Origin of the sequence: Flavobacterium gossypii (assembly GCF_014138495.1) — a bacterium.
In the GTDB taxonomy this organism is placed as follows: Bacteria; Bacteroidota; Bacteroidia; order Flavobacteriales; family Flavobacteriaceae; genus Flavobacterium; species Flavobacterium endophyticum.
In genome coordinates this window covers 57,672-288,357 of record NZ_JACJIS010000004.1, presented here as the reverse complement: position 1 = coordinate 288,357, position 230,686 = coordinate 57,672, and the positions used below count along the sequence as shown (strand labels likewise).

The 230,686-nt window shown below is 38.8% G+C and carries 196 protein-coding genes, 3 tRNA genes and 1 riboswitch (2 of these 200 only partly in view); of the genes, 100 read left to right on the top strand and 99 right to left on the bottom strand.

The window, feature by feature from the left end:
* The 7 genes from GGR22_RS15985 to GGR22_RS15955 form a co-directional block, all read left to right on the top strand.
* On the top strand, positions 1-459 hold the 3' end of the coding sequence (locus GGR22_RS15985) for a helix-hairpin-helix domain-containing protein (protein ID WP_182494470.1). It extends 1,059 nt beyond the left edge of the window; only the last 459 of its 1,518 coding nucleotides appear in the window; its start codon lies beyond the left edge, outside the window; the stop codon is at positions 457-459.
* Between the two features lie 26 nt (positions 460-485).
* Positions 486-1,496, top strand: coding sequence for a TerC/Alx family metal homeostasis membrane protein (locus tag GGR22_RS15980; RefSeq protein WP_182494469.1), 1,011 nt, complete (start codon positions 486-488; stop codon positions 1,494-1,496).
* Between the two features lie 152 nt (positions 1,497-1,648).
* Positions 1,649-1,745, top strand: a riboswitch (SAM-I-IV-variant riboswitch).
* Positions 1,746-1,804: 59 nt separating this feature from the next.
* The gene (locus GGR22_RS15975) at positions 1,805-3,124 is read left to right on the top strand and encodes a Na+/H+ antiporter NhaC family protein (protein WP_317169798.1); all 1,320 of its coding nucleotides are present in this window, start codon (positions 1,805-1,807) and stop codon (positions 3,122-3,124) included.
* A 74-nt stretch (positions 3,125-3,198) separates the two neighbouring features.
* Positions 3,199-3,945 (top strand): 3-oxoacyl-[acyl-carrier-protein] reductase, encoded by a 747-nt coding sequence (gene fabG / locus GGR22_RS15970; RefSeq protein WP_121377002.1) that lies wholly within the window; start codon positions 3,199-3,201, stop codon positions 3,943-3,945.
* A gap of 128 nt (positions 3,946-4,073) precedes the next feature.
* A complete protein-coding gene (locus GGR22_RS15965) occupies positions 4,074-6,101 on the top strand; it encodes a hypothetical protein (RefSeq protein WP_182494467.1) in 2,028 nt (675 codons plus the stop codon).
* Positions 6,102-6,197: 96 nt separating this feature from the next.
* Positions 6,198-6,620: an META domain-containing protein gene (locus GGR22_RS15960; protein WP_182494466.1), complete on the top strand. Its 423-nt coding sequence runs from the start codon at positions 6,198-6,200 to the stop codon at positions 6,618-6,620.
* A gap of 4 nt (positions 6,621-6,624) precedes the next feature.
* On the top strand, positions 6,625-7,425 hold the full coding sequence (locus tag GGR22_RS15955; RefSeq protein WP_182494465.1) for an META domain-containing protein: 801 nt from the start codon (positions 6,625-6,627) through the stop codon (positions 7,423-7,425).
* 36 nt (positions 7,426-7,461) lie between these two features.
* On the opposite strand, the gene GGR22_RS15950 is transcribed toward GGR22_RS15955, so the two are convergent.
* Both GGR22_RS15950 and GGR22_RS15945 read right to left on the bottom strand, forming a co-directional pair.
* Positions 7,462-7,860 carry a glyoxalase gene (locus GGR22_RS15950; RefSeq protein WP_182494464.1) on the bottom strand — a complete coding sequence of 133 codons (399 nt, stop codon included), beginning with the start codon at positions 7,858-7,860 and terminating at the stop codon, positions 7,462-7,464.
* A gap of 68 nt (positions 7,861-7,928) precedes the next feature.
* A complete protein-coding gene (locus GGR22_RS15945) occupies positions 7,929-9,194 on the bottom strand; it encodes an OmpA family protein (RefSeq protein ID WP_182494463.1) in 1,266 nt (421 codons plus the stop codon).
* A 472-nt stretch (positions 9,195-9,666) separates the two neighbouring features.
* Here GGR22_RS15945 and GGR22_RS15940 point away from each other — a divergent pair, with 472 nt between their 5' ends.
* Complete coding sequence (locus GGR22_RS15940; RefSeq protein WP_121377008.1) at positions 9,667-10,056, top strand: acyl-CoA thioesterase; 390 nt, start codon at positions 9,667-9,669, stop codon at positions 10,054-10,056.
* 5 nt (positions 10,057-10,061) lie between these two features.
* Here the strand turns inward: GGR22_RS15940 and GGR22_RS15935 are convergent, their stop codons facing one another.
* The 3 genes from GGR22_RS15935 to nhaA are packed head-to-tail and all read right to left on the bottom strand — an operon-like array spanning position 10,062 to position 12,970.
* A complete protein-coding gene (locus GGR22_RS15935) occupies positions 10,062-11,312 on the bottom strand; it encodes a mechanosensitive ion channel family protein (RefSeq protein WP_121377009.1) in 1,251 nt (416 codons plus the stop codon).
* Between the two features lie 3 nt (positions 11,313-11,315).
* Positions 11,316-11,606 (bottom strand): DUF3817 domain-containing protein, encoded by a 291-nt coding sequence (locus GGR22_RS15930; protein ID WP_121377010.1) that lies wholly within the window; start codon positions 11,604-11,606, stop codon positions 11,316-11,318.
* A 17-nt stretch (positions 11,607-11,623) separates the two neighbouring features.
* Positions 11,624-12,970 (bottom strand): Na+/H+ antiporter NhaA, encoded by a 1,347-nt coding sequence (gene nhaA, locus GGR22_RS15925; RefSeq protein ID WP_182494462.1) that lies wholly within the window; start codon positions 12,968-12,970, stop codon positions 11,624-11,626.
* Positions 12,971-13,105: 135 nt separating this feature from the next.
* Here nhaA and GGR22_RS15920 point away from each other — a divergent pair, with 135 nt between their 5' ends.
* Positions 13,106-13,618, top strand: coding sequence for a DUF6155 family protein (locus GGR22_RS15920; RefSeq protein ID WP_182494461.1), 513 nt, complete (start codon positions 13,106-13,108; stop codon positions 13,616-13,618).
* Positions 13,619-13,621: 3 nt separating this feature from the next.
* On the opposite strand, the gene GGR22_RS15915 is transcribed toward GGR22_RS15920, so the two are convergent.
* Positions 13,622-14,371 carry an endonuclease V gene (locus GGR22_RS15915; RefSeq protein ID WP_246336973.1) on the bottom strand — a complete coding sequence of 250 codons (750 nt, stop codon included), beginning with the start codon at positions 14,369-14,371 and terminating at the stop codon, positions 13,622-13,624.
* A gap of 131 nt (positions 14,372-14,502) precedes the next feature.
* Between GGR22_RS15915 and GGR22_RS15910 the strand changes: the two genes are divergently transcribed.
* Positions 14,503-16,038 carry a DEAD/DEAH box helicase gene (locus tag GGR22_RS15910; RefSeq protein ID WP_121377014.1) on the top strand — a complete coding sequence of 512 codons (1,536 nt, stop codon included), beginning with the start codon at positions 14,503-14,505 and terminating at the stop codon, positions 16,036-16,038.
* Positions 16,039-16,068: 30 nt separating this feature from the next.
* Positions 16,069-17,415 carry a DEAD/DEAH box helicase gene (locus tag GGR22_RS15905; protein ID WP_182494460.1) on the top strand — a complete coding sequence of 449 codons (1,347 nt, stop codon included), beginning with the start codon at positions 16,069-16,071 and terminating at the stop codon, positions 17,413-17,415.
* A 1-nt stretch (position 17,416) separates the two neighbouring features.
* On the opposite strand, the gene thrC is transcribed toward GGR22_RS15905, so the two are convergent.
* From thrC to thrA, 3 genes are read right to left on the bottom strand one after another with little or no spacing between them, the layout of a single operon-like run.
* On the bottom strand, positions 17,417-18,706 hold the full coding sequence (gene thrC / locus GGR22_RS15900; RefSeq protein WP_182494459.1) for a threonine synthase: 1,290 nt from the start codon (positions 18,704-18,706) through the stop codon (positions 17,417-17,419).
* A gap of 5 nt (positions 18,707-18,711) precedes the next feature.
* Entirely contained in the window at positions 18,712-19,644 is a 933-nt protein-coding gene (locus tag GGR22_RS15895; protein ID WP_182494458.1) for a homoserine kinase, read from the bottom strand.
* A gap of 4 nt (positions 19,645-19,648) precedes the next feature.
* Positions 19,649-22,093, bottom strand: a complete 2,445-nt coding sequence (gene thrA / locus GGR22_RS15890) for a bifunctional aspartate kinase/homoserine dehydrogenase I (protein ID WP_182494457.1) — start codon at positions 22,091-22,093, stop codon at positions 19,649-19,651.
* Positions 22,094-22,504: 411 nt separating this feature from the next.
* On the opposite strand from thrA, the gene hutH reads away from it, so the two are divergent.
* The gene (gene hutH / locus GGR22_RS15885) at positions 22,505-24,013 is read left to right on the top strand and encodes a histidine ammonia-lyase (protein WP_182494456.1); all 1,509 of its coding nucleotides are present in this window, start codon (positions 22,505-22,507) and stop codon (positions 24,011-24,013) included.
* Between the two features lie 47 nt (positions 24,014-24,060).
* Here the strand turns inward: hutH and GGR22_RS15880 are convergent, their stop codons facing one another.
* The 3 genes from GGR22_RS15880 to GGR22_RS15870 form a co-directional block, all read right to left on the bottom strand.
* A complete protein-coding gene (locus tag GGR22_RS15880) occupies positions 24,061-24,576 on the bottom strand; it encodes a DUF421 domain-containing protein (protein WP_121377020.1) in 516 nt (171 codons plus the stop codon).
* Entirely contained in the window at positions 24,576-25,946 is a 1,371-nt protein-coding gene (rimK, locus tag GGR22_RS15875) for a 30S ribosomal protein S6--L-glutamate ligase (protein WP_121377021.1), read from the bottom strand. Before rimK ends, GGR22_RS15880 begins: the two co-directional genes overlap by 1 nt.
* Positions 25,947-26,038: 92 nt before the next feature.
* Positions 26,039-28,585, bottom strand: coding sequence for an ATP-dependent Clp protease ATP-binding subunit (locus tag GGR22_RS15870; RefSeq protein WP_121377022.1), 2,547 nt, complete (start codon positions 28,583-28,585; stop codon positions 26,039-26,041).
* A 261-nt stretch (positions 28,586-28,846) separates the two neighbouring features.
* Here GGR22_RS15870 and gyrA point away from each other — a divergent pair, with 261 nt between their 5' ends.
* Both gyrA and GGR22_RS15860 read left to right on the top strand, forming a co-directional pair.
* Positions 28,847-31,384 (top strand): DNA gyrase subunit A, encoded by a 2,538-nt coding sequence (gene gyrA, locus GGR22_RS15865; RefSeq protein WP_182494455.1) that lies wholly within the window; start codon positions 28,847-28,849, stop codon positions 31,382-31,384.
* A gap of 24 nt (positions 31,385-31,408) precedes the next feature.
* The gene (locus GGR22_RS15860) at positions 31,409-32,683 is read left to right on the top strand and encodes a tetratricopeptide repeat protein (RefSeq protein ID WP_182494454.1); all 1,275 of its coding nucleotides are present in this window, start codon (positions 31,409-31,411) and stop codon (positions 32,681-32,683) included.
* 53 nt (positions 32,684-32,736) lie between these two features.
* Here GGR22_RS15860 and GGR22_RS15855 read toward each other — a convergent pair whose 3' ends face one another.
* The 5 genes from GGR22_RS15855 to GGR22_RS15835 all read right to left on the bottom strand — a co-directional run bounded on the left by GGR22_RS15855 (position 32,737) and on the right by GGR22_RS15835 (position 35,208).
* Positions 32,737-33,498 (bottom strand): C40 family peptidase, encoded by a 762-nt coding sequence (locus tag GGR22_RS15855; RefSeq protein WP_121377025.1) that lies wholly within the window; start codon positions 33,496-33,498, stop codon positions 32,737-32,739.
* Between the two features lie 100 nt (positions 33,499-33,598).
* Positions 33,599-34,777 carry an acetyl-CoA C-acyltransferase gene (locus GGR22_RS15850; RefSeq protein WP_182494453.1) on the bottom strand — a complete coding sequence of 393 codons (1,179 nt, stop codon included), beginning with the start codon at positions 34,775-34,777 and terminating at the stop codon, positions 33,599-33,601.
* A 154-nt stretch (positions 34,778-34,931) separates the two neighbouring features.
* Positions 34,932-35,005: transfer RNA gene (locus GGR22_RS15845), tRNA-Arg, on the bottom strand.
* A gap of 31 nt (positions 35,006-35,036) precedes the next feature.
* Positions 35,037-35,111: transfer RNA gene (locus GGR22_RS15840), tRNA-Pro, on the bottom strand.
* A 13-nt stretch (positions 35,112-35,124) separates the two neighbouring features.
* Positions 35,125-35,208 (bottom strand) — tRNA-Ser (locus tag GGR22_RS15835).
* A gap of 259 nt (positions 35,209-35,467) precedes the next feature.
* Here GGR22_RS15835 and GGR22_RS15830 point away from each other — a divergent pair.
* On the top strand, positions 35,468-36,313 hold the full coding sequence (locus GGR22_RS15830) for an NAD(P)H-hydrate dehydratase (protein ID WP_182494452.1): 846 nt from the start codon (positions 35,468-35,470) through the stop codon (positions 36,311-36,313).
* Positions 36,314-36,326: 13 nt separating this feature from the next.
* Positions 36,327-36,875, top strand: a complete 549-nt coding sequence (locus GGR22_RS15825) for a GNAT family N-acetyltransferase (RefSeq protein WP_182494451.1) — start codon at positions 36,327-36,329, stop codon at positions 36,873-36,875.
* Between the two features lie 3 nt (positions 36,876-36,878).
* Here GGR22_RS15825 and GGR22_RS15820 read toward each other — a convergent pair whose 3' ends face one another.
* A complete protein-coding gene (locus GGR22_RS15820; protein WP_182494450.1) occupies positions 36,879-37,514 on the bottom strand; it encodes a hypothetical protein in 636 nt (211 codons plus the stop codon).
* Positions 37,515-37,786: 272 nt separating this feature from the next.
* Here GGR22_RS15820 and GGR22_RS15815 point away from each other — a divergent pair, with 272 nt between their 5' ends.
* The 3 genes from GGR22_RS15815 (at position 37,787) to GGR22_RS15805 (ending at position 40,598) form a co-directional block, all read left to right on the top strand.
* Entirely contained in the window at positions 37,787-39,250 is a 1,464-nt protein-coding gene (locus GGR22_RS15815; protein ID WP_121377030.1) for a glycoside hydrolase family 130 protein, read from the top strand.
* Positions 39,251-39,261: 11 nt separating this feature from the next.
* The gene (locus GGR22_RS15810; protein ID WP_182494449.1) at positions 39,262-39,567 is read left to right on the top strand and encodes a hypothetical protein; all 306 of its coding nucleotides are present in this window, start codon (positions 39,262-39,264) and stop codon (positions 39,565-39,567) included.
* A gap of 416 nt (positions 39,568-39,983) precedes the next feature.
* Positions 39,984-40,598, top strand: a complete 615-nt coding sequence (locus GGR22_RS15805) for a hypothetical protein (protein WP_182494448.1) — start codon at positions 39,984-39,986, stop codon at positions 40,596-40,598.
* 271 nt (positions 40,599-40,869) lie between these two features.
* Here GGR22_RS15805 and GGR22_RS15800 read toward each other — a convergent pair whose 3' ends face one another.
* From GGR22_RS15800 to GGR22_RS15790, 3 genes are all read right to left on the bottom strand, one after another.
* Positions 40,870-41,157: a chaperone modulator CbpM gene (locus tag GGR22_RS15800; RefSeq protein ID WP_182494447.1), complete on the bottom strand. Its 288-nt coding sequence runs from the start codon at positions 41,155-41,157 to the stop codon at positions 40,870-40,872.
* A 10-nt stretch (positions 41,158-41,167) separates the two neighbouring features.
* A complete protein-coding gene (locus tag GGR22_RS15795) occupies positions 41,168-42,061 on the bottom strand; it encodes a DnaJ C-terminal domain-containing protein (protein ID WP_182494446.1) in 894 nt (297 codons plus the stop codon).
* Between the two features lie 118 nt (positions 42,062-42,179).
* On the bottom strand, positions 42,180-42,686 hold the full coding sequence (locus tag GGR22_RS15790) for a DUF2911 domain-containing protein (RefSeq protein ID WP_121377230.1): 507 nt from the start codon (positions 42,684-42,686) through the stop codon (positions 42,180-42,182).
* Positions 42,687-42,861: 175 nt separating this feature from the next.
* On the opposite strand from GGR22_RS15790, the gene GGR22_RS15785 reads away from it, so the two are divergent.
* The 9 genes from GGR22_RS15785 (at position 42,862) to GGR22_RS15745 (ending at position 51,419) form a co-directional block, all read left to right on the top strand.
* A complete protein-coding gene (locus tag GGR22_RS15785; RefSeq protein WP_182494445.1) occupies positions 42,862-43,728 on the top strand; it encodes an EamA family transporter in 867 nt (288 codons plus the stop codon).
* A 92-nt stretch (positions 43,729-43,820) separates the two neighbouring features.
* A complete protein-coding gene (locus GGR22_RS15780) occupies positions 43,821-45,737 on the top strand; it encodes a DUF294 nucleotidyltransferase-like domain-containing protein (protein ID WP_182494444.1) in 1,917 nt (638 codons plus the stop codon).
* Between the two features lie 2 nt (positions 45,738-45,739).
* A complete protein-coding gene (locus GGR22_RS15775; protein ID WP_182494443.1) occupies positions 45,740-46,333 on the top strand; it encodes a 3'-5' exonuclease in 594 nt (197 codons plus the stop codon).
* Positions 46,334-46,520: 187 nt separating this feature from the next.
* The gene (locus GGR22_RS15770; protein WP_182494442.1) at positions 46,521-47,609 is read left to right on the top strand and encodes a sensor histidine kinase; all 1,089 of its coding nucleotides are present in this window, start codon (positions 46,521-46,523) and stop codon (positions 47,607-47,609) included.
* 2 nt (positions 47,610-47,611) lie between these two features.
* Positions 47,612-48,937, top strand: a complete 1,326-nt coding sequence (locus tag GGR22_RS15765) for a sigma-54-dependent transcriptional regulator (RefSeq protein ID WP_182494441.1) — start codon at positions 47,612-47,614, stop codon at positions 48,935-48,937.
* Between the two features lie 167 nt (positions 48,938-49,104).
* On the top strand, positions 49,105-49,320 hold the full coding sequence (locus GGR22_RS15760; protein WP_147406632.1) for a hypothetical protein: 216 nt from the start codon (positions 49,105-49,107) through the stop codon (positions 49,318-49,320).
* A gap of 4 nt (positions 49,321-49,324) precedes the next feature.
* A complete protein-coding gene (locus GGR22_RS15755) occupies positions 49,325-50,605 on the top strand; it encodes a Glu/Leu/Phe/Val family dehydrogenase (RefSeq protein ID WP_182494440.1) in 1,281 nt (426 codons plus the stop codon).
* Between the two features lie 15 nt (positions 50,606-50,620).
* Complete coding sequence (locus tag GGR22_RS15750; RefSeq protein ID WP_121377039.1) at positions 50,621-51,028, top strand: GreA/GreB family elongation factor; 408 nt, start codon at positions 50,621-50,623, stop codon at positions 51,026-51,028.
* Between the two features lie 4 nt (positions 51,029-51,032).
* Complete coding sequence (locus GGR22_RS15745; RefSeq protein ID WP_182494439.1) at positions 51,033-51,419, top strand: hypothetical protein; 387 nt, start codon at positions 51,033-51,035, stop codon at positions 51,417-51,419.
* Positions 51,420-51,525: 106 nt separating this feature from the next.
* On the opposite strand, the gene GGR22_RS15740 is transcribed toward GGR22_RS15745, so the two are convergent.
* Both GGR22_RS15740 and GGR22_RS15735 read right to left on the bottom strand, forming a co-directional pair.
* Positions 51,526-52,050 carry a hypothetical protein gene (locus GGR22_RS15740; RefSeq protein ID WP_182494438.1) on the bottom strand — a complete coding sequence of 175 codons (525 nt, stop codon included), beginning with the start codon at positions 52,048-52,050 and terminating at the stop codon, positions 51,526-51,528.
* On the bottom strand, positions 52,047-52,952 hold the full coding sequence (locus GGR22_RS15735) for a hypothetical protein (RefSeq protein WP_182494437.1): 906 nt from the start codon (positions 52,950-52,952) through the stop codon (positions 52,047-52,049). The genes GGR22_RS15740 and GGR22_RS15735 overlap by 4 nt, the downstream gene beginning before the upstream one ends.
* 162 nt (positions 52,953-53,114) lie before the next feature.
* On the opposite strand from GGR22_RS15735, the gene GGR22_RS15730 reads away from it, so the two are divergent.
* Complete coding sequence (locus tag GGR22_RS15730; RefSeq protein WP_182494436.1) at positions 53,115-54,110, top strand: SIMPL domain-containing protein; 996 nt, start codon at positions 53,115-53,117, stop codon at positions 54,108-54,110.
* 65 nt (positions 54,111-54,175) lie between these two features.
* On the opposite strand, the gene acs is transcribed toward GGR22_RS15730, so the two are convergent.
* From acs to GGR22_RS15695, 7 genes are all read right to left on the bottom strand, one after another.
* A complete protein-coding gene (acs, locus tag GGR22_RS15725) occupies positions 54,176-56,083 on the bottom strand; it encodes an acetate--CoA ligase (protein ID WP_121377044.1) in 1,908 nt (635 codons plus the stop codon).
* Between the two features lie 97 nt (positions 56,084-56,180).
* Positions 56,181-56,549: a response regulator transcription factor gene (locus GGR22_RS15720; protein WP_121377045.1), complete on the bottom strand. Its 369-nt coding sequence runs from the start codon at positions 56,547-56,549 to the stop codon at positions 56,181-56,183.
* Positions 56,550-56,559: 10 nt separating this feature from the next.
* Complete coding sequence (locus GGR22_RS15715) at positions 56,560-59,256, bottom strand: ATP-binding protein (RefSeq protein ID WP_182494435.1); 2,697 nt, start codon at positions 59,254-59,256, stop codon at positions 56,560-56,562.
* A 259-nt stretch (positions 59,257-59,515) separates the two neighbouring features.
* Entirely contained in the window at positions 59,516-59,740 is a 225-nt protein-coding gene (locus GGR22_RS15710) for a DUF6814 family protein (RefSeq protein WP_182494434.1), read from the bottom strand.
* A gap of 12 nt (positions 59,741-59,752) precedes the next feature.
* Positions 59,753-61,291 carry an MFS transporter gene (locus GGR22_RS15705; RefSeq protein ID WP_182494433.1) on the bottom strand — a complete coding sequence of 513 codons (1,539 nt, stop codon included), beginning with the start codon at positions 61,289-61,291 and terminating at the stop codon, positions 59,753-59,755.
* Positions 61,292-61,311: 20 nt separating this feature from the next.
* Positions 61,312-62,691, bottom strand: a complete 1,380-nt coding sequence (locus tag GGR22_RS15700; protein ID WP_182494432.1) for a porin — start codon at positions 62,689-62,691, stop codon at positions 61,312-61,314.
* Positions 62,692-62,796: 105 nt separating this feature from the next.
* Positions 62,797-63,216: an IS1/IS1595 family N-terminal zinc-binding domain-containing protein gene (locus GGR22_RS15695; RefSeq protein WP_121377051.1), complete on the bottom strand. Its 420-nt coding sequence runs from the start codon at positions 63,214-63,216 to the stop codon at positions 62,797-62,799.
* A gap of 256 nt (positions 63,217-63,472) precedes the next feature.
* Between GGR22_RS15695 and GGR22_RS15690 the strand changes: the two genes are divergently transcribed.
* Complete coding sequence (locus GGR22_RS15690; RefSeq protein ID WP_182494431.1) at positions 63,473-64,735, top strand: chloride channel protein; 1,263 nt, start codon at positions 63,473-63,475, stop codon at positions 64,733-64,735.
* Positions 64,735-65,322, top strand: a complete 588-nt coding sequence (locus GGR22_RS15685) for an HPP family protein (RefSeq protein WP_182494430.1) — start codon at positions 64,735-64,737, stop codon at positions 65,320-65,322. Before GGR22_RS15690 ends, GGR22_RS15685 begins: the two co-directional genes overlap by 1 nt.
* Positions 65,323-65,336: 14 nt before the next feature.
* Here the strand turns inward: GGR22_RS15685 and GGR22_RS15680 are convergent, their stop codons facing one another.
* The 8 genes from GGR22_RS15680 to GGR22_RS15645 all read right to left on the bottom strand — a co-directional run bounded on the left by GGR22_RS15680 (position 65,337) and on the right by GGR22_RS15645 (position 76,458).
* Positions 65,337-65,771: a DUF2147 domain-containing protein gene (locus GGR22_RS15680; protein WP_182494429.1), complete on the bottom strand. Its 435-nt coding sequence runs from the start codon at positions 65,769-65,771 to the stop codon at positions 65,337-65,339.
* Entirely contained in the window at positions 65,768-66,670 is a 903-nt protein-coding gene (locus tag GGR22_RS15675; protein ID WP_121377054.1) for an outer membrane beta-barrel protein, read from the bottom strand. The genes GGR22_RS15680 and GGR22_RS15675 overlap by 4 nt, the downstream gene beginning before the upstream one ends.
* Positions 66,671-67,014: 344 nt before the next feature.
* Positions 67,015-69,024 (bottom strand): glycoside hydrolase family 97 protein, encoded by a 2,010-nt coding sequence (locus GGR22_RS15670; RefSeq protein ID WP_182494428.1) that lies wholly within the window; start codon positions 69,022-69,024, stop codon positions 67,015-67,017.
* A gap of 27 nt (positions 69,025-69,051) precedes the next feature.
* A complete protein-coding gene (locus GGR22_RS15665) occupies positions 69,052-70,293 on the bottom strand; it encodes a glycoside hydrolase family 71/99-like protein (protein ID WP_182494427.1) in 1,242 nt (413 codons plus the stop codon).
* 72 nt (positions 70,294-70,365) lie between these two features.
* Positions 70,366-71,868: a RagB/SusD family nutrient uptake outer membrane protein gene (locus tag GGR22_RS15660; RefSeq protein WP_182494426.1), complete on the bottom strand. Its 1,503-nt coding sequence runs from the start codon at positions 71,866-71,868 to the stop codon at positions 70,366-70,368.
* A gap of 29 nt (positions 71,869-71,897) precedes the next feature.
* Positions 71,898-74,834, bottom strand: coding sequence for a SusC/RagA family TonB-linked outer membrane protein (locus tag GGR22_RS15655; RefSeq protein WP_182494425.1), 2,937 nt, complete (start codon positions 74,832-74,834; stop codon positions 71,898-71,900).
* 21 nt (positions 74,835-74,855) lie between these two features.
* Complete coding sequence (locus tag GGR22_RS15650) at positions 74,856-75,935, bottom strand: hypothetical protein (protein WP_182494424.1); 1,080 nt, start codon at positions 75,933-75,935, stop codon at positions 74,856-74,858.
* A gap of 4 nt (positions 75,936-75,939) precedes the next feature.
* Positions 75,940-76,458, bottom strand: a complete 519-nt coding sequence (locus GGR22_RS15645; protein ID WP_182494423.1) for a DUF5004 domain-containing protein — start codon at positions 76,456-76,458, stop codon at positions 75,940-75,942.
* 450 nt (positions 76,459-76,908) lie between these two features.
* Between GGR22_RS15645 and GGR22_RS15640 the strand changes: the two genes are divergently transcribed.
* On the top strand, positions 76,909-78,507 hold the full coding sequence (locus GGR22_RS15640) for a DUF6377 domain-containing protein (RefSeq protein ID WP_121377234.1): 1,599 nt from the start codon (positions 76,909-76,911) through the stop codon (positions 78,505-78,507).
* Between the two features lie 8 nt (positions 78,508-78,515).
* Here the strand turns inward: GGR22_RS15640 and GGR22_RS15635 are convergent, their stop codons facing one another.
* The 3 genes from GGR22_RS15635 to GGR22_RS15625 all read right to left on the bottom strand — a co-directional run bounded on the left by GGR22_RS15635 (position 78,516) and on the right by GGR22_RS15625 (position 83,366).
* Positions 78,516-79,421 (bottom strand): glycerophosphodiester phosphodiesterase family protein, encoded by a 906-nt coding sequence (locus tag GGR22_RS15635; RefSeq protein WP_182494422.1) that lies wholly within the window; start codon positions 79,419-79,421, stop codon positions 78,516-78,518.
* Positions 79,422-79,634: 213 nt separating this feature from the next.
* The gene (locus GGR22_RS15630; RefSeq protein WP_182494421.1) at positions 79,635-82,250 is read right to left on the bottom strand and encodes a DUF7619 domain-containing protein; all 2,616 of its coding nucleotides are present in this window, start codon (positions 82,248-82,250) and stop codon (positions 79,635-79,637) included.
* Positions 82,251-82,403: 153 nt separating this feature from the next.
* Positions 82,404-83,366 (bottom strand): DUF4421 family protein, encoded by a 963-nt coding sequence (locus GGR22_RS15625; protein ID WP_182494420.1) that lies wholly within the window; start codon positions 83,364-83,366, stop codon positions 82,404-82,406.
* 113 nt (positions 83,367-83,479) lie between these two features.
* On the opposite strand from GGR22_RS15625, the gene GGR22_RS15620 reads away from it, so the two are divergent.
* On the top strand, positions 83,480-83,827 hold the full coding sequence (locus tag GGR22_RS15620; protein ID WP_182494419.1) for a DUF2200 domain-containing protein: 348 nt from the start codon (positions 83,480-83,482) through the stop codon (positions 83,825-83,827).
* A 14-nt stretch (positions 83,828-83,841) separates the two neighbouring features.
* Here the strand turns inward: GGR22_RS15620 and GGR22_RS15615 are convergent, their stop codons facing one another.
* The 10 genes from GGR22_RS15615 to GGR22_RS15570 all read right to left on the bottom strand — a co-directional run bounded on the left by GGR22_RS15615 (position 83,842) and on the right by GGR22_RS15570 (position 95,242).
* Complete coding sequence (locus tag GGR22_RS15615) at positions 83,842-84,384, bottom strand: hypothetical protein (protein ID WP_182494418.1); 543 nt, start codon at positions 84,382-84,384, stop codon at positions 83,842-83,844.
* A gap of 172 nt (positions 84,385-84,556) precedes the next feature.
* Complete coding sequence (locus tag GGR22_RS15610) at positions 84,557-86,278, bottom strand: DUF2075 domain-containing protein (protein WP_182494417.1); 1,722 nt, start codon at positions 86,276-86,278, stop codon at positions 84,557-84,559.
* Positions 86,275-86,613, bottom strand: a complete 339-nt coding sequence (locus GGR22_RS15605) for a nucleotide pyrophosphohydrolase (protein ID WP_182494416.1) — start codon at positions 86,611-86,613, stop codon at positions 86,275-86,277. Before GGR22_RS15605 ends, GGR22_RS15610 begins: the two co-directional genes overlap by 4 nt.
* Positions 86,614-86,841: 228 nt before the next feature.
* Positions 86,842-87,228, bottom strand: a complete 387-nt coding sequence (locus GGR22_RS15600; protein ID WP_182494415.1) for a hypothetical protein — start codon at positions 87,226-87,228, stop codon at positions 86,842-86,844.
* Positions 87,229-87,233: 5 nt separating this feature from the next.
* Positions 87,234-88,364 carry a hypothetical protein gene (locus GGR22_RS15595; protein WP_182494414.1) on the bottom strand — a complete coding sequence of 377 codons (1,131 nt, stop codon included), beginning with the start codon at positions 88,362-88,364 and terminating at the stop codon, positions 87,234-87,236.
* A gap of 1 nt (position 88,365) precedes the next feature.
* On the bottom strand, positions 88,366-88,956 hold the full coding sequence (locus GGR22_RS15590; protein WP_182494413.1) for a hypothetical protein: 591 nt from the start codon (positions 88,954-88,956) through the stop codon (positions 88,366-88,368).
* A gap of 242 nt (positions 88,957-89,198) precedes the next feature.
* Positions 89,199-90,887 carry a PKD domain-containing protein gene (locus GGR22_RS15585; RefSeq protein ID WP_182494412.1) on the bottom strand — a complete coding sequence of 563 codons (1,689 nt, stop codon included), beginning with the start codon at positions 90,885-90,887 and terminating at the stop codon, positions 89,199-89,201.
* 239 nt (positions 90,888-91,126) lie between these two features.
* Entirely contained in the window at positions 91,127-93,712 is a 2,586-nt protein-coding gene (locus GGR22_RS15580) for a ligand-binding sensor domain-containing protein (RefSeq protein ID WP_182494411.1), read from the bottom strand.
* Positions 93,713-93,914: 202 nt separating this feature from the next.
* Positions 93,915-94,556 carry a DUF6266 family protein gene (locus tag GGR22_RS15575; RefSeq protein WP_220477674.1) on the bottom strand — a complete coding sequence of 214 codons (642 nt, stop codon included), beginning with the start codon at positions 94,554-94,556 and terminating at the stop codon, positions 93,915-93,917.
* A 464-nt stretch (positions 94,557-95,020) separates the two neighbouring features.
* The gene (locus GGR22_RS15570; RefSeq protein WP_121377072.1) at positions 95,021-95,242 is read right to left on the bottom strand and encodes a helix-turn-helix domain-containing protein; all 222 of its coding nucleotides are present in this window, start codon (positions 95,240-95,242) and stop codon (positions 95,021-95,023) included.
* 211 nt (positions 95,243-95,453) lie between these two features.
* On the opposite strand from GGR22_RS15570, the gene GGR22_RS15565 reads away from it, so the two are divergent.
* The 11 genes from GGR22_RS15565 (at position 95,454) to GGR22_RS15515 (ending at position 107,492) form a co-directional block, all read left to right on the top strand.
* On the top strand, positions 95,454-96,059 hold the full coding sequence (locus tag GGR22_RS15565) for a flavin reductase family protein (protein WP_182494409.1): 606 nt from the start codon (positions 95,454-95,456) through the stop codon (positions 96,057-96,059).
* An 88-nt stretch (positions 96,060-96,147) separates the two neighbouring features.
* The gene (locus GGR22_RS15560; RefSeq protein WP_182494408.1) at positions 96,148-98,451 is read left to right on the top strand and encodes an oxidoreductase; all 2,304 of its coding nucleotides are present in this window, start codon (positions 96,148-96,150) and stop codon (positions 98,449-98,451) included.
* 109 nt (positions 98,452-98,560) lie between these two features.
* Positions 98,561-98,923 carry a four helix bundle protein gene (locus tag GGR22_RS15555; protein WP_182494407.1) on the top strand — a complete coding sequence of 121 codons (363 nt, stop codon included), beginning with the start codon at positions 98,561-98,563 and terminating at the stop codon, positions 98,921-98,923.
* 74 nt (positions 98,924-98,997) lie between these two features.
* Positions 98,998-100,611 (top strand): AMP-binding protein, encoded by a 1,614-nt coding sequence (locus GGR22_RS15550; RefSeq protein WP_182494406.1) that lies wholly within the window; start codon positions 98,998-99,000, stop codon positions 100,609-100,611.
* A 53-nt stretch (positions 100,612-100,664) separates the two neighbouring features.
* Entirely contained in the window at positions 100,665-102,245 is a 1,581-nt protein-coding gene (locus tag GGR22_RS15545) for an FMN-binding glutamate synthase family protein (RefSeq protein ID WP_121377076.1), read from the top strand.
* Between the two features lie 45 nt (positions 102,246-102,290).
* Entirely contained in the window at positions 102,291-102,722 is a 432-nt protein-coding gene (locus tag GGR22_RS15540; RefSeq protein ID WP_182494405.1) for an acyl-CoA thioesterase, read from the top strand.
* A 30-nt stretch (positions 102,723-102,752) separates the two neighbouring features.
* On the top strand, positions 102,753-103,733 hold the full coding sequence (locus GGR22_RS15535; protein WP_182494404.1) for a carbon-nitrogen hydrolase family protein: 981 nt from the start codon (positions 102,753-102,755) through the stop codon (positions 103,731-103,733).
* 112 nt (positions 103,734-103,845) lie between these two features.
* Positions 103,846-104,454 carry a hypothetical protein gene (locus GGR22_RS15530; protein ID WP_182494403.1) on the top strand — a complete coding sequence of 203 codons (609 nt, stop codon included), beginning with the start codon at positions 103,846-103,848 and terminating at the stop codon, positions 104,452-104,454.
* 106 nt (positions 104,455-104,560) lie between these two features.
* On the top strand, positions 104,561-105,673 hold the full coding sequence (locus GGR22_RS15525; RefSeq protein WP_182494402.1) for a cupin domain-containing protein: 1,113 nt from the start codon (positions 104,561-104,563) through the stop codon (positions 105,671-105,673).
* A gap of 94 nt (positions 105,674-105,767) precedes the next feature.
* Positions 105,768-106,679 (top strand): fumarylacetoacetate hydrolase family protein, encoded by a 912-nt coding sequence (locus GGR22_RS15520; protein WP_182494401.1) that lies wholly within the window; start codon positions 105,768-105,770, stop codon positions 106,677-106,679.
* Positions 106,680-106,742: 63 nt separating this feature from the next.
* Positions 106,743-107,492: a maleate cis-trans isomerase family protein gene (locus GGR22_RS15515; RefSeq protein ID WP_317125123.1), complete on the top strand. Its 750-nt coding sequence runs from the start codon at positions 106,743-106,745 to the stop codon at positions 107,490-107,492.
* A 228-nt stretch (positions 107,493-107,720) separates the two neighbouring features.
* On the opposite strand, the gene GGR22_RS15510 is transcribed toward GGR22_RS15515, so the two are convergent.
* Positions 107,721-108,437 carry a 3-ketoacyl-ACP reductase gene (locus tag GGR22_RS15510; protein WP_182494400.1) on the bottom strand — a complete coding sequence of 239 codons (717 nt, stop codon included), beginning with the start codon at positions 108,435-108,437 and terminating at the stop codon, positions 107,721-107,723.
* A 217-nt stretch (positions 108,438-108,654) separates the two neighbouring features.
* Between GGR22_RS15510 and GGR22_RS15505 the strand changes: the two genes are divergently transcribed.
* Positions 108,655-109,176, top strand: coding sequence for a thioredoxin family protein (locus GGR22_RS15505; RefSeq protein ID WP_182494399.1), 522 nt, complete (start codon positions 108,655-108,657; stop codon positions 109,174-109,176).
* Positions 109,177-109,233: 57 nt separating this feature from the next.
* On the opposite strand, the gene GGR22_RS15500 is transcribed toward GGR22_RS15505, so the two are convergent.
* From GGR22_RS15500 to GGR22_RS15490, 3 genes are all read right to left on the bottom strand, one after another.
* Positions 109,234-111,504, bottom strand: coding sequence for a multicopper oxidase family protein (locus tag GGR22_RS15500; RefSeq protein WP_182494398.1), 2,271 nt, complete (start codon positions 111,502-111,504; stop codon positions 109,234-109,236).
* 58 nt (positions 111,505-111,562) lie between these two features.
* Positions 111,563-112,405, bottom strand: a complete 843-nt coding sequence (locus GGR22_RS15495) for a DUF3347 domain-containing protein (RefSeq protein ID WP_182494397.1) — start codon at positions 112,403-112,405, stop codon at positions 111,563-111,565.
* A gap of 85 nt (positions 112,406-112,490) precedes the next feature.
* Entirely contained in the window at positions 112,491-112,859 is a 369-nt protein-coding gene (locus GGR22_RS15490; RefSeq protein WP_182494396.1) for a hypothetical protein, read from the bottom strand.
* A gap of 302 nt (positions 112,860-113,161) precedes the next feature.
* Between GGR22_RS15490 and GGR22_RS15485 the strand changes: the two genes are divergently transcribed.
* The 4 genes from GGR22_RS15485 to GGR22_RS15470 all read left to right on the top strand — a co-directional run bounded on the left by GGR22_RS15485 (position 113,162) and on the right by GGR22_RS15470 (position 119,140).
* Complete coding sequence (locus GGR22_RS15485) at positions 113,162-115,258, top strand: glycoside hydrolase family 97 protein (protein ID WP_182494395.1); 2,097 nt, start codon at positions 113,162-113,164, stop codon at positions 115,256-115,258.
* 140 nt (positions 115,259-115,398) lie between these two features.
* Entirely contained in the window at positions 115,399-116,199 is an 801-nt protein-coding gene (locus GGR22_RS15480) for a TIGR00266 family protein (RefSeq protein ID WP_121377088.1), read from the top strand.
* Positions 116,200-116,253: 54 nt separating this feature from the next.
* The gene (locus tag GGR22_RS15475; RefSeq protein ID WP_182494394.1) at positions 116,254-116,709 is read left to right on the top strand and encodes a DUF2750 domain-containing protein; all 456 of its coding nucleotides are present in this window, start codon (positions 116,254-116,256) and stop codon (positions 116,707-116,709) included.
* 25 nt (positions 116,710-116,734) lie between these two features.
* Positions 116,735-119,140: a mechanosensitive ion channel family protein gene (locus GGR22_RS15470; RefSeq protein ID WP_182494393.1), complete on the top strand. Its 2,406-nt coding sequence runs from the start codon at positions 116,735-116,737 to the stop codon at positions 119,138-119,140.
* Between the two features lie 2 nt (positions 119,141-119,142).
* Here GGR22_RS15470 and GGR22_RS15465 read toward each other — a convergent pair whose 3' ends face one another.
* Positions 119,143-119,763, bottom strand: a complete 621-nt coding sequence (locus tag GGR22_RS15465; protein WP_182494392.1) for a matrixin family metalloprotease — start codon at positions 119,761-119,763, stop codon at positions 119,143-119,145.
* Positions 119,764-121,509, bottom strand: a complete 1,746-nt coding sequence (locus GGR22_RS15460) for a DUF885 domain-containing protein (RefSeq protein WP_182494391.1) — start codon at positions 121,507-121,509, stop codon at positions 119,764-119,766. It lies immediately after the preceding gene.
* 763 nt (positions 121,510-122,272) lie between these two features.
* Between GGR22_RS15460 and GGR22_RS15455 the strand changes: the two genes are divergently transcribed.
* Entirely contained in the window at positions 122,273-122,668 is a 396-nt protein-coding gene (locus GGR22_RS15455; protein ID WP_182494390.1) for a hypothetical protein, read from the top strand.
* A gap of 406 nt (positions 122,669-123,074) precedes the next feature.
* On the opposite strand, the gene GGR22_RS15450 is transcribed toward GGR22_RS15455, so the two are convergent.
* Positions 123,075-127,421, bottom strand: coding sequence for a T9SS type A sorting domain-containing protein (locus GGR22_RS15450; RefSeq protein WP_182494389.1), 4,347 nt, complete (start codon positions 127,419-127,421; stop codon positions 123,075-123,077).
* A gap of 438 nt (positions 127,422-127,859) precedes the next feature.
* Between GGR22_RS15450 and GGR22_RS15445 the strand changes: the two genes are divergently transcribed.
* Positions 127,860-128,420, top strand: coding sequence for a DUF6642 family protein (locus GGR22_RS15445; protein WP_182494388.1), 561 nt, complete (start codon positions 127,860-127,862; stop codon positions 128,418-128,420).
* A 56-nt stretch (positions 128,421-128,476) separates the two neighbouring features.
* Here the strand turns inward: GGR22_RS15445 and GGR22_RS15440 are convergent, their stop codons facing one another.
* The gene (locus tag GGR22_RS15440; RefSeq protein WP_182494387.1) at positions 128,477-129,919 is read right to left on the bottom strand and encodes a glycosyltransferase; all 1,443 of its coding nucleotides are present in this window, start codon (positions 129,917-129,919) and stop codon (positions 128,477-128,479) included.
* 427 nt (positions 129,920-130,346) lie between these two features.
* Complete coding sequence (locus GGR22_RS15435) at positions 130,347-130,661, bottom strand: hypothetical protein (protein ID WP_182494386.1); 315 nt, start codon at positions 130,659-130,661, stop codon at positions 130,347-130,349.
* A 230-nt stretch (positions 130,662-130,891) separates the two neighbouring features.
* On the opposite strand from GGR22_RS15435, the gene GGR22_RS15430 reads away from it, so the two are divergent.
* Positions 130,892-131,311, top strand: coding sequence for a hypothetical protein (locus GGR22_RS15430; protein ID WP_246336971.1), 420 nt, complete (start codon positions 130,892-130,894; stop codon positions 131,309-131,311).
* A 166-nt stretch (positions 131,312-131,477) separates the two neighbouring features.
* Here the strand turns inward: GGR22_RS15430 and GGR22_RS15425 are convergent, their stop codons facing one another.
* Positions 131,478-133,454 carry an alpha-ketoacid dehydrogenase subunit alpha/beta gene (locus GGR22_RS15425; protein ID WP_182494385.1) on the bottom strand — a complete coding sequence of 659 codons (1,977 nt, stop codon included), beginning with the start codon at positions 133,452-133,454 and terminating at the stop codon, positions 131,478-131,480.
* Positions 133,455-133,646: 192 nt separating this feature from the next.
* Here GGR22_RS15425 and GGR22_RS15420 point away from each other — a divergent pair, with 192 nt between their 5' ends.
* From GGR22_RS15420 to GGR22_RS15385, 8 genes are all read left to right on the top strand, one after another.
* The gene (locus tag GGR22_RS15420) at positions 133,647-134,597 is read left to right on the top strand and encodes an isopenicillin N synthase family dioxygenase (RefSeq protein ID WP_182494384.1); all 951 of its coding nucleotides are present in this window, start codon (positions 133,647-133,649) and stop codon (positions 134,595-134,597) included.
* A 183-nt stretch (positions 134,598-134,780) separates the two neighbouring features.
* Positions 134,781-135,113, top strand: a complete 333-nt coding sequence (locus GGR22_RS15415) for a translation initiation factor (RefSeq protein ID WP_121377102.1) — start codon at positions 134,781-134,783, stop codon at positions 135,111-135,113.
* Positions 135,114-135,179: 66 nt separating this feature from the next.
* Positions 135,180-136,052 carry a nucleoside phosphorylase gene (locus GGR22_RS15410; RefSeq protein WP_121377103.1) on the top strand — a complete coding sequence of 291 codons (873 nt, stop codon included), beginning with the start codon at positions 135,180-135,182 and terminating at the stop codon, positions 136,050-136,052.
* 2 nt (positions 136,053-136,054) lie between these two features.
* The gene (locus tag GGR22_RS15405; protein WP_182494383.1) at positions 136,055-136,498 is read left to right on the top strand and encodes a DinB family protein; all 444 of its coding nucleotides are present in this window, start codon (positions 136,055-136,057) and stop codon (positions 136,496-136,498) included.
* 8 nt (positions 136,499-136,506) lie between these two features.
* Positions 136,507-137,355 carry a substrate-binding domain-containing protein gene (locus tag GGR22_RS15400; RefSeq protein ID WP_182494382.1) on the top strand — a complete coding sequence of 283 codons (849 nt, stop codon included), beginning with the start codon at positions 136,507-136,509 and terminating at the stop codon, positions 137,353-137,355.
* 24 nt (positions 137,356-137,379) lie between these two features.
* Entirely contained in the window at positions 137,380-138,315 is a 936-nt protein-coding gene (locus GGR22_RS15395) for a transglutaminase (protein WP_182494381.1), read from the top strand.
* A gap of 108 nt (positions 138,316-138,423) precedes the next feature.
* Complete coding sequence (locus GGR22_RS15390; RefSeq protein WP_182494380.1) at positions 138,424-138,996, top strand: DUF3575 domain-containing protein; 573 nt, start codon at positions 138,424-138,426, stop codon at positions 138,994-138,996.
* 11 nt (positions 138,997-139,007) lie between these two features.
* Positions 139,008-139,580: a hypothetical protein gene (locus GGR22_RS15385; protein WP_182494379.1), complete on the top strand. Its 573-nt coding sequence runs from the start codon at positions 139,008-139,010 to the stop codon at positions 139,578-139,580.
* Between the two features lie 3 nt (positions 139,581-139,583).
* On the opposite strand, the gene GGR22_RS15380 is transcribed toward GGR22_RS15385, so the two are convergent.
* Entirely contained in the window at positions 139,584-140,249 is a 666-nt protein-coding gene (locus tag GGR22_RS15380; protein WP_182494378.1) for a uracil-DNA glycosylase, read from the bottom strand.
* 149 nt (positions 140,250-140,398) lie between these two features.
* Here GGR22_RS15380 and GGR22_RS15375 point away from each other — a divergent pair, with 149 nt between their 5' ends.
* Complete coding sequence (locus tag GGR22_RS15375; protein ID WP_182494377.1) at positions 140,399-142,570, top strand: endonuclease MutS2; 2,172 nt, start codon at positions 140,399-140,401, stop codon at positions 142,568-142,570.
* Between the two features lie 5 nt (positions 142,571-142,575).
* Positions 142,576-142,989 (top strand): thiol-disulfide oxidoreductase DCC family protein, encoded by a 414-nt coding sequence (locus tag GGR22_RS15370; RefSeq protein ID WP_182494376.1) that lies wholly within the window; start codon positions 142,576-142,578, stop codon positions 142,987-142,989.
* Positions 142,990-143,042: 53 nt separating this feature from the next.
* Here GGR22_RS15370 and GGR22_RS15365 read toward each other — a convergent pair whose 3' ends face one another.
* Together GGR22_RS15365 and aroC are read right to left on the bottom strand one after the other, a co-directional pair.
* Complete coding sequence (locus GGR22_RS15365) at positions 143,043-144,011, bottom strand: T9SS type A sorting domain-containing protein (RefSeq protein WP_182494375.1); 969 nt, start codon at positions 144,009-144,011, stop codon at positions 143,043-143,045.
* A 199-nt stretch (positions 144,012-144,210) separates the two neighbouring features.
* The gene (gene aroC / locus GGR22_RS15360; protein WP_182494374.1) at positions 144,211-145,266 is read right to left on the bottom strand and encodes a chorismate synthase; all 1,056 of its coding nucleotides are present in this window, start codon (positions 145,264-145,266) and stop codon (positions 144,211-144,213) included.
* Between the two features lie 138 nt (positions 145,267-145,404).
* On the opposite strand from aroC, the gene GGR22_RS15355 reads away from it, so the two are divergent.
* Both GGR22_RS15355 and GGR22_RS15350 read left to right on the top strand, forming a co-directional pair.
* A complete protein-coding gene (locus GGR22_RS15355; RefSeq protein ID WP_121377113.1) occupies positions 145,405-146,229 on the top strand; it encodes a UDP-2,3-diacylglucosamine diphosphatase in 825 nt (274 codons plus the stop codon).
* A 140-nt stretch (positions 146,230-146,369) separates the two neighbouring features.
* A complete protein-coding gene (locus GGR22_RS15350) occupies positions 146,370-146,858 on the top strand; it encodes a hypothetical protein (RefSeq protein ID WP_121377114.1) in 489 nt (162 codons plus the stop codon).
* 50 nt (positions 146,859-146,908) lie between these two features.
* On the opposite strand, the gene GGR22_RS15345 is transcribed toward GGR22_RS15350, so the two are convergent.
* The 11 genes from GGR22_RS15345 to GGR22_RS15295 all read right to left on the bottom strand — a co-directional run bounded on the left by GGR22_RS15345 (position 146,909) and on the right by GGR22_RS15295 (position 158,277).
* Positions 146,909-147,364, bottom strand: a complete 456-nt coding sequence (locus GGR22_RS15345; protein WP_182494373.1) for a protease complex subunit PrcB family protein — start codon at positions 147,362-147,364, stop codon at positions 146,909-146,911.
* 1 nt (position 147,365) lies between these two features.
* The gene (bshA, locus tag GGR22_RS15340) at positions 147,366-148,496 is read right to left on the bottom strand and encodes an N-acetyl-alpha-D-glucosaminyl L-malate synthase BshA (RefSeq protein WP_121377116.1); all 1,131 of its coding nucleotides are present in this window, start codon (positions 148,494-148,496) and stop codon (positions 147,366-147,368) included.
* A gap of 312 nt (positions 148,497-148,808) precedes the next feature.
* Positions 148,809-149,264, bottom strand: coding sequence for a DUF1801 domain-containing protein (locus tag GGR22_RS15335; protein ID WP_182494372.1), 456 nt, complete (start codon positions 149,262-149,264; stop codon positions 148,809-148,811).
* 18 nt (positions 149,265-149,282) lie between these two features.
* Complete coding sequence (locus tag GGR22_RS15330; RefSeq protein WP_182494371.1) at positions 149,283-152,192, bottom strand: glycoside hydrolase family 3 N-terminal domain-containing protein; 2,910 nt, start codon at positions 152,190-152,192, stop codon at positions 149,283-149,285.
* 17 nt (positions 152,193-152,209) lie between these two features.
* Complete coding sequence (locus tag GGR22_RS15325) at positions 152,210-152,692, bottom strand: ABC transporter ATPase (protein WP_121377119.1); 483 nt, start codon at positions 152,690-152,692, stop codon at positions 152,210-152,212.
* Between the two features lie 2 nt (positions 152,693-152,694).
* Positions 152,695-153,306: a hypothetical protein gene (locus GGR22_RS15320; protein WP_182494370.1), complete on the bottom strand. Its 612-nt coding sequence runs from the start codon at positions 153,304-153,306 to the stop codon at positions 152,695-152,697.
* 20 nt (positions 153,307-153,326) lie between these two features.
* The gene (locus GGR22_RS15315; RefSeq protein WP_121377121.1) at positions 153,327-154,118 is read right to left on the bottom strand and encodes a (Fe-S)-binding protein; all 792 of its coding nucleotides are present in this window, start codon (positions 154,116-154,118) and stop codon (positions 153,327-153,329) included.
* Positions 154,119-154,183: 65 nt separating this feature from the next.
* Complete coding sequence (locus GGR22_RS15310; protein ID WP_182494369.1) at positions 154,184-154,630, bottom strand: LNS2 domain-containing protein; 447 nt, start codon at positions 154,628-154,630, stop codon at positions 154,184-154,186.
* A 94-nt stretch (positions 154,631-154,724) separates the two neighbouring features.
* A complete protein-coding gene (locus GGR22_RS15305) occupies positions 154,725-156,053 on the bottom strand; it encodes a (Fe-S)-binding protein (protein ID WP_182494368.1) in 1,329 nt (442 codons plus the stop codon).
* An 8-nt stretch (positions 156,054-156,061) separates the two neighbouring features.
* Positions 156,062-157,021 carry an MlaD family protein gene (locus GGR22_RS15300; RefSeq protein ID WP_121377237.1) on the bottom strand — a complete coding sequence of 320 codons (960 nt, stop codon included), beginning with the start codon at positions 157,019-157,021 and terminating at the stop codon, positions 156,062-156,064.
* 56 nt (positions 157,022-157,077) lie between these two features.
* Positions 157,078-158,277: an N-acetylmuramoyl-L-alanine amidase family protein gene (locus tag GGR22_RS15295; protein WP_182494367.1), complete on the bottom strand. Its 1,200-nt coding sequence runs from the start codon at positions 158,275-158,277 to the stop codon at positions 157,078-157,080.
* Positions 158,278-158,360: 83 nt separating this feature from the next.
* Between GGR22_RS15295 and GGR22_RS15290 the strand changes: the two genes are divergently transcribed.
* Positions 158,361-161,105 (top strand): putative LPS assembly protein LptD, encoded by a 2,745-nt coding sequence (locus tag GGR22_RS15290; protein WP_182494366.1) that lies wholly within the window; start codon positions 158,361-158,363, stop codon positions 161,103-161,105.
* A gap of 11 nt (positions 161,106-161,116) precedes the next feature.
* Positions 161,117-161,497, top strand: coding sequence for a RidA family protein (locus tag GGR22_RS15285; RefSeq protein WP_182494365.1), 381 nt, complete (start codon positions 161,117-161,119; stop codon positions 161,495-161,497).
* A gap of 300 nt (positions 161,498-161,797) precedes the next feature.
* Here the strand turns inward: GGR22_RS15285 and GGR22_RS15280 are convergent, their stop codons facing one another.
* The 4 genes from GGR22_RS15280 to GGR22_RS15265 all read right to left on the bottom strand — a co-directional run bounded on the left by GGR22_RS15280 (position 161,798) and on the right by GGR22_RS15265 (position 169,560).
* Positions 161,798-162,646, bottom strand: a complete 849-nt coding sequence (locus GGR22_RS15280) for an N-acetylglucosamine kinase (RefSeq protein WP_121377127.1) — start codon at positions 162,644-162,646, stop codon at positions 161,798-161,800.
* A gap of 213 nt (positions 162,647-162,859) precedes the next feature.
* Positions 162,860-163,861: a type I glyceraldehyde-3-phosphate dehydrogenase gene (gap, locus tag GGR22_RS15275; RefSeq protein WP_121377128.1), complete on the bottom strand. Its 1,002-nt coding sequence runs from the start codon at positions 163,859-163,861 to the stop codon at positions 162,860-162,862.
* Positions 163,862-163,973: 112 nt separating this feature from the next.
* Complete coding sequence (gene pfkA / locus GGR22_RS15270; RefSeq protein ID WP_182494364.1) at positions 163,974-164,960, bottom strand: 6-phosphofructokinase; 987 nt, start codon at positions 164,958-164,960, stop codon at positions 163,974-163,976.
* A 169-nt stretch (positions 164,961-165,129) separates the two neighbouring features.
* Complete coding sequence (locus GGR22_RS15265; RefSeq protein WP_182494363.1) at positions 165,130-169,560, bottom strand: translocation/assembly module TamB domain-containing protein; 4,431 nt, start codon at positions 169,558-169,560, stop codon at positions 165,130-165,132.
* 106 nt (positions 169,561-169,666) lie between these two features.
* Here GGR22_RS15265 and tsaD point away from each other — a divergent pair, with 106 nt between their 5' ends.
* The 6 genes from tsaD to GGR22_RS15235 all read left to right on the top strand — a co-directional run bounded on the left by tsaD (position 169,667) and on the right by GGR22_RS15235 (position 174,997).
* The gene (gene tsaD, locus GGR22_RS15260) at positions 169,667-170,689 is read left to right on the top strand and encodes a tRNA (adenosine(37)-N6)-threonylcarbamoyltransferase complex transferase subunit TsaD (protein ID WP_182494362.1); all 1,023 of its coding nucleotides are present in this window, start codon (positions 169,667-169,669) and stop codon (positions 170,687-170,689) included.
* 2 nt (positions 170,690-170,691) lie between these two features.
* Entirely contained in the window at positions 170,692-171,399 is a 708-nt protein-coding gene (locus tag GGR22_RS15255) for a 16S rRNA (uracil(1498)-N(3))-methyltransferase (RefSeq protein ID WP_182494361.1), read from the top strand.
* Between the two features lie 20 nt (positions 171,400-171,419).
* On the top strand, positions 171,420-172,061 hold the full coding sequence (locus GGR22_RS15250; protein ID WP_121377133.1) for a DUF4159 domain-containing protein: 642 nt from the start codon (positions 171,420-171,422) through the stop codon (positions 172,059-172,061).
* An 89-nt stretch (positions 172,062-172,150) separates the two neighbouring features.
* Positions 172,151-173,242 (top strand): AI-2E family transporter, encoded by a 1,092-nt coding sequence (locus GGR22_RS15245; RefSeq protein WP_121377134.1) that lies wholly within the window; start codon positions 172,151-172,153, stop codon positions 173,240-173,242.
* A 1-nt stretch (position 173,243) separates the two neighbouring features.
* A complete protein-coding gene (locus GGR22_RS15240; protein ID WP_182494360.1) occupies positions 173,244-174,428 on the top strand; it encodes a class I SAM-dependent methyltransferase in 1,185 nt (394 codons plus the stop codon).
* A complete protein-coding gene (locus GGR22_RS15235) occupies positions 174,428-174,997 on the top strand; it encodes a hypothetical protein (RefSeq protein ID WP_121377136.1) in 570 nt (189 codons plus the stop codon). The genes GGR22_RS15240 and GGR22_RS15235 overlap by 1 nt, the downstream gene beginning before the upstream one ends.
* Here GGR22_RS15235 and ddpX read toward each other — a convergent pair.
* Positions 174,994-175,695, bottom strand: coding sequence for a D-alanyl-D-alanine dipeptidase (ddpX, locus tag GGR22_RS15230; RefSeq protein WP_182494359.1), 702 nt, complete (start codon positions 175,693-175,695; stop codon positions 174,994-174,996). The genes GGR22_RS15235 and ddpX overlap by 4 nt on opposite strands.
* Positions 175,696-175,782: 87 nt before the next feature.
* Between ddpX and GGR22_RS15225 the strand changes: the two genes are divergently transcribed.
* Entirely contained in the window at positions 175,783-176,229 is a 447-nt protein-coding gene (locus GGR22_RS15225) for a hypothetical protein (RefSeq protein WP_182494358.1), read from the top strand.
* Between the two features lie 65 nt (positions 176,230-176,294).
* On the opposite strand, the gene GGR22_RS15220 is transcribed toward GGR22_RS15225, so the two are convergent.
* Positions 176,295-177,230 carry a polysaccharide deacetylase family protein gene (locus tag GGR22_RS15220; protein WP_182494357.1) on the bottom strand — a complete coding sequence of 312 codons (936 nt, stop codon included), beginning with the start codon at positions 177,228-177,230 and terminating at the stop codon, positions 176,295-176,297.
* Positions 177,231-177,383: 153 nt separating this feature from the next.
* Between GGR22_RS15220 and gcvT the strand changes: the two genes are divergently transcribed.
* From gcvT to GGR22_RS15195, 5 genes are all read left to right on the top strand, one after another.
* Positions 177,384-178,466 (top strand): glycine cleavage system aminomethyltransferase GcvT, encoded by a 1,083-nt coding sequence (gcvT, locus tag GGR22_RS15215; RefSeq protein WP_182494356.1) that lies wholly within the window; start codon positions 177,384-177,386, stop codon positions 178,464-178,466.
* A gap of 7 nt (positions 178,467-178,473) precedes the next feature.
* Positions 178,474-180,522 (top strand): S41 family peptidase, encoded by a 2,049-nt coding sequence (locus GGR22_RS15210; protein ID WP_182494355.1) that lies wholly within the window; start codon positions 178,474-178,476, stop codon positions 180,520-180,522.
* A 7-nt stretch (positions 180,523-180,529) separates the two neighbouring features.
* On the top strand, positions 180,530-181,564 hold the full coding sequence (locus GGR22_RS15205) for an LIC11966 family surface protein (RefSeq protein ID WP_182494354.1): 1,035 nt from the start codon (positions 180,530-180,532) through the stop codon (positions 181,562-181,564).
* 60 nt (positions 181,565-181,624) lie between these two features.
* On the top strand, positions 181,625-182,341 hold the full coding sequence (locus GGR22_RS15200; protein ID WP_121377142.1) for a YebC/PmpR family DNA-binding transcriptional regulator: 717 nt from the start codon (positions 181,625-181,627) through the stop codon (positions 182,339-182,341).
* 106 nt (positions 182,342-182,447) lie between these two features.
* Entirely contained in the window at positions 182,448-183,200 is a 753-nt protein-coding gene (locus GGR22_RS15195) for a head GIN domain-containing protein (protein WP_182494353.1), read from the top strand.
* Between the two features lie 72 nt (positions 183,201-183,272).
* On the opposite strand, the gene GGR22_RS15190 is transcribed toward GGR22_RS15195, so the two are convergent.
* Positions 183,273-184,313: a PLP-dependent cysteine synthase family protein gene (locus GGR22_RS15190; protein ID WP_121377144.1), complete on the bottom strand. Its 1,041-nt coding sequence runs from the start codon at positions 184,311-184,313 to the stop codon at positions 183,273-183,275.
* A 78-nt stretch (positions 184,314-184,391) separates the two neighbouring features.
* Positions 184,392-186,452: a S9 family peptidase gene (locus GGR22_RS15185; protein WP_379730654.1), complete on the bottom strand. Its 2,061-nt coding sequence runs from the start codon at positions 186,450-186,452 to the stop codon at positions 184,392-184,394.
* A 145-nt stretch (positions 186,453-186,597) separates the two neighbouring features.
* Here GGR22_RS15185 and GGR22_RS15180 point away from each other — a divergent pair, with 145 nt between their 5' ends.
* The gene (locus tag GGR22_RS15180) at positions 186,598-186,921 is read left to right on the top strand and encodes a YbaB/EbfC family nucleoid-associated protein (protein ID WP_182494351.1); all 324 of its coding nucleotides are present in this window, start codon (positions 186,598-186,600) and stop codon (positions 186,919-186,921) included.
* Between the two features lie 64 nt (positions 186,922-186,985).
* Here the strand turns inward: GGR22_RS15180 and GGR22_RS15175 are convergent, their stop codons facing one another.
* Complete coding sequence (locus GGR22_RS15175; protein ID WP_182494350.1) at positions 186,986-188,011, bottom strand: threonine aldolase family protein; 1,026 nt, start codon at positions 188,009-188,011, stop codon at positions 186,986-186,988.
* A 48-nt stretch (positions 188,012-188,059) separates the two neighbouring features.
* Between GGR22_RS15175 and prfB the strand changes: the two genes are divergently transcribed.
* Positions 188,060-189,158, top strand: a protein-coding gene (gene prfB / locus GGR22_RS15170; protein WP_121377148.1) for a peptide chain release factor 2 whose coding sequence is annotated in 2 segments (ribosomal slippage) — positions 188,060-188,122 and positions 188,124-189,158 — 1,098 coding nt in all. Because the reading frame shifts where the segments join, the coding sequence is not laid out codon by codon here.
* 164 nt (positions 189,159-189,322) lie between these two features.
* A complete protein-coding gene (locus GGR22_RS15165) occupies positions 189,323-190,549 on the top strand; it encodes a GAF domain-containing sensor histidine kinase (protein WP_121377149.1) in 1,227 nt (408 codons plus the stop codon).
* On the opposite strand, the gene GGR22_RS15160 is transcribed toward GGR22_RS15165, so the two are convergent.
* The 3 genes from GGR22_RS15160 to GGR22_RS15150 all read right to left on the bottom strand — a co-directional run bounded on the left by GGR22_RS15160 (position 190,550) and on the right by GGR22_RS15150 (position 193,381).
* Complete coding sequence (locus tag GGR22_RS15160) at positions 190,550-191,314, bottom strand: dienelactone hydrolase family protein (RefSeq protein ID WP_182494349.1); 765 nt, start codon at positions 191,312-191,314, stop codon at positions 190,550-190,552.
* Between the two features lie 113 nt (positions 191,315-191,427).
* Positions 191,428-192,711, bottom strand: a complete 1,284-nt coding sequence (locus GGR22_RS15155) for an inorganic phosphate transporter (protein WP_121377151.1) — start codon at positions 192,709-192,711, stop codon at positions 191,428-191,430.
* A 25-nt stretch (positions 192,712-192,736) separates the two neighbouring features.
* On the bottom strand, positions 192,737-193,381 hold the full coding sequence (locus GGR22_RS15150) for a DUF47 domain-containing protein (protein ID WP_121377152.1): 645 nt from the start codon (positions 193,379-193,381) through the stop codon (positions 192,737-192,739).
* A gap of 196 nt (positions 193,382-193,577) precedes the next feature.
* On the opposite strand from GGR22_RS15150, the gene GGR22_RS15145 reads away from it, so the two are divergent.
* From GGR22_RS15145 to GGR22_RS15135, 3 genes are read left to right on the top strand one after another with little or no spacing between them, the layout of a single operon-like run.
* On the top strand, positions 193,578-195,206 hold the full coding sequence (locus GGR22_RS15145; protein WP_182494348.1) for an acyl-CoA carboxylase subunit beta: 1,629 nt from the start codon (positions 193,578-193,580) through the stop codon (positions 195,204-195,206).
* A 5-nt stretch (positions 195,207-195,211) separates the two neighbouring features.
* A complete protein-coding gene (locus GGR22_RS15140) occupies positions 195,212-195,877 on the top strand; it encodes a class I SAM-dependent methyltransferase (protein ID WP_182494347.1) in 666 nt (221 codons plus the stop codon).
* A 6-nt stretch (positions 195,878-195,883) separates the two neighbouring features.
* The gene (locus GGR22_RS15135; protein ID WP_182494346.1) at positions 195,884-197,500 is read left to right on the top strand and encodes a M1 family metallopeptidase; all 1,617 of its coding nucleotides are present in this window, start codon (positions 195,884-195,886) and stop codon (positions 197,498-197,500) included.
* A gap of 25 nt (positions 197,501-197,525) precedes the next feature.
* On the opposite strand, the gene GGR22_RS15130 is transcribed toward GGR22_RS15135, so the two are convergent.
* Complete coding sequence (locus GGR22_RS15130) at positions 197,526-198,572, bottom strand: AMP-binding protein (protein WP_121377155.1); 1,047 nt, start codon at positions 198,570-198,572, stop codon at positions 197,526-197,528.
* Positions 198,565-199,536 carry a CPBP family intramembrane glutamic endopeptidase gene (locus GGR22_RS15125; RefSeq protein ID WP_182494345.1) on the bottom strand — a complete coding sequence of 324 codons (972 nt, stop codon included), beginning with the start codon at positions 199,534-199,536 and terminating at the stop codon, positions 198,565-198,567. The genes GGR22_RS15130 and GGR22_RS15125 overlap by 8 nt, the downstream gene beginning before the upstream one ends.
* A 124-nt stretch (positions 199,537-199,660) precedes the next feature.
* Here GGR22_RS15125 and arsC point away from each other — a divergent pair, with 124 nt between their 5' ends.
* The gene (gene arsC, locus GGR22_RS15120) at positions 199,661-200,002 is read left to right on the top strand and encodes an arsenate reductase (glutaredoxin) (RefSeq protein WP_182494344.1); all 342 of its coding nucleotides are present in this window, start codon (positions 199,661-199,663) and stop codon (positions 200,000-200,002) included.
* 98 nt (positions 200,003-200,100) lie between these two features.
* Positions 200,101-202,584 carry an outer membrane beta-barrel family protein gene (locus GGR22_RS15115; RefSeq protein ID WP_182494343.1) on the top strand — a complete coding sequence of 828 codons (2,484 nt, stop codon included), beginning with the start codon at positions 200,101-200,103 and terminating at the stop codon, positions 202,582-202,584.
* A gap of 86 nt (positions 202,585-202,670) precedes the next feature.
* Here the strand turns inward: GGR22_RS15115 and GGR22_RS15110 are convergent, their stop codons facing one another.
* A complete protein-coding gene (locus GGR22_RS15110) occupies positions 202,671-202,841 on the bottom strand; it encodes a hypothetical protein (RefSeq protein ID WP_056073767.1) in 171 nt (56 codons plus the stop codon).
* A 188-nt stretch (positions 202,842-203,029) separates the two neighbouring features.
* Between GGR22_RS15110 and GGR22_RS15105 the strand changes: the two genes are divergently transcribed.
* From GGR22_RS15105 to GGR22_RS15095, 3 genes are all read left to right on the top strand, one after another.
* A complete protein-coding gene (locus GGR22_RS15105; protein ID WP_182494342.1) occupies positions 203,030-203,584 on the top strand; it encodes an STM3941 family protein in 555 nt (184 codons plus the stop codon).
* 21 nt (positions 203,585-203,605) lie between these two features.
* Positions 203,606-205,003 (top strand): class II fumarate hydratase, encoded by a 1,398-nt coding sequence (gene fumC, locus GGR22_RS15100; protein WP_121377160.1) that lies wholly within the window; start codon positions 203,606-203,608, stop codon positions 205,001-205,003.
* 447 nt (positions 205,004-205,450) lie between these two features.
* A complete protein-coding gene (locus GGR22_RS15095) occupies positions 205,451-206,743 on the top strand; it encodes a hypothetical protein (RefSeq protein WP_182494341.1) in 1,293 nt (430 codons plus the stop codon).
* Positions 206,744-206,841: 98 nt separating this feature from the next.
* Here GGR22_RS15095 and GGR22_RS15090 read toward each other — a convergent pair whose 3' ends face one another.
* The 3 genes from GGR22_RS15090 to corA form a co-directional block, all read right to left on the bottom strand.
* On the bottom strand, positions 206,842-207,402 hold the full coding sequence (locus tag GGR22_RS15090; RefSeq protein WP_182494340.1) for a hypothetical protein: 561 nt from the start codon (positions 207,400-207,402) through the stop codon (positions 206,842-206,844).
* Positions 207,403-207,442: 40 nt separating this feature from the next.
* A complete protein-coding gene (locus GGR22_RS15085) occupies positions 207,443-208,150 on the bottom strand; it encodes a DUF1003 domain-containing protein (RefSeq protein WP_182494339.1) in 708 nt (235 codons plus the stop codon).
* Positions 208,151-208,248: 98 nt separating this feature from the next.
* Complete coding sequence (gene corA / locus GGR22_RS15080; RefSeq protein WP_121377164.1) at positions 208,249-209,331, bottom strand: magnesium/cobalt transporter CorA; 1,083 nt, start codon at positions 209,329-209,331, stop codon at positions 208,249-208,251.
* A 128-nt stretch (positions 209,332-209,459) separates the two neighbouring features.
* Between corA and hutI the strand changes: the two genes are divergently transcribed.
* Positions 209,460-210,695 carry an imidazolonepropionase gene (gene hutI / locus GGR22_RS15075; RefSeq protein ID WP_182494338.1) on the top strand — a complete coding sequence of 412 codons (1,236 nt, stop codon included), beginning with the start codon at positions 209,460-209,462 and terminating at the stop codon, positions 210,693-210,695.
* Here hutI and GGR22_RS15070 read toward each other — a convergent pair.
* The 3 genes from GGR22_RS15070 to GGR22_RS15060 all read right to left on the bottom strand — a co-directional run bounded on the left by GGR22_RS15070 (position 210,673) and on the right by GGR22_RS15060 (position 212,302).
* A complete protein-coding gene (locus GGR22_RS15070) occupies positions 210,673-210,912 on the bottom strand; it encodes a hypothetical protein (protein WP_182494337.1) in 240 nt (79 codons plus the stop codon). The genes hutI and GGR22_RS15070 overlap by 23 nt on opposite strands.
* A gap of 72 nt (positions 210,913-210,984) precedes the next feature.
* Entirely contained in the window at positions 210,985-211,218 is a 234-nt protein-coding gene (locus GGR22_RS15065; protein WP_121377167.1) for a hypothetical protein, read from the bottom strand.
* Between the two features lie 202 nt (positions 211,219-211,420).
* Complete coding sequence (locus GGR22_RS15060) at positions 211,421-212,302, bottom strand: hypothetical protein (protein WP_121377168.1); 882 nt, start codon at positions 212,300-212,302, stop codon at positions 211,421-211,423.
* Between the two features lie 108 nt (positions 212,303-212,410).
* Between GGR22_RS15060 and GGR22_RS15055 the strand changes: the two genes are divergently transcribed.
* The 8 genes from GGR22_RS15055 (at position 212,411) to GGR22_RS15020 (ending at position 223,378) form a co-directional block, all read left to right on the top strand.
* Entirely contained in the window at positions 212,411-213,448 is a 1,038-nt protein-coding gene (locus tag GGR22_RS15055; protein WP_121377169.1) for a formimidoylglutamase, read from the top strand.
* Positions 213,449-213,451: 3 nt separating this feature from the next.
* Complete coding sequence (locus GGR22_RS15050; RefSeq protein WP_182494336.1) at positions 213,452-214,126, top strand: response regulator transcription factor; 675 nt, start codon at positions 213,452-213,454, stop codon at positions 214,124-214,126.
* 3 nt (positions 214,127-214,129) lie between these two features.
* Entirely contained in the window at positions 214,130-215,482 is a 1,353-nt protein-coding gene (locus GGR22_RS15045) for a HAMP domain-containing sensor histidine kinase (RefSeq protein WP_182494335.1), read from the top strand.
* Positions 215,483-215,577: 95 nt separating this feature from the next.
* Positions 215,578-216,864, top strand: a complete 1,287-nt coding sequence (locus tag GGR22_RS15040) for a TolC family protein (RefSeq protein WP_182494334.1) — start codon at positions 215,578-215,580, stop codon at positions 216,862-216,864.
* A gap of 25 nt (positions 216,865-216,889) precedes the next feature.
* On the top strand, positions 216,890-217,969 hold the full coding sequence (locus tag GGR22_RS15035; RefSeq protein ID WP_220477673.1) for an efflux RND transporter periplasmic adaptor subunit: 1,080 nt from the start codon (positions 216,890-216,892) through the stop codon (positions 217,967-217,969).
* 24 nt (positions 217,970-217,993) lie between these two features.
* Positions 217,994-221,083 (top strand): efflux RND transporter permease subunit, encoded by a 3,090-nt coding sequence (locus GGR22_RS15030; protein ID WP_182494333.1) that lies wholly within the window; start codon positions 217,994-217,996, stop codon positions 221,081-221,083.
* A 164-nt stretch (positions 221,084-221,247) separates the two neighbouring features.
* Entirely contained in the window at positions 221,248-222,498 is a 1,251-nt protein-coding gene (locus GGR22_RS15025) for a DEAD/DEAH box helicase (protein ID WP_182494332.1), read from the top strand.
* Positions 222,499-222,547: 49 nt separating this feature from the next.
* A complete protein-coding gene (locus GGR22_RS15020; protein ID WP_182494331.1) occupies positions 222,548-223,378 on the top strand; it encodes an endonuclease/exonuclease/phosphatase family protein in 831 nt (276 codons plus the stop codon).
* 1 nt (position 223,379) lies between these two features.
* Here GGR22_RS15020 and GGR22_RS15015 read toward each other — a convergent pair whose 3' ends face one another.
* On the bottom strand, positions 223,380-225,587 hold the full coding sequence (locus GGR22_RS15015) for an ATP-binding protein (RefSeq protein WP_182494330.1): 2,208 nt from the start codon (positions 225,585-225,587) through the stop codon (positions 223,380-223,382).
* 70 nt (positions 225,588-225,657) lie between these two features.
* Positions 225,658-227,352, bottom strand: coding sequence for an energy-dependent translational throttle protein EttA (ettA, locus tag GGR22_RS15010; RefSeq protein WP_121377178.1), 1,695 nt, complete (start codon positions 227,350-227,352; stop codon positions 225,658-225,660).
* A gap of 144 nt (positions 227,353-227,496) precedes the next feature.
* Here ettA and GGR22_RS15005 point away from each other — a divergent pair, with 144 nt between their 5' ends.
* Both GGR22_RS15005 and GGR22_RS15000 read left to right on the top strand, forming a co-directional pair.
* Positions 227,497-227,673, top strand: coding sequence for a hypothetical protein (locus GGR22_RS15005; protein WP_182494329.1), 177 nt, complete (start codon positions 227,497-227,499; stop codon positions 227,671-227,673).
* Between the two features lie 50 nt (positions 227,674-227,723).
* A complete protein-coding gene (locus GGR22_RS15000) occupies positions 227,724-228,329 on the top strand; it encodes a DKNYY domain-containing protein (RefSeq protein WP_182494328.1) in 606 nt (201 codons plus the stop codon).
* 794 nt (positions 228,330-229,123) lie between these two features.
* On the opposite strand, the gene GGR22_RS14995 is transcribed toward GGR22_RS15000, so the two are convergent.
* Positions 229,124-230,686, bottom strand: partial view of a T9SS type A sorting domain-containing protein gene (locus GGR22_RS14995; protein ID WP_182494327.1) — the 3' portion only. Its footprint extends 1,257 nt past the window's final position; only the last 1,563 of its 2,820 coding nucleotides appear in the window; its start codon lies beyond the right edge, outside the window; the stop codon is at positions 229,124-229,126.

The window sequence follows — 230,686 nt, the reverse complement described above, 5'->3', positions numbered from 1 at the left end:
GATTTGACAATTCCATGCAGCAGCAGAAGTTGTGATCAGCAACAGTATGTTTTTGATAATACTCCAGAACCTAAATGTCCGTTTTGCGGTACTTATTATCAAAAGTCACTTCCAATGGCTGATTTCTATTACCAATTCCAGCCTTCTGTTTGGAAACCAGAGAATCATAGACTGATGATTTATGAAAATCAACAACTGAATTCATGGCATGCAAATAGGAATAGCATTAATAATGAAAGGCTTGCAGATACTGAAAAAATACCTGTTGGAAATTTTGTATTTGAAGAAAATAAATGGTTCTTTGTCAACCAAAATGGCAAGTCAGTTAAAGACCTGACAGAAGGAAATGAGGTTCCAATAAATGGCAGGATAGAAATTACAAACGGAAAAAAAATACTCCTTTCTGCCGAAGAAGGAGGAAGAGTGGCACTATTTACAATTACGAATCAAAAACAATAATCAGTAATCAATTAATTTTATAACTAATGGATAAAGTAGATACTTTAATCAATCACCCAGGATTAATTGCAACATTTTCGGTTGTAATCATCATCATGTTGCTTTTGGATTTGGGGATTTTCAATAAAAAGAGCCATGTTGTTTCTAATAAGGAAGCCATAACTTGGTCAATTGTTTGGATCAGTTTGTCAATGATTTTTAGTGGATTTATCTATTATTTTATCGGACCGACAAAGTTCTACGAGTTCCAATCTGCCTATTGGATTGAAAAAGCCCTTTCTGTAGACAACCTTTTCGTATTTATTCTAGTATTCAAATTCTTTGATGTAGCCAATTCAAACAAGCATAAAGTATTGTTTTGGGGTATTATCGGAGCTTTGGTTTTAAGAGCGATATTTATCTTTTCTGGAGCTTTCCTAATTGAATTGACCTATTTGAACAAGCTTTTAGGATTAATGGGAATCGAAGGTTTCAAATATGATATCAATATTATCATGACTTTATTTGGATTGTTCTTGGTGTATGCAGGAATTAAATCATGGTCAGCCGGCGACGATGACGATGATGAAGATTATAACAATACAAGAGGTGCAAGATTGATCAGAAAGTTCTTTAAAGTAAGTGATAATTATGACGGAGATAAATTCTTTACTATCGAAAACGGAAAGAAACTGGCAACTCCTTTATTAGTTGTTGTTGCTGTAATTGAGTTTACAGATTTGCTTTTTGCGGTAGATTCAATCCCTGCTATTTTTGCTATTTCAAATGATCCTTTTATTCTTTATACATCTAACATTTTTGCCATTTTAGGATTAAGAGCCTTGTTTTTCTTGCTTGACAATTTCATCCATTTGTTCAGCAAATTGAAATACGGTTTGGCAATTATCCTTTCTTTTATTGGTATAAAAATGATAATCGCACCTTTCTACCATATTGATTCTATTTACTCGTTAATCGTAATTGGAGGGATTTTGGTTCTTTCAGTACTATTGTCAATTATGTTTCCTGAAAAAGAAGAAGCTAAAAGCGTAGAATAGATTATTTCAACACAAAATAAAAAGAGCTCTGCTGAATTATCAGTAGAGCTTCTTTATTTTTACAAGAGTCTCATTTTTAATTTGTTTCTTATCAAATATTCATAAAAATGCCTTATTGAATAAAAATAATTTAGAATAAATTCTATCTTTGCCTCCGTTATCACGAATCTCATAAAGAGATAGCAACCTGCAACAACAAGCAAGGTGCTAAAACGATAAGCCAAATCCTTTGGAAAAAATGTTGTCATCATACTTTCTTTTCGGTTTGCTTTTCGTCGTGAGCTTTATTAATTTTTAAGCTATCGATGATGAAACATATCAAAATTCAAGGTTCTGCTTTTGCCTTATTACCTTTTTTTGTATTTATTTTTACTTTCCTCGGAGCAGGAATTGTCCTAAATGATTTTTATGCTTTGCCTTCGCCAGTGGCTGTCACACTTGGAATTATTGTTGCATTTATAATCTTCAAACATTCCACAGAACAAAAAATAGATACTTTAATCCAGGGTTGTGGCAATAGCCAAATCATTACAATGTGTCTCATTTATCTGTTTTCTGGAGCTTTTGCTGCAGTCACGCAAGCCATGGGAGCTGTAGATGCAGTCGTGAATTTAGGAATCAATAATATCGATACAGAACATTTCCCGCTAGGGATATTTCTCATCGCTTCCTTTCTGTCAACTGCCACAGGAACATCTGTTGGTTCAATCGTAGCTTTAGGACCAATTGCAATTAGTTTGGCAGATAAAAGTGGTGCTTCAATGCCTTTGATTGCAGGTTCTTTGCTAGGAGGTTCGATGCTAGGCGACAATCTTTCTATAATTTCTGATACTACAATTGCAGCTACGCAGTCATTGGGTTGTGAAATGCGAGACAAGTTTAAAGTCAATCTGTTCATTGCTTTGCCCGCTTCAATCATAACTATTATTTTGCTGTTTTATTTAGGATTGAATACCGAAGTAAGTTCAGTTGTTATCCAAAAGGAAAGCTACGAATTGATTGCCATTTTGCCTTACATTCTCGTGATTATCTTTGCAGTAACAGGAGTAAATGTCTTTGTGACATTGCTGATTGGAATTTTAGTAGCAGGAATTATCGGCTTTGCTGGAAACGATTTCACGCTTTTGGGGTTTACGCAAAAAATATATGAAGGTTTCCTGAGCATGACAGACATTTTTCTCTTGTCAATGTTAACAGGAGGTCTTGCGGCTCTAGTCGAAAAAGCGGGCGGTATCGATTACGTATTACGAAAAATCAAATCTAAGATTAAAAGCAAGAAATCAGCCCAAATGGGAATCGGAACTTTAGTTAGCATTACCAATTTAGCGATAGCAAATAACACCGTTTCCATAGTCATTACAGGAGCTGTTGCTAAAGAAATTAATGACGAATATAAATTAAGTCCAAAAAAGACTGCCGCAATCCTAGATATTTTCTGTTGTATTGTCCAAGGAATCCTTCCCTATGGAGCACAAGTCTTGCTTATTTTAAACTTTGCAAAAGGAAAATTAAATGTAATCGAACTAATTTCAAATGCATGGTACATTTACATTTTGCTGCTATTTACGATAATCGCAATTTATAGCACTGCTTGGGATAAAAGGATTAATAAATTCCTGAAAGTTTAAAGAGATACCTTACGTCATTGCAATTGAATTCTTATATTTGTCAACCTAACAAGAGCAAACTAAATTAAAATAGAATGAAATTATTAGAAGGAAAAACAGCGATTATTACAGGCGCTAGCCGAGGAATTGGTAGAGGAATTGCCGAAGTTTTTGCAAAACACGGAGCAAACGTAGCATTTACATACAGTTCATCTGCAGAGGCTGCAAAAGTTCTTGAAGACGAATTGATTGCACTTGGCGTGAAAGCAAAAGGCTACCAGTCAAATGCTGCTGATTTTAACGAAGCGCAAAAATTAGTCGACGATGTTATCGCAACTTTTGGAAACATCGATATCTTGATCAATAATGCCGGAATTACAAAAGACAACCTTTTGATGCGTATTTCTGAAGAAGATTTCGACAAAGTAATCGAAGTAAACCTGAAATCTGTTTTCAACATGACGAAAGCAGTTCAAAAAACAATGCTAAAAAACCGTGCTGGTTCCATCATAAACATGAGTTCTGTTGTTGGAGTTAAAGGAAACGCAGGACAAACAAACTATGCCGCATCAAAAGCTGGAGTTATCGGATTCACGAAATCTGTAGCTTTAGAACTGGGTTCCAGAAATATCCGTTGCAACGCTATCGCACCAGGATTCATTGAAACAGAAATGACTGGAAAACTAAATGAAGATGTTGTTCAAGGATGGAGAGATGCTATTCCGTTGAAACGTGGCGGAACAACTGAAGACGTTGCAAATGCTTGCCTTTTCTTAGCTTCAGACATGAGTGCTTATGTGACAGGACAAGTGATGAACGTTGACGGAGGAATGCTGACATAGTCAATTATGAATTTTAAATTAGGAATTACGAATTTTGATATGCGTAATTCCTAATTTTTTTAAGGGATGTCTCCTCGTTAATTTCAAAATAGAGCATCTCAATTTTTCTAAACCTTGTAATCTAAAAAATGACAACAAACACAATCCTATTAATCTTACTTTCAGTACTAATAGCAGGAGGTCTGTCGTTTTTTCAATACTATTTCAGAGCCAAAAACAAATCAAGAACAAATCTGTTGTTGGCTTTTTTGCGCTTCTTTTCAATCTTTGGAATTTTATTGCTTCTGATAAATCCAAAAATTACAACTAATACTTTTGAGATAGCAAAAACTCCTTTGCCAATTGTTGTCGATAATTCAAGTTCTATTGCAGAGCTGAAAGCCAACGAAACTGCTTTGGAGGTTTATAAAAAGCTAATTTCAAGTAAGGATCTACAAGATAAATTCGAAGTTCAGTCGTATCAATTTTCTAACGAATTTGAGCTTTCAGATATTTTCAGTTTTAAAGGAACGCAGACCAATCTGGATGAAGTTGCAAAGAATCTCAAAAGCATCAACAAAAACACTGCTTTTCCAGCCATAATCTTAACAGACGGAAACCAAACCTCGGGTAACGATTACGTTTACAGCTTCAATCCTAACAACAAAGTATTCCCAGTAGTTCTTGGAGATACGACTACTTTTTTAGATTTAAAAATCAATCAGCTGAATGTCAATAAATATGCGTTTCACAAAAATAAATTCCCAGTAGAAGTATTTCTTCAATATTCTGGAAACAAAAATATTACTGCTGATTTTAGTATATCTCAAGGAAATTCTGTTTTGAGCAAGCAGAGCGTTTCTTTTTCTTCTTCTAAAAAAGCAACCGTGCTCAATCTTTTACTTCCGGCCGATAAAGTAGGAGTACAAGTTTTTAAAGCTTCTCTGACATCTAAAGAAGCTGAAAAAAATACATATAATAATATCAAAAATTTTGCAGTTGAAGTTATTGATCAAAAGTCAGAAGTTGCAATCGTTTCCACAATTAATCACCCAGATATTGGTGCGTTAAAAAGAGCCATAGAAACTAATCTTCAACGTAAAGTAACTATAGTCAATCCGAATAAAATCAATTCATTACAAGATTATAATGTTTTGATTTTATACCAGCCTACCGGAGAATTTAAATCTGTTTTTGAAGCCAATAAAACAGCCAATCTGAATACTTGGATTGTTACCGGAACCAATACCGATTTTAATTTTTTAAATCAGCAACAAGATATAATACAGTTCAAGATGAGTAATCAAAAAGAAGATTATTTATCGGATTTTAGTTCTCAGTTTAATCTATTTGCGATTGATAATATCGGTTTTGAAAATCTTCCTCCGCTGCAAAATGCTTTCGGTAATCTAACGGTAAAAGCAAATATAGATGTATTGCTTTCTTCTCGAATCCGAAATGTCAATACCAATATGCCTTTGCTGGCTTATTCTGAAAATCAAGGGAAGAGAAATGCTTTTCTTCTTGGAGAAAATATCTGGAAATGGAGACTGCAAAGCCATATTGACAACCAATCGTATGAAAAATTTGATGTGTTTATCGACAAGACAATTCAATTTTTAGCATCTAGCAATGCGAGAAAATCACTTGTTGTCAACCATGAAAGCTTTTATAACTCTGGCGAAGCAATTGAGATTACCGCACAATATTTCAACAAAAACTATGAGTTTGATGAAAACGCAAGACTGACGATTTCGCTTACGAATAAAAAAACAAAACAGACGAAGAATTACGACCTACTTAAAAGCAATAATTCCTATAAAGTCAATCTCGACGGGCTATCAGCAGGAGAGTATAGCTTTAAAGTTGTAGAAGCCAAGTCGAAAAATACTTATAATGGCTTCTTTGAAGTTCTTGACTTTGATATCGAGAAGCAATTCGTAAATCCTGACTTGAGCAAGCTGACACAATTAGCTTCGCAGACACAGGGCAAAGTGTTTCATCCCAATCAAATCGATGAGCTCATAAAATCGCTAGTTCAAAACGAAGACTACAAAGCTGTGCAAAAAGCAATTGTCAAGAAAACGCCTTTAGTAGATTGGATATGGCTATTGATTTTTATAGCAATTACTCTAGCTGCTGAATGGTTTATCAGGAAATACCACGGACTGCTGTAACAATTTACTTCTATATTATTACAAAATCTTCTCAATTTCATATGTTTTTTTGGCTGAAATGACTAAATTTATGCTTCAACCAAATAAAAACAAATTATGAAAACTAAGTTTTTAACTGTAATCTGTGCTATAATTTTAGTGGGATTACAATCTTGTAGCTGTAAAAAAGGAGCGGAAGCCGTTGCCGAACTTTCTATTGGTGGCTGGGAATTGGAACAGATGCACGGAGAATCAATTGATCCTGGGGAATTTGCTAAAATTCCGGCACTCAACTTTGATAAGGCAGAAAGCCGTATCTCAGGAAATTCAGGATGTAATTCTATGTCAGGAAGCTATACTATTAATGAAGATAAAATTACTTTTGGACCTATTGCACAGACAAAAATGGCTTGTCAAGGAGCTGGAGAAGGTAAGTTTATGACATTGTTCAATTCTGTACAAAAGTTTAAACTGCAAGGAGATAAGCTTAATTTATATGACGGGAACGGAAGCAAGGTACTTTGTTTCAAGAAAAAATAGTTAGATGAAAAAACAGTTTATAATCGCTTTAACGACTTTGTCTTTTCTATGTATCAACTGCAAGCCAAAATCAGCTGAAAAAGAGATTTCTAGTATAGATTCTCTTTCTATAGCAAAAGATACAGCGGTTTCTATTAAAAAGGCAGGCAGTATTTTTTTCAAAGCGACAGGAACGGAACCTTTCTGGGGAATCGAAATTTCAGATGATTCTATCCGTTTTACGACTCCGGAAACGGAAAAGAATTTTACGTTAGCTTACGGCAAGCCTAATAAGGCGATGGATGCTAATGTTATTTCTTATGAAGCAAAATCCGATAGTATTCATTTAAAATTCACGATCCAGCAGGGTGCTTGTTCTGATGGCATGTCTGATAATCAATATGCTTACAAAGTAAAAGCGTCTTTAAAAAGAGGAAGCGATAAAGATTTCAAGCTTTTAGAAGGCTGCGGCAATTATATCGTTGATCAAAAATTGCAGGGTACTTGGATTTTAGAAGAATTAGAGGGCAAAACAATTGATGCTAAAGATTTTGAGAAAGAGCTTCCAAATGTAGAAATAAATACAAGCGAGGCTAAATTTACAGGTTTTGCCGGCTGTAATAGGATGGGAGGGAAGTTGTTTTATGAAAGAGAAATATTACGCTTTTCTGATATTTTTACAACTGAAATGATGTGTCCCAACTATGATAAAGAAAAACTGCTTGTGAAAGCTTTGCAGGGCACGACACGTTACGAGATTAAAGACAACAAGCTTTATCTTTTCAATCCGGAAGGAACAAAGGCTATATTTCGAAAAAAAGAATAATATTCTATACAAAAAAAGAGGCATTTGCCTCTTTTTTTATTCTTGCATCTCAAAAAGTTGTACTTGATTTTTCAGCCTTTCAATCAGCATGTTCATCATTCTTTTGTTGAGAGAAGATGAATTCTTTATGTATTCGTTGTATTCGGCAATTGTAAACAATCCTATGACGATTCCTTTTAGCGAATTCCTGAACTTGATATCTTTTTGGATCGAGTTTTCAATATAGGCTAATTTCTTTTCGACAGAATAGGTATAAAAATCATTTTTGTACTTTGATATGTAATTTCTAAAAACGTCGATGAAAAGATCATTCTGCAGTTTTAAGATGGGGCGTAAGACCTGGTTTTGAAAAATTTCATCTGATGAAGACTGACTTGTGACTGTTCCTAAAGTTTCACCTCTGAATTCAGAAATGAAAGCGTCTCTATTTTCCATGGTTTTTCTTTTAAAGATAAAAAAAACCGCCGTATTGCTACAGCGGTTTTAAAATATTTATGAAGAAATTATTTTACTCTAAAAGTAACTCTTCTTACGATTTGACGTGCTTCTTTAGAATTTTTATTCACAGAAGCATCTTCACCATTTCCGATAACGGTCAATCTTGAAGCATCGATTCCTGAGTTAGTAACAATTGCTTTTACAGCATCAGCTCTTCTTTGAGAAAGTTCTTTGTTATAGTCTGAATTACCAATTTCGTCAGCATATCCAACAATCTCAGCATTAGCCGATGGATTTGCTTTCAAATACTTCACTAAGAAATCAACACCTGATAGAGAAGAATTTGTTGGTTTTGCAGAATTAAAGTCAAAATACACGTTTACATAACCGCCATTGATTAGTTCTTCAATTGTGCTGTTAGATGCTGTTGCTTTACCATTTTGTCCGTAAGTCTTGTCTAAATAGCTTTCTAGCTCATCTGGAACACCATTTTGGTTTCTATCGATTGATTGGCCTTTTGTATTTACAGCAACACCAGCAATAGAATTAGGCTCAAGATCGTACATGTCTGGCACGCCATCTTTATCAGAATCAGCTAATCCAGTTTCAATCATTCCAACTCTGTCTTCAAGTGCTTTCAGCTCATCGCTTTTATCTTCAGAATACCAGTCAGCATGCTTCTCGTTTTTACCTAGATAGAAAGTGAAACCTACAGAAGCATTAAGCAATGTTCCGTCAAAAGCTCCAGTAGTTGTATTTCCTTGGCCATCAAAATTATAGTTTTGCTTTCCATTAACGATTCCCGTAAGGTCACCTGTCAATACGATACTGTTACTTAATTTAATTTGTCCAGTAAGACCCAAGATACCATGTCCCATGTAGTCTTCGCCATCAAAACCATCTTTAGAAGTCAGCTGAGATGCACCAAATCCACCATGCACCAATAAGCCGAAAGTATCTGTCCAGTCTTCAAAGTTTAGGACTCTTCCTAAATTGACAACTCCTTGCAAGCTGGTTCTTAGGTAAGTGCTTTCAAATGGAGCGCTGTCATCATGCTCTTGGAATTTATCATACCCGAAATCCAGTTTCAAACCAAATTTTGGATTAAACATATACCTTACGCCTAAATCAGCATGGAAAAGGTTTAATGTTGACGTATAATAACCATCGGTCATTGTTCTAGTTGGCTTATTCACCCCTCCGTTTACCTCAATAGACCATTTGTTGTAGTCATCTGCTGGTGCTTTTTCCACAATGGGTGCGGATTCTTGTGCATTCGCCGAAGCAAAAGCCAGCAATAAAAACGATAGTAATGGTAAATTCTTTTTCATAATTCTTAATGGATTTTATTTAAGTTTTAATTTAAATTGTTCTTTACAACTTTAAAATTATGAGGCAAAGATAGACCATAAGATTTTAACATTTCCGGCTTTTTGTTATATAATTCCCATATTTATATTTTTTTTAATAATTCCATAACTTTTTTTTATGACGGTTATAAATCTCTTTTTTAATCGTTGATACTCTTGTATTTCCTAGAAAACACTATGTATTTCAGAGAGTTACAAATTAAATAAAATTAATAGTTAAGTTTGAGTTTTGGCTTTTTTATAGTAAGAACTATAAAATTGAGAAAGGACCATTAAGAGGGAATTTCTAAGAAAAAAATTAACACTTATTAAGAATTGGACGTGTTTTCAGTTTGTTTTTGCAAGATTAACTTAAGATTTTAGGCTAAATGATTGGCAAGAATTGTCTTCGGATGACAGAGAAATCGTTAATTTTGCCTTACAAATTAAGACTATGAGATTTCATACAAGAAAATGGGTCAAACCAGAGGATTTAAATCCTAACCAAACGCTATTTGGAGGAAAACTTTTATCGTGGATCGACGAAGAAGCAGCTTTATATTCCATAATTCAATTAGAAAACGAACGTGTTGTTACCAAACACATGTCCGAAATTAACTTTATAAGTTCGGCCAAGCAAGGAGATATTGTTGAAATTGGTATCGATGTGGTAAAGTTTGGAAAGACTTCTATAACGTTGAAATGCGAAGTGCGAAATATCATGACCAAAGAAACCATCATTACTGTTAACTCTATAACAATGGTAAACCTAGATAGCTTTGGACGTCCTTCTATGCATGGAAAAACTTCCATTGAATTTATCCGCGACCGGATGAAGAAATAGTTTTCTTATTCTGAAAAGACTCCTTTTTCTGAAGGAAGCTCATATATTTCCAAATCAAAATAAGGCACGGCTGCTATGATATGGTCAAAAATATCGGCCATAATATATTCGTAGTTAATCCATCTTTTATCATTTGAGAAGGCATAAATCTCAATAGGAATACCCTTTTCTGTCGGCTGTAGGTGGCGGCACATCATGGTCATGTCTTTATTTATTCCAGGATGGTTTGACAGATATTGGTTGATATACTTTCTGAACAATCCTAAATTAGTCATGTTTCTGCCATTGATTGTCAGGCTTTTATCGATGTTGTTATTTGTATTGTACTTTTCGATATCCTGTTGCCTGTGTTCGATATACGACGAAACAAGCTGTATTTTTTTCAGGCCTTCTAGTTCGTCATTATGTAAAAAGCGAACACTATTAGCTTTAATCAAAATATATCTTTTTATGCGTCTTCCTCCTGAATTCTGCATTCCGCGCCAGTTTCGGAAAGAATCAGAAATCAAGCTATACGTTGGAATCGTAGTTGTGGTATTATCAAAATTTCGCACTTTTACTGTAGCCAAATTTATTTCGATTACATCACCGTCGGCGCCAAACTTTTCAAAAGTGACCCAGTCGCCAATCCTCACCAAATCATTTACAGAAACTTGTATACTAGCCACAAAACCTAGAATCGTATCCTTGAAAATCAAGATAACGATAGCGGAAATGGCTCCGAAAGTTGCAAATAATTTTATAAACGAAGTTTCGAAAAGAATCATGACAATAGTCGTAATTCCGAAAATCCAAAGCACAATCATGAATACCTGGATATAGCTGTCAATCGGCTTATCGTTAAAATCAGGCAGTCTTTTTAAATAGTCTTTTACCGCGTTGAGGATGCTTCTTATGATCCAGAGGACCAAAAAGACGATATAAATTTCCAATCCTTTTCTGAAGAATCCTTCCCAATAGGCAAAATCCTTCAGAATGATCGGAACGGTTACGTTTACAAAAAGAAGCGGAATCAGATAGGCAATATATTTTGTGGTTTTATTAGTAACCAACAAATCATCAAACTGAGTTTTTGTCCTTTCTGCTACGCTGCTAAAGATCTCAATCAATATTTTCTTGAATATATAATGTATGATGTATACAGAAATAGCAAGCAATACAAAGTTAACGGCAACATTCACGTAAGAAGATACCGTTTCGCTGTAGCCCCAGCCTTTCAGAAGCTTATATGTCCAATTAAATATTTTTTCGATCATGTCTTAATTTGTGCTTGTGCTTAAATATTTCTTTTCAACATAAAAAGTTCCGAAAGGAATTACAGAAGCAATGGCGATGATGCCGAATTTTTTCCAGTTCCAGCTTAATTCGATCTTAAGCATGATAGATAAGATGATATAGCCGATAAATAAAAGTCCATGCGCCATTCCAATAGGGAATAAAAGCGTTTTGTAAAGTTCAGGATTGCTATTTTTAACGAATAGCATATTTGCAAATAACACCAGATAGGATACTCCTTCTAGTATGGCGACGATTTTAAAAAGTTTAAGCATTGTAAAAGTTATAGAATTTATGAATTAGTAATTGAAATTTTAGTATTCTTCTTAACAAGAAGGACATAGCCTAATATGCCACCAATCAAAGATGCTGCAAAGATGCCTAATTTAGCTTGTAGCTCATATTCAGGGTTATGGAAGGCAAGATTGGTCACAAAAAGCGACATCGTAAACCCGATAGAAGCAAGAAATCCTACGCCAAATAGGCTTTTGCTCGTAAGGCCATCCGGAAGGCTTGCCAGTTTCATTTTTATCAGGAGCGCAGATACGCCATATACACCTATTACTTTTCCTGCTAGAAGTCCAAAGACAACACCTAATGTCACATTACTTGCTGCACTTTCAATAATTCCGCTAGAAAAAGTTACTCCTGCGTTAGCCAGTGCAAAAACAGGCATGATAATAAAACTTACAAAAGGATGCAGTCCGTGTTCCAGTCGGTGTAGTGGCGACATGGCATCTTTTGACAGTTTACGCATATCTTGGAGCACGTGCAACTGATCTTCTGATAAGACAGGAGAATCCGTAGGATCAAGTTCTTTGAATTGATTCAGACGGGTTTTTATTTTTGAAATAAATAAATTTTCGTCTATTCTTGAACCGGCCGGAATGACAAAGGCAACCAATACTGCTGCAATTGTGGCATGAACGCCAGAAAGGAGGAAAGGAAGCCAAACGCCAGCAATTCCGATAATAGCATAAAACAGAATATTCCTAATGCCAAATCTATTGCAGACAAATAAAAATAGAAGGACTCCCAATCCAATGCCTAATGCGATAAAATTAATAGCAGCAGTATAAAAAAATGCGATGACCAAAACAGCGCCAAGATCGTCAACGATAGCCAAGGCGGTCAAAAATATTTTCAGAGTTGCAGGGATCCTATCGCCCAAAAGATATAAAACACCCAAAGCAAAGGCAATATCGGTTGCCATTGGAATTCCCCAGCCATGTGCTGAATCAGTTCCAAAATTAAATAAAGTATAAATCAGGGCAGGGAAGACCATTCCTCCAATTGCTGCTACTATAGGCAGCATTGCTTTTTTAGGCTGCGATAATTCGCCTCCAATGATTTCTCTTTTTAATTCCAGACCAACGACAAAAAAGAAAATGGCCATCAAGCCGTCATTTACCCAATGATGAATGGTGTAATTTAGATACAATTCATCATTAATCGTCAAGCCGATTTTATGTTCCCAAATATGATGATACCAGTCTTTCAATGGAGAATTTGCCAAAAAGACAGCCACGACAGCGGCCAGAAAAAGAATAATTCCTCCTGTTGTAGATTTGCTTATAAAATTATTTAGAGGGTTGATAATCCATTTCTCTGCTGGGGTTGCTTTTAGCTGATCATCCATCGAGTCTTTTTTGAGATTTGTCAAATTTAAGCAATATTGACGAGGATTAAAAACTTGAGCGTGACGATCTAATAAATTTAATATAGTCTCTTAAATTATCGCATAATACTATCTTTGTAAAAAGAGAATTCTAAAATGAGCAAGAGAGATCTAAAAAAATATCTTAAAGAATTAGATAAAGAACAGCTGGAAGAACAGCTGTTGGAGCTATATGAGAAATTCTCTGACGTAAAAGTATATTACGATTTTGTATTTAATCCTAAAGAAGAAAAATTACTCCAGGAAGCCAAGCTCAAGATTTCAAACGAATATTTCCCTTTAAAAGGCAAGCGCCCGAAATTGAGACGTTCTGTGGCCCAAAAATACATCAAGCATTTTTTGAGTTTGGGTGTAGATCCTTTTGTCGTGGCCGATCTGATGCTTTATAATATTGAAGTAGCACAAAAATATTCTGCGCGACGAGAAATGCGCTATACTTCTTTTTACAAAAGCATGCTGAATTCTTTCGAGCAGGTTGTAAAGTTTAGTATTGAAAACGGAATGATTTCTGATTATAAAAACAGGATTTTTGAAATAAAAGATGTTGCTTTTAAACAAAATTGGGAAAACAAAAAAGAATTTGAAAGACCGCTAGACCTGATAGATTAGGCTTTAGAACAAAGGAAGCTGGTTATTGAATTCATGGAAACCAGCTTGGCGCTGCCCGGTCCTGAACAGATTGACCATCAAATGAGCATGTCTAGTAGGCTCCGGAATCCGATATTTCTGTATCGTATTAGTCATGATTTCAAGGCTGTCATCAACAGACATATGGTGTCCGGGTGAAATAAAGACAGGCTTGACATTTGTTTTTGTGCGGAGGGCGAATCCCAGTTTTTCTTGATTTTTAAAAATAGCACTGTAACTGAATTTTTCATCTTCCAAGACATTGTATTCTCCATGAAGCATATTTTTCGCACAACCGATTGTTGGATGGTCAGCTAGGAGTCCGAAGTGAGACGCAATTCCCATTCTTCTAGGATGCGTGATTCCTTGTCCGTCTAAAATCAGCAGGTCTGGTTTTATCGGAATTTGTTCCCAGGCTTTCATTAACGTCGGAACTTCCCTAAAAGCCAAATATTCAGCCTTATATTCAAAATTGGAATTTCCTTCTGCTAAAGAATAGGATAGTGGTATCATGTCAGGATAACTTAAAATCACAATTCCTGCAAATAATTTAGAACTGCCGACATCATGCGAAATATCAGCACCGGCAACGGTTCTGATGTTTTTGTTACGCGTATTTAAAGAAATATCCTCCTTCATCTTATTTTGTAGAAGGGTTGCCATTTCAATAGTAAAATCGTCGTAACTCAGCATGGAAAATTGTATTATGGATGAGATGATGCGCTTGTTTCTCAAAATTAGAGTATTTAAAATCGAACAGCGTTATATCTTTTGCTAATATTTATATAAAGTTTTTCAAATTAAACCGCTAAAACCTCGATTTAACCCTTTTTAGTACGTACTTTTGCAAATTATTCAAAACCGCAATGTCCCAAAAGAACCTAGAATTAGAGATCGAAGAAAAAAAAGAACTTTATGCCTATCAGCAAGGGGATATTGACGCCATTTTTGAACGAATCAATAATGCTCCTCACAACCATCATCTGCTTTATCAGCTCCCGACAGGAGGAGGAAAGACCGTCATATTTTCTGAAATCGTAAGAAGATATCTTTCTTATAATGATAAAAAAGTATTGGTTCTGACACATAGAATTGAGCTTTGCAAGCAAACTTCTAAGATGCTCAAAGGCTTTAATGTTAAGAATAAAATCATCAACAGCAAAATTAAGGAACTGCCTGATCAGGACGAATATTCTTGTTTTGTAGCTATGGTTGAAACGCTTAAAAACAGGCTAAATGACGAGAAGCTCCAGATTGAAAACATAGGACTTGTGATTATTGACGAAGCGCATTACAATTCTTTCAGAAAATTGCTTTCGTCTTTCAAAAATTCATTCATACTCGGCGTTACAGCTACGCCCTTAAGCTCGAACATTAAGCTTCCGATGAATGAAAATTATGATGAATTGATAGTGGGCGACCCGATCAACAAATTAATAGAAAACGGTTTTTTAGCCAAAGCAATAACCTATAGCTATGATGTCGGACTGACTTCGCTTAAGGTGGGAATCAATGGCGATTATACCGTTAAATCTTCAGACGACTTGTATACAAATATGGCCATGCAGGAAAAACTTTTGCATGCTTATACTGAAAAGTCACTCGGAAAAAAAACCTTGATTTTTAATAACGGAATCAATACATCCTTATACGTTTTCGAAACTTTTAAAGAAGCCGGATATCCTATAAAACATTTAGATAATACCACTTCCAACGAAGAACGAAAAGATATTTTGACTTGGTTCAAACATACGCCAGACGCCATTCTGACATCCGTAGGAATTTTAACTACAGGATTTGACGAACCAACGGTAGAAAGCATCATCTTGAATAGAGCAACCAAATCGCTTACGCTGTATTTTCAGATGATTGGGCGTGGCTCTAGAAAATTGCCGCACAAAGATAACTTTACAGTAATTGATTTAGGGAACAATGCCGCTCGATTTGGGTTATGGAGCGAGCCTATAGATTGGCAGCACATTTTCAAATCGCCTGAATTCTATCTCGAAAATCTCCGAAATGATGCCGAAATCGAGATGCATTTCAAATACCAGATGCCGCCAGATGTCCGAGCAAAATTTAGCAAAACGGCTGTTGTTGAATTCGATGTAGAAGAAGAACACAGGCTTGCCATTTCGCAAAACCTTCGTTCAAAAGTAGTTTTAGACAAATCGTTAGACCAGCATGCTTCTATGTGCGTTGATAATACCGAAACTTTAAACGAAGCAAAAAATCTCTCTAAGTTACTTCAGGAAGATGTTGAATGCCGTATCCGCTACTACACCAACTGCTTGAGCAAGAGCAGTAAAAACTACCGCGAATGGCTTGTAGAAGATTACAAGACCAAACTGCTTTTGTTGATCGGTAAAAAATACCGTGAAAAAATCATGAACGAAGACTAACAAATTATCTGCCTTTCAAAATATAAAATTATGGCTAGCACATTTTCAGACTTTGGCTTTTCAGCCGCTATTACTAAAGGAATACAAAAATTAGGATTTTCTATTCCGACGGAAATCCAGCAAAAAGCAATTCCAGTTTTACTAGATACAACAGAAGATTTTGTAGGTCTTGCCAAGACAGGAACAGGAAAAACAGCCGCTTTCGGATTGCCTTTGCTTCAATTGATTGATATAAAAACTACAAGCATACAAGCTATAATTTTAGTGCCTACGAGAGAATTAGGACATCAGATTTTTGATAATTTAACTGCTTTTGCCCAGTTTCTACCTGAAGTTTCAATTGCTTCAGTTTGTGGAGGAATCCCTATCAAACCTCAAATCGAACGTCTTTCTCAAGGGGCCCACATTGTTGTAGCTACGCCTGGAAGATTGATTGATTTGATAAAAAGACAAGCTGCGGATATTAGAAACTGTAAATTTTTAATTTTGGACGAAGCTGATGAAATGATGGCTGCCCTAAAAGAAGGCTTGGATGAAATTGTGCACGAACTTCCAAAAAATAGAAGAACCTGGCTGTTTTCAGCTACGATGCCTGGCCCAATGAAACAATTGGTACAGCAATATATGTCAAAGAATATCGTCCAAGTGAGTGCCGATATGACCACTTCCGGAAATCAAGGAATCGACCATGATTACATTGTCGTGGAACCGGAAGAAAAGTTAGACGTTCTCATGCATTTCTTAAATTCGAAGGAAGGACAGCGCGGTATTATTTTCTGCAAGACAAAAGCGGCAGTAAACAAACTGGCTAAAAATTTGGCAATCAATCGTTTTTCTTCTGGAGCGTTGCATGGAAGCCTGACGCAGCCGATACGCGATCGCATTATGGAACAGTTCCGAGAAGGGCATATTTCAATACTGATAGCTACTGATTTAGCAGCAAGGGGAATTGATGTGAAAGAAATTGCTTATGTCGTAAATTACCATCTTCCTGATACGTATGAAACCTATGTACATAGAAGCGGAAGAACGGCAAGGGCAGGAGCCAAGGGACTTTCATTGACAGTTTTGCAACCCGAAGAAGTTGCCGAAATGGCTAATTTTGAAAAAGAATTAGGAATTACATTCAGTGAGTTCAAAAAACCCTCAGCCGAAAGTCTTGAAGAAAATACAGCTTTTTTATGGGCGAAACAGATTTTCAAGACCAAACCAAACCATGAGGTTTCAAAAGAATTTAAAGATAAGATCAAGACTGTTTTTCATCACTTGACTAAAGACGAGCTGATCGAAAAATTATTGGCCCACCAGCTTTTACAGACTAAAAATCCAGTTGCTGCAAAAACAGATGAGCCAAAGAAAAAGTTCAAAAAGAAATAATCTAAGATAACAAGAAAGCTTTCAAATCTTCGTAGCTGCTGATTTTTAAGCTTTTTTTCTCTTTATCCAAAACGTTTTTAATTTGCTCGGGAATTGGAATCGTAAGCGAAAGTATTTCTTCCACAGTATCTGAAAATTTTATAGGATGGGCTGTTTCTAAAAAGACTCCAATAGCGTCCATCTTATTCTCCAGCTCTTTTTTTAATCCCAAATAACCAATAGCTCCGTGCGGTTCGGCAATATATTTTGAGGTCTTGTACAGGCTTACGATGGCTGTTTTAGTTTCTTCATCTGTAAAACTGTAGGAGGAGAAGTCCTTTTCAAAATTATCCAGATTATTTCCATACAGCTCTTGAATTCGTATAAAATTACTTGGGTTTCCGACATCCATTGCATTTGAAATTGTCGCTTTTGAAGGTTTTGGAATGTATTTACCCGTTTTTAAAAATTCCGGAACCGTGTCGTTTACGTTAGTTGAAGCCACAAAATGATGAATTGGCAATCCTAATTTCTTGGCTAGGATTCCGGCACATATATTTCCGAAATTGCCACTCGGACACGAAATTACCAGCGGCTTATTGTATTTTTTTAATTCCTTGTAAGCAAAAAAGAAATAAAGCATCTGCGGAAGCCATCTTGCGATATTGATAGAATTAGCCGAAGTCAGATTTTTAGACTTTAAATCGGCATCAAGGAAAGCTCTTTTGACCATGTCTTGGCAGTCGTCAAAAACGCCGTCAACTTCTAATGCTTTGATATTCTGACCTAAAGTTGTCAGTTGTTTTTCTTGAATATCGCTGACTTTTCCGCTTGGATATAGTATTACCACTTCAACACTTTCTACACCTAGAAAGCCACTCGCTACCGCTCCACCCGTATCGCCTGAAGTGGCGACTAAAACTGTATTCTTTTGATTTTTACCACGATTAAAATAAGCCAAACATCTTGACATAAATCGGGCACCTACATCTTTAAAAGCCATCGTCGGACCGTGAAAAAGTTCTAACGAAAAGCTGTTTTCATCCACTTGAATTAAAGGAAAATCAAAAGAAAATGTTTCCTCGATTATTCTCTTTAATTCATTTTCTGGAATGTCTTTTCCGACAAATTGCTTGATGGCTTCAAAGGCGATTTCTTGATTGGAAAGTTTTTCGATCGAATCAAAAAAATCTTGAGACAGCGGTATGATTTTTTCTGGAAAATACAATCCTTTATCGGGAGCTAGACCTTGAATGACCGCTTCTCGAAAACTTACTTTTGGAGCATTTTTATTAAGGCTGTAATAGTTCATTTCTTTTAATTTAGAGTTTTTATAATTTTTATCCCTCCAGAATTTATTTTAGAAACATGTATTTCATATTTCAAATTCATTTCGTCATACACTTTGCTCATCGCTGTGGCCACTTTTTCAGCGGTGTGCTTTCCTTTACTCAAAGCAAAAATCGACGGGCCGGAACCTGAAATACCGCCACCTAAAGCTCCTGCTTGCAAAGCTTTTCTTTTTACGCTATCAAATCCAGGAATCAGCATGCTTCGTAAAGGCTCCACAATTTCATCTTGTAATGATCTTCCGATCAAATCATAATCTTCTGTATAAAGTCCGCTGATTAATCCTCCAAGATTGCCACACTGTATTACCGCTTGCTTTAAGGTCACATTTTGTTTTAAGACTGATCTGGCATCAGATGTTTTCAATTCAATCTGCGGATGGATTACGGTTGCATATAATTCATCAGGACTTTCAATTCGTATGATATCTAAAGGATTGCAGCTTCGAATCAGGACAAAGCCGCCGAGAAGTGCGGGAGCAACATTATCTGCATGAGCACTTCCGCTTGCTAATTTTTCACCTTCCATTGCAAAAGGAACTAAATCTTTCATACTAAAAGGCTTTCCCAATAATTCATTAATACCAAAAACAACACCTGAGGCACTGGCAGCACTGCTTCCGATTCCGCTGCCGGCTTTTATATTTTTGTAAATTTCAATCTCAAATCCGAAATCTAAGTCCAATACCGAAACCATTGTCATGGCAGCGACTCCTGCTACGTTTTTCTCTGTTTCAAAAGGCAGGTCAGCTCCAACAATTTTAGTAATTCTGATTCCTTTTTCAACGGTTTTCCGAACAACCATCTCATCTCCGATAGTATCCAAGCACAGGCCCAATACATCAAAACCGCAAGAAAGATTGGCAATTGTAGCGGGGCAAAAAAGTCTAATTTCTTTCATACGATTAATTATTTCCGATTCTGATTACATCTGCAAAAATTCCCGAAGCCGTTACTGCAGCACCAGCGCCAGCACCTTTTATGAGCAAAGGCTGGTCTACATAACGATCCGTGTAAAATAAGACGATATTGTCTTTTCCTTCCAGATTATAAAAAGGATGGTCTTTCGGAATAAATTGCAGGCTTACATTTGCTTTTCCGTTTTCAAATTCAGCTACATATTTCAGTCGGCAATCTTTTACTTTTGCTTCCTGAAGAATATCTTCAAAGTGAGAACTGTATGTTTTCAATGACTCAAAAAAATCATCCACTGAAGCTGTTTCAAGGCATTCTTTGGGTAAAAAAGATTTATTTTCAATTGCATCAATTTCCATCTCGTAATTGCTTTCACGAATCAAGATCAAGATCTTGCGCATGACATCAACGCCGCTCAAATCAATTTTAGGATCGGGTTCAGTATAGCCTTCAGCTTGTGCTTGTTTTACAACATCATAGAACGAGTTTTCTTCGCTGAAATTATTAAAAATAAAGTTTAAGCTGCCTGATAAAACAGCTTGGATTTTATTGACTTTATCTCCTGACGCTACTAGATTTTTTAGCGTGTCAATAATTGGCAATCCCGCTCCAACATTGGTTTCAAATAAAAAAGGAGCGTTAAATTTTCGTGAGAGTTTTTTTAGATTTTTATAATTCTCAAACGCAGAAGAACAAGCTATTTTATTGCAGGTAACAACCGAAATATTTTGTCTTAAATATTGATCATACGTCTGCGATATTACTTCGTTGGCCGTAACATCGACGAAAACGCTGTTGCGTAAATTTAGTACTTTGACTCTAGCGATGAAATTGTCTTTGTCTGCAGTTTCTCCTGAGTCTAGGATCGTTTTCCAATCTTTTAGAGCAATTCCTTCTTCATCAAAATACATTTTTCTTGAATTAGAAAGTGCTATAACACGTGGATTTAGCTGTAGATTTTCTTTTAAATATTTTTGCTGCTGATGAATTTGATCAATGAACTTTTCTCCGACATTCCCAACTCCCATGACAAAGAGATTGAGCTGTTTTATATCGTCTTCAAAGAACTTTTCATGAAGAGAATTCAGCGCCTTCTTGACGTCTTTTTGAGCGATTACGGCAGAAATATTTCTTTCGGAAGCACCTTGTGCTATAGCACGAATATTTACGTTGTTTTTTCCTAGGGTGCTGAACATCTTGCCGCTCAATCCTTGATGGTTTTTCATGTTTTCTCCAACAACAGCAATAATAGACAGGTTGTTTTCAACAAGACAAGGATCAATTTTCTTTTGAGAAATTTCAAATTCAAAAGCTGTATCAATAGCAATTTTGGCATTTTCTGCATCAGCATCTTGGATTCCGAAACAGATGGAATGTTCAGAAGAAGCTTGCGTAATAAAAATTACGCTGATATTTTCTTTTGAAAGCACTTCAAATAATCGTTTGGAATAACCTGCAACGCCTATAATTCCAGAACCTTCTACTGTCAAAAGGGAAATGTTATCAATATTGCTGATTCCTTTAATAGGGTTTCCATTGCTAGCATTGGCTTCAGAAGAAATATAAGTTCCGTCAAGCACAGGTTCGAAAGTATTTTTGATACGTATCGGTATGTTTTTATTCAGCACGGGCTGGATGGTTGGCGGATAGAGCACTTTTGCCCCGAAATGTGATAATTCCATGGCTTCCTGATAGCTTATCTTTTCTATAGATTGCGCTTGGCTCACAATGTGCGGATTGGCTGTAAACATTCCGTTTACGTCGGTCCATATTTCTAGAATTGAAGCATCAATAGCTCCAGCTATAATAGCGGCTGTATAATCGGAACCTCCGCGACCTAGAGTCGTTACATGTCCGTCATTAGAAGTAGCAATAAATCCTGGTAGAATTACAATTTCAGATTTAGTTTCTTTGAAGAAATCAGCTATTAGAGCATTAGTTAAGGAAAAATCGACAGTAGCTTTTCCAAAATGCTTATTCGTAATAATCAGTTCTCGGCTGTCTTTGAACATAGCATTTTTGTTTTTTTGCTTTACAGCTTCGGAAATAATGTAGGACGATAGCAATTCTCCAAAGCTTAAGATGGCATCAGAAGAACGATTCGATACTTCTCCAAGCAAGAAGCAACCGTCTAGCAAGGTTTCTAGGTGATTGAGCATTCGTTTGACTTGGCTTAAGATCGCACTTTGATCGTTAATTAAAATCAGTTCTTTTATCGCTAGAATATGCCTGTCTTCGATAGTTTTTAAAATTTCTTTATATTGAATATCTTTTGAAGCGGCGAGAAGTGAGGTTTCTAATAACAAATCGGTTACTTTGCCAAAGGCAGAAACGACAACGGCTAAAGGTTCTTTTTCGTTTTCTAAAATAGTAATGACTTTTTGTATGTTTTCGGCATTATTTACGGATGAACCTCCGAATTTTAATACTTTCATCTTGATGTATGTTGAGAATGAATAAATAGTTGAAGTCTTTATTTTGAAAAAAATAAAAACAGGTCGCGATGGTATGTAGATAGAAAACCCCTAAGGGGTTGTTGTAGTTGTAGCAACAGTCGTTACTGCCGAAGAAGAGGCAGTAAATTGTGAAGTGATTGTGTTGCTGTTAACTATCATTATAAGAATTTATTCAAAACAAATATAATACTTTGATTTATTATTTTTAAATTAACATATATTTTTAGTAATATATTGTTTTTAGCTGTTTATTTTATGGTATTGTGATTTTAAATATTGAAATTAAATCATAATACTAAAATCTCCTCTCTAAATAGCCATAATCTTATCCACAATAGTTGCTTTTTTGATAGTATTTGCGGAATTTTGAGGCATCAATAATCAAACAAAATGGGCAATACACATTATATAAGCGCAGAGTTACTTTCTATAGAAAATTTAGACGAGATTATCAACCATAATAAGACATTGGCCTTGTCTGAAGAAGCAAAAGTCAATATCCAGAAATGCCGCGAATATCTTGATAAAAAGATGGAATCTCATGAAGAGCCGATTTATGGAATCAATACCGGTTTCGGTTCTTTATACAATATAAAAATTTCAAACGAAAATCTTACCAAACTACAGGAAAACCTAATGAAATCTCATGCCTGCGGGACAGGAGAGGAGGTTCCAAGAGAAATCGTAAAAATGATGCTCTTGTTAAAAATCCAATCATTGAGTTACGGTTATTCTGGCGTGCAATTGGAAACTGTAGAGCGCTTGATTGATTTTTACAATAATGATGTTTTTCCTATTGTTTACGAACTAGGCTCGCTAGGAGCTTCGGGAGATTTAGCGCCATTGGCTCATTTGTCTCTGCCTTTGATTGGAGAAGGGGAAGTGTATTTTAATGATAAAAAGCACAATGCTATCGATGTCTTGAATCATTTTGGATGGAGTCCGATTCAGTTAAAATCGAAAGAAGGTTTGGCATTGCTAAACGGAACACAGTTTATGAATGCGTATGGCGCGCATATTTTAATTAAAGCAGCGAAGTATTCGTATCTGGCAGATTTAATAGGAACCATTTCTCTAGAAGGTTTTGATGGAAGAATCGAGCCTTTTAATGAATTGATTCATTTTATTCGTCCGCACAAAGGACAAATTGTTACTGCTAAAAGAGTGGCTGATTTTCTAGAAGGAAGCGAAATCATTACTCAAAAGAAACAACATGTACAAGACCCGTATTCTTTCCGTTGTATTCCGCAAGTACATGGTGCTTCGAAAGATGCGATTGATTATGTGAAGAAAGTATTTAAGACAGAAATCAATTCGGTTACTGATAATCCGAATGTATTTATCGAAAGCGACCAGATCATTTCAGGAGGTAATTTCCACGGGCAGCCATTGGCTTTAGCTTTAGATTTCTTGTCTATTGCTTTGGCTGAATTAGGAAGCATTTCCGAAAGAAGAACCTATCAATTAATTTCTGGCTTGAGAGGCTTGCCAGCCTTTTTAGTTGATAACCCAGGCTTGAATTCAGGATTTATGATTCCGCAATATACTGCGGCCAGTATCGTAAGCCAAAACAAGCAGCTAGCGACTCCTGCAAGCATTGATAGTATTGTTTCATCAAACGGACAGGAAGATCATGTGAGCATGGGAGCCAATGGAGCGACAAAAGCATTACGAATCATGGACAATCTGGAGCGAATTTTAGCTATAGAATTGATGAATGCTTCGCAAGCCATTCACTTCAGAGAGCCTTTAAAATCAAGCGATTTTATCGAAATGTTCCTGAAAACCTACAGAGAGGAAGTGCCTTTAGTTAGTGAAGACCGTATCTTGCATTATGATATCGAAAAAACTATCGCATTTTTAAAAAGCTTCCAGATAGATGAAAGTGCTCAAAACTAAAAACATAGCATTATAAAAAAAGTTGGCTTAAGCCAACTTTTTTATTTTTAATCTATTCCGTTTAAGGATTTATGGTTTCTTTTTCTCTTGTAATGCGTCTGTTTCAAATTCTCATTACCAGAGATAATACTGATGTTTCCGTCAATTTCTAAAATCGCCAGCTTTACATCTTTATAATATTCAACTCCGTGTTCGTGCATCGCTTCGGTCAATTCTTCAGAAGTAATATCTAATCGAGCTAAAGTTTTAAAATCAATCTTTCCGTTGTGGACTAATATTTCTGGTTTTTGTTGCAATAAATTATTTAATCCTTTGTAGCGGAACATCAACTTTTTCAGTATAAAATTTACTAGGAATAAAGCGCCTGCGGCTATAAGTCCGCCCCAAAGCGAAGTATCGCTTCCAACCATTGCATTTTGGACGGAGTTGCTGATGAGCAAAATCAAGATGACATCAGCTGTATTTAACTGCGATAATTCTTTTTTCCCGAAAACCCTCAAGGCGATAACCATAAAAAAATATACGGCAATGCTTCTCAGGATTATGTCAAGATAGGGATTCATTATTTCCACTTGAAGTTTTTCTCAATCGCTTTGATCATTTCTCCGGCAATATCTTTATTGGTAGCCCCTTCAATGCCTTCTAATCCTGGAGAGGAATTTACTTCCAACAAAAGCGGACCTTTTGAAGAACGAATAATATCGACACCGGCAACTTTTAGATTCATTGCCTTAGCAGCTTTGATAGCGATTCTTTTTTCTTCTGAAGTTACTTTGATGATCGAAGCAGTTCCTCCAAGATGAATATTTGCTCTAAATTCTCCTGGCAAAGCCTCTCTTTGGATGGCAGCCACTACTTTTCCGTCGATTACGAAGCAACGAATGTCTTTACCATTGGCTTCTTTGATGAATTCTTGAACTAATATATTTGCATTTAAGCTTTTAAAAGCATTGATAACACTTTCTGCCGCTTTTTTGGTTTCTGCCAAAACGACACCTTTTCCTTGCGTTCCTTCTAATAATTTTACGATTAGGGGAGAACCGCCAACCATTTTAATCAAATCGTCGGTATCTAAAGGCGAATTAGCAAATCCTGTGGTCGGAATATCAACACCATGATTGAGTAATAATTGCAACGAATATAACTTGTCCCGCGATTGCGTAATTGCGGAAGCGGAATTTAAACAGAAGACTTTCATCGCTTCAAATTGGCGTGTCAGAGCACAACCATAGAAAGTAATACTTGGACGAATCCTAGGAATTACGGCATCAAAATCACTTAATATTTTTCCGCCGCGATAATGAATTTCTGGCTTAGTCGCATCTAATTTCATGTAACATTCCTTAATGTTTAAGAAATGCATTTCATGGCCTCTCATTTCTCCGGCTTCCATGATTCTTTTATTCGAATATAATTCTGGGTTGCTAGCGAGAAGCCCTATTTTAAGCCCTGTCTTTGCTTTTTCAGAATTGTGATACAGTTCTTTTAATGTTTCGCTGGAAGGTTGTCCTAATAAATATTTTTGTTCCGGATCGACCAAAACACGTCCGCTCATAGCCTCACGACCCAAAAGCATACGGAAACCCATGGAGTCTCTATTGGTCAAAGTCATTTCAATAGGCCATTTATTCTCTCCGAAATCTAAGGTTGTACGGATGACATAGCGCTGTTCGCGGAATCCGCTGGAGCTTTTTACAATTCGTTTGTCAACCAAAGGTGCCTCGCAATGGATAATCGTCTTCAGATTGTTCTGGATCGGGTTGATATCAAACTTTACCCAGTTTTCGCCATCTTTAACAAAAGGAGCGATGTTAACTGCATGAAGGGCAGAAGTTTTTGCGCCAGAATCAACGCGGGCTTTAATGGTAGGAATTCCTAGTTCTGGAAACGAGCACCATTCTTCGCTTCCAAGGATAACTTTATTTGCGGACATAGTAAATATTGATTGAAACAATAAACTAAAGTACTACTTATTTTAGAATGAAATAATAAATTTTCGTAATTATTATAAAAAGAAAAACCTACTTAATTAGTAGGTTTTTCAGCTTTTTTGACTTCAACAGTAAGTTCTTGAGAAGTGTCGTCCAAATCCATAAAGATCAGGTCGCCGCTGCTTATTTTAGAAGTGATAATTTCTTCTGCAAGCGCATCTTCAACATATTTCTGAATCGCTCTTTTCAAAGGTCTAGCTCCAAATTGTTTGTCGAAACCTTTCTCAGCAATAAACGCCTTGGCTTTGTCAGACAATTCTAGGTTATAGCCTAATTCAGCGATTCTTGCATACAATTTTTTCAATTCGATTTCGATAATCAAATCGATGTGTTCTTTTTCAAGAGCGTTGAATACGATAACGTCGTCAATTCTGTTCAAAAATTCCGGAGCGAAAGCTTTTTTCAAAGCATTTTCAATAATACTCTTAGAATTCTCATCGGTTTGAGAAATTTTAGCGGCAGTTCCAAAACCAACGCCTTGTCCGAAATCCTTTAATTGACGCGCACCGACATTTGATGTCATGATGATGATCGTATTTTTAAAATCGATTTTGCGACCTAAGCTGTCCGTTAAGAATCCATCGTCTAAAACTTGAAGCATCATGTTGAAAACATCAGGATGTGCTTTTTCGATCTCATCTAAAAGGACAACACAATAAGGCTTTCTACGCACTTTTTCTGTCAATTGACCACCTTCTTCATAACCAACGTATCCCGGAGGTGCTCCAACTAATCTAGAAATCGCGAATTTCTCCATGTATTCGCTCATGTCGATACGAACCAAAGCATCTTCAGAATCAAACAATTCTTTAGCCAAGACTTTAGCTAATTGTGTTTTACCAACACCTGTCTGTCCTAAGAAAATAAACGAACCAATCGGACGGTTAGGGTCTTTCAACCCTGCACGATTTCTCTGGATAGAGCGAGCAATTTTTAACACAGCTTCTTTTTGTCCAATTACTTTATTTTCAATAAGTTCTGGTAATTTAGCTAACTTATTACTTTCAGTCTGAGCAATTCGGTTTACAGGAATTCCGGACATCATAGAAACAACATCAGCAACATTGTCTTCGGTTACTTGGATACGGTTATTTTTAGAATCTTCTTCCCATTGTTCTTGTGCGATCGCCAAGTCTTTTTCGATGCGTTTTTCATCATCGCGAAGCTTGGCAGCTTCTTCATATTTCTGCTTTTTGACAACAGTATTTTTCAATTCGCGCACTTCTTCCAACTGACGTTCTAAATCCAAAATTTGTTTTGGAACATCAATATTTGTAATGTGAACACGAGAACCCGCTTCATCTAAAGCATCAATCGCTTTGTCTGGAAGAAAACGCTCTGACATGTATCTGTCAGTCAACTTCACGCAAGCTTCTATAGCTTCATCAGTGTAAGTTACATTGTGATGGTCTTCGTATTTGTTTTTGATGTTGTTCAAAATCGTAATCGTTTCTGCAACCGAAGTCGGTTCTACGATAACTTTTTGAAAACGTCTTTCTAAAGCACCATCTTTCTCGATATATTGACGGTACTCATCAAGAGTAGTCGCTCCAATACATTGGATTTCGCCTCTTGCCAAAGCCGGCTTAAACATATTAGAAGCATCAAGCGATCCTGTAGCACCGCCAGCACCTACAATAGTATGAATCTCATCAATAAAAAGAATAATATCGTCATTCTTTTCTAATTCATTCATTACGGCTTTCATACGCTCTTCAAACTGTCCGCGGTATTTTGTTCCGGCAACTAAGCTCGCCAGATCAAGTGTCACGACACGTTTGTTGAATAATATACGAGATACTTTCTTTTGGATAATTCTCAAAGCAAGTCCTTCTGCAATAGCAGATTTACCAACTCCAGGCTCTCCAATCAAAAGAGGGTTGTTCTTTTTTCTACGGCTTAAAATCTGCGAAACACGCTCGATTTCTTTCTCACGTCCAACAACAGGATCTAGTTTTCCTTCTTCTGCCATTTCGGTCAAATCGCGTCCAAAATTATCAAGAACCGGGGTTTTTGATTTTTTGTTGGATTTGCTCGCCGGCGTATTGAAAGCACCTTCTTTTAAGCTGTCATCTTGTCCTGAATCATCATTATAAGATTCATTTTTTGGCAAGTCATTCAAAAATTCTTCTTCGCTGTTTGGTGTCATATTCAAGTATTGTTCTTTAGCTACGTCATAGTCGATTTTCATCTTATTCAGCAGCTTGGTTGTGGGATCATTTTCGTTTCTCAAAATGCACAATAATAGATGTGCGGTACTAATAGACGGGCTTTGGAAAACTTTAGCTTCAAGATAAGTCGTCTTCAAGGCTCTTTCCGCCTGACGGGTCAAATGAAGGTTCTTTTTTTCATTACTGGCTTCAACATTAGGGTTTGCAGGGCTTAATATTTCGACTTTTCTACGCAAATGCTCTAAATCTATTGATAAATTATTCAGTATATTTATTGCTTTACCGTTACCATCTCTTAATATCCCCAACATTAGATGTTCCGTTCCAATAAAGTCATGGCCCAAACGGAGCGCCTCTTCTTTACTGTAAGTGATTACATCTTTTACTCTTGGTGAAAAATTATCATCCATAATATAAAATATTGGTCTTGTAAATTTAGTGAATTTGTTGAGTAAATACAAAAATCATACCCTGACATAAGTACTGACAGCTAAGTGACAAAAAAATACTCAGAAATAAAAAAATATCTGAAAATTTATTTATCAACTACAAAGTGGCTTTTTTATGTTGATAAATCACTGAAATTAGTGTTAAAAAATGCGATGAAAAAGTTCTGAAATGCGTATATTGGCACGTTTTGAAACAAATTTAATTTTTTAATATAAATACTTATGTCTGAAGGAGAAAAGTTGATTCCTATTAACATTGAAGACGAAATGAAATCATCTTACATCGATTATTCGATGTCGGTAATTGTTTCCAGAGCGCTTCCTGATGTTAGAGATGGTTTGAAACCCGTACATAGAAGAGTACTTTATGGTATGTATGAATTAGGAGTTTTTTCTAATAGAGCACACAAAAAATCCGCAAGAATTGTTGGAGAAGTTTTAGGAAAATATCACCCACACGGCGATACATCGGTTTATGATGCGATGGTCCGTATGGCTCAAGAATGGAGTTTGCGCTACCTTTTAGTAGACGGCCAAGGTAACTTTGGTTCTGTAGATGGCGACAGTCCTGCAGCGATGCGTTATACGGAAGCTAGAATGCGCAAGATTGCAGAGGAAATAATGGCAGATATTGACAAAGAGACAGTTGATTTTCAATTGAACTTTGATGATACTTTGGAAGAACCAAAGGTCATGCCTACAAAAGTCCCTACTTTATTAATAAATGGTGCGTCTGGTATTGCTGTAGGTATGGCAACCAATATGGCACCGCACAACCTGACAGAAGTTGTTGATGGAACTTTAGCTTATATCGACAATAATGATATCGAGATTGACGAACTGATGAATCATATCAAAGCTCCGGATTTTCCAACTGGAGGGATTATTTATGGGTATGAAGGTGTTCGTGAAGCATTCAAGACAGGAAGAGGAAGAATCGTGATGCGTGCTAAAGTCGGCTTCGAAGAAGTTGATGGAAGAGAATGTATCGTTGTGACTGAAATTCCGTACCAAGTCAATAAGGCAGACATGATCAAAAAGACAGCTGACTTGGTAAATGAAAAGAAAATTGAAGGCATTTCAAATATCCGTGACGAATCGGATAGAAACGGAATGCGTATCGTTTATATCTTAAAGCGTGATGCAGTGCCGAACGTGGTATTGAATACGCTTTATAAATTCACGCAATTGCAGTCTTCTTTCAGCGTAAACAACATTGCGCTAGTAAACGGAAGACCACAGATGCTGAACTTAAAAGATTTGATCCATCATTTCGTAGAGCACCGTCACGAAGTTGTAGTCCGCAGAGCTCAATACGAATTGCGTAAAGCAGAAGAAAGAGCACACATCTTAGAAGGATTGATTATTGCTTCCGATAATATTGACGAAGTAATCCAATTGATCCGTTCTTCAAGCAATACTGATCAGGCTAAGGAAAAATTAATCGAAAGATTCAACCTTTCTGAAATCCAGGCGAAAGCAATTGTCGAAATGCGTTTGAGACAGCTTACCGGTCTTGAGCAAGACAAATTGCGTGCAGAATACGAAGAAATTATGAAGTTGATTACGCATTTGAAAGAATTATTAGCAAGCAAAGACTTGAGAATGGCTCTTATCAAAGAAGAGTTAACGGAAATCAAAGAGAAATACGGCGATGCCCGTCGTTCTACAATTGAATACGCAGGAGGTGATGTTAGTATTGAAGATCTGATCGCTGATGAAAACGTAGTAATTACGATTTCCCATGCTGGTTATATTAAAAGAACCAATCTTTCTGAATACAAGACACAAAATAGAGGAGGAGTAGGCCAAAAAGGAGTGGCAACAAGAGATCAAGATTTCTTAGAGCATCTTTTCGTAGCTACCAACCACCAATATATGATGTTCTTTACCCAAAAAGGAAAATGTTTCTGGATGAGAGTCTATGAAATTCCTGAAGGGACAAAAACATCCAAAGGAAGAGCAATCCAAAACCTTATCAACATTGAAAATGATGATAAAGTAAAAGCTTTTATCTGTACACAAGATTTGAAAAACCAAGACTACATCAATTCACATTATGTAATCATGGCTACGAAACAAGGTCAGGTCAAGAAAACTTTATTAGAGCAATATTCTCGCCCGAGAGTAAACGGTATTGCCGCAATTACGATTAAAGAAGACGATGAGTTGCTAGAAGCAAAATTGACGAATGGTGAAAGCCAAATCTTGATTGCTGTGAAGTCTGGTAAGTTGGTCCGTTTCGAAGAAGGAAAAACACGTCCGATGGGAAGAAGTGCTTCTGGAGTTCGAGGAATTACATTAAGAGACGACAAAGATGAAGTTATTGGTATGGTTTCTGTAAATGATATGGAAAGCGAAATCTTGGTGGTTTCTGAAAACGGTTACGGAAAACGTTCTTCTTTAGATGACTATAGAATCACGAATAGAGGTGGTAAAGGTGTAAAAACACTAAGTATTACTGATAAGACAGGAGAACTGATTTCGATAAACAACGTTACTGATGCTGATGATTTGATGATTATTAATAAGTCTGGATTGACTATTCGTATGGAGGTTTCCGACCTGCGTGTTATGGGTAGAGCGACTCAAGGCGTTAGATTAATCAATATTAAAGGAAATGACTCTATTGCTGCAGTAACAAAAGTTATTCGTGAAGAAGAAGCTATAGAAGAAATAGATGATGTAGAAGGAGATAGTACTCTTGAAGCATCTGCTGACGGAGATGTAGCCAAAGAAACAGAAAACACTGAAGAATAAACCATAACCTAAAAATTGAAAAATATGAAAAGTAAATATCTATTGCTGGCATCAGCTTTTCTAATTTCGGGCATGTCCTTTGCTCAAAAAGACGAGATGAAGGCTGCAGAAAAAGCCTTGAAAAATGGAAATCCTGCTGAAGCAAAAACCTCATTAGAAAAAGCAGAAAGCCTTATTTCTAATGCTGACGAATCTCAAAAAGCGCAATTTTATTTCTTAAAAGGAAATGCTTACTTAGGCCTTGCCGAGAAAAGAGTTGATGAAGGCAATAATCTTGTACAAGCAGCAAAATCATATAACCAACTGATTGCCACAGAGCAAGCTTCTAAAAAGTCAAAATATACAAAAGAAGCTGAAGCTTCACTTGCAAAAGTGAAAAATCAATTGGTCAATATGGCGATTGACGATAACAAGCAAAAAAGATTTAAAGAAGGAGCTGAGAAGCTATACGAAACCTATTTGCTAGACAAAAAAGATACGCTTTATCTTTATTATGCTGCTTCAAGTGCTGTAAACGGTCAAGAATATGACACTGCTCTTAAATACTATGACGAGCTAAAAAAAATAAACTACTCTGGAAAAGCAACAATCTATTCGGCTAAAAGTAAAGCTAATGGTGAATACCAAAACTTTAAGACTGCAGCTGAAAGAGACAAGATGGTAAAACTTGGAACACATGAAGCGCCAAAAACAGAAAAAGAACCATCAAAAAGAGGGGAGATTTATAGAAATATTGCCTTGATCTACAACAACAAAGGTGATGTTGACGCAGCTAAAAAAGCTCTTATTGATGCTAGAGCAGCAAATCCTGACGATGTCTCTCTTACTATGACACAAGCAGATTTGTATTTGAAAAGCAATGACGTTGCTAACTATAAAAAGTTAGTAGGAGAAATTATTGAGAAAAATCCAGCCGATCCAAATTTGTTTTATAATCTTGGTGTTCTTTCGGCTCAAGCTAAAGAAAATGCTGAAGCTGAAAAGTACTATAAAAAAACCATTGAGTTAGATCCGAATTACGTTAATGCTTATTTAAATCTTTCTGTACTCAAATTAGAAAGCGACGCTACAATTGTTGAAGAAATAAACAAATTAGGCACTTCGCAAAAAGACAATAAGAGATATGAAGTATTAAAAGCAAAAAGAGAAGAAATTTTTAAAAGCACCTTACCTTACTTGGAAAAAGCAAATAAGCTAGATCCAAAGAATGAGGATGTTTATAAAACATTACTTAACGTATACAATTATTTGGAAATGACTTCAGAAGCTAAAGCACTGAAAGCAGCGAAAAATAATTAATTTGAGATAACAACAAGAATGAAAAAACCGAAGTTTAATACTTCGGTTTTTTTTTATATTATTTTTTTGATGACTCTCAGTTTGTGAGTATGTCTATTGGTTTCCGCATTATAAATTCCTAGATGATCCAGCCTGTCAATCCTAACTTTGCCGCTAGCGTGGATGATATAATTATCATCCATTATGATTCCCACATGAATAATTTTTCCTTCTTCATTATCAAAAAAAGCCAAATCTCCAGGTTCGCTTTCTTCAATAAAACTTAGAGCTTCTCCTTGAGTTGCTTGTTGAGAGGCATCCCGCATGAGCTTATATCCGTTTAATTTATAAACCATCTGTGTTAGTCCAGAACAGTCAATTCCAAAAGGTGTCTTTCCGCCCCAAAGATAGGGAGCGTTGAGATACATGAATGCTGTATTGATCAGGTTATTTTTCGGTTTGATACCGCTAATTTTCATCCCCTCAAAATCAAGATTTCCTTTATTGATTCCGGCATTGCTGAGAAAGGAGAGTGATGCTCCAAGTGGAATAGGCATCAATAAATTATTAGGAGAATTTACATATTCAATCAGGTCAGCATTAAGTATTATAGCATCATTGCATAACAAATTGTAATCAGATTCAGAAATAGCCTGGAATTGTTTTTCGTCTACCCAGCCTTCATAATCATCATAATGTAGCTGAATTTTTGACCATTGCTTGTTTTTTTCCAAAATCCTAAAATGTTCGCCAAAAAGCACTTGGGATACAATTTCGCTTCTGTCGCTAGGTTCAAATCTTAAAGGTATAATGGCTAAATTACAAATTCCAAACATTAGGGTTTGCTTTAAATTAAATGATGAATTTCGGATTTTAAAGATACGAAATCATTTAAATCCAAAATCCATCATTATAGAATATAATTGTGCTTTTTTCTTAAGCTCTCTCAATCACTATTGCAGAAGCACCGCCGCCGCCATTGCAGATTGCAGCAGCACCAATCTTAGCATTATTTTGCTCTAATACATTTAGCAACGTAATGATAATTCTAACGCCAGAACATCCTAGAGGATGCCCAAGGGAAACAGCACCACCATTAACGTTTACTTTATCGTTCTCTAATCCAAGGATTTTAGCATTTGCCAGTCCTACAACAGAAAAAGCTTCATTAAATTCGAAAAAATCTACATCTTGGATCGTAATTCCTGCTTTGTCTAATGCTTTAGGCAATGCTTTTGCCGGTGCAGTTGTAAACCATTTTGGTTCTTGTGCCGCATCAGCATAACTTTTAATATAAGCCAATGGCGTTAATCCTAAAGATTTCGCTTTTTCTTCACTCATCAAGACAACAGCTCCAGCACCATCATTGATCGTAGAGGCATTGGCTGCAGTTACAGTTCCGTCTTTTGTGAAAACAGCATTTAGGGTTGGGATTTTATCTAGCTTAACATTAGTATATTCTTCATCTTTGGTAACCATGATCGGGTCACCTTTTCTTTGAGGCACAGGAACCGGAACAACTTCATTGTCAAATTTCCCTGCTTCCCAAGCTTTTGCAGAACGCTCATACGATTGGATTGCAAAATTATCTTGTTCTTCTCTTGAAATTTTATACTCAGTAGCACATAAATCGGCACAAACACCCATGGCATTATTGTCATAAGCATCTGTCAAACCGTCTTTCTGCATCCCATCAACCATTGAAGCTGGACCAAATTTGTATCCGTTTCTCAAGTGAACATAATGTGGAATCAAGCTCATGTTTTCCATTCCACCAGCTACAATAATTTCTGCATCACCGCTAATAATAGCTTGAGCGCCCATCATAACTGCTTTCATTCCTGAAGCACATACTTTATTTACAGTTGTAGCAATAACTGTATTAGGCAATCCCGCAAATAGTGCCGCCTGGCGCGCTGGAGCTTGTCCAACACCCGCTTGTACAACGTTACCCATATAAACTTCATCAACAAGTTTTGGGTCTAGATTTATTTTGTCTAAAGCGCCTTTGATTGCAACAGCTCCAAGTTGAGGAGCACTAACAGTTGAAAGAGCTCCCATAAAACTTCCAATCGGGGTTCTGGCAGCAGATACGATTACAACTTTTTTATTCATAATTGTTTAGTTCTTTGTTTATTTTGCGAATTTAATTATTTTTTGAATAATCAGAAATGCATTTTTGAATTAAATTCAAAATTAACTAAAGCAGGAAAGAAGAAAAGTGGATAAAAACAAAAAAGCCTTGCTAAATGAATAACAAGGCTTTTTGTGAACGCAGAAGGATTCGAACCTTCGACCGCCTGCTTAGAAGGCAGGTGCTCTATCCAGCTGAGCTATGCGTCCATTATTTCAATAACTTTCTGAGAAAGTTCTGTCGGGGTGGCAGGATTCGAACCTGCGGCCTCCTGCTCCCAAAGCAGGCGCGATAACCGGGCTACGCTACACCCCGAAAACAAAAAAAGCGGAGAGACAGGGACTCGAACCCTGGCGACGATTGCTCGTCGACAGATTAGCAATCTGCTCCATTACCACTCTGGCACCTCTCCTGAAATTACAAAGAACTTATCCTTTTTTGCGGTTGCAAATGTAACTTATCATTCTATAAATACCAACTATTTCGTCAGTTTTTTTATCTTTTTTTTGCATAAAAAATTAAAAACATTAACAGTCAGTCATATAGAAAAACGATTTTTGGATGGCTTTTGCTACTTATTGAAACTTTTCCAGTGTTATTTTCTTAAAATGTATCGCTTCAGTATTTGTATCTTTACTCTATAGAAGCTCGATTGCTATCAAAAAAATCTAATGGACACAATTTTTATAAATAAAAAAGAAATTCTTGAACGCTATAAGTCGGTTCAGGCAGAAGCTCATAAAGGAACACAAGGGCATGCTTTGATTATTGGCGGAAGCTACGGAAAAATAGGGGCTATAGTCTTGGCATCTAAATCATGCTTGAAATCAGGATGTGGCTTGGTCACAGCTTATATTCCAAAATGCGGTTATGAAATTCTTCAGACTTCATTTCCTGAGGCAATGGTTATGACTGATAGTACTGAAAAACATATAGCAGCAATTGAATTTGACCTAGAACCGGATGCTATTGCCATCGGCATGGGAATGGGGCAGGAAAAAGAAACTCAAAAGGCTTTTCTTCAGTTTTTAAAAAGCAACAAGAAACCGCTGCTTATTGATGCTGACGGAATTAATATCATCTCAAAAAATCAACAATGGTTTGATCATGTCCCAGAAAAAACAATCCTGACACCACATTTAAAAGAGCTCCAAAGATTACTAGGCGGCTGGGAATCCGAAGATGAGAAAATAGAAAAAGCCGTAGAATTTTCTCTATCTAAAAAGATAATTATTGTAGTAAAAGGGGCTCCAACAATGATTGTTGCAGGCCATACCGTTTATAAAAACGCAACAGGAAACCAAGCCTTGGCAACGGCAGGAAGCGGCGATACGCTTTCCGGAATTATTACAAGCTTTTTGGCTCAAGGCTATGAACCAGTTGACGCGGCAATTATTGGCGTTTATATTCATGGATTGACGGCAGATATAGCTTCAAAAGTTATGGGCTATGAAGCTTTTATTGCTTCAGATATAATTGGAAATTTAGGAAAGGCTTTTCTATCTTTGAGGCCGTAACTATTTATGGAAAATGGAAAAACTATCAATACATACTGAAAAGCTGCATATTCGAAATCTTACGCAAGCAGACTTAAATGATTTTCATGCGTATCGATCAAATCCTGAAGTCACCAAATACCAAGGTTTTGACGTGATGACGCTTTCAGAAGCATCAGAATTTATAGCAAGACAAGAAGATAAGTTATTTGGCAAGCCTGGCGAGTGGGTCCAATATGCTATCGAAAACAAAGAAACGGGCAAGCTAATCGGGGATTGCGCCATAAAACTAAATGGTTCTGATGAACGAATAGCCGAAGTAGGGATGACCATTTCTCACCTTCATCAGAAAAAAGGCTATGCAAAAGAAGCGTTTTCTGGGATAATGGATTTCCTTTTTGCAGGACATAACATCCATAGAATCGTAGAAACTGTTGATGCTGAAAATATAGCTTCAATAAGCTTATTAGAAAGCCTCGGATTCCGTCAAGAAGGTCATTTTATTGAAAATATTTTCTTCAAAGGAAGCTGGGGAAGCGAATTCCAATACGCCTTGCTGCGGAGGGAATGGCTTGCTAGATAAAAGCTATTCTTTTATGATAATGACGGTCGCCTTAAAGCCTGTTGCCAGATTCCAACGATTAGCGGCTACAAGTTTTCCTTTGTCATCAAAGACATGAAACTCTGCTGTATTTGGACCGGATGTTCCTTGATTGAGGGCTTCAAAATCAATTTTATTAAAACCAGGCTTTAATGGCAAATCCAATACTTGAAATTGAGAATATAAGGTAACTGAAGAGACGACTACGACATCGTTTACAGAAATCTTTATCATATCGCCATCAGGATATTCATGGTCACGGAATTTTATATTTACCAAATCTCCGTTATTTTTAAATTCCCCAAAAAACTGGTTTCCTTTGACAACCGATTGCGATTCACCGCCTTGCTTTTTATTAAGCTCTTTTTCGTATTTCTCTCCTGGATTTCCAAACTCTTCGCCGCCTTGTCCAAAGTTGACGCCTTTTGATTCTCCAACCTTATATTTATCAGATTTAGGTAATGATTTCGGAATTGTTACACCATAATTAGGATCTACCGCAGGAACAGAAATAGTTGTATTGGTATTGGAAGACGGAATCGAAATCGACTTATTATAGTCAACCTGAGAATACATCTGGAAAGAAAAAAAGATTATAAATAGTAATGCAATAGATTTCATGGACTCTTTTTGATAGACAGTTTCTACAAAATTCATGCTAAAATTAAAAAACTTTTGAATTTTAATGGCTTAATCGAACAAAATAAAGGCGCAACTTATGAAATTTTAAAAGGTGAATCTAAATTTGCCTCCTGATTTTGGTTAATTTTAGCATTTGAGTTCCTTATTATGTAGATTTAAAATCGTATTTTAGAGTGAAAAATTATTTTATCTTTTGTACTAATCAGATAAAATTCCAATAAAATTCATTCAAATCCTTTTAAATACTGCCTATGAGATTGTCCGTCGAACGTAAACCTATAAAAGTATATCCTGACTCTGGACGTGTCATCGCCCGATATTTTTTCAATGGCGAAGAGCGCGCTGTAGAACTGATTAAAAAGATATTACAGTTAGATAACGAAACGGTTTTTGGGCTCATATCGCCTTTGTTACAAGACTTTTCAAAAAGACACAGAAATATTACCAAAAAATTGCTCAAGCATTGTGATAAAGTCAAAGCTTATATAGAAAAGGCCGGAGGAAATTATGAAAAGCTTGATGAATATACAAAACTACTGGTAGGGTCCTATTTTACTCATGAGTATTCTATTGAATCAGCCGCTTTCTTTAATCCGTCTATCGTTCCAGATCCTGACCAGAGCAATCTCGAAGAAGGTCAGCTTCGGGTATTAATAAGCTTTAGGGCAGTGGGAGAGGGGCATGTTTCTTCTGTAGTATTTCGTCGCGCCATGATTGACAAATTCAGCAATATCTCTGTAATTCCAGCAGGTAATTATATTGATGAGGCCGAAAAAATCCATAATATGGTGTATAACAAAAAACTTTTCCTGAAAAAAGCACAAGAGGCCGATATTAATAATGATTTTTTGAAAGATGTAGACGAAAAGCTTGGAGAACGTTTTGATTATGAGAGCCTGAAAAAAGTCGTTATTGAAGCGAAAGAAAAAACAAAGGAAGAAAAGATAATCACGCAGTATAATATGATTCTGGCATTGTCTGACAGCTATCGAAAAATCAGCTTTTCAAAAGATACAGACATCAGCGACAGGGTCATTTTTCCAATTTCTGACTTTGAAAGTAACGGAATTGAAGATGCTCGTTTTGTAAAATTTGAAAAAGAAAACGGAACAGTAATCTATTATTGCACCTATACTGCTTATGACGGGCATCATATCATGCCAAAATTGCTACAGACATATGATTTTTATGATTTCAAGACCAGTCCGCTAAATGGATCGGGCGCAAAAAACAAAAATCTGGCGCTGTTCCCGAGGAAAATTAACGGCAAATATGCTATGCTTTCGCGCATTGACGGCTGGAATAATTATTTGATGTATTCTGATCATATCAATATCTGGGAAAATCCGATAAAAATACAAAGTCCTGAATATCCGTGGGAATTGGTGCAAATAGGAAACTGCGGTTCTCCAATAGAGACTAAATACGGCTGGCTTATCATGACTCATGCCGTTGGACCGATGCGTCGTTACTGTATTGGCGCATCATTATTAGATATCAACAATCCAGAAAAAGAAATCGGCCGATTAAAAGAGCCTCTGATTATGCCAAATCCTGATGAACGAGAAGGTTATGTGCCTAATGTGGTCTATTCTTGCGGTTCTATTATACATAATAATGACCTGATAATTCCTTATGGATTATCAGATCATAGTTCCGGATTTGCTACTGTAAATTTAGACTTGTTACTCGAAAGGCTTGTTAGTGGAGGCTGATACATATTCTTATGAACACAAAAAGTTTCTATGTAAAGTTATTTTTATTGATTCTTCCCATTGTCATCCTTGCTAGCGTTCCTCTTATTGAAGGAAACACTAACAGTATTGGCGGCGGCGGATATGATTTAACAGATTTATTTTACGGTATCTATATTTTAATTGCGATAATCGCATGGATATTTTTTATGATTATTCATTCTTTAGTTTTTAGAAAAAAGTCTGACGTCGTTACAGAAAATTCAAAACTGATAATCACTGGTATTGTGGTATTTATCATAGCTTGCTTAATTCTTTTTAATACATGGATTAAATGATAATTTGGATATGGAAAATTATTTGATTGTTCGTACATCTAACGGCAAACGATGTTTGGTTTTTATTGATAAGATTACGCATATACTCGAAGATGAAGATGGCAAAGCTATTATATACTTTGGAACAGAGAAAGTATATTGTTCAGAAAGTTATAGCGAGATTATGCATAAAATCACGCTTTAAAACCGGGAAAACTTCAGATGCAAAATCAAATTGCATAGGCATGCGTAAGCACTAAAATTTTGCGCACAAACAGCAAAATTTTTAGCAGCTTAAAAAAGGGTAGGACGAGGCAGTAACTACGTCCTCCTACAGTCCGAATGTCGGACAATTATTTATAGTTAATTAATTGAAATTATGATTGTTAAGCCAAAAAAAAGATGCTTTCTTAAAATTTAGTTAAAATTAATTATATTTGTATTTCAAAAAACCTTTAATAGAAAAAGCTTTAGAAAAAAGGCAACTATTATTAAAAGATATATCTTTAAATCTCGGTGATTTTGTTATTACTTTTGGATTGGTTGAATCAGCTATACAAGCACTTATTTTATCTATAGTAAATGTTGCAATGGAATATAATGATGTTGATCATAGAGTTATAAACTTATTAAGAATTTTGCTTAATAAATCAGATAGTGTAGATTTTAGTATTCAAACCTTAAATTCGACAATTGAAATATTTATTCGTGATAAAAGACAAGATAAATGGAAAGAAATGGTAAATGAACTTTATCAATTAAATCAATATCGAAATAAAGTTGTTCATAGGCCTTGGATGGTACAAGACGATAAAGTAATTAAGTATAATAAAAAAACTTTGTTGCCAGTCGAAATGAGCCTTGAAGAATTATTAAAAATGACAGAAAGATTAAAATTCAGGAAAGATCAGATTACTGATTTTTTGACATATACTATGAATATTATTAATCCTGATTTCATATATGTACCGTTAGTAAATGATGAGGATAGATTATTGGGAATTGAAGTAATATTAGAAAAGAATTCTAAAGGACGAATAATTAATATGTAATATTTTATATATTTGAATCAATAATTAACCGCTGAATGATATAAAAAAGAAAAAAGAAAACTGTATTTTTTTTGAACTATAATTTATATTATGTAAAATAAAAAATTACGTAAAATAGCCTACTACTTAGTTTCTAAATCAAGAATATATTCAGGCTAACTATAATCATCTATATTTACACTGCTAAAAACTTATTATGGAATACTTATTTATACTCTTGGTCATATTTCTTTTATTCTATGTTCCAAAATATTTTAGGAAGCGCAAATAATTATTCATGCAGTCGCAATCTGTTTTTTAAATCTTGAATTTCGTCTTGAAGTTCTTGCTGTTTCTGTAGTAGATTTAAAATTGCGTCAATTCCTTCCGGATTTATATGCAACTCATAATACAATTGCCTGCAGCGATCTAAATCATGCAACTTTTCAGTATCTAAGAATTTCTCATTATTTCTATTCTCAAATTGAATGATTCCCATTTCATCAAGAATGTCAATAAATGTGGTCTCGATTTTATAATGGTTGCAATAATCTGATATAGTGATTCTTTCTATTTTCATTTTCTTCAGCTTAAAGTTTCGACAATTCAGTAAAGGCTTCTTTTTGTTTTTCCGACAGATTTGTAGGTATTTTTATGTCATACGATATAATCAAATCTCCAAAAGAACCTTCTTTCTTATAAACCGCTATCCCTTTATTCTTTAATCGAACCTTGGTTCCGTTCTGCGTTTCAGGCGGTACCTTTAATTTTACTTTGCCATCCATCGTTTCTACTGTAATCTCGCCTCCCAAAATTGCTGTAAAAATATCTAAGCTAACTGTTTTATAAAGATCATTATTAAGTCGCTTGAATTCTGCATCTTCCTCGATCCGAAATGTAATATACAAATCTCCAGCGGGACCATTATTTGCTCCTGGTCCTCCATGCCCTTTCAATTTGATAACTTGGCCGTCGGCTATACCAGCAGGAACTGTGATCCTTAGATTTTTTCCGTTTACGGTAATGGTCTGTTTGTGCGTTTGGGTTATACCTCTCAGTTTTAAATGTAATTCTGCATTATAATCCTGACCTTTAAATCCCATCTGTTGCCTGCTTCCACCTCGTTTTCCACCAAACATAGATTCGAAAAAATCAGAAAAATCAGCGCCTCCAAATGAAGCATCGCCATAATCAGAAAACGAGCTTCCGCCATCTTGATATTGCGATTGCGACTGCCTTGCTTTTTCATATTCTTCAGCATGCTGCCAGTTTTCGCCATAAGCGTCATATTTTTTTCTCTTTTCAGGATCGCTTAAAACCTCGTTGGCTTCATTAATCTGCTGGAACTTTTTATTGGCATCTGCATCGTTCGGATTCAAATCAGGATGGTATTTTCGCGCTAATTTTCGATACGCTTTTTTGATTTCGTCAATGCTTGCCTTTTTATCAATCTCTAATACGCTGTAATAGTCTATAAATGCCATAGTTATCAATTATTATGCTTTATAAATTTAAGAAATAATAAGCACTATCGCAACATCGTTACATAAAAAAACACTGCCCTTTCGAACAGTGTTTCAAGCTAAATTAAGTATTGAAAATCTATTTTACTTTTACAGGAATATCCCAATTTTCCCAGCTTAGGGTGACATTGTCCTTGTTGATTTTATAAGTAAGTTTTTCTGTCAGCGAAGCCGATTTTTTAGGAGTCACTTTTACTCTCAACTGCTCTTGCTTTGCATCCATTTTATAAGCGCCCCATTGTTTCCATTCTTTATTGAAAATGATTGTCGCCGCGTCTTTTTCAGGAATTACGAAAAAAGCATATTTTCCTGCTGGCAATTTTTTTCCTTCTATAGTGATTTCCTTGTCTGTTTCAAATGTAGTAGCTTCATTCGCTCCGGCACGCCATACTTCGCCATAAGGAACAAGTTCTCCCCAGATAGCTCTTCCTTTTACTGACGGGCTTCCGTAAGTAATTGTAATCGTAGCGCCGTTAATTTTTCCTGTCACTGTTTCAGCAGGACTCGCCTTTTTTTCTTGAGCATGTGCAAAAGCAGTCATGAATACTGCTACTAAAAATACTCCGATTTTTCTTTGTAATTTCATGGTCATTTTGTGTTGATTGTTAATTTGTTATGATTTTTGGTAAGTAAAGATACTTAAAGTAGTGTTTGTCTAATTTTCTATTATAATTCTTTTAAGAATTTTAACACAGAAAATAATATGTTTTTGAACATAATAAAAACCTTCTCTCTATTTTTGCAAATAAAAAGGTAAGGAAATGTTCTATATTGTCTTAAGCATCATTTGTAGTGTTTCTGTCGGCGCCCTGCTTAAATTTTCAAAAAGATATTCTTTTGATATCGTGCAGGTTATAGCCATAAATTATCTTTTTGCGCTTTTCTTGTGTTATTTTACATTTAATCCAGATATTTCAGCTATTGACAGTAGCTCCCCTTGGAAGATATATATTGGATTGGCTATTCTGCTGCCTTCTGTTTTTTTACTCCTGGCTGCTTCCATAAAGCATATCGGAATTGTCAAGACCGATATTGCACAGAGAATGTCCTTATTCATACCCATCCTGGCGGCCTATTTCATTTTTAAAGAAGACTTTAGCAATCTGAAATTGATCGGTCTTGTCATTGGCTTTCCTGCTATATTTTTGACATTATCTAAAAAAAACAATACGGATGCTCAAGAAAACAAATGGATTTTTCCGGTATTAGTCTTGCTCGGTTTTGGGATTATTGACATCTTGTTCAAGCAAATTGCCTTGCAAAAAAACATTCCGTACACCACTTCCCTATTTGTAGTTTTTTGCGGTGCTTTAGTCCTAGCCTTATGCTTTTCAGTTTATTCCATTGCAATCAAAAAGAATAAAATACGCGTACAAAATTTAATTATCGGAGCGTTTTTAGGAATACTAAACTTTGGCAATATTTTGTTTTATCTCAAGGCGCATAAGGAATTTGCTGAAAATCCTTCCACTGTTTTTGCAGCCATGAATTTAGGCGTAATCGTTTTAGGAAGCTTGGTCGGAATCATAGCCTTTAAAGAAAAAGTCTCCCTGAAAAACTACATCGGTATCATCCTAGCTTTGGCGTCAATAGTCTTCATAACGCTGTCGCAATTACAGGCATCGTGATTTGCGAATAATTGAAGTATTTTTAAACTTCTTTTATTGCAAAGAATCGGAATAAAGTTTATTTTTACTTATCATCTAGCTAACAAGATTTTATGAAAAACCCGATTGCGGAAAGGATTGTCGACTTTCTCAAGAATTATCCGCCTTTCAACAGCTTAAATTATCAAGAACTATTGCATATCGCTACAGAAGTACGCGTGCTTTATCTGGAAAAAAACAAAATACTTTTTCAGATAGGCGATGTTTGCCATGATAGTTTTTATATTGTCGCCTCAGGCGCTATCGGACTTTCTGTCACTTCCGATGCAGAAGAAACTTTGATCGATAAATGTGACGAAGGTGATATTTTGGGCTTGCGTCCGTTTTTTGCAAAAAACAATTATCTCATGACGGCTAAAGCCCGTGAAGAAAGTATTGTTTATGCAATTCCGATTCATATTTTCCAGCCTTATGTGACGGCAAATCCTGATGTGCTGAGCTTTTTGCTAGAGAGCTTCGCATCCAATACGAGAAATCCTTACGACAAGGAGCACCGTGGTAAATTGATTTCTGAAAATATTATTTATAAGGAACAGCAGGCCGACATACAATATTTCCAATCCATTCATTATTCTAAAGAACCAATTACTGCCGCTCCAGAAGCAATTGTAAGGGATATTGCCCAAATGATGACTGATAAGATGATTGGCAGCGTCATTATCACAAGCGACGGTTTTCCAATAGGCATCGTAACGGACAAAGACTTGCGTTCTAAAATTGCCACAGGACATTTTCAGATCACGACGACAGCTTCTAAGATTATGACTTCGCCTGTAATTACAGTTCCAGAAGACCTTTCTTTAGCAGAAGCGCAATTATACATGCTCAAATATAATGTCGATTATCTATGCGTGACAGAAGATGGCTCGGATCGATCTTCAGTTCGAGGAATCATCTCAGAAAATGATTTGGTCGTAGCCCAAGCCAACAACCCAGGCGTATTGATCAAAGAAGTCAAGCGCGCTCAATCCGCTAAAGATTTGAAGCGTATCCGTGAAAAATTATCAGAACTGATACAGACTTCGATTACCAAAGACATTCCGCTTTCTCATATCATGAATATTTCCGGAGAGATTAACACGGCTATTACAAGACGCGCAATTGATCTTGCCATTTTGGAAATGGGCTCCCCTCCTGCCCGATTTGCGTGGCTGAGTATCGGAAGCCAAGGAAGAAAAGAACAGCTTTTATTGACCGACCAAGACAGCTTTCTAGTTTTTGAAGACGTTGCTCAAGATAAATACAGAGATGTAAAAGATTACTTTTTACGTCTGGCTAGAAGGACTACTTCTACTTTAGAAAAAGTAGGTTATTTCTTAAGTCCAGATGGTTCTGTAGCGAGTAATATGATGTGGTGTAAATCATTGACAGACTGGATAAAACAATACAATAATTGGATTAATACTCCAGGTGAAAATAGCGAAGCTATAAACAGTATTTTCTTTGATTATGAAATAGCTTTCGGAGAAACTTCTATCGAAGAAGCCATTACAGAAATCATCTTTAAAAATGTAAAAGGAAACAAACTTTTCTTTGACTATTTAGGAAATGATGCCTTGAAAAAACCACCGCCGCTAGGATTCTTCCGTCAGTTTTTAGTTGAAGAAGGAGGCGAAAATAAAGACACTTTTGATATCAAGACCAGGGCCTTAATGCCGCTGATTGATGCGGGCCGTCTGCTTATCTTGCACCAGAATATAAAAGGAATTAATAACACCTACATGCGCTTCAAGCAATTGGCAATTGCCGATCCTAGAAACTCAGAGCTGTTTCTTAATTGTGCCGAGGCCTTTCTGACACTTTCCGAGTTCAGGACAGTAGAAGGCTTGAAAAACGACAGTTCAGGACAGTTTATAAATCTGGAAGAACTTTCGAAAACTGATAAGGTAAAGCTGAAAAATTGTTTTATTCCGATAAAAGAAGTTCAAGAATTGATAAAGAGCCGATTCAAGCTCACCTATTTCTCATAATTATGCTGGATTGGTTAAAAATAAATAAAGATTACCCACAATTCTGGAAAGACTATCTCGGAAAATTTGAGAATAAGTCCAGAAGATTTGTGGCTTTCAGTACAGAAACTACGGGTTTAGATGTAGAAAAGGATGTTATCCTTTCTATCGGAGCTGTGGGAATTGAGAATAATTCTATAGTGGTCAAAGACAGTTTTGAGGCACTTATCTTTCAAGAAAAATTCAATCCCGAAGTAGCCATAAAAAACGGAATCTTAAAAGGCAGTCCTGAAGAAAAACATTCAGAAGCAGAAGCTATTGAAGCCTTTGTCAATTATTTAGGCAATGCCGTTTTGGTCGGACATCGGATTCATTTCGATATTGCGATGATCAACCAAGCTTTAGAAAAGCTGCATTGCGGTAAGCTTAAAAATGAAGCGTTAGATGTAGAAGTCATGTTCCACAAATGGAAACAATTGCCAGACGACAAGCAGTTTAGCTTAGATGAACTGAGCGCGTCGTTTAAGATTTCTAAAAGCGACAGACATACCGCTTCCGGCGATGCTTTTATTATTTCGCTATTATTCCAAAGATTAAAACAACGTTTGGGATTATAATTTTTTTTTAAATTTATTCTATTCATGAATCGTATTTCGTGCCTTACTTTTGGCCAAACACGTCATGTTTACAAGACTTGAATTGCTTCTCTCCTATTTTAAAATACGCAAATACTTTCCTGCTTCTGCTTTAATAAGTAACTTTGGCTTTTTCACGAGCCTAAATTTCCTCTAAAAACCAGAACTTATGCTTGAAATATCCACCGAAGAAAAACTCAAGGAACGCATCAAAGAGCTCAGCTGTCTTTATGACATCTCAAAGATGATAAGCGGCAACGTGACTTGTTCTGAAGCAATTTTAAAAGAAATTTGCAGCATCGTAAAGGTAGCTTGGAGGTTCAACGAAGCCAGTATTGTTGAATTAAAACTCAATGATTTTTACTTCTGCACGTCAGATTTGCCAAAAGATTCTAATTTTCAAGCGAGTTCGGTTTTTATATTTGAAAAAGAATCGGGTTTTATAAAAGTACATTATGCTTCAAATAGCACAACTTATTTTTTAGACGAAGAACAAAAGCTATTAGACAAAGTAGCGCTAGAAATAAGCGGTTTTGTTGAAAAAAATAGTATCAAAGAAAAAGAAAAACAACTTCAAAGAAGTGTCGAACGCATTGACCGTCTCTCTATTTTAGGAGAAATAACCGCAGGAATTGCTCACGAATTAAATACGCCTTTAGGAAATATTCTTGGCTTTGCAGAATTGATCAATGAGCAAAACATAGACCGTCAGGTTTCGCAAGACGTTTCAAAAATCATCAATGCAGCAATTTATTCTAGAGAAATTGTCAAAAAACTAATGTTCTTTGCCTGCGAAATGCCCCAAAATATGGAAGTCGTTTCGATAAAACCAATCATTGTAGAAGCCTTGTCGCTGCTCGGTCCAAATTTCAGAAAAGCGCATGCTTCCTATGAACTGATTTTTGACAATCCTGATTTAAAAGCACAGATTGATAATATCCAGCTGACACAAGTGCTGTTTAATATCTTAATCAATTCGATTTATGTAGCTCCAAATAATAGCCTCATAACCGTAAAAGTAACTTCGGATTCTGAAAATTTCTTTATTGAAATTGCCGACCAAGGTAGCGGTATTCCTGAAGAAATAAAATCCAAGATATTTGAGCCATTCTTTACCACAAAACCAATCGGTGAAGGTTCAGGCCTCGGATTAAGCGTTGTCCACGGAATTATCAAAAGCCACAAGGGCGATATCATTGCTATAGACAATGAGCCAACAGGCACTATTTTCCAAATAAGATTACCTTTAAATTCATAAAAATGCTGAAAAAAGAAAACATATTGATTGTTGATGATAATTATGATATGCTGGAATTATTGCAGCGTAATTTGAAGGCACAAAACTTTCATACGTATAAAGCTTCATCCGTTTTGGAAGCTATTGATATTCTCAAAGTGGTTCCTATTGATTTGCTGATTACCGACCTGCAAATGCCGGGTTTAAACGGAATCGAACTAATTAAATTTGCTCAAGAACATTTTCCTAAAATTCCCAAACTGGTTATAACAGGATTTCCATCTGTTGATACTGCTGTAAACTCAGTAAAATCGGGAGCCCTAGATTATTTGGTAAAACCATTTACGAGTGAAGAACTAAAAAAAGCAGTACAAAATTCTTTTCAAGGAAAAATAAATACTAAAGCTAATTTTATTGCTTCTGATTCAGACAAAAAAGTGACAAATTATGCAGGAATCGTCGGTGATTCTGAGCAATTTGAAAACTTAGTCGATGTTATTGAACGTGTAAAAAACAACAAAGCGACCGTTCTCATCCAAGGGGAAAGCGGTACGGGAAAAGAACTGATTGCAAGAGCGATTCATTTCAAAGGTGCTTTTGCGTCTAATCCTTTTGTTGCTGTAAACTGTGGCGGCATTCCAGAAAACCTGATGGAATCGGAATTATTTGGCTATGAAAAAGGCGCTTTTACAGGCGCCAACGAAACCAAAATAGGTCTGTTTCAAGCTGCAAATGGAGGAACTATTTTTTTAGATGAAATCGGAACTGCACCATTGGCAGTACAAACAAGGCTTTTAAGGGTCTTGCAGGAAAAAGAAGTCACAATGATTGGGTCTCAAAAAGCCCAAAAAATCGATGTAAGGATTATTTCTGCCACAAATAATGACCTTTACGGTATGGTTCAAAAAGGAAGTTTTCGTGAAGATTTATACTATCGATTAAATGTCGTTAGCATCGAGACAAAACCGCTACGGGAAAGAAAAAACGATATTTATCCCTTGATTACGATGTTCCTGAAAAAGTATGGCGCCGAATATGGAAAACCAAGCTGTACGATTTCAGATAAGGCTATCGAGATTTTGATTCGCCATTCTTGGCCAGGAAATGTACGTGAATTGGAAAATATCGTCCAAAGAATGATTATTATGAGCGATTCAGAAATTGATATATCTGACATTCCGGACTATCTGAAATACCAGCATCCTACCGAAGACGATCTCCTAAAAACATTAAAAGATATTGAAAAAGAGCATATCTTAAAAGTACTTCATGCTGTCGGCGATAACAAGACAAAAGCGGCAGAAATCCTCCAGATCGACAGAAAAACGTTACGTCAAAAACTGCTTTAAAATCGAGTAATTTTTACCCGATTGATTCTTTTCTCTCCAGCATTTTTTTCTTTTGATTACTAATACATCATATAATCAATTGACTATCAATGAATATATAAATTCATTTTTACAATGGCATGCAGTTTGTCAATAGCATGGCACAATAAAAACTGAATACAATTATCATGTCAAAAAAACTACAGGATTCTTCTTTAAGACATCCTCCTAATGTTGCGCTTCCTATTATCACTTGTACAGAAAATATTTTCAACGGCATCAAATCATGCGGTCTAGAATTTTTACAGCATCAGGTAAAAATTGGGCTGTGCATCAACTGTGACAGAAATAATTACTGCATCTGGCAAGAAAATAAAAAAATATCCTGCGAACACTATCAATAAAATTATGATCACTATAAAAGAACCTGCGAAAAAAAGCATGTATGAAAATGTAATGGAACAGTTCAATAAGACGGCTGACATTATCAATCTGAATCCTGATATCAGGAAGATTTTATCCATAACAAATAATGAAATTATTATCCACTTTCCTGTAAAAATGGACAATGGGAAAGTTGAAATTTTTACCGGATACAGAGTACAGCATAATAATGCCCTCGGTCCTTATAAAGGCGGCTTGAGATTCCACCCTACTATGGATGTGGATGATGCCAAAGCGCTGGCAATGTGGATGACTTGGAAAACTTCGTTGGCCGGATTGCCTTACGGAGGTGCCAAAGGCGGTATCCAAATCGATCCTAGAAATTATTCTCTTTCAGAATTAGAACGCATCACGCGTAGATTTACCTATGCTTTAGGAGAAAATATCGGGCCAGAATTAGACATTCCTGCCCCAGACGTAAATACCAACGAGCAGACGATGGCTTGGATTGCAGATACCTATATGTCCACGAAATCGCCGTCCGAAAGATCCAACAACAAACATGTCGTAACCGGAAAACCTGTGGGTTCTGGAGGCTTGGAAGGCCGCGACCGTGCTACAGGATTCGGTGTTTACCTGACTTTAAAGCTTTTCTTTGAAAACAAAAAGGAATCTTTGTCTGGAAAAAAATTCATCGTGCAAGGATTTGGAAATGTAGGATACTGGGTTTCCTACTTTTTAGAACAAGAAGGAGCTTTGCTTTTGGCAGTCCAAGATGCACATGCTACAATTATTAATGACGAAGGAATTTCTGTCCATGATTTATACGAACACTCTAAGCCAAGAAAAGGTTCCATTCAAGGCTTTTCAGGCGCAAAAGAAATGGATCCTAAAGATTTCTTCGGTTTGGATTGCGATTTCATAATTCCTGCCGCTTTAGGAAATCAAATTACAGGTGCCAATGCGTATGATATCAAGGCAAAAGTAATTGCTGAAGGCGCCAACGGACCAACAGATAACGAAGGAGAAAGAATCTTATTAGAAAATGGTGTCACAATCATTCCAGATATTTTATGCAACTCTGGAGGCGTTATCGGAAGTTATTTCGAATGGCTTCAAAACCGTAACGGCGAATTGTGGCCTTTGGATGAAGTAATGGCCAAGATTGAAAAAAAGCTGACGGAAAGTTATAAAAAAGTACAAAATACCGTCAATACAAGCCATGTAGATTGGAGAACCGCAGCTTATATCTTGGCCATTTCTAGAATCGAAACCGCTTATGTGCAACGTGGCATTTTCCCTTAATAGCAGAAAATAATTATGAAATACGAAGAAATAATCATTGAAAAAAGAGAATATGAATTGCTAAGACAGATTATCTCTAATGCAGATCATAATAAAGACAAAACCTATAAAGCTTCGATCGAAAAATTAACTGATGAACTCAAATCGGCAACGATTATCAATAACGAAAACATGCCGATAGAAGTTGTCCGATTTAATTCGATTGTAACGGTACAGATGCCTTTTGGCGAACCTAAAAGTTTCCAAATCGTGACGCCAGATAAAAGCGATATCTCAAAAAATAAATTATCCATCTTAGCGCCTATGGGACTTGCTTTATTTGGATATGCTGTTTCTGATGAAATCATGTGGCAGTTTCCGTCTGGTATCAATGCCATTAAAATTTTGAACGTCGAACAGCCGGATGCTTTGCAAAAAGAATAGTTTTATGAAAAAAGAGATAATCAAAGTACACCAGGACCAAGACGATCTGCAGAAATTTTTTATCAACAGAGATGTAGATCGATGGAACGATGAAGTGGCTATTATAGAAGAAGAAATTGTTTTATTTTCTAATTTGTTGGGCATCAAAAATGACAAATTATATTCCAATATTATGGAGAGAATGAACGAGTTTAAGCTCTATAATCTAGCTTTTCAAGAAGAATTAATCGCCTATGACCGAAAATTAGAAGTATTGAAAGAATGTGAAGACCTTCAATGTGAAACTTTTTTCCTGAACTCACATAATGAATTCAAAGAAAAAATTGAAGCTCATTTTTATCAATACAGAAATTTCAAAAAGACAGTCTTTTCTGTAATCAATAATAAATAGTTTTTAATTGAATTAAAGTAATTGAGAATATACATGATTATTAAGTAAATTCGTTTGAGACAATTACTTTTTTAAAACACCGGTTTACCCAACCGGTGTTTTTATTTTATTGAATTTCTCCCAAAAGAATACTCCAGATTTCCTTTCTTTTGCTTCCGAAAGATTTTTCTTCTGGATAAAAATATATCTTTTGCTGTACGTTTTTTTGCAATATTTCTTTATCTCGGGAAATTGTCAACGCATACGAAGCTGTCCAAAAATTACTTGATGTTGCTTCTTTTTGAATATTTTGTAGTTCAAATTTTAGTCCTTTTGAAGCTATCTTCTCTAACAATTTTTCTATTGTAATTTTATCAGAAGTAAAGAAGTCGGAAACCAGGACGTTCTCTTTAAATAAGGAATAAATATTTTGTTTTACTTGTTTTTGTAAAGCTTCTGAAGAATTTTTAGCAGAATAAATTTCTAACAATTGATAAAAATCTTTCACTTTCAAAAAAGAATTTTCTTCATACGCTTCTAGAACTTTCACTGAAAAATTAGCTTTTATATCGTTTTTAATCATAGTGTTATTTGCCTCTTGCGCAGCAAGGCAATTGCAAAAAAAGAAGGCTATAACGATAAAATATCTCATTGTTTGATTCTTATAAATTCTATTTTTCCTGCTTCATTGTTTTTTATTTCCAAAATCTGCATTTTTTTCAATGATTCGGTCGGAACAATTAGCTTTTCTGAAAATTCTTTTTTGTTGAAATACTCGATTCCCAAATCATTTTTGAGCATTACAATTACTTCTAAGTCTACGGATAAAATTTTATCTAATTGAATTTTTCTCGTTTCCCAATTTTTGATGTCTGATTTCATAAAAGCTTTGAGCATCATCGCATAATCATCCGGCTGTAATAAAATTTCGTTTTTTCCAGAAACCTTAGCAATTTCTACTTCTTGCTTTTTATAATAGGGACTTTGAATAACAACTTTTGTTTTTTCATCTTTAAGCTCGACTTCTATTTCGGCATTTTGTATGGGAACTTCGACTTTTTTGTTATTTTCGATCGTATAGGCTTTTACTTCTTTTGTCGAAATAGTTTCATTTGTAAATTGATTCTTTAATTGGAACTTTTGAGTTATTTTTTTCTGGGAATATAAAAGAAGTCCAGCAATAGTTACAGCAACTACAATTCCAACGATGATAAAAGAATTCCTATTGTTTTTTTTAGGCAGCTTTATTTTTTCTTCAAAAGCCACTTCCCTATTCTTGAAAACAAATTCATCCCAGCCAGAAAATCCAGAAAATTGACTTAAGATGTCTAACATATCTTTTCTAGGCAATTTTGAATTTAGCTCTGGTTTCAAATGAGTATAAATCCATTTTTCGCTGATGCTTTGCTTTGTTTTCTCGCTTATAGAATCAATCAGGTTCTGAATATCTTGTGAAGAAAAGCTTTTCCAATTTCCTTGAAAATAAGGGTACTGCTTCTGATAGGTCAAAAGCACTTTTTGTTTTAAAAATTGGAATAGTTCTAATTCGGACATCAATAAAAATAGGTTCAAATGTAGTTTGAAAGATATAAAAATCTACTGTAAATCTACTGTAAAAGATTGTAAAAAGGTTACAGCCAAAGGAAAGTGGTTTTGCCAAACTTGATTTTAGATCTCGTTGTAATCTTGCGGCATAAACTTTAAATAACAATCAAGATGAAATTAAAAATCACTGCCGCTGGCCTTTTATTTTTTGGCATGGTCTATTCTCAACATGGGGCCAATCAGTTATATGAGAATCAAAATTCCTATAATTATAAAAACGTAGGCATTGTTCAACAAAATGCAGGAAAGGTCGTCTACAATTCAGAAGGAGTTACGTATAAAATCAATATTTTGAACAATGTTGCACCTGATTCTTACGTGGTTACACTTGGACTTAACGAAGAATCTTTATCCGTAAAGGATTGCAATGCAAAGATTAATAAACGGTTGGATGGTTTTAAAAATGCCCTGAAAAAGATGGGAATTAAGGAAGATGAAATTTTTATAGATTTTATCTCTCAAACAAAAATTTACGACTATAAATCAACTTCAACATCGAATCAAGTTAATGTAAGTCAGGTCGATAAAGGATTTGAAATTAAAAAGAATATTATCATTAAGCTGAAAGAAATAAGCTTCTTTGACAAGGTGATTGATCTGGCTTCGGAACACGAAATTTATAATATCATAAAAGTAGATTATAAAAAAAACGATACCGAAAAAATCTATAATGAAATGCTTGTGCAGGCAAATGAGCTTTTAAAATCCAGAAGCAAAATTTATGATACATTCGGGAAAAGAAATTTTGAAGATGAACCGCAACTTTCGATCAATTTTTATAGCATCCAGCCTGGAAAACAGTACAAAAATTATACTGCCTTTGAAAGTTCCGATGTGAGTTATTATAACGACTATTACAATTCCAACAAAGTATTAGTGAGGCAAGAACAGCGAAAAAGCAAGACTTTTTATTATGATGGCATTGATCCTGATTCTTTTGACAAAGTCATGAATTCTGAGTCTCCAATAGTCAGTATCCAATATGTAATGGAATTTAGTATTACTTATAAAACGAAGAAAAAGGAGGAGAAAAAGGACAAAGACAAAAAAATATACCATATTATTACGCCTAATGGAGATATAAAAACATTAGATTTAAAAAACTAGATAAAAAAACAGCTTCAACCAATTTTGATTGAAGCTGTTCCAACAATTAAATATTTAAATCAAAATTATAATCTTCCGTTTTTGATTTCTTCAACGATTTCTGGATTCAGCAATGTTGATGTGTCGCCAAAATTAGAGAAATCACCTTCGGCAATTTTTCGAAGAATTCTTCTCATGATTTTTCCAGAACGCGTTTTCGGCAATCCAGAAACAAATTGGATCTTATCTAATTTTGCAATCGGTCCGATATGCCCCGAAATGTGCTGATTGATTTCATTTGCCAAATTGGCTCGGTCTCTCGACTCTCCGTATTCTTTCAAGATGATGAAGCCATACAAAGCATTTCCTTTGATATCATGCGGAAATCCTACAATAGCAGATTCAGCAACTGCCGGATGTTCGTTGATAGCATCTTCGATCGGTGCTGTTCCAAGGTTATGTCCGGAAACGATAACTACATCGTCTACACGACCCGTAATCCTGTAATAACCTACTTCGTCTCTTAAAGCACCATCACCGGTAAAGTATTTCCCTGGAAAAGCGGTAAAATAAGTTTCTTTAAAACGTTGGTGATCACCCCAGATTGTTCGTGCCATTCCCGGCCACGGAAATTTAATACAAAGGCTTCCGACAACTTGATTGTCTTCAATTTCATTACGCTTTTCATCCATCAATACGGCCTGAACGCCAGGCAAAGGAAAAGTAGCATAGGTTGGTTTTGTTGGCGTTACAAAAGGCAATGGCGAAATCATGATGCCTCCTGTTTCTGTCTGCCACCAAGTGTCTACAATCGGGCATCTTTTCTTTCCTACATGATTGTTATACCAGTGCCAAGCTTCTTCATTGATAGGCTCTCCTACTGAACCGATAACTTTCAAAGTCGACAAATCGTGTTTTTCTACCCATTCGCTATTTTCTTTAGCCAAAGAACGGATTGCTGTTGGCGCTGTATAAAATTGCGTAACTTTATGTTTGTCAATTACATCCCAGAATCGTCCGAAATCTGGATAAGAAGGAATTCCTTCAAAAATCACGGTAGTCGCGCCGTTCAATAATGGACCGTATAAAATATAAGAATGCCCTGTAATCCAGCCAATATCAGCGGTACACCAGTAGACATCATTCTCTTCATAATTGAAAATATTTTTGAATGTATAGGCCGTAAAAACCATATATCCGGCAGTAGTGTGCAGCATTCCTTTTGGCTTTCCTGTAGAACCTGAAGTATAAAGGATAAACAAAGGATCTTCTGCATCCATGATTTCAGCTACGTTGTTAGGAATAGCTTCTTCTAATAAAGGCTGCAGCCACAAATCGCGTCCTGTTTTCATGTTAATTTCAGCATGTGTTCTTTTAACGACAAGCACTTTTTCTACTGATGGGCATTTTTCAAGGGCTTCATCGATAATTCCTTTAAGATCAATTGATTTGTTTCCTCTATAACCGCCATCGGAAGTAATGACCATCTTGCATTGCGAATCGTTAATTCTTGAGGTAACCGCTGAAGCGGAAAATCCTGCAAAGACAACAGAATGTATCGCTCCTATTCGAGCGCAAGCTAAAACAGAAACAGCCAGTTCGGGAATCATAGGAAGATAAATACAAACCCTATCGCCTTTTTTGATGCCTTGCTCGCGAAGAACATTGGCCATCTTTGCAACTCTGTCGTATAATTCGTTATAGCTAATGTGCTGTGCTTCTTCTTTCGGGTCATTTGGCTCAAAAATAATGGCTGTCTTATTGCCTCTTTTCGCCAAATGCCTGTCAATACAGTTCTTAGTAATATTAACTTTCGCGTTCAGAAACCATTTCACATCGGCCTCTTGCATGTCAAATTCCACCACCTTGTCCCATTTTTGGTACCAAGTGAAATTTTCATCCGCAATTTTATCCCAAAATTTTCTAGGTTCGCGGATGGATTTATTATAATGCTTGAAATATTGTTCAAGATTTTTGACTTGATAATAGCTCATAATCGTAAGGGAATTATAATGTGTATTGAATAAATGTAAATATACTAAACATTGTCCTAACTGTATATGTATTTATGCAAAATAGATATACATAATTTTACTCTTTTTCAAGGAGCAAATTGACCTGCTCTACTAATTTTTTGACAGAAAAAGGCTTGGTCATATAGAGATCGGCGCCAAGCGAAAGGCCTTTTTCAATATCCTTTTCTTTGTTTTTGGCAGAAAGGAAAATGACTTTGGTGTCTTTTAATTTTTCTTCTTTTTTAATCTGTTCTAAAGTGTTGTAGCCGTCAACATTCGGCATCATGATATCAAGGATGATAATATTGGGCTGGGCTGTCTGCAGGATGTCGAGAGCTTCTTGTCCGTCTCGGGCTATGAATACTTCAAAATTATTTTTCTTAAACGTATATTCTAGCGACATGACAATATTAGGCTCGTCATCTACAATCAATATTTTTTTCATGGCAATGGTTTTATTCTTTCGTGTATTTTGGAATCGTAAACAGTATTTTGGCTCCTGAATCTAATGCATTTTCAGCCCAAATCTTTCCTTGATGGTGTTCAATTATTTTTTTACAAATCGCTAATCCTAAGCCACTTCCGATAGGTTTCTTAATGTTTTGGTTTTGCGACTGATAGAACTTATCAAAGATGGCTTCGAAATCATTTTTGTCAATTCCTTTACCGTTGTCTGCTACAGCAACCTCAATATACTTTTCGTTTTCCTTGATAAAGATAGTAATTATTCCGTCTTGGTTCGGACAGAATTTGATGGCATTTGAAAGCAAATTATGAAGTACTTGTATAATCCGATCCTCGTCATAATACGCCTTGACAATATTTTTCTCCGAAACAATATCTACTTTGATATTCTTGTTCTCTATAAGCTGGTTCAGCTGCTTTACCGTTTCAGAAATAGTATGGTAGATATTATTACGGGTGACGTAGATTTTCTGTTTTCCTGAATCAAATTTCTCCAAATCTAATATTTTGGAAATCAGCCTATTTAATCTGTCCGATTCCGAAATGATATTTTGAAGAAATTGCTTTCTCATTTCTTGCGGAATCTCATCATCATCATGGAGAATCTCTGTCGCAGCACGGATTGCCGTTATCGGCGTTCGTAATTCGTGCGAAATCGTATCCAAGAATTCGTCTTTTTGCTTGTCTTTTATTACCAAGTTTTCGTTGGCCATCTTTAACTGTGCGGTAATCGCTTTTAATTCACGTGATGTTTCGGTAAGTTTCTTGTTAATGATAATGTTTTCCTTCGATTCTTCTAAAATTTTTAGAACTTCGGGCAACGTAATTTTTTCTTCCTTGACCACGCTCGCAATCAATATTTTGGCAGAAGCCGTTCCGATATGTCCTGTCAATAGGTTTTCTGCAAACTTGATAAGCCTGGCATCTGCAAGTTCTTGATTTTTGTCGATGTTATACTTAAGGCTAAAAAGATTCAAAGCTCTCTTAGTACGTTCTTCACCCAAAAAACGCTTTAATACTTTTTGAATATCGCTGATGTAAGCCGTTCCTTTCCAGATAAATGCATTCTCATGCATTGTAATATATTTGTCAATGTCCACGAACATTTCGGCATAATTGCGTTCCCTATAATTACCTTTAAAACTTACAGAAACTGCCAAATAAGTCAAGCAGTTAAACAGTATGCTCCAGAACAAAGCTTGTGGCACTGGGTCTAGATAATCAATTCCGAATAATTGGAAAGGCTTTAATAACTCGATTCCGAAAAGACCATTGGTAATAAAACTGTTATCAAAATTGGTAATTCCGATGGCATACGGAACTAATAGTGTGTAACCGCAGATAAAAAAACCAGCAATCATTCCAGCAATTGCTCCGTTTCTTGATCCTCTTCTCCACAAAATAGCGCCAAAAAATGCAGGTGCTAGCTGCGCAATGATTACAAAAGAAACCATTCCTATAGAAAACAGATTGTATTCCAACACAAAAATCCTATAAATAAAATAAGAAAGAATAATCAGCAGAAAAATACCGACTTTTCGAATCTGCACGATTTTTTTGGTATTTGTTTCTTGGGAACCGCTTTGCAATCGTCCTAAAAATCCATAGGGAATTAAAAGATTGTTACTGAGCATCGTAGATAATCCTATGGAAGAAACTACGATCATGGAAATAGCAGCTGAAAATCCTCCAAGAAATACCAATATGGTTACGACTTGGTTATTAAAAAACTGCGGAATCAATAACGAATAAGTATCTGGATTGACTGTTTTACCTTCAAAAAGAATATTGCCACCCCATGCCACAGGATAGACAAAAATATTGAACAGCAGCAAATACAGCGGGAAAAGCCATACGGCTGTTTTGATATGATTTTCACGATTATTTTCGACGACTGACATCTGAAACTGTCTCGGCAACAAGAAAATAGCAAAAAGCGAAAGCACACAAAGAAAAAACCAATTAATGGCTTGCGGAATCCCTCCTATGGTATTTTTTTCTTTAAAATTTTCCAAAACACTAGCTTGAGCATAAATATCATCAAAACCATCAAACACGAAAAAAGTGACATAAATTCCCAGGAGAATAAAGAAGAAAAGTTTTAAGATAGATTCCATCGCAACAGCGGTCACGATACCTTTCCTTTTTTCAGAGGCATCCACATAGCGCGTCCCATAATAAGAAGCAAACAAAGCCAATGCTATAGCTACATAAGTAGTCGTATCGCTAAAAATATTTGACTGCGAAGAAGTCTTGCTTACGATATGAAAGGTCTCTGCAATGGCTTTTAATTGCAAAGCGATATAAGGCAGGATTCCAAAAATACTGATCAATGTTACCAATGCGCCTAAAAAACGGCTGTTTCCGTAGCGTAACGAAATAAAATCGGCAATGCTTGAAATCTTATTGACTTTTGAAATGCGGATGATTTTCCGAAGAATAATAATCCAAGCGGGAATGATAATTATCGGCCCTACATAAATTGGAAGGTAATTTAATCCGGATGTAGCAGCAACTCCAATACTTCCGTAATACGTCCAAGCACTGCAATACACAGCGAGCGATAACGTGTAAACATACGGATTGTTGGTCCATTTTGTATTGCCTTTTTTCTCTGCCCAATGTGCAATCAAAAAGAGCAAGCCCAGATAGACCGAAAGAATTAGTAAAAGTCCGAAGCTACTCATAATATCTTTTGATTACGAGAAGAGAAATTAAAATCGAAAAAAGCCACAGAGAAAAAAAATAAATATAAATCAGAGGAATCCCTCCTATCGATGTTGCGCTGTTAAACAACAGCATCAATGGCATGTTGAAGCCTAGCAACAGGATTAGCGAAACAATGATTAATTTTTGTTCGTGTCGTTTTTTCATATACGGCTATTCTGATAAAAAGTGATAGCCCTTGAGAAATCCCAAGAGCTATCGTCTTATTAAAAACTATTATTATTTTCTTTCGTCATATTCGCCAGTAAGGGCATAATACCCAAAAGTTCCCAGTCCCAATACAATCAATGGAGTCAGTACAAAAAGGATAATGATCCCGAATACCAAGTCTTCCTGTTTGCCAGAAACGAATTTAGGGTAGCCAAACTCAAAAATACAAAAATAAGCTGCGGCTGCGGCCAAGGCCAGCCATATTATTCCGAGAAATCTTTTTAATGCGTTCATATTTTTAGTTTTTTATTCGTTTTCGATATTGTTTTTTCTTTTCAAGTAGACCATTCCGATACAGAAACTGATAGCAGCGATTACAATCGGATACCATAATCCTTCGAGATAAAATTGAGGATCGCCATTTTCTTTAGCGTTGGTAACAAAGTAAGTCGATATGGCGGGAAGCAGTCCTCCAAAAATTCCGTTACCGATATGATAGGGCAGCGACATCGACGTATATCGAATCTTCACAGGGAACATTTCTACCAAGAAAGCGGCAATCGGGCCATATACCATCGTCACAAAAATGACTTGTATAAAAATAAGGAAAATAAGCGTCCATTTGTCGGTATCATTAATGTTTACCGTGGTTTTTGTATCTGATTTCACAGCTCCCTTATCATCAAGAACAGGTTGTCCATCATGAAGATGGATCGTTTTCACCTGAGTCCATTTGGTTCCGTCTGCAAATTCTTTGGTAGCGGTATAAATCGAATCCAATTGCTGATGGCTATTTTCTTTAGTTATAGCTACCAGCTTTGCTTTGTCGACAATTTCTGTCTTTAAGCTTACATCTGTCGTTTCATACATCATTTTGTAAATCGGTCTGTAAAGCAGTATGGCACAGAGCATTCCCAACATCATGATGGCTTTTCGTCCTACTTTATCACTCAGCCAACCAAAGAACAAGAAGAAAGGCGTTCCGAATAATAAAGCCAGCCCCAGTAAACCATCGGCTTGCGAAGAATCAACAAACATTACCGTTTTCAAGAAACTCATGGCATAAAATTGTCCGGTATACCATACGACACCTTGCCCCATTGCAGCACCAAATAAGGCCAGCAAGACAAATTTCAGGTTGTATTTATTTCCAAAACTTTCTTTCAACGGATTGGTACTTGTTTTTCCTTCGGCTTTCGCTTTGGCAAAAACAGGCGACTCGTCCATTTTCTTTCTGATAATATAAGAAACAAATACCATCAAGATAGATACCCAGAAAGGCACTCTCCAGCCCCATTCGTCAAATTGCTCCGGAGTCAATACGCTTCTTGTCAAAAGAATAACCATCAAGGAAATAAACAATCCGAAAGTTGCTGTAGTTTGAATCCAAGATGTCCAGTAGCCACGCTGACCCAGCGGTGAATGTTCCGCCACATAAGTTGCCGCGCCCCCATATTCACCACCAAGCGCCAAGCCTTGCAACAGACGCAGTACCAATACTAAAAGCGGTGCCATAAAGCCGATACTTTCATAACTAGGAACGCAACCAATCAAGAAGGTCGCACCTCCCATAAGCAAAAGCGTGACCATGAAAGTATATTTACGGCCGATCAAATCGCCCAATCGTCCAAAGAATAAAGCTCCAAAGGGACGCACCACGAAACCTGCAGCAAAAGTGGCTAATGTGGATAGAAAAGCAGCAGTAGGGTTGTCTGCGGGGAAGAATTTGGTAGAAATAACCACGGCTAGACTTCCAAAAATGTAGAAATCATACCATTCGATCAAGGTTCCCAGCGAGGAGGCTGTGATCACTTTCCAAATTCCTTTTGTAGATGTTGTACTCATATAAAAATAGTTTTTAGTTTTTATAAATAGATTTGCAATTGAACGATGAATTCGCCTTTCTGCCCGTCGATAGTATCAGGCGAAGTATAAACAGGTCGTGTAGAATATTGTGTGGTTACTTTTGCATGGTGTCCGTCAATAAAGAAATTTGCTCCGATATCAAACTGACTGCTAGCTTTGTCTAAAGCTTCGAAATTTTTATAGGTATACGCTCCAAAAGGCTGGATTCTTACTTTTGGCTTTTCTTGCGCAGTCGGTAATAAAAAACCTGCTTGCGTATACCAGATATTTCCAGTTCCCATCATCGCTTGGAGATTTCCGGCACCGGCAAGCGCTCTGTCTCCAGTAAAATCTGGATCGGCAGAACCTACGTTCATAATACCTAAATTTCTGAGGTAATTTGGGCCGAAATCATAATTATAGAATACGCTATAAGCTGTCAACGCCATTTTGTTTTCTGGCTTCCCGATTGGCATGTCAACGAATACATCAGCAGAAAGCAACGTAATATCGTGCTTATCAATATTTCCTGCTACAGAAGTCTGCGTAGCATCTGGAGCGTTGTAAAATCCTGCTCCTAAATTGAACACTTTTTTAGTTCCTAAATACGACCCTACTTTATACGGCAAAACATTCGACTCTGTATCTAGGAATTGATATTCAAAATAACCTGCTTTAGACCATTTGGTATTTCCGTTGTTATCTACGGCAACCGCTAAATCAGAAGATGCTACGTCTACGGGAGCAATATTGGTTGCATATGGTTTATTGTAGCTTACGCGGTACTCGAATTTGCCATATTTTCCTTTTGCGAAAAGTCCCATCTGACGGGCAAACTGATCCGAGTTTTCAATAAGCGGCCAGCTAAAAATAGGCGAATCGATAGTCAGAAAATTTAAAGTTGAAGCCATTGTTAAACGTGAAAGTCCCATGTAATAATGCAATCCACCTCCAAGCGAAAGACTAAATTTTTTGTCAGCTTCTGGCAGTACTATCGCATATTCATTCCATGCGTCATGAAAAAATAATCCTGGCTTTTTGCCTTGTCCGTATCCTCCGGTTCCTGTAGTACCAGCTGCTCCTCCGTTGGTAAAAGTCTGGTTATTGATTCCGAAATGGGTTACGATCATATAGCGTTTTGAAAGTTGGGCTTGAAGTAGGATTCGAAGCCTGCGGTTTCCAATATCGGTACTGGTAGTTGCTTCTTCCCCATTAATCATTGTTCCGGGGTTCATTTCTGAAGAACGAAACCAGATTTGGTTCCACGCCAATACTCTGAGGTATTTTGAGCCTTCCTCATTCAGGTTGAATTTGAGACCGCTACCATAATCGGGAGCGCCTTGCGAATAACCATTAAGGGAGGCCGATAAAACTACTGCAATCAAAAAAAATCGTTTCATAATCTAGTTAGTTTATTGTGTTAATACTTCGCTTATTGGAGTACCAAATTCAATAATTGAAACGATGAAAAAAATATAGATATATATAATTGTAAAATGGTATAGCTAATCCTTGAAACGTTCCCATTTTATGAGCATAAACTTATCCCCTAGTTCGGTAATAATCATTCCTGCACCTGACAATTGCTCTTTGTTTTTAAGAAACTCAACTAATTCTAAATGACTGTATATCTTATAAGTAGGATGGTAATCTGCATGAGATGGCTTTTTGACTTTAAACTCCTTGATCCAATTGCTGACGGTTACATGCGACACGCCTAGAATTCTTTCAATTTCCCTAAAACTTAGTCCTTCAAGATAGAGCTGAAGTGCCTTGGTAACATAGTAGTTATCTATCTTTTTGCCAATCTTGTTGACTGTAAAATAATAATTACATTTTTTACATAAATACCGCTGTCTGTCTTTGATGACACCACTTTTTACGATTTCATTCCGTTGGCATTTTGGGCAGGCTAAAATCTCCATGTATATAAATTTTGCATAAATATACTATTTTAGCAAATATCAATAAAAGAATATGATTAAAAAATTAAAATATTTTTACACACTATATAATTTTATTCTGAATTTATTGATGATTCGTAAGCTTTTGCTCTCTTTCTGCATATCGAAGTCTTTTGTTCCAGAAAAACAAAAAACTTTAGGGCTTCAAAGGTTTTAAGAATTTAATAAGAAACAAACGAATATTGATGACTATCTTTGCATAAATCACATTCCAGAAATGCAAATTCGCAAAAAAGTAATTGGATTAAAATGGCTGAAGCTTGCCCTTGCCGCATCCTTAGTAGGATTTCTTGCTTCTCTTCTTGCCATTTCATTGAAATACGTTACAGAACATTATGAAGAAATTTTCTTCGGAAGGACAGAAAAAAACAGCTTTCTGCTTTTGATACTTCCTTTTATAGGACTTTCTGTTATCTATTTTTTAAGGTTGTATCTATTCAAGAACAAAGAAAACAAAGGCATTAAGGAAGTTTTTGAAAGCACAAAGCCAGGCAAAAGCCTTCCTGCTTATAAAATTCCTTCCCATTTTATCAATGGTTTGATTACCGTGGCTTTTGGCGGTTCTACAGGTATTGAAGTTTCTACAGTCGTGGCTTCTGCCGCTGTAGGCTCAATTGCCCATTCCAAAGAAAGTTTTTTAAAGAAATACAAAACCGAATTAATTTGTGCTGGAGTAGCTGCTGGGGTGGCTGCCTTGTTTGCAAGTCCGATTGCCGGGCTTTTGTTTGCATATGAAGTCATCTCAAAAAAATTATCCAAGTCTTTTTTATTTGCAGTTGCTATAGCCGTGGGCATTGCAGGATTGTTTTTATTCTTTTTAGACGAAAAACCGCTGTTTGCCGTAGGTCTTGAGCAATGGCATTACCATGCTATTCCTTATTTTATTTTGCTCGGAATTGTAGCAGGACTGAATTCGGTCTATCTTACGAAATGTGTACTCAAGATAAAATCCTTGTTTTTAAAAATACAAACGCCGTATTACAGAGTTGTCCTTGGCGCAGTAATTGTCGGAATTGGATTATTTGCTTTCCCTCAATTATTTGGTGATGGCTATCATGCTGTAAAAGAAAATATTATAACATCCAATACGGCTATTCCCGCAGTTTCGGTGCTTCTGACATTGGCAGCATGTATACTGTTGAAACCTGTAATGACTTCTGTTACCTTGTCTTCTGGTGGCGATGGCGGCGTTTTTGCTCCTAGCATCTTTATTGGAGCCTTGCTCGGATTGTTATTTGCTTTTGTATCCAATCGTTTTTTTGATGCAGGTGTTATTCCGTTGAATTTTATGGTAATCGGAATGGCAGCCATGCTCAGTGCTAGCATTAGTGCTCCGTTTACCGCATTATTTTTAGTGTGCGGACTCGTAGGAAGCTATGTCTTATTCTGGCCCATCTTGGTCGTGTCTTTAGTGTCTAGATATGTAGCTCAAAAGCTTTTTCCTTATACCGTATACACTTACGTCCAAAAAACCGTCTGATGCCGATTCGAAAAATAAAACGCACTTATCGCAAGACAAGATATGTCCTATACAAAGAAACTCTTGTTGATTTTAGGGAACATTTTTGGGCCTTCATAGGCTCGTTTGTCGGAATGGGACTGATCGCCTATCTACAATATGGCAAAATGAACGAGTCGGATTTTGTGTTCTTGATCGGTTCTTTCGGAGCTTCGTGCGTTTTAGTTTATGGAGTCATTCAGAGTCCATTGGCGCAGCCCCGAAACTTAATCGGCGGACATGTGGTTTCTGCGCTAATTGGAGTCTCAGTACAAAAAATGGTTCCTGATATTTTGTGGATTGCTGCCCCTCTGGCTGTCTCACTTTCGATAGTGTTCATGCAGATTACCAAAACATTGCATCCTCCAGGAGGCGCTACGGCGTTAATTGCTGTTACAGGCGGTGCGCAGATTAAAGAGTTGGGATATATTTATGTCATTTCTCCTGTACTTAGCGGTGCTCTTATTCTTTTAATTGTTGCACTGATTTTCAACAACCTGACGCCAAAAAGAAAATATCCTGCCGTTCCAATCCTTAGAAAGCGAAAAAGAAAAAAGCTCCCAAATTAGAGAGCTTTTTAGTGTTATATATCAATGCGAGTCCAATATTGCGTCCTTCCTAGTAGCGAAACGCCTATATACCCTCGAACTTTTAGTTTGTTTGCGCTTTCAAGCGTAATGTGGCATTTGTATTCTTTTCCGTTTTTAGGATCGAGGATTGTGCCATCTTCCCAAGTATCGCCGTCTTTGGTAAGGCCTTCAATGATTACCAGCCCTTTTATAGGCTTGTCTTTTTTGGCTCCTTTACACTTTTCACAGATTTTGTCTTCTTTGCCTTTTTCAAGGATTTCTAAAACCCTACCATAAATCTTGTCATTTTTCTCATAAATTTCGACAATAGACTTGGCCGCTCCGGTTTCATCATCAAACGTTTTCCATTTTCCGATAACTGTTTGGGATTGTCCAGATTGTATTCCCGCGAATAGCAGAAAAATACCATATACTAGCAACTTTTTCATTTTCCAAAACTATAACGGATTCCTACATTGATACCCACACCGCTAGCATTTACGTATTGTGTCGGAATTCTTCGTGGTGAATTAGGATCTGGAGGTCCTTGTGTAAAAGTATCCGAAAAAATAAATTTCTTTTCGTTCACAGGCAGATCAGCTAGCTGTTGGCCCGGAACCAATACGGCATTTCCGTCTGTAACTGCTGTGGTTTCATATTTGGTTATTTCGGCTGACTTGCTTTTGATGCTTAAATTTTTAAATTCAAGCTCTCCAAAAACCTGAAGTTTTGGTCCAATTGGATACGTGACACCTACCGCACCCACAAAGCCAACACTAAACTTAGATTCTACTTCCGATTCTGCATTAATATGTATATCGGTGCCGGCTCCGCCTCCATCGGTCTGGTTGGCCGTTGTTTCGATGTGTAATTTTCCTGCTGCCGGAATGATAAGTCCTATTCTAGCATAAGGATTCAGCTTGCTAAAAGCCGGTGTAAGATAGATGGCTGGAACAATATCGAGTCCTCTCAAATAGGCAATTTCTTCTGATTGTAGCTGTGGACTGGTAAATTTTCCGATAGTCTTGTCATATCCAGAAAAGTAATTAAATCCAACCTCGGCTCCTACATAGGGATTGAACATATAACCTGCCGTGATGTTTGCCTTGAAACCGCCGCCAAGCGTACCGCTCAATGATTTTATTCTGGCACTTCCATCCGGATTTATAGTAATATCCGTAGATTGCTGAATCATTGTCAGTCCATTTGGATCAGCATTATTAAACTCAGTCTTTCCTGATTCGGTAACATAACCCACGCCGCCGCGTATATAAAACTCTTGGGCATGGCTTTTCGCGCCTGTAAGCGCCATAAAAAGTGTACAAATTAGTAAGCTTACCTTTTTCATGATATAGATTTTAAATTAAAAGGAATTAGTTCTGCTCCTGTTAAGTATTGGACAGGATGCATATTAAAGTTAGGCATTTTGAGCTAGAACAGTTCCTATTTTAGCCATACCTTAACAATTGGGACTAATCCTACAATCATGATTGGTCGTGATAAGCACTTATTTCTCCAAAGATTTAAAATACTCTATGGCCTCTATTATCACATTATCAATAGGCTGATAGTGGATTCTTCTTACGCGTGTAACTGATTTTCGATTGGTGAAAATTAGCCAAAAAATAACGGAGCCCTTGAGCTCCGCTAATCACAATATACAAAATCTATGAAAATACTTTTTTAGAGGAACTATGGAATAGGCGTGAATTTTATAGCTGTTCCACCACCAGTAGCCAGATTTATATCCAATATCGTAGTGCTGTTTACCGTTTTGGAAGACATACTAACAGGATAAGGATTGGTCTTATAATCAGCTCCGTCTCCATCAGCATATACTTCTGCCTTATAGGACTTTCCGGAATCTAGGAAAGACAAAGACACTTTCAGCTTTCGGGCTTCTTGGTTGGTAATAGAACCTAAATACCAGTTCTGTCCATTCCAATCTTTACGGACAATCGTAGTATATTCTCCTATTTTTGAATCAAGTACTTTGGTATCCGACCATATGCATGGAACTTCTTTTATGAATTTAAATTCAGGCTTGCCGACATAATTTTCCGGCAAGTCGGAAGCCATCTGCAACGGGCTAAAAAGAACCACATACAACGCCAATTGATGCGCCAGCGTAGTCAGCACTTTTGCACCAGCCGCTGTTTTATAGTCAAAGTCGAAGTTGCCTGGCGTATAATCCATCGGACCAGAAAGCATTCGGGTAAAAGGCAACGTAACTGTATGCGCAGGCGTATTGCCTCCGTCTGCAGACCAGGCATTGTATTCTTGCCCCCTTCCTCCTTCTTGAGTCATAAAATTTGGATAGGTACGCTGTAATCCTGTCCCTTTTACAGGCTCGTGGTTGTCGATCATGATATGGTATTTGGCCGCAGTCTCGATTACTCTTCTGTAATGGCGGACGCCGTATTGGCTGTCGTGCCATTCCTTTTTATCCAAATATTTGTTTACGTAACCCGTCTTTACGGTATTGACACCCATCTTATTATACAATTTAAAAGCATCGTCCAATTGGCTTTCGTAATGCTTGGCAGCTCCAGCTGTTTCATGATGGCCAATGAGACGGACGTTCTTCATCGCGGCATATTTGCTTATTTCGTCAAGGTCAAAATCAGGATACGGTTTTACGAAACTGAAAGCAGTTCCGTCGGCAGTCCAATCGCCATCCCAGCCTTGGTTCCAGCCTTCTACTAAAACTCCATCAAGACCATTGTCTGCGGCAAAATCGAGGTATTCTTTGGTATTTTTTGTAGTAGCTCCATGCTTGTCGCCTTGCCCCCACGTATATTTTTCTAAGTGCATGCCCCACCAGATGCCTATGTATTTTGAAGGGGCTATCCATGAAATGTCTTTAATCTTAGAAGGTTCGTTCAAATTGAGCATCAATGTTGAAGTCACCAAATCACCAGGAGTCTTTCCTACGATTACGGTTCTCCAAGGCGTATTAAAAGGAGCTTGCGCATATACTTTTACGCCGTCTGCCCAAGGCACCAGTTCGCTTTTATACTGATTGTTTGGCAATTTTAGCAAGGTCATCGAGGCAAAATCTGTCAGGTTGGCTTCGTGTATTGCTACAAAAAGATTATTCTTGGTTTCAAAAGTAGCTGGCGTATTGATGGTATCGGTTTGGCTCATCGGAGTTTTTTTATAAAAGCTTTCATAATAGCTGTTATCAGAATGCACCGGAATTGACCAGACATCATTATCAAAAGGAAATGTGAACTGCGTAATCTCGTTGGAAATCTTCACTTTGTCCAGATTTGGCTGTTTCGGGAAAGAATATCGAAAGCCTAAGCCGTCGTCAAAAACCCTAAAAATGATATCGACCAGCCGTCCTTCACCGTCTTTCAGGTGGATGATGAGCTCATTATGATGATCTCTAATTTTTTTAAATTCTCCCCAAGGCTGTTCCCAAACAGTATCAGCTGTATTGATTTCTGTGGCTACAACTTCAAAGCCTTCGGTCATTTTCCGGATGCCTTCAAATTCAAATCCTAATAAAGAAGGCTCGATTACTGACTTTCCATTAGAAGAAAATCGGTATTGTGGCTGTCCGGATTGGGTCAGATTAAAAATGAGCTCGTTATTTTGTCCTGGAGATTTTACGATATAGGTCTTTTTAGCACTGCAGGATATAAGCAAGATAGAAGCCAGGGCTATCAGACAGAAACGGTATAGATTATTTTTCATTATTGAATTTTGCATTAATTTAGGTGCTTATTGAATTTCATTGAGTACCGCAGCGGCTTTATCAGGTTGCATGGAGACGAAATAATTAAAAGCAAGATCGAGCTTGCGCTGGATGGTAGTATTATTTCTGTAGGTTTTTCTTAACGTATGGAGCCTGCTGATGGCACTGAAATAGTTTCCTGAATACTGGACTCCTGCAAATGTTTTTATCTTTTCGATATACGAATAACCGAATTCTACTGTCGGCTCAATCATGGTTCCTTCTCCGAAATCATTCCATGTAATGAGCTGCAAGTAATCTACTCCAGCATTTTGAGCCATCGAAAGCGTTTCGTCAAGCGTTGCTCCATTGTTGTGATTGATGGTCCAGCCAATAGTTGTCGACGTACCTCCTTCTTCATAAAAATCATTAAAACCTGGATAGGCGCTTCCAAAAGCAACTCCTAGATTTGGAAGGTTGGAAGCATAAAAGCTGCTTAGCGAATTATTGTTTTGATACACCCAAGCAAATTCGCCAGAAGCGTTTGTACCTGCTTCGCCAGACTCGTTCCACAAAGTCAAAAAAGTAGGTTTTGGATTGAGTCCGCTAAAAGTACTTGTCCAGGCTGCAGGAGTAGTCAGCGTTATAGGACCAAAATTCAGCAACAGCGGACGGTTATTGATTTTTATGTAATTGGCATCGCCAAAATAATGGGTCTGCATATAGTTCATGTCTGTTTTGGCTGCGCCAGTTACTGTCGGAGCAAGTCCGGCATTTACAATATCGTTTAAGAAACGGTCTTCGTAAACGATGGCATATTCGAGACCTACTTCATCGAGCATGTCGATAAGCTGTTCGGCGTTTTCCTTAAGTATTCTGTAATCGTTAAGGTTATACGTGCCATACCAATCGATTAATATCCCATCAATTCCGGCATATTTCATCAACAGCAGATGGTTTTCGATGACCTCTTTGTCGCCAGAATGATACGGACCGATTAGCGGATAATAATGAGACGCAATTTCCCTTCTTCCGTTGGAATCAACAGTATTCGGATTTTTGTTTGCCATGGTCCAATGATAGCCCCATTGGTTATTGGGACTGCTTTCATTAGTTTCAAACCAAGGCATATAATGCATGTAGATTTTGGTATCGTTTGTCTTGGCCACCGTCACAGGAGCCAAGGGCTCTGAATCTGGAGGATTCGAACTGGAGTCGTCTTTGCTGCAGCTCGACGCAAGAGTTACACTGAGAATGCTGATACATAAGGGCAATAGATATTTTTTCATCGTAATTCGATTAATTATTAAAATGACAGCCTTCTATGACTAACTCAACACAGAAGACTGCCATTTGCCAACCTAATATCCAGGATTTTGGACTAAGTTTGAATTGGTAGCCAGCACCGTTGTCGGTATTGGATATATCGCTCTTGACGCTGGCGTAGCGCCTTTCTGCCACCATGGCTGGAAAAAAGTACCGAAACGAATATTGTCGGTTCTTCTTCTGCCTTCAAACGTAAACTCACGAAGCAATTCTTTATCGATAAAAGCAAGGTCGATAGTAGCTGGCATTTCTGTTCCGGCACGCGAAGTTATTTGCTGTACAAACGGAGCCGCAAGATCAGGCGAGCCTAATCGTACATAACATTCAGCCTGCATCATCAAGATTTCTGAATAGCGCATGAGTACCCAGTCGTGATCGCGTTCCCACTTTTCGCCTGCTTTTATTTCGTATTTGCCCAGCCTTACGCCTTCGTTTTGTTTTGCGTCTGTAAAATTCACGATGTCTTCTGTGTAAGTCAACGGCTGTCCGCTGTCCATGATGATGACTGAGCCTGTTGCCAGATTGATCTGGTCGCCCTCTATCATGCATTTTTTTCTTTTATCCGTATCTTGGAAACTAGAATACAATCCTGGCTGTCCGCAGATTCCGTTGGCGCTCCATGGATAATCTCCAGTAGCCGAAACCGTGAATCGGTGTAAGTAATGGCAGCTCATAGACGAAAGATAGTTTCCTACAGTTCCTGCGTTCGAATCATACGGAATCGAAAGAATGATTTCACTCGATGTCTGGTTCGTGGTAGCAAAATTGGCAAAGAAGTCTGTCGTTAGCGAATAGCCAGTAATGTTTTGGCACATATTGATACAATCTTGCCAACGGGCAGTTCCAACAAAAGCTTCTGAATTCAGGTAAAGTCTCGCCAATAGGCCATAAACTACATTTTTAGTAAACTTTGAATAGACCACATTCGGACGTAAATGCGGCAATGCATCTAACCATTCAGATTCCACAAAATCATACACTTCTTGTCTGGATGAATTCGATGGCAAAGACTGTTCTTCAAAATTGGTCACGATTGGCACATTTCCGAACATGTCTAAAAGCAAATAATAATAGTAGGCTCTGATAGACTTTAATTCTGCATAAATCGGCACTTTGGCCTCTGCGCTCAAGCCTGATTTATCAATCTGGTAGATGATCGCATTGATTTTTGCAATTCCCGAATAGCAGTAGCGCCATGCGGACAATATCATACCATTGCTAGCATCCCATGTATGCGTCTGTACTTGTTGGTATCTTCCGCCATCGTACCAATCGGTACCTCTAGTCGGGATAGTAGCCTCGTCTGAAGCCACCTCGTTCAAAAAGAATACATATTCGCAGGTCGGGAAAGAATTAGAAATTCCGTCGCTGAAGCCTCTCAAAGAAGAATAAGCCCCGCCTACAAGCGCTTCGATCTCGTTAGGAGTCGTTCCAAAATCATCATCCTCGACCCTATCGTATAGGTCTTCGCTCAAATCTGTACATGAAAAAGTAAAGAGAAGGCTCAGGAGTAATGCAGCTTTTATTTTGATTTTCATTTTAATTTATTTTAAGGTTATCAAGTTGCTTAATTCGTCAAGGTGAAATTAAGCCCGAATGAAATGGTCGTTGGCCTTGGATAGTTGTTGAATCGGTCAATACCAGGATTGGCTAATCCAGTCAGGTCGATTTCAGGATCTACACCATCATAATTGGTAAAGACAGCCAAGTTTTCACCCAACACGTAAAGTCTTAGTTTAGAACCTTTGTTTTTAAACGGTATCGTATATCCTATAGAAACAGTCTGCAGTCTGAAAAAAGAAGCATCTTCTATCCAATAGCTTGAAAATTTAGGTGCCGAAGTAATACCGCTGCCCAAAAACCCGTCAGGAACATTATACGCTGGAAGACGGTTTGGATCATACAGCATCATGTTTGTGGCATTCAGCACTTCTTGCCCGAAGCTTCCATAACCTGTAAATCCGAAGTCAAAATTATGGTACGTAAAATTCATTCCTAAACCTAGCGTAAAGTCAGGCTGTACGTTGCCTATCGCCTTTTCTTCGGTACCTAGGATAAATTCTCCGTTTTCGTTCAAGCCAGAACTTTCAACACCCCAAAAGGTTCCTACAGGATAGCCTTCGGCAATAATTTGGGAGAATTGATTTGACATTCCAGAAAGTCCGTGCAGAGAGCCGCTGTAGATGGCTTCTGTTTCATAAATCTGGTTGGAAAGTTTTTCTATTTTTTGCTTGTTTTTTGCAAATACAACATTGGCATCCCAAGTAAACTTGTCTCTGTTGATGATGTTGGCGTTCAAAGTAATCTCAACACCTTTATTGGACAATTCTCCCACGTTCGCAAGCATTGTCCCTACAAGATACGGCGGCTGTGGCACTTGGTAGGTGTATAACAAGTCTTTTGTCTTTTTAGAATAAATCTCAAAAGTTCCGGTTATTCTGTTAAAAAGCCCGAAATCAAGACCGATGTTTAGCTGTTCGGTAGATTCCCACTTCAAGTCTGGGTTCGGATTTTGTGTCGGCGAATACGCCAGGCTCCAAGTTCCGGTTACAGGGTCGTAATAGCTGTCTTGACCCACTCCTAGTATGGAAAGCGACTTGTATTCTCCAATACCGTCTTGGTTACCTGTCACACCATATCCTGCTCTCAGTTTTAAGTTTGTAAGCCAATCTTGTGTCGAGCTCATGAAATCTTCTCCTGTAATTCTCCAAGCGACAGAAGCGGATGGAAAAACACCCCATTTGTTATTAGCCCCGAAACGGCTGGATCCGTCTCTACGGATAGTTCCCGTAACCATATATTTTCCGTCATACGAATAGTTCGCACGGCCGAAAAAGGAAACCAAATTCGATTTTCCTTTATACGAATACACATCGCCCAAACGGTAGTTGTACCCTGCTCCAAGATTGTTATAGCTAAAAAGGTCTGTTTCAAAGCCGCTTCGCTGTGCTCCAAAACCCTCGTAAATATTCTCAAAAAAGGAGTAGCCCGCCAAAGCATTGATGCTATGTTTTCCGATTAGCTTGCTATAGCTGAGGTAGGTTTCGATTTGTGCCGTAGTATATTCGGCATAGGTCTTTTGGGCATAACCGCCTTCTGTCCTACCTTCCATTACTGCATAAGAAGGTTTGTAGGTACTTCCCTGCATTGCGTTATGTTCTAGCGACAAATTTACCGTAGCCTGAAAATCGTTAAAGATCTGAGCTTCCGTCTTAAAATAACCCAATACACGGTGTCGTTCGTTATCTACAGTTCTGTTAGTCAATATCTCAACTGGATTTTCATAAAGCGTTCCTCCAACTGAAGTAAAATCACCGTTTTCATCATAGACCGGAATTGTAGGATTCAAATTAAATGCTCTTTCGAAGATGCGATAGTCTAACGGATGCCATTTGTCGATATTGGCAAACAGTCCTGCATCAAACTTTAATGCTTTGTCTAGTGCATATTGATAGGTGCTGATGTTAGCGCTCAATCTTTCCAATCCTGTTGTTTTGATAACTCCTTCGCTGTCAAAATACGATAAGGACGTACGAAGGCCGCTGGTTTCATTTCCTGATGAAATGCTCAACGTGTGCGATTGTGTTACGGCTGTCGGACGTTCTAATTCATCTTGCCAGTCGGTGTTTCCTCCATAATCGATAGCATCCGTCAGAGAGTTTTGACGCACATGGCTTCTCCATTGGTTGGCAGAAAGCATATCCAGATGGTTAGACGATTCGCTCAATCCCGTATAGCCGTTGTAAACAATAGACAAGCCTTTAGAACCTCCTTTGGTCGTAATGATGATAACACCGTTAGCTCCTCTAGAACCATAAATCGCTGTGGCTGAAGCATCTTTCAATACGTCAATCGATTTGATGTCCGAAGGCTGTACGATGTTGATGTCTACTCCTGCTATACCGTCCACTACAATCAGCGGGCTATTACTTGCCGTTAGCGAAGTACCGCCTCTTAATCGTATTGACCCGCCGTTGCTTGGGTCGCCAGAGCCTCGAATAATCGTCAATCCCGCAACTTTTCCTTGAAGCGCCAATTCCGTTGAAGGAATAGCTCCTTTTACAAGATTTTCCGAAGTAACAGTCGAGATGGCTCCAGTAAGGTCTGACTTCCTCATGGTTCCGTATCCTACAGAAACGAGCTCGACAGCCTCAAGCATGTGCACGTCTTCTTGCATGTTAAGGATTAATGCAGAACCCGTAGTAGCATCCACGGTGATATTTTGCGTCAGGAAACCTATATAGGAAACTACGATGGTATTTCCGAGAGTAACCTCCAGCACAAATTTTCCGTCAGAATCAGTCACTGTGGTATTGGTGGTGCCTGATTCTAGAACGGAAACACCCGGCAGTGCGCCGCCGGCAGAATCATAGATGGTACCCGAAATCAATTTTTTTCCTTGTGCAAACAGTCCTGCAGAAAGAAAAAGCATGAAAATAAGGAATACCAACGATTGGTTTGACCCGCATTCAGATTGGGCCGCTTTAGTATTTTTGCTATTCATTAGAATTAGTTTTAGTTGCTGTTAGTCGGTGGTTTTGAGAGGAATGTTGGTATCAGAAATAGTCCTGTTTGTATTGTCTTTGACCAAGACATGGATCTCGCTCAGGCCTTGTACTCCGTTGAGTTCAGAAACCAGATTCACAAAACCTTTGATCTCGCTGGTACCGCCTGTAAATTCTCCTGTGAGGATACGGCTGCCCGCAGTAATCGTATAAATAAGCTTGTTTACTCCAGGTTCGTTATTTTTCCTGATGATGCCCAAAAAGTCTTTTTGGCTTAACTGCATCGGGAAGAATCGGAATTCCGGCGGTGGCGGTGGAATGTATTCTCCTGCATGGAGAATCTGATCTGGAGTGGTTGCCGCCCAATTGTCCTTGACCATCAAAAAAACGATATTGTCCATCACATAGCCGTCTTCGGTGTTGTAATATTCAGACGGGATAAGATCCATTTTATAAAAACCATCGCCTAAATTTTTCAGCTTGGTCTTTTCCACGACATCTGGCAGCCAGGCTTGGTATTCTTGCAATACCGCCCAATTATTAAGTCCGCTATGAAAATGCACGCTTGTCGCATCGGCAAACCCAGGAACCAAGTTTGAATTAAATAAGATACTTAATCCTTTGTCTATAACAGGCGCTGTCGGATACGATCGGATCAGCTCATTGGCCGTATAAAAAGACGAAAAGCTAGTATAGGCTACCTGAGCCACGTCGCTTTGTTTGGTACCTGTCTTGTTTTTCAAACGGAACCAGAATCCGGCACTTGCCGCAATAGCTTCAGCAGTTGTAGAAAAATAGGCTGTTGGCGTAAGCGTAAAGCTCCAAACCATATTGCCTTCATACGTAAGCTTGGCAAATTCAGAAGAGTTTTCCCAATTGCCAGCATCAGGCTCGGTCGGCGACCAGATCCAAAGATACACATCGCTTTCAGGGGCAAATGTGGTGCTTGAAAGATCAAAATACCATGTAACTTGTTCATCGTATTTATAAATCACAGGATAGGATGAAATAGAAGCTATAGGACCGGCAGCTTCTTGCCCAATTGCTTGGCTTGGAGCCATCATGGCAATAAACAGCAGTAGAAGTATAATTTTTTTCATATAGTTAATGGATTGCGCTTAGTTTGAATAAATAGGACACAAAGGCAGTTCCGTTAGAAACTCGCGTCAGCTGGAATTCCATCTCTTCGTTGCTTCCTGGAACTGAGATAAGGCGCAGCTCATCCGTCAGCTGGGTCTTGGCCGCATCGCTATACAGATAGATCAGCACTCCTTCGGCACGGGCCGGTTGGAAAGCGGCACTTAGCTTCCAATAGCCGCTTGGTGCGAATAACGGAGGCACGTCGCCAAGTACTTCATAAGTAGTAGGCTCCATTTTAGAGTCAACGGAAAATCGGATCTTGAAATCCTCATAATTAAAGAGTGTGCTCAAGTTTTGCTCAGAGGGTTCTACAGCATTTGACTTCGCAAACTCATCGACCATTTTCAGGCTCATTAGTCCCCACTCTCCGTTTACTTTTTCATATAAGGTAATAGGATCGGTAGGATTTCCGTCATCTGTTTCGTTGCATCCGAGCGCAAGAAAACCGACGAAAGCCAGCAGGTAAATAATTTTACATCTCATACGTTTTTTGGTTTTTTGTTAGTAGCATTATTCTTCAAAAAAGAATCATAACGAAGCTAGATGTTAAATTAGTCTTAAGAAAATGATAGGAGAAAAATCAAGGTTATAAAGCCTACATATCTGAATCAACACTTTTAAAATCAATTATTTACAAATAATGAGTTTAAAAAAAATCAAGATGTTGTATAGGTAAAAAACGCCTTCTAAAACTTAAATTAATGACAATATGAAAATTAAAGAAGCTTATTTTTTTGGATAACACATATATATCAGCAATTTTTTATAGAATTATAAAATTTTGCTGTACATTTAGCAAAACCAAAACACTTTATTGGCAATTTTAGGCGGAAAAGGATAACACAATCTCTTTCAATAATATCCCGCTGGCCAAGAACACCACTTAAATTGAAAACAGCTTAAAAATGGGCACAGCCCTAGCCAAACATGACCATGTGCAGACTACTTATTTTATTCTTTTTTCTAAGCGGAGCTACCCTTGCCGCTAAAGACATAAACCCCGTGCTTAAGGATCTGGATAAGGCGCTTCTTCACAAAGAAGTTTATATGAAGCAGAAATATGCGAAGATAAAAGCGCTCAAGATCAATATCCACAAATTTACCTTGAGCCGCGACAAGAAAAATTTGTATTCTAATTACATGCTGCTGTTTGACGAATACCGCTCTTTTAAATATGATTCGGCTTATTATTATCTCGAAAAAGCCAAATCGGAAGCCTTAGGTCTCAAAGATTTTCAGCTGGTCGACAAGGCAAAGATCAAGGAAGGTTTTGTGTTGCTTTCGTCAGGACTGTTTAAAGAAGCCATAGACACGCTCAACAGTATTGATGCCGCAAAGCTTGACCAGAACAGCAAGTTTGATTATTATTCGGTAAAAGCCCGCGCCTACTACGATCTGGCAGATTACAACAAAGACCAGCGCTACAACATCAATTATGTGCAGAACGGGAATCTTTATCTTGAAAAAGCATTGGCTTTGATCAACACCAATACCAACGAATATTGGGCTACAGAAAGCCTGAAAAGGATGAAGCAGCAAGATTGGAAAGGAGCCGAATTTGCCTTCAGCTATTGGATCAACAATTTTAAACTTCCTGCGGAATACTACGGAATCGCTACTTCCAGCCTTGGCTATATCTATTCGGAAAGAGGATTTACCGAAAAAGCGATAGAATATCTGGCACTTGCCGCTATTGCCGACGTAAAGAATGCGACCAAAGAAACCGTAGCGCTTCGCAACCTTGCCAACGAGTTATTTAAGATGGGCCATTTGGAAAAAGCCAACGAATACATCAACTTGGCTATGGACGATGCTACTTTTTATAACGCAAGGCACCGAAAAATCGAAATATCGTCTATACTTCCGATTATCGAAAAGGCGCAACTGAATAAGGTAAACGACAAAAATGACATGCTCGAAAAAATCGTGATCCTTCTTACCGTCTTAGCGCTAATTATCATTCTTTTTCTGGTAATTATCTTCAAGCAGCTCAAAGAGAAGAATGCCTCCAAAAAAGCCATGGCAGCATCTTACAGCAAATTACAGGAAATGAACATCAGCCTCAGCGAAGCCAATACGATTAAGGAAGAATATATTACGTATTTTATAAAAGCGACTTCCGACTTGATCAATAAGATTGATCATATCCAGAAGAGCACCATACAGAAAATCATTTCCAAAAAAACCGATGAGGTTATTGCAAGCCTCAAGAGATACGATGTCAGGCTAGAACGCGAACATTTGTTCCACCAGTTCGATGAGATTTTCTTAAAGCTCTTCCCTACTTTTGTTACTGATTTTAACGCACTCTTTTCTCCTGAAAATAAAAGCATTATCAAAAAAGGCGAGTTGCTCAATACAGAATTGCGAATCTTTGCCCTTTATCGTTTGGGAATCCAAGATTCCAGCCAGATGGCCGACTTTCTAGAACTTTCCGTATCAACCATATACACGTACAAGGCACGCATAAAAAGCAAATCCGATTACAAAGAAGTATTTGAGGATAAGATCATGGAAATCAAGACGATATAACCATCGTATTAGAGCTTTTTCAACACCCGTTCCGGATAATCCGTAATGATGCCGTCTACGTGCAACTCGATCATTTGGTCGATATCTTTCTCTTCGTTTACGGTCCACGGAATAAGACGCATTTTCAACGTCTTGAGCGAATCTTTTAATGCCTGGTCTACAAGTCCGTAATGCGGACTGTAAATCTCTGGCTTAAAATTCAAATTGGCCAAATTCTTAGCCAGTCCTTTATCTCCAGTAAGAAAGGCAATCTTGATGTTAGGGTATTTTTTATGCAGCGCGTTCAGTATTTGAGGGTCAAACGACTGTATGTTGATTTTGCTCTGGATGCCTTTCTCTTTAACGACTTTCATTACCAAATCTACAAATACATCAGGCTGTGGCTGTGATAAATCATATTGATCGGCGCCTGATTTGATTTCTATATTATAGCGGATAGGCTTGTTTTTTCTATTCTTGGCACTGTAGGCTTCCATATCGTCTATCAGTTCCGAAAGCAGCGGCTTATAGGCTTTTATTTTTTGCTGTTCTGGAAAATGTACATTTCCTTTCGATCCGATATCAAATTTTCGGATGCTGTCATACGGCATCAAATACAAATTATACGCCCTTTCTGTCTTGCGTGTCAAGCGCGTCCCATCAGGCAGCAGTACGTATTCAGACGACATAAAAGGTTCGTGCGAAACTACCACTTTTCGGTCTTGAGAAATTACCACGTCTAATTCGATGACATCGGCGCCTTTATCAATAGCGCTTCGGAAAGCCTCAAGGCTGTTTTCTGGAAAGTGACCGCGGTCTCCCCTATGGCCTTGTACTTCAATAGCAGGTATTTTTGCAGTGGATGTGTTGGTTGGCTTGCAAGAGCTGGCCGCTGTTAGTAGCGCGCTCAAAAAAAGGATGCTGTAGTTTTTCATTATCTTTAAGATTGTATGCTTTGGGCTTTTTCGGTACGTATAGACTGTATTGCAAATATAAGCCTTTTCGATTTTTTGCCAATCTTGCTTTCATAAAAGCCTTTCCAATTTCCTCAAAAGGCTTTTATTGTTTTTATTTAAGCTGGAACTAGGTTGGTAGAAATTCCAATCCTGTTCCATACATTGATCGTAATAATTATGATGTTTCTATCCTTATTCCTTGACGAACTTGCCAACGGCACTGCCTTGTTGCGAATAGATTTTCATTACATAACTTCCCGTTGCCAAGTCAGAAATATCCACAGAGTTAACAGCTGCTGCATTACTTATGATTAGTACCGGCTGTCCCATCATGTTGTATACAGAAATTGACTTTAGCACAATATTGTCCTTGTTTTCAAGATGCAGCAGTCCTTTTGACGGATTCGGATAGATTGAGAAACGGTCTGATAAATCAATACCCGGCGTACTTAACGACTCGATTGTAGTAACGATGCGGTCGGTCAAGATTGGCAGGTTATAATCAAAATAGATGCTGGCACTATTGCTAAAAGTATCCCCAACAGCCAAAGAAGGTTTGATCTTGATCTTGAACGCCACATAGCCGTCGTTGAAGTCGTTATAAAACGGAAGATCAATATCCTTAAACACAAACTCAACCGTATTCCCGTTGCTGATCTTGGTCGTGAAAGGATGGCTGCTTTCGATAGGCTCCAAGCTTCTCATATCAAACCTATCTGTATCGATAATGTCTTTTACTATGATATTTTTGGCGATGGCCGTTCCTGTATTCTCAAAACGGACGATATAGTGCACATACTGTCCTATATACTCTGTAGAAACCCGGTCTCCCTGCAGGCAGGTCTTGTCATTTGGGTCAAAAGAATTGGTTACTTTCTGGCGGAAGGAAATGACATTATCTTCTGGCGATGCATCGAGCGCTGGAGTGGTTACGCTGGCCGTATACTTCAGAACGTCGTTAGCATTCAACGCGGGAGTATCTGTCGGCGTGTTCAGAGTAAAACTCAACACAATCGTACGCATTTCAAGAGGCATCAATTCAGAAAAAGTCCATGAGAGACGGTCTGGCCTTTCTTGCACTGCTTGTGGCACTGAAACCTCCAGACGAAGGACGGGAGCTTCAAACTGCAATCCTATACTACCCGACTGTACGACAGTTCCCTTGTTTCGATACATAATCTTATAGCTGCTGGCATAGCCCGGAATAGCATCCCCCAAAGGCAGCATCACGATTTCCAAATCAGCATATTTCCCTTTAGGGCTAACGCAGAAATGTGGGTTCTGTGTGCTGTTCTGACTCGGAAACGTAACCGAGGCACTCGGCGGCGTAACCATAAAATACGAATTATCAGCCAGCAAGGGCGTAATGACCGAATTGCCAGACTGCAATGGCAGGTTGTATTTACCGGTACGATCCGACAGATAGATCGTTTCTGTTGTTCCGTTAACGACCTTATATCCGGCAAAAGGAAAGCCAGGATCGTTTGCTTCACAGCCATTATTGTCGTTATCAAAAGCAGTGACGCTTTCTATGGCATAATAACGTCCACCCGGCGCGAAAGAACAATACGAATTCACTTCACATTGGCGTCCGGCCGTAGCAGCAATCAAGTGCTGCAGCTGTGTCGTCTCTGCCCCTTCATCTGCACAAATATAACGCAGACGCGGTACCGTCGGCAAGGCCATCGCTACAGACGAATGGTTGTTCTTTCCATTTTTTATAAAAAGCGTAGCCAGCTGCGGATTGGATTTAAAACTCAGCACTTCTGCACCAAGACATTGAGAAACGTCCAGCGACGTCAACCTGTTGTCGTTAAAAAGGATCGAACTTACTGTAGGATCAGCCATGACTGTCAAGGCGCCCGTCAATCCGTAGTTGTTGCAGGCAATAGAAGTCAGTCCTTCATAGCCTCGAACATCCAGCAGTGTTAATGGATTATTCCTAAAATTCAGGCCGCGCTCACCAAGACCAAGCACTGGGCAGCCATATGCTTTAAGGCTTTCGAGCTGATTGTCCTGTACGCCCAATTCAGAGAGCAGCGGACATGAAACAACAAGCGAACGCAAGCGGTTATTGCCTGCCTGTACCGATTTCAAATAGCGAAATCCTACAAGGTCGGTGATCGTTATCAATCTATTGTTTTGAGCCAACAGCCGTTCTAGGCTGGCCAATCCCGAAAGATCTAAGGCTGCCAGGCGGTTGTTTGAACAGTTGAGCGATTCCAGAGCTGTCTGACCCGAAAGATCCAGCTGGACAAGAAGATTATAGCCACAGTGCAGTTCCTTGATCGGACTGCCTGTAAGGAGTAATGATGCCAGTTCGTTCGTATCACATTTCAGGTCACGCAGCGAAGCCTTTCCAGATACGTCTAAAGATGTCAGGCGGTTATGGCTGCATTCCAAATCCCGAAGACGGTTGCATCCTGAAAGGTTCAATTGGGTCAGTACATTAGTAGAGCAATACAGGTATTCCAAATCGGGCGAGCTGCTTACATCCAGCGACATAAGCTCATTATCATTACAAGCCAGATACTTCAATGCCGTAAAATATTCAATGCCAGACAAGTCGGCAATAGACGATGAAGCAATATTCAGGTAAGCGACAGCACTGGCTTCTGAAGCTTCAATCTCCCCGTTGTTGTTGCCGTCAATCGACACAAACTCACCTTCTACGTTTTTGGCTATCTTATTGCTTGTACTGGCAGACAGCAGCTTTGACTTAAAATTTGAATCCGGTATATGAAGTCCTTGCCCGTTCATTCCATGCCAGCAGCAGAACCCTAAAACAGCAAAGTACAATTTTTTCATACAGAATATTTACCGTAAATATATCTTAAAAAAATCATAAAAAATAAAAAATTATAAAAGTTCTGGTAAAGATTTTTTAACAAACAGCAACTTTCGTAATCCATTTCTTAATACTCCCCCAACCCCAAACTATCAACTATCAACTATCCACTATCATCTCCCAAACAACCGATTCACCTTCTCCGGCGCCTTAAAACGATACCCAATATAAAACTCCAAAAACTGCTGCTGATCCTGTACATGAATCTTCGCTTCAGAACTGTATGAAAACGAATTCAGGCTCGTAGCAGCGCCCGCATAAAACCGTTCCGAATTATAGCCTAACGTAAGCCGAAACTGCGCCTGAAACGAAAGCCCGTCAAAAGTCTCGTCAGGTGTGCCGTCGCTATAAACCGTCTTTGACCTATTATAACCCACGCCTCCATAGCCACCTGCCGAAACAAGAAACCTGTCTTGGAGGACCCAATTGTAATAATAGCCGGGACCTACAGCAATATCAAGGATATGGTTTTCGCTCGGGTCGTTATTTTTAATCGTCGTAAAATAATAGCTGATGCTGGGCACAAAGCTGCCCGCGCTTTTCCGCTGCCATTCGCTCTGCAGGAAGATCGCGCGAAATGAAAACTCCCGATTAAAGATATACGAGGTGCTCCCTCCTATCTTCTGTACTTGGAAATGCGGGAACAAGATGTTTTCATCCGACCCTATGTCGTCATGATCTACATAAAAGCCTTTGGTCTTGGCATATTGCAGTTCCTGCATCCAGTGGCCCAAATAAAACCGTGTCCCAAAATTATAAAACTTCGTACGCCCTCGGATGGCATCGTCCTTGTTAAAACGGATAAACTCCGGCGTATAGCCCAAATCAATCTCGATAAACTTATACATCAGCGTAAGCGTCGACCTCAGCCGTTGGTTGGGCGACAGCGTAAAATCCAGACGGCTGGCCGCGTCTTTGATATGGAAAGAATTAAAGCTGTTGCTGAACCCCAAACGCAGCTTAACGTGGTCGCTGTATTTTTCTATAGCGGTTGCAGCCGGAGGAATCGAATCAGCAGTCTGTGCCTGACAGAAAGCAGTAAAAAAGACGATAAAGAATAAGGCGTATTTTACCATAAGATATTGTGCTATCCTCTATGCAATGTACTAAATTGGCACGAAACTAAATGCAATTGCTGTTTTTATAGTGCCACATTTTTTGTAATTTGCCCTATCAAGCACACCAACTCATGGACAACACTAGAGTATTTAAGATGTCTTTTGCCAGCGTCTATCCGCATTATATTCACAAAGCAGAGAAAAAGGGACGTACGAAAACGGAAGTCGATGCCATTATCTTTTGGCTGACGGGCTATGACGAAAAGGCACTGCAGCAGATTATTGACGAGAAAACCAATTTCGAAACTTTTTTTGCCAATGCCCAGATTCCTCCCAATGCGTCAAAAATTACAGGTGTTATCTGCGGCTATCGCGTAGAAGACATTGAAGACAAGCTGATGCAGCAGATCCGTTATCTGGACAAGCTAATTGATGAGCTGGCTAAAGGAAAGGCAATGGAGAAAATCTTACGACAGTAAGAAATAGTTATCTTTTATTGCAACACTATAAACGAAATCACCTTGCCATCTTTTGTAGCTCCTACATAACCCAATCCGCGTAAATAATAAAACACATAGGTTGATTTTGCATACTGGGCTTGTAAGGCCATTAGTCCTGTATAATGACAATAAGGTGTTTTTAGTACGGCATCCTCTGACAGAAGCGTGTAAATCACTGTATTTGTTTTATCTTCATTCTGCCAGTTCTCTCCTTTTTTAAGAGATTGTTTCCAACGTATTGTTTCTGCAGAGCAACATTCTTCATATTGCAGTACTTTGCCATTCGCCTCTCTAAAATAGATCATGCTATTACTTCCGTCCTGCCATTGCTGTTTAAAAGCCACGTAGGTTTTTCCTTTTAGCATTTTATCGCCTTCAAGCGTTTCATAATAATAGGTATTGTACCAGACTATTTTCTTTTTCTGAATGTCTAACGGAAAATAACTTCCGTCTGTAGTGCCTTTACAGAAATTCTGTCCTTCTTTTTGTGCGAAGAGTGATGTGGTGAGAAAAAGTAAGAAGAGTAAATATTTCATCAAGAGATTTTTGTTAATTATGTTGAGATTCAATAAATGGGAGAAGTTGTTTGTTACATTAAAATAATCCATAATATCGTAACAATTTATTTTTAAGACCTTTGCGCTTAATGTTTCTTTTCAAGTTCCATTTATTGATTATTTAATACTCTTGCAATTTTTCTAGTGCTTACTAATAAAACGCTTCCCTGAATTTATAACTCAAAATATGCTCTTCCAAATATCTCCTCAAATTCTCATCACAAGCATAAACAAAAGTACCTCTCATTCCCCTATACATTAGAGTCTTATAGATATTTAAAATGTAATTTTTCAACTCTTTAACATCTACAATTCCTGATTTTCCATTCCTATCAAAATAATTATCTTTATTTATTACTATCTCATTAGTATCAGGATTATAAGAAATTTCATTTCCAAAAATTACGCCTGTATAATTAAGATCATAACCTTGAGTAGTATGTATGCATCCTACTTCAAAAAAAGCATTTTTTGAATTAATCCAATCACTGTTAACACTATTCCATTTAAGTTTAATGTCTTGAATGTGTATATCATAAACATTGCTCTTTTTCTTTGATTTCCACTTCCAAGCATATCCTGCAACCAATCTTGCTTGTTGAAATTCATCCTCTCTTTTCTGTAATTCATTTATCATCTGAGATAAATCATCAAAAAGATAAAATTCATATAAATTGTTTTTTAAGAATAGCTCCTTTCTCTCCAGATTACATTCTAATAAATCATCAATAAAATTAATATAATCTACACCACCAATAACCCTTAGTTGAGATTTTAATTTAACTGTTGAAACATGAGGTTTGTCTATAAGTTTTTGAAAAATCTCTTGCGGAATATCTGAAGGCCTTATGGATTGCAGTGGGTCATAGAAAAAAATCTGATTACTACTCTTTCTTAATATCCAGTCTAACTCTGTACCGTTTTGATCCAAACCCAATAAGTTATTATTCTTATCAAAAGATTTATAATTTGTTATGTTTTTGCGCCTTCTCAATCTATGAGATTCATCAACTAATAATAAATCATATTCTGATTTTAAAACCCCTGAAGGACCAATTACATTTTTCGTACTCAATCCTTTTACACTTTTAAAAACTTTTTTCAATGTTCCTCTCAATGAAGTCATGGGAACTACTAGTGCAATCTTAGGATTTGGATGTTTTTCTTTATATTTTTTGACAAGTTCTATAAGATACAAAGAATCACCATCTAAACTTTCTTCATCATAAATTTCAATATCAGTAAGTAGCAATTTCATTAAGTATACTGCTACTATTGTTTTACCCGTTCCTGCACTTCCCTTGATAAAAATAGATTGGTTATTCTTTGTAGTAAGTAATTCAAGAATTTTCGTGACAGACTCTAGCTGGTCAAAAGTCAAGGATTTATAAGGTGAATATTTAAAATAGTCTGTATTGTCAAGTTTTTTTAGTTCATCAATTGCTACTGAACTCGCTTGCAATTTTTTCCATATATCTAAAAATATTTTTCCATACAATGTTTTTTGGTAATAATTCTGATTAATTAATCCCGCGTTTCCATTTATCAACTTATATTTTTTATCTGCATCAAAGTATTTTATCAGATTAGATTCTATGTCAAGGGTAGCCGATTTATTAAAACTTTTACTGGTTATTAGATAAACGCTATTTAAATTTTTTTTAACCTTATGATTTAAATGATTTTTAAAACGCGTTATTATATTAGCAGATTCACCAATATAGACTTCTTTGATTCTATCATTTATTAAAATATAAATCGATGGCCAGAAATCAGTAACTAAAAAATTCTCCGAAGCTATTGATATAAGAGAAGAACTATCAAAATTATGCGTTTTGATATCAAAATCGAATACGTCAAAGTTTTCAATCATAACTCATCATACTTTTTAGCAGTTCCCTTTGCTTTATCAACAGGATATTTTTCCGCATTCCTTTTTATTTTTTCTAATACAATATCAAATATATCAAGATTATGTTTTTCTGCTAATAATAAAGAAAATGACAATACATCAGCTAGCTCTTCTTTTAATTTTTCGATATTCACGTTATCCGATTCGCTTTCTTTTTTCCAAAGGAACAATTCATTTAATTCAGCTGCTTCAATTGAAATTGCAAGAGCTAAATTCTTTGAGTCATGAAATTGTTCCCAGTCACGCTCATTCCTAAATTTTATCAATTCCTCTATGGCTTGCTTGTACTTATCCATATAAAATTTTAAATCATTATAATTTTCTAAAATTAGTAAATTATAAGACACTAATAACTTTGTAAGATTTATAAATTTCTATTATAAATTCTAATCAACATTTAGCATTTTAGACATTTCACTTCCTAAATGACACAAAATTATCTATTTCATAAGCTTCTAATTCTTCCAGCATGGGAAATTCACTTAAAAGCTATTTTTCTAACTTCCAATTTTATTGATGCTTAATCATTTGCACTCCCCTAACTCACTTTCCTTATAAATATACGCATCCCCTTCCTTTAGATCGACACCATAAAGCCAACTCAGCAGCGGGTCAAGAAAATGAGATTTGACTTTTCCTTCCCCATCAGGAGTCAGCACACAGTCACCGACATTAAACCGACGAGCGACTGCCGTCATACTTCCGGATTTAACCAAATTCTTTACTAAGTCTTCTTCTAGATGGTAAGTTCCGTTGATATTCCCGAATTTTATACCAACAACCGTCGGGGCTTTCTTGTCAGCCTTATCGTATAGATTTACGATATGCACCACAGTACCTTTCTTAACTATGAAATTTTCATTTTCAAGATCCAGGTCATTTTCAAGCACGAATGATTGATTTGCTTTCATATTTATTATTTGTTTAGTTCTGCTTTTAAGCTTGTCCAATACGCTTCAATTCGTAGTACGGCTTTGTTAAATTCGTCCTCATCCTCTATTGCCCCTATATTTTCCATCTTTATTTTTTCGATAAGCATTTTTTTACAATCCTCAAGTCTTTTCTTTTTGGTAGTATAGGTCATTGTATCGGCAAAAAATCCCGTAACTAAAGGATTTTGCACAGGAACAGGATCAGTAGTATTGGTCGGCTGTGGCATCGGTACAGAGATGCCCTGCGTATTCGCTATAAAATTCATGGTCTGCGTCAGTCCGGTAATCAAGGCATTGGTTGCATCAGCAGCATCCATCCTCACCCCTTTGACGATAAAGTTGTTGTTATAATCGCCGGTCTTCATCTCTTTTTCAGGCGGATTGGAACGAAGTATGACTGCCACATCTGAATTACCAAATAGATTCCAAGAAACCGTTTTGTTAAAGGTATTTTTCCAAATTAATTCCTTTCCATTTTTCATTTGGGTGATATAGGAAGTCAGAGGATCCCCTAAAATCGGAAAACGTGTCCTATCCGACCCAGCAACCGCAGCTTTAGCCGCAACAGCTAGAGACTTTTCTGCAGGCCCCGGCCCTATATCGTTAATAGATTTTTGCACCATTGCTTTTTGAGTTCCATACTCTATAGTGCCGCCTACGTTTGTTGCTTTTGCCAGATCAGCCTTATAGTCTTTTAAAACCCCTTGGATCGACATTATTTCTAAATTAGCCTTGTTAATAACCATAAAGGCATCATTAGCCTTGCCTGCATCATACTGCTTTTTGGCTTCGTCGATATAGCCGTTAATCAATATGATTTTCGAACCAAAGCGTTCCTGAAACTGCTTTTTATAATCGTCTTTAATTGCCGGCCTAAGTTTTGCTTCCAATTTTTTCTCCACAGAAGCAAATATTTCATCTAAGAGAGCTTGCTCGTTCCAGCTGTTTTTAAAATTTTCTAAAGCAATAATAGAAGGCAGTACTTCCGTTTTGAGAGAAGCCTCTGCCATCGCCAAAATCTGTTCCCTGTCCGCTACTTTTACGGTAACTTTAAGTCGGCTTGCGCAACCCGTCACTACTAACGAGAATACGGCCAATTTCAATAAGGTTTTCATATTAATTCGATTGAAGTAGTTGTAAAAGTTGTGCTACTGCTAGTTTTTGTTCTTCTGGCGTCTTTGCAGATACCCCGTTCAAGTAGGCATCAGACTGGAAGATAAAATTGTTCGTGTCCACGTTTAGCGTGCTCAAATCCATCTTTAGCTTTTGAGCCTCCTTGATCTTTCCGTCCTGCACCAAAGAAGCTGCAGAATTCAAGATGACCTGATTCTTGGAAATGTTGCCGATCTGGTCAGAAATAGCCTTGGCATTAGTCGAAAGAATAAGCACCAGCTCATTTCCTGTCTCATTCGTAAAGCCCCCATCAGGGCTCTTTTCAAACAGCTTTCCTTTTTCTGGCTGTGCAAACTCGTTGAAATATAAGTTGATGGCATTCTGGTCAAAATAGCCGGACACATACCGAGAGCTCGATAAAAAAGAATAGCCTTTTATCTGGACTTTGTAGTAATTCGCAACTGTTTTTGTTGGAGCATCAGATGTCTCGCTGATCTTGTCCTTGAAATAATGTACCTCATTGATGGTAGAACAGGATGCCAGCAATAGCCCGCAGCCCAAGGCAGTTAATTTAAATAAGTTTTGTGTTTTCATAATTTTTGAGGGATTAATTATTAATAAACATCATGGTAATGAACTTGGCAACTCAAGAAAAAGACTTCCTAGAAAATACCGAAGTAACATTACGATAAAGAAAGAGCACTTCCTTACGGTTTTCCACATTTTGTTAAAAAAGTTAAAATTTCCTTAACCGCCTCCAAAACTTTTCACTTCTATTCCAAAAAAAACCGCCTCAACAACTGAGGCGGCTTTTTTTAAACTCTATTTATCACTATTTACTGGCTGCAATACAAATCGTCGGCAGTAAGAATGTAGTTGTGTCCGTTCGAATGTGAAAAAATCACTTTATAGGGATCTTCTGCATTGATATGATATAAGCTCACGAATCTTTCCTTTTGCTTGTTTCGCTTTTTGCCATTTGTTGATTTTATCCCCATCACAGAGGCTATATTGACCTGCTGGCAGCTGCCGTTGTTGGCCGATGGATTGTAAATGCTTCCTGTGCTTTTGATTATTTTTGTACCTAGTATGCGGCACTTGAGTCCATTTACAATTTTGACCTTCCCCGAGTTGTTCGTTTTTATCTTTGCCGAAAATTTTGCTGTTCTTCCGCTCCATTGGGCCTTTTTTGTGGGAAATTTATAGTTTTGCCGCATACACGGATTTCCATAAGGAATATTGCCCTTCGAAAGCACTTTATCCGTCATCCCGCACGTGACACCTCCTATAATAGCCGTAACTGTAAGATACTGCATCTTGCACGGCATCGAATAAACATGGATTATAGAAGGCCCTCCCGTAACAATTGTTCCATCACCAAAATCCCATGTTACCTTGCCTTGCCCAATCGGACAGCCATTTGTTTGCGGAATAGAAAAAGTCCAAGAAGCCTGCGATGAACTCACATTACCCTTAGTGGCCGTTATAGAAAATGGGCAATTATTGTCGATCGTAACACTATCTGAAGACTGGCAAGAATTCCCTTGGAGCAATTTTATAGAAGACAGAAGCGATATAGAAAATGTATTGACATCTCCTGCCGGTATACGCATGTAAAATGTACCTGTAAATGGTATTATATAGCCATAGGTCTCATCCTCATTAGTGATAGGAATGCTGGCATATGAGCCTGTGAAAGCATTGCTGAATTCTAATCCTTCTAAGTCTCCAAACGCGCTGGAAACATAATAGAAATTTAACGGATTGCCAGAATTCAATGGTTCAATACTTTCGAATGAAATTTCAAAAGTATTCCATTCTTCTGTGCAACTTTTCAGCGTACTGTTCACGACTACCTCATAGCCGCAGCCGTTTTTATTTTTGGTTTTGAACTTGCCCGACTCAACTTTGCCCCTGTTTTCAGAAATCGTCTCAAAATCATAATTCGTATCGTCGCAAGTGTTCGTGTTTTTCATCTGATTACTGATAAAAATATTGTGCATCACATCGATAGAATTCGTCTTGGCCGCATTATAGAAGTCCAATAGTTTCCCATAGTTCGAACACGAAAAAGGAATACTCTGGATCAAGCAGCCAGTATCCCAGATATAAAGCCTTTCGCCGATGATAATCATACCGTCCTGATTAAGCAGCGTTTCAAAAACGGGATCGAGTGTGAAATTCGTCTCGTCAAAAGTAGGATCGTTTGGAATGACGCCGTTGTCCATGTCCTGTTCTTTTTTGCGCAAGGAATAAAAATTGTGGCTGTCTTCATAATCAATCAGTATTTGCTCTTCCTGATTGCCAGCCTCATACAGCTGGAACAGCTGCATGTGCGCCTGCTGCAGTTCGGCCAACGTATTAAAACGGAGGATTTTCTTTCCGTTGCAGATTTCGCCGTTAAATGCCAATTCGCGCGCTGCCGTCTCTCCCTCCTTGAAAGTTTCATCTGTGTGACAGGACAGATAAATCAAAGAGGTAACAAATACTAAAATAAGTCCGATACTTCTAAAGTTTTTTCTCATTTTTTTACAATTTAAGTTAATGAATGGTTTGGGTGTTTGTTGCTTGTCATCCATGGTCGAAAAGGAACTTTTGCTGTGGAGGATCCTTTTGCGGCTATGAAATAAAGCTGTGACAAAACTATTCGTAACAAAATCATAAACTATTTGTTTGTAGCGCATTGTGACGTATTGGCATCAAAATAGTGACCAATAAAAAGAGGCCTGGGATGAATTGCTTTGTTTGTGTGACGGATTTTTTTCTAAAAAATAAGATTGTCTATCGCATCATCATAGGATGCGCTTACGGGAAGTTTTTCTCCCCGAACAACTACTTCGGTCTTAGACTTGGTATCGACCTTGTCAATCCTGACAATATAGGATCGATGGATTCTCAGGTACTCCAATGAATCGGGCGTAGCGGCTATAAAATCCCCTATTTTGCAGCGTACCACATAGGTCTTGCTTTCGGTTACCACTTCAATATAGTTGCCCGATGATTTCACATACAAGATCGTATCGGTTTTTATGCGGATATCCCTGCCTGATTCTTTAAAAACAAAATAATTTTCTTTTCTTTTTATTTTTTTTACCAAGATACGGAGCAGTTCCCGCGTGATGTCCTTGTTGTATGAAAATACGCGTAGCTTGAAAAAGAAATAGACGATACACAGCAGCATAATAACAGACACTACGATGAACCAGGCCTCTTTCCAGAAAGGTGCTTTTATGTGAATGGGGATTTCAAGAAAATTGGCTTTTTGCAGTGCATCTGGATCTTGTGCGGCAATCTTGAACACATAGTCGCCATACGGAAGCGAAGAAAAAGTGACTTTCCTGTTTTTGGTGCTGTACCATTTGGTATCGAGCCCTTCTAATTTATAATGATACACAAGCCTGCCCTCGCTTTTCAGCGACACAGCTTCAAAATTAAGCTCGATCCGATTCTCGTCATAAGACAGTCCTTTTAAAGATTCCAGACCGGCTTCCTTTTCATTCACAAGGACTTGTTTTATTCGTAGCAGGTAGTCCGTCTTGTTTTCTGAAGCCGCAAACAAGGCCTTGGGCGCATAGACCAGCCCTTTTTTAGAAGCAATCCAGACCCTATCGTTTAGGATTTCCACATCACTGATACCGTCGTTGAGCAGGCCATCAGAACTCTTGAGTCCGGTGAGCGTATATTTTCCATCGGCACCAAAACTGATTTTGTTCAGGCCCGAATTGGTACATACCCAGATCTCGTTCTCATTTTCGATATGCACCTCATTCGCGATGTCGCTAAACAGTCCGTCCTTTTTGGTAATGGCAGTTACTTTTTCCGTAGTCTTGTCATACACAATCAGTCCTTGTCCTAAAGAGGCAAAATAGAGCTCGTTCCGCTTTTCGTTATAATCAATATCGTCTATCCTGTAGCCAAAAAGCTTGTTCTTGTGCACAAGCGCTTTCAGCTTCCCGTCACGGGTATAAACGTAGGCCCCTTGCGGAGAACCAATGTAGATATCGTCCTGCCAATAGCAGGCATCGTGAGTCCTGAAAGAAATCTTTACGTACTGTTCTGGGGTATTGCCATTCAGATCGACCGAAAGCACGCCGCCAAGCTGCGTCACGAGCAGTCCTTTGTCTGTTGGCTCAGAAAATTTAAGGACATAGGATGGCAGCATATCAACCTGGGTCTGTTTTCCTTTTTTTACAAACTTGTACTCAGAATACAGCAGCGAATGCCCCGTGCGTGCATCATGCTCCATAAAAGACCGCACCATATTATTAGAATTAGAATAGATGCTCGAATTGCCGTCATGATCAATCTTTAAGACCCTGCCATTGTCATAGCTGGCAAAAAGCTCATTATTAGGATTTTTGGTGAGAGAATAGATAGGAATATCGATATTGTTCTGATTAAAAACCCGAATCTTGGGCTCCTTGACATAAAAGACGCCCGAATACAAGGTCGTAAACCAGTAGCCTCCTTCCCTATCGATCAAAAAATTAGTAATCGACTGGTCCTTTAAAAAAGAAGCCGTCACATTGCCTTGCACATCTACAATAGTACCGCCGCCAAACAGGTAGCCGATAAAAAAATGCGTACTGTCGACAGCCCTTACTATCAGAGGTCTCAAACGACTTTCTACTCTTTTGAGTATCGTACCGCTTTTGTCCCGTATCGAGATCTCAAATTCATTCCTATAAATCAGATACTCGAAATTTGGCAGCCCCACAATTTCTATCTTTGTGTCGGTACACGGCATACTAGTTGCCTTTGGACTCAACTTGGAGATGTCGTCTGACAGATAGTAGAACAAGGTATTTTTGTGTTTTTCATAAACGGCATAATTGCCTTCGCTCTTTAAATAAGAAGTTCCTTTTTTTTTGTTTTCGACAACAGCCCCTTTCTTGTCGATAACGAGCTTTCCGATCTTGTAATTGCACCCAACGTGCAGCCTGCCCGCTTCATCAAAATAGACATTTTGTATCGTCTGGTTCTCCAACAGACTCTGCTTGAGCACAGCATTATACGGATAGGGCTTGAACCCTTTAATGCCCGCCTCAAAATAAAACAATACATTGTCAAAAGTAGAGCAATATACCTTGCCGTCGGCTTGGGGATGAAAGCTTAGGACTACATTGGAGGGCAGCCCATCCTTGACGCCAAATGACTTGATTTCATAACCATTATAATTGGCAATGCCCCTATCGGTAGCAAACCAGACGATACCGTTCTTATCTTGATATAAGTTGTAGACCTGCAGGCTGGGCAGGCCCTCATTGAGCCCAAATTCTTTGTAGATATAGTCCTGTGAAAAAAGAAAACAAGGAATAAAAAATAAGACAAGTAGGATTTTTTGCTGCATTTTTGGTGGTAGTTGGTTAAAAATGGGGCCATAGAATCCAATTGGCCATCAGATTCTTATCCAACCAATACTACTATGGAATTGGCTTATTTCCTTACGGATTTCCTCATTTCGTTAAAAAAGTTAAAATTTCAGTAAGAGACATCAAAAAAGCCCCGAAGTTTCCTCCGAGGCCTTTCCCGCTGTACTCCTACACAACAGCCTACACCGCTTCAATCTCGCCCAGATATACGCTGGTAGAATACAGCCTGTCGTCTTCCGACACAAAAGATGCCCAGCAGTGTACCTGCGAACCGACAAAAGGCGCCGGCAGGGTTACAGAAGCCGACAGTGCCGAACGCAATGCCACCTTTTCCATCGTCTCAAATTTGTCGATTATCGGATCATAGACCGCCACCAGCAGTCGGTCGGTTGCTTTGGCCGTTCCCTGTCCCGAATTGTCTGTCCAAGAAAACTTCAAGATACCGCCCGCTTCCGCAGCAACTGCTGGCGTCTGCAATCCCAGCAGCACGCCGCGCGTAATCTGCACTCGGTTCAAAAGAATCTCAACACTGTCGTCGATTTGCACCAGCGCCTCCTTCATATGATACGAAGTCGCCAGGTTGTTCTTCGACTTGTCGCCCATCGCTATTCCATAATAACGTCCCATGACCGGCCTCAAATCGTGTAAAAAATTCGCAACCGTACGAAAACGCAGGCGCTGCATCTCCTGTTTGTCCGTTGCGATGCGGCCCGTCTTTTTTGGCAAGCTGCGCATCACGTCCTTGCCTCTCCAATTGGCACCTACTACCGTACCGACCTTGCCTGAAAAGGCACCTAAAATTCCCTTATTGTACGTACCCATTTTTATCTATTTTTTAGGGTTACTAAAGCCCCCTCGTGGAGCTTATCTGAAACGAAAGTACAGCAGCCAATACGGCAAACAAAAGCCCTGACTGGTTTTGAACGGTAGTGAAATGATTTGACGGGCAATGACCGAAATTGGCTGCTTTTGACCGATTTTGACCGGTTGTTCCAGAAAAAAGGCCATTTTGTTCCGGTCATGTTTTGGTCATGTTTTGGTCACGTTCGGAAAAAGGGGTGTTTTTGCGAAGAAAGGTGGGAGAAAAGTGGAATGAGGAATTACGAATTTAGGATTTATGATTTCGGAATTAGGATTTGGAATTTGGGATTTGGGAATGAGGAGAGCAGGATAAGCAATAATCATAAACAATACGGTGTATTATATACAATTTTGTTTATCGCTTGAAGTGTTTGGGATGGCCAGCCGAAGGTTGAGAAGAGAAGCTGTCTTGGGAGACAAGAAGCTTAGAAACCTTGGCCTTTATTTCGGCACCTGTTGCCCAACGTGCTTACGAAAAAGCTTTTCGGATAGACGAACTTGCCGCCGATCTTGGTAAAAGGAATTTCTTTGCTGATTCTCAGGCGGTACAGGGTGCTGTCGCTGATGTTGAACATTCTTTTGACATCCGAGCTGTCAAGCCAGTAGTCGCCGATGTCAGTTCTTTTGGGGATGTTGTTTTTTTCCATTTTGCTGCATATATTTAATATTAAGTGGGGTAAAATTCGTTCAACCAAAACGCCGCAACCATCCCCTTTATTGCATCCCAGCCCTCAACCATAAATCCTAATTCATAAATCCTAAATCATTTTACACATTTCACAATTTTCCCTTCCCAAAAATACATTCCCTTAAAAATAATTCTAAAAATTTCCTTTAATTTGTACAAACGCAAATAAAATGGAATTCAACCCTGAAGAACTGGACCAAAAAGCCATCTACAAGCTCATCACCGGAGCCATCATTCCGAGGCCGATCGGCTGGATCTCAACCATAAGCGAGGAAGGCATACCCAACCTTGCCCCTTTCTCTTTCTTTAACGTTATTGGCGACGATCCGCCTCATGTCATGTTCTCTACGGCACACGGCAACCAGCATAAAAAAGACACCCTGAACAACGCCTTGGCAACCGGGCAGTTTGTCGTAAACATGGTTACCGAAGAAATCGTGGAAGCCATGAATGCCACGGCACAATCGGTACATTCCGACATAGACGAATTCGAGCTGGCCGGGCTTACGCCCCTGCCTTCGCTCAAGATCAAGCCGCCAAGGGTAAAAGAAAGCCCGATTACGTTTGAATGCGAGGTAGTGCACCACTATTCGCTGGAAAATCATAAATACGGAGGCGCTACGATGGTCGTTGGCCGGATCGTCATGTTCCATTTCGACGAAGCCGTGCTGCTCGAAGACCACAAGATCAACTTAGACGTCTATAGGCCGGTATCGAGGCTCGCAGGAGCCAATTACTCTAAATTAGGAGAACTGTTCGCGGTCAAGAGAGGATAAAATAACATCATCCAACCAAACCTACACCGTACCCTGTCAAGGTTTAAAACCCTGACAGGGTACGGGTAAAGATTAAAAAGATAAAAAAATGAAAATAACCGTAATAGGTGGCGGTCCCGGAGGACTCTACTTCTCCATACTATCCAAAAAAGCGAATCCGGAATTCCAGATCGACGTCTACGAGCGCAACAAGGCCGACGATGCCTTTGGCTTTGGCGTGGTTTTTTCGGACGAGACGCTGAGCGAGTTCCTTACGCGCGACCCTAAGTCCTATGAGCTGATCCGCAGCCGCTTTGCCTATTGGGACGATCTTGATATTGTGCGCGACGGCGAAAAGGTACGCATTACCGGAAACGGCTTCTGCGGCTGTTCCCGTAAGACCCTGCTCCAGCTCCTGCAGCAGCGCTGCCAGGAAGAAGGCGTCGGACTGCATTTCGACCACAATGTCGACGACCTGTCGCAGTTTAAGGATTCTGACGTAATCGTGGCCAGCGACGGCATCAACAGTGCCATACGCGACCAATACCCAGACGATTTCGGCACTACTTCGGTACTGCAAAAAAACAAGTTTGTCTGGATGGGCTCAACGCGTCCGCTGGATGCCTTTACCTATTTTTTCAGGAATACGCCTTACGGCCCTATCGTGGCCCATACCTACCAATACGAAGAAGGAAAAAGCACCTGGATATTCGAGACCTCGCCACAGACGTGGGAAAAGGCAGGTTTTGTGACTGAAGACGAAGAAGGTACCATTGAGAAACTGTCAGAACTTTTTAAAAAAGAACTCGACGGCCACGGACTGATCTCCAACAAATCGCACTGGAGGAACTTTCCTGTTATTACCAATGCCGTATGGCACAAAGACAATATTGTGCTGCTGGGCGATGCCAAAGCTACCGCACACTATTCTATCGGCTCGGGCACCAAGCTCGCGATGGAATGCGCCATAGCGTTGGCCGATGCCATTGCAGCCCATCTGAACGACATACCGCAGGCTTTCCAAGCCTACGAAAAGAACCGACGCAAGCGCGTCGAGATGATACAGCACGCCGCCAAGGTTTCTTTGGAATGGTTTGAGGACATCGACAGGCACATCCAGCAGGACTTCTTGCCGTTTGCCTTTGGCGTCATGACCCGCTCCAAGAAAGTCACTTTTGAGAACCTTGCCATCAGGGATGCTTCATTTACCGATGCGGTGCTTAAGGAATTCAATACGGCCGTAGCGAGCGAGAACCTAAAAACCCCTCCGGCTTTTACGTCCTACCAGTTGCGCAAGATGCACTTGAACAACCGAATCGTCATGGCTCCGATGGAACAATATACTGCCAAAGACGGCCTCGTGTCTGACTGGCATTTGGTACATTACGGCAGCCGTGCCATAGGCGGTGTCGGCCTTATCCTTACGGAAGCCGTAGCGGTTTCCGAAGAAGGAAAAATTACTTTAGGTTGCCCGCTAATAAACACTCAAAAACAGATAGATAGCTGGAAAAAAGTTACGAGTTTCGTACACCAAAACAGCAAGACCAAGATCGGCATCCAACTCGGGCATTCCGGAAGAAGAGGCGCTGCAAAAATGCCTTGGGAAGGCTATAACGAACCGTTAGAAAATCCATGGGAATTGCTTTCTGCTTCTGCCATCCCATACAGTAGCAGGATGCCAGTGCCTAAAGCAATGGACCGACAGGATATGGATATCGTAATGGCACAATTTGCACAAGCCGCAAAAAATGCCGAGCAGGCTGGATTCGATATGATCGAATTGCAGGCCCATCATGGATTCTTGCTCGCCTCGTTCCTATCGCCGCTGACGAATACCCGTAACGACGAATACGGCGGAAGCACAGCCAACAGGCTGCGATTTCCGTTAGAAGTATTCCATGCCGTCAGAGAAAACTTTGATACCGACCGTCCGATATCCGTAAGGATTTCGGCTTCCGACTGGGCCGAAGGGGGCATCACGTCCGAAGAAGTGCTAGAAATAGCCGAAGCCTTTAATAAAGCCGGAGCCGACATCATCAACGTATCTTCAGGATATACCGTCAGCCATCAAAAACCCGCCTATGGCAGGATGTACCAGACGCCTTTTTCAGACGCCGTACGAAATTCTGTTCACGTACCGACGATTACGGCGGGGTCCATACAAGACATCGACCAGATCAACACCATCATCCTGAACCGAAGAGCCGATTTGGTAGCCCTAGGAAGGCCGTTATTGCTAGACCCGGGCTTTGTCAGAAATGCACAGGCTTACGAACAGTATCCCGCAGAAGACATCCCGCAGCAGTACGAAGCAGGAGTCTCGCATCTTTATCCGTATAAGCTGAGCGAAAGAAAAGCTGTAGAAGGAATGAAGAAAGCGTTGAAACCGGAAAGTCATAAAATTACGAATTAGGAATTATGAATTTCAAATTTGTATACTAATTGATAATTGAAAGTTGAATAATTTATAGTTCATATAATTCGTAATTCGTAATTCCTAATTAATACTTAATCTATTCGCCATGAAAACCAACAACATCATCCAAGCCAAAAGCTACAACTTTGCTGTAAGAATCATCAAGACCTATCAGTTTTTAGGTCATGAAAAGAAAGAATATGTAGTAAGCAAGCAGCTTTTGCGGTGCGGAACATCAGTTGGAGCCAATGTAGAAGAAGCCCTGGGCGGACAGTCTCGAAAAGATTTCTTTGCCAAGCTATCAATCGCCTACAAAGAAGCCCGAGAAGCACACTATTGGATCCGGCTGCTAAAAGATACCGGATATCTAACCGCCCACCAACACCAAAGCCTGCTCCATGATGCAGAAGAATTATTAAAAATAATCGGCTCCATACAAAAAACAATACGCAACACCACGAATTCCTAATTCCTAATTTGAAATTCGCAATTTAAAGTCAACACTAATTCCTAATTTAAAATTCGTAATTCGTAATTAAAAAAATGTATTTAGATAATTTCGCCCACAAGCACCTCCCTTCTCAAAAGCTGCAGCCAGAGTACATCTACAGCGATCCTGATTTTCAGCTTCCTGAAGACCTGAACTGCGTAGAAAGGCTATTGGACAACCATATCAAGGAAGGACGCGGGCAGCACATCGCCATCCGTACTTTCGAGAAGACATGGACTTATCAAGATCTGTATGAAAAAGCCAATCAGATAGCGCATGTCTTGGTCGATGATTTGGGATTGGTTTCTGGCAACCGCGTACTGATACGTTCTGCCAACAATCCGATGTTTGTGGCCATCTGGTTTGCAATACTCAAGGCTGGAGGCATCGTGGTCGCTACCATGCCGCTGTTGCGCGAAAAAGAACTGGAAGTAATGATCGACAGTGCCGAGATATCGCACGCCTTCTGTGACTATCGTCTGGAAGAAGCGTTGGCGGCCGTAAAATCTCCTTTCTTAAAACAGTCCATTACATTCGACGGTACGGAAAATGGCACGTCGAAGCTGGAAACCCTGATGCACAACAAGCCAAAGGAATTCCAGAACTTCCCAACCAAAGCCGATTCGGTCGCCCTTATAGGATTTACTTCCGGAACTACCGGAAATCCGAAGATGACATCCCATTACCATAAAGACATATTGCTGATCTGCGAAGCCTTTCCTAAATATGCGCTACAGCCCGTGCCAGAAGACATTTTTACAGGCAGTCCGCCGTTAGGATTCACGTTCGGATTAGGCGGCCTTGTGCTGTTTCCATTTTATTTCGGGGCATCCACCTTCCTTATCGAAAAGCCGTCGCCAGAACTGCTATTGCAGGCGATACAAGACCGTAAAGTCTCTATCGTATTCACGGCACCTACAGCCTGGAGGATATTGGCAACCAAGGCAGCCGACTACGATATCTCGTCGTTACGGAAATGCGTATCTGCTGGAGAAACGTTGCCTGAAAAAGTCTGGGAAGACTGGTACGAAGCCACAGGATTGAAAATCATCGACGGCATCGGCGCTACGGAAATGCTGCATATCTTTATCTCTTCTAACGAAGACAATATGAAAAAAGGTGCTACCGGACTTCCGATACGGGGTTATGAAGCCCGTATTGTAGATCGAAAAGGCAACGAACTCGGTCCTAACGAACCGGGAAGGTTGGCCGTAAGAGGAATCACGGGCTGCAAATACCTGAACCGCACCGACAAGCAGAAAGAATACGTTCAGGACGGCTGGAACCTGACTGGAGATATCTTCCGCAAGGACGAAGACGGCTACTACTGGTTTGTGGCACGAGGCGACGACATGATTATTTCTTCGGGCTATAATATTGCAGCCATCGAGGTTGAAAGCGTATTGCTCAAGCACGATGACATTTCTGAATGTGCCGTGGTAGGATTGCCTGACGAAAACCGCGGTATGCTCGTATGTGCTTATATCGTATTGTCCGATAAATCCAAAGCTTGCGAAGAATTTGCCAAGACATTGCAGGACTGGTTTAAAGAGAATGCAGCACCTTATAAATATCCTAGAGAAGTGCGTTTTTTAGACAACCTTCCGAAGACCGAAACAGGAAAAATACAGCGATACAAATTGAAGGCAATTAGCAAGGGAAATTGATTAAAAATTACTAATATTATGGCTGGTAATTTATAATAAAACAGAGAGAGTATATGAGAAAAGTATTTGTAGTATTCAGCATCACGTCGTTGGCCATTATTGGCATCATGACCTACATCAACTGGAAGGCAAGCTTCCTGCTATTGATATTCATTCCTTTGATAATCATGGGATTCTATGACATGTTTCAGTCCAAGAAAACCATCCGAAGAAATTTCCCGCTTGTGGGAAGGATGCGCTACCTGCTCGAGTCGCTAGGACCGGGCGTACGCCAATACTTTATTGAAAGCGATTTGGACGGCAAGCCTTTTAACCGTCTGGAACGCAGCCTTGTCTACCAGCGAAGCAAAAAAGAAACCGACTCTAACCCTTTCGGAACCCAATTAGACATTTACGAAGTAGGCTACCAATGGATCAACCATAGTATCAAGGCCATTCCGTTTTCGAAGGTCAATAGCAATCCGAGAGTACGCATCGGGTCTTCGCAATGCGAAAAGCCGTATGATGCCAGCCTTTACAATATCAGCGCCATGAGTTTTGGTTCCTTGAGCAAGAACGCCATACAGGCACTGAATGCCGGAGCCAAGCAGGGCGGATTCTATCATAATACAGGTGAAGGAGGACTTTCACCTTACCACCTCGAAGGCGGCGATGTCGTATGGAATATCGGTACGGGCTATTTCAGCTGCCGTGACGACGACGGAAATTTCTCTTATGAGCAGTTTGCCAAAAGAGCCGTATTGGACAACGTAAAGATGATCGAGATCAAATTCTCGCAAGGTGCCAAGCCAGGACACGGAGGTATCCTGCCAAAAGAAAAAGTAACCGATGAGATTGCCGCCATACGTTTGGTAGGTAAAGGAAAAGACATTATCTCGCCTCCTACCCACTCTGCTTTCTCTACGCCGCTGGAGCTAATGGATTTTATCAAGCTGTTGCGCAAAGGATCGGGCGGAAAACCTATCGGCATGAAGATCTGTATCGGGAACAAATCTGAATTTATTGCGATCTGCAAAGCCATGGTTCAGACAAAAACCTATTTCGACTTTATTACCGTAGACGGCGGTGAAGGCGGAACCGGAGCGGCACCACAGGAATATTCAGACCACGTTGGCATGCCGTTGAGAGACGCTCTAGCCTTCGTATACGACTGTCTAAAAGGCTTTGGCATCAAAGACCAGATCAAGATTATTTGCAGCGGCAAGGTCATTACTGGTTTCGATATCATCAAGACATTGGCAACCGGAGCCGACCTCTGCAATTCTGCCAGAGGAATGATGTTTGCCTTGGGCTGTATCCAAGCCTTGGAATGCCACGCGAATACCTGTCCGACAGGAGTCGCAACACAAGACCCGAGATTAGTAAAAGGACTGGTACCGGAAGAAAAGAGCATACGTGTTGCCCGTTTCCAGCACGAGACTGTAAAAAGCGCCATGGAACTGATGGCTTCTGCAGGAATCTGCCACCCGGATGAAGTAGACCGAAATGTTGTCAGCATGAGAGTTGACAGGACTAAGATACAGACGTTTGCAGAAACGTATCCGGAGCTTGACAGCGGCTGTCTGTTGGATGAGAATGCGCTTCCGGAAAGCTTCCGTTATTTTTGGAAGAAAGCCACAGCAGAAAGTTTTTAAGAACAATAAAAAACATAAAACCCACTATGTAGTGGATTAGAGAATATGAGCAATTATTTTATAAAAGAAGAAAAGATACGTTTCCAGCATGTTGATTATGCAGGAATTGTCTTTTATCCCCGATTTTTGGAAATGCTAAACGCATTGGTTGAAGACTGGTTTGAAGAAGCGTTAGAGCGTCCGTTTTCAACCATACACGAAACGAATGGCATTCCGACCGTCGACCTAAAAGTACAGTTCAAAAAGGCCGCCCGCCTCGGAGAGACTCTTACCAAATACCTATGGGTCAAAAATCTGGGTGGCGCCTCCGTAAACTGCGGCTTCCGATTTAAGGATGCAGAAGGAAATACCTGCCTTGAAGGCGAAGTCACCTTAGTGAATGTCGCTATCAGCAAAGACCGAAACGCTATCAAAGCCGAGCCTTTTTCCGAAGACATGAAAGAGAAAATAACGCCTTATATCGTATCCGAATCTTAAGAAGCTAATTCATAATTCATAATTAAAAAAATGGAGTTCCCTAAATTCAAAGCCGCCGCAGTACAGACCTCTCCGGTATTCCTCGATGCAGGAGCCACGGCAGACAAAGCTGTCGCATTCATCAAGGAAGCCGCTGCCAACGGAGCTGCTCTTGTCGCATTTCCAGAAGTGTTTATTGCCGGCTATCCGTATTGGAACTGGATTATGACTCCGGTACAAGGCAGCAAATGGTATGAGATATTGTACAAGTGCTCAGTAACTGCCGATGGTCCGGAAGTACAAAAATTGTGCAAGGCAGCCAAAGAACATAATGTGCATGTCGTCATCGGAATCAACGAAAGAGGCACTAGCTACGGCGAAATCTACAATACAAATCTGATTATAGATAACACAGGAAAGCTTATCGGAAAGCACAGAAAATTAGTTCCTACGTGGGCAGAAAAGCTTACTTGGACAAGCGGTGACGGTTCTTCGCTAAAAGTTTATGACACGGAGATAGGTCCAATTGGTACATTGGCCTGTGGCGAAAACACGAATACCTTGGCGCGTTTTACGCTATTATCGCAAGGCGAGCTTATCCATATTGCCAATTATATTTCCTTGCCTGTGGCACCGCCTGATTACAATATGGCAGAAGCTATAAAAATCCGTGCCGCCGCACATTCTTTTGAAGGAAAGCTGTTCACGGTCGTGTCCTGTTCTACCATTTCTAAAGAAATCATGGACGTATTGAAAGAAGATGTGCCGAATGTAGAAGAACTATTGACAAGAAAGAATTCTGCTTTTTCTGGAATTATAGGTCCAAATGGCACCGTGGTAGGCGAACCGCTGATTGACGAAGAGGGAATCGTATATGCTGATATCGATTTATCGAAATGCATACAGCCGAAACAGATGCATGACATCTTGGGGCATTACAATCGTTTTGATATTTTCGACTTGAGAGTGAACGTCGCTCCGACAAGAAAGATTACTTTTATTGATACTCATGAGGAGTTTCATAAAAAATAAATATCCTTTTTCTTCGATATTCTACCCTGACAGGGTTTTGAACCCTGTCAGGGTAGAATATCGGTACCGAAAGGAAAGTGAATAGCAAAAAATAATTTAAACGCCATACAAAATGAAAATACAACCGCTAGAACCTGGAATGTTCTATCACGTCTATAATCGTGGAAATAATGGAACTGATCTTTTTTATGATACAGATTGCTACTATCATTTTTTAAGATTGTATGAAAAATATATGAATCCGGTAGCAGACACCTATGCTTGGTGTTTGTTGGGAAACCATTTTCATTTATTGGTATATATAAAAGCAGAAGATGAGATCGATACCAGCAAGCTGGAATATTCGACAGTTGAAAAGCCGAAGGTCGTCAATGCATCCAAACAGTTTTCGCATCTGTTCAATGCATACACTCAGGCTATAAACAAGCGTTTCAAAAGAACAGGGAGCTTGTTTGAAAGGCCATTTCACAGGAAATTGATATCGTGTGAGGATTATTTCCAGAAACTGATCTATTACATCCCCAATAACCCTGTGCATCATGGTTTTTGTAAGAATATAAGCGAGTATCCATGGTCTTCCTACGGAAGTATTGTTTCCGAGAAGCCGACGCAAATAAAAAGAAAAGAAGTTATTGATGCTTTTTATGATTTAGATAATTTTATAGCGTATCATAATCAGGATCAAAATTTGTTTGATATTGATAATTTGATAATAGAATAAATATATATCTAGTTATACCCACCACCCTGACAGGGTTTTGAACCCTGTCAGGGTGGTGGGTGTCAGATACCGAATATCGAAATAGAAGACTAAAAAACAAAAAAATATGGAATCAAAATTCAACGACGACGTAATCGGAAGAGCCCGAGTCCAGACCACTCCGGAATTGGAAGCCTACTATAAAGAACTAGAAACCTTGGGTGCCGGAGCCTTATGGACCGTGGCCAACGACATCGAGCCATGGGAGCCACGTACTTCTTCTGTTCCTATGCTTTGGAAATACGAAAGCCTGAGAGAGCTGGTACTTAAATCTTCTGAACTGGTGACACCAGAACAGGCAGGACGCCGCGTAGTGTATCTGGTCAACGACAAGCGCAAAGATGTCAGCGCAGCAGTAGGCTGGCTGTATACAGGAATACAGGTAACGCGCCCTGGAGAAAGCACTTCGGCCCACCGACACAAGGCATCGGCTCTTCGCTTTATCATGGAAGGCGAAGGAGGCTACACTGTAGTAGACGGCAATAAGATTACATTTGAAGTCAATGATTTTGTGATTACTCCTAACAGTACGTGGCACGAGCATGGTGTCGCAGAAGACGGAAAGACCTGCATCTGGCAGGACGGCCTGGATATTCCGCTAATCAATGCACTCGAAGCGAATGACTATGCCGTATATGACGGAAAACAAGACTTAAAGCTCCCTGTTAACTTTTCACCTTTAACATATGGAAATTCAGGATTATTGCCAGCAGACAAAATCTGGGACAAGCCCTATTCGCCGCTATTTAAATACTCGTGGAAAACGGTCTATCCTGCCCTGCTAGAAGCCGCAAAAGTAAACGAAGGATCGCCTTATGACGGCATACTGATGCATTATTCTAATCCAGTTACTGGAGGCCATGTCATGCAGACTATGGGTGCTTCGATGCAATTATTGCGTACCGGAGAGCATACAAAAGCACACCAGCATACTGGTTCTTTTGTGTACCAATGTGCCAAAGGGAAAGGCTATTCGGTCATCAACGGAAAACGCTACGACTGGAAAGAAAGAGATATCTTCTGCATTCCGTCATGGGCTGTGCATGAGCATGTAAACCTATCAGAAACGGAAGATGCCTGCTTGTTCTCTTTTAATGACTTACCTGTCATCGAATCTTTAGGATTATACCAAGAGAGAGCTTATGAAGAAAATGGAGGGTTTCAGGTAGTGGAGAATTAAAAGTCTTAAAGTCAAAAGTTAGAAAGTCAAAAGTTGGAAAGTCCAAAAGAGAAAAGAAAAATACGATACAATCAAACCTTAGTACTACAATAAAATGAAATTAGTTACTTTCACGCATAAAAATTCAGATCCGAAGCTTGGAATTTTCAATAATGATACGGTTCTTGATCTTGAAGCCTTCGGGCACAAGCACAATGAGGAGTTTCCAAAGACCATGTTGGAACTTATCGATAAGGGACTGGAAGAAGTCAGCAGAATTGCCGAAATAGTAAAGACTTCTTCTGAAAATGCCATAGCCTCAGCTTCGCTTCCTTTGAACGAAATAAAGCTGCTGGCACCGATTCCGAAGCCTAGAAAAAACATTATCGGCATCGGACTGAATTACACAGAACACGTAGCGGAATCGGCAAGGACATTAGATACGTCAAAAGAACTGCCGCAGCAGCCTGTTATCTTTTCTAAGCCGCCAACAGCAGTCATCGGAACTGGTGAAGCCATTCTCCACAATACCAAACTGACACAGCAATTGGACTGGGAAGTAGAATTGGCCGTAATCATCAGCAAAAAAGGAAAATATGTAGCCAAAGAAAATGCTATGGATTATGTTTTCGGATATACCGTCATCAACGATATCAGCGCCAGAGACTGCCGTCGTGCGGGACAATGGATTGTTTCTAAAGGACAAGATACTTTTGCTCCTATGGGGCCTATTTTGGTAACTAAAGACGAAATTGAGAATCCGCACAACCTGAACTTGTCGCTGACCGTCAATGGTGTCGAAAAGCAGAATTCCAATACCAAATACATGCTTTTCAATATTCCTGATTTGATTGAAGACTTGAGTACTGTCTTCACGCTTGAAGCGGGAGATATTATTGCAACGGGAACGCCAGCCGGAGTCGGTGCAGGAAGAAATCCGCAAGAATGGATGTGGGATGGCGATGTGGTAGAAGCTACCGTAGAAGGTATCGGAACATTAGTCAATACCATCAAGAAAACCCAGTAAGCCTTACGCTTTATGACCTTTGACATTATGACTTTAGACTTTACAACCTTACACTAAAAAAGAATGAAAAAATATAAAATAGGCCAGATCGTACCTTCGTCTAACGTAACTATGGAAACGGAGATTCCTGCATTGTTTCGTTCTAGAGAAACGATAGCGCCAGAACGATTCACGTTCCATTCCAGCAGGATGCGAATGAAAAAAGTAACCAAAGAAGAACTGGAAGCCATGGATGCCATGAGCCTGAAATGCGCTCAAGAACTTTCGGATGCGCAGGTAGACGTTATGGGCTATGCCTGTCTTGTCGCTATTATGAGCATGGGGCGCGGCTACCATTGCGTTTCGGAAACCAACTTGCATGAAGAGACCGTAAACAACGGCTTCCCTACTCCTATCGTGACGAGTGCTGGAGCACTTATTAACGGACTAAAGGTTCTTGGAGCAAAAAAAGTAGCTGTCATTACACCTTACATGAAACCGTTAACTCAATTAGTCGTTGATTATATCGAGCATCAAGGATTTGAAGTTGTTGATTTTGTCGCGCTCGAAATAGCCGATAATTTGGAAGTAGCAGCGCAAGATCCGATGAACTTATTGCAGATTTACAAGCAGCTGAACTTAAAAGATGTGGATGTATTGGTAGCATCGGCTTGCGTACAGATGCCATCGTTGGAAGCTGTAGACCTAATCGAAAAAGAAATAGGTATTCCTGTGACTACTGCTGCCATCTGTACCACATATGAAATGATGAAAAAGCTAGGACTGGATACGAAAGTACCTATCGGAGGCGCACTACTTAGCGGAAAATATTAATAATTCTATCTTAAAATACTAAAGAACTTGAACGGAAATAGCTAACTTTAAGGAAAACCTTAAAAACCTATACCATGAACGGATTCTTTAAAACCATACTGGCCGGATGGGGAGCCAAAAAACTTGGAGGCGGATGCCTCGGTACCATCATCTTATTCTTTATTATTTATTGGCTGTTAGGCTATCTTTAAAATAAAAAAATCCCTTCGTTTGAAGGGATTTTTTTATTTAAGGATTTGTAGACCATAGTGAAGCAGACTTCAACAATGCCCTTCTATTCAATTTTAGCTGGGCTACGACCAGTTCGGCAAAGTCTTCTGGCTGCAGTACTTTTTCTGGATTGCCGTCCGTGATATTTAAAGACAGCGACATTTCTGAAGCAATCGTGCTCGGCATCAAAGCAGAAACGCGGATATTGTGTTTTCTTACTTCCATCATCAGCGCTTCTGAAAGTCCGGCCACTGCAAATTTTGAAGCGGTATAAGCCGTCGTGTTGGCATTTCCTCGAAGGCCAGCCGTAGAAGAAACGTTGATAATATCGCCTGTATTTCTAGCAATCATCCCTGGAAGCACTTGGTGTGTCACATGGTAGATTCCCATGACGTTGACGTTCATGATTTCTTGCCATCGGGCCGGATCCATTTCTAAAAAGCTTCCGAATGAAGCAATACCTGCGTTGTTGATCAAAATATCTATGGTTCCGAAAGCTTCGTGAATATAGGCGATTCCTTTTTTTACTTGCTCAAAGTCGGACACATCAAAAACGGAGTAGATTGCTTTTACGCCAAAGGCTTGTAATTCGGCCACGACCTCAAGCAGCGTCTCTTCATTCCTGCCTGTAATTGCTACATGAACGCCTTCGGCTGCCAATGCTAATGCGGTGGCTTTTCCAAGTCCGCGGCTTCCTCCCGTTATTAATGCTTTTCTTCCTTGTAATTGTTCCATTTCGATAAGTGTTTTGGGTTTCTATACGATGACAAAGTTAGCCAATGCTCGTGGATTGGAATATCTTTTAACTTTTTGTTCGGTCCAAATTATTGCTCTTGGTTAATTTTTATAAAAAGGCAAGGAAATGTGACGGCTAATAATTAAGTTTGTTATTAACCAACTTCTAGGATTTTTACAATCCTTAATTAACTCGTAGAACACTAATTACAACATTATGAAATTAAAAACCTTACTGCTCTGCCTGCTTTTTGTGGGAGCCATGACACAAGCAACTGCACAAGAAAGTGCCGACAAGATTCTCGAAAAAGCTTTTGCACAGGCAAAAAAAGAAAAGAAAAACATCTTTGTGATGTATCATGCTTCGTGGTGCAAATGGTGTAAAAAGATGGAAAACAATATGGAAGACCCGAGCGTCAAGCCTTTTTTTGACAAAAGCTATGTGACGACTTTTTTAGTAGTGCAGGAATCTAAAGACAAGAAAAATCTTGAAAACCCTGGTGCGGAAGACATCCTGAAAAAATACAAGGCAGACAACAGTGGCATTCCTTTTTGGCAGATTTATGATGCTAATGGAAAATTATTGGCTGATTCGTTTAATGCCAAAGGCGAAAACCTAGGCTGTCCGGCTACCGTTGAAGAAGTCGCCGAATTCACTGACAAGCTGAAAAAATCATCAAAGCTTAGTGAAAAAGACCGCAAAAAGATTGAAGATATCTTCGTGCTAAAGAAAAAATAGACAAATAAAAAGCCTCCTGATTGCTCGGGAGGCTTTTTATTTTTAGGCTGGATACTATCAATAATTGAAGACTGCTCCGACACCAAAGCCCATATCGCTGTCATAGTGCGTACGGATGCCCATATTTTTATTGATTATATATCGGAGATCGAACATATATTCTAAATCGGTGTTGGCCATAAAACCGGCTCTCAATCTTTTTGAGATTGGAATATCTTCGCGCATCAAAGACAAGCGCGCTATGCCGTCATGATATACTTCTGCTTGAAAGTTGACCAGCATCGGCAAGGTGTATATGACTCCCAAGCTTACGGCACTTCGGCTGTCTTTTTTATTTTTTTGTCCGAATATATTTTTCTCATGCTCGTCTTCTCCCATTTTGCGGTAGCGCCAGTCAAAACCTATAAAAGGCATCAGCCATTGCATCTTGCCAATATACCTGCCTACATGCGTTTCTACTTCATAACCGTGCATATCGTTATAGCCTAGACGCCATTCTGTACCTACAGACCATCGTACATTCTGAAACATGGCATCGCCATCATTGCCATTGGTTGCAAAATCATTTTGGGCCATAAAATGCGGCATATTGCTTTCTTCTTGCAGCATCTTATAAGCCATTTCTTTATCAGGAAGTAAAGGATTTTCGTAATCGCCTACTTCAAAAACACGATTCATCCCCGCCATCATATGATACAATATATGGCAGTGAAAGAACCAGTCGCCTTCTTCATTGGCCAAGAATTCGATAGTATTGGTTTCCATCGGCATGATGTCCATTACATTTTTTAGCGGTGCATTTTCGCCTTTGCCGTTGATTATCCTAAAATCAAACCCATGCAGGTGCATCGGATGCCGCATCATGGAATTGTTATAGAGGGTGATTCGTAGAACTTCTCCTTTTTTTACTGGAATCTTATCGGTTTCTGAAAGGATTTTATTGTCCATGCTCCAGACATACCGATTCATATTTCCAGTAAGCACAAATTTCAATTCCCGTATCTGCGCTTCTTTAGGAAGGACTGTATTGTGAGGTGATTGAAGCATGGCATAATTTAGAGTTACTATATCACCTAAAGCGTTGGCGTTGTATCGATTTGGGTCGTTATCCTTATTCATTCCGTGCTGGCTATGATCCATTTTTTGTTTGGTTTCTCCTGTGATTTCGGGATACATTACCACGTTCATGTCCATTTGGTTTAGACTCATCTTCATTCCCATATCGTCAAGGTCGCCATTCATTTTCATCATATCGTTCATCATCTTCATGCCTTCAAAATACTTTAGTCGGGGAAGCGGAGAAATAAGTTGTTTCGTACCATTTCCGATAAAATAACTTGCGGATTGCGTCCGGTCTTCTGTAGTTGCTAAAAATTCATAGGCCAATCCTTCTTCGGGAATCGTGACTACCACATCGTAAGTTTCCGACACAGCAATTATCAGCCTATCGACTTCTACAGGCTCGACGTCATTGCCATCGCTTGCCACTACCGTCATTTTGCCTCCAGCATAACGAAGCCAGAAATAGGACGATGCGCCGCCGTTTGAAATACGCAACCGTACTTTATCGCCTGCCTTTAATGCTTTGCCATCAACCGTTTTGAGGTCTGTAGAATGATTTCCATTTATCAATATCTTATCATAATAGACATCGCTTACGTCCATCGCCATCATGCGCTTCCATTCGTTTTTGAGTTTGGTCTTGAAATGGCCTTCTCTTATCGCTTCTGCGTAGGATTGTGTCGCTCCTTTTTTTATGGCAGCCCAATCGTTAGCATTATGGAGCATTCTGTTGATATTGTCGGGATTAAGATTCGTCCATTCGCTTAGCATGATTGGAACGGTTGGAAGATCGTCTATTCCTTTGCGAAAGGTTGTATCGTCATTGCGTTTCTTCATCACAAAATTACCATACATCCCAATCTGTTCCTGCAAACCGGAATGAGAATGGTACCAATGCGTTCCATTTTGTATAATCGGAAAACGGTAAGTATAAATAGTTCCAGGCGGAATAGGTTCTTGCGTAAGAAAGGGCACGCCATCTTCCTTGTTCGGCAAAAATACGCCGTGCCAATGCAATGATGTGCTTTCTTTCAATTCGTTATGTACTACAATTTCGGCCGTATCGCCTTCTGTAAACGTTAGTGTAGGCATCGGAATTTGTCCGTTTACTGCGATTGCCCGTTTTTCTTTGCCGGCATAGTTTACCAGCGTATCGCGCACATATAAGTCGTAACGTACGACCTTTTGTGCCTGCAGATGAACAGCTGTAAGCAATAGGAATACCGCTATAATTCCTGCCTTGGCATGATTATATTTTTTTGTCATTTCGCTATCTTTTAAAGTAATTGCCATGCAAAATGTGAGACTTCTGCATGGCACTTGCCTATTTGATCGTTTCAACTGTTTTTCCACACGTGAGCATCTGCGAACCATAATACGGATTTTTTACCGCGTTTTCTTTGCTCAGCCAATTGGCACCTTTGTTGTCATTCGCCATCGGACAGAATTGGTAGTAGACAGGTACTTCGTATTTTGAAACCTTAAGCAATTCATAGATACTTTTAGACAGGGTGATAAAATGATCTCTTTGGTGTTTTGCATCGGCAGTTTCAGAAATGTGTTCTGCATCTTCCTTCAGGTCGTTCAAGACTTTCATCCAAACGGTATGCTCATCTGCTTTCAGCTCATTCATCTTTACGGAACCGATCGCTTTTACTAAGGATTTTGCTTTTTCTGATGCCATCTTTCCGTCTGTTTTCACCAAAGCATCTTTTACGTCAAAATAGCTATCAAAAACGGATTTAAGCTGTCCTTTTTCCTGCGTTGCAGTAGGTGCTGGCATAGCATGTCCAGCATGGGCCGTTTCTGCTTTAGCTATTGTTTTTATGGGACGGTCGTATTGACAGCATTCCTGAAGCTTGGCATAAGCATCGTCTGGAGCACGAAAGGCATCGCTGTCATAGCCCGCCAAGGCAATACGTTTTAAGATGTCATCCAGATTGGTTGTTTTCTGGTCATAGGCTATAGACGCCATCTTGGTATCTTTGTTCCATTCTACTTTGGCAGTCTTGCTGACGTTTCCTGCTTTTTCAATTGTGCTTTTGCACATGTTGCAGTTGCCGTAGATTTTTACGGTTTCTTTTTTCTCGTTTTTGATTTGCGCCTCACAGGCCGTAAATGTAAATACCATGGCAATAACTGCCATTATTTTGGATAATGATTTCATCGTGAAAATTTTATGTAATGAGTATTATGTGTAAGCTTATAAATCGTTTTCAAAAAGACAGACGTATGGCTGTCATGAAAGGATCTTAGCTTATTTTAGGACGCAACCAGATGGAATAGAAACCAGAAGCAAAGTTGGTTGCTGCATAATAAAATTTTAATTTCTTTTCTGTGGAAGAAATTACATTATTGGAAAACTCCTGATTAAAAAAAACGGCAGCGCTCACAGAAGAAACGGGACATATACATGAAGAATGTCCGCATTTGCCTTTACAATTCTTATGATTGTTGTCTTTACAGCCATTGTTTTTTTCACAGCTGTCTTTCTTATGCTTGTGGGAAACCATTTCTTTAGAGCAGGCTTTTTTATGGGAACCTTTACTGCAAGCCCATGAAGACTCCGGTATCAAGAAGATTCCGAGGACGACCAGCAGTATGAAATAAAGTTTTCTCATTTGTCCATAAAAAGTAATTCCAAAATTAGAGATTTATTTTGAGTACTTCACTAATAAAGTGTTAAAACGATTTTAGAAAAATACTTCCGTTTACTTTTTTTGGGGTTTTAAGGCAAGATTGATAAAAATACTCCTGTCTGATGCCATAAAGGCCATTATTTATTTGAATTATAGTATTTTTGGCAGAACGTACTATCCAATAGGCTCGCAGTTTTTTATCATACTTATGAGGAAGTTTTTTGAAGAACACTTTTAGAGACTTGAGATTACAATCATCATTATTATTAACAAACTAAAATCCTATGAAAAGACTACTGTCAGCCTTTCTACTCGTGGCGTGCTGTGTTGCCAATGCCCAGCAGCTTGCCTCACCCGACCAGAACTTAGAATTAAAATTCGGTTTATCTCCAAAAGGAGAGCCTACCTATGAGCTTTCTTATAAGAAAAAAGCCGTGATCAAGACCAGCAAGCTTGGACTGGAAGTGAAAGGCGCTCCTTCTTTCCTTGACGGATTCCAAATCGACAAATCAGAAAAGAGTTCTTTTGACGAAACGTGGAGCCCTGTACTTGGTGAACAAAAAAACATACGCAACCACTACAATGAGCTTTTGGTAACATTGAGCCAAAAAGCTGTAAACGGCAGGTATATCCGTATTCGTTTCCGTCTTTTTAACGACGGACTGGGATTTCGATATGAATTTCCAGAACAGAAAAACCTAAATCATTTTGTCATCAAAGAAGAAAAGACCCAGTTTGCTCTTGCAGGCGATCACAAGGCTTTTTGGCTTCCGGGTGATTATGATACGCAGGAATACAGTACGGTAACTTCCAATCTTTCTGAAGTGAGGGGAAAGATGAAAGATGCCGTGACGCCTAATGCTTCACAGACTACGTTTTCGCCAACAGGATTGCAGACGCCTTTAATGATGAAAAGCAAAGACGGACTTTACATCAACATACACGAAGCATCATTGATCAATTATTCGTGCATGTCATTGAATCTGGACGACAAGAATATGATATTGGAATCATGGCTGACACCAGATGCCATTGGCGACAAAGGGTATTTACAGGCCGCTACGCAATCACCTTGGAGAACCATTGTAGTAAGCGACAAGGCAGCTGATATCTTGACTTCAAGATTAATATTGAACCTAAACGAACCTACCAAATACAAAGACGTTTCTTGGATCAAGCCTGTAAAATACGTAGGCGTTTGGTGGGAAATGATTACCGGAAAAAGCACTTGGGCGTATAATGATCTAGAAAGCGTACAATTGGGCATAACCGATTATTCCAAGACCAAACCCAACGGAAAGCACGCGGCTAATACAGCTCATGTCAAAGAATATATCGACTTTGCTTCCAAGCATGGTTTTGACGCCGTTCTTGTAGAAGGCTGGAACGAAGGCTGGGAAGACTGGTTTGGAAAATCGAAAGATTACGTTTTTGATTTTGTGACGCCGTATCCTGATTTCGACGTACAGGAATTGCACCGTTATGCTGCTTCTAAAAATGTAAAGATGATGATGCACCACGAAACATCTGGCTCTGTGAGAAACTACGAGCGCCACATGGACAAAGCCTACCAATTTATGGTTGATAACGGTTATAACTCCGTAAAAAGCGGTTATGTGGGCGACATCCTTCCTAGAGGAGAATTCCACTACAGCCAATGGATGATCGACCATTATTTATACGCCATCACAAAAGCGGCAGAATACAAAATCATGGTGAATGCGCACGAAGCCGTACGTCCTACAGGATTGAGCCGTACTTATCCTAATTTGATTGGCAACGAAGCTGCAAGAGGAACAGAATACGAATCGTTTGGAGGTAACAATGCCGACCATACTACGATATTGCCATTCACAAGATTGATGGGCGGCCCAATGGATTATACGCCAGGAATCTTCCAGACTAAAATCAGCGCCTATAATCCGGAAAACAATTCTTTCGTGCATACCACTCTTGCAAAACAGTTGGCATTGTACGTAACCATGTACAGTCCGTTGCAGATGGCTGCCGACTTGCCAGAAACATACAACAAATTCTTGGATGCTTTCCAATTCATCAAAGATGTGGCGGTTGACTGGGACGATACCTATGTGATTGAAGCCGAACCAGGCGATTACATCACCATGGCCAGAAAAGCCAAAGGAAAGAACGAATGGTTTGTAGGTGGAATTTCAGACGAAAATGCAAGAACGGCTAACGTCACTTTTGACTACCTTCCAAAAGGAAAAACCTATACAGCTACAATTTATGCCGACGGAAAAGATGCCAGCTACGACAAGAACCCGCAAAGCTATGCTATCAGAACCATCAAAGTAACCTCTAAGACCAAACTGCAGCAACCTATCGCACCAGGCGGAGGTTTTGCTATCAGCATCAAATAAGTACTACTTTTGTTTATCTTTTTAGAAATGGAGCAAGGCAACTTGCTCCATTTTTTTATACCTTTAATTTTCAAGGACGGACTGTAACATTTTGGCGGCCTCTCCTACTCATAAGGTAATCAAACCAAAAAACGATATAAATGACAGCACATGAAATTGACTACCACATCTATGGCGAAGAAATGCAGTATGTGGAAATAGAACTAGATCCGCAAGAAGCCGTCGTGGCAGAAGCAGGAAGCTTTATGATGATGGACAGCGGCATTGCCATGGATACTATTTTTGGAGACGGCTCCAACCAGACCCAAGGCGTTATGGGCAAACTCTTTTCAGCTGGAAAACGACTCCTGACCGGAGAAAGCTTGTTTATGACCGTATTCCTAAACCAATACCACGGCAAGCGAAAAGTAAGCTTTGCTTCTCCGTATCCTGGCAAGATTGTTCCAATTGACCTGACCGAATATGGAGGCCGTTTTATCTGCCAGAAAGATGCTTTCTTGTGCGCCGCAAAAGGCGTTTCCGTAGGCATTGAATTCTCAAGAAAACTAGGGCGCGGACTTTTTGGCGGCGAAGGTTTTATCATGCAGAAGCTGGAAGGCGACGGAATGGCCTTTGTTCACGCTGGAGGTACCTTGGCTAAAAAAGAACTTGCTTCGGGAGAAACCCTTAAGGTAGATACTGGCTGTATCGTAGGCTTTACCAAAGACGTGAACTACGATATTGAATTTGTTGGCGGTATCAAAAATACTATTTTTGGAGGCGAAGGATTGTTTTATGCGACGCTCACAGGTCCTGGAATTGTCTACATACAATCGCTTCCATTCAGCAGATTGGCAGGAAGAGTCTGGGCATCGGCACCTCAAGGTGGCGGCAAAAGCAGAGACGAGGGCAGTATCTTAGGCGGTATCGGCAACCTTTTAGATGGTGATAACAAATTCTAGTCCCTAGACTTAAAATTATCAATTATATTTACCCTCACTATAACCGACCTACTTATGATCCAAGACATATTACAGCTACAGCAACGCCATGAGGAATTTATAAAGAAAATCTGCAAGACCGAAAAAGTGTACGGCCTTGAAAACCAAGTAGGGTTTGCCACCTTAGACTCCGCCAATTACGAAGACGAAAACGGAAAGTCCATGCCTGTTATGTGCTTTTGGTCAGACAGAAACGGCGCCAGGGCTTGTGCCAAAGACAAATGGAAATCCTACGAACCTTCTGAAATCCAGCTGGCAGAATTTATAGAAGAATGGTGTGTCGGAATGTACAACGAAGGCCTTTTAGCCGGAACTGATTTTGACGAGAACAAGCTGGGCAACGAAATCGATGCACTGGAACTGTTGCTGGAAATCGCTACAGAACTGCAATCACAGAACAAAGAACTGCAATTCAAAAAGTTTGAAAATCTTTCCGACCTGGAAGAGCAAATCCGAGAAATTTTAGAATAAATCCATACGCCTTTAATCCAATCTTATGAGCAAGAAAAAAAATAGCTACTCCACGCTGCCCTTTATCCTAAAGCCTTCTTTCGTAAAACAATTTCTATTGCTCTTTTTCCTCCTATCTGGAATCTATTCTTTCGCTCAGGAAAAAGCAACAGCACCCGCTAAGCCTGTAGCAGAGAAAGGCAAGCCTTCGATCTTTACAGACGATGAACTGGCTTCTAGCGATTATCTGGCTTCCATAGAAAGAGCTGGAGAGCTGTTGGACGATGCCAAAAATAAAGGAGCGCTTGATGCGAGCGTATTGTTTCTGCTGGGCGAAGTCCATCAGACCAAAGAAGCCTTAAAGCTTATCGATTCGAACCTTGGGTCCCAAAATAATGGCAACGTGCGCAACCAGCAGATGTACCGAAAAGTACTTTTGGAACTGCAGCAAAAGTTCGAGATTTACTGGAAAGCGCTGAATGAGAACGATGAAAAGATTGTGAAAATTAGAAAAGGCAACAAAAGCATTCTTAAGGATACCGTTTTTGCCAAGCTGATAAAAGATACCTTGCGTATTAATGAATTTCGTCCGCAGCTGAAAGACTTAAAAGCAAAATGGATTACAACGGATAGCCTGCTGAAAGCCAATATCGATTCGCTTAACAGCTGGAAAAAAGGCATTACTGAAAAAAGAATGCTGATTTCCAAAGACCTTATCCTTGTGAATGAACGCCTGAACAAATCAGGAGTTTCTCTTTTTGGCAGTGAACATCCAAACTTATGGAGCACCGACCAAAAAGCTAAAACGCAAGAAATGCAGGCCTATCTAAAAGATAAATTCAATGCAGAACAGAAGGCATCTGCCTATTATTTTAGTTACAGCTTGGGTAGTACCTTCATGCTCCTGCTCCTTGCCGGACTGTTATGGTGGTGGGTTAATTTCAATTTAAAATCCCTAAAAAAAGCACAACGGTTTGAAAACTTAAACGTATTCCAGTTCCGCTATCTGAATCACAGTACTATATTCCCTATCATCGTTATAGGGCTGAATATCGCGATTGCCATAAACCTGTATGCTCCTGCCCTGTTTATCGAATCCATGCACCTGGCACTTTTGGCAACATTGACTGTGCTATTCAAAAAGATATGGTCAGAAAAAGCATTCCGTAACTGGCTCCTGCTGGTTGTTCTTTTCGCTTTGTTCTGCTTCCTCGATCTTTTTGTAGAAATCAGCCAGTTACAGCGTTGCTTGTTTGTGCTGGTCAACCTTGCCTGTATTCGCTTCGGATTTGCCTACCTGCAGACTATCCGTGATGAAATGTATATAAAGGGTCTTTTAAAATATGCCAAAGTCCTGTTTATCAGCTTGAACATCCTTGCGGTACTTTTTAATCTTTTCGGACGCGTATCTCTAGCCCATACGCTGAGCCTAGCGGCTATCATCGCCTTGACGCAAGTAATCGCGCTTTCTGTTTTCTTGAAAATTATCTTAGAAATAATTACGTTGCAGATCTATACGATTCGTATCCGCAGGGGCATCGACAAGATTTTTGATTTCAGGAACCTTGAAAAGAACTTAAAAAAACCTTTCATGCTTCTTATTACTTATCTGTGGGTCATCGTTATCGCTTCGAACCTCAACCTTTCTAGCGTATTTTATGATGTCATCACTTCTATCGTAACGACAGAAAACAAAATCGGAAACTTTACCTTCACCGTCGGTAATATATTGCTTTTCTTGCTGATTGTCTGGATAGCCCATATCATCCAGAAATATGTAGCTTATTTCTTTGGAGAAATAGACGATGAAGATGAAGAAAGCGTCAACAAAAAACAGCATTCCAAGTTGCTTATTACAAGATTATTGCTTTTAATATTAGGATATCTATTGGCTATTTCGGCAGCCGGAATACCTTTAGACAAAATTACCATCGTACTTGGAGCACTAGGTGTGGGTGTTGGTTTGGGACTTCAGAATATCGTAAACAATTTTGTTTCGGGCGTTATCCTGATTTTTGACAAGCCGATACAGATCGGTGACGTAATTGATGTAGGTGCCCAAACCGGAAAAGTCAAGACCATCGGATTAAGAACGACCAAAATTGATACGTCTAATGGCGCTGAAGTCATCGTTCCGAACGGAAATATATTGTCACAAAATATCGTAAACTGGACGTATACTAATAACTCTAAACTGGTTGACTTGAGTTTTACATTGCAGGGAGAGATTTCTCAAGAAGCAATCAAGAAAACGATAATAGACTGCATCAGCACTATCCCGCTAATTTATTCTGAAAAAGAGCCACAGCTTTTTTACAGTTATATTTCGGATACCAAGCATCAGCTTAAGATTCAATTCTGGTGCAATATTTATAGGACGGAAACGGCTATCAGTGAAGCAAGGATTGCGCTGTATGACGGTTTTAAAAAACAGGGTGTTGTTTTTGAATAGTCTTATATTTTTTCTTTGCACTCCTTGCAGAGTGAAAGAGTTTCGTTATCAATCGTAGCAATACTTTCGACTGCGTCAGTCATCACGCATTTTTTGTTTTTGCAGTGTGGCAGGCCCAAGTTGTGTCCAAATTCATGTACAGCAACTTTTTCAAGCCGTTCAAATTGCTTTTTGGGATTTGCATGACGTAGTCTGAAAGTAGAAACGACACAACTTTTGCCCTGACAAAACCCAAGTCCCATAACACCCCAATCCGAATAGCGTGAGGCAGGTTGTAATATCTTGCCATCGTTGTCTCTTTTAGTAGTCGAGACATCTTTAGTTGTCAGTCCAATAATAAAGTCTAATGAATCCGGAAGGTTTCGTTGCTGTATCCTGATAATACTGTCGGCTCTATACCTCGGAGACTTTACGTTTATAAAGGCTTGTGCATACAATTTCTTTTCAGGAAGGACAACTGTTTCTATTCCATAAAAGCTATCGATTATTTTGGCAATACGGCGTGCTTTTTCTTTAGAAAAACCTTCATAAGGCAAAATGCCCACAACCATTTTTTCGGTCACAGGCATTTGCTTTTGGCATGAGCATAAAAGAAGCAGCAATGAGGCTAGTAAATATCTCATCTACATTTTTTCTTTTAGCATCAATTCTTTGATATATTTAACAGGAGCGCTGCCATAGCTAAGGAATTTCTCATGGAAATGCTTCAAGTTAAAGCTCTTGCCCTGCTCCTTTTTAAGCTGTTCTCTAAAGTCATAGATTTCAGTATAGCCTGTAAAATACGAGCAAAGCTGTACTTGCGAAAGGGTTACGCGTTTCCATTTGCCTTCTGCTTCTGCATCTTGCTGGAAAGCTTCTTTGGTCAGCAGATGGATTCCTTCTTCTTTAGACATATTTCGGGTATGCACGCTGTTGTCCAAAATAGTATTACAAATTGTTCTCAGATTCCATTTATAATACATCAGCCACATTTCGTCTGAATTCTTGTAACCGCTCTCTAGCATCATTCTTTCGGTATAGACTGCCCAGCCTTCAATCATTGCACCATTGCCCAGGATGGCCTTGATAATACTCGGCGATTGGTTGCTGTAGACCAGCTGCGTATAATGTCCAGGAATCGCTTCATGGATGTTCAATATCTGTAGGATATAGTCGTTGTATTCTCTCAGGTAGCTTTCGGCATCTTCTGCCGACCAGCCTGAAAGGCTTCCGACGTTATAATAGGTATTTCCATTTTTATCATAAGGACCAGGTGCCGAAATTGAAGCACCCGCCACGCCCGCCATATAATCTGGTTCTTTACGAACGACTAAAGGCTTGGACGGATCGATATAAATTAGGTCTTTTGTTTTTACATAAGAGATCAGTTCTGGAATTTGCATTTCGATCTGCGACTGAAACTTCTCAGGCGTCGTATGCTGTAGTGAAATCTTGTCGATTACTTGCTTGATTATATCCAGCTTATCTGTCGGTTTTGGCGCATTGCCTAAGTATTTGCCCCATAATTTATCTGCCAGTGCAAACATCTTGTCGTGCAGTTCTTTTTTCTGACTGATGGCTTTTTGGTAAATTTGTTCGGCATTATAGCCCGACTGGATATCAAAATCAAATTTCTTGGCATACAGTTCTTTTCCGAGTCGGAAAGAGCGCGGTGTCTTATTATCCAACTTCTGAAGCCAGTCGGCATAGTCACGGATGGCTGTTACGGCTGTAGTCGCTTTTTCAAGAATAGCATCCTTCTCTTCCTTGCCTAGCTTGCTTTTGTCTACGGCTGCCTTAAGGCCTGTTTCAAAAACAGAAATACCGCCTAAGTTTTGCGCTATTGCCAGCTGCGTATGTTCTACCGTAGGATTCTTGATATTTTTTTTCGCCGCGGCATAATAGGCAGGAATATTGTCCATCTTAAGGCTGATGTCTTTCAAGCGTGCTTCGAGCGAATCGTAATTGCCATTTAGCATTTCAGCAAAAGAACTACTCACGTTATAGGAAGAAGGATCCCATTCGTCTGATTTTACTTCCTTAATATTAAAGACTACGTTTTCTAAAAGATTCTTGATCATATAGAAATCGGTCTTATTGTTGTCTGACAGGTTTTCGAGCGAATATTTTTTTAGCGAGTCCAATTGCGAATTGGAAAACTCCAGCTGTTTTTTCTCATAGGCCTCATCAGGAATCACCAAAACGCTATCGTATTTATGATAACCTTGGCTTGAAGCCCAACCAGGATTAAGCTTCCATAGCTCATCGACAAAATGTTCTTTGTAGTTTTCAAAGTGAATATCTGCAAACTCATCGGCCTCTACTTTGGCGGTCTTGTTGCAGGAATAAAGCGAACCTAAAACAACTAACGAAAGTAATGTTCTTTTCATATAAGGAATAAATTAAAGCCTAAAGATAGGAAAATGTTTATGAGGTTGAAATTATTTTGAGGTTTTATAGAAATCTAAAAGGAGTAATTTCGTTAGATAAATTTAATGAATATATTCGCACCAAAATTGGAAATATTCCAAATCATTAATCAAGTTATTGCTAGGCTTATCCTATTCCATCGCTTAAAAAATAGCTGGAAGATGAGCTTGCAGAATAAGCATGCAAATGAAGGGCAGTGGCTTGTTTTTAGTATATTTGATTTGTGGCATTTGCCGGAAGTCAACACTAACAAATAGCCATTCCTTATTTTGACAGTATGAAAGAAAAACAACATTATAAATACACTACCCTATCCTTTGTCTTGATAAACATCTGGACATTGTATGTTTTTTTTGATTATTTTGTTACAAGACATAAAATATTTAGCGAAACGGGATTATTCATTTTCTTCGTTAAAAGTCTTTTTTTTTGCATAGTTCTTGGAGTGACCCTGATTCTTTTGAGACTTTTCTATTTTAAGAAAAAGCGAAAAGACAAATTGAGAGCCAACTTCTTTTATATTTTTGCAGGTGTATTTAATTTGTATGTTTTTATCATTTGGCTTATTTGTCTTTTCTTAAAATTACTTCCAGCTGATACGCCTTTAGCATTTTATATGCTTGGGAATCTCACGATAGCGCTATTTATTGGTTTTGATATTTACTATAAAAATAAGTATAGCGTCATAAACGGCAATCACACATCTATTTAACCAACAGCAACATGTCTATCACAGAATTCGAAGAATATAGAAAAATGGTTATAGGCAGGGTCCTGACAAACTTATTTTTCACGAAACAAGACGGCCCCTATGATTATATGCCCGGAATATCGCCTGCTTATTATTTTTGGACTGTTATGGAACTGGACAATAGCACAAAACTCCGCTTCGGGAATGACTATATAGTGGAATGGGATGGTAAAGAAGAATTGATTGTCTTAACAAATTATAATTGGGAACTACCCGAGGATATCATTTTTAAAAACCAAAAAATAACAGACTTAATAAAAGATGATTACGACCAATTAATCTTCCATTTAGAAAACGGAATAACAATAATTCATACTATCGGCTATGGTGATGCATTGTTTATTGAGAACCAAACTAATATGCAATAACATCCAAAGCTATAAATTAAGCATACATATCAAAAAAATTGCCTATTATCTTAATCTTAATTTTTTTACGCTTTCATTACATAAAATCTTATAATATCATTTATTCTACTACTGTCTTCTTGCACTTTTCTTCTAGGTGAGTCCATAGTGAGTCCATAATGACTCCATAGTGACTCTATAAAAAACATTATTCTTATAGACTCACTATAGACTTACTATAGAGTCAGTATAGAGTCATATGCAATGCAACAAAAAGAAAAGCCAAATAAGAATTAGACATTCTAGGAAGATTATCAATAAAATCATGTCTTACGAACATAAAAAATCCCAAGAGAACTAATTCTCTTGGGATTTTAATTTTTAGGTTCAGGGTTTATCTAGCTTTCCCTGCTCCTATTGGTATTACTTAGTTTTTAACCAATTTGAAAGTCGCAGTACTTGCACCATTCTCTAGTTTTGCCGTGTAATAACCCGCTGACAGATGTGAAAGATCAATTACGTTATTCTCTTTCGGAGTCAGGGCTGCAGTGAATACTTTTGCACCCAATAGGTTGTACACATTAATTGAAGAATAAGGTGCGCTTTCTTGGCTCAAATCGATATTGAACAAATCGCTACTTGGATTTGGATATACCTTTATGTTGCTGAAAGTTGGATTGGTATCGATTTCAGGCTCGCTTACATATACTACGCCTGTACCTCTTGACTGCAATCCTGCATCGCCAGAAATTCTGGTAACAAATCCTGCAGATAATCCGTTAAATGTCTTGAACCTTCCGCCTACGATTACCTTACCGTCTGGTTGTAGTTTTAACGCTCTGATATGATTATAACAGAACGGGCAGCTAGAAGAACCTGGCAGGTCTGTTGTTCCAGAGCCGATACTGAATGTAGTATCCCATGTTCCGTTGGTGTTTAGGCGTATCATCTTTTTCACGGCACTTCCGTTAAACGTAGTAAACTCACCGCCAATAATGATCTTGTTGGTAACCGGTTCCATGATTACGGTATTGATCCCTCTGTCTACACCTGTAGTAGTATTAAAAGTCGGGTCAATCTGTCCGTTAGACAATAAACGCACGATACATTTTGTATTGGTACCGTTGTATTTAGTGAAGCCACCCACAACTACGATTTTGCCGTCTGGCTGCACAGTTGCTCTTGTCAATGGACTGTATATAGAAACGTCTAGATCTTGGTAATTTATCGTACCAGCAGTATCTCCTGCCAAGAATCCAGCATCCAATGTACCATTAGCATTCAATCGAACGATATTTTTTGCTGTAGCGCCTGCAACCGGAGGAGAGAATACACCTAGTAAAATGATTTTTCCATCAGACTGTACAGTTATCGAATGAACAACCGATCTGAAATAAGTATTCAATTCTGTAGGATTAAAGGTAGCATCAACTGTACCGTTAGACAGAAGCCTAGCAATTCCTAGTTTTTGTACGCCATTATAATAATAGAAGTCACCTCCTACCAAAATTTTTCCGTCTGTCTGAATAGCCGCTGCATGACCGATATTGTTAGAAAGACTTGGATGTCTTGCCGTGCCTACACCACCTACGTTAAAGCTGGTATCTACACCTCCATCAGGTAATAGTCTTGCTACACATGAAGTACCTCCAAATATAGGATTGGCTGCGACAACAATAACTTTATTGTCAGATTGTATCGCCATTCCTCTTGCTTCTTGATTTCCTGTATAGGTAAAAGCAGGGTCTAAAGTAAGATCGGTATTCAATCGGGCCATATTAATTTTCGACACGTTGTTGTAGGTCGTAAAGTATCCTGAAATGATAATCTTGCCTGTAGACTGCAATCCAATATTATTAACCGAATTGTTAGCTCTTATGCCTGGCAATGTGCTCGTACCGTTTACCACGATAACAACAGTTGCCGTATCTGTTGCATTACAGTTTCCTGTGCCACTTAATGAATATGTCAAAGTATATGTACCTGATGGAGTATTAGCAGGAACATTAATCACTCCAGTCCCGTCAATACTAGCTCCAGTAATAGAAATCGGATTTACCAAAGCAAAAGAAACATTTGATAAAGATGCCGGAGTAGACAATACACCATTATAGTTATCATTTGAATAGACGCTAGGAGTAAGTCCACCTGTGATGCCATTTACTGGTATGCTTGAAAAGTTGTCATTTACAGCGTCTACAGGAATCGTGTTCGTAGATGTTGTAGTTACGTTGATTGTGTCATACAATGTCGTAGGACAGCCGCTCGAATTGGTATACGTATACGCAATAGTGAAAGTGCCTACGCCTGTTACCGAAGGATTGAAAGAATAAATACCACCCGCTACTGATACGCCAGGACCAGAGAAAACTCCGTCTGTATCTACGTCAGACAGATAGATGCTCAAGTCATTCAGCCTTTGTGTGCTGCAAACGGCAGTTGGAAGTTCAAATGTTGCACCGTTAGTAGGAATCAACACTACATTGTCTAGATAGTATCCTCTAAAGTGTTGCTGATAATCATCAGGACCTTGGTTATTGTTATTATAAGTACAACTTGTGTTATTTACTGCAGCAGTATTGGTTACAAGTCCTGCATTGTTTAGCAATCCTAAATATAAGTATTGTTCGCCTCCTGTAGTTGTAGTGAAGGTAAAGGTAATCGTATCCCAACCACCACTATTTCTTATTATAGAAGGGGAAGTCAGCAGATTAGCCGGATTCGGAATGCTTACATCCATATTAGAATTTATAGGCAACACAGCAGTATTGGACAAATAAGCCTGCAAATAGCCTGCATAGCCGCTCATTCCATCACATAGAGACACATCAAAGCTTAGCTGATAAGTAGTGTTGGCCGACAAAGGTGCTTTTAACATTGTATACAAATGCTCCTTGCCTCCGTGACGGCTAGTTCGTATTTGAGCATAACCGTTACCGATATTATTGTTTGCTGCTTGAAATCCAAATATGTTACAAGGAACACCAACCCAAGACGCAAAAGTAGTCGAGCCTGGCAATACAAGCCCATTAAAGTAAGATGGAGAATATTGCGCATTGGCATTTGGATAGCTCCACCCACAAGCTCTTATTATTTGGCTAATTTGAGTAGGCAATGTAGAATATTGCTCAAAATCACCATTCATTACCATATTGCAGGCAGTAGGTGTCGGACTGCATCCACCAGGATTTGGCGGCGGTATGATATAAACATATAAATAGGTAATATTACCTCGCTGTGTGCCATTTATCGGAACATAACGCAACAAATGCAAACCAGGAACTGCCGTCGTAAAGTTGACTGTCGTACCCGAAGTACCTGCTGTTGCAGAAAGTGTTGCTGCTCCAGTAATGTCTTGAAGACATTCAAATCCTGTAGCATTTACGTCGTTGGACAAAAGTATGTTTCCTGATATAGCCACATTTGTACTAGTACCACCAGTTGTAGTGATTGCGCCTGTAAAAGTATAGGAGCCGTTTGCACTTACACCGTCATTCAAACCTGCAACGATAACACCACCGCAAACTGTGCCTCCATAATTGAAGAAACCGCCGCTTGTAGTGCTCGAGCCATAAGTAGTCTTTACGCTATAGCCCATATCACATAAAGTTCTTCTCTCTTCTGCTTTTAGGTATCTTTTTGTAACACCTTTTGCAATGCTATTGCTCACTACAAAATACGTATCATTGCCATTAGGACTGGCACATGAAGGATATAACATGTCTTCAAAATGGCTCAAGCTACTTCCTAATTCAAAGCAAGTTGGCGTATAAACTGGCACAGTAGACGATCCTACGTATCTTATAGCATTGTTGCAAACCGTAGTGTTAAGCGAGCCTGTACCCAAATTGTCTGGCAATGTACAACCCGGACGCAATACTGTTGGCGATACGGCAGAGTTGAAATTTACGTTATACATAGAGCAACCTCCAATTGTCAACAAAGGCACATTGGCATTTGTTCTTAAAAAGGTATCGTATCTACTGTAATAGCCCGCTCCTGTTATAGAAGCTCCATTCTGATTGATAAAGCTGCCAAAGCCTAAAGCATGCGTTACTTCGTGAAGCACTACAGTATACAAATCATACAAGTTGCTAGGCGCATTGGTTGTTAGGTCAGTATGCCATTGGATATTGGCATCGGCAAAATTAAAAGCAATCTCCCCATGATACAGATTGACTGAACTGCCTAAATTGGTATAAGAATCTTGGCCAAGGTGTATTGTCTTCCATATCTCGCCATCCAAGATGCCTCCTGTAGTGATGCTGTTATTGCTAGGCGCAATATAGTAAGAAGACGCAGAGCCTAAAACTCCTGCCGGAGCAGAGCCAGAAGCAATATCTTTCACCCAGATGTTTACTTTTTTTCCGCTAGCCGTAAGCGGCGAATTGATAAAATTGGAAAGGTCTTCAAAAACTTTGCAGACCACTGCCCTACGGGCATTGTGAACTGGATCCGCTGTGTTTTCCATTCCACAGCCGTCTTCAAAGTATAAATTAAAGTAGGAAGTCGAAGAGCAGGTAATCTGTTGCGCTCTTTGCAACATCCTTCTTCCTGGAGTAATGATCATAATGTCCGAAAGAGAATACTCTTTACCATATCGGTCGTATACTTTTTCAAGTACGCCCTCTGGTGACAGTTTTGGATCAAATAATACAGGTTTCGGCTCAAACTCAATAGGAATGGTTCCCCGTTGAGAATAACCTGTAAAAAAGCTCATCAGCATCAAAAATGCTAATAAAAGCTGTTTTGTCATGTGTTTGTTTTTTTTCATACGATTGGATTTAGGGTAGCTAAGTTAACGAAAATTAACATTTATTAATATTTTTTTAATAAGAAAAAGAATACTTTTAAAAACCCTTTATTTACGTGGCTTCGCACATTATTTTCTTATAATTTTGACTTTCAATTTGCGATAATTTAATTTTTTTAGCGTCAAAAAAATCTCAACACAAAGTACAAATAGATTTTATTTTTTAGATAAATAGCTTACTGTGTTATCCTTATACTAGTTTTATATACAATCGGTATTGATTAGTTTTTTGGAGAGTTTTAGTATCGCAATGCGCGAATCCTATTTTAGTTTTCCTATATAAATAGGCTGCTGACAGGTACGGAAAGTCATTCGGAACATACTTGTAAAAACACGACATTAGTTTCTGATTCAAATAAAATCCTACCTTTGCCCTACTCCTTCAAAAACATAATTTCTATGGATTATGACAAATTTATCTTCTGCCTTGAAGCTGTTCCCGATATCGAAACAGAAACTACGACCGAGGCTTTTAAAAGCCTAGAAAAACTTGCATTACAGACAGGTATTGACAGCATTTACAAAACCTGCGATACAATTGAAGGACTGGAAGAAAGCTTAAATGTTTTGCTTTATGAAGACCATAATTTCAAGAATTATGAAATCATCTACCTGATCATGCCTGGTGAAGGAAATACGATCTGCCTGAACAATTATTATTACAGCCTCGAAGAGATAGCCGAAATCTTTGAAGGAAGAATGAAGGGCAAGATTCTGCATTTTGCTAATGCAAAGCCTTTGGATTTAAGTGAAGAAGAAGCGCAATATTTCTTAGATATTACGGGAGCTAAAGCCGTTTCGGGCTATGGAATCACATCCCGCAAGGCAACTAGCAGCCAGCTCGATAATGTTTTCTTCAGTCTGTGCCAAGATGAAGAAGATGTAGTCGAAATTGTAGAAACACTACATGAAAAATATTATGCAGCCTGCAAGGTGCTGGATTTTAGGCTGTATTATTAAATAGCAACAGCCGCTTTTACAAGCAGCTGTTTGAAATCTTTTATCTGTTTTTGAAATTAACGCGTCAACCAACCTCTCCTGCCCGCCGTAGCTATTGCATAAGGCATAATCCAGAATAATCCGAAAGTATATAAGAGACTGTATGAATAGGCCCATAATGATTCTGAAAAATTATGACGCTTTGCATAGAAAAACACAGGGAAACTCGATAAGATCAGGATGCCCAAAAGCGTTGAGCTGAAAAACAGTACGGGGTGTATCAGTATAAAATACAACATGAATAACAGGAATGGATAGGCCATAGCAATAGTCAAGAACTGGTTGAGAAATAACAGCCTCGCTCCTACTTTAGAACCTTTTCTAAAATTCGTGAAGACAAATTTCGACATCATCAGGTTTTCTCGTACGTTGCTTCTGCCCCATCGGATAAACATTTTTGACAAGCCACGGTATTTTTCTGGCACGTTTGTAAGCACGTAAGCATTTCTTTGGAACAGCACATGATGTCCTTGTTTTAAGATCATATTGGTCATGGCACGGTCTTCACCTATGTCTGAAGCTTGTCCCATAAATGTCTGATTGATCCATTCTTCAAGGCAGGCAAATACGGCCGTGCTGCGGTAAGCCGCCAACGCACCTGGCGTGCAAAGTACAGAGCCGACTCTGCTTTCTGCCGAACGTATAAATTCAAAGCTCATCACAAAGCTCACGTTGAGCATTTTCGGGAGCATCGCTTTCTCATTGTTCAATACCTGAACATTTCCGGCCACCGCACCGCAGTTTTCATCCACTACAAACGGGCTGACCAAATTTCTAAGAGTATCGGTCTTTACGATAGAATCGCTATCAATCGTTACAAAAATTTCTCCTGTGCCCATATTAAACCCGCGGTAAAGCGCATGTCGCTTTCCTTTGTTTTCTGGCTGCTGATAAATTGACAATCGGTCGCCCAATCTTTTTTTGGCTTCCTGCATCCAATACCAAGTATCATCCTTGCTTCCATCATCGATTGCTAACAACTGTAGTTTTTCTTGTGGATAATCGCTTTCAGCTATGCTCAGTAGCGTATCCCATACCAGCTTGCCTTCGTTATACGCCGGAACGATTACGGTGCACGTCGGCAGTTCTTCATCGGTTACAGACTTGATCGGCTTGTAGCGAAAATAAAGGTAAATATTATAGAGCATAAAGCCCGCCTTGAACAGCAGCAATACGCTGGCAAGAACCAAGAAAGGAAAGCCTATGACCGAATTTAGACGTTCGATATTGAATTCGTAAAATTCGGGCTGCAATTCATACGCCAGATAAGCTCCTGCCATCAGTAACAGGAAAGTACCTGCTAGTACCATCAAGTTTGCCTTTCTGGGATACCTCAAAAAAAGCATTTTTTCTAGGATCAGGCTGTTGATTTTAAAAATAAAGCTGGTCAATCCTTGTTCGTCGGCATGGATATCATTTTGGGGGTAAAATTTTGTAGAAGTAATTGTTTCACTTTTCATGCTATACTACTTAAATTAATAATGGGTTTGGTGGTGTGTCGTACGAAGGCCTTTTTCTTTCTAATTTTCTGTTGAGGAAAACCGTAATGAAATGTAAGTAAGCACGTACAGCAACACGATTAGCAAGCCTCGTGCCATTTGGCTTATCCTCATAATCAGGGGCTTTAGAGCACTTGTCGTTTCCACAAAATGTAGATTTTTTTAATAGAGAACAACACAATTCCCCAATGCAATTGTGGATTTTTGGTATGGTTTAGATTGAAAAACAACTGCCCCAAACCTTTAATAACTATACTTTTTATAAGCATTATTCTTTAGCAAAAAGCCTAGTTTTTTTAAGTATAAAAAAGCCACTCAAAAGAGTGGCCAGGGAAAATAGTCAGGAAATTTTTGAATAGGCTGCTTGTAAAAAAGTGGTAGTGTTCAGTTAATTTTTACAGGGATATTGCAGCTTTATGTCTTGGATGATCAGTTCGGCGTTAGGTTTGTTTCCGGCAGGAATAAAAAAATAAGAATAGATGATGCCGTCTCCCAGGTCGGTTTTCATAAACTCCATCATGTCTCTATGATAGGCAATGTAGACCAGGCTGTAGCGCTTGGGTAAAAACAAGGAGCAGGCGATGCATACCAAGTCGGTTACGGGTAATATTTCTAATCTGCTCGGCCTGAATTCCCAAGCTTCATACGTTTTGCTCAGCCCTTCTACTTTGCTTTTGGGATGCAGGAACTTACAAAAGTTCATGATTTTTCAATATATGAGAAACGATCATCTTTTACTTTTTCAACAGCTAAAAGTATTATTTTTATTAAAATTCATGATGCCCCGGTGAGTAGAATTATTACTACATGTTTAAACAAACAGATTCGATTCAATTTTTCTTCTTTTCATTACAAAATACTTACCGCTTCTTTCACTTTCGACTGTAGTATTGTAACGGCTTCTAAATTTGCGGGCTTTTAAAAACCTACATCATGAAAAAAATTACGCTTTCTTTATTCCTCGTTATCCTTTTTGCCACCCAAATTGCAATGGCGCAAACGATCGAACCAGCCCATCCAGTTCCTCAAGAATCTAAAGTGACATTTGGCTTTTTTGAAGGAACTGTTGCCGCAGGCTATGTCGATAAAGGCGGTTTCTTGAATTTTACGGGTCCAAACGTCAGCTTCACCTCTGGGAAATCAAAACTATTGCTAGGCATGCTTCCTTCGCTGCGCTTCAAGGAAGACAAATCGCAAGTAAAAAATTCTTTTGTCATGCCTACGCTCGGAATAGGACTTACGTACAGCTATAAAAAACTAGCTCTACAGATACCTCTGTATTATAATGCCAAGACAACTACGGCAGATGGAAAATGGAATGTCGGTATCGGAGTCGGAATAAAATTGAAATAAGTAAAAAAAGAAAAAGACATGGACAATTAGTTTGCGTGGTTCATGTCATGGAACACCAAGCCAATCATGTGCGGGCAGATTCAGATGATCCGAAACGTTTTCCTGAAAAATAGACGACAAAAAAAGGTGTAGATTTCGCTACACCTTGTTTATTTATATCTAAAATCTAGTATGCCATCAGCTCTTTCAAAACATCTTCAAATCGGCTCTTTGCCAAGAATTGGTCTTCGAGCGCTTTTGTAAACGGAATCGGCGAATCAAGGCTCGCTACACGTTTTACAGGACCGTCAAGATATTCGAAGCAATGCTCCATAATCATGGCAGAAATGTCGCTGGCAACGCCGCCAAACATTGTATCTTCTTGCAATATGATTGCTTTTCCTGTCTTTTTTACAGAAGCAAAAATAGCTTCGGTATCGAGAGGCTGCAACGTTCTTAAATCTAATAAGTCTGCGGATATTTCCGTATTTTTTGCTAAGGTTTCTAAAGCCCAATGCACGGCAGCTCCAAAGGCAATGATGGTTATGTCTTTTCCTTCTTTCAACAAAGACGCTTTTCCAAGCGGCAGTGTATAATAATCTTTAGGAACGTCTTGGTATACGCTTCTGTACAATTGCTTGTGCTCAAAAAACAATACCGGATTCGGATCGTTGATCGACGTATTTAAAAGTCCTTTAGCATCATACGGGAAGGCTGGATAAACTACTTTCAAGCCAGGTGTTTTAGTAAACCAAGCTTCATTGGTCTGCGAGTGGAAAGGCCCGGCTTGGGTTCCGCCACCGCAAGGCATTCGCACTACGACATCGGCATTTTCGAGCCAACGGTAGTGTGATTTTGCCAAAAGATTTACTATTGGATTGAAGCCTGTCGATACGAAATCGGCAAATTGCATCTCTACGATAGCCTTATGCCCGTTGATTGAAAGTCCCATTCCTGCAGAAACTACAGCACTTTCGCAGATTGGCGTATTGATGACCCTTTCTTTTCCGAACTGCGCCACAAATCCGTCGGTAATTTTAAAAGCACCGCCATATTCCGCAATATCCTGTCCCATGATCACTAGGTTTGCATGGCGTTCCATTGACTGCTTCAAACTGGTTGAAATAGCGTCGATCAGACGGATATTTACTTTTTTATCCGAAGGAGTAACTTCTTCAAAATCATAAGGTTTGTACACATCATTTAATTCTCCTTCATAAGTAGCTTCAATTTCTGGCTCGGCCTGAACCATTGCCCAATTCTGGTCAATTTCTTTTTTGATTTCGGCACGAATTTCTTCGTCAAGTTCAGAAGTAAGCACATCTGTTTCTGAAAGGTATTTTCTGTAATTATCTACCGGATCTTTGATTGCCCATAAATCCATTAATTCCTGAGGTACATATTTCGTACCGCTAGCTTCTTCATGTCCGCGCATTCGGAACGTCTTGAACTCTAATAGCACAGGTCTTGGCTTTTCGATCATTGAAGCTTTAAGCTCTGAAAGCTTAGTAAAAACTTCCAGAACATTATTTCCATCGATAATATGCGACTCCATACCATAGCCGATTCCTTTATCAGCCAGGTTTTCGCAACGGTACTGCTCGTTCGTAGGTGTCGATAGTCCGTAACCGTTATTTTCGATTACAAACATTACTGGCAATTCCCAAACCGACGCAATATTCAATGCTTCGTGAAAATCGCCTTCACTGGTCGCGCCTTCGCCTGTGAAAACTGCTGTTACCCTTCCATTTTTCTTTAATTTATTAGCCAAGGCGATTCCGTCGGCAACTCCCAATTGAGGGCCTAAGTGCGAAATCATTCCTATAATCTTATATTCTTGTGTCCCGAAGTGGAACGAACGGTCGCGTCCTTTTGTAAAACCATTAGCTTTTCCTTGCCATTGCGAAAACAAGCGATACAATGGGATATTTCTTCCTGTAAAAACGCCAAGATTTCTGTGCATCGGAAGAATGTATTCGTCTTTGTCTAAAACGGCAGTAACGCCGCAAGCGATTGCCTCCTGCCCGATTCCGGAAAACCACTTGGAAACTTTTCCTTGGCGGATCAAGATGAGCATTTTTTCCTCAATCAATCGGGGCTTTAAAATTCTTTTATATAAGTCTAACAGTTGGTCGTTGGTCAGGTTTTTTCTGTCGAAATTCATAATAGTTACGAAAAGGTTTGCGTGTTTTTTTAAGTTGTCCAAAAGTATAAAAAAATAACAGCATAAACTCGTAATGTTACAGAATTTTCAATTGTTGATAACTTTTGAAATTAAATTCTCAAAATAATCTATACATTTGTGATAACAAGGCTTGACGCCTAGCAAAGTTATTAACATATATTTTTAAAGAGTATGCAAAATATTCCTAGTGTTGACTTGCGTGATTTCCTTTCGGATGACCCGAAACGTAAACAAAAATTTGTAAATGAAATCGGAAAAGCTTTTGAAGACATTGGCTTCGTGGCTTTAAAAGGTCATTTTTTAGATGACCAATTGGTAGATGAATTGTATGGCGAAATCAGAAATTTCTTCGCCCTGCCATTAGAAACCAAATATAGTTATGAAATTCCAGGAATTGGAGGACAGCGTGGTTATGTTTCCTTTGGAAAAGAACATGCTAAGGGAAGAAAAGAAGGTGACTTGAAAGAATTCTGGCACTTCGGACAGTATGTAGACAAAGATTCTAAATGGGCTAACGAATATCCAGACAATGTTGAAGTAAAAGAACTTCCTCGTTTTAATGTTGTTGGAAAAGAAGCTTACCAAATGCTTGAAAAAACAGGTATTTATGTACTAAGAGCTTTAGCCCTACATTTAGGATTGGATGAGTTCTATTTTGATAAATATGCCGAAGAAGGCAACTCCATCTTAAGACCTATCCATTACCCTCCGATCACACAAGAGCCTGAAAACGCGATTCGTGCTGCAGCTCATGGTGATATCAACCTGATTACCCTTCTTATGGGCGCTCAAGGACGTGGCCTTCAAGTTCAGAACCACAATGGCGAATGGATTGATGCTATTGCAGAACCAGAAGAATTGGTGATTAACGTAGGCGATATGCTTTCAAGACATACGAATAATAAGCTGAAATCTACAATCCACCAAGTGGTCAACCCACCAAGAGAATTATGGGGAACTTCGAGATATTCGATTCCGTTTTTCATGCACCCAGTAAGCGACATGCGTTTGGATTGCTTGGAAAACTGTATTGATGACCAAAATCCAAAACTATACGAAGACATTTCGGCTGGAGAATTCCTTCATGAACGTCTGGTTGATTTGGGATTAATCAAAAAATAAGTTTTACATTTATACTTTAATTAGAAAGACATTGAGTTTTGCTTGATGTCTTTTTGATTTTTTAGAATATGAATTTAGACATGGAACACCTGTTTTGATGAGTCGTATTCTACGAAAATTACCAAAAATAAAATCTGCGAATATCAGTGCGATCCGCACGTATCCGCGTCCAATTAAATGCATATGGACTTACAAGACCAATTAAAAAAACTATTCCCAGACCACGAACCGTCTGAAGAAATTGAAGAAACTGCCGCAGAACCCAAAGAACTCTGGGTACAGAACGAACCGATGATTTGCAAATTTGAAAAGCGAAAAGGAAAACCTACTACCATAATCGAAGGTTATACCGGCGCGGACGAGGATTTCAAAATCTTAGCCAAAGAACTGAAAACCCGATTAAGTGTAGGCGGCACTTTTAAAGACGATTCCATTATCATTCAAGGCGATTATCGCGACAAGATCATGGCCATCCTTAAAGAAAAAGGCTTTAAGGTAAAACGTGTTGGCGGATAAGATAACCTCCATTTACAAACAAAAAACTTAGTAACTCAGCAACTTTGCCTTAGCAACTTATAAAAAATGATACAATCCTCAGAATTAATATTAAACCCTGACGGCAGCGTCTACCACCTGAATCTAAAACCAGAACATATTGCCAACGATATCATCTTTGTAGGCGACCAAAACCGTGTCGAGAAAATAACGCAGTTTTTCGACAAGATCGAATTTTCTACACAAAAAAGAGAGTTTAAGACGCAGACCGGTATCTTCAAAGGAAAAAGAATCACCGTAATGTCAACAGGAATTGGTCCTGACAATATCGATATCGTAGTAAACGAGCTCGATGCTTTGGTCAATATCGACTTAGAAACCCGTCAGCCGAAAGAAGAACTGACATCGCTGAACATCATACGCATCGGAACTTCAGGGTCATTGCATAAAGATATTCCTGTAGACAGCTTTGTTATGTCTAAATTCGGACTGGGCTTAGACAATATGCTTCGCTCCTACCTAATCGACAGGATTTCGGAAGATGCTATAGAAGAAGCCTTTATTCACCATACAAATTGGGACATCCGAAAAGGAAAACCTTATGTGATACGATGCAGCGAAACACTGGAAAAACTGATTGAAAGCGATAAAATCTTTAAAGGAATTACCGCAACTGCCGGAGGATTTTATGGCCCTCAAGGACGCGTACTGCGTTTGGAAATCCAAGATCCTCAGCTAAACGGCAAGATGGATAATTTCAATTTCAACGATAACAGGATTACCAATCTTGAAATGGAAACAGCAGCCATCTACGGATTATCTGCCCTGCTCGGCCATAATGCTTTGTCATTAAACGCTATCATAGCCAACCGTGCAAGCGGTACTTTTAGCGAAGATCCTTATAAAGCTGTAGACGAACTGATTGCTTATACTTTAGACAAAATAGCACAAGGCTCCTGATAATGCAAGATGTAATTCGTAAATTCGAGAAATTGCTGGACCAAAATCTTGACTATATCAAGAAGGCAGACAAAGCAGTTTTAGAATTCCAAACAGAAAATAAATGGTCTAAAAAAGAAATTTTGGGACATTTAGTTGATTCCGCCATCCATAATCTGGTACGATTTACGGAAATACATTATGTTGTAAAGCCTTATGCTTACAGAACTTACAATCAGAACGACTTGGTTAAAATCAATCGTTATCAAGAAATCGATATTGAGGAATTAGTACAGTTATGGCTTTCGATCAACAAGCAGATTTTAAGAGTTTTTAAGTCTGCAAGTGAGGAAACACTGCAGTATGAAATCGAGCTCAACGACAAGTCAATCGTTAACCTAAGGTTCTTGATGACCGATTATGTTGACCACCTAGAACACCATATCAACCAAATAAAAAGCAACTAGTTAAAAAGATGAAAACACTAAAAATAGCAGGAGTACCCGAGCATTTCAATCTGCCTTGGCACCTTTGTATCGAAAATGGAGAATTTGAATCGCAAGGTATTGATTTGCAATGGACTGATGTTCCGGAAGGAACCGGAAAGTTGTGCCAGATGCTCCGCAATGGCGAAACTGATATTGCCGTAATCTTGACAGAAGGAATTATAAAAGATATTGTAGCGGGTAATCCGAGTAAGATTGTGCAGGTATACGTACAGTCGCCTCTTATCTGGGGCATCCATGTAGACGCTGCTTCTGACTATAAAACACTTTCTGACCTAAAAGACACCAAAGCTGCCATCAGCAGGATTGGTTCCGGATCTCAGCTTATGGCCTATGTCAATGCCCATAATCAAGGATGGAAAACAGAAAGCCTGCAATTTGAAATTGTGAATACTATAGATGGCGCAGTTGAAGCATTATCAAACGGCACAGCTGACTATTTTATGTGGGAACGTTTCATGACCAAACCCTTGGTTGACAAGGGCACATTCCGCAGAATAGCCGACTGTCCTACTCCGTGGCCTTGTTTTGTAATTGCCGTTCGAAATGAAATACTAGAAAATGATCCAGGCAGTATAGAAACACTGTTGAATGTAATCAACCAAACGACCGAAGAATTCAAGGATATTCCAAGCATCGACAAAACTTTATCTTCTCGATACAATCAGAAAATCGAAGACATCCGAGAATGGCTTTCCTTGACAGAATGGTCGCAAAAGCCCTTGGATAATAAAACGTTAAACAATGTCCAAAATCAGCTGTTGGAACTTTCTCTTATTGATAAAAAAGGTACTTTTGCAGATATAGCAAAAATCTAATCGTAGATTGGCCTTTGGGTTGATATGGTAAAACAGAGTAACATAGACTTTCAAAAAATAAAGGAGAAGCTTCAGGTCAAAAAACCTTGGGACAGCGTCATTATTTTTGTGCTGAATATTTTGATTGCTATTCCTGTTTTTATTATCATCCACCAAAACATTATTGACCCGAACTGGTATTTCCACATCGATAGGATTTTGCTTTTTCTGCTCGTAGTAGTAGCTATTCAATTGGTGCTGAGATTGATGAAAACTATTATTATCCTTTGTATCGCCTTATACCTGATTGCCTTGATTTATGGTAGCTTGTTTGGTAACTATGGTTTCAACAGTGTTTTCGAAGACTATCGCTCTATGGTCTATAGTATGTCTGAAGACCCAAATCCGCAAGATATTATTATTTCAAAATTATTGCCATTTCCGAACAAGTCAAAAATTCTAAACGCTATCGAATATGACAATCCGAAAGTGCGAAACTTTGCATTGCTGGCCACTACTAAATATTTCAGGAATGTAAAAGGCTACAGTGAATACCGACGTCAAATCCAGAGTTTTGCGGTTTTCAAGGAAATACAGAGCCGCTGGAATTATGTAAGTGATCCGAAAGGAAAAGAATATATTGCCCGCGCGACAGAATCCTTGATTCACTTTTCAGGTGATTGTGATGACCATGCGATTCTTATGGCAGCCTGTGTTCGTGCTGTAGGCGGTACGCCAAGGCTGATTCACACTGGAGGACATATCTATCCCGAAGTCCTAATAGGAAACAAGACGGCAGACTTAGAGGCAATCAACTATTTAATCAAAGAAGTGCTTTTCAAGCAAGAAAGCAAGGGCAAGGAAATCCATTATCATATTGACGAACGCGGCCAGATTTGGCTCAACCTTGATTATACCGCAACCTATCCCGGCGGACCGTTTATGTCTGAAGAAATTCTCGGTGCTTTGACTTTGAATTAATCCATACCAATATATTTAAGGGAATTTGGTAAATTTATTTTATATACTGGCTGCTCAAAATCAGGCAATCTTTTTTCTATATTTACAGACAGTTTCAAAAACACGACTATGAAAAAATGGCTCTTCATTGCATTAATCGCCTTCCAGTTTTCAAATGCTCAGGACGGTTCCAATATCCTTGCTTCCAAACAAAACGAAGTCAAGTTTGATGTGCTGTCTGCTATCGCATTTTCTAAAATTCATATCAGCTATGAGCGCTTCTTGAATGAAGATTTTTCTGTCGGTATTAGCGGCGGATTCCAAGACAGCAAGAACGCGAAGGAAGATTTCGATAAAGGTTATGATCGTACGCTGCCGAAATACGAGATCAATCCTTTTGTAAGATATTCTTTGTCACAAAGCCAAAAAAGCTTCTATTTTGCCGAACTATTTGTTTCAGCAAACGGAGGAAAGTATAGAGAATTAAAGCGTTTTGTAGACGAAGCTGGTAACGGTTATTATGACACTTTTGAAGATAATTATACAGATGTAGCCATTGGCGGTGCTGTAGGATATAAGCTCTACATCCAAGAAAAGTTCGGACTTGAATTGTTTCTGGGAATGGGAAAAAATCTTTTCAATACCAACAAAAGTCCTGAAGTAGTACCGCGCGTCGGCTTAAACTTTGGCTACCGATTTTAATAAAAAATATTATGAAAAATATAAAGAACTTATTACTCGCAATTATCGGACTCACACTGTTTGCAGGCTGCGGCGATGATGACGAATTTTACAATTCCAAATACCTTTCTTTACCAAATCTGATAGCGATAGAACACCAAAACAGTTTTGCTGTCGGCGATGTGCTTTGGGTAAATACGAATTTCTCAAGATACCAACCAGAGCCCAACCAGACGACCCCGTTAGACCTTTTTAGGACGACTGGCGGTGCTTCTTTCAGTTTCGTGTATGGATTGGAGAAAAAGACAGGAACTGACACTTGGACGCAGCTTGATATCCAAAATATAATAGAAGATGAAGGGGATGCTGTAGTCAATTATTTTGTGATTGCTGAAAGTATTTACGATCCTGCTTCGCAAAATTATAAGTTTAGAGCCGGAATTCCGCTGACACAGGCTGGCGAGTATCGATTGGTTTTTGGATTTACAGAAGTATCGCAATTAGAACTGTCATCAAACAACAGCACGTCTGAAGACACTTTTCTGACGATACAGACAACAGCCAATAACGTATCGGGAGGCTATTATAATTTTACCGTACAATAGCGTCTACCACTCAATTTCCTTTTTGCCTAACGACTTCAAGTAATCATTTGCCTTGCTAAAATGCTTGTTGCCAAACCAAAGTCCTCTGTTAGCGCTTAAAGGCGAAGGATGTCCCGAGGTAAGGATCAAATGTTTAGAAGTGTCGATCAAAGTTCTCTTGTTTTGGGCAAAACCACCCCAGAGCAAAAAGATAACCTGCTCCTTTTCACTTGAAACTTTCTGAATCACGGCATCAGTAAAGGTTTCCCAGCCTTTCTTTTGATGGCTTCCTGCTTCTCCTTTTCGGACAGTCAATGTTGCGTTTAAAAGCAGTACGCCTTGATCAGCCCAGCGTTCCAGGTTGCCCGTTTTTGGCAAAGGCTTTCCTAAATCGCTTTCGATTTCCCTAAAAATGTTATACAAAGAAGGGGGAAAAGGAATTCCGTCGTTCACAGAAAAACAAAGACCATTGGCTTGGTTTGGACCATGATAAGGGTCTTGCCCGATAATTACGACTTTAACATCGTCAAAATGGCAATGATCAAAGGCAGCAAATATCTCACTTCCCTTAGGATAACAGGTATGATGGGCATACTCTGATTTCACGAAGTCAATAAGTTGATGGAAATAAGGCTTTTCAAATTCTCCAGCCAAAACGGCTTTCCAAGAAGGATGTATCTTTACTTGCATATAACGCGGGGTTTGGTTACAAATTTCGGAAAGTTTAGCAGAAAAAAAACTAAAAAATATAATTCATTTCACACAAAAGGCAAAAACTTTGTAAGTCCCGATGGCTTTGTTTTTTGTACTTTTGTATATAAAATTCGCTTAAAGATAAAATGACCAGCATAACAGACAAGACATTACAAGATTTAGAATTTAATACCGTCCTGCAAGCCATTTCAGAAATCTGCAATACAGATATCGGAAAGGAAAAAGCATTACAAATCACGCCTTTTCGAAACAAAAAGGACTTGATGGATGCCCTGCACCAGACCTCAGAATATGTTTCCTCATTCACAAATAATAATGCGATTCCGAACCACGGATTCGAAACCATCAGCAATGAAATAAAATTTCTTGCCATAGAAGACAGCTTTTTAGAGGTTGGCAGCTTTCGAAAGATTGCGGCCATTTCAGATACCGTAAACGTATTATTGCTTTTCCTCAAGAAATTCAGCGATTATTACCCTACACTAAGCGAAAAAGCCGCTACAATAGAATTTACTAAGTTCATCTCCCAAAAAATTGACGAGATTGTAGACAAATATGGTGAAATCAAAGATAACGCATCACCCGCCTTGGTGGATATCCGTAGAAACATGAACATGGTTCGCGGAAAGATAAACCAAAGCTTCGGTATGGCATTGAGCCAATATAACGGACTTGGTTATTTGGATGACATTAAGGAAAGTATCGTAGAAAATCGCAGAGTACTCGCTGTTTTAGCGATGTACAGGCGAAAAGTAAAAGGTACAATTCTTGGAAATTCAAAGACAGGAAGCATTACGTATATCGAACCAGAAGCCACGTTGAGATTTTCAAGAGAGCTGAACAATTTGGAATACGAAGAAAAAGAAGAAATCACAAGAATCTTAAAACAGCTGACGAATGATATCCGTCCGTTTTTAGAATTATTGAAGACCTACCAAGAATTCCTAAGCGATATTGACGTAGTAGCTGGAAAGGCCAAATACGCAAACAGAATCAACGGAATCTTGCCAAATATTACTGAAGAGAAACGACTTTATTTTAGAGAAGCCTTCCATCCTATCCTTTATCTGAACAATAAAAAGAAGAACGAAGTCACTTTTCCGCAGACCATCGAACTGACCAACGAAAGCAGAATAATTGTCATTTCGGGTCCGAATGCCGGAGGAAAAACAATTTCGCTAAAGACCGTCGGATTATTACAGTTGATGCTGCAAAGCGGAATGCTGATTCCTGTTCATGAACGAAGCGAAACGTTCTTGTTTGACCGAATCCTGACCGATATTGGAGACAACCAGTCTATTGAAAATCACTTGAGTACCTACAGCTACCGATTGAAGAACATGAACTATTTTCTCAAAAAGTGCAATGCGAAGACCTTGTTTCTTATTGATGAATTTGGTACCGGTTCTGATCCAGAATTAGGAGGTGCTTTGGCTGAAACGTTCTTGGAAGAATTCTATCACAGAGAAGCCTTTGGAATCATAACTACGCATTATTCCAACTTAAAGATTTTAGCCAACGAATTGCCTTACGCTTCCAATGCTAATATGCTGTTCGATGAAAAATCATTGGAGCCAATGTATAAGCTGATTCTCGGTCAAGCCGGAAGTTCTTTTACTTTTGAAGTAGCGCAAAAAAATGGCATTCCGTACGGATTAATAAATCGTGCCAAGAAAAAGATCGAGGGCGGAAAAGTACGTTTCGACAAGACAATTGCTACGCTCCAGAAAGAACGCTCTAAGCTAGAAAAAACGTCGCAAAATCTGAAAGAAGAAGAAACTAGGGCCCGTGAAGAAAGCAAGAAGATGGAAAACATCAATTCAAAAATCCAAGATAAGCTAGAACGCTATCAGGAATTATATGATGCCAACCAGCGCTTGATCTACATGGGACAAAAGCTAGATGATATTTCTGAAAAGTACTTCAACAATAAAAACAAAAAAGATCTTATCGGAGAATTTCTAAAGATGGTAGAAATTGAAAATTCGAAAAGAAAAAAGGTTACGGTGAAGGAAAAAAAGGCCAAGGAGATTATCCAAAAGCAAATCATTCAAGAAGTAGCCGTAAAAGTAGAAGAAATCCGAGAAGAGAAGAAAGAAAAGAAAATCAAAGCCATCAAGCAGGAAGCCAATAAACCTAAGCCTGTCTTAAAGCTGGGTGACCGCGTTAGAATGGTTGACGGAAAAGCGATAGGAACGATTGATAAGATTGAAAAAAACAAAGTTACGGTCAATTACGGCATATTTACCTCAAAAGTAGATTTAGAAACATTAGAATTAGTAGAAGCTAAGAAATAAAGGCTATGACAAACTTACCAAAAGACAAAAAGATAATTCTATTTGACGGAGTCTGCAATCTCTGCGATTCTTCCATACAGTTTATCATCAAGCACGACAAGAAAGACCTTTTCCGTTTCGTGGCGCTGCAGTCAGAAATAGGTATGGAAATAATTAAACATATTGGTGTGGATACTTCTAAAATAGATTCGATTCTGTTGTATGAGCCAGGCAAAGCCTATTATTATAAAGCTGAAGCTGCTTTAAAGATTGCAAAAGAACTAGGCGGAATTTATACAGCTATTAGTTGGTTTGGTATTCTTCCTAAGTTTCTGACCAATTCTGTGTATGATTATATCGCTAAAAACCGATATAAGTGGTATGGAAAAAAAGACGCCTGCATGATACCTACGCCAGAATTAAAAGCCAAGTTCTTATAATAAAAAAAGCCAAACTTTACAGTTTGGCTTTTTGATTTTATCTAAACAATAAATTAGTTTTTGATAATTTTTTTAGTTGTAGATCCTTGATCAGAGTTGATGTTCATCATGTAAACACCAGCAGACAAATCTGAAATATTAACTTGAGCAGAAGAATCTCCGTTCAATTCTACAGTTTTAACTGTACGTCCGTTCAAATCTGTAATACTTACTGAATTCAAAGAAGAGTTCAAATCGCTAGAAATATTTACTAAACCGTTAGATGGATTAGGATATACAGAGAATTTAGAAACTGCTGCAAAATCATTAGTGCTCAACAAATCAATTGTTGGAGTTGCAGTAACTACATAATTATCATAGGTGTTTTCAGAAACGGCAGCATTTGTCGTAGGAACAGCTGAACTAAAAACAACTCTTTCTGGCTGGAACGGACCTGCATAGTTAGCCTCATTTATACCTGCATTAAATCCTGGGCCTTTCCATACTACTTCACCAGTTGTTGTATCATATGCTACTCCTAATCTGTACCATGTATTATCTTCCAAAACAATTGGAGTTGCCGCAGATGCACCCAAGCCTACTAAATAAGTACCTAATGTAGCGCCATTTGTTAAGTAAGCAACTCCTGATAAGGTTTTAGTGCTTGGAACATAAGCAAATCCTCCTACGATTCTTAGAGAAGCTCCATCAACTCCGTAAATAGACATACCATTTTGAGCTGTACTAGTAGAAGCTGCACCTGTAAAGAAATCAAATTCTAATTGAATAATGTCATTTCCTGTTGTTCTAGCAGTCCATGCATCATCCATACCCGCTTTAAACATAAAACGTGATCCTTTATTTCCATTTGAAGATACGATTTTTATACCGTTTGAGCTTTGTCCAGATGTAACTACTTGAAAATTAGTAGGTCCAGAATTAGTTCCTGTTGTTGGAGCTGCTCCATTAGATGATTGTGTAAACCAACCGTCTTGTCCTGCAGTTACACCAGTCATATCAGTTCCTATGTTTCCTACTGTCAATGTATTAAAATTATTCGATTCTAATACTTGAGCATTTACACTAAAAAAAGAGCCAAATAAAAGCCCTGCAAAAAGTAATTGTTTTTTCATATTTCTTAAATTAATGATTTGGTCACGAAATTAACAATAAAAACAGACAAGCATACAATTTTTATTGTTAAAATATATGCTTTGATGTTGTTAAAAGAATATTTTTTGATTAAATTGTATTAAATAGATAATAATCTGCTATAACTAATGCTGCCATCGCTTCTACAATAGGAACAGCTCTAGGAACTACGCACGGATCATGCCTCCCTTTTCCTTGCATTTCCACTATATTTCCTTGTGCGTCTAACATTTCTTGCTTTTGCATAATTGTGGCTACTGGCTTGAAGGCCACTCTAAAATAAATGTCCATCCCATTGCTGATTCCTCCTTGGATACCGCCGGAAAGATTGGATTGTGTAGTTCCATCTGAATTATAAAGATCGTTATGCTCACTTCCTTTCATTTTTGCACCACAAAATCCGCTCCCATACTCAAAACCTTTTACGGCATTGATAGACAGCATAGCCTTTCCGAGTTCCGCATGTAGTTTGTCAAAAACAGGCTCGCCCAAACCAATCGGAACGTTTTGAATGACGCATGTTACAGTGCCTCCTACAGTATCTCCTTCTTTTCTAATTTCTCTGATGTAATCTTCCATCTTTTTCGCAGTAGCTTCATCTGGACAACGAACAGGGTTGGTTTCTGTTTTAGAAAAATCTAAGGCTTGGTAAGGCTTGTCAATAAAAATATCTCCTACAGACGAAACAAAAGCATTGATTTTGATATCTGGAATGACTTGTTTTGCAATCGCACCTGCCACTACCCTGCTTGCCGTTTCTCTTGCTGAACTTCTTCCGCCACCTCTGTAATCTCTGATTCCGTATTTTTTTTCATATACGTAATCGGCATGACTGGGTCTGTAATTGTCTTTTATATGAGAGTAATCGTCTGACTTCTGATTTGTATTGGGTATGATGAAACCTATCGGAGTTCCTGTAGTCTTTCCTTCAAAAATTCCAGAGAGAAACTGTACTTCGTCGTCTTCTTTTCGTTGCGTTACTATAGCCGACTGTCCAGGCTTTCTGCGTGACATCTCAAATTGGATGGCTTCAAAATCTAGTGTAATTCCGGGTGGGCATCCGTCAATTATGCCACCTAAGGCTTCGCCATGAGATTCTCCGAAAGTCGTTACTCTAAATAAATTTCCAAAACTATTTCCTGCCATTTTTACTTTATTTTACAACAAATGTAGGGATTCTCACGGAGATTTAAACTTAATTAAATCATCACTATATGTTAACATTCTGGTAAGTATCTATTCATAGATGTTTTATTTATTTGCTAAACTTTAAAGCACAATACGTTGAAAAAAAGAATTGTTGATTTAGTAGTAATCTCAGATGTTCATCTGGGCACTTTTGGCTGCCATGCGAAAGAACTTCATAATTATCTTTGCACAATAAAGCCTAAAACATTAATCTTAAACGGCGACATAATCGATATCTGGCAGTTCCGAAAATCTTATTTCCCGAAATCACATTTAAAAGTAATCCGAAAAATTTTAGATTTTGCTTCAAAAGGCACGCAAGTATATTATATCACTGGAAATCACGACGAGATGTTGAGAAAGTTCAGTGATTCTAAAGTCGGTAATTTTTCGATTATTGACAAGCTTGTCCTTGATTTAGACGGACAGAAAGGATGGTTTTTTCATGGCGATATTTTTGACTCTTCTGTACAACATGCCAAATGGATTGCTAAACTTGGAGGCATCGGCTATGATTATCTTATCCTTCTTAATCGTTTCTTTAATTGGTGCTTAAAAAAAATGGGGAAAGAGCCTTACTCTTTTTCTAAAAAAATAAAATCTGGTGTAAAGTCTGCTGTAAAATTTATCTCAGATTTTGAGACGGCTGCTATAGATCTGGCTATTGAAAATAAATATGATTATGTAATCTGTGGTCATATTCATGAGCCAAAAATTTTAAATCAGACAAACAAAAAAGGTAAAACGGTTTATCTAAATTCTGGAGACTGGGTTGAAAACTTAACCGCATTGGAGTATAACAAAAAGCGCTGGAAACTCTACAGGCATTCCGAAAATGTAGAAATTGTTGAAGAAGACTATCTCGAAATGGAAACGAAATTAAGTGAAAAACTGATTTCTGGCTTCATTTTTTCAAAATAAGGTAGAAAAAGCCTCTGTATTTTTGTTTGGTTATCAGTATTTTACAAAAAAAATCAATTTTTTCTTGTTATAAAATTCACAATTTAACGTTTTTTGGCAATATTATTGCTACCTTGTATTAAACTCTAAATTAAAATTTTATGAAAAAACTGTTTTTATCGGCTTTTATGCTGGCTGGGATGGCATTTAGCGCACAGGCACAAGAAATTTCAAAAAACGCATTAGGTTTGCGTCTTGGTGACAATGATGGTTTTGGTGGTGAGATTTCTTATCAAAGAGGTTTATCTAGCAACAACCGTCTGGAAGTAGATTTAGGCTGGAGAGATAGCAATCACGTTGATGCTATTAAATTAACTGGGGTTTACCAATGGGTATGGAATATCGAAGGTGGTTTCAACTGGTATGCCGGCGTTGGTGGAGGTCTTGGTACTTGGAGCTACGATTATCGAGGAGCTGACGATAGCGGTACATTCTTCTTTGCTGCTGGTGACATTGGTATCGAATATAAATTCGACATTCCTTTGATGCTTTCTTTAGACTTCAGACCTGAACTTTATTTCAATCATGATGATTTCAGAGATGATAGCTTTGGACCAGATATCGCTTTAGGTATCCGATATACATTCTAAAAATACATTTATTTATAAAAAGAAACATCCCGATAATTCGGGATGTTTTTTTATTGAAAGATAATTTCCTTGGTCGAATTAATCTTGACTATCGTATAAGGACTCGTAAAAGACATGGTGACAATATCGCCAGAACCGGGCTTGGTTTCTTCTACAGCTACATATATCTTCCCTCCTTTTTCAGAAACATTTTTTACTTTGATGGCATAGCCACCAGAACTTTTTTCTCCCATAAACAAGGCAACAATTCTTTCTTTTGAAAAGTCTACTTTCGGAACCTGAGGATCATTGACAGCTTCATATAATTTTACCAACGAAGCATTATCTTTTATAATTTCATAGGACTTCTCTGTTTTACCCTGATAAGCTGATTCGCTTAAAATCTGGTACAAAGCTGTAGAGGGATTTTTTTTACCATCAGCTGCAGTTTTTTGGTCAGTTGTCTTTTTTGTGCTGTCACAAGAAAAAAGCAGGACAATAAACGGCACTAGAATTAATTTTTTCATATCATTTGTTTTTTAATGCCTTTTCGTAAATGGCTTCATACAAAGGCATGATGTTTAAAATATCAAACTGTTTTGCCACATTCAAGGCATTCTGTTTAAATTTACTCAATTCTTCGTCACTTTCCAAAATTGACAGGGCATTTTTTGCCATATCGTCTATATCTCCCACATTGCTCAAATAACCTGAAACGCCGTTAAAATTAACCTCTGGCAGTCCGCCAGAATTACTTGAAATGACAGGAACGCTACAGGCCATTGCTTCTAAAGCAGCAAGACCGAAGCTTTCTGTTTCTGAAGGAAGCAAGAATAAATCGGTATAGCAAAGAATCTTATCGATATCATTGCTGTTTCCAAAAAAGATAACTTTATCACTAATTCCGAGTTGCTCGCATAGCATTTCTGCTTTTTCTTTTTCTGGACCTTCCCCTACCATCATCAGCTTGGCTGGAATTTTTTTCTGGATCTCATTAAAGACTTTTACCACATCAGGAATTCTTTTTATTTCTCTAAAATTACTGATATGGGTTACAATTCGTTCGTCTTTGGAAGCCATCAATGCTCTTTGGCAAGGCGCATTTTCGTCTAATCTGTTCTTGTTGATTTCAATGAAATTTGGAATCACTTCAATCTCTTTCTTGATATCAAAAAGCTTATACGTTTCATCTTTGAGACTTTGAGACACAGATGTCACTATATCTGATTTATTGATGCTGAAAGTTACTGCCGGTTTGTAAAAAGGATGGTTTCCGACCAACGTAATATCTGTTCCGTGTAGTGTCGTGACCATCGGGATTTTGATTCCTTCATGTTTCAGCATCTGCTTGGCCATATATCCTGCATAAGCATGAGGAATGGCGTAATGTACATGGAGCAGCTCAATCTTATGGAGTTTGACCATATCGACAAGCTTGCTAGAAAGAGCTAGTTCATAAGGCTGGAAATGAAATAGCGGATATTCAGGAACATTAACTTCGTGATAATGGATATTCGGATTTAAAAGGGCCAGCCTCACAGGTTGGCTATACGTAATAAAGTGTATTTCGTGTCCTCTTCTGGCAAGTTCAAGGCCTAATTCTGTGGCTACTACACCGCTACCTCCAAAAGTCGGGTAACATACAATTGCAATTTTCATAATTAATCCTAAAATGAATAACGAAAGTACTCAAAAAAGTAAGGCAAAACTGAATTTCCCATAAAATTAACGCTTATACAATCTTTGAAAAAGCCAAGTTATTTTTATAAAAATTTAGCCTTAAATTAGGATAAAGTTTCCGTTAAATTCATGATTTTCACCAAATGACACGCAACCTAAAACAACTTATTGTATCCTAATGAAGTATATCTAGCTGATAGAAATTAGAATATGATTTTTAAAAGCAAGGTTTTGTTTTAGTTTTAATAAAAAAGCCAATCACAGTCTTCATGGATTGGCTTTTTTCATTTTTTATTTTCTAAATGCACTCTCATACATCTCGATCCATTTTTCTGGAGTGATTTTTCCGAGCAATTCAGCAATCAATTCATATGGAATCTGATCCATTTTTTTGAAACGGATACAGCTTTTGCCCATGTCAAGCTTTTGTTTCGAATGTTTAGGATATTCGGCAACAAACCAATTGAGCAATTCTGGATCAGCATAGATTCCCATATGATACAAAGCTATAAAGTTTTTTTGGGAAGCCAGACTCAAGAAAGGTAATGGCATTTCTGGATTGCAATGATACCCATTAGGATAAATTGAAAACGGAACGTTGTAACAAAGCATGCCATAGTTCATACTTTCTTCAAATCCTTTTGGAAGTTTTTCAAGAATACTATTTCGAAGTTTTCCGATAGCTTCTTTTCTATCATCAGGAAGGCTGTCTAAATATTCTTTTGGATTTTTGGCTGTTGACTGCATCTTCTAAAAAATTAAAATTTAATTCTCTATCGCATCATAGATTACTTTCTGGATATTTTCGCGGACATTTTCTTTTGACAATGTATTAGGCGCGTTGGAGTCCGGATAGGTTCTGTTTGAAAGGAAAATATACACCAATTCATTTTCTGGATCAGCCCAAGCCATCGTACCTGTAAATCCGGTATGTCCGAAGCTTGATTTCGAAGCACAGCCACATGTCGGACCTGTAGTTCCAGGTAATTGTTGTTTGTCAAAACCTAGTCCTCTCCTATTTCCTTCTTTGCAATAATAGCAGGTATTGAAGGCATCAAAAGTAGCTGGAGTGAAAAACTGCACGCCGCCATAGTTTCCTTTTTGAAGATACATCTGCATTATTTTGGCGAGATCCATTGAGTTTGAAAAAATTCCGGCATGACCACCGACACCGTCCTGCATGGCCGCAGCCATATCATGCACATAACCTTGAATCGTCTGGTATCTGAAATAATTATCTACTTCTGTAGGTGGAATGATACTCATGTCAAATTTCCTCAAAGGATTATAAGTTGTATTATTGGCGCCAAGTTTTTTATAAAAATTTTCTTCAGAGAGCACATCTAGCTTTTTCCCAGTTTCTTTTTCAAGATATTCTTTTAGGATTATAAATGTGAAATCGCTGTATTTGTATTCTTTTTTAGGCAAGAGCTTACTCTCGGCTATTTTCTTTATGATCGTATCTTCGTAATCGTTTCTCAAGAATAAATTTTCTGCTACTTGCATTGAAAATTCAGGAGTCAATGTATTCTTATAATATTTTTCGCTTGGTTTTTTGTCAGCATTCAGAGTAGCTTGATAAAACGGAATCCAAGCTTGTAGCCTAGCATAATGCGATAGCAGTTCCTTAAACGTGATGTTCTTTTTATCGGTATCTGCAAACGCAGGAAGCATTGTCCCCAATTTTGTCTCTAAAGTGATTTTTTTCTGGTCGTATAATTGCATGACATCAGGCAGAGTAGAAACCATTTTTGTTAAAGAAGCCACGTCATATAAATCTGAATTTTTAACTTTCACTTCGTTTTTATAATCGTGATATCCGTATGATTTCTGGTAGACAACTTTTCCTTTTCGGGCTACTAAAACTTGTATTCCAGGTGTCATCTGCCTTTCGATCGCATTATTAGCAATACGGTCGATTTTTTCCAATGCTTTTGAATTCATCCCTACATTTTCAGCAATTGTAAATCCAAGTCGGTTGAGTTTTTTTGTTTTTAAGCCATCATTCACCTTAAAGTTAGTCCCGATAGAAACCGGAAGTTTTCCTTTTGATTCGATAGCACCAAAAATAAGTTGCGCGGAAACGTTCTGCGCCACATCACTGTTTTGGTAGGAAACAACTAAGCCTTCTATATCAGTGAAAGAATTAATCGGCAAAAGCGAATAAGGCTTCGTGAAAATATCTAAAATGACCTTATTGTTTTTAGATATCTCTTGTATCTTGACAAGCTCATCTACCGTAAAATCGTGCTTTTTCCAAGCACCATCTGCCTTATGATATCCGATTATAACTGTGGTATAATTTTTCAGCTCATTCATTAAAAGATGCAAGCTGTCATTAGAAACTTCTGTCACTTCAGTATACTGCTTCAGCGTGTTTAGAAAAGAAGAATTGGTATCGTCTCCTAATTTTACGTAAGCTATCTTTTCGTTTTCAACATCCTTGATCGGAAGGATTTCATTTTCGTTTTTTAATACCGTAACAGCATTTTCATACAATTGATATTGCAATGCCTGTGCTTCCGCATTATTTAAATCATCATATAAATATGGAATTTCAATCGGCTTATAATTGTTCAGTCCTGCCATATATTTATATCGCAATATCTTTTTTACAGAATACTCTAATCTTTTTTCAGAAATAACCGTATCCTGAATAGCAACACAGATTTTTTCCAAAGCCAACGGAACATTTTCAGCAAAAAGCAAAATATCGTTTCCTGCTAAAAAAGCTTCCAAATCGATATCTCCGGGCTGTTTGAAATTCGTTGCGCCTTTCATATTCAAGGCATCAGTAAAAATAAGTCCTTTGAAATGAAGCTCGTTTTGGAGCACGTTGGTAACTACATTATAGGAAAGCGATGTCGGATAATTTTCTCTCGGTTCCAAGCTCGGAACGTTCAAATGCGCTACCATAACGCTCGCAAGTCCTTCCCTGAATAATCGCTTGTACGGATAGAACTCTACATCATTAATTCTTTGTTTTGAAAAGTTAACCATCGGAAGCGTATGATGCGAATCGGTTTCCGTGTCACCATGTCCTGGGAAATGTTTTCCTGTCGCAAAAACGCCTTGATTTTGAATACCTTTCATCAAGGCAAGTGCTCTTTCTGTAACGTTCCCCTTGTCTTCTCCAAAAGAACGGTTTCCGATAATCGGGTTTTTGGGATTGGTATTGATGTCTAGAACAGGGGCAAAATTAAACTGTATTCCCATCCTTCTGCTTTGCAGTCCGTATTTTTCGCCGACTTTTTCAATCAGCTTCATATCTTGGATCGCACCAAGCGTCATGTTCCAAGGATAACGTATGACAGAATCCAAACGCATCGCTAGTCCCCATTCAGCATCAATTCCGACAAAAAGCGGCACTTTCGATTTGGACTGGAAACGGTTGGTAAGTTTTGCTTGGCGTACAGGTCCGCCTTGGAAGAAAATCACGCCACCAATGTGCTGTTCTCTTATGAGTTTGTCAATAGCATTCGTGTGTACGCTATCTTTATTGGAATAGGCTGCCACCATAAAAAGTTGCCCTATTCTTTCCTGCATCGTCATTTTATTATAGATGCTGTCGACCCAGATTATTTCTTTGGTTCTGTCTAAATTTAATTTAGGTTCATGGAGCTGTGAAAATGCAATCTGACTGAAGAACAGTAAGGCAATAATAAAATATCTCATTCAAAAAAAGTTTGTTTTTAGAAAAAACGGCTATGCCAGCTTTCATGTGCTGGAACTTCCCAATATTCATGCCATTCCCCTACAGTATTAACGAGATTATTAAAAACAATTGTATTTGCAGAAACTGCTTTTTCTTTAGCCATTTTTTTAAATTCGACTAAAGGTTTATGTGCAATGTGTTCGCCAAGCTTGAACGTGACGTTCATCTTATCCAGCAAATCAACATTGTATTTTTTTTCTAATTCTTGTATGAATTGTACCGAACTATCAATAGAACAGCCTGTTGCTGATTGAACTTCTTGGTTCACAGCCAATATAATGAATCGATTGTAACGCAACTGGTAAGAAGCTTCTAGGCCCGTTCCGTGAGCCGCCCAGCCTTCAACAAAAGCTTTTACGTCTGATTCAATTTCAGCCATCTCATCATCTGAAAATTTTCTGTTTGATTGGTAAATCCAGATTCGTGATTCGTCTGGCAAATTTTCAAAAGGAATGTACATAATTATATTTTTTTTATGCCTTGGATTACTTTGTAATATCTGAAATCCTTGGCTTTTACGTCGTAAAATTCTTGTTCCCAGTAATCCACAGAAACTTTATCGTTTTTCTTTAATTTATTTTCGATCAGAAGGTTTGAGTCTTCAAAAAATGTCAGCACCAGCATCGTATGGTTTCTTCCTGAATTATCCTTGATTACTACTGTAAGGAATTGCTCAGGCTTTATTTCTACAATACGTCCTTCAACAGTCGAATGTTCTTGTTCTACTTCTGTAGAATCTATCTCAGACATGCCCATTTCTGCCAGCGACATCAATACATCCGGACAAATTCCGGCCATTTTCATTCCTACATCGCCGCCGAGTTTTTCCATAGCACCGTCAGCTTCCATCACATTTCCGTATTTTGCTGTCACTTCTTTCTCGTGATTTGAAAAGCTTGAGATAATGCACAATCCCAATTCCATCTGCATTTTTTGCGAATCGGCTCCTTTAAGCGTTTCTTTTTTACCGCCTGCACAAGAGCAAACTTCTTTAGCCATTATATCAAGGATATCTTGACTTTGGGCATTACTGAAAAATAATGCAAATGCAAATACGAGTAGTGATTTCTTCATAGTGTAATTAGGTTTATGACTTACAGATCTTTAGCGTTTGCGATTAATTCCGCTATATCCATAACTTTAACTTCGGCTTCTTTTTCTTTATTTTTGACACCATCCGTAAGCATTGTATTGCAGAACGGACAACCAGCAGCAATAATCTGCGGAGCGGTTTCAAGAGCATCTTCGGTTCGTTCGATATTGACTTCTTTATTTCCTGGCTCGGCATCTTTAAACATCTGGGCGCCTCCTGCTCCGCAACACAAGCCATTGGCTTTGGAACGTTTCATTTCGACAAGTTCTACATCAAGCTTTTCGATCAATTCGCGTGGTGCTTCGTAGATTTTATTGGCTCTTCCAAGATAGCAAGGATCGTGAAACGTAATTCTTTTTCCTTTGAACTGCCCACCCTCAATCGTCAGCCTTCCTTCATCCAAAAGGGATTTCAAAAATTGTGTATGATGAACGACTTCGTAAGTTCCTCCTAATTCAGGGTATTCGTTTTTCAACGTATTAAAGCAGTGCGGACAAGCCGTTACTATCTTTTTAGCTTCGTAAGCGTTCAAAACTTCGATATTCATCATGGCCTGCATCTGAAACAGAAATTCGTTTCCGGCCCTTTTAGCAGGATCACCTGTACAGCTTTCTTCTGTTCCGAGAACTGCAAAGGAAACTTCGGCTCTGTTTAATATCCTAACAAAAGCTTTGGTAATTTTTTTTGCTCTATCGTCAAAGCTTCCGGCACAGCCTACCCAGAAAAGAACTTCTGGCTGTTTTCCTTGAGCTAACATTTCGGCCATTGTAGGCACTGATAAAACTTCTGACATATATTTTATTGTTAGATTGTTAGATTGGCAGGCGTTAAATTCGCCTAAAAATCAAATAACCAAATTTATTCGTGTTGTCCGTCATCAAAAACTTGAATGGTCACTTCTTTGTCCACCAAGTCTGTAAATTTTCCTCTATAGCGGGTAGCTTTAACCAAATGATTGTCTATCCAATGGTAGTTTCCACCACGAGGTTTTCCCATTACCATTCCGTGGTATTTGAAGCCGTGTATTTTTAGCCATTGCTCCGTCACTTCGCGATGTGCTTCAGTTCTTGACGTAAAAAAGAAAATAATATGACCTTCGTCATACCATCTGTTTAATGTAGCAAGCGCATCAGGATACACTTCAGCGGTTAGCATTCTTTCGGGTTGCTCGTTTGGAATATCGTCGCAGATGGTTCCGTCAATATCAATAAGGTAGTTTTTAATTCCTTCAGGCAATATTGGGCTGATTTGCTCTCCGTCTTGAGTAGCTGCTACTAAGTTTTTATCGATATCTTCAGTCTTCATATTATTCTAAATTCTAGTTTGATGTATTGCCTGCAAGCTGCAAGGGCGGAAGTCTTATTGTTTTTCAAGAAGACCAATTCAGAAATGCCTTCTCTTAGTTTTCGTTTTTCCAGTTCAATCGGTCTTGCTGACTGTATTGCCATGGTGCTCCGTTGTTCTCTACGTTTGTCATCATCGCATTCAACGACATCGGCGCAGCACTTTGTTCCATGACCAAGTAACGTCTCATGTCCATAATAATTGAAAGCGGACTGATATTTACTGGACATTCTTCAACGCAGGCGTTACAGCTTGTACAAGCCCATAGCTCTTCTGGAGTAATATAATCGTTTAGTAAAGTCTTATTATCTGGAATAAAAACTCCTTTATTGGCGTCGATATTTCTTCCTACTTCTTCCATCCTGTCGCGCGTATCCATCATAATTTTTCTAGGCGACAGTTTCTTTCCTGTAATATTTGCAGGGCATGAAGACGTACAACGACCGCATTCCGTACATGTATAGGCATTAAGCAATTGAACCCAGTTCAAATCTTGTACATCGCTGGCTCCAAATTTTGTAGGAGCCGCATCAGCATCAGCGGGCGGTGCTGCAAATGGATCGGCATTAGGATCCATCATCAGCTTTACTTCTTTTGTTACCGATTCAAGGTTGTTGAATTTCCCAAGAGGATTTAGGTCTGCAAAATAGGTATTTGGAAAAGCCAAAAGAATGTGCAGGTGTTTTGAAAAGTACAAGTAGTTCATGAAAATCAAGATTCCTGTAATATGCGTCCACCAAAAAACTCGCTCCAAAATGATAAGCGTGCCTGTTTCCATACCGCTAAATATCGGTGCTATAAATTGGCTTATCGGGAAAGCTCCTGCTTTTATAAAATGTGGCGCTCCTTTTTCTTGTAAAGCCAAGTCAGATGCATTCATTAACAAGAAAAGAGCCATCAAGGCTATTTCAAAATAAAGGATATAATTGGCATCGCCTTTTGGCCATCCTTTCAAATCATTATGAACAAATCTCTTGAGCTTGATAATGTTTCTTCGTATCAAAAACGTAATGACCGCAAATAGAACCAATATGGCTAATATCTCAAAAGAACCGATCAATACATCGTATGCAGTACCCATAAAAGCAAAGACACGGTGCGTACCAAAAAGTCCGTCGATAATGATTTCTAATAATTCTATATTGATGATTACGAATCCAATATAGACAATAATATGAAGTATCCCTGCAATAGGACGTTTTACCATTTTAGATTGGCCCAAAGCTATTCGGGCCATGTTGGCCCAGCGTTCGCTTTTATTGTCAGAACGATCTACATCCTGACCTAATTTGATATTGCGAACAAGCTTTTTTACGTTTGATATGAAATATCCAAAACCAAGACCCAGTAAAACTGCAAATAATATATTATCTATATAGCCCATGAGCTTTCTTAATTTTTAATAGTATCTTTTACCTTTTTAGGCTCTACATAAGGTGTTGCTTTTTTTCCAAAAACAGAAAAATGCACATAACGCTTAGGATTGTTTTTCAAGTCGGCTAGCAACTGTTTCAATTCCAATGACGCGCCTTCAAGATTTTTATACATTCCTTCGTCTTTAAGCAGTTTTCCTAAAGAACCTTTTCCAGCTTGCACATCGTTGATGATATTGTCAACATTCGCCAATGATTTTTCTAGTTTTTTCACGGCTTGGCCTAAGTTAGCCTGTGCCAAAGAATCAGATAGTTTCGAAAAGTTTGCCGACGTATGGTCTAAATTAGCAAACGTACCATCAATTTTTGTCTTGTTATCCGCAATTAATGAATTGATTCCTTTGGCCGCTTGGCTGAATTCTTTCATCGTTGAAGCTAATTCCGCAATAGAAGCTTGTAAATTTTCTTGTGTCTTTTTATCAAAAATGTTGTTGATGCTTACCAGCAAGCTGTCGGCCGACACAACCGTTTTTTCTACTTTTGTCTGAAGCGGTGACAGCTTATCGCCTAAAGACGAAAGCATTCCCGGTTTTATGTTTGTAGATAACGTCTGTCCGTCTTCTGCTTCTGAAGGATCTTTGAAATTTGGAATAATGGCAATATTTTTTCCGCCAATAAAACTTGGTTCATAAATCGTAGCAATACTAGATTTCGATATCGGGAAATCAGTCTTCACTTGAATTTCTACAAGAAGTTTTCCGTTATCGCTCAACGTGATACTATTCACCTTGCCCACGGCAAGACCGTTGATTGTTACAGGAGCTGAAGGAGCCAGTCCTTCTACTTCGTCATATACGGCGTAAAATGTCTTATAATCGTTAAAAAGATCTCTTCCTTTTAAAAAACTATATCCCCAAATAAATAATAATATTGAGGAAATTACTAAAATGGCTGTTTTGACTTCTCTAGATATTTTCAAAGCTTTGGTGTTTTTAAACAAATTTAAATTAAATATTTCAAATGCATTCCAAAAAGCTATTTTAATGCTTCTTGTATGCTGATTTTTTTGCCATTCTTAAAGGCAATAAGGTAGGATGAAGTAAATCCTTTTGCTTTGGCATCTTGTACCAGCTGTTTTGCTTTCTCATAATCGCTGGTTTCGCCATACATGTATTTGTAAAGATTTCCTTCCGAAATCATAGAAATATTATCCAATCCTTTAAAGTTGCTCGGAACTAAGTCCAATTTGGTACCGCTTGCCGATATCTGCACTTTGAAAATAACTCCTTTAGAATCATTTTTTGTTTCTGTGCTAACTGTCGGAGTTTTTACCTCTGGTTTCTTTGTGTCTGGAACTTTCGCCACTGGAGCTTTAGCGCTGTCTTTCTTAACAGGCGTAACAACTTCTTTCGGTCTTTCAACTCTCAAAGCTTCTTTGTCAATCTTGTTTTCTACAGACGTACCTCCGTAATATTCTTTTTTATAGCCCATGATGGCATCTGCTATCGCTTTTGCAATTTCGTTTTGTCCTTCTTCCGAATTCAAATACTGCCCTTCTGTCTTATTAGATAAAAAGCCCATCTCAATCAAGATGCTTGGCATTGAGGTCTTGTGCAACACCATGAATGGCGCTTGCTTAACGCCTCGGCTTTTACGGCTCAACTGCTGGGTAAAATTATCTTGTATCTTACTTGCTACAGCAATACTGTGGTCTAAGTGTTCTTCTTGGATGAGCGTAATTCCGATCAAAGATTCAGGCGATTTCGGGTCATAACCTGCGTATTTTACCTTATAATCTGCTTCAAGCGTGATTACCTCGTTCTCGTTTTTGGCGACTTCAAGATTCGATTTTACCTTAGTAAGACCCATAACATAGGTTTCGGTACCGAAAGCTTCAGAATTTGGATTGGAATTACAATGCACCGAAACAAACAAATCAGCATTAGCTCTGTTGGCAATATTGGCACGCTCTACCAGTTCAATAAATACATCTGTACTTCTAGTGAAAACTACGTCTACATTAGGTTGCTTATCCAGCAGCCTGCCTACTTTTAAGACAACCGCCAACGCTATGTTCTTTTCAACAAAATTATTCTTTACGGCTCCAAAATCTTTTGCACCATGGCCAGCATCAAGAACTACTTTAAATTTTTCGCCGGATTGACCAAAAGCGGCAAAAGATACAATACAGGCTAATAAGGCGAACGAACGTTTGAATTTCTTATGGATGTACATATTTCGCTAAAGTTAATTTTAATAAAAATGCTATGGTTATAATTTTGATATTTCCTTATTTTTGATGAAAAATATATGTAAGTTTGGCACGTCAAAAATTAAGCCATATTTTTACAAAAATAGTATTTAAACCTTTGCGCACAAACTTATTTCATATCGTTTTATCAGCAATTTTCCTAACATTAGGAAGTGCAGAAGCATATTCACAAGAAGGGAAAAATAAAACCACGACAATACCCGCTGAAAAACAGCCTTCTACAAAAAAAGATTCTACAAAAGTCAGCCTTTCCGAAATTATAAAACCTGCCGATTCTACTGCCCAAGACACGCTAAAACCTAAGAAAACCTTTCTCGAAAGCAAGGTAAAACGCAAGGCTGTGGATTATGAAAAAATGGACCAGAAGAAAAAACTTCTTACTCTTTATAACCAGGCGGAACTTTATTACCAAGATTTTGAGCTCAAGGCAGGAATTATTGTCATGGACTATGAAAAGAATGAAGTTTATGCCGGAAGGATTAAAGATTCGCTCGGAAATTATACGCAACGTCCTGTTTTTAAGCAAGGAAGCAATGTTATCGAACCTGATTCTATACGTTTTAACACAGTAACAAAAAAAGCTTTGGTATGGAATTCCAGGTCTACTCAAGGCGAATTGAATATCAAGGGAGAGATTACGAAAAAAGAAAACGATTCTGTTTATTTCATCAAAAACGCAAGAATCACCACCTCAAAAAATATTGACGATCCTGAATATTATTTTTTAGCTCGAAAATTAAAGCTCGTACCCGGCAAAAAAGTCGTTGTGGGATTGACCAACATGGTTATTGCGGACGTACCGACTCCTCTGGGAATTCCTTTTGCTTTTTTTCCGATGTCAAACAAAGGAACTTCAGGATTGATACTTCCTTCTCCTAACGACTCGAACAGGCAAGGGTTTTCATTGCAAAACGGAGGAATCTATCTCGCTCTCTCAGACAATTATGATTTAGCGGTCATGGGTGACTACTATACGAATGGAAGTTATGCGATGCGTTTTGAGTCAAGCTACGCCAAACGATACAAGTTTCGAGGCAACCTGAACGTACGTTTCGAAAACCAGATCGAAAGCGAACGAGGCTTTCCAGATTATGCAAAGACAACACAGTACAACATCCAGTGGTCGCATACACAAGATCCTAAATCCAATCCAAATTCGAGATTCTCGGCTTCTGTCAACTTGGGAAGCAGTAAATACTACCAGCAATCTTTAAACCAGTCTAACGTTGGTTCTGCCTTGAATAATACGTTGAGTTCTTCTGTTTCCTTTTCAAAGACTTTTAATACGGTGCCGCAGGTAAATATGTCGATTACGGCTACCCACTCCCAAAATACGCAGACTGAAACTATCAACATGACCCTTCCTACATTTCAAGGAAGTGTTGACAGGATTTTCCCTTTTGCTTCAGAAGACGAAATCAAAAAAGGTTTTATAAAAAACATCAACTTCCAATACAACCTAAACGCTCAAAACCAGATTACGACTAAAGATTCGTTGTTTTTCAAGCCTCAGATGTTTAGAGATGCTAGAGTCGGTTTCCAGCACTCTATTCCAATCAGTACCAACTTCAAGATTTTCAAGTATTTCAGCGTTTCTGCCGGAGGAAATTACAACGAAGTATGGTACATGAAAACCATCGAAAAAAGATTCAATGAAGCGACGCAAAAAGTGGACAATATCGATATCAGAGGATTTGACGCTTTCAGGACCTATAACTTCTCTTCTAGCATCGGTACGACAATCTACGGTACCTTCAATTTTGGAGAGAAAAAGAAGATACAGGCCATCCGCCACGTCATGAGGCCATCTGTTTCTTACAGCTACACGCCTAGCTTTGCTAAATACTATGATACTTACGATCCCGACGGAAGCGGTACAATGCTAAAAGAATATACCCGTTTTGAAGGCGGAATTTACGGAGCTCCGGGTAAAGGTGTTTCGAACAACATCGGATTCAGCTTGAGCAATACTTTTGAAGCGAAGGTGACTGACAAAGACAGTACTAAGACTGAGCCTAAAAAAGTAATGTTGCTAAACAACTTGAACTTCTCGACTTCTTACGACATGACAGCAGATTCGCTTAAACTGGCTCCTTTGAGAGTAAGTGGTGGAACGACTTTGCTCGAAGATAAAATGAATGTCAACTTTGCGGCAACACTTGATCCTTATGCGCTGGATAATGCCAACAGAAGAATCGACATGTTCAATATTGACAACGGAGGAAGTTTATTCCGTTTATCAAGCGCCAACATTACGATTAATTATTCTTTCTCTAGCAAAGACGGCACTGACGAAAACGACCGCTCGGACCCTTTGAAAAACCAAGGCTTGAGAAATGGAGGTCGCGAAGATGATTTGTTCGGAACCGCAAGGGATTTAGGCGACAGCAGACAGAGCCAGTTTAATGATGAAGATACTGAAAAGGCCGAAAAAAGGACAACTTTTTATAAAGCCCTGCTCCCGTGGGATCTGCGCCTCGCCTACTCGCTGACCTATAGCAATTCGACGCGACAGAACGAAATAACTAACAACTCCCTGATGGTTTCCGGAAATATTGACCTGACGCCGCGATGGAAAGTCGGAATTTCTACTGGATACGATTTCGTGCAGGATGGAGTCACGTTCACCCAGCTTCGTTTTGAAAGGGATTTGTTAAGCTGGAGAATGGACTTTAACTGGATTCCGATTGGAGATTATACTTCTTGGGGATTCTTTATCGGAATCAAATCGTCTGTATTGAGCGATATCAAATGGGACAAGAGAAAACAACCAGATAAAAGACTTCGTTAATTCAATCGCATATGAAAAAAATAATTTTTACAGAAAAAGCTCCAGCTCCAATAGGGCCATACAACCAAGCTGTATCTTTCGGGAATACGCTTTTTACGTCTGGGCAGATTGCTATCAATCCTGAAACAGGCGACCTGGTACTTGATGATATCGAGACAGAAACCAAGCAAGTAATGGAAAACATGAAAGCCGTTCTTGAAGAAGCTGGAATGACTTTTGAAAACGTAATAAAGACTTCTATTTTTATTATGGACATGAACAATTTTGCAAAAATAAATACTGTCTATGGAAGCTACTTTGATGAAAAGACAGCACCAGCCAGAGAAACGGTACAGGTGGCTGGATTACCAAAAGGCGTGAATGTCGAGATTTCGATGATTGCTATGAAATAACCATCCGCTGGTTTAAAATAACAAAAGGCTCGATATATTATGTCGAGCCTTTTTAATAACTTATTAGTCAGAATTAAAAAACATTGTCTCCGCATCAAAAATCATTTCTCCTCACTACAAAGCTTCGCCTCCCTTTCAAAAAATGCCATCGGAGTACTATAAAATCTTGCCGGAGTATCAAAAAAGCCACCGGAGTACTGCAATGCTTCATCTCCCTTGCTCAAAATAACAATTCAGTAGTGCTGTGTACAATTTCGCCATAAAAAAAGCTCCGCCACTGCGAAGCCTTTAATCTAATAATTAGTTTATCCTGTGGTATTCTATCAGTCCGTCAATCGGCCTTCTTAAAACATTTCCTATTTTCAAGCCGTTCTTTTCCAAGACAAGCTTTAATTCGTCTTTCAGATAGAAAGCGATAGAGCCTACAAAATGAATCGGAACTTCATGGCAGTCTTCAAATTGCGTAATATAGTTGTCTACAAAAGTCTGCATGGCTTCAAAAACCAATTGCTGGATAAATTCTTCATCCTTGTGCTGGATCAAAAATTTTGCAAAGGTGGCCAGATAAGCATTCGGATTGGCTTGCTTATAAAGATGGTTCTTGATTACATCGGCATCCAAATCGTACTCTTTTTCAAAAAGAGAAGCGAGTTTTTTGGGCATCTTGCCAAAATAATAAGCACGAATCAAATCCCTGCCAAAGCGGTTACCGCTGCAATCGTCCATAGCGATATAGCCAAGCGACTGCACTTTTTGGTGCAATTCTTCTCCGTCAAAATAGCTACAGTTCGAACCTGTACCTAAGATGGAGATGATTGATCTTTCATTGGTCGGATTGGTCGCATATGCAGCCGCATACGTATCTTCTTTAACAGATACTTCTGCGTTTGGGAAAAACTCCCTGAAAGTCTCAGAAAGCGAATTCTTCATTCTGTCAGTTCCGCATCCTGCTCCATAGAAAAAAAGATGCGTGACTGCTTTTCTATTGTGATAGATATCGAAACGGTCTTCCAAACGCTCGATAACTTCTTTTTTGTCTAAAACTTCAGGATTTAATCCTAAAGATTGCGTGGTGAACAACTTGTTTCCATTATCATCTAATGCAATCCAATCTGCTTTTGTTGAGCCACTGTCTACTAATAATTTCATTTATGGTCGTTAGTTAATTTCGTATTATGGGCAGAAATAAGAACACCTTTCTTTCTTATTTCCGATTCCGAATTTTAAACAAATCTTGCGCTATAAGCAGTTCGATTCTGAAACTAAAATACGGAAAAAATAATTGGCACAAATCGATAGTGATTTGTTGCCGAAAAATAAAAAAGTCCCGCCAAATTAATGACGGGACAATTCAATTATTAATTACAGTTGCGCGATATGTACAGATAGGTCAATCAATTTGCTTGAGTATCCGTATTCGTTGTCATACCAAGAAACAATTTTAAAGAAAGTTGAGTTTAGTCCGATTCCAGCCTTAGCATCAACGATAGAAGTGCGAGAATCAGAGATAAAATCTTGAGAAACTACATCATCTTCAGTATATCCGATAATGTTTTTATAGTCTGTTTCAGAAGCATTTTTCAATACTTTCATTATTTCTTCGTAAGTAGTTTCTTTTTGAAGTTTTACAGTCAAATCCACAACAGAAACGTCTGCGTTTGGAACACGCATCGACATACCTGTTAATTTTCCGTTCAATTCTGGAATTACTTTTCCTACTGCTTTTGCAGCACCTGTTGAAGCTGGAATAATATTTAAAAGGGCAGCTCTTCCGCCACGGAAATCTTTGCGAGAAGGTCCGTCAACTGTCAATTGCGTTGCAGTCGTAGCGTGTATAGTTGTCATCAAGCCTTCAACGATTCCGAAGTTGTCATTGATAACTTTTGCCAATGGCGCCAAACAGTTGGTCGTACAAGATGCATTTGATACAATCGTGTCAGATGCTGTTGCTTTGGTATGGTTCACGCCCATCACGAACATTGGGGCATCTGCCGAAGGAGCTGAAATTACTACTTTTTTAGCACCTCCTTTAATGTGGGCATTGGCTGTTTCAAGAGTCGTAAAGATTCCTGTACATTCTGCTACTACATCCACTCCTACTTCGTCCCATTTTAATGTCGATGGATCTTTTTCTGCTGTAACGCGGATTTGTCTGTCGTTTACGAAAAGCTTTCCGTCTTTTACTTCCACTTTTCCTGCAAAACGGCCGTGTACTGAATCATATTTTAAAAGGTAAGCCAAATGCTCAACATCTAATAAATCGTTGATGGCTACTACTTCTACATTATCTCTATTGAAGGTTTCTCTAAAAACGATTCTACCAATTCTACCGAAACCGTTTATTCCTAATTTTACTTTTGACATTTTTTTGCTTGCTTAGGGCTTCAAGCTTGCGCTTTTAGCCGATTATGTAATTTGTTTATTTTGCTTGTTTGAAAAGAAATACACTGCCAGATGTATTTCAAAGAAGGGAATATTATGTTGTCATGATGTCTGACACTCTCAATAATTCTCTGTCGATTTGCGAATGTCCTTTGATAGCTTGTTCCAAAGGAGTCAGTTCTATCTTGTCGTTTAGTAATCCGACCATATAGTTGCTTTTTCCATCTAAGATAGATTCTACAGCTTTTACGCCTAGACGACTTGCCAAGACACGGTCAAAACAAGAAGGAGCGCCACCACGCTGCATATGTCCTAAAACAGAAACACGTACATCATATTCTGGCATGTTTTCTTCCACGTAGTCTTTTAGCTCGAAAACATTCTTGCCAATCTTATCGCCTTCTGCGATGACTACGATACTTGAAGATTTTCCTGATAATTTACTTTTGCGAAGTGATTCCAGCAGCCTTTCTAATCCTAAATCCTCTTCAGGAATAAGGATTTCTTCTGCTCCTGCACCGATACCAGCATTCAAGGCGATATGCCCAGCATCACGCCCCATAACCTCCACAAAAAACAGTCGGTTGTGTGAGCTCGCCGTATCTCTAATTTTATCGATTACTTCTACTACCGTATTCAAAGCCGTATCATAACCTAATGTATGAGTAGTTCCGAATATATCGTTGTCGATCGTTCCAGGAATTCCCATGACTGGGAAGCCATATTCTTTATTAAAAACAAGGCCACCAGTAAAACTTCCGTCTCCTCCGATAACCACCAAGGCTTCAACTCCTGCATCAACCAAATTGCCATGGGCTTTCTTTCTGCCCTCTTCGGTCATGAACTCTTTCGAGCGAGCCGACTTTAAGATTGTTCCTCCTTTGTTAATGATATTGTTCACGCTACGAGGTCCCATTTCTTTAAAATCGCCTTCAATCATTCCTTGGTATCCTCTGTAAATTCCGACGCATTCAATATTATGATAGGCGCAGGTTCTGACTACAGAACGGATTGCGGCATTCATTCCAGGAGAATCTCCTCCAGAAGTCAGCACGCCGATTTTTTTTATTGTTTTTGACATTTATTTGCTATTAATAATGTAAAATTAGCAAACATATATTACTTTAAAGGTAGGGTTTTTAATAATTTAGGAAACAATTAGAATTTCAATCGATTTCGTTGATAAGTTTTTATTTCCGTCTCCTAGAAGTTGATAATTTTTGTAAATTAAAGGGAAAATTGGAGCATGTTTATTCCGATTCTGGAACTTTTTGTTGTTCCGTTTTTGGGTTTTCGGTCTTTTTTCTTCTGTCCTGAGTCCATTGAATAAAGTCTGGCGATAGGTCAGAATCCGGAACATGATCGGCAGCATTTTCTTTTTCTTCTTTGGTCTTGATATTGAAAATCTTATACCACAGTTCTTTTAAGGTATCAAAATCGACTTCGTAGGAAACCCCGAGTCCTTGCGTATAGCCGATGCCTTCTCCTATGTAATTGATGTCGTTTTCGCGATTGAATACTCTCAAATTTAAGGTTCCGTCTTCGTTTACTCTATATTTTACTTCGACGTTACCTACGATAACCGACTGGTTTACGCCACCAACAGGAACTCCGACTTTTCCATCTATAGAAATTCGTTCGTTGATCTGTGTCGTGATGGCAATTCCGAATTGGCTGCTGGTTTCGGCAGTCGGCGTTCTATCTGCCATCTGATAATCCAGAGCTACTGTAAACTTACCGTCTTCGTCTTGGAAAAGGTCATTGAACAATCCGCTCGCTCTTTCGAACAAGCTTCCGTAAACTGCGCTTCCTGCATTTTCAGAACTTAAGAAATTACCCGTACCCAAAAGCGAAAGTGCTTGGTTGACACGTGTATCCTTATCGTCAAGCTTTACTTGCAATTCCGATTTCAACACCGAGCTTACTGTCGGGAAATTAATCGTAAAATCGGGCTCAGGATTCATCAAGTTGCCTGTAAGTCCGATTACGACTTCCACTGGCACTTTTCTGTTGAATGAAGCATTATCTTGCAAAACAGCTGGATTCGCTTGGGTCTTATAAATCGCATCGATATTCAGACGTGCACGAAGCGGATCTCCGTCCCAAGAAATAGAACTTCCTTTCTTCACCAAGAATTTTTTGTCAATAATACCGCCATATTTGAAGTTGTATTCTCCTTCCCTCACTTGATAATCGCCCCACATATTGAATTTTCCGAGCGTACTAATTTCCAGCCTCATGGTTCCGTCACCTTTGCCTTTCAGCGCATGTCCGGTATTTCTGTCGATGATAATCTCTATTTCTGCTTCAGGCGTAATCTTTAAGTCAAACTGCAGCTCAAGACCCGAATTATTCACGACCTGCTCGACTATACCATTTTCTTGATTGTATTTTTCTTTCGGACTCAAAAACTTTATGAAAGTATTATTGCCCACACCTGATGCGCTATTGATCGGAATCTTGATTGCAGTTCCTTGTTTGGATTCTGCATCAACCGTAATCAACAATCCGTTTGTAGGGCCTTTTATAGAAGCCGTTCCAGCGATAAAGGCTGTACCGAAATACATGGCATCGTCTGAATCTTTCGTATCCAAAGCCAATAACCTATCCGACTTTATGTTGAGATCTAGCACCCATTTTTTGAAATTTTGGTGTTTGATACTTCCTGTCAAGTAGCCTTTTGTATTGTATTTGGTGTCGGTCATTCTCGCATCGTTAAAACGGAATTGGTTTTCCGTCAGGTCAACGATCGAACGTTCGTCAAATTCATAGTCAACGTTAAGGTATGGCACTTTAAGTCCAACTTCGTCTAAGAATAGTCTTCCATTAATCTGTGGATCTTTCAAGGTTCCCGCAAAATTGGCATTCCCTGAAGCAAATCCTCGAATTCTTGAAATAACATTTCCGCCTAGCGGACTCAATGCTCCAAGGTTAAATCTGTTAAACTTAAAATCTAGGTCAAAAAGCGTCTGCTTATTCAATATGCCGATATCCCCTGTTATTATAAAGTTTTCTACGTCGTTGTTTTGCAATACTGAGTTGACGCTGAAACGGTTCAGGTTTTCATTTCCTTGTATCTTCACAGATAGGTCACCCAAGGCGATCTCATTGACATGCAGACTGTCGATTGTAATTGTTGATGTAGGCTGGTAGACTGTTTTGTTTTGCCTAAAGTCGATTTCTCCGTTCAAGTTTCCTTCTACCCGAAGGCTGTCCATAGAGGGCAATAACTTGCCTAAACTGACATCATTAAAGCTCAGCTTGATGTCTTTATAGGTACTATCTCGCATAATACCTTCTAGCTCAATTCGCTGGTTGTTGTGCGTCATCAAAATGTTTTCGATAGAGAAATTTTTAAACTTCTTATCAAATACAATCTTGTTGTCGTTCGCATCATTTTCGTTTAAGAACCACATATAGTCCTTGATATTTACTTCCGACTTTTTGATACCGACAACGTTGTTGTTCTTTTCGTCAATCGTATGGTAGACGTTCAGATTAAAAAAGTCCTTACTTTCTTTGCCTCCTTTAAACTCTGTTCTAAAAAAGAGCGTGTCTTCCAACTTAACGTTAATAGTACTGAAATTCGAAATCTTGTATCGCTTTGTCTTGATACTGTCCATTTCGATATACGCATTGTAAAGCGGATTTTGATTGTCAATTTCCAACGAAACTTTGTCAAAATAATTGCCATAGGCTTCAATCTCTGGCGAATCAAAATTCATCTTGAACTCATTAGAGTCGGAAGTCATTTTTCCAGAAACGACCGTATTGGTTCCTATCGAGACATCAGGAAGAAAAACCTCTACAAGTTTATTGTATATCGAAAGATTAAAATCTAAAAACTGCCCTGGCTTGACTTTATTGGGCTTATAGTTGGTATATAAACTACCGATTGCATTTTCTATAATTTTCGGGACCTGTCTGAATTCGTATTTTCCGACAATCTGCCCTTTGATAATATCAGGCGAGTTGATCGAAATAGTACGCACCCTATTTTCGTCAAAGCGTGATTGTATTGTAAAATCATCAAAGAAATAAATGTCTTTTTGATTTTGGTAAGACGTCTGGGAAATAGCAATATCGCCGTACATATTGTCGATGCTGTTTCCTGTAACCTGCATCATGATATCTCCCTTGAAAAGCGAAATAGAGTCTCTTTTGACCAACTGCAGCTTGTTTAAATCGGCATAATCGATTAAGGCATGGAAATCATAACGATTTTCTCTTTTGCTCAAATCTACCAAGCCTTTGAAATCCATTTTAAGATTTTCATCATTTACGAGTACCGTTCCTTGAAATAAAGGATTTTTAAAAGTTCCATCGATTTCAATATTCTTGTAGTTGTATTTTTTGAAATTTAGGCTATAGACGGTACCGCTTACTTTGGTATCCAAGAATTTTCGCGTGAATCCTTTTCCTTCTACTTCTAAATCCAGCGTAACAGCGCCAAAATCTTTCTGTCTTAAAAATCTTCCGATATTAAATTTTTCGAAATTTATATTCCCTTTATATGAAGCATTGTCAATATTATCAATATCAAAAAGCTGCAAGTCTGCCGCAAGCTCGCCAATGGCAGTTGTCAGATAGATATCCGCTTTTACGTCTGTTTTGGTAACTTCCGCATTTCCTGTAATATCAAAATCGCCTAAATATTCCAACGAAGAAGGAAGTTTTTCACCAAGAATTCTTGGCAAAATGCCTTTCAGGTTAGCATAATCAGAGGACAATCGCTTAAAATCTCCTCGGATAAGAAAAGCATTCTTGTCAGGATTAAAAAGATTCTTGAAGTTGATATCTCCTACAATTCGAGAATGATTGTCTACCACCAATTTCAGATTTCGAGTATAGAAATCATTCATGCTCCCGCTTAAGATCGTAGAAAAGTTAAACTTTTTGTTTTTGCCGAATTCATTGTAGAAATGGTTCAAGTCATTTGTGGAAATCGAAGCGGAATCCACATCTACATCAAAATGCACTTTATTCACAAAGTCGGCAAGCCCGCCTTCTTTATAAGTCAGTACGACATTGCCTTTCAAGTTGGATTCCTTTGTAAAAAGGTTAAGTTCTTTCAACAAGATGCTTTCTTTCGAGTAGCTGAATTTTCCTGTCAGATCTTTGACAAACAGTCCTCTATGGTCTTGAAATGCTAGTTTTTTTATTTCTGTGGTAATGTCGCTTCCGTAAATCTTGAACTTGCGTACGCTGGCATCCATCTTCGTAAAGTCGACGTTTGTTTTAGTGACAGCGTTTTCATTCGTCACCTTAAAATGGCTCTTGGTCAGATAGATATTATCTGCATTCAGCTGGAAAGGTTTCGGAGATTTCTTTCCTGTTTCAAATAATTTTACAAAAACATTGATATTGGATTCCTTTTCGCCTTTATAATTCTTAAGATTAAAGAAGAGCTTGTCTGCGTAAATATCTCCAAAAATCAAATCCCCAGATTTTAGTTTCTTGAAGCTTAAGATATTGGTCTTTATGGAATTTGCATAAATCAGTGTATCTTTGTGATGGTCCCTAATGAGTACAGTTTTCAACTTTACGCCGCCGAAAATCGAAACAGCAACCTGATCAACGTTGATATCTGTCCCGTAATCTTCGTTTAAAGTTTCGGTAACGTAATGTGCAATTTTAGTCTGTACAAAAGGGAGCGAAAGCGCAATGCCGAGTAGCAGCAAAAGTAGGATTATACCCAGTAAGGTACGAAATACTATTTTTTTAAATTTTTTGATACTCTTAATTGTTTTATTTTTGTCAAATATAATTCAAAATCCGTGCCCTTTTATGGGAAATAACTCTCTTTTTATATTGGCCATCGAAAGTTCTTGCGATGATACTGCAGCCGCCGTCCTGCAAGACAATAAAGTCTTGTCGAATGTTGTTGCAAATCAGAGCATTCACGGCGAATACGGCGGTGTCGTTCCTGAGCTTGCTTCAAGGGCCCATCAGCAAAATATCGTCCCTGTTATCGAGATGGCCATTCGTAAAGCAAATATCGATAAAAATCAATTAAATGCAATAGCTTTTACGCAAGGTCCTGGGCTCATGGGATCGTTGCTGGTAGGCAGTTCTTTTGCCAAATCATTGTCTTTGGCTTTAAAGATTCCATTAATTGCGGTCAACCATATGCATGCTCATATCTTGGCCCATTTTATTGAAGAAGAAGGCTATGATAAACCTGAGTTTCCTTTCTTGGCTTTGACCATCAGCGGCGGACACACACAGATCGTTAAAGTAAATGACTTTTTTGATATGGAAATTATCGGAGAAACTACTGATGATGCTGTTGGCGAAGCTTTTGACAAGAGTGCTAAAATATTGGGGCTTCCCTATCCTGGAGGGCCTTTGGTTGACAAATATGCAAAGCTAGGAAACCCGAAAGCTTTTCCGTTCACGAAACCAAAAGTACCTGGACTTGATTTCAGTTTCAGCGGACTAAAAACGGCTGTCTTATATTTCGTTCAGAAAAATGTAAAGGAAAATCCGAATTTTATAGATGAAAATCTAAATGATATCTGCGCTTCTATACAATATACAATTATCCAGATTTTGATGGACAAATTAAAACTTGCAGTCGCACAAACCGGAATAAAACAGATTGCCATCGGTGGCGGCGTTTCAGCTAATTCTGGAATCCGACAAACTTTGAAAGAAGCAGAAAAAAAATACGGATGGAAAACATTTATTCCTAAATTCGAATATACAACCGACAACGCAGCCATGATTGGAATTGTCGGATATCAAAAATACCTTTCTTCAAAATTTGAAGACAACTCAGTGGTTTCTAAAGCACGAATTGATTTTTAAGTATGCAATTATTCTATAATCCAACGATTACCCAAAACGGCGAAATCTTTTCTTTCGATAAAGAAGAAAGCAAACACATTATTAAAGTATTACGTAAAAAAGAAGGTGATAATTTATACGTAACCAATGGTTTAGGAGACCTATTCAAAACAGAAATCACATTAGCTTCTGATTCAAAATGTTTGGTAAAAATTGTTTCTTCGGAAAAAAGCGAACCTTCAAAATACTACCTGCATCTGGCCGTAGCACCGACTAAAATGAACGATCGTTTCGAGTGGTTTTTAGAAAAAGCGACCGAAATCGGCATCAGCGAAATCACGCCAATTATCTGCGATCATTCCGAAAGAAAAGTCATCAAGACCGATCGTTTTGACAAAATTATATTGTCGGCGATGAAACAATCTTTGCATTATTACCTTCCAAAATTGAATGAACCTATTTTGTTTAAAGATTTTATAAAACAGCAAAAAAGTGAAGGCTTGAACTTGATTGCGCATTGTGAGGAAACCGACAAAAAATCATTGAAGGAAGTTGTAAAACCAAATAAAGATGTAACGATTTTGATTGGTCCAGAAGGTGATTTTTCTGAAAAGGAAATCAAGCTAGCGCTCGAAAACAAGTATATTCCCGTAACTTTAGGAAATACACGATTAAGAACTGAAACCGCAGCAGTTGTTGCCTGCCATAGCGTTGTTTTTATAAACGAATAATTTGGCCGAAGCCTAAACGTATGAAAAAAATATATTTCGCTTTCCTTTTGTGTCTCTCGCTTGGAGCTAATGCCCAAGAAATTGCCTTATTAAAATACAATGGCGGTGGTGACTGGTACGGAAATCCGACATCATTGCCCAATTTGATCAAGTTCTGCAACCAGAACATCAATACTCGAATTGCTTCAAAACCAGCTACTGTCGAGCCTGGAAGCCCTGACCTACTTTCCTATCCTTTTGTCCACATGACAGGACATGGAAACGTCGTTTTTAGCGATTCTGAAATGATAAACCTTAGAAACTATCTGACTTCGGGAGGTTTTCTACACATTGACGACAACTACGGAATGGACGAATACATCCGAAAAGAATTAAAAAAAGTTTTTCCAAACAATAATCTTGTTGAAATTCCTGCAAACCATCCTATATTCCAAAAACCGTATTCTTTTCCTTCTGGAATTCCAAAAATTCATGAGCACGACAATAAAAGACCGCAGGCTTTCGGAATCTTTATCGAAAACAGGCTAGCGCTTCTTTACACCTATGAAACCGATTTAGGCGATGGCTGGGAAGATGCCGAAGTCCATAACGACCCAAAAGAAGTCAGGGAAAAAGCTTTAAAAATGGGCGCCAATATCATCTATTATATTTTTAATAATTAGAAAGATTCCCTCAAAACAATTATTATAAGCTTTTAAATTAGGACAACTCCGTTTTTTTTAACTACATTAGACTTACAAAAAAGAAAAATATGGTGACTTCAAAAACTATCGGAAACGGAATATTACGAGCCTTAGCCATTACTGCCGGGATTTTACTTTTATTATTTCTTTTGTATAAAATACAGTCCGTCATTCTTTTTCTATTCATATCGTTAATCGTCAGTATGATAGGAAATCCGATTGTGAAATTTTTAGAGAAAAGGCTGAAATTCAATCATATTGTAGCAGTTGTCGTGACGCTCCTATTCTTCATTTTGCTTTTGGCAGGTTTTATCATGATGTTCGTTCCGTTGATTATTTCACAAGGAGAAAATCTTTCGCTTTTGGATACCGCCAAATTGGAAGCCGATCTGACAAATTTGACTGAACAATTAAACAATTACTTTTCAAGCCATAATATCGATATTGAAAATATGGTCAAGGAGTCGAATTTAGCTTCGAAACTAAACTTAAATTTTATTCCGAACTTTCTTAACTCCCTGATTTCCATACTTGGAAATATTGGAGTTGCCATCGGTTCCATAATCTTTATTACTTTCTTCTTCTTAAAAGACCGAAAGTTATTTACGGTAAATGCCAAAAAGATTTTGCCGAACGAACATGAAGATAAGATTTTGAATTCTTTCAGAAAGATAAACCATCTGCTAAGCCGTTATTTTATTGGCTTAATCGGACAGGTAACCATTTTATTTATCTGTTATTTGATTGTCTTGCTCATATTCGGAGTAGAAAATGCTTTCATCATCGCTTTTATTACTGCTTTGCTGAATATCATTCCTTATATCGGACCGCTGATCGCAACGATATTGGTAGCCGTACTGACGATGCTCGGTCATATGGATCCGGAATCTCAAGGCGAAATGCTTTCGACCACATTATATGTCTTGATTGGGTATTCTGTAGCACAGATAATCGATAACAACATCACCACGCCATTGATATTTTCAAACAGCGTCAATTCTCATCCTTTGGAAATCTTTATCGTAATTCTTGCCAGCGGCTTTATATTTGGCGTACTAGGAATGATTGTAGCTGTACCGCTCTATACGATTGCTAAAGTGGTTGCCAAAGAGTTTTTCCCTAATAATCCTGTTGTCAAAATATTAACCCGAGGCATTTAGTTTGATTCCAGAAATTTTAAAATCCGAAGTTCAAGATTTTATAGAAGCCAATATTCGAAAAGATATTTCAAAATTGGCTTTTCAAAAAAATCCATTTCCTACTATCGATTATGCCTTATTGCTCAACCAAATTGCTGCGAAAAGCAAATCAGAGCATAAGCTTCCTACGTGGTTTAACTCCAAAGGAATTGTTTATCCTCCAAAAATATCAGTAGAACAGACTTCTTCCGAAGATACCGCATTTTATAAATCAGAAATTGTCTCAGGAGAAAGCCTTATCGACTTGACAGGTGGTTTTGGCGTTGATGCCTATTACTTCTCAAAAAAAATGAAATCGGTCGTGCATTGCGAAATGAATACTGACTTATCAGAAATCGCAAAGCATAACTTTAAAGTTCTTCAAGCTAGAAATATTGAGTGTTTTGCTGATGACAGTTACGAAATTTTGCAAAAGCTGAACAGAAAATTTGATTGGATTTATATCGATCCTTCGCGAAGAAGCGATGTAAAAGGCAAAGTATTTCTTTTAAAAGACTGTCTGCCTAATGTTCCCGAACTGCAAGAATTTTATTTCAACTATGCTGAAAACTTATTAATAAAAACAGCACCCATCCTAGACCTCGCGGCCGGACTCTCAGAACTCTCCAATGCAAGAGCAATCCATATTGTTGCTGTCGAGAATGAAGTCAAGGAACTGCTCTGGGAAATTTCAAAAAATCACCAGGGAAAGGCAGCAGTCAAAACCGTGAATCTTACCAAAGAGAAAACAGAAAAACTGGATTTTACCTTTGACGAATATGAACATGCACAATATGGCCTTCCTAAAAAATACCTTTACGAGCCGAACAGCGCTATCATGAAATCTGGATTTTTTGATGCCGTCGGCAATAAATTCAATTTAGACAAGCTTCATGTTCATTCGCATCTTTATACTTCGGACGAGTTAGTGAACTTTCCTGGAAGAATTTTTCAGATTGAAGAAAAGATAGGTTACACTAAGGCAGAAATGAAAAAATTTCTATCTAACAAAAAGGCCAATATAACAACCCGCAATTTTCCTGAAACTGTAGAACATATCAGAAAAAAATGGAAAATAAATGATGGAGGAAACCTGTACTGTTTTTTTACTACAGATATGAATAATGACAAAATAGTATTACTTTGCACCAAAATAAAAACAGAATAATGAAACGATTGCTTTTAATTGCTTTTTTAATGCTTCAGATGGGTCTTTATGCCCAAAAACCATGTGAATACAGTTCTAATTTTACAGATTCTATTGGCAGCTATAAGGAAACAGTACAAAAGATAGTGCACGAAAAAAACTTTGCTGGAACTTCAAGTTATATTTTCTTTTCGTTGATCAATGCCAGCGATATTCCTTTGCTTAATTTTCAATCTATCCAAAAAAGCAAAGATTTTATCAAGGCCAATTGTTTTGATAAAAATTCAAAAATTTACCTTCAGCTGACCAATGGAAAGATTATTACGTTGTTGATTTCCGACGAAGGTAATTGTGGTTCTATGGTTCGCGATGAAGCGCAAAGCGCAAATATCCGAATCTCATCAGGTTCTTTTCTTTTTATGAAAAATACGATGGAAGAATTGGAAAAATCTCCTGTTTCGTTGATTCGCGTAAAATATGCGACAGAAACTATCGATTATGTGATGAAGAAAGAATTGGTATCTGAATTAAACGGTGAGAAATCGTATCCAGAAAATTTCTTTATCGACAACCTCAAATGCTTAAATTAATTCTTGCAGTCCCAAACAAAATTTGATATCGGCAGCGTTGAAGCATTCGTCAAGTTATAATGCCACCATTCCGAAGCAAAAGACTTGAAACCGTTTCTTAACATGATGTCTTTCAATAGCTTTCTGTTTGCCAAAACTTCGGCTGAAAGATTTTTATAATCATGCGCCGCTTCTGGCCCAAAATGGTCGAATTTTGTTCCCATATCCAGCTCATTGCCGCTATAATCCGTTAAAGTAAGATCTACAGCACCTCCTCTATTGTGAATGGAACCTTTCTCAGGATCTGCCACATAGGTAGCATTTGGAGTTATTGCCCACATCTTTTTTTGTACATCCAACGGACGATAACAGTCGTATATCTTGATCTTGTAGCCTAGCTTTACAAATGCCTGATTGGCTTTAACTAATGCTTTTACAGTCTTGAATCGAAGATAGCATTCCGGACAGTCATACACTTTTGTTTTCAAAAAATTATCTTCGGTCGCATATTTCATGTCGTAAAAGAAATCCTTTCCATACTCTTTCAGGCTTACAAAAGAAGTATCGCTTATATTCATCTTGGCCGCTTCTAAAAGTGCCGCATTTTCTTCGATATATTTCCGATTGCTCGATAGCAGCGCATCGCTGTAGACAACTTCTTGCGGATTTTTACAAGACGAAATAAAAATTAGGCACGCTATTAGCAGTAGAGATCTCATAACTGTAGAAAAGTTTAATTGCAATACAAATCTATTCATTTGTATTAATTAATTTACTAATTTTAAATCAAATTAAAAACACAAAGTATGAAAAAATTAATTGTTTTAGGAATTGCTTTGTTATTTTCCGGCTACATCAGCGCACAGGAAACAACAACACAAAAGAAGGCAAAAGCTGAAGTAGCCCAAGCAAAAGCAGATAGTAAAAAAGCAGCCGACAAGGCTGAAGCCAAAGCTAAAAAAGCTGAAGAAACGGCCAAGAAAGATGTCGCTAAAGCGAAAGAAAAAGCGGCCACATCAAAAACAGAAGCTAAAACGGATGCTGCTAAGGCAAAAGCTGAAGCAAAAGTAGAAACGGCAAAAGCCAAAGAAAAAGCTACTACTGCTAAACTGGAAACTAAAAAATCTGCAGCAGAAGTAAAAGATAAGGCGTCTGGCGAGTTTTACAACGGCAAAAAAGTATACACCGGACCTAAAGGCGGCAAGTATTACATCAACAAAAACGGAAACAAAACGTATATCGATCAGAAATAATCTTAGTTGATTCAGTAAATCCCGATTGCCAAACAATCGGGATTTTTTATGACTGTTCTTTACTTTTATTGCTTAAGTAACGTAGGATACAATTTTTCTATTTCCTCATTGTTCGGTTCTTTCTTCATCACACGGCTAATTTCTCCTTGAGATGTCATCCACCTGTAAAACCAAGAGATTCCCCACTTTTTATGGTAATTGTTTTTTTGCTGGTAGACTTTATCTTTTAAGGCTTCATCTAGGCTGATAAACGTATATTTTTTAGCTTTCAAAAGCCTTATAATTTTAGGCAGATAATCTGCATTTAAAGAATTATCATGACACAAGTAAATCTGGCTTATCTGACGATGAAATTGCAATTCAGATTGTGCTTCGAAAAAATCAAAAATTTCTATTGTCTTGCTGACATACTTCTCTCCTATTATCTTAGCATTTGCCTTGTCGCCTTTAGCAAGATAATACTCATAAGCAATATCAAAGGCCCAATCTGTGCTTTCAACGGTGAAAGGAGTTATCTGGTAGTCTTTTTGCGCTAAATAATTTTCTATTTCGTTACGCTGTAACGAATCTTTTCCCAAATCATTAAACGGAAATCGGAAATGCTTTAGCGGTTTTCCGAGCTTTTTTGCCAGTTCTCTGGTAATCGATTCTCCTTTGTCAATATCACTCGTAAAAGCATCAAAACCCACATCGGAGTATCGAGGATGGCTAAAAGTATGATTGCCTAGCGTGACATACTTCCTTTTCGCCCAATCATTGAGCAATTGGAAATTTTTTGAAACTGAATCCGTTGCATAAATCTTTCCTTCGTTGATAAAAATAGCGACTGGGAGCTGCATCGAATCTAGCTTTTTCAGAAGCTGTGCCTTGAATCGATCCTGCTGAAACTTTTTTGTATTAGGAACATCATCTATGGTAATGGCTACCTGTTTCTGCGCCTGAGCGAAAACTGATTGGAAAAGAAAAACAGCCAGTAGAATTGCCTTAATATTTAGTTTCATGATTACTTTTTAGATTATTGCCAAATATAACAAAACCATAATTCGGCTGTAGTAAAACAAGCTATAATATTCCTAAAAAATCACGCCGTTTCGCCTTTGAAACTGCAAAAAAAACAATAAATTAGCAAACTTTAATTTTTATAATCAACACAAATGAAAAATACTGCGTTAACGCACATTCACGAGAGTTTAGGAGCTAAGATGGTTCCATTTGCCGGATACAATATGCCTGTTCAATATGAAGGAGTAAATGCAGAACACGAAACCGTTCGTAACGGAGTCGGTGTCTTTGACGTTTCGCACATGGGAGAATTCCTGATTTCAGGTCCGAATGCCTTGGCATTAATTCAAAAAGTGACTTCAAATGATGCTTCTACGCTGACTATCGGTAAAGCGCAATATTCTTGCCTGCCAAACGAAAATGGCGGTATCGTAGACGATTTGATTGTTTATAAAATGAAGGAAGACCAATACCTTTTAGTAGTAAACGCTTCGAATATTGAAAAAGACTGGAACTGGATTTCTACAAAAAATAATGTCGGAGCTGAGATGAGAAACATCTCTGACGACTATTCGTTACTTGCTATTCAAGGCCCTAAAGCCGTAGAAGCCATGCAATCCTTAACATCTGTTGACTTAGCGGCCATTAAATATTATCACTTTGAAGTTGCCGATTTTGCTGGAATTTCTGATGTGATCATCTCTGCAACTGGTTATACGGGTTCTGGAGGTTTTGAAATCTATGCTAAAAATTCAGACATCGAGCAGATTTGGAACAACGTTTTTGAAGCTGGTAAAGCTTATGGAATCAAGCCAATCGGTTTGGCCGCAAGAGACACGCTTCGTTTAGAAATGGGCTTCTGTCTTTACGGAAACGATATCAACGACACAACATCACCTTTGGAAGCTGGTTTAGGATGGATCACCAAATTCACCAAACAATTTACCAATTCTGAAAATCTCCTTAAGCAAAAAGAAGCTGGAGTATTGAGAAAATTAGTCGGTTTTGAATTGACCGAAAGAGGAATCCCTCGCCACGACTACGAAATCGTAGACAAAGACGGAAACATTATCGGTGTTGTGACTTCAGGAACTATGGCACCATCTTTGAATAAGGGAATTGGGCTGGGCTATGTTACGACAGAATTTTCTGGAGCTGATAGCGAGATTTTTATCCGCATCAGAAAAAATGATATTCCGGCAAAAGTCGTTAAATTGCCTTTCTATAAAAAATAAAAAATACATGAACAAAATCTGGCTGTTTTTACTGTTTGTTGCTTGTGTGTCTTATTCGCAAGACAGTGGTAAATCCTGCAATGTTTTGATAAAAATAAATACGCTCATACAGAACGAGCACTTTAATCCTAAACCGGTAGACGACAGCCTATCGGTTTATGTTTTTGAAGCCTTGATGAATGATTTGGACACCGACAAGAATATTTTCTTGAAATCGGAATACGATTATCTTTCAAAACACAAATTCAAATTCGATAATTATATTGCTGCTAATGATTGTTCTTTTTTTGATGATTTTGCAAAAACATATAAGACCGCATTAGAACGAAGCAAATCGGCAATTGAAAAACTGCAGAAAGAAAAACTAAGTTATACTACAAATGACACTGTACGCTTTACAAAAAAAGATTTCCCTTTTTATGTAAAAGCAGAAGATGTGAGTAAAGTATATGCCAAAAGATTACGATTCGACATTCTAGAAGATATTGCCAAAGCCAGCAAAAATTACGATTCGCTGAAACAAAACTTCGTAAGTCTAGAAAAAATCTCAAAGCAAAAAATATTTGAGACTGCGCTCTGCAAGATCAACAACCGAATCGATTCAAAAGACGGTATCGAAAAAAACATACGCAATAGTTTTTATACTATTTTCTGCTCTTATTTCGATCCGCATACCTCCTATTTTTCATACGATACAAAATCATCTTTCCTTTCAGAACTTTCTACTGACAATCTTTCGCTCGGGATGTACGTCAGCCTAAACGAAAATGACGAATTGGTTGTTCAAGAGATTGTGCCAGGCGGTCCAGCGGCACGCACCGAAATTATTGAAAAAGGCGATCAGGTCATCAAAGTTTCACCTAAAAAAGGAGAAGATTTTTTGGTATCCTGCAGCTCCCTAGAAACCATCGGAAGTATTATTTTTTCTGATACGCACAAGGAAATTACGCTTTCATTGAGAAAGAAAAATGGAAGTTTGTATGACGTCACCTTACAGAAAAAAATCATGAAAGCAGACGATCATGCGGCTTACAGCTATATCGTTTCAAAAAATGATACGCGCATAGGCTATATCAGTATCCCTAGCTTTTATACTGATTTCGACAAAAATACCGTCCAAGGCATTTCTGACGATGTGGCTAAAGAAATATTGAAATTGAAAAAAGACAACATCCAGGGACTGATACTTGACCTGCAAGACAATGGCGGCGGTTCTATGGAAGAAGCCATAAAGCTTTCTGGGATGTTTATCGATGCAGGTCCGGTTTCCATCTTAGTTAATAATAAAAAGGAACAGAAAGTAATCAAAGACTTTAATAGGGGCTCAATTTATAACGGGCCTGTCATTGTTTTGGTAAACGGAAATTCTGCTTCGGCCAGCGAGTTTTTTGCCGCAGCTATGCAAGATTATAATCGCGCCATCATTGCTGGTTCAACTACCTTAGGCAAAGCTACCATGCAACAGATTCTTCCGATTGAAGAAGATAATGAGCAAGATTTCGTGAAGCTGACCATCGAGAAATTTTATAGAATCACCGGAAAAAGCCACCAGTTAACAGGAGTCGTTCCCGATATCGCAATACCGACTTTATATGACGGAATAATTTCAAGAGAAAAAAGCTATAAGACTGCATTAAAAAATGATGCCATTACTTCAAAAGCGAAATTTACGCCTTATTCTAGAAGTGATTTTGAAAATCTGCTTGTAGCAAGCAAAAAAAGAATCGGCACTAATGACTATTTCAATCAAGTAAAAGCGGTCAATGAAAAAGTAAATTCGATATACAATTCGCAAAAAGCGCCAATCGTATTGAACTTTGAAAGCGTTTTCAATGACGTGCATAGCATCGATTCGGTTTTTGACTCCGTGAAAAAACTTATAGAAACACCAATTGATTTTGAGATTTCAAACACATCGTATGAAAATGAAATTTTAAAATTTGATGAATTCCAGAAGAATATTAGCGAGTACCGAATCAAAGACTTAAAAACCAATGCTTATGTCTTGGAAGGCATTAACATAATTGCCGATTACTACGCTTCACAAAAAGATTAAATATTCTATGAAGAAAATTTTCCTCACCATTATGGCTTTGTTTTGTTTAGTTGTCGCTGAAGCTCAGGATTTCAAGACTCCTATTGACTATCTGAATTTTATCGGAAAAGAAACGGATGCCATTTCAAGGAATACCTGGAATTATACCAAAGCTGTAGCGCATAGCAAAAGCGCAAGAAGAATTGACGCTACTCGAAAAACACTGGTGAAATCCATACAAAATGCCACAAAGAAAATTACGAATCTTAAAGAAGGCTATAAAGGCGATACAGAATACCGTGACCAGCTCCTTGCCTATTTAGCCATCTCAGAAAAATACATCAATGACGACTACAGCAAAATTATCGACATGCAAGAAGTTGCCGAGCAATCCTATGATTTTATGGAAGCTTACATTATGGCCCGTGATCTGGTGAATGAGAAAATTAATGAAGAAGTCGAAAAATTAAATGCCAACCAGAAACTTTTTGGAAAAAAATATAACATTCAAATTACCGAGGACAATTCTGTTCTTGGAAAAAAGATGAAGATTTCGAATGCCGTTTTCAAATATCATACTGAAATGTATCTTATTTTTTTTAAGGTAAATGTGACCGACATCAATTTGATGAAGTCAATAGAAAAAAAGGATTTGAATACCATACAGCAAAATGCTTCTTCTTTAGAACTCTATGCCAATGAAGGCCTAAAAAAGCTTGAAGGAATAGCTTCATTTAATAAGGATGCTAGCCTAATCGCCTCTACCAAAAAAGCGTTGGAATTTTACAAAAAAGAAGCGTTAGAACTGACACCGAAAGTAATTTCATTCCTTATGCTGAACCAACAAGCCGAAGACACCAAAGAATCTTTGGAGAAAAAACTTGAGAAAAACAGGACAAAGCAAGAAATCGACAATTTTAATAACCTAATCAAAGAAGTAAACCAAGAAGCGGAAGCTTATAATAAGCTGAATGCCAAATTTTATCAAGTGAAAGTCGCCGTAAATACAAATTGGGAACAGGCAGGCGAACAATTTATTTCAAAACATGTCCCGAAAGATTAAAAATAGATTTGAAATAAAAAAGGATAAGCTTATTTTTGCAACGTTTAAAAAATTTTAGAAATGGGAAGAGCGTTTGAGTTCAGAAAAAATAGAAAAATGAAGCGCTGGTCAGCAATGGCTAAAGCATTTACAAGAATTGGAAAAGATATCGTAATGGCGGTTAAGGAAGGCGGTCCAAATCCAGAGTCTAACTCTAGATTAAGAGCCGTTATCCAAAATGCCAAGGCCGTAAACATGCCGAAAGATAATGTCGAGAGAGCGATTAAGAAAGCGACCGACAAAGACACGGCAAACTATAAAGAAGTCTTATTTGAAGGATATGCACCTCACGGAATCGCAATCCTAATCGAAACGGCTACCGACAATAACAACCGAACTGTTGCGAATATCAGAAGCTATTTCAACAAATGTAACGGAACTATGGGAACTCAGGGTTCTGTAGAGTTTATGTTTGACCATACCTGCAATTTTAGGATTCCGGCTGAAGGAATCGATATTGAAGAAATGGAACTGGAATTTATCGATTTTGGTGCTGAAGAAATTTTTGCTGACGAAGACGGCATCTTGATTTATGCCCCTTTTGAAAGCTTCGGAGCTATCCAAAAAGAATTAGAAAACAGAGGCATTGAAATCCTTTCTTCTGGATTTGAAAGAATTCCGCAAGTGACCAAAAAACTTACGGCAGATCAAGTGGCTGACGTAGAAAAATTACTAGAAAAAATTGAAGAAGATGATGACGTTCAAAACGTTTATCATACAATGGAAGAAGAAGAATAGTTCCAAAAAAAATATAAATCCAAATAAAAACTCTTGAGTATTGCTCAGGAGTTTTTTGTTTTATAGGAATTCCTTACATTTACTCAAATCATTAAATCAAATCATCATGAAAAAAACACAATTCTTATGGCTGTTTGGCCTATTCTTCGTTTTAACGGCTAATTCACAAACCAAAACTGAAAACAGAACGGTCGGCGCTTTTTCTAAAATTGAATCCAGCGGTTCTTCTAAAATCATTCTTGTATCCAGTGATTCAAATACTCTTACGCTTGAAGGCGATGAAAAATCATTGCAATATCTTGTAACTGAAGTAAAAGGAAATACGTTGAAGATTTATTATGAAAGCAATAAAAAGATAAGCTTCAAAGGAGGCAGTGTAACAGTAAGAGTTCCTTTTAAGAAGCTTGATGGAGTTAGCTTATCAGGATCTGGAAATATCTCTTCTGACGCTACTATTAAAACAGATAATTTTGCGGCATCTTTAAATGGTTCTGGAAAAATCAATTTAAATGTTGCCAGTACAGGCAACGCGTCTGCAAAACTAGACGGATCTGGGAAGCTTGAGCTATATTTGACTACCAATAAAACAAGTGCAGAAATCAACGGTTCTGGGAAACTAACTCTCAAAGGAAAAACAAGCAGCTTTACTGGAAATGTTAATGGTTCGGGTCAACTAAACGCTTCCGAATTTACCTCTGAAACTTCTGATGTCAGCGTTCACGGTTCTGGAAACCTAATGACTGCTACAACAGGAACTCTTACAGCCAGTGTACATGGCTCGGGAAGTGTCAAATATAATGGAGAACCTAAGAAACTAAATAAAAATGTTAACGGTTCAGGAAAAGTATCAAAAAGCTAATTTCCAAAAAATGATATAAAAACAAAAAACTCCAGAATTATCTGGAGTTTTTTTATGTGATATAAGTAAATCTTACTTTATGAATTCTATTTTCTGAGCTTCTTCAACATTAATACTGTCAAAAAAGCCTTGCTCATTCATCCAGTCATCGCTAAATACTTTGCTCATGTATCTTGAGCCATGATCTGGGAAAATAGCAATTACGTTACTGTTTTTGTCGAATTCGCCTTCTTCAGCATATTGCTTGATCGCTTGAAGAACCGCTCCAGAAGTATAACCTACGAATAGGCCTTCTTTCTTAGCAATTTCTCTTGTCGCATGCGCACTTTCTTCGTCAGTAACTTTTATGAATTTATCAATTGAATCGAAGTCTGTTGCTGTAGGAATTAAGTTTTTACCTAAACCTTCAATTCTGTATGGGTAGATTTCGTTCGCATCAAACTCTTTTGTTTCGTGGTATTTTTTCAATACAGAACCAAAAGCGTCAACGCCTAAAATTCTAATGTTTGGATTTTTTTCTTTAAGGAATTTCGCAGCTCCGGAAATAGTTCCTCCTGTTCCGCTGCAGGCAATTAAGTGGGTAATTTTTCCGTTGGTCTGTTCCCAGATTTCCGGTCCAGTTGATTTGTAATGCGCGTCAATATTTAGCTGGTTGAAATATTGGTTGATATAAACCGATCCTTTTGTTTCTTCGTGTAGTCGTTTTGCAACATTGTAGTACGATCTTTCATCATCTGCTGATACGTGGGCAGGGCAAACATACACTTTGGCTCCCATACTTCTCAACATATCAATCTTATCTCTTGATGACTTTGAACTTACTGCCAAGATACAATTATAGCCTTTTATAATGCTCACCATTGCAATACTAAAACCGGTATTTCCTGATGTCGTCTCAATTATTGTATCGCCTGGAGACAAGATTCCTTGCCTTTCTGCTTCTTCAATAATATATAATGCGATTCTATCTTTAGTGGAGTGTCCCGGATTAAAAGCTTCTACTTTTGCGTAGAAATTGCCTTCTATATTTTCAGTGACTTTATTGAGCTTAATAAGCGGGGTATTGCCTATTAATTCCAATACATTATTATAAGCTTTTATTTCTTCTTTCATAAAAAAATAGTTAATCAAGGCAACTCATTGAATTTTTATTGACCTCAAATCCTTGCAAATTTAACAAAAAAAATCTAATTAGTTTTCAATTCCTTCTAAATCTAACAAAAAACTAAATTCCTTAGCTAATTCTTTTAGCGCTTCAAACCTTCCTGATGCACCTCCATGACCCGCATCCATGTTAGTATCAAGGAATAACAGATTATTATCGGTCTTCAGGGTTCTTAATTTTGCTACCCATTTTGCCGGTTCCCAATACTGAACTTGCGAATCATGAAGTCCGGTTGAAACATACATATTCGGATAATCTTGCGCTTTTACATTGTCATAAGGCGAATATGATTTCATATAGTCGTAATATTCTTTTTCATTTGGATTTCCCCATTCGTCATATTCACCAGTTGTAAGCGGAATCGTATCGTCTAGCATGGTCGTTATGACATCCACAAAAGGAACTTGAGCGATAACGCCATGATACAATTCTGGAGCCATATTCACGACTGCTCCCATCAATAATCCTCCAGCCGAACCGCCTTCTGCATATAAATGTTCTTTGCTGGTGAATTTTTCGTTAATTACGTATTTAGAACAGTCGATAAAATCAGTAAACGTATTTTTCTTGTGAAGCAGCTTGCCATTTTCATACCATAATCGTCCCATATCTTCGCCTCCGCGAATGTGAGCGATGGCATAGATAAATCCTCTATCCAAAAGAGATAGTCTCGTAGAAGAGAAATATGGGTCCATAGTAGCGCCGTATGATCCGTAGGCATAAAGCAATAAAGGATTTTTACCGTCTTTCTTTATTCCTTTTCTATAAATCATAGAAATTGGAATTTTCGTGCCATCTTGAGCTGTAGCCCAAACTCTTTCTTCGATATAGTTGTTCTTGTCGAACTTTCCGCCCAAAACTTGCTGCTCTTTTTTGATTTCTTTTTCTTTGGTCTTCATATTGAAATCAATCACAGAAGACGGAGTGCCTAAAGATTGGTAGCTATAGCGGAGAATCTGCGTGTCAAAATCAGGGTTTGTAGAAATATTAGCTGTGTAAGTCTCGCTTCCAAACGGAAGGTAATACTCCCCTTTTCCGTTCCATGGCATAATTCTGATTTTGTTCAAGCCATTGGAACGCTCGCCTATTACTAAATAATCTTTGAAAATTTCGATATCTTCTAGCAAAACATCGTCGCGATGCGGAATCAAATCTTTCCAATTTTCTTGGGAAGTCGCATTTTCAGGTGTTTTCATCAACTTGAAATTTGTCGCATTATCTTTATTCGTCAAGACATAAAAACTGTCGTTGTAATGCGCTATGCTGTATTCCATTCCTCTTACTCTAGGCTGGAAAACTTTAAATTCGCCATCAGGATTATCTGCCAAAAGCGTCCTGAACTCTGTCGTCAACGTACTGGAAGAACTGATTACGATATATTTTTTTGATTTTTCTTTGCTTACAGAAACATTAAAAGTATCGTCTACTTCGTCGTATACCAAGATATCTTCAGATTGTTTTTTGCCCAATTTATGTTTAAAAACTTTATCCGAACGCAAGGTCTGCTTGTCTTGCTGTGTATAAAATAACGTTTTGTTGTCGTTAGCCCAGGTCGAGCTTCCCGTCGTATTTTCTATCTTATCCGTAAAAATCTTTCCTGTCTGAAGATCCTTTACTTGAACCGTGTAAATTCTTCTTCCTACAATATCGACTCCAAACGAAGCATATTTGTTATCAGGGCTGATGCTCAATCCGCCCAATTGAAAATAGGAATGTCCTTTAGCCAATTCGTTACAATCAAAAAGAATTTCTTCTTTTGCCGTAAGGTTTCCTTTTTTTCGAGCATAGATTGGATAATCTTTGCCCAATTCGAAACGTGTTATATACCAATATCCATTAAAGAAATACGGAACAGAAGCATCGTCTTCTTTGATCCTTCCTTTCATTTCTTCAAAGAGCCTTTTTTGAAACTCTTTGGTATGAGCAGTCGTCTGCTCATAATATTGGTTCTCGCTGTTCAGATAGTCAATAACTTCTTTATTTTCTCTATCGTTGAGCCAGAAATAATCATCTACTCTTTTGTCGCCATGTTTTTCTAGCGTTTTCGGTATTTTTTTTGCAACAGGAGGGGGAATTGTTATAGACATTTTACGAAATGTATTTTGCGAATATGAAGTTGCAAAAATAATACAAAGGCAACACAAAATTAATTTATTTTTCATCGAATTCTCACTTGAATATGACTATGCAATTTAGTAATTTCGTAGTTACAAATCATAAAAATTATTAACAATGTTTGGAGACATAATGGGAATGATGGGCAAGCTAAAAGAGACCCAGCAAAAAATAGAAGAGACCAAGAAAAGGCTTGATTTCGTTTTGATTGACGAACAAAGCAGTGACGGGCTTTTAAAAGTAACATTGACCGCAAATCGCACTGTAAAATCAATAGAAATAGATGACAGCTTATTAGACGATAAAGAGCAATTGGAAGACTACCTTGTGCTAGTTATGAACAAAGCCATACAAAAGGCTTCTAATGTAAATGAAGCAGAACTAGGAGCTGTTGCTAAAGACGGAATGCCAAACATTCCTGGAATGGACCTGTTTAAATAAGCTTTACGCAATACGCTTTAGGTTGTATGCAAATTGCTTACTGCCTAAAGCGTATCGCCTACAGCTAAAAAGTAAGCTTCTGCAAGGTTTCTATGACATACGTATGCATAACATCTCTGTAATCCAAATGCGTCACGATTCGTAGCTTTCCTTTACCCAAAGAGCTGATAAAAATATTTTTCTGTTTCAGTTTTTCGATGACTACAGCTTCGTTATACTGCTGTTTTACCGCAAAAATCAAAATATTGGTTTCCACAGGCTCTACACTTTCAACCCAAGGTAATTGTTTAAGTATGAAGCCTAATTCTTTTGCTTTGTTATGGTCTTCCTGCAAGCGGCTCACATTATGCTGTAAAGCATAAATCCCTGCTGCTGCTAGATAACCTGCCTGACGCATGCCACCTCCAAAAATTTTCCTAACTCTCAACGCGCGGTTCATCGTTTCTTTATCGCCAACCAAAACAGAACCAACCGGAGCTCCTAATCCTTTAGATAAACATACCGAAATAGTATCGAACAATTCTCCAAAATACTTCGGATTTTGTCTTTTTGCGACTAAAGCATTCCATAATCTAGCACCATCTAAATGGTATTTCAAGTTATTTTCTTTGCAGACGTCTTTTATCTTTATCAGGTCATCCATCTCGTAACAAGCTCCGCCGCCTTTGTTTGTAGTGTTTTCAATGCTGACTAAACTGGTCAGCGGGCTATGGTAAAAATCAGGCGGATTGATAGCATCTCTTACTTGTTCTGCTGTAATCATTCCTCTTTTACCATCTACCAAACAGCAGGAAACACCGCTATTAAAAGAAGCCCCTCCTCCTTCGTAATGAAAAATATGCGACCATTTATCGCAAATAATCTGCTCCCCCGGATTCGTATGTAGTTTTATAGCCGTCTGGTTTGCCATCGTGCCTGAAGGGAAAAAAAGTGCCGCTTCCATCCCAAATATATTTGCGACCATTTCTTCTAATTCGTTGACGGTCGGGTCTTGCTTGTAAACATCGTCTCCTACTTTTGAACGAAACATCTGCTGTAGCATTTCATTTGTCGGTTTGGTTACCGTATCGCTTACTAAATTTATTTCCATAATATCAAAAGTATACCTTATTTTTGTGGGTATAAAAGTATAAAATTTATGACAACTACCGAACAAATTAAAGGTATTGTGGAGCGCCTTGGTGCGTTGAGGAGGTATCTTTGACGTCGATAAGAAATTAATCGAAATTACAAACGAAGAAGAAAAAACATTAGCTCCCGATTTTTGGAACAATCCAAAAGAAGCCGAAGCGTATGTTAAAGTATTGCGTTCCAAGAAGAAATGGGTCGAAGATTACAACAAAGCCGTTTCTCTTGCCGACGAATTGCAACTTGCTTACGAATTCTATAAAGAAGGCGAAATGACTGCCGACGAATTAGATGAGCAATACAATTTAGCCAATACGCACATCGAAAACATCGAATTCAAGAACATGTTGTCTGACGAGGGCGATACCTTGAGCGCTGTACTTCAGATTACGGCTGGCGCAGGCGGCACAGAAAGCTGCGATTGGGCACAGATGCTGATGCGAATGTACATGATGTGGGGCGAAAAAAACGGTTATAAGATTAAGGAATTGAACTTCCAGGCCGGCGAGGTAGCCGGAATCAAGACCGTTACCCTAGAATTTGAAGGCGATTATTCCTTTGGCTATCTAAAAGGCGAAAATGGCGTGCACCGCCTCGTAAGAATTTCTCCTTTTGACAGTAATGGAAAACGCCACACTTCTTTTGCCTCAGTATATGTTTATCCTTTGGCTGACGACACGATTGAGATCGAGATCAATCCAGCTGATATTTCGTGGGAAACCATGCGTTCAAGCGGTGCAGGCGGACAGAATGTCAACAAGGTAGAAACTGCTGTACGTCTTCGTCACCATCCGACAGGAATTATTATTGAGAATTCTGAAACACGTTCTCAGCTAGATAATAAGACCAAAGCGATGCAGTTGCTGAAATCTCAATTGTATGAGATCGAGTTGAAAAAGAAACAGGCGTTGCGCGACGAGATTGAGGCTAAAAAGATGAAAATCGAATGGGGCTCTCAAATACGGAATTATGTCATGCATCCTTACAAATTGGTCAAAGATGTTAGGACAGGCCATGAAACCAGTGATGTTGAAGCTGTGATGAACGGCGAAATCGACGAGTTCTTAAAAGCATTTTTGATGATGATGGGACAAAAAGAAGAAGAATAATCTTGAAAGCGTGGGCTATGCTCACGCTTTTTTATTTCGCTAATTTTAATATTTTTTTAAGAAATATGGTTTAAGTGTAACAATTTCCTTGAATTGGAGTCCTATCTTTATCAAAAGATTTTTAAATCAAACGTATTGGTTTTAAAATTAGAATCTTAAAAGATATGATCTACAAAAAACCAATTTCTATTATACCCAGTAATGAAGCCTTAAGGCTCCAAAAGCTGTATGACTATCAAGTCTTAGATACGCATTCCGAAGATACTTTCGACAAAATTGCCTTGCTAGCTTCGCAGATATTTAATACTAAAAATGCTTTCGTGACTTTTGTTGATGAACATCGCGTCTATTTCAAGGCAAATATTGGTGATTTCCAAGCCAGCGAAGTTTCTCGAGAAGACAGCTTATGTTCTTTGGCTATTTTAGATGAAAAAATGACGGTTTTTAATGACACGCATTCCGTTCCTGATTTGCTAAAAAATCCATTTGTTACCGCTACCAATGGCATACGATTTTATGCCGGCGCTCCTTTAAAATCTCCAGAAGGCTATTCTATGGGTACCGTTTGTGTTATTGACAGCGTTCCAAAAGAAGTAACCGAACATCAGATGGCAATGCTCCGTACGCTTTCCGATATTGTGATGAATAAGCTCGAAAGCAGGCTCCGCTACAATACAATTATCAAATCGCAAAATGATTTGATGGGAATTGCCCTGCATGAAATCAAAAATCCGCTGGCTTCTATAAGCCTTGCGAATGATATCTTGAGGATGGATACGTCAAAAACGCCTAAGATGACCGACATGATCAAGCGCTGCGTAGCCACTATACAAAATAAATTAGCTGACCTGCTCAAGCTTTCGGAAGATGAAGAAAAAGAACAAAGGCTTTCTATCGAAGAAGCCGATCTAAAAGAAATGCTAGATCGCTTGATTAACAATTTTGAATTGCTGGCCAATAAGAAAAATCAGATTATTGAGCTAACGATTGAAGATTCCTTGCCAAAAATCAATATTGACAAAACTAAAATTTCCGACGTGCTGCACAATCTTTTGAGCAATGCTATCAAATATTCGTACAGCAATTCTACTATCAAGATTATCGCTAAAAAGATTGACGACTTTGTAGAAATCGAATTCAAAGACCAAGGGCAAGGTTTAAATGACGAAGACGCTGACAAGCTTTTCAAAAAATTCGCCAAGCTAAGCTCGAAACCGACTGGAAAAGAAAGTTCCAACGGATTAGGCCTTTCAATCTGCAAGTCGTTTGTTGAATTGCACAAAGGGCAAATTTTTGCAAAAAGCCCAGGAAAAGAATTAGGCACTTCCTTTTTTATCTCGTTGCCAATTATATTCAAGCAAGAAGAAGAAACAGAAAGCGCCTATCAATAATTATTTCAAAATCTCTTTGAAGAACAATTTCATTGCTTCCCAAGAGCGTTTGTCCGCTAATTCGTTATAAGCTGCTCCTTTAGAATTATCATTTCCAGCACTTTTTTCTGTAAAAGCATGCACAGCATCGGCATAATAATTCATCTGCCAGTCGGCTTTTGCAGTTCGCATTTCATTTTGAAAATCCTTGATATCTTTCTCCGAAACGTAAGGATCATCAGCGCCATGAAGTACCAAGACTTTTGGAGCTATATCCTTAATTTCTCTGGAAGCATCTCTGCTCAAGCCTCCGTGGAATGACACTACGCCTTTTACCTTCATGTTCACCCTAGCTGCTTCTAAAGCGCCAGTTCCGCCGAAACAATAACCAATTACGGCTATATTCTCGGCATTAGCACCTTGCTTGACTAATTCTGCCAAAGCCAACGAAATTCTTTTTTGGTATTCTGTGATATTCGTCTTGTAATAGCTTGATTTTTCACCTGCTTCTTTTCCGTCTTTAGGTCTTTTGTCAACACCGTAGATGTCGGCCACAAAGACATAATATCCCATAGCTGCTAGTTCAGTGGCAACTTCTTGTGAATGCTCATCGATTCCTTTCCAAGCTGGAAGAATCAAAACACCAGGCTTATTAGCCATTGCTTTTTTAGGCGTAACAGAAATACCGCTTAGCACCTGCGTATTATCTTTATAATCCACCTTTTTTAGTTGTGCTACAGCCGTATTTGCTACCATTATCGAAAGAATAATTAAGTTTCTTGTCATATCTCAAATTTTATTAAAAATAACTATTTATCCAACAGGAATTAGTTAAGGATTACCTAAAACAGAAAACCACTGCAAAAGCAATGGTTTCTTAGTATTATTTTTTTCTTTACTTACATAAAGAGATTTAAAACATAATAAATCAAGGCTGCAAGCAATGCCGAGATCGGAATGGTCAATACCCATGCCCAAATCAAGCTTACAGTAACTCCCCAGCGCACCGCAGAGACACGTTTTGTCAATCCAACACCGATAATAGAACCTGTAATAGTATGTGTTGTACTTACCGGAATTTTCAAATGCTCAGTAAAATATAAAGTCAATGCTCCAGCTGTTTCGGCAGCAACACCTTCAAAAGAAGTTACTTTTGTAATTTTAGAACCCATTGTCTTCACGATTTTCCATCCGCCGCTCAACGTTCCTGCAGCAATAGCAGAATAACACGCTAGCGGAATCCAAGCTGGCATATGGAAATCTCCTGTTTCATTAGGAAGTATCACGTTCAGCCACTCCGGCATGCTTTCTTGAGACAAACCGTTGGTGTGTATATACACAGCCACAGCAGCAGCAATGATACCCATAACTTTTTGCGAGTCATTTCCACCATGTCCTAAACTGAAGGCAGCAGAAGAAAGAAGCTGCATTTTTTTCAGCCAAGACTCGGCTTTACTATGGCTCAATCTGCTGAAAAACAAACAGAAGGTACTAACAGACAATATGATAAATGCTACTAAAAACCACTTGATATTGTGCGCTTCAAAAGCAACACTCCAAAAATGCGAATCAAAACGAGGCTTTTTGATTTTTTCGTAAGGAATCATTTGATATGCAACAAATACGATCGTAGCAATCATCAAAGCTCCAGTAAATAGTTTAGGATAAATGCTTTTTTTGGAGGAATTGAGAAGCCAAATCGAAATCAGATAGGAAGCCAAAGCTCCGAGCAGAGGCGCCAAGACAATAAAGGCGATAATGATAACCACACCTGAAGGCATGCCTCCATCGCTTCCAGCTTTATACCAAGTAACCACGTCAAAACCAGCGTGAGCAATAGCTGCTCCGGCAAAACCACCGATTAGCGTATGAGAAGAACTGGAAGGAATTCCCAGCCACCAAGTCAATAAATTCCAGCAAATTGCCGCGATGATTCCGGCCAAGATAACCGTTAAGTTGATCTCCATCGTATTGGCCGTTTTGGCAACCGTATCGGCCACTCCAAATCCAAACACCCAATACGCCAAGAAGTTAAAGAATGCCGCCCAAACAACAGCCTGGAATGGAGTAAGCACTTTTGTCGCAACAATAGTTGCAATCGCGTTCGCAGCATCATGGAAACCGTTGATATAATCAAAGATTAATGCAAGAACGATTATGACAATTAATATCGTAAAATCCATAAGATTGTTGAGTCAAAAATGATATTTAAGAGTGCTTAACCACCACTGATTCTAGAACATTTGCTACACTTTTGCATTTATCAGAAGCTGATTCAAGTGCCGACAAAACTTCTTTGTATTTAATGATGTTTTTAGCATCAGTTTCATTTTCAAAAATATCAGCAACCGCTTTGTCAAAAACGTTATCTGCTTTGCTTTCTAATTTGTTGATTTTCTTGCAGGCATCAGAAATCGCTTTTAGATTTTTCAAATCTTTTAGTTCTTTTATTGCAACACCAATGTGCTGGCAAGCTTCAAGATTGATTTCTGTTAGCTTACGGATCGATTTTGTAATTTTTTCTACTTGATACAAACGCATTCTGCTCGCCGCACCGTGCATATAATCAGCAACATCATCCATCGATTTTACCAAGGCAAAAATATCTTCACGGTCAAAAGGAGTAATAAAATTTCGGCTTAGCTCAAGATGGGTCTTATGCGTAATTTCCTCAATAATAGCTTCTAGCTCTTCAATTTTTCTAAAGTAATTTTCTCTTTCTAATTTTGGAGCATTTACAGCCTCGTGCAATGTTTCAGCTAATAAAATTAAATTTTGTGAAGCTTGTTCGAAAAGAGGAAAGAACTTTTTATCTTTAGGAACTAAAAACTGGAAAATACTGTTTAAAGACATAGGTTTGTTATTTATTGCTGCAAATGTATCTCTTTAATGTTAAGGCAATATTAACAAATCATAAATAAGCAGTTATCAAAATTTACGATTTGATAATATTGGAAAAGCCTTGCCTGCAAACTCAGTTTCTTTTTATTGCAAACGTTTTCGTACTTTAGCAATCTCAAAAAATAAGCAAAATACACTCAAATACATTATGGACATCAACTTCAATAAAAACGAAGACCACAACAAACTTTTACTATCAGATTTAAAGCAACGATTCGCAAAAGTTAGACTAGGCGGAGGCGAAAAAAGAATAGAAAAACTACACGCAGAAGGCAAGATGACGGCTCGAGAACGAATCGATTATCTTCTTGACGATAAAAAAGAAAGCATCGAAATCGGCGCTTTTGTAGGCGACGGCATGTATGCCGAGCACGGCGGATGCCCTTCTGGCGGCGTCGTAATCAAGATTGGGTATGTCAAAGGAAAGCAATGCGTTGTCGTTGCCAACGATGCGACCGTTAAAGCCGGAGCTTGGTTTCCGATTACCGGAAAGAAAAATCTTCGCGCCCAAGAAATTGCCATGGAAAACAGATTGCCGATTATCTATTTGGTAGATAGTGCCGGTGTTTATTTGCCGATGCAAGATGAAATCTTTCCTGACAAAGAACATTTCGGAAGAATTTTTAGAAACAATGCCATCATGAGCAGCATGGGAATCACCCAGATTGCTGCCGTCATGGGAAGCTGTGTTGCCGGTGGAGCTTACCTTCCGATCATGAGCGACGAAGCCCTGATTGTGGACAAGACCGGAAGTATTTTCCTAGCAGGAAGTTATTTGGTCAAAGCGGCAATCGGCGAAAGCATCGACAATGAAACGCTTGGCGGCGCTACGACACATTGTGAAATCTCTGGCGTGACAGATTACAAAGCAAAAGACGACAAAGATGCTTTAGACAAGATAAAAAATATAGTAGACAAGATCGGCGATTACGAAAAGGCTGGTTTCAACAGAATTAAAGCAGAAAAACCTGCCCTTGATGAAAAAGAAATCTACGGCGTATTGCCTAAATTAAGAACCGAGCAATACGACATGATGGAAATCATCAAGCGTTTGGTCGATAATTCTGAATTTGAAGCCTATAAAGAAGGCTACGGACAGACGATTATTACTGGTTATGCCCGAATTGACGGCTGGGCGGTCGGAATCGTTGCCAACCAACGTAAAGTTGTCAAATCTAAAAAAGGCGAAATGCAGTTCGGAGGCGTAATCTATTCTGATTCTGCCGACAAGGCTACGCGTTTTATCGCCAACTGCAACCAGAAAAAAATTCCGCTGGTATTCCTTCAAGACGTGACCGGATTTATGGTAGGAAGCAAATCAGAACACGGAGGCATCATCAAAGACGGTGCTAAGATGGTCAATGCCGTTTCCAATTCTGTAGTTCCTAAATTCACGGTAGTGGTCGGCAACTCCTATGGTGCCGGAAACTATGCCATGTGTGGAAAAGCCTACGACCCGAGACTTATTTTTGCATGGCCAAGTGCCGAACTAGCTGTTATGGGCGGAACTCAAGCCGCAAAAGTTTTAATGCAGATTGAAGCTTCTTCCCTAAAAGCCAAAGGCGAAGTAATCGACGAAGCCAAAGAACAAGAGCTTTTTGACAAGATCAAGGCAAAATACGACGCACAAGTTTCTCCTTACTATGCTGCTTCGCGCTTGTGGACTGATGCTGTTATCGATCCTCTAGAAACCAGAACTTGGATTTCAATGGGAATCGAAGCCGCGAACCATGCTCCTATTGAAAAGCAATTTAACCTAGGTGTCATCCAAGTCTAATCAGTATGGGGAACCTTGACGAAAAAGAATTACAAGAACTAGCTAGTCAATTGAGCCATCCCAATGGCGAAAATGGCATACAGACGGCCTATAGCATGAACGTTGCGAATGATAATATGATTCGCAACACCATTGCCCAAATCGAAATCAAAGACAATTCTAGCCTATTGGAAATCGGGCCCGGAAACGGCGCGCATATCAAATATCTATTTGAAGTTAATTCCAATATAAAGTATTATGGAATTGATGTTTCCAAACTCATGGTCGAAGAAGCCACAAAGCTTAATTCAGAATTTACCAATACCGACAAGGCTGTTTTTGAATGGACCGACGGAGAAAAAATAGCCCATCCCGATACTGCTTTTGATAGCATCTTTACTACAAATACCATCTATTTCTGGAAAAACCCAGAAGAATACATAAGAGAGATTTTTAGAGTCCTAAAACCAAAAGGCGAATTTATCCTGGCTTTTATTCCCAAAGAGGTCATGGAAAAGATTCCGTTTTCAAAATACGGCTTTGAGCTTTATGAAAATGAAAAAGCAAGAGCTTTGTTGCAGGATGCCGGATTTACGATTGCAAATACGCTATCAGAGCAAGAAGAAGTGCTGAGTAACACAGGCGATAAAAAGATTCGTACTTTTACAATTATCAAGGCAGTAAAACCATAATCAAGCATGGTAAAATTCTTTCCTTATTTTCTCTTCTTTATTGGACTGCAAGTTTCAGCCCAACAATTCACCAGAAAAGATTCACTGCGTGGCGGTTTTTCGTTAGAAAGAACCAGCTATGACGTACAGCGTTATGACTTGAATATCACCATAGACCCAGAAAAAAAATCCATCGTCGGCTATAACGACATTACTTTTAAGATTTTAAATACGGCGTCGCAAATCCAAGTCGATTTATTTGAAAATATGAAAATCGACAGCATTGTTTTTGAAGGAAAGCAACTAAACTATAAAAGAGAATTTGGAGCTGTTTTTATTTCTTTTGAAAAACCACTAACCGTTGACGAACTAAATAAGAAAATTCGTTTTTATTATTCCGGAAACCCATTAATTGCAAACTACCCGCCTTGGGACGGAGGCTTTGTCTTTAAAAGCGATAGCCAAGACAAGCCTTGGATTGGGGTTGCCGTACAAGGCACGGGAGCCAGCTTATGGTATCCTGTCAAAGACTCCCAACATGACGAGCCGGATTTGGGCGCTACGATAAAAGTCGCCGTGCCTAATGGACTGATGAACGTTTCCAACGGAAGATTCATTGGAAGTGAAGACCTCAAAAACGGCTACACGCGCTGGGACTGGGAAGTAAAAAACCCGATCAACAATTACGATATTACCATAAACGTTGCCGACTACGCACATCTGCACGACACCCACAACGGACTAGATCTTGACTATTATGTCTTACGTGAAAACGAAGAAAAAGCAAAACAGCATTTTGAAGAAGTAAAACCGATGCTGGACTGTTTTGAGTCCAAATTCGGCAAATATCCTTTTGCAGAAGACGGCTATAAATTAGTCGAAACTTCTTATTTAGGTATGGAGCACCAAAGTGCTGTGGCTTATGGAAATAAATACAGGAAAGGCTATATGGGAAGCGATATTTCAGGCACAGGCATAGGCATGCTTTTCGACTATATCACCATCCACGAAAGCGGCCACGAATGGTTCGGGAACAGCATTACCTCTAAAGATATCGCCGACATGTGGATTCATGAAGGATTTACGACCTATTCTGAATCTGTTTTTGTAGAATGCTTGTACGGCTATGAAAAGGCGATGGAGTATATCAACGGACAGAAAAACCGTATTTCCAACAAAGCTCCGATTATCGGAACCTACGGCGTCAATGACAAAGGCTCAAACGACATGTATTATAAAGGAGCATTGCTGCTGAATACGTTGCGCCATATTGTAAATGACGATCCTAAATGGTGGCAGATACTATTGAAATATTCCGAAACCTACCGTCATAAGATAATCGATACCGAAACGGTCATTGCTTTTTTCAATACCGAAACCAACAGAAATCTCTCTCCTATTTTTGAACAATACTTAAAGCATAAAAACATTCCGGAGCTGGATGTAGAAATAAGAAAGAAAGAAGTGAAATTCAGATGGCATACCGATGTCACTAATTTTTCAATGCCTGTAGTCTTACTCGTAAATGATACGGAGATTCGGCTTGAAGCCACAAATGACTGGCAATCCTACAAAATAAAGAAAACCAAAGAAGCGGTCAAGTTTGACAGCAACAGGTTTCTTATAAAAGTAAATTATAATTAAAAAGAGCGCCAATTGGCGCTCTTTTCTATACGCTCGACAAGCTTTCTTTTCTCAAGACCTTGCCTGTCGGTGTTTCTAAAAATTTAGGAATAAACAGTACTACTTTCGGCTTTTCATATTTCCCTAATTCGCCAAAAGCAGCATCATCTATTACAAATGGATCGCCTTCAACTGCTAGGACTAATTTTTCGCCAAGCTCCTCATTTTCCTGAGAAGCTATAAAAAACCTCCGCTCAATCTTATGCGACAGCTTTTCCTCTATCTGTTCCGGAAAAAGCTTGACGCCTCCGCTGTTAATCACATTATCGATACGTCCCAGCCAGATAAATTCGTTCTCATTCAAGACTTTTACGACATCGTTCGTCACCACGGCTTCATCTGTAATGGTAGGCGCCGTTACGACCAAGCAATGCCTTTCGTCTTCTGCAACCGTAATGCCTGGCAGAACTTGAAAGGCTTCTTCTCCTACTCTTTTCGCCGCAATATGAGTTATTGTTTCCGTCATGCCATACGTCTCAAAAATAGCAGAAGAAACTTGCTGCAGTTCATTTGCCAAAGCCGAGCTGACCTTCGCGCCGCCAATAATCAATTTCTTGATTTGTCCAAGCTGTGCTAAAGAATGCTGTGCCTGTAGCGGTACCATGGCCGCAAAATCATAGGTTTCATCATTCCTTTCTAAAGGCGTTGATGTAGGTTCTACAAAATCGAGATCCAGTCCTAAAATAAACGCCCTGACAAACATCATCTTGCCTGCCACATATTGTGCCGGAAGGCAATGAAGGACTTTATTTCCGGGTGCCAGATCAAAAAAATCGCCTGTCGCCAAAGCCGAATTGACCATGGCCTGCTTGTTTACCTTAATCTTTTTAGGCGCTCCCGTCGTTCCCGAAGTCGTCATTTCGATATATTCCTTTTCATCAAACCAATCCAGTATAAAGATACCGACAGGTCGTTCAAAAGCTTCTCCTTCTTTGATAAAGCTATACGCCACACGGCACAAGTCATCCTTGTCAAGATGAAAGCCGTTCAGTTTAAAACGGTTGTGGACGCTATGGTAGGTTGGGTTATTCATCGTTTTTTCCTAATTCATTAATTTCGTGAAAACTCTCTTTTGTGGAAGGAACAATAACTCCTGTGAGCTTCTCCTTCCAGTTATTCCATTTATACTTCTTACTAAAGATAAACAAAAGAATCGGAAAAATGACAAACACAGGAAGCAAAACGTCAAATCCCGCTGTCGGTTCTGAATGGTCTTTTAAGATCGAATGCGTCTGGAAAACCGTCCAATCCGATGTCACCAGCAACGCTCCTATCAGATTATTCGCGGCATGAAAGCCCAACGAAAGCTCTATACCTTCGTCCATTAGCGCTACAATACCTAGAAACAATCCCGTGCCTATATAATAGACCAAGATAATGTAGCCCATCTTCTCTACCTCTGGATTCATAATGTGCAACAGTCCGAAAATCAAAGAAGTCATTACTAACGGAAACCATTTATTTTTTGCCAAAAGTGCAAATCCCTGCATCAAGTACCCTCTAAAAACATATTCCTCCGTACTCGTCTGTATCGGAATCAAGGCTATTGCGATAATGGCAAGAACCGCAAACTGAACCGGCTGGAAATTAATTTCGTAGTTCTCTGGAGAAGCATAGTACGTTGCAATGGTTACGACTGTGGTAATCACTGCCCAAAGTCCGAAAGAAAAGAAAAAACGCGACCAGTCCATTTTTTTTCGCGAAGTCGCCACTTCGATAAACTTTTGCTTGTGGAAATATTTAACGATCAGATACAACCCAAGCATGGCAAAGACAAACGAAATCAGCATGAAAAACAAAGTCAGGTTCGAATTCAAATAGGTCATCATTGTGTTTTGATCTTGCGGAAACTCCTCTTTTTCTGTCAACGATTTTATCCCGATCGCAATAATCCACGGAAACTGTCCTGCTGTAGAAGCAATAATGATCAATATCGAACCGACTATATATTTCCAAAACGCGTTGTCCTTACTCTTAAAACCCTGTGCTATAAACATATTCTTATTTTTTGTGCTTGAATTTATTTGACCCCTAATTTATTCAATTGTTACAACATATTGGCCTATTTTTAATTTGCATTTCATTTCTTTGCAGCTCACTAAACTGCGTATAGAAAAAATCATGATCAAAATCTATCATAATCCACGCTGCGGAAAATCTAGGGAAGGACTCGAGCTTGTCGAAAAATCAGGGAAAGCATTTGAGGTCGTAAAATACCTTACGGACGTGCCTTCTTTTGAAGAATTACAAACCATCATCAAGCTGTTGGGCATAGCACCAATCGAGCTTGTCCGCCAAAAAGAAGACGTCTGGGTGAAAAACTTCAAAGGAAAAGAAGTATCTGACGAAGCAATCATCAAGATCATGATTGAAAACCCGATACTGATCGAAAGGCCGATTGTCATCAACGGAAACAAAGCGGTCATGGGTCGCCCGCCAGAAAAAATCCTCGACATAGTATAAGAATGTTAAATGACAGTATTTAACAAACCTTTATGAAATCAGGCTTAAACCAAAGGCTACTTTTGCGGTCTTAAGCTAAATAATCAACATTCTAGTTAATGAAAAAATTAAAATTTGCAATAACCCTCCTATTGCTCTCCGTTTCGCTTTTAAGTCTTGCCCAAGAAAGGCCGCAGGCTAAAAAAGTAAAGATTACAGGAAAAATCACCGAAAAATCTACGTCCCTTCCGTTAGGATATGCGACTGTAACCCTCCAAAACAGCAAGCGTCCTGACATTATTACTGGCGGAATGACTGATGAAAACGGAGTATTTACGATAGAGGCGAATGCAGGTACCTATGATGTGAAATTTGAATTTATCTCCTTCAAGGCGATAGAAATGAAGCAGTTGGCTATCCAAGAAGACAAAGATTTCGGAACTGTTGCCCTAGAAGCCGAAGCCGAAATGCTAGATGCCGTAGAAATCCGCGCCGAGCGCTCTACCGTAGAAATCAAGCTCGATAAAAAAGTATATAACGTTGGACAAGATATGATCGTGAAAGGCGGAACTGTAAGCGACGTCTTAGACAACGTACCTTCTGTTTCTGTCGATGTAGAAGGAAACGTAAGCCTTCGTGGGAACGAAAACGTACGAATTTTGATCGACGGAAAACCTTCCGGTCTTGGCGGTATCAACATTGCCGATGCCTTGAAACTGCTTCCTGCCGATGCGGTAGACAAAGTAGAAGTAATCACCAACCCATCCGCACGTTATGATGCAGAAGGCGGCGGCGGTATCATCAATATCGTATTGAAAAAAGGAAAAAATCAAGGAATCAACGGTACGGTAACAGCTACGACAGGAGATCCTGCGAATCACGGCTTTACCGGAACGATCAACTATAAAACAGAACAATTCAACCTGTTCACGACCCAAGGCTACAGCTACCGAAAAGGGCCAGGAAACTCGCTGACCGATACGGAATATCTTGACGAGAACGGCGATATTACAAGCTACCTTAAAGAAAGAAGAAACAACGAAAGGCTTAACAAAAGCTACAATGCTAATTTTGGCTTGGAATGGTATCTTGACAAATCGACAACGTGGACCAATACGTTTTCGTACCGCAGAAGCTCTGGCGAAAACCCAGACAATGTCTTCCAGCACAAATACGATGCAGGCATGAACCTGCAAAGCATCACGAACCGTTTTAGCGACGAGTCTGAAAAAGACGAAAACGTAGATTTCTCTTCTAACTTTATCAAAAAGTTTAAAAAAGACGGGCACCAGCTGACGGTTGATGTCTCTTTTTCTCAAAGCGACGACGACGAGAACTCCGACATTCCTAGCCGCGATGTACTTAACAATCTGCCGATAAGCGATCAGAGAACCGCCAACATACAAGAACAAAACCGAACGCTGTTACAGACAGACTACGTATTGCCAATTGGCGAAAAAAGCCAGTTTGAGGCCGGATACCGCGGTAACTTCAACGACCTGCTTACTGATTATTCTGTAGAAAATTTCAACTACGGAACAGGAGCTTGGGAAAACGATCCGCAGTTCACCAACACCCTAGAATACAAAGAAAAAGTAAACGCGCTGTATACGCAGTTCGGCACCAAAATCAACAAGATGTCCTACTTGGTAGGCTTGCGTTGGGAAGATTCGAACATCGACATCAACCAGCTGACACAAAACATCTACAAAAACAAAAAATACAACAACTTTTTCCCAAGTGCCTTTTTAGCGTATGAGTTCAGCGAAAGCAGCAGCGCTTCGTTAAGCTACAGCCGCAGGATTTCAAGACCGCGCTCCCGTTCGATCAATCCATTTTCGAGCCTGTCGAGCAACATCAACCTGTTCAGAGGTAATCCGGACCTAGACCCGTCAATGACCGATGCGTTTGATTTCGGCTACCTTAAAAAATGGAACCAGCTGACTTTTAACACTTCTATGTACTTTAACAGGACGCAGGATGCCGTACAGTTTGTACGTAATACGGAAACAATAAACGGAACTGCCGTTTTAGTAACTTCTCCGGTAAACGTAGGTACAGAAGACCGTTTCGGATTTGAGTTCACGTTATCGTACAACCCTTATAAATGGTGGAGATTGAACAGCAACTTTAACTTGTTCAGAAACCAGACTAAAGGAAGCTATACGTATACCGACTTATCTGGAGCTTCAGAAACGATTGATTTCAGCAACACGGCTTATTCTTGGTTTGCACGAATCAACTCTAAAATCAACCTTCCTTTAGGTATCGACTGGCAGGCCAACACTACGTATAATGCGCCGCAGACTAATGCACAGGGACGTTCTAAAGGCATCATCAGCGCGAACCTAGCGTTTAGCAAAGACGTGCTAAAAGACAAAGGAACCGTTGCTTTAAACGTAAACGACCTTTTCAATTCTAGAAAAAGAATTACAGAAACCAATCTGCCTACGCAGAATGCCTATTCTGAAATGCAATGGAGAGAAAGACAAATTACCCTTTCTTTCACGTACCGTTTCAACAAGAAGAAAAACGAAAGAGAAAAACAGCCTAGAAAAACCGATGCCGATACTAACGGCGGCGGCGAAGAATACGGCGGATAAGAATTACCAGCTCCGGATCGAAAGGTTCGGAGCTATCCATAAAAAAAGGGAACCATTGGTTCCCTTTTTATTTTGAGTACAGATGATTAGCTCAATGACTCTTGTTTCTTTTTAGCTCTTCTTTCTTTATATCTTTCGAATAAAGCGCCGCCAATCCAATAAGGCAGGAAGCTCACCAAGAAGATCATCAGCCAGAAGCCGATTGTCAAGATGGTTAAGAAAAGTAAGAAACCTAAATACTGTTGAAATTCAAACATGTTTTCCGGAATTTTTTGAATACCCGTCAAAGATAGGTGGAATATTCATTTTGACCAATAAAAACAATGAAAATAATTTTTAAATCATTTTTTAAACCTACTTATAATCCTTATTTTTGGGCTGGTTTTCAGAAAGTAATTCAAAATCCAACCGACCCAATTTCTGTAAGCCAGCTAATTAAACAAAAATGAATACGCCCGCCTCAGAAACCATAATCATAAAGCTAAGCCGGAAAAAAATAGTCCTTACTATTCTGGGTGCCGCCTTGTTTGTGCTTATCGGAATCTGGCTGGTCGCCAAACACCAAGAAATCGACAGGCCGATAGATTCTCCCCTATTTGTGCTGATTATGGGTAGCATAGCCATCCTTTTCTTTGGCTTTATTGCCATTACGGCTATCCGAAAGCTAAGCACGCAATCCGACGGACTTATCATCTCCTCCAAAGGAGTTACCGACAATTCTAGTGGCATCAGCGCCGGATTTATTCCGTGGGAAGACATTACCGCTATCACAGAAACCGCTGTCGTAAACCAGAACTTTGTGAACATCGTCCTTAAAGACCCCGAAGCCTTTATCGCTGCCCAAAAAAACAGCTTTAAGCGCAAGGCGATGACAGCCAACTATAAATCTTTTGGAAGTGCCGTAGCGATATCGGCTAACAGCCTGGATACTACGCACGAAAACCTTAAAAAGATTCTCGTCGAGAAACTGACCGAATACAATAGAATGAATCACATATAACAACAAACAATTTACAATACAATGGACTATAGAATAGAAAAAGACACGATGGGCGAAGTGCAGGTTCCTGCAGACAAATATTGGGGCGCACAGACAGAGCGTTCAAGAAACAACTTCAAGATCGGGCCATCGGCATCCATGCCAAAAGAAATTATCGAAGGTTTTGCCTACCTTAAAAAAGCGGCTGCTTATGCCAACCACGACCTAGGCGTATTGCCTGTTGAAAAAAGAGACGCTATCGCTCAGGTTTGCGACGAAATCTTGGCCGGAAAACTAGACGGCGAATTTCCTTTAGTAATCTGGCAGACCGGTTCTGGTACGCAAAGCAACATGAACGTAAACGAAGTGGTTGCGAACAGAGCTCAAGTATTGGCCGGACACAAGATTGGCGAAGGCGAACAGTTCGTAAAAGCTAACGACGACGTAAACAAATCTCAATCGTCTAACGATACCTACCCTACAGGAATGCACATCGCAGCCTACAAAGCCGTTGTAGAAGTAACCATTCCGGGCGTAGAAAAGTTAAGAGACACGCTTCATGCCAAAGCAGAAGCCTTTAAAAACGTAGTTAAGATCGGAAGAACCCACTTGATGGATGCGACTCCGCTAACGCTTGGCCAAGAAATCTCTGGCTATGTAGCCCAATTGAACTACGGACTGAAAGCTTTAAAAAACACCTTGGCGCATTTGTCTGAACTGGCTTTAGGCGGAACTGCCGTAGGTACCGGACTAAACACGCCGGCAGGCTATGACGTAAAAGTAGCGGAATATATTGCCAAATTCACAGGACATCCTTTTGTAACGGCTCCGAACAAATTTGAAGCTTTGGCGGCACACGACGCTATTGTAGAAACGCACGGGGCGCTAAAACAATTGGCAGTATCCCTAAACAAGATTGCTAACGACGTACGAATGATGGCATCAGGTCCGCGTTCCGGAATCGGCGAAATCTTGATTCCAGAAAACGAGCCAGGTTCATCGATCATGCCAGGAAAAGTAAACCCTACGCAATGCGAGGCGTTGACTATGGTCTGCGCGCAAGTAATGGGCAACGACGTTACGATTACGATCGGCGGCACGCAAGGCCATTACGAATTGAACGTATTCAAGCCATTGATGGCGTCTAACTTCCTGCAGTCTGCCCGTTTGCTAGGCGATGCCTGCGTTTCTTTTGACGAGCACTGTGCGCAAGGAATCGAGCCAAACTACACGCGTATCAAAGAATTGGTAGACAATTCATTAATGCTTGTTACAGCACTGAATACCAAAATCGGCTACTACAAAGCAGCAGAAATTGCACAGACTGCCCATAAAAACGGCACTACCCTAAAAGACGAAGCGGTGCGCCTTGGCTATGTATCTCCAGAAGATTTCGATGCTTGGGTAAAACCAGAAGACATGGTAGGAAGCCTAAAATAGTCTTTTTTAAACCATACTATAAAAAACCTGAAGCTTGGCTTCAGGTTTTTTTTTGTACTCCTTTGTTTTGGATAAGAAGACCTTGCTCATTACTATGGTCTACCTAGCCCTATATCATGCCATGCCTTGCTCTTCACTATACTATGCCTAGCCTTCCATCAGGGTAGACCTTGCTATTTACTATAGTAAACTTAGGCCTACATCATGGTATTACCTTACTATTTACTATGGTATACTTTACTATTCACTATGGCAAACCTAGCCATCTATCATAGTGTACCTTGCCCCTAATTTAAGGAAGCCTAGAGGCATACGTAGGCTCGCCTTGCTCCTTTCAAAGCATACTATAATTCCGTTTTATACGTTCTTGTTAACATCAACAATTGCTTTTGTAAGTTTTTTCTATATCAAGAATTAAGTATATTCGTAATTATCAAACCAATACCTATGGTCAAAACACACCCCCTTACAGAGAAAAAATGGTCGGCTACGCGCAAGTTTTTCACCCTGCTGCTTATTTTCTATTTGCTGTTCTATATGTTTCCTTTTCCGCTAGACCAGATTCCGGGAGTAAATATATTGACAGGCTTCTACGGAACGGCTATCGATTTTATCAACCTGTGGGTCGGGAAAAACATACTGAAGCTCGATACCCTGCAAAAAATACAAAACACGGGCAGCGGCGATACGACGTTCGATTATGTGAAGCTGGTTACCTTTATACTGCTGGCTTTCCTTACTTCGGTCATCGTTTTTTTCGCGACCCGAAAAAGAATCAATTACGACCGGCTGTATTATTGGACCATCGTATATGCCCGCTATTATGTAGGACTGTACCTAATTGTGTACGGACTGCTAAAGCTTTTCGAAGGGCAGTTTTCGTTCCATGACTTTGGCCGTCTCGAAGAAAACTTTGGCGACGCTACGCCTATGGGACTGCTTTGGACGTTTATGGGCCATTCTAAAATATATGGCGGCTTTACCGGAATCATGGAAGCCGGAGCTGGATTTTTGTTGCTGTTCCACAATACCAAAACATTGGGCGCCCTGCTTAGCGTGGCCGTGATGAGCAATGTGGTCTTGATGAATTTTTGTTTTGACGTGCCCGTGAAATTATTTTCGAGCCACCTCTTGATTATTTCGATCATCATCTTAGCGCCTAACGTAAGAAAGCTGTATAATTTCTTTGTGCTGAACAAGACCGAAACGCTCAACCACTGCAAGCTTGTTTTTGAAAACAAGTGGAAAGCAAGGACGCGGGCCATCGGAAAAGGAATCTTAATCTTAGGATTCAGCGGCTTTATCGTCGCCCAAGGCATCGAAGGAATGTATAGCTATGGTTCCTTGGCGCCAGAAGCACCGCTAAAAGGCAGCTACAAGACCCTTGCTTTTTATGACACTACAAACGATTCCTTAAAAGAAATCCAGGACAAGAACAGCCGTTGGAAAAACCTGCACATTTCGGGAACCTACGGCAGCATACTTACCGAAGCGGACAGCACGATCTATTATGCCTTAAAGATCGATACGATTAAAAAAACGGTGCAGTTCAAGTCTTATCGAGATACGACGCAGGTTTCGATACTGCGTTATGAAGAAAAAGCACCAAAGACCTTTGTATTAAAAGGAAAGTTTGGGCAGAAAGACATACAGGCCGAATTCAGCAAAAAATCGCTGGAAGACTACCGTTTGGTCAATACCGGCTTTCATTGGATCAACGAATATCCGAACAACCGATAGTAAGCCTGAACTACGATACTACTAAAAAACCTGAAGCTTAGCTTTAGGTTTTTTTATGTTTCTATACGAATAGTGACACTAAAGTTATGCTGGCGCTGTTACCTGCTTGCCCTTTCTATCATGGCTCTTAAGGTAGCAGTTACTAAATCGTCATTGTATTTTTCGTCTTGTATTCTTTCAGAATAGTCAAAATAATGGGCCAGTGCAGTAGCCTCTTCAAAGGATATTGACTGGCATTTGTCTAAAAATTCAATATTGTCAATCAATCTTAAGAAAATATCATTCCGAAGCCGGTCTCTTTTTTCACCAATCGCTAGCAGTTTTTTAAGGAGGTAAAACCTGTTCATTACAGTAGAGTTGGCAACATCAGTATCACTTTCTGCGCTGCCTTCTACAATACATTCCGTAAAAATTTCCAGTTGATTCGTAGTCCAATTTTCTAGTTCCGTTTCCAGCTCTTTCCAATCTTCGTCCGAGAAATAGCGCGCTAATAGCCTGACTACGGTATCGTTTCCGCCTCCGACTGTCCATACATCGCTATCAACAACCTCATGTTTTAACAGAAAAGAATACAATTCAAGAATGGCAGGATTCGAGCTTTTGGTCTTGCAGTTTTCTGCATACCGCTGCTTAAACAAGTCAAAATCTTTTGCTAGCATATTTTTTTATTTTGAATCAACCAATACGAACAGCCGATAGCTAGTCGTGTTTCTTGCTGCTTTCTATCTTTTTGAGGATGTCCTCCATCATGTCCATCTGCACTTTCTGTATCTCGACAATCGACTGTTCTTGGTGCAGTAAAAGATGGTCGATTTTTTCGTGGAGCATCCTGATTTCCAGTTCCGATTTCAGGTTGATCATATAATCCTTTTTGGCGCGGTCGCGGTCTTTTTCCTCCTGCCGATTCTGGCTCATCATGATCACAGGCGCCTGCAGGGCCGCAATGCACGACAGTATCAGGTTCAAAAGGATAAAAGGATACGGGTCAAAGCCTTTGTTGGCCAGCATAAAAACGTTCGCCGCAATCCACAACAGCAAGAAAGTCATAAAGGAAATGATAAACGTCCAGCTGCCGCCAAACGAAGCTACCTTATCGGCAATTTTCTGCCCAAAGGTAAACTCCTGTATCTCATCGTCCAGCTTGTCAGAAAGAATCGTATTGTCGTTTAGGGCATCCAAAACCATCTGTTCCATATCCGACAGTTCGCCTGTTTCTTTCAAGAGCATTTCAGAGATGTATTTCTCACGGAAGTTGCGCAGCTCGTCGGCCGACATGCACTTGTCGTTTTCAAAATCAGGATGCTCCTGCTTGATAAAGTCCAAGATGGATTTTCGGACCAGTCGGGCCGTCACTCTTTCGGATTCTGGGTATTCGTTTCCGGAAATATCGCTGGTGAATTTTTTCATAGGGTGATGGTTGATAGTTTATAGTGGATAGTTTATAGTTGGTAGTTAAAAGTTAAAAGTTGAAAGTCTAAAATCTTAAGTCAAAAATCTAAAATTGCCTAAAACCAGTGTTTCCTTTTAAAGTAATACACCATGCCTAAAACCGTGAGAAACATAACGCCGAGTATGATAAAATAGCCGTTTTCTGTTTTGAGTTCGGGCATGTTTTCGAAGTTCATTCCGTAGACGCCAACAATAAACGTGAGCGGCATAAAGATGACGGAAAAGATGGTCAGCGTTTTCATGATCTGGTTCATGCGCTGGCTTTGGGATGAAAAGAACACGTTGGAAGCGCTGTCTAATGATTTCAGGTCGTAATCGATCTGGTCTAAGATTTCCAGGCTTTTCTGGTGCAGGCGCTCAAAAAAGGCATAGTTAGATTTTTCGATGCCTGCGAAATCCTCATCCTTCTGGTGCGTTTTTAAATTAAAAAGGGCATCGCGGAGCGGTATGATCGAGCGCTTTAGAAAGTTCAGGTTTTCCCGTTCCTTTTCTATGTTTTCCAAGAAAACCGATTTGTAGCTGTTCTTGGCTTCTACCAGCAGCGCCTCGATTCCGTTTTCATAACTTTCGATAGTGATAAAAAAGTTTTCCATCACGGCATCGAGCAGCAGGTACAGCAGGTAGTCGTTTTTCTTTTTTCGGACGATACCGCTATGCGTCTTGATACGTTCGCGGATGTGCGTAAAAAAATCGCTCTTTTTTTCCTGCAATGAAATCAGCACGTTGTCCTTTAGCAAAAAGCTGATCTGCTCTACCCTGACTACAGCCGACTCTTCTTCTTGCAAAATCGATTTGATGCTGAAGAAAAGAATATCGTCCAGCTCGTCCATTTTAGTCCTTCGCGAAACATTTAAGATATCGCCTACGACAAAATTCTGGAGGTTCAAAAGCTCGCCGATTTCCTGTATCAGCTTTATATCATGGAGGCCGTGCACGTTGAGCCATTTGACATCTTCGGCCTGCAAAGGGTCTTCGATTTCTTTCTTGACACGGTCGAGCGAAACTTTTTTGTATTCTTCGTAGCCCAGATCGTCATAGACAAACAGCTGCATTTCAACCGGATCGGCAGTATGGATTCCGGTATACTCAAAATAATTGGGCTGTACTTTGCGAACTTCTTTATAGCGTATTCTTCTCAAGGCATTTTAATTTGTCATAAAGATAGGAGTTTTTAAAATTCCATTTTACATTTACAGAAATATTTCAGCTTGGTTTTGGATTCGATTCCGGCCCCAAATCAGGCAAAGATGCAAACCTATTAGTACACATGAAAACACTGCTAATCAACATAAAAGAATTATTACAGGTCAGAGAAACGCACGTTGACAAAGTTTCGGGAGCCGAAATGGCAACCTTGCCTGCCCTGCAAAACGCCTACCTTTTGATCGAAGACAACTTGATAAGCGGCTTTGGCGCGATGGAAAACCTGCCCGAAGTTGCCGATGCTACGGTTATCGATGCTGCAGGAAAGACCGTGCTTCCGGCCTGGTGCGATAGCCATACGCACATTGTGTACGCTGGAAATCGCGTACAGGAATTCGTAGACCGCATCAACGGACTGTCTTATGAAGAGATTGCCAACCGCGGCGGCGGCATCTTAAACTCGGCCAAAAAGCTGAACGAGACGTCGGAAGACGAAATCTACGACCAATCCAAAGCACGCTTAGAAGAAGTCATGCTGCAGGGCACCGGAGCCGTAGAAATAAAATCGGGCTACGGACTGACGGTGGAAGGCGAATTAAAAATGCTGCGCGTCATCAAAAAGCTAAAAGAGAACTATCCTGTCGCTATCAAAGCAACTTTTTTAGGTGCGCATGCTTTTCCTACGGAATTCAAAGAAAACCATTCCGGTTATATCGATACCCTCATCAACGAGATGCTTCCGAAAATAGCCGAAGAAAAGCTAGCGGATTATATCGATGCCTTTCTGGAAACAGGCTATTTTTCTGTAGAAGAAACCGAACGCATCATGGAAGCGGGTAAAAAGTACGGACTGCCTGCCAAGATACACGTGAACCAGTTTACGGCCATCAACGGTATAGCAGCCTGCGTAAAGCACGGAGCGCTTTCTGTAGACCATCTGGAGATTGTGACCGATGAAGATATCGAAGTCTTAAAGAATTCGGATACGATGCCGGTTGCCTTGCCTTCCTGCTCTTATTTTATCAGCATTCCCTACACTCCTGCTCGAAAAATGATACAGGCCGGACTGCCGCTAGCGTTGGCGACTGATTTTAATCCGGGCACTACGCCTTCGGGCAATATGAATTTTGTAGTGGCTACTGCGTGTATCAAGATGAAAATGACACCCGAAGAAGCGATCAATGCGGCCACCATCAATGGGGCATATGCTATGGGGCTTTCCAAAACCCACGGTTCGATTACGGTAGGAAAGCATGCTAATTTGATTATAACCAAGCCGATTACGTCGTTCTACCAATTGCCGTATGCTTTTGGTACCGATTTGATTGATCAGGTGGTTATAGAAGGGAAATTAATTTGATTATCATTCCCAAAAGACCTGCTACAGAAATAAAAATCGTCATTAATGATCTTGCCTTATATTTCTTTATATAAGCTTTATCATAAACAGGCAATTCATTAAATTTCTCAGATGCCATTTCTTTTTTATAGTCTCTATAACCAGTAATGCCCCATATAAGCACAACACTACAGATTATACAAAAAAGCAAAATACCTATAACATCTTTTGTTTCCATATTTCTATTACACGAAGCGGAGCGAAAATTATATAAAAAAACCTTGAAAGTTCATTTCAAGGTTTTTCTTTATTAGCATCTTGGACCACCCGGACATGGTTCTAAAAGATTTTCACAACAATATTCAAGGCCGTTAAAATATTGTGCTGTGCCCGCAATACCGTTGATAAAGCATAAGCCGTTGGAATTAACGGTCACGCCAAAGCCGCAATGGCTCGGAACGGGATCTGTTCCTCCCTTAATTGCTTTTTGCTCTCCTTTTGTCAGTTCTTGAGCTCCCTCTAAATTTAAAAGTCTTTTTTTCATAATGTATATAGTTAAGTTAATAAAACAAAGTAAGACTGTGGTACACAGCACAATTCAAATATACATATTTTTCTTACAACTTATTAATTACAGCTAACTTTAACATAGTATGAATCAATACAATGCATTATATACAGAGTAAAAAAAGGAGCCCATTGGGCTCCTTTTCTATGCAGTTTAAGTCTTGGTGTTTTGTTTGTCTTTATTTCAGCGTAAAGCTGGTTTTTGAAACTAGCGTTCCTTTGTCGAAGATATTTACATAGTAAACTCCTTTTTCAAAATCTACGCCGTTGCCGTCTAAAAATTCGCAGACATCGACTGCTTTATTTTCATACGCCACTGTAGTTGTGAAGCTGTACGTTAAAGACATATCTCCGAAAGCTTCTGTCTTTTTCTCGCCCAGCACGTTATTTTTACTGTCGATGATTTGAACGTAGTATAACTTGTTTCCAGATTTTGCTACTTCATTCTGTGCTATCGCAAAACAAACTTTAAGCTTGTCGGCACGTCTGGCTCTTTCAGTAACGACTTGTTTCCCTGAGCTTTTTTCTTTGATAGCTTCAGTTCTCAAGTTCATAACTGTCAGTTTTGACGCTTTCTCGACTGTTTTTGCTAAGTTTTCGTTTTGAATAACTAATGTGTCATTAAATTTCTTAGCCTCTCCTAATGCCAGACTGATGCTGTCATTTTTAGAAGTCAGAAGCGAATTCTGGTCTTTCAGCAATCCGTTTTCTTTCGCCAGCGCATTGAATTTCGCATTCAGCGTATTGTATTGGCTTTGGTATTTTTTCAGAGAAGCAATGTCTCCTTTTGATTTTTCGAGTTCGGCCATCAATTTGACAACTTTCTCTCTTTCTGCAATCAGCTCATCCGATACGGAAGTGTTTTCTGCAATTGCAGCATCTAATTTGGTTTTTAGAGCAGCCAGATCATTCATAGCAGACTCTTTGTCTTTGACCAGCAGCGTTTCTGTAGATTTCGCATCGCTGCTCATTTTGTACATGTAAACTAAACTCCCCGCGAGTAGAATTGCCAAAACGACGATAATCGCCTTTAGGCTGGAATTACTTTTTTGATTTTCCATGGTAATAGTGGTAATGGTTTAAACAAATTAAATAAAATTTTGGGGGATTTATAAGACAGTTAACGTAAGTTTATATAATTATATTATTTTTGGAGTTAAATTTTTTTTATGGAAAAGCTTATTCCCTTTACTGTGCACGATTTAGCTAGAGTAACTAATTTTCGAAGCGGTGAAGTCAAATTTGGCGAAAAGATGCAGACCATCCCAAAAGGGGCTGATACTGTTGAGTTTCTGCAAACTTCCGATGCAAAATTCGTATTGTTCGGAATTCCAGAAGACATAGGGGTTCGGGCTAATTTCGGGCGTCCTGGAGCAGCTTCTGCTTGGGAAAGTACCATAAAAAGTATTGCCAATATCCAGCACAACCGCTTTAGCAAGGGCAACCAGATTCTCGTGTTGGGCCATCTGGATGCTGCCGAAGAGATGAAAGAAGTCGAAAACCTCGATTTTAATATTCTGGAAGAAAGAAAACAGCTTTCTAAAGTTGTCGAGAAAATAGACAAGGAAGTCTCTCACATTATCTTTACGATTGTCAAGGCAGGGAAAATCCCTATCATCATTGGCGGCGGACATAACAACGCTTACGGAAATATAAAAGGAACGGCACTTGCCAAAGGAAAAGCCATCAATGCGATTAATTTTGATGCCCATTCCGATTTTAGAATCTTGGAAGGAAGACACAGCGGCAACGGCTTTTCGTATGCTTATGAAGAAGGCTTTCTGAAAAAATATTTTGTCTTCGGACTGCACGAAAGCTACACGTCTAAAAGCGTGTTGCACGAAATCAAGAAGCTGGACGAAAGAGTCCGCATCAATACCTATGACGAAATCAACATCCGCAGGGAAAAAGATTTCAGGCTGGAAATGGAAAGAGCCTTTTCATTCATCCGAAACGACTTTTACGGTATCGAAATCGATTTGGATTCGATTCCGGGCATTCCGAGCAGCGCTATGACATTGAGCGGTTTTTCTGTAGAAGAACTGCGTCAGTTTATCCACTTTTTTAGCCAAGACCCGAACGCCTGCTACCTGCATATCTGCGAAGGCGCTCCTGATTTGGGCGACCCTAAAAACAGCCATCTGGTCGGAAAGCTCATCGGCTACCTTGTGACCGATTTCATGAAGGCGAAAAGCGAAACAGAATAATAGATGAATATACTTCTTATTGAAGATGACAAGCGGATCAGTGATTTTGTAATCAAGGGACTCGAAGAGAATGGCTTTTCGGTGACTCTTGCCGTTACAGGAGAAATCGCGCGCGAGATGATTTCGGAAAACGAGTGGGACATCATCTTGATGGACATCATGCTACCAGGAATTGACGGCATCCAGCTGACCAAACTTATCCGATTCAAGAAGAACCATACGCCGATATTAGTCCTCAGCGCACTCGATGATGCAGACGATAAAGTTTCGGCTCTTGACAGCGGTGCCGATGATTATCTTGTGAAGCCGTTCCATTTTAAAGAATTGATTTCGCGAATTAACGCGTTGACAAGAAGGACAAAATTCAATTATAAGGAAAAGGAACAGGTGTATGTCTGCCATAACCTGACAGTCAACCTTGATGAACACTCTGTATTCCAAGAAGAACAGCCGATTGATCTGTCTCCGAGAGAATACAAACTGTTGCTTTTTTTATTAGAAAACAAAAACAAGGTCGTTTCTAGGACACAGCTGTTAAATGCGGTCTGGGGCATCAATTACGACAACAATACCAATGTGGTCGATGTGTATATTTCTTACCTAAGAAACAAAATCGACGAGAACCAGCATAAATTCATCCACACAATCAAAGGAACAGGATACATGCTCAAAGAATAGCTTATGAAAATCCGAAACCGCTTAACGCTAATCTCATCCGCCACGTTCGGGTTTGTTTTCATAATCGCTTCGGTCTTGATTTATCTGGCTTTCTATAACAGCTCCGAAAAAGTCGTTTTTAAGGAACTCCAAAAAACCTGCCTGCTTTCGGGCATCTATTATCTTGAAAAAGATGAGCTTCCGCATTACGAACATTCTGCAATCAAAGAACAGTTTGAAGAAAACATACAGAATGATATCGTTCGCGTTTACGACCTGAACAATACGATTGTTTATGGCGAAAAAGAAGCCGACAGAAATATCAATCCCAAGGAATTAGAGTTTGTCCGAAAGAATAAAAAGCTCAGTTTTAAATCCAACAACCACTTTTACTATGGTATTTTTTACAACGACAACCAAGGCGATTTCGTGGTCTTTGTAAAAACCAAAAGCGAAGTATTCAAGTCGCAGACCAACCGATTATTGGTCATTATGATTATCGTTTTGTTTGCCGGATTGCTGTTGATTTTCTTTTTGAGTCGACTGCTTTCCAACATTGCTTACCGTCCGATTACAGAAGTCATCAGTCAAGTTAATTCGATGGAATTAAACTCATTAGATCAACCTATTTCATCCTCTAATACAAATGACGAAGTTCAGGATTTGATTACGACTTTTAATAATTTATTGAGCCGATTGTCGGATACTTTTGCGATACAGAAGAATTTTATCAATTATGTCTCGCATGAATTCAAGACACCTTTGGCCTCCATTTCTGGAAACCTGGAAGTATTTGCCCAAAAGGACAGAACGCCGGAAGAATACCAAAAAGTAACGTCCGAAGCGTTAGAAAATGTCTATCATATCGAAGAAATCTTAAACAACCTGATGATGCTTTCGGGCCTAAAAACCATTACTCCCGAAAACGAGACATTCCGCATCGACGAAACGCTTTGGAACATCAACGATAAAATTTTTGAAGCCTATGACCGCCAAGAAATCCGTATTGATTTGGAAGTCAAAGACGAAAAGCTGCTGTCTGTCAAAGGGAGCGAGCTGCAGCTACAGCTTGCCTTGTACAACCTGATTGAAAACGCTGTGAAATATTCTGACGGAAATCCGATAAAGATTTCTTTGTCTGAAACTGACGGCCAGCTCAAAATTACCATCCAAGACTATGGAAAGGGTATCTTGAAAGAAGATCTTGACTATATTCAGCAGACGTTTTACCGCGGCAAAAATGTCGGAAACGTTAAAGGAAGCGGTATCGGGCTTTCCTTAGCAACTATCATCTTTAAGCAAAACAATATCCAGTTCTCCATTTACTCAAAAGAAAACGCTGGAACCCTGATTACGCTACTGTTTCCAAAACTCTAATCGTTTTCTAATGTCAGCTTAATTTACTTTTAATGTGAGTCAAATACTGCTATAATCTTTGCCCGATAGCTTTGCAGTCATAAAAAAGACTCACATTGAAACGTATCGTATTTACCGCCTTTTTCGTTAGCCTTTGCTCTTCTGGCAAAGCACAAAATGCCACAGCAAGAGACACTTTGTTGGTTTCAAGGGCCGAAGCCGAAGCTATTTTCTTGAAGAATAACCTAAGGCTTCTGTCTGAAAAACTCAACATCGACCAAGCTGAAGCGCAAGTTATCCAAGCCAAATTATGGCCCAATCCGCGATTAGAAGTCGGAGAAATCAACTTATGGTCGAATGCCAAATCCGAACAGCTCCCTCCTATTTCGGGCAACTGGGGAAAGACTTCTGAAGTAACCGTCGGATTAGAACAGCTCATCTATACAGCCCGCAAGAGAAAGAAATTGATGGCGATGGAAAAAGTCGGCGTGGAAATAGCACAGGAATATTTTCAAGATTTTCTTCGGATTTTAAAAGTGGAATTCCGAAACAACTTGACCCATCTGCAGTATGTCGAAGAAAAACAAAGCGTCTATAAGAAACAGCTCGCTTCTATCCAAAAACTATTAAATGCCTATTCCAACCAAGCCAGACAAGGAAATATTAGCAAGGGCGAATTCATCCGTTTAAAAGCTTCGGAATTAGAATTCGTAAAGCAATTGAGCGATCTTCAGAAAGAAAACAACCAACTGCAGAAAGAATTAAAAACACTGATGAATCTTCCTCCGCAAAGTTTTCTAAAAATCAGCATGCATCAATTCGTACCTGATGTAAACAAAATGGAAAACATCAATCTTACAGCATTGACTGCCGATGCTTTGGAAAACCGTCCGGATGTAAAAGCATCCGTTTTAGAAGAAAAATACAACAATCGAAAATACAAATACGAACTGTCGCAACGCACTCCCGATGTGACTTTATTGGCCAGCTATGACCGCGGCGGGAATATCATGAATGACTTTGTTGGCGTCGGTTTTGCTTTAGACCTTCCCTTTTTTAGCAGAAATCAAGGCAATATCAAGGCTTCGAAAATAGAAATCCAAAAAAGCCAGTATATGAAAGAAGAGAAAAACAACCAAGCGCAAAACGAGGTCATCCAAGCCTACGAAGATTTGGTTGTAGCCAAAAAGTTATACGAAAATATAGAAGCTTCCTATGAAAAAGACCTCGATATGCTTTTGGAAAGCCATCAAAAAAACTTTGCCTTGAGAAACACGAGCATGCTCGAATACCTCGATTTTGTCAATGCCTACCTTGAAAATAAGACTATCATTCTGGACTCTAAAAAAGAGCTCAACGAACATTTTGAAGAATTGCAGTTTGTCATTGGCAAAGAACTTTAATCCCTCTAATTAAGAAACACTTATTATGAAATATATCTATTTATCATTGCCATTGCTCCTGCTTTTCAGCTGTAAAGAAAAGGAAACCGTTCTAGAAAAAAGCGACAAATTCTGCCTGAACGAAGACTTAAAAAAGAAAGTTACGATTGAAGAAGTCAGAAAAGAACCTATTTCAGAAACCTTTTCATTGACTGGAAACGTAACCTACAATGCAGACAATGTAGTACAATTCACCAGCCTAATCAACGGCGTAGTAACCAGCACTTATTTTTCTTTAGGCGATTATGTCAAAAAAGGACAAGTCTTAGCCGAAATAAAAAGTACAGAGTTAAACGGATTACAGTCTGAAAACAAGTCCGTCGAATCGCAATTAGCCGTGGCGCAAAGACAGCTTTCTTCTGTAAAATCAATGTTTGAAGACGGAATCGCTTCACAGAAAGATTTAGTTCAGGCAGAAAGCGAAGTCAAGGTCTTAAAATCGTCGTTAGAAAACATCAAGAGCAACCTTGCCTTATACAGTGCCAGTTCTGAAAAATCTGTATTCCAAATCAAGGCTCCGTCCAATGGTTTTATAGTTGCCAAGAACATGAGCTCTGGAATGCAGATTTCCTCAGGAAGCGAGCCGCTTTTTACGATTTCTGACTTAAATGAAGTATGGGTCATGGTCAATATTTATGCGACCGATATGCAGAATATCAAAGAAAACATGGAAGTCAAGATCAAGACGTTGGCGTATCCTGACGCGATTTTCTCTGGAAAAATTACGGCATTATCGCAAGTATTCGATGCTGAAGAACGGGTGCTGAAAGCAAAAATCGTAATGAAAAATACCGACTTAAAGCTAAAACCGGGAATGTCGGCAGATATTATCCTGCAAAAACAAAATGTCTCCACAGAATCCATGATTGCCGTGCCGGTAAAAGCAGTAATTTTTGATGACAACCAAAATTTCATCATTGTCTATAAAGACGACTGCAATCTTGAAATCAGACAGGTCAATCCGGTAACCAAGAATAACGAGGTCGTTTATTTTGACAAGGGAATCCAAGAAAACGAAAAGATTATTTCTAAGAATCAGCTTCTGATTTATGAAAGCTTAAAATAACAGCAATCCATCCAAATACAATTTATGCAAAAGCTTGTACAAAATATAGTAGCCTTCTCGCTTAAAAATTCGCTCATTGTCTTCTTTGCCACCGCATTGCTGTTCGCGGGAGGAATCATAAGCTATATGCACACTCCTATCGAAGCGTTTCCTGACGTGACGAATACGAGAGCCCGAATTATTACGCAATGGCCGGGACGAAGCGCTGAAGAAGTAGAAAAATTCATCACGCTCCCGATTTCAAAACAGATGAACACGATTCCGAAAAAAGCAGAAGTGCGCTCGATTTCGCTCTTCGGTTTGTCTGTCGTAACCGTTCTTTTTGATGAAGATGTAGAAGATTTTTATGCCCAGCAATATGCTTCTAACCGAATGGCAAGCGTAAGTCTTCCCGAAGGCGCTGATGCCGAAATTGATCCGCCTTATGGAGCCACAGGCGAAATTTTCAGATACGTAGTAAAAGGCGATCTGCCGATAAAAGAACTGACAGCAATTCAAGACTGGGTTATCGAACGCGAGTTGGTTTCGGTTCCTGGTGTGGCAAACGTCGTAAGTTTTGGAGGCGAAGAAAAAATCTATGAGATAAAAATCAACCCGACAGAGTTGGTCAATTACAATCTGTCTCCTTTAGACGTGTATGAAGCCGTTTCAAAAAGCAATATTAATGTAGGAGGCGATGTCATCCAGCGTGGCGATCAAGCCTATGTCGTTCGAGGTGTCGGCCTGCTCGATAATATTGAAGATATCGGAAATATATTAATTGAAGTAAAAGGCTCCACGCCGGTTCTTGTCAAGCACGTTGCCGAAGTAAAAATTGGTGCCAAGCCGAGATTAGGGCAAGTTGGTTTAGATAACAATGATGATTTGGTAGAAGGAATCGTTGTCATGCTTCGTGGCGAAAACCCAAGTGAAGTTATTGAAAATCTGCGCACTAGAATCGATGAGCTAAACGAAAGGATTCTGCCAAAAGGCGTAACCATTGAACCTTTTATCGACCGCACCGAATTGGTCAACACCACCGTTCATACCGTTACCAAAAACCTGATTGAAGGCGTCTTATTGGTCTCGCTGATTGTTTTCATTTTCATGTACAATTGGCGTACAACGGTAATCGTTGCTTCTGTAATTCCGCTTTCGTTTTTGTTTGCGATTATCATGTTGCGCATCCAAGGACTTCCTGCCAACCTGATTTCGATGGGAGCGCTTGACTTTGGTTTGTTGCTCGAAGGAACACTCGTCATTGTCGAACAGGTCTTTGTCTCGCTCGAAAAGAAAGCGCATAAAGTCGGCATGAAGCGTTTCAACAGCATGTCAAAAATGGGACTTATCAAGAAAAGCGTAGGAAGCGTTGCTACTTATATTTTCTTTGCCTTGATTATCCTGATTGTCGCTCTTCTTCCTATTTTCTCTTTCCAAAAAGTAGAAGGAAAAATGTTCTCGCCATTAGCATTTACCTTAGGTTATGCTTTGGTCGGATCGCTGATCTTGAGCTTGACCTATGTTCCGGCCATGTGTAAAGTCTTACTGACAAAAAATATTGTTGAAAAAGAAAATAGGATCTCCAGATTCTTCCGAAACAATCTGTACAAAATGTTCTTATGGAGTGAAAGGCATCGAAAAGCTACCGTATATGGCTTTATCCTATTGCTTGCGGTCTGCTTTGGACGGTTTATGTTCTACGGATCAGAATTTATTCCAAAGCTGAATGAAGGCGCTATTTATATCCGAGCAACACTGCCGAATAGCATTAATCTGGACGAATCGGTCCGTCTTACGAAAGAAATGAAAACCAAGCTCCAAAAGTTTGACGAAGTAAAATTCATCCTTTCCCAAACCGGAAGGCCGAATGATGGAACCGACCCGACAGGCTTCTTCAATATCGAATTCCACATGGAATTGAAACATCAGGACGAATGGAAGCGGAAAATTTCAAAAGAACAGCTAATTTCAGAAATCAAAGAAAAGCTTGAGGAATATCCCGGAATCAACTTCGGCTTCAGCCAGCCGATTCAAGACAATGTTGAAGAATATGTGGCAGGCGTAAAAAGTCCGCTGGTCATCAAGATCTTTGGCGACGACCTGTTTAAACTCGAAGAATATGCCAACAAAGTCGCTAAATCGATCGCTCCTGTAAAAGGTATCGAAGACGTAAATGTGTACAAAAATATAGGACTTCCTGAACTTCGTATCCAATTACACGATTCAAAAATGGCACGCTATGCCGTAACCACAGCCGATGCCCAAGCTGTAATTGCCATGACTATTGGCGGACAAGCCGCAACGACTTTTTATGAAAACGAACGAATGTTTGATGTCCGAATTCGTTTTGAAAAAGAATACAGAGATTCTAAAGAGAAAATCGAAAACATTCTGATTCCGACGATGGACGGCAAAAAAGTACCGCTTCGAGAAATTGCGACGGTGAGTTACCAAACCGGTCCGACTTTTATCTATAGGGAAGGAAACAGCCGTTATATTGCCATCGGTTTCAGTATTGAAGGACGCGATTTGGGAAGCACGATTGCCGAAGCACAGAAAAAGGTAGCCGCAGAAGTCAAACTTCCGAAAGAAAACACAATGAAATGGGCGGGCGAATTCGAAAGCAAGGAACGTGCCTCTAAACAGCTGGCGATTATCGTTCCTGTTGTATTGCTGTTTATCTTGTTCTTATTGTATTTCAACTTCGGAAACATGAAAGACACGCTGATTGCGACAAGCACGATTCCGTATGCTTTTGCCGGAGGTTTCCTATCGCTTTGGATGACGGGAACCATCTTTGGCATCTCGGCAGGTATCGGTTTTATTATCCTTTTCGGAGTAAATACGATTAACGGAATTATATTGATTGCGGTGATGAAAGAAAACTTACGGGCAAAAATGCCGTTGCGAAAAGCCATTTCAGAAGGAGTTTACAGCAGAATTCGTCCCATTGTGATGATTGCGCTGATGGGTTCTATGGGTCTATTGCCTGCAGCGCTTTCATCTGGGATGGGTTCTGAAATACAGAAACCTTTGGCCATTATGATTGTCGGCGGATTGCTATTCTGCATGATTTTCTCCCTGACCGTCTTGCCGCAGGTATTTTATAGTACCTATAGAAAAAAACATGAGTAGTTGCATGTTGGTTTGTTTTATATTGGTTAATAGTGATCAAAGCTCCATAGATATGGGGCTTTTTTCTTTTAATTATTGCAAAAAAAGCAAACGAAATCTATTAAATAATAAAAACTATCTTTGCACCGTATTTGCAATTACTGCAAAGACTTAAATTACCTTTTATGTTATTTGAAGATTTATCACTTTCCAAAAGTATACAGAGAGCCGTTTTTGAAATCGGCTATTTGGAAGCAACACCAATACAAGAAAAATCAATTCCGATTATTTTAGCAGGAAACGATCTTGTAGGCTGTGCTCAGACTGGTACTGGAAAAACAGGCGCATTCGCAATTCCTATTATTCATCATATTCACCGCATTGTTGGCTCGTCAAAAAAAGCAAAACAAATCAGGACTTTGGTTGTCACTCCTACGCGCGAGCTTGCCGTACAAATCGGCCAAAGCTTTGAAGCGTATGCAAAATATACCAACCTCGTACAGCTGACCATCTTTGGAGGCGTTTCGCAAGTACCTCAAGTAGATATCTTGAAAAAAGGCGTCGATATTTTGATTGCCACGCCAGGACGATTATTGGACCTGCACAAGCAAGGCTTTATTGATCTTGACCATTTGCATACGCTAGTGTTAGACGAAGCCGACCAGATGCTAGACATGGGCTTTATCAATGATGTCAAAAAGATTGTAAAGCTTACGCCAAAAAACAGGCAGACGCTTCTGTTTTCTGCTACTATGCCTATGGCGATTAGAGAATTGGCGGAAACGTTCCTGAACAAGCCCGAATATGTTTCTGTCTCTCCTGTTTCATCAACTGCTGAAACGGTAGAACAGCGTGTTTATTTTGTCAACAAAGAAGACAAGAGACAGCTTTTATATCATCTGATCAAGAACGAAAATATTTCCGATGTCTTGGTTTTTTCAAGAACCAAACATGGAGCAGACAATGTTGTCAAGGCTTTAAGAAAGCAAGGGATCGCTGCTGAAGCCATCCACGGCGACAAATCACAGAATGCCAGACAGCGTGTATTGGACAGCTTTAAAAACAAAGAAGTTGGTGTTTTAGTAGCGACGGATATTGCCGCAAGGGGAATCGACATCGACAAACTGCCGTATATCATCAACTTTGACCTTCCTAATATTCCGGAAACTTACGTGCATCGAATTGGAAGAACAGGCCGTGCCGGAAATGGCGGTATTGCCATCTCTTTCTGCTCTAAAGATGAAGAAGGCTACTGGAAAGACATACAGCGCCTGATCAAAGTCAACGTAAAGACCATCAATGACCATCCTTACCCTTGGAAAGATATCGTTCCTGATCCAAATGCAAAACCGGACTTGAGAAATAAAAACAAGGCTAAAGAAAATAATTCGAGAAAATCGGATGCTTCAAAAAAGAATAAAAAACGCTGGTACTAACCAGCGTTTTTTGTTTTAAATTTGTATACCTAAAAATCCCCCCTGACGTATGAAATCTTTTTACTTCCTATTCTTACTGGCCGCACAGGCATTATTTTCACAAGATCTTAAAGTGATGAGCTATAATATTCGACTGGATACACAGAGCGATGGAGAGAATCAGTGGTCGAAGCGAAAAGAATTCATGACCGATCAGGTAAAATTCTACATGCCCGATTTTATGGGAGTACAGGAAGCATTACCTCAGCAGATGAGTTATATCGACAGTACGCTCACTGGATATGGCTTTATTGGAAAAGGGCGCGACGACGGAAAATCAAAAGGAGAACACAGCGCTATTTTTTATAATTCGGACAAGTTTAAGCTGTTGGAAGAAAATACATTTTGGCTGTCTGAAACTCCAGAAAAGCCGTCAAAAGGATGGGATGCCGCTTACAACAGGGTATGTACCTATGGCTTGTTCCAAAACAAAAAGACCAAAAAGAAACTTTGGGTTTTCAATACGCATTTTGACCATGTCGGGGATATTGCCAGAGCCGAAAGCTCAAAACTGATTTTAGAAAAAATCCGAAAAATAAACAGGGACAATCTTCCTGTGGTCTTGACAGGAGACTTTAATTTAGAAGCGGAAACGCTTCCGTTACAGCTTATCAAGAAAGAGCTGGATGATGCCCAAAAAGTATGTAGGGGAATTGTTTTTGGACCTGAAGGTACTTTTAATGCTTTTGAATTTAATAAGCCTGTAACGACACGAATCGATTATATTTTTATCAACAGAAATACGATGGAAGTTGTCAAATTCGCCACCTTAAGCGATTCTAAAGACTGCCGTTATCCATCGGACCACTTGCCTATTTATGCTGAGATAAATTTCAAATAAGCTAGTGCTGCGTTGAGTATTTTGCAATCTGGCTATTGATAATCTGGAATAAGCGCAAAGGCTCAAAAGGCTTGATTAAGATGTCGTTCATTCCTGACAGTTTTGCTTCGTCGGTAATTTCATCTTTATCAAAAGCCGTAAGGGCGATTATAGGTATGTCTATTCCTTTGTCGCGAATCATTCGGGTTGTTTCAAATCCGTTGATGACAGGCATGTTGATGTCCATCAAGATAACGTCAAATGTTTCTTTTTCGAGAATGTCCAGCGCAGCATAACCATCATCAACAACAAAGCATTTGTAGTTGTTCTTTTCGATGATTTTCTTGGTCACCATCTGGTTGATTTTGTTGTCTTCTACAACAAGAATCTTATACGAAGAAATATTTGTCGTATCGACATCAATGTTTTCAATATACATTTTTGTAGCGTTCGCATCATATTCGAAAGGAATCGTAAACGTGACGGTGGTTCCTTCGCCCTCCTTGCTCTCTAGACGAATACTGCTTCCAAGAAGCTCTAAAAGACGTTTTACGATAGAAAGCCCGAGGCCAGTCCCTTGATAATCTCCTTCTTTTCTGTCAATCTGTACAAATTTCTCAAAAATCTTGTTCTGATTTTCGACTGCTATACCGCATCCGTTGTCGACAATCTCAAATTTTATGTAATAGGTATTTCCTTCTTTTTTCTCCAACGCGGCGGCTAATTTTATGACTCCGTTTTGCGTAAATTTCAAGGCGTTGCTTGTAAGATTCACCAAAATCTGAGACAAACGCAGCTTATCGCCTATCAAATATTCGGGTATTTCGATATCTACGTCAATCATCACCTTGTTCCTGTTTTTGATGGCAATAAACTGAAGGGCTTCTTTCACTTTTTCGATCTCATCCAAGACATTCAGCGGAAGTTCTTCCAGCACTATTTTCTTATCTTCTATCTTATGGATTTGCAACAAATCGTTTACGAGCGATAAAAGGTAACGCGCCGAAAACTTTAAAGAGTTGATGTGCGGACTGTTTTCTAGTTCCTTATGTTCATCAAGAATTAAGTTGGTGATTCCGATAACGCCATATAAAGGCGTCCGTAGCTCGTGGGTTACGGTAGAAATAAACTGGCTTTTCAGTATAGACGATTCTTCGGCCTTGTCTTTTGCTATCTTTAGCTCTTCATTGCTTTCTAGCAGCTTCTGATTGACTTTTTTTCTGTAGATGCTGTTCTTGTAAAAAGTATACAGCAGCAAGAGCAGGATGATTAGTATGGCAAGAAATAAGATGACGATAATCTTTGAATTCCTTAGATTCTTTTGCTGGGCATATTTCTCAAGCTCAATCTTATCAATTTTTCTTCTGGACTCATCAAGCTCAATCTGGATTCCTGCTATCTGGGCGCTTTTTAATTTTTCGTGATTGTGAAGGTCGTCTTTCAGCTCTTCATAATGTACTTTATTGATATACGCATTTTTATAATCCTTGATTTGATAGAGATGCTTTGAATATTCGGCATAAGCGTCTGCCAAAGCATTTTGCTGCTTGTATCGAATTCCATAATCAATGGCAAGCTTAAAATACGAATCGGCCAGCCGAGCATTGCCGTTACTGCTGTAATACATCCCGAATAGGTTGTTTACGATTACTTTGGATTCGATATCGCCATACTTGTCAAGGTGTTTTTCGACATTCTTTAGATAAGGAAGGCCCTGCACGAAATCTTTCTTGTTGAAATACGCCCAAGCCAGGTTCATTTCTGTAAAGATTATTTCGGTAGTGTCTTTTACTTTTTGGGCATACTGGAGCGATTTTTTATAATGGTAAATTCCCTTGTCGTAGTCTTTTATCGCAAAATTGTAGAGATTGCCAATGTTGTTGTAAATCCAGTCCTTGATCGTATCATTTTGAGTCTTTTGAGAATAAATAAGGGCTTTATTATAATAGGCCAAAGCCATATTGGTATTCATGAGTTCTTCATGGCAGCCCGCAATAGTATTATAGGACATCGCAACATAATCGTATTGCTTGTTCTTATATGCCAAATTCAAAGCCTGTTTGGAAACCTGCAGCGATTCCATATATTTCAGGTCTGTCAGCAAGCCATCGGCTTTACAGATGAGATCATAAATTCGGGTTCTAGTATCTTTTATATTTTCTTGCGAAAAAGCCAGGCTGCAATAAAGTAGTAGGACCAGAACAAATGAAATTATTCTATTTCGGGGCATAGATAATTTTTACTCCAAATATACTATAAATAAAAAAAATCTCGGTCTATACCGAGATTTTGTTATTTTATTAATTCCTAATCAATTTTTTGTATTTTATTCGTTTCGGAGTCAGGTCGCCGCCTAATCGTTTCTTCTTGTTTTCTTCATACTCTGAGAAGCTGCCTTCAAAGAAATAGACTTCAGAATTTCCTTCAAAAGCCAAGATGTGCGTACAGATTCTGTCTAAGAACCAACGGTCGTGGGAAATAACTACCGCACAGCCCGCAAAATTCTCCAAACCTTCTTCTAAAGCACGAAGCGTGTTGATGTCCAAGTCGTTGGTTGGCTCATCCAGAAGCAGTACGTTTCCTTCTTCTTTTAAGGTCATCGCTAAGTGGAGACGGTTTCTTTCTCCTCCAGAAAGCGTATTTACCTTTTTGTTTTGGTCGCTTCCTCCAAAGTTGAAACGGCTCAAGTAGGCTCTTGAATTTACCTGCTTGCCGCCCATCATGATCAACTCTTGTCCGTCGCAGAAATTCTCCCAGATGGATTTGTTAGGATCTATGTTTGAGTGCGCCTGATCTACATACGCAATCTTCACCGTTTCACCGATAGAAAATTCTCCTTTGTCTGGCGTTTCTTCGCCCATGATCATTCTAAAGATGGTCGTCTTACCCGCACCGTTAGGCCCGATGATTCCAACGATTCCAGCTTGAGGCAATGTAAAGTTCAAGTCTTCATACAACAATTTGTCGCCATAGCCTTTCGCAACGCCTTTTGCTTCGATCACATTGGTTCCCAAACGAGGTCCGTTCGGGATATAGATTTCCAGATTTTCATCCAGTTGTTTTTGGTCTTCGTTTAAAAGCTTGTCATAGTTCTGAAGACGCGCTTTTTGTTTTGTCTGGCGGCCTTTTGCTCCTTGGCGTACCCAGTCTAACTCACGTTCCAAAGTCTTTCTTCTCTTTGAAGCTACTTTTTCTTCAAGAGCCATTCTGCTTGATTTTTGGTCAAGCCAAGAAGAATAGTTTCCTTTCCACGGAATACCTTCTCCCCTATCCAGTTCCAAAATCCAGCCTGCTACGTTATCCAAGAAATAACGGTCGTGGGTTACGGCAATTACGGTTCCTGAATATTGTGCCAAATGTTGCTCTAACCACAAAACCGATTCAGCATCTAAATGGTTGGTAGGCTCATCCAGCAATAATACGTCTGGTTGTTGTAACAACAGTCTGCATAATGCCACACGTCTTTTCTCTCCACCAGAAAGTACCTTGATTGGGGTATCTGGTTCTGGAGTACGCAAGGCATCCATGGCAATTTCTAATTTGGTATCAATTTCCCAAGCGCCTAAAGAATCAATCTTGTCTTGAAGCTCGGCTTGACGGTCCATCAGTTTCTGCATCTTATCGGCATCTTCGTACACCTCTGGCAATCCGAATTGGTCGTTGATTTTGTTGAACTCGTCTAAAACCGCCATGGTTTCTGCCACGCCTTCTCTTACGATTTCAATCACAGTTTTGTTTTCGTCCAATTGAGGCTCTTGCTCCAGGTAGCCAACTGTATAGCCTGGTGCAAAAACCACATCGCCTTGGTAGTTTTTATCAACACCTGCAATAATTTTTAATAGGGATGATTTTCCCGAACCGTTAAGCCCAAGAATACCGATCTTCGCTCCATAAAAGAAACTAAGATAGATGTTTTTTAATACCTGCTTGTCGCTGCTTTGGTAAGTCTTGCTTACTTTCTGCATCGAAAAAATTACCTTCTTATCGTCTGACATATAGAAATTTAAATTATATTAAACATTTTTATTAAAACTTTAATCTTGACTCGTTTTTGCTTATTCCTATGAAAATCACTCAAATGTTTCCATTTTATGTTGCCACTTGGAAACTAAACTTATAGTTAGCCAAAACTTAAAACTATGGCAACAAAGATAGTCTTAAATAAAAAAAAAGCAAGCGATGAGTTCGGTATAATTGGCATTCAATCCTTTAATAATGAAAAAAAGACTGCGGAGATTTCGGTAACCGGAAGTTGTGTTTCACGAAGAAATTCTATCTTAGCAGAGAGTACTCAGTTCGCTTTGATCCGCAACTGACGGTTACGGGCAAAACGTTAGCAGTAATTATCAGAACATTAATCTTAAAGATGAAAATACAACTATTATTTCTAATTATTTTTTCCTTGTGTTTATCTAATTGTAAAAATTCTAGCAATGAGAGCATAGATAGAATCAACGATGATTTAAATTGGACTAAAACTAATTATGCTTTATGGAAATCTAAAAATGGTGATTTAGGAATAAAAACAGTAGAAGTAAACGATGATGGAAGCAGAACCAACATATATATCACAAAACTTTCTTATAATAATTCTATTAAAGAAAAAAGCATAAATTCCGTAATTGATACTTTAACTTTTGAATATCTAGGAAGTTCTTTTTACAAGGATAAAAAAAATGTTTATAGACATTATTTAATGTCTGATGGTGGTAATTTCGCAATAGTTGAAAACTCTGACGTAAAAACATTTAAAGTAATTGGGGATTGTTATGCAAAAGACAAAAACTATATTTACGGGGAAAGAGCCATGAGAATGGATTCGGTCGACTATGAGACTTTTAAAACTGAAAAAGGTTTCGGTCCATATGCAAAAGACAAAAACGGATTTTACTTTTGGGACACTAAAATTGATTTGAAAGAGATTGAAAACACTGAAACTGAAAAAATCATTGAAGAATTAAAAAAGTTATAACTAACTGCTTTGAGCTGACTTAAAACGCGTCCGGAAATTAGAACGTAATCATTGAAACATGTTAAAAAAACTCCTTAGTATAAGTTTATTAGAAAGCAAAATTTCAATAATTCTTAGATTTTTAAATTTTATATTTTGGTTATCAGTTATAATGAGTTTCGCGTCATTGTTATTTGTTATTTTTTCAACAACAAAGTATTATTATCATTTTAGCAATCCTTCATTTTTAGATGTATTACAAGCATTAACTGTTTATACAGCTTTTTATATAATTATTTTTGTTGCTTTCCCTGCAGTGTTAATTCTGATTTTAACTTATTTTCTATTTAAAGTTAAATTCAAAAAGAGCTTACAAATCAAAAAACACATTTGGCTAATAATTTTAAATATTTTAATTTTGATCGCTATTTTCTTGATTGTTGCTATCAATAAGCCATAATTGTTACAGCATATAACCGCTGTAAAATTGATTATATAAATATCAAAGCTTTAATGTAACTTTTATCAGGTATTGGATTTCAAAGCTTAAATCCTCAAGCAATAAAAATCCTGACAAACATCTTATAAATATTGAAAACAAACACATTAAAATAATTCAATTACCTTCTTATCGTCTGACATTTTTATTTATTAAACACTGTACATAATTTGCTTAAAAGCCGACTATCAAGATCGCTTTTAAATGCAAATCTAGAAATGTTTATTCATCAATAGCGCTACTGTTTTCTTTGGAAATGTATCTAGCCTAAAACTAAAAAAGACGCTCTAGGCGTCTTTTTCTTTTTATAGAATTGCTATTGTTTTATAAACTTAGTAGTAGCGCTTCCTTTTTCAGTATGTACTTTTATAAAATAGGCTCCAGCTGCTAGAGAAGACACATCAAGTGTAGTCGTCGGCTGCGGAACTGCCATGATGACTTTACCGTCAAAAGAATATATTTCGAGAGAGCTTAGTCCTAGTCCGTCTTTGATTTCAATATTTATAAGATGTTTTGTCGGATTTGGATACAATTTGAAATAATCCCCAAAATTAAAATCAGGTCGACCTAATACTGCTATAGAAGTAGAAGCCAGATTCGTCACGATTGGCAAATTATAGTCAAAATAGATTTTTGCTTCATTAGTAAAGGTACTTCCTACTCCTAAGTTCGTTTTGGTTTTGATCTTGAACATGATATATCCATCGTTAGTAGCATCACTAAATGGCAGGTTAATATTTTCAAAAATAAACTCTACTTTTTGGCCTTTTATGCGGGTTATATAAGGATGGCTTCCTGAAATTGGCTCTAAGGTATTTATTTCAAACTTAGTGGCATCAATCATATCTGTCACGACAACGTTTTCTGCAGGATACGTTCCCGTATTCTCAAAACGTATCAAATAATGTACATACTTGCCTACTGCCGTTACAGGCACGGCTGTTCCTTCCAAGCAAGTTTTGTCGTTTGGATCATAAGATCCTACAACCGTTTGATTGAGCGTAAACGTATTGTTATACATGTCAATATCTGTATTGGCAGTAGCAATACTTGCAGTATAATATAAAATATCGCCATTAATCACAGCAGGTATTTCCATAGGAGAGTTAACATTAAATACTAAAGTTATCTCTCGGGTTTCCATTGGGTTTAAATTAGTAAAATTCCATGCCAGCATTCCATTGCTAGATATTGCAGCGGGTGCAGCAGATACTAAATCAATACTATTGTCTGGAAATGCTAAGTTTATCGTACCATTTTCAACTTGATTGCCTTTGTTCTTATAAATCAGCTTATAGGTTGCATCGAAACCTGGACGTGCCGCTGTAATTGGCATCATCATGATTTGGACATCAGTTTTATTTCCTGCAGGAGCAAGGCAAAAAGACAGATTATACGGACTAGTAGCGGTATTGAAGTTTACAGTAGCACTGGCTGGAGAAGCCGTAAAGTAATTTGTGTTCTCAAGCACTGGCGTGATTACATTGTTTCCAGTTTGTACAGGAATGCTAAAACTGCCGTCAGCTCTTGTCACTAAAAAACCGATGTTAGAGCCATTAGCAATTCTCAGCTTCAAATTTGGATATACTGGGTCAGCAGTACTACAGCCATTGGCTCCGGTATCTATTCTATTGGTTCCTGTAATCTCATAATAAGTTCCTCCAGGATGGAAACTGCAGTACGAATTGATCTGGCATTGGGTTATACCAAAGCTTGTCAATAGTTGTTGGTAATAGGTGAACTTATCTTCATCTACGCACAAATATTCTAAAGAAGGGCTGCTAAAATAATAATTAGCTCCATCACCACTAGAACGTCCATTTTTTAACAACAAAGTTTTTAAATTTGGACACGAATTCAAATTAAGGGAATAAAGGCT

What these genes read in the sequence shown, in the direction of transcription:
- GGR22_RS15980 (WP_182494469.1), top strand. Translation starts at nt 486, where the DNA reads ATGGATAAAGTAGATACTTTAATCAATCACCCAGGATTAATTGCAACA.
- GGR22_RS15975 (WP_317169798.1), top strand. Translation starts at nt 1,805, where the DNA reads ATGAAACATATCAAAATTCAAGGTTCTGCTTTTGCCTTATTACCTTTT.
- fabG (WP_121377002.1), top strand. Translation starts at nt 3,199, where the DNA reads ATGAAATTATTAGAAGGAAAAACAGCGATTATTACAGGCGCTAGCCGA.
- GGR22_RS15965 (WP_182494467.1), top strand. Translation starts at nt 4,074, where the DNA reads ATGACAACAAACACAATCCTATTAATCTTACTTTCAGTACTAATAGCA.
- GGR22_RS15960 (WP_182494466.1), top strand. Translation starts at nt 6,198, where the DNA reads ATGAAAACTAAGTTTTTAACTGTAATCTGTGCTATAATTTTAGTGGGA.
- GGR22_RS15955 (WP_182494465.1), top strand. Translation starts at nt 6,625, where the DNA reads ATGAAAAAACAGTTTATAATCGCTTTAACGACTTTGTCTTTTCTATGT.
- GGR22_RS15950 (WP_182494464.1), bottom strand. Translation starts at nt 7,860, where the DNA reads ATGGAAAATAGAGACGCTTTCATTTCTGAATTCAGAGGTGAAACTTTA.
- GGR22_RS15945 (WP_182494463.1), bottom strand. Translation starts at nt 9,194, where the DNA reads ATGAAAAAGAATTTACCATTACTATCGTTTTTATTGCTGGCTTTTGCT.
- GGR22_RS15940 (WP_121377008.1), top strand. Translation starts at nt 9,667, where the DNA reads ATGAGATTTCATACAAGAAAATGGGTCAAACCAGAGGATTTAAATCCT.
- GGR22_RS15935 (WP_121377009.1), bottom strand. Translation starts at nt 11,312, where the DNA reads ATGATCGAAAAAATATTTAATTGGACATATAAGCTTCTGAAAGGCTGG.
- GGR22_RS15930 (WP_121377010.1), bottom strand. Translation starts at nt 11,606, where the DNA reads ATGCTTAAACTTTTTAAAATCGTCGCCATACTAGAAGGAGTATCCTAT.
- nhaA (WP_182494462.1), bottom strand. Translation starts at nt 12,970, where the DNA reads ATGGATGATCAGCTAAAAGCAACCCCAGCAGAGAAATGGATTATCAAC.
- GGR22_RS15920 (WP_182494461.1), top strand. Translation starts at nt 13,106, where the DNA reads ATGAGCAAGAGAGATCTAAAAAAATATCTTAAAGAATTAGATAAAGAA.
- GGR22_RS15910 (WP_121377014.1), top strand. Translation starts at nt 14,503, where the DNA reads ATGTCCCAAAAGAACCTAGAATTAGAGATCGAAGAAAAAAAAGAACTT.
- GGR22_RS15905 (WP_182494460.1), top strand. Translation starts at nt 16,069, where the DNA reads ATGGCTAGCACATTTTCAGACTTTGGCTTTTCAGCCGCTATTACTAAA.
- thrC (WP_182494459.1), bottom strand. Translation starts at nt 18,706, where the DNA reads ATGAACTATTACAGCCTTAATAAAAATGCTCCAAAAGTAAGTTTTCGA.
- GGR22_RS15895 (WP_182494458.1), bottom strand. Translation starts at nt 19,644, where the DNA reads ATGAAAGAAATTAGACTTTTTTGCCCCGCTACAATTGCCAATCTTTCT.
- thrA (WP_182494457.1), bottom strand. Translation starts at nt 22,093, where the DNA reads ATGAAAGTATTAAAATTCGGAGGTTCATCCGTAAATAATGCCGAAAAC.
- hutH (WP_182494456.1), top strand. Translation starts at nt 22,505, where the DNA reads ATGGGCAATACACATTATATAAGCGCAGAGTTACTTTCTATAGAAAAT.
- GGR22_RS15880 (WP_121377020.1), bottom strand. Translation starts at nt 24,576, where the DNA reads ATGAATCCCTATCTTGACATAATCCTGAGAAGCATTGCCGTATATTTT.
- rimK (WP_121377021.1), bottom strand. Translation starts at nt 25,946, where the DNA reads ATGTCCGCAAATAAAGTTATCCTTGGAAGCGAAGAATGGTGCTCGTTT.
- GGR22_RS15870 (WP_121377022.1), bottom strand. Translation starts at nt 28,585, where the DNA reads ATGGATGATAATTTTTCACCAAGAGTAAAAGATGTAATCACTTACAGT.
- gyrA (WP_182494455.1), top strand. Translation starts at nt 28,847, where the DNA reads ATGTCTGAAGGAGAAAAGTTGATTCCTATTAACATTGAAGACGAAATG.
- GGR22_RS15860 (WP_182494454.1), top strand. Translation starts at nt 31,409, where the DNA reads ATGAAAAGTAAATATCTATTGCTGGCATCAGCTTTTCTAATTTCGGGC.
- GGR22_RS15855 (WP_121377025.1), bottom strand. Translation starts at nt 33,498, where the DNA reads ATGTTTGGAATTTGTAATTTAGCCATTATACCTTTAAGATTTGAACCT.
- GGR22_RS15850 (WP_182494453.1), bottom strand. Translation starts at nt 34,777, where the DNA reads ATGAATAAAAAAGTTGTAATCGTATCTGCTGCCAGAACCCCGATTGGA.
- GGR22_RS15830 (WP_182494452.1), top strand. Translation starts at nt 35,468, where the DNA reads ATGGACACAATTTTTATAAATAAAAAAGAAATTCTTGAACGCTATAAG.
- GGR22_RS15825 (WP_182494451.1), top strand. Translation starts at nt 36,327, where the DNA reads ATGGAAAAACTATCAATACATACTGAAAAGCTGCATATTCGAAATCTT.
- GGR22_RS15820 (WP_182494450.1), bottom strand. Translation starts at nt 37,514, where the DNA reads ATGAAATCTATTGCATTACTATTTATAATCTTTTTTTCTTTCCAGATG.
- GGR22_RS15815 (WP_121377030.1), top strand. Translation starts at nt 37,787, where the DNA reads ATGAGATTGTCCGTCGAACGTAAACCTATAAAAGTATATCCTGACTCT.
- GGR22_RS15810 (WP_182494449.1), top strand. Translation starts at nt 39,262, where the DNA reads ATGAACACAAAAAGTTTCTATGTAAAGTTATTTTTATTGATTCTTCCC.
- GGR22_RS15800 (WP_182494447.1), bottom strand. Translation starts at nt 41,157, where the DNA reads ATGAAAATAGAAAGAATCACTATATCAGATTATTGCAACCATTATAAA.
- GGR22_RS15795 (WP_182494446.1), bottom strand. Translation starts at nt 42,061, where the DNA reads ATGGCATTTATAGACTATTACAGCGTATTAGAGATTGATAAAAAGGCA.
- GGR22_RS15790 (WP_121377230.1), bottom strand. Translation starts at nt 42,686, where the DNA reads ATGAAATTACAAAGAAAAATCGGAGTATTTTTAGTAGCAGTATTCATG.
- GGR22_RS15785 (WP_182494445.1), top strand. Translation starts at nt 42,862, where the DNA reads ATGTTCTATATTGTCTTAAGCATCATTTGTAGTGTTTCTGTCGGCGCC.
- GGR22_RS15780 (WP_182494444.1), top strand. Translation starts at nt 43,821, where the DNA reads ATGAAAAACCCGATTGCGGAAAGGATTGTCGACTTTCTCAAGAATTAT.
- GGR22_RS15775 (WP_182494443.1), top strand. Translation starts at nt 45,740, where the DNA reads ATGCTGGATTGGTTAAAAATAAATAAAGATTACCCACAATTCTGGAAA.
- GGR22_RS15770 (WP_182494442.1), top strand. Translation starts at nt 46,521, where the DNA reads ATGCTTGAAATATCCACCGAAGAAAAACTCAAGGAACGCATCAAAGAG.
- GGR22_RS15765 (WP_182494441.1), top strand. Translation starts at nt 47,612, where the DNA reads ATGCTGAAAAAAGAAAACATATTGATTGTTGATGATAATTATGATATG.
- GGR22_RS15760 (WP_147406632.1), top strand. Translation starts at nt 49,105, where the DNA reads ATGTCAAAAAAACTACAGGATTCTTCTTTAAGACATCCTCCTAATGTT.
- GGR22_RS15755 (WP_182494440.1), top strand. Translation starts at nt 49,325, where the DNA reads ATGATCACTATAAAAGAACCTGCGAAAAAAAGCATGTATGAAAATGTA.
- GGR22_RS15750 (WP_121377039.1), top strand. Translation starts at nt 50,621, where the DNA reads ATGAAATACGAAGAAATAATCATTGAAAAAAGAGAATATGAATTGCTA.
- GGR22_RS15745 (WP_182494439.1), top strand. Translation starts at nt 51,033, where the DNA reads ATGAAAAAAGAGATAATCAAAGTACACCAGGACCAAGACGATCTGCAG.
- GGR22_RS15740 (WP_182494438.1), bottom strand. Translation starts at nt 52,050, where the DNA reads ATGAGATATTTTATCGTTATAGCCTTCTTTTTTTGCAATTGCCTTGCT.
- GGR22_RS15735 (WP_182494437.1), bottom strand. Translation starts at nt 52,952, where the DNA reads ATGTCCGAATTAGAACTATTCCAATTTTTAAAACAAAAAGTGCTTTTG.
- GGR22_RS15730 (WP_182494436.1), top strand. Translation starts at nt 53,115, where the DNA reads ATGAAATTAAAAATCACTGCCGCTGGCCTTTTATTTTTTGGCATGGTC.
- acs (WP_121377044.1), bottom strand. Translation starts at nt 56,083, where the DNA reads ATGAGCTATTATCAAGTCAAAAATCTTGAACAATATTTCAAGCATTAT.
- GGR22_RS15720 (WP_121377045.1), bottom strand. Translation starts at nt 56,549, where the DNA reads ATGAAAAAAATATTGATTGTAGATGACGAGCCTAATATTGTCATGTCG.
- GGR22_RS15715 (WP_182494435.1), bottom strand. Translation starts at nt 59,256, where the DNA reads ATGAGTAGCTTCGGACTTTTACTAATTCTTTCGGTCTATCTGGGCTTG.
- GGR22_RS15710 (WP_182494434.1), bottom strand. Translation starts at nt 59,740, where the DNA reads ATGAACGCATTAAAAAGATTTCTCGGAATAATATGGCTGGCCTTGGCC.
- GGR22_RS15705 (WP_182494433.1), bottom strand. Translation starts at nt 61,291, where the DNA reads ATGAGTACAACATCTACAAAAGGAATTTGGAAAGTGATCACAGCCTCC.
- GGR22_RS15700 (WP_182494432.1), bottom strand. Translation starts at nt 62,691, where the DNA reads ATGAAACGATTTTTTTTGATTGCAGTAGTTTTATCGGCCTCCCTTAAT.
- GGR22_RS15695 (WP_121377051.1), bottom strand. Translation starts at nt 63,216, where the DNA reads ATGGAGATTTTAGCCTGCCCAAAATGCCAACGGAATGAAATCGTAAAA.
- GGR22_RS15690 (WP_182494431.1), top strand. Translation starts at nt 63,473, where the DNA reads ATGCAAATTCGCAAAAAAGTAATTGGATTAAAATGGCTGAAGCTTGCC.
- GGR22_RS15685 (WP_182494430.1), top strand. Translation starts at nt 64,735, where the DNA reads ATGCCGATTCGAAAAATAAAACGCACTTATCGCAAGACAAGATATGTC.
- GGR22_RS15680 (WP_182494429.1), bottom strand. Translation starts at nt 65,771, where the DNA reads ATGAAAAAGTTGCTAGTATATGGTATTTTTCTGCTATTCGCGGGAATA.
- GGR22_RS15675 (WP_121377054.1), bottom strand. Translation starts at nt 66,670, where the DNA reads ATGAAAAAGGTAAGCTTACTAATTTGTACACTTTTTATGGCGCTTACA.
- GGR22_RS15670 (WP_182494428.1), bottom strand. Translation starts at nt 69,024, where the DNA reads ATGAAAAATAATCTATACCGTTTCTGTCTGATAGCCCTGGCTTCTATC.
- GGR22_RS15665 (WP_182494427.1), bottom strand. Translation starts at nt 70,293, where the DNA reads ATGAAAAAATATCTATTGCCCTTATGTATCAGCATTCTCAGTGTAACT.
- GGR22_RS15660 (WP_182494426.1), bottom strand. Translation starts at nt 71,868, where the DNA reads ATGAAAATCAAAATAAAAGCTGCATTACTCCTGAGCCTTCTCTTTACT.
- GGR22_RS15655 (WP_182494425.1), bottom strand. Translation starts at nt 74,834, where the DNA reads ATGAATAGCAAAAATACTAAAGCGGCCCAATCTGAATGCGGGTCAAAC.
- GGR22_RS15650 (WP_182494424.1), bottom strand. Translation starts at nt 75,935, where the DNA reads ATGAAAAAAATTATACTTCTACTGCTGTTTATTGCCATGATGGCTCCA.
- GGR22_RS15645 (WP_182494423.1), bottom strand. Translation starts at nt 76,458, where the DNA reads ATGAGATGTAAAATTATTTACCTGCTGGCTTTCGTCGGTTTTCTTGCG.
- GGR22_RS15640 (WP_121377234.1), top strand. Translation starts at nt 76,909, where the DNA reads ATGTGCAGACTACTTATTTTATTCTTTTTTCTAAGCGGAGCTACCCTT.
- GGR22_RS15635 (WP_182494422.1), bottom strand. Translation starts at nt 79,421, where the DNA reads ATGAAAAACTACAGCATCCTTTTTTTGAGCGCGCTACTAACAGCGGCC.
- GGR22_RS15630 (WP_182494421.1), bottom strand. Translation starts at nt 82,250, where the DNA reads ATGAAAAAATTGTACTTTGCTGTTTTAGGGTTCTGCTGCTGGCATGGA.
- GGR22_RS15625 (WP_182494420.1), bottom strand. Translation starts at nt 83,366, where the DNA reads ATGGTAAAATACGCCTTATTCTTTATCGTCTTTTTTACTGCTTTCTGT.
- GGR22_RS15620 (WP_182494419.1), top strand. Translation starts at nt 83,480, where the DNA reads ATGGACAACACTAGAGTATTTAAGATGTCTTTTGCCAGCGTCTATCCG.
- GGR22_RS15615 (WP_182494418.1), bottom strand. Translation starts at nt 84,384, where the DNA reads ATGAAATATTTACTCTTCTTACTTTTTCTCACCACATCACTCTTCGCA.
- GGR22_RS15610 (WP_182494417.1), bottom strand. Translation starts at nt 86,278, where the DNA reads ATGATTGAAAACTTTGACGTATTCGATTTTGATATCAAAACGCATAAT.
- GGR22_RS15605 (WP_182494416.1), bottom strand. Translation starts at nt 86,613, where the DNA reads ATGGATAAGTACAAGCAAGCCATAGAGGAATTGATAAAATTTAGGAAT.
- GGR22_RS15600 (WP_182494415.1), bottom strand. Translation starts at nt 87,228, where the DNA reads ATGAAAGCAAATCAATCATTCGTGCTTGAAAATGACCTGGATCTTGAA.
- GGR22_RS15595 (WP_182494414.1), bottom strand. Translation starts at nt 88,364, where the DNA reads ATGAAAACCTTATTGAAATTGGCCGTATTCTCGTTAGTAGTGACGGGT.
- GGR22_RS15590 (WP_182494413.1), bottom strand. Translation starts at nt 88,956, where the DNA reads ATGAAAACACAAAACTTATTTAAATTAACTGCCTTGGGCTGCGGGCTA.
- GGR22_RS15585 (WP_182494412.1), bottom strand. Translation starts at nt 90,887, where the DNA reads ATGAGAAAAAACTTTAGAAGTATCGGACTTATTTTAGTATTTGTTACC.
- GGR22_RS15580 (WP_182494411.1), bottom strand. Translation starts at nt 93,712, where the DNA reads ATGCAGCAAAAAATCCTACTTGTCTTATTTTTTATTCCTTGTTTTCTT.
- GGR22_RS15575 (WP_220477674.1), bottom strand. Translation starts at nt 94,556, where the DNA reads ATGGGTACGTACAATAAGGGAATTTTAGGTGCCTTTTCAGGCAAGGTC.
- GGR22_RS15570 (WP_121377072.1), bottom strand. Translation starts at nt 95,242, where the DNA reads ATGGAAAAAAACAACATCCCCAAAAGAACTGACATCGGCGACTACTGG.
- GGR22_RS15565 (WP_182494409.1), top strand. Translation starts at nt 95,454, where the DNA reads ATGGAATTCAACCCTGAAGAACTGGACCAAAAAGCCATCTACAAGCTC.
- GGR22_RS15560 (WP_182494408.1), top strand. Translation starts at nt 96,148, where the DNA reads ATGAAAATAACCGTAATAGGTGGCGGTCCCGGAGGACTCTACTTCTCC.
- GGR22_RS15555 (WP_182494407.1), top strand. Translation starts at nt 98,561, where the DNA reads ATGAAAACCAACAACATCATCCAAGCCAAAAGCTACAACTTTGCTGTA.
- GGR22_RS15550 (WP_182494406.1), top strand. Translation starts at nt 98,998, where the DNA reads ATGTATTTAGATAATTTCGCCCACAAGCACCTCCCTTCTCAAAAGCTG.
- GGR22_RS15545 (WP_121377076.1), top strand. Translation starts at nt 100,665, where the DNA reads ATGAGAAAAGTATTTGTAGTATTCAGCATCACGTCGTTGGCCATTATT.
- GGR22_RS15540 (WP_182494405.1), top strand. Translation starts at nt 102,291, where the DNA reads ATGAGCAATTATTTTATAAAAGAAGAAAAGATACGTTTCCAGCATGTT.
- GGR22_RS15535 (WP_182494404.1), top strand. Translation starts at nt 102,753, where the DNA reads ATGGAGTTCCCTAAATTCAAAGCCGCCGCAGTACAGACCTCTCCGGTA.
- GGR22_RS15530 (WP_182494403.1), top strand. Translation starts at nt 103,846, where the DNA reads ATGAAAATACAACCGCTAGAACCTGGAATGTTCTATCACGTCTATAAT.
- GGR22_RS15525 (WP_182494402.1), top strand. Translation starts at nt 104,561, where the DNA reads ATGGAATCAAAATTCAACGACGACGTAATCGGAAGAGCCCGAGTCCAG.
- GGR22_RS15520 (WP_182494401.1), top strand. Translation starts at nt 105,768, where the DNA reads ATGAAATTAGTTACTTTCACGCATAAAAATTCAGATCCGAAGCTTGGA.
- GGR22_RS15515 (WP_317125123.1), top strand. Translation starts at nt 106,743, where the DNA reads ATGAAAAAATATAAAATAGGCCAGATCGTACCTTCGTCTAACGTAACT.
- GGR22_RS15510 (WP_182494400.1), bottom strand. Translation starts at nt 108,437, where the DNA reads ATGGAACAATTACAAGGAAGAAAAGCATTAATAACGGGAGGAAGCCGC.
- GGR22_RS15505 (WP_182494399.1), top strand. Translation starts at nt 108,655, where the DNA reads ATGAAATTAAAAACCTTACTGCTCTGCCTGCTTTTTGTGGGAGCCATG.
- GGR22_RS15500 (WP_182494398.1), bottom strand. Translation starts at nt 111,504, where the DNA reads ATGACAAAAAAATATAATCATGCCAAGGCAGGAATTATAGCGGTATTC.
- GGR22_RS15495 (WP_182494397.1), bottom strand. Translation starts at nt 112,405, where the DNA reads ATGAAATCATTATCCAAAATAATGGCAGTTATTGCCATGGTATTTACA.
- GGR22_RS15490 (WP_182494396.1), bottom strand. Translation starts at nt 112,859, where the DNA reads ATGAGAAAACTTTATTTCATACTGCTGGTCGTCCTCGGAATCTTCTTG.
- GGR22_RS15485 (WP_182494395.1), top strand. Translation starts at nt 113,162, where the DNA reads ATGAAAAGACTACTGTCAGCCTTTCTACTCGTGGCGTGCTGTGTTGCC.
- GGR22_RS15480 (WP_121377088.1), top strand. Translation starts at nt 115,399, where the DNA reads ATGACAGCACATGAAATTGACTACCACATCTATGGCGAAGAAATGCAG.
- GGR22_RS15475 (WP_182494394.1), top strand. Translation starts at nt 116,254, where the DNA reads ATGATCCAAGACATATTACAGCTACAGCAACGCCATGAGGAATTTATA.
- GGR22_RS15470 (WP_182494393.1), top strand. Translation starts at nt 116,735, where the DNA reads ATGAGCAAGAAAAAAAATAGCTACTCCACGCTGCCCTTTATCCTAAAG.
- GGR22_RS15465 (WP_182494392.1), bottom strand. Translation starts at nt 119,763, where the DNA reads ATGAGATATTTACTAGCCTCATTGCTGCTTCTTTTATGCTCATGCCAA.
- GGR22_RS15460 (WP_182494391.1), bottom strand. Translation starts at nt 121,509, where the DNA reads ATGAAAAGAACATTACTTTCGTTAGTTGTTTTAGGTTCGCTTTATTCC.
- GGR22_RS15455 (WP_182494390.1), top strand. Translation starts at nt 122,273, where the DNA reads ATGTCTATCACAGAATTCGAAGAATATAGAAAAATGGTTATAGGCAGG.
- GGR22_RS15450 (WP_182494389.1), bottom strand. Translation starts at nt 127,421, where the DNA reads ATGAAAAAAAACAAACACATGACAAAACAGCTTTTATTAGCATTTTTG.
- GGR22_RS15445 (WP_182494388.1), top strand. Translation starts at nt 127,860, where the DNA reads ATGGATTATGACAAATTTATCTTCTGCCTTGAAGCTGTTCCCGATATC.
- GGR22_RS15440 (WP_182494387.1), bottom strand. Translation starts at nt 129,919, where the DNA reads ATGAAAAGTGAAACAATTACTTCTACAAAATTTTACCCCCAAAATGAT.
- GGR22_RS15435 (WP_182494386.1), bottom strand. Translation starts at nt 130,661, where the DNA reads ATGAACTTTTGTAAGTTCCTGCATCCCAAAAGCAAAGTAGAAGGGCTG.
- GGR22_RS15430 (WP_246336971.1), top strand. Translation starts at nt 130,892, where the DNA reads ATGAAAAAAATTACGCTTTCTTTATTCCTCGTTATCCTTTTTGCCACC.
- GGR22_RS15425 (WP_182494385.1), bottom strand. Translation starts at nt 133,454, where the DNA reads ATGAATTTCGACAGAAAAAACCTGACCAACGACCAACTGTTAGACTTA.
- GGR22_RS15420 (WP_182494384.1), top strand. Translation starts at nt 133,647, where the DNA reads ATGCAAAATATTCCTAGTGTTGACTTGCGTGATTTCCTTTCGGATGAC.
- GGR22_RS15415 (WP_121377102.1), top strand. Translation starts at nt 134,781, where the DNA reads ATGGACTTACAAGACCAATTAAAAAAACTATTCCCAGACCACGAACCG.
- GGR22_RS15410 (WP_121377103.1), top strand. Translation starts at nt 135,180, where the DNA reads ATGATACAATCCTCAGAATTAATATTAAACCCTGACGGCAGCGTCTAC.
- GGR22_RS15405 (WP_182494383.1), top strand. Translation starts at nt 136,055, where the DNA reads ATGCAAGATGTAATTCGTAAATTCGAGAAATTGCTGGACCAAAATCTT.
- GGR22_RS15400 (WP_182494382.1), top strand. Translation starts at nt 136,507, where the DNA reads ATGAAAACACTAAAAATAGCAGGAGTACCCGAGCATTTCAATCTGCCT.
- GGR22_RS15395 (WP_182494381.1), top strand. Translation starts at nt 137,380, where the DNA reads ATGGTAAAACAGAGTAACATAGACTTTCAAAAAATAAAGGAGAAGCTT.
- GGR22_RS15390 (WP_182494380.1), top strand. Translation starts at nt 138,424, where the DNA reads ATGAAAAAATGGCTCTTCATTGCATTAATCGCCTTCCAGTTTTCAAAT.
- GGR22_RS15385 (WP_182494379.1), top strand. Translation starts at nt 139,008, where the DNA reads ATGAAAAATATAAAGAACTTATTACTCGCAATTATCGGACTCACACTG.
- GGR22_RS15380 (WP_182494378.1), bottom strand. Translation starts at nt 140,249, where the DNA reads ATGCAAGTAAAGATACATCCTTCTTGGAAAGCCGTTTTGGCTGGAGAA.
- GGR22_RS15375 (WP_182494377.1), top strand. Translation starts at nt 140,399, where the DNA reads ATGACCAGCATAACAGACAAGACATTACAAGATTTAGAATTTAATACC.
- GGR22_RS15370 (WP_182494376.1), top strand. Translation starts at nt 142,576, where the DNA reads ATGACAAACTTACCAAAAGACAAAAAGATAATTCTATTTGACGGAGTC.
- aroC (WP_182494374.1), bottom strand. Translation starts at nt 145,266, where the DNA reads ATGGCAGGAAATAGTTTTGGAAATTTATTTAGAGTAACGACTTTCGGA.
- GGR22_RS15350 (WP_121377114.1), top strand. Translation starts at nt 146,370, where the DNA reads ATGAAAAAACTGTTTTTATCGGCTTTTATGCTGGCTGGGATGGCATTT.
- GGR22_RS15345 (WP_182494373.1), bottom strand. Translation starts at nt 147,364, where the DNA reads ATGAAAAAATTAATTCTAGTGCCGTTTATTGTCCTGCTTTTTTCTTGT.
- bshA (WP_121377116.1), bottom strand. Translation starts at nt 148,496, where the DNA reads ATGAAAATTGCAATTGTATGTTACCCGACTTTTGGAGGTAGCGGTGTA.
- GGR22_RS15335 (WP_182494372.1), bottom strand. Translation starts at nt 149,264, where the DNA reads ATGCAGTCAACAGCCAAAAATCCAAAAGAATATTTAGACAGCCTTCCT.
- GGR22_RS15330 (WP_182494371.1), bottom strand. Translation starts at nt 152,192, where the DNA reads ATGAGATATTTTATTATTGCCTTACTGTTCTTCAGTCAGATTGCATTT.
- GGR22_RS15325 (WP_121377119.1), bottom strand. Translation starts at nt 152,692, where the DNA reads ATGTACATTCCTTTTGAAAATTTGCCAGACGAATCACGAATCTGGATT.
- GGR22_RS15320 (WP_182494370.1), bottom strand. Translation starts at nt 153,306, where the DNA reads ATGAAGAAATCACTACTCGTATTTGCATTTGCATTATTTTTCAGTAAT.
- GGR22_RS15315 (WP_121377121.1), bottom strand. Translation starts at nt 154,118, where the DNA reads ATGTCAGAAGTTTTATCAGTGCCTACAATGGCCGAAATGTTAGCTCAA.
- GGR22_RS15310 (WP_182494369.1), bottom strand. Translation starts at nt 154,630, where the DNA reads ATGAAGACTGAAGATATCGATAAAAACTTAGTAGCAGCTACTCAAGAC.
- GGR22_RS15305 (WP_182494368.1), bottom strand. Translation starts at nt 156,053, where the DNA reads ATGGGCTATATAGATAATATATTATTTGCAGTTTTACTGGGTCTTGGT.
- GGR22_RS15295 (WP_182494367.1), bottom strand. Translation starts at nt 158,277, where the DNA reads ATGTACATCCATAAGAAATTCAAACGTTCGTTCGCCTTATTAGCCTGT.
- GGR22_RS15285 (WP_182494365.1), top strand. Translation starts at nt 161,117, where the DNA reads ATGAAAAAAATAATTTTTACAGAAAAAGCTCCAGCTCCAATAGGGCCA.
- GGR22_RS15280 (WP_121377127.1), bottom strand. Translation starts at nt 162,646, where the DNA reads ATGAAATTATTAGTAGACAGTGGCTCAACAAAAGCAGATTGGATTGCA.
- gap (WP_121377128.1), bottom strand. Translation starts at nt 163,861, where the DNA reads ATGTCAAAAGTAAAATTAGGAATAAACGGTTTCGGTAGAATTGGTAGA.
- pfkA (WP_182494364.1), bottom strand. Translation starts at nt 164,960, where the DNA reads ATGTCAAAAACAATAAAAAAAATCGGCGTGCTGACTTCTGGAGGAGAT.
- tsaD (WP_182494362.1), top strand. Translation starts at nt 169,667, where the DNA reads ATGGGAAATAACTCTCTTTTTATATTGGCCATCGAAAGTTCTTGCGAT.
- GGR22_RS15255 (WP_182494361.1), top strand. Translation starts at nt 170,692, where the DNA reads ATGCAATTATTCTATAATCCAACGATTACCCAAAACGGCGAAATCTTT.
- GGR22_RS15250 (WP_121377133.1), top strand. Translation starts at nt 171,420, where the DNA reads ATGAAAAAAATATATTTCGCTTTCCTTTTGTGTCTCTCGCTTGGAGCT.
- GGR22_RS15245 (WP_121377134.1), top strand. Translation starts at nt 172,151, where the DNA reads ATGGTGACTTCAAAAACTATCGGAAACGGAATATTACGAGCCTTAGCC.
- GGR22_RS15235 (WP_121377136.1), top strand. Translation starts at nt 174,428, where the DNA reads ATGAAACGATTGCTTTTAATTGCTTTTTTAATGCTTCAGATGGGTCTT.
- ddpX (WP_182494359.1), bottom strand. Translation starts at nt 175,695, where the DNA reads ATGAGATCTCTACTGCTAATAGCGTGCCTAATTTTTATTTCGTCTTGT.
- GGR22_RS15225 (WP_182494358.1), top strand. Translation starts at nt 175,783, where the DNA reads ATGAAAAAATTAATTGTTTTAGGAATTGCTTTGTTATTTTCCGGCTAC.
- GGR22_RS15220 (WP_182494357.1), bottom strand. Translation starts at nt 177,230, where the DNA reads ATGAAACTAAATATTAAGGCAATTCTACTGGCTGTTTTTCTTTTCCAA.
- gcvT (WP_182494356.1), top strand. Translation starts at nt 177,384, where the DNA reads ATGAAAAATACTGCGTTAACGCACATTCACGAGAGTTTAGGAGCTAAG.
- GGR22_RS15210 (WP_182494355.1), top strand. Translation starts at nt 178,474, where the DNA reads ATGAACAAAATCTGGCTGTTTTTACTGTTTGTTGCTTGTGTGTCTTAT.
- GGR22_RS15205 (WP_182494354.1), top strand. Translation starts at nt 180,530, where the DNA reads ATGAAGAAAATTTTCCTCACCATTATGGCTTTGTTTTGTTTAGTTGTC.
- GGR22_RS15200 (WP_121377142.1), top strand. Translation starts at nt 181,625, where the DNA reads ATGGGAAGAGCGTTTGAGTTCAGAAAAAATAGAAAAATGAAGCGCTGG.
- GGR22_RS15195 (WP_182494353.1), top strand. Translation starts at nt 182,448, where the DNA reads ATGAAAAAAACACAATTCTTATGGCTGTTTGGCCTATTCTTCGTTTTA.
- GGR22_RS15190 (WP_121377144.1), bottom strand. Translation starts at nt 184,313, where the DNA reads ATGAAAGAAGAAATAAAAGCTTATAATAATGTATTGGAATTAATAGGC.
- GGR22_RS15185 (WP_379730654.1), bottom strand. Translation starts at nt 186,452, where the DNA reads ATGTCTATAACAATTCCCCCTCCTGTTGCAAAAAAAATACCGAAAACG.
- GGR22_RS15180 (WP_182494351.1), top strand. Translation starts at nt 186,598, where the DNA reads ATGTTTGGAGACATAATGGGAATGATGGGCAAGCTAAAAGAGACCCAG.
- GGR22_RS15175 (WP_182494350.1), bottom strand. Translation starts at nt 188,011, where the DNA reads ATGGAAATAAATTTAGTAAGCGATACGGTAACCAAACCGACAAATGAA.
- GGR22_RS15165 (WP_121377149.1), top strand. Translation starts at nt 189,323, where the DNA reads ATGATCTACAAAAAACCAATTTCTATTATACCCAGTAATGAAGCCTTA.
- GGR22_RS15160 (WP_182494349.1), bottom strand. Translation starts at nt 191,314, where the DNA reads ATGACAAGAAACTTAATTATTCTTTCGATAATGGTAGCAAATACGGCT.
- GGR22_RS15155 (WP_121377151.1), bottom strand. Translation starts at nt 192,711, where the DNA reads ATGGATTTTACGATATTAATTGTCATAATCGTTCTTGCATTAATCTTT.
- GGR22_RS15150 (WP_121377152.1), bottom strand. Translation starts at nt 193,381, where the DNA reads ATGTCTTTAAACAGTATTTTCCAGTTTTTAGTTCCTAAAGATAAAAAG.
- GGR22_RS15145 (WP_182494348.1), top strand. Translation starts at nt 193,578, where the DNA reads ATGGACATCAACTTCAATAAAAACGAAGACCACAACAAACTTTTACTA.
- GGR22_RS15140 (WP_182494347.1), top strand. Translation starts at nt 195,212, where the DNA reads ATGGGGAACCTTGACGAAAAAGAATTACAAGAACTAGCTAGTCAATTG.
- GGR22_RS15135 (WP_182494346.1), top strand. Translation starts at nt 195,884, where the DNA reads ATGGTAAAATTCTTTCCTTATTTTCTCTTCTTTATTGGACTGCAAGTT.
- GGR22_RS15130 (WP_121377155.1), bottom strand. Translation starts at nt 198,572, where the DNA reads ATGAATAACCCAACCTACCATAGCGTCCACAACCGTTTTAAACTGAAC.
- GGR22_RS15125 (WP_182494345.1), bottom strand. Translation starts at nt 199,536, where the DNA reads ATGTTTATAGCACAGGGTTTTAAGAGTAAGGACAACGCGTTTTGGAAA.
- arsC (WP_182494344.1), top strand. Translation starts at nt 199,661, where the DNA reads ATGATCAAAATCTATCATAATCCACGCTGCGGAAAATCTAGGGAAGGA.
- GGR22_RS15115 (WP_182494343.1), top strand. Translation starts at nt 200,101, where the DNA reads ATGAAAAAATTAAAATTTGCAATAACCCTCCTATTGCTCTCCGTTTCG.
- GGR22_RS15110 (WP_056073767.1), bottom strand. Translation starts at nt 202,841, where the DNA reads ATGTTTGAATTTCAACAGTATTTAGGTTTCTTACTTTTCTTAACCATC.
- GGR22_RS15105 (WP_182494342.1), top strand. Translation starts at nt 203,030, where the DNA reads ATGAATACGCCCGCCTCAGAAACCATAATCATAAAGCTAAGCCGGAAA.
- fumC (WP_121377160.1), top strand. Translation starts at nt 203,606, where the DNA reads ATGGACTATAGAATAGAAAAAGACACGATGGGCGAAGTGCAGGTTCCT.
- GGR22_RS15095 (WP_182494341.1), top strand. Translation starts at nt 205,451, where the DNA reads ATGGTCAAAACACACCCCCTTACAGAGAAAAAATGGTCGGCTACGCGC.
- GGR22_RS15090 (WP_182494340.1), bottom strand. Translation starts at nt 207,402, where the DNA reads ATGCTAGCAAAAGATTTTGACTTGTTTAAGCAGCGGTATGCAGAAAAC.
- GGR22_RS15085 (WP_182494339.1), bottom strand. Translation starts at nt 208,150, where the DNA reads ATGAAAAAATTCACCAGCGATATTTCCGGAAACGAATACCCAGAATCC.
- hutI (WP_182494338.1), top strand. Translation starts at nt 209,460, where the DNA reads ATGAAAACACTGCTAATCAACATAAAAGAATTATTACAGGTCAGAGAA.
- GGR22_RS15070 (WP_182494337.1), bottom strand. Translation starts at nt 210,912, where the DNA reads ATGGAAACAAAAGATGTTATAGGTATTTTGCTTTTTTGTATAATCTGT.
- GGR22_RS15065 (WP_121377167.1), bottom strand. Translation starts at nt 211,218, where the DNA reads ATGAAAAAAAGACTTTTAAATTTAGAGGGAGCTCAAGAACTGACAAAA.
- GGR22_RS15060 (WP_121377168.1), bottom strand. Translation starts at nt 212,302, where the DNA reads ATGGAAAATCAAAAAAGTAATTCCAGCCTAAAGGCGATTATCGTCGTT.
- GGR22_RS15055 (WP_121377169.1), top strand. Translation starts at nt 212,411, where the DNA reads ATGGAAAAGCTTATTCCCTTTACTGTGCACGATTTAGCTAGAGTAACT.
- GGR22_RS15050 (WP_182494336.1), top strand. Translation starts at nt 213,452, where the DNA reads ATGAATATACTTCTTATTGAAGATGACAAGCGGATCAGTGATTTTGTA.
- GGR22_RS15045 (WP_182494335.1), top strand. Translation starts at nt 214,130, where the DNA reads ATGAAAATCCGAAACCGCTTAACGCTAATCTCATCCGCCACGTTCGGG.
- GGR22_RS15035 (WP_220477673.1), top strand. Translation starts at nt 216,890, where the DNA reads ATGAAATATATCTATTTATCATTGCCATTGCTCCTGCTTTTCAGCTGT.
- GGR22_RS15030 (WP_182494333.1), top strand. Translation starts at nt 217,994, where the DNA reads ATGCAAAAGCTTGTACAAAATATAGTAGCCTTCTCGCTTAAAAATTCG.
- GGR22_RS15025 (WP_182494332.1), top strand. Translation starts at nt 221,248, where the DNA reads ATGTTATTTGAAGATTTATCACTTTCCAAAAGTATACAGAGAGCCGTT.
- GGR22_RS15020 (WP_182494331.1), top strand. Translation starts at nt 222,548, where the DNA reads ATGAAATCTTTTTACTTCCTATTCTTACTGGCCGCACAGGCATTATTT.
- GGR22_RS15015 (WP_182494330.1), bottom strand. Translation starts at nt 225,587, where the DNA reads ATGCCCCGAAATAGAATAATTTCATTTGTTCTGGTCCTACTACTTTAT.
- ettA (WP_121377178.1), bottom strand. Translation starts at nt 227,352, where the DNA reads ATGTCAGACGATAAGAAGGTAATTTTTTCGATGCAGAAAGTAAGCAAG.
- GGR22_RS15005 (WP_182494329.1), top strand. Translation starts at nt 227,497, where the DNA reads ATGGCAACAAAGATAGTCTTAAATAAAAAAAAAGCAAGCGATGAGTTC.
- GGR22_RS15000 (WP_182494328.1), top strand. Translation starts at nt 227,724, where the DNA reads ATGAAAATACAACTATTATTTCTAATTATTTTTTCCTTGTGTTTATCT.